The sequence below is a fragment of the Hymenobacter aerilatus genome (genome assembly GCF_022921095.1).
GTDB lineage: Bacteria > Bacteroidota > Bacteroidia > Cytophagales > Hymenobacteraceae > Hymenobacter > Hymenobacter aerilatus.
Genome location: NZ_CP095053.1, coordinates 1,641,865 through 1,871,121 on the forward strand (window position 1 = coordinate 1,641,865; position 229,257 = coordinate 1,871,121).

A 229,257-nucleotide genomic window follows, 5' to 3' on the forward strand; every position below is an offset into this window, starting at 1 on the left:
GTTGCAGGTCGGGGATGGTGCGATGCCACTGCGGGTAGTACGATTGGCCAATGATATCGAACGTAACGCCGCGCCGGATCATATTGTCCAGCCAATATACCGACTGCTCGTTCTGTCCACCCAAGGCAATGTGCATCATCACTAAGGCCTTAGGCGTCGTTTCGCGCACGGCCGCCACACCGGCGCGCAGCAGGCCGGCCAGGTTGTCGAGGCGGGCCACGCTGTCGGCGCTGTGAATGTCACCGTCGGGCCAAATCATGCCGTGGTTGATTTCGTTGCCTACCTGCACCATGTCGGGCGTGGTGCCCTGGGCTTGCAGGGCCAGCAGCACGTCGCGGGTGTAGTCGTGCACGGCCTGTTCCAGCTGGGGGCCGTGCAGGTCTTGCCAGGCGGCGGGCTTAAACTGCTTCTGCGGATCGGCCCAGGTGTCGCTGTAGTGAAAGTCGAGCAGAAACTTCAGCCCCGCGGCCTTGATGCGCTTGGCCATTTGCTGGGTATGCGCCAGGTCACAGAAACCCTTGCCAGGCGAGTAGCCGCTGTCGGCCGCCGGGTTGTGAAACAGACGTAGGCGGATGTAATTGAAGCCGTGGTCTTTGAGAATTTGAATGGCGTCTTTGGGCTGGCCTTTGTCGGTGAAGGTGATGCCGCGGGCTTCCAGCTGGGGTAGGAAGGAGATATCAGCGCCCAGCATCTTGCCGGGTTTCTTCGGCTTGTGCGTGGTTGTTGCTGATGAAAAGCTGGTGGTCTGGGCTACGGAAGGGTAGGAGAAGCCTAGCAGCAGGAGTAGCAGGAAGCTGCTGAACAACTGGAGTTTTGAAACCGGATAAGTAGCACAAAGGCGCATAGGGGTTGAAATAGGTAGGTAACGAAGTTACGGAATGCGGTAGAGACGCATACTTGCGTCTTGTCGTTGCTGAGGCTATTTATCTCCTGGCGTTGAACGGTACGCATCAAACGACTACAAGGAGGTATCAACAACCTCAACAGCGTAGAGACGCAAGTATGCGTCTCTACGCTGTTCTGGCTACCTTTGTGGGAAATGCCCTTCGGAACCACCAAACCGGGTTTCGGCATTTTACTAGCGTACTACTCTTCTGGCCACTACGGCCGCCCACGAAACCCTTCGACTCGCCAGGCTGGCGCTTGGCGTTACTCCCTATGTCACTCCCCAAGGCTTCGCACGTTCGCCAACAGTTCCTCGACTTCTTCGCCTCCAAAGGCCACCACATTGTGCCCTCGGCCCCGCTGGTGCTCAAAGACGACCCTACCCTGCTGTTCGTCAACTCGGGCATGGCGCCGTTCAAAGACTACTTCCTGGGCAACAAACCCGCCCCCTACAAGCGCGTGGCCGACACCCAGAAATGCCTGCGCGTGAGCGGTAAACACAACGACCTAGAGGAGGTAGGCTACGACACATACCACCAAACCCTGTTCGAAATGCTGGGTAACTGGTCGTTTGGCGACTACTTCAAAACCGAAGCCATTGCCTGGGCCTGGGAGCTGCTGACCGAAGTATACAAGCTGCCCAAAGACCGCCTCTACGTGACCTATTTCCAGGGCGACGAGGGCGATAAGCTGGCCGCCGACACCGAAACGCAAAACCTGTGGCGCCAATACACCACCGAGGACCGCATCCTACCCGGCAATAAGAAAGACAACTTCTGGGAGATGGGCGACACCGGTCCCTGTGGCCCCTGCACCGAAATCCACATCGATCTGCGCTCCGACGAGGAAGTGGCCCAAAAGCCCGGCCGCGAGCTGGTGAATGCCGACCACCCGCAGGTAGTGGAAATCTGGAACAACGTATTCATGGAGTTCCAGCGCTTGGCCGATAAGTCGCTCATCAAGCTGCCCGCGCAGCACGTGGATACGGGCATGGGCTTCGAGCGCCTGATGATGGCCGTGTCGGGCGTGAAGTCGAACTACGACACCGACGTGTTCCAGCCGCTGATTCAGTTCATCGCCAAGGAAGCCGGGATAGAGTACCACGGTACTGCTCCGGCCACCGTGAACGACCAGCCCGCCACGGAAAACGAGAAAACCGACATCGCCATCCGCGTCATTGCCGACCACATTCGGGCCATCAGTTTCACCATTGCCGATGGCCAGCTGCCCAGCAACGTGAAGGCCGGCTACGTGATTAGGCGTATCCTTCGCCGCGCCGTGCGCTACGCGTTTTCGTCTTTGAACCAAAAGCAGCCTTTCTTATATAAGCTGGTGCCTGTACTGGCCGACCAGATGGCCAGTATCTTCCCCGAGCTAAAAGCCCAGCAGCAGTTTGTGCAGCGCGTGATTGAGGAAGAGGAAATCAGCTTCCTGAAAACGCTGGAGAAAGGGTCTCAGAGAATACATAGTTTAATTCTTAACATGTTTAAAGAGCATGTTTCTAGAGTGACCTTGCATCCTAAAGATTCTGAAGGGAAAGCAATGTCCTTTACTCCTAAAGAAATTAAAGAATTAAAAGAGGCTATTATTGATCAGTATGATAGCGACCTAGCTAAGAATTTACATGTTGCTGCTACTTCTTCTGCACCTGTGAACTTCCAGCAGGCTATGTCTGATTATCATTTTGCTATTGGTACTTTCAAGAATCACTCGGCAGACTATAAAATTGACGGCAAAACAGCCTTTGAATTATCCGATACTTTCGGTTTCCCTTTAGATTTAACCGCATTAATAGCTCGGGAGAATGGCCTGACGGTAGACGAAGCCGGTTTTCAGAAGGAGCTGGAAGCCCAGAAAAACCGCTCGCGCAACGCCCAGGAAAGCGAACAGAGCGACTGGGTAGTGGTGAACTCCGACAACGGCGAGCTGTCCGTATTCGTGGGTTACGACGTGGAGGAAGCGCCCGCCCGCCTGCTGCGCTACCGCAAGGTGACGCAAAAAGGCAAGACCGAGTACCACGTGGTGCTCGACCAAACGCCGTTCTACGCTGAGTCGGGTGGACAGGTAGGCGATACGGGCTACCTGGAAGGCGGCCTGTCGCGGGTGCGCGTGATTGACACGAAGAAGGAAAACGACCTCATCGTGCATACCGTGCTAGAGCTGCCCCTACCCGAGGATCTGGAGGGCGAGTTCACGGCCCGCATCGACCAGAGCCGCCGCGCCCTGATTCGGAAAAACCATACGGCCACGCACTTGCTGCAAGCTGCCCTGCGCCGCGTATTGGGCGAGCACGTGCAGCAGAAAGGCTCGCTGGTGAACGACAAGCTCCTGCGCTTCGACTTCTCGCACTTCACCAAAGTAACCGATGAGCAGCTGCGCGAAATCGAGCAGATCGTAAATGAGCGTATTCGTCAGCAGATTCCGCTGGATGAGCGCCGCAACGTGCCCATTGCCGAAGCCAAAACGCTGGGTGCTATGGCCTTATTTGGTGAGAAATACGGCGACTTCGTGCGCGTTATCACTTTCGATAAGGACTACTCGGTGGAGCTGTGCGGCGGCATTCACGTGCGCGCTACCGGCGAAATTGGCTTCTTTAAAATCACGAGCGAATCGGCGGTAGGCGCGGGCGTGCGCCGCATCGAGGCCGTGACGGCCGACGTCGCTGAGGCCTACGTGGATCAGCAGCTAGACTTGCTGCGTCAGGTGCGTGAGTTGCTGGGCAACCCCCAGCACCTGCTACCTAGCCTGCAAAAGGTAGGCGAAGAAAACGCTGCCCTGCGCAAGCAGTTGGAGCAGGCCGAGAACCAGCAGCTTAGTCAGCTCCGCGACCAACTCGCCGCCCAGGCCAAGCCGGTAGGCGGCGTGCAGCTTATAGCCGCTCAGGTGCCCGCCCGCTCCGCCGACGCTCTCAAAAAGCTGGCCTACGACCTGCGCCAGGTAGTACCCAACCTCGTAGCCGTCCTCGGCGCCGACATCGACGGCAAGCCCCAACTGGCCGTAATTCTGGACGACGAAATTGCCAAAGCCGGCAAGCTCAACGCCAAAACCCTGATTGGCACGCTAGCCAAGGAAATCCAAGGCGGTGGCGGCGGCCAGCCGTTCTTCGCTACGGCCGGTGGTAAGAACGTGGCTGGTCTGCCGGCGGCTATTGGTAAGGCTGAGGAGCTGGTAGGGCAAGCGCTGGCGTAATAGTTGTGCATACAAACGCGGGCCTGAGTACCTATCCAGAGTACTCAGGCCCGCGTTTGTATGCACAACTATTTTAAAATCGTCTTTAAATGAAGAAGTTTTACGTATTCCTTTCTTTACTAACTGTTAGGGGTGTCGGTAGTTATCAGGCTACTGCTCAAATCAATAATGAGCCGCATACAGTCAAGGAGTACTTTGACGCAAAAGGTAAGAAGCTGCCCTCCGCTGAAGGCGCAACTGAATGGAGTGAGTCAATTTATCAGGATAGTATTCGAGGTGTTGTGCAGCAGTACTATGCCAGTGGCCAATTGAAACGGCGTGCTGAGTATGAGAATATCCGTCGGCACAGCGTGCACGGCTTGGATGAGACGTGGTACGAGAGCGGCCAACTGCGTCGTCGAGCGCATATGAGCCACGGAAAATGGGATGGTGAGTTAGTGTCTTATCACGCAAATGGTAAGCTAAAGCGGCGCGAAACATACCAGGATGGAAAAAGTCTCGGCGGCAAATGCTTCGATGCGTTGGGAAAACCGGTGGCATTTTATCCCTTCGAAAAGATGCCGGAAGCACCCCTTGGGGGCTTTGCTGGTACATTACAATACGTTGGGCAAAACCTACGCTACCCGGCAGAAGCTCTGAAGAAAAATATCCAAGGCAAAGTGTTTGTTAATTTTCATGTTGACACATTAGGCATTGTACGTGACGTCCACGTTGAAAAAGGCGTGCACCCATCCATTGATGAAGAAGCAAAGCGAGTTGTTGCTAGCTTGCCAGCATGGGAGCCCGGTTATCAGGATGGAAACCCAGTGACAGTAAGTTTTATCATCCCCGTAACGTTTAGCATTCAAGGTAAAAAAATCAAAAAACGAAGTGCTGTCGAATAAGTATCGGTTGCTCTATCTGTGACGCAAACTAGCACCAGATGTAAAGCTGGTGCCATGCTCGTTTTATGATTGAATAGCCTGCCTATTCACCTGATTACAGCTTTCCTAGCTAACTTGCCCTTGATATGGACGAAAGCATCAAAGCCAAATACCAGCCGGTCATCGGCCTCGAAGTACACGCGCAGCTGCTCACGCACAGCAAGATGTACTCTTCGGATGAAAATGAATACGGCGCCATGCCGAACAACAACCTGAGCGTGATTACGCTGGGCCACCCCGGTACGCTGCCCAAGGTGAACTACACGGCCGTGGAGTACGCCATGAAAATGGGCCTAGCTACTAACTGCCAGATCACGCGCGACAACCTGTTTGCCCGCAAAAACTACTTCTACCCCGACCTTCCCAAGGGCTACCAGATCACGCAGGACAAAACCCCTATCTGCACCGGCGGCCACGTAGATATTCGGGTGGCGGGTGTCGAGCCGAAGCGCATCGGCATCACGCGCATTCATATGGAGGAAGACGCGGGTAAATCAATGCACTTGGCGGGCGAGGTGGAAACGCTGGTGGATTTGAACCGCGCCGGCGTGCCGCTCATCGAGATTGTGAGCGAGCCAGACCTGCGCACCGCTGACGAAGCCTACGCCTACCTGGCTGAAATTAAGAAGCTGGTGGAGTACCTGGAAGTGTGCGACGGCAACATGGAGGAAGGCTCCCTGCGCTGCGACGCCAACGTATCGGTGATGCTGAAAGGCGCCGACAAGTTCGGGATGAAGGTGGAGGTCAAGAACATGAACTCCTTCCGCAACGTGCAGCGTGCCATCGACTACGAGATTGAGCGGCAAATTGCTCTGCTGGAAGCCGGTGAGGAAATCATCAGCGAAACCCGTGGTTTCGACGCGGCCAGCGGCACCACCAACGGCCAGCGGAGCAAGGAGACGATGAACGACTATCGCTACTTCCCCGAGCCCGACCTACCCCCGGTAGTGATTGACGACGAGTGGCTGCACCGCATCCAGGCCGGTTTGCCGGCGCTGCCCCAGCAGCTCTACGCCCGCTTCACCGGCGAGCTGGGCCTCTCGGACTATGACGCCACGGTACTGACGGCTGAAAAGGATGTGGCTTTGTTCTTCGACGAGCTGACGCGGCTGACGCCCAATGCCAAAGCCGCCGCCAACTGGGTGCAAGGCGCTGTGAAGTCCTACCTCAACGAGCGCGCTCTACCCATGGCCGAGTTTCCGCTCACTGCGCAGCACCTAGCCGGCATCATCGAGCTGATCGACGAAGGTAAGGTGAACCACTCGGTGGCCTCTAAGCAACTGTTCCCCTACCTGCTGGAGCACCCTACAGCCAATGTAACCGGTGCCGCCGAGCAGCTGGGCCTGTTGCAGCAGTCGGATGCCGGCGCACTGGAAGCACAAGTGCAGCAGGTGCTGGCCGCCAACCCAGCCAAGGTAGCCGAGTACAAAGCCGGCAAAAAGTCCTTGACGGGTATGTTTATGGGCGAGCTGATGAAGCTCACGGGTGGCAAAGCCGACCCTAAACTGGCCAACCAGCTCCTACGCAAAGCACTGGACGCGTAAGCTGCGAATAGTCACAGGCTAAGTGAACTAGCAAAAAGTGTCTGTCATCCTGAGCTTGCGAAGGACCTTCTCACGCTGGAACAAGTCGTTGGTACGATTAACGTTCTAGCGTGAAAAGGTCTTTCGTCGCCGCTTAATGCGCGGAATGCTCAGGATGACAGACGCTTTCTTTTGTAATATTCACCCTATGCGCGTTCCGTATCTACTACCCTTCCTGCTACTGATAAGCTGTCAACCAGCCAATCAGACGCCGCATACAGCATCAGCCACAGGCTCAGGCTACGAAATTCAGGGTAGCATCAGTACTGCGGCACCGCAGAGCCGCGTGGTGCTGGAGCAGCAGGTAGGTGCTACAACGCGGCTGGATTCGGCCGTACTGGACGCTGACGGTCGTTTCTCGCTGCGGGGCCACGTGCCCTCGCCGGGACTCTACCGGCTGGTGCTTCGGGCTCCTAGCACCAACGCGCGCATTTTTTCGGTGCCCCTCGACAACCACGCCCATCTGACCCTAAACGCTGATGCTAGCGTGGCACACTGGCAAGGCTCGCCGGAAGTTGATTTTCTCCAAGCACTAGCCCAGGCCAGGCCCGTCGACAAGCCCGGCATCGTGCGACGCTACGCCGCGTCCTACCTCGCCCCAGGTGTGGTGTGGGACCTGAGCACCACCGGCGCGCCCGACGATTTTCTGGATTCCATGACCACCCGCTTCCGCCTGGCAGGCGACTCCAGCCGGGCAGCCCTCGGGCTCTACCAGTGGCAGCGCGCCTACCGCCTCACTGCGCCCGGCACGCAGGTGCCCAACATCGCCCTACCCACCGTCGACGGTAAAACAGTGAAGCTAAATAGTCTGCGCGGACAGTACGTGCTGCTGGATTTCTGGGCCTCGTGGTGCGGCCCTTGCCGCGAGGAGCACCACAGCCCGGAGCGCCGAAAAATTCACCGGTTGTTTCGCGGGCGGGGGCTGGCCTACTACGGCGTGTCGCTGGATGAGGATGCTACGAAGTGGCGGCGGGCGCTGGCTGCCGACAGTCTGCCCGGCGTGCAGGTGCGCGCCGCCGGGGGAGAGCAAAGTGCTACTGCGCGGGCCTTTGGCGTGACCACGCTGCCCTTCAATTTGCTGCTCGACCCCGAGGGTAGGGTGCTGGCCCGCAACCTGCACGGACACACATTAGGAGGACACATTGCCAGCTACATTCCACTTGATTGAGTGAGCTGGGAACCTACGCCGCCAAACGGGGTTGTAGCAACGAGTAAGCTGCACAATAGCGGTAGGTTTTGCCTAAAATCCGCAACTTGCAGCCGCAACCGTGGTCTTTCCCGTTACATTCTCTAAAGCGTTTCGACGCAATACTTCTGCTTTCTCTCGAATGAATCACCCTCCCATGAAAAGTTTGCTGTTGTTTGGCGCTCTGCTCGGCATGGCCAATGCCTGTAACAAAGGCACGTCTCCTACCACCAGCACGGGCAGCGCCGCGGGATATCAACTCAATGGTGAACTGAACAACGCCCAGGCCGGCGCGAAGGTATACCTGGCGGAGCTGGAAGACAATCAGCTGGTTTCGCGCGATACGGCTACCGTTGACGACAAAGGGCGCTTCACTTTCACGGGCACTACTCCGGCGCCCAGCATTTACCAGGTAAAGGTAGACGACACCAATCAGGCCCTGGTCGCCCTCGATAACCAAACCAAGCTCACGCTGCGCGGCGACGCCACCAAGCTCAACAGCAGCTACACCGTGCAAGGGTCTTCTGACTCAGAGTTGTTGCAGCAGGTGAGCAACGCGTTGCAGATGAACAAAACCAGCATGGACCGCCTGGAGCAGCGCTATGTGCAGGCCCGGCAGGCTGGCCTCGCCGACTCGGTGGCCGCCATTCAGCAGGAGGCGCAGCAGATTCAGGAGCGTGGGCAGGCGGGTGTGCGCCGGCTGGTGCGCCAGCACCCCGGCTCCGTGGTGTCGGGCTTTGTGCTAACGGCCGTGCTGAATCCCGACGATAATTTCGGCCTGGCCGATACGGTGGCTACGGCTCTGAAAGCTGCCCACCCCGAGTCGCGCTACGCCAAGGCCCTGACCGCCAAGGTAGACGCCTCCCGTGCCACCGCCACCGGCGCCGTAGCGCCCGACATCAAGCTGCCTACCCCCGAGGGCAACGTGGTGCCCCTAAGTAGCCTGCGTGGCAAGTACGTGCTGCTGGATTTTTGGGCCTCGTGGTGCGGCCCCTGCCGCCAAGAAAACCCCAATGTGGTGCGGGCCTACCAGAAATACAAGGACAAAGGCTTCACCATCTACAGCGTGTCGCTGGACCAGAGCCGCGACAAGTGGGTGAATGCTATTGCCAAAGATAACCTGACCTGGACGCACGTATCGGACCTGCAATACTGGCAGAGCGCGGCGGCCCAGACCTATAAGATTGAGGCCATTCCGCAGTCGTATCTACTGGATCCGCAGGGTCGTATTATCGGGAAAAACCTGCGTGGCCCGGCGTTGGAAGCCAAGCTGGCCCAGGTGCTGAAGTAGGGATGCGTTGCACGCGCCCATCGTTGCTGATGCTGCATGTAGAAAACGCCCGCTGGATTCGTTCAGCGGGCGTTTTTTTCATATTTCGTTACAAGGTTGTGAAGCCATCGGAAATACGTCCTGCTGAGCGAAGTCGAAGCAGGACGTTCTTATTTCTACACCGCAGCGGACCGTACCGACGGGCGCGTGCAACGCGCCCCTACAGAAACATGCGTTTCATGGCGTTCCAGAGCAGCTTTTTGCGGCCTTGGTCCTCCTCAATCACGTCTAGCTCGGCGGCGGGCAGATAGGCAGCGTCGCCTACCAGGATAACAGGCTCGTAGAGTTGGGTTTTGTGCACAGCCACGTCGAGCAAGTTTTTGCCGAAACCGATGATCTGTTTGGCTTCCAATTTGGTGCGCAACGTGCTCAGCGCCACCGGTAGGTGCGACTCCACGTTGATGAGCACCGTATCTTCCACAATCTGTCCGATGGCCTTCAGCACGTTGTTCAGGAACACGTGCCGGGGTAGGCGCTGAAACTTCACCGCATCCAGGCGCACCAAAATCACGATGCCGCGGGCGTTGCTACCGAGGGTAGAGAAGGGTGTGTCGGTGAGGGGTGGGGCCGTGCGCTGGGGCGGGGCAGGAGTAGCGGACGGGGCTATCTGCGTAACGGGTGGGGCCGGCAGCACGGCCGGCGCGCTAACAGGTGGCGCCACAGGCGGGCGGCCGATAGGTGGCAGTACAGGCGGCACAGTAGCAGGGGGCGCCGTTAGTGGCACGGGTGCGGCCGCAACTGCCGGGGTAGGCAGGACGGGTGCGGCTGGCACGGGGGTAGGCGCTGGCTGCTGGGAGGTCGGCACAGCTACCGGCGCGGCCACAGCTTCTCCTACCTCGGGCACTACGTAGAGTGTGAGGTTGGTGTAAAACTGCTGATAAAAGGCCAAGGCCGCGTCGTGGCTCATGGTTTAGAGGTCAAATAGCGCCTTTAGTTCTGTAGCATCCGCGGGCTGCATGCGGCCGGCTAGTACCAGGCGCAGCTGGCGGCGCTGCAATGCCCCATCGAAGAGGCGTACTTCCTCGGGCGTTTCGGGTAGGGCGTCGGGTACGTCAATGGGGCGGCCCGACTGATCTACTGCCACGAAGGTGAAAAAGGCCTCATTGGATTTCACTTTGGTGCCGCTGGGAATGTCCTCGGCCCACACGTCGATGTGCACTTCCATGCTGGAGCTGAACGCCCGCGTTACCTGCGCTTCCAGTGTCACTACGCTGCCCAGCCGAATACCTTCCCGAAATGACACGTTATCGACAGAAGCCGTGACTACAATGCGGTTGCTGTGGCGCTGCGCCGATACGGCGGCGGCAATGTCCATCAGGTGCATCATGCGGCCGCCCATCAGGTTGTTGAGCGTGTTGGTGTCGTTGGGCAGCACCAGCTCGGTCATGCTCACGAAGGATTCTTTAACAGGTTTTTGCTTGCGCATGGGGTAGGCGAGAGTAGGCGAAAAGAGCCGCAAAGATAGGTAGCCGCGCCGGGTATGTTCGGGCCTTGTCTGAATTGTTTGGATAAGCAACGCCTGCCTTGCAACCTTCAATCAGCTTACCTGCCTCTGTTAGATAAGCAAATTTGGGAGTCATATACTTTTCATTTAGCAGGTTTTATGAACACATTATTTACAAAAAGCAGGTTGATGGTACTATTCAGCGCCACGCTGCTGGCTGCGTGTCAGCCCGATAGTGACGTGTCGCCCGATAATACGCCTAACGTGCGGCCGCTTACAGCGCAGGAGTCGCAAATCGTAGGTAGTGCCAACGATTTTGCCTTCAGCAGCTTTGCCGCACTGCGTAAGGCCGAGGCTGCTAAAAACCTGTTTATCTCGCCTCTGAGCATTTCCGCAGCCCTCACCATGACCTATAACGGTGCCGATGGCTCCACCAAAGAAGCTATGCGCCAGACGCTTGGCTTTGCGCCGACTGCTACCAATGAGGAAATTAGCCAGTCGTATAAGAGCCTGCTTGCGCTACTGCAAGGGGTAGACAAGAAGGTGAATTTTGCTGCGGCCAACTCGCTTTGGTACGACCAACAGTACAAGCTGCAAGCGCCTTTTGTGCAGCTCAACCAAACGTATTTTGACGCTACGGTGCAGGGCGTGAACTTCGCCGCAAGCAGCACTAAAAATACGATTAACGAGTGGGTAGAAAGCAAAACCAACGGCAGGATCAAAGACCTGATCAAGGAGACCAATGCCAATGATGCCCTATACTTGGTGAATGCCCTTTACTTCAAAGGCACCTGGACCTACACCTTCGACAAGAAGCAAACGCAGAAAGCGCCTTTCTATCTGGAAGACGGCAGCACTACCTCCCGCGACTTTATGGCGCTGACCAAAGGCCGCTACCTGTACGCTGCCGACGCCGATATGCAGCTCATCGACCTACCCTACGGCAACCGCCAGTACAGCCTGACGCTGCTGCAACCCAGTGGCACACGTACGCTGGCTAACCTCACCGCCACGCTCAGCAGTGCCAAACTCGCCGCTTGCCTGTCTCGTGCCGATACTATGAGCATGCCGCTGCGCCTACCCAAGTTCAAGCTGGAGTACGAAACTGACCTGAAAGAAGTGCTGACACAGCTTGGTATGGGCGAAGCGTTCAGCAGGGGAGCCAACTTCAGTAAGATGCTAGAAGGGCGCAGCGATTTAGCTATTGGTAAAGTGCTGCACAAAACCTTTGTGGAGGTAGATGAGGAGGGTACCGAAGCCGCAGCTGCTACGGCCGTGGGCATAGTCACTACAAGCGCTGGCCCCCCGCCTGAACTGTGGTTGAATCGACCTTTCCTGTTTCTAATTCGGGAAAAGTCCTCCAACGCCATTCTTTTCATTGGGCAGTTGGTGAAATAGGGAAAAGGGCAGGGCTGTCATGCTGAGCACAGCGAATGACCTTCTCACGGTAAAACGAGTCGTTAGTACGATGGTCGTTCACGTGTGAGAAGGTCCTTCGCCGTGCTCAGCATGATAGCCGTGTCTTTACACCACTCACTGCCTACCCCTCCCAGCCGGCCCTACCCAGCAGGGGTACGAAGCGGAACGTCTCGAACTCCTCGCGCACAAATTCTTCTTCGCTTTCGCGCACCACGCGCAGCATCCGCTGGGTTTGTGCGTCGCCTACGGGGATGACCAGCGCGCCGCCTACCCGCAGCTGGCGCAGCAGGGGGCGCGGGATGGTAGGAGAGCCGGCCGTTACGAGAATCTTGTCGAAGGGGGCGTGGGCTGGTAGGCCCAGCGAGCCGTCGCCGCAGAACAGGTGCGCCGGCTGGTGCATGGTGGCCAGGCGGCGGCGCGTGCGCTCAAACAACACCTGGTTGTACTCGATGCTGAATACCTGGCTGGTGAGCTGGAGCAGTACGCAGCACTGGTAGCCCGAGCCCGTCCCGATTTCCAATACCCGGTCGGTGGGCGCCAAGCGCAGCAGCTCGGTCTGGTAGGCCACGGTGTAGGGCTGCGAGATGGTCTGGCCTTCGCCGATGGGGAAGGCTTTGTCCTGGTAGGCGTGGGCCTGAAAGGCCGGCTCAAAAAACTGATGGCGCGGCACGGCCAGCAGGGCCGTGAGCACCTGCTCGTCGCGAATGCCTTTGCGGCGCAGCTTGGCCGCGAGGGCGCGGCGCTGGCCACGGTGCCGGTAGCTGTCGAGGTCCATAGCAAAAAGGAGAGGCTGGGCGGTGTAGCGGGTTCCGGTGTATACCCTACCTTTGTGCCCGGCCAGCCCGCAGGGCCAGGCTGGCGGCACGGGCTGCGAAACTACGGTTTCAGCCCCAAAAAACCGCTTTGTTCGCCTCACCTTTTCCTTTCTTTCCCTTGCTCCGAACTCTGCAGAAGCTCAAACTGGTGGCCGCCGACTTCGGCGCGGCGCTGCTGGCCTGGATCTGCTTCTTCCTGCTGCGCAAGTATTTATTGCACGAAAACAGCGCGGGTACCCAACTCACTACCAGCGTGTGGATTTTTTTGCTGGGGGGCGCCCTACTGGTTGCCTCCTTCTGGACTATTCTCTACACGCTGATTGGCGAATACCGCGATATTTTTCGCAAATCCCGCCTCACAGAAGTCATCCGGCTGGCGCGCGTGTCGGTAGCCGGTGCTACGATTATTTTTTTCGCGCTGCTGCTCGATGATGAGGGTATTAGCAATTACCGGCTGTATTACAAAACCATCACGGCCTACTTCTTGCTGCATTTTGTGCTCACGGCGGTGCTGCGCACGTGGGCCGTGTCGAGCGTGCAGCGGCTGGTGCGTAGGGGCGTTATCTCCTTCAATACACTGCTGGTAGGAGCACAAGCGCTGGCTCACGATACCTACCACGACCTGCGCCGCACAGGGCAGCACCTGGGGCTGCGGCTGGTAGGGTTTGCGCAGGTAGGCGAAGAGCCGGATGCGCGCCTAGCGGCCGAGTTGCCTAATGCAGGATCCTTTCAGGATTTGGTCAGCATCATTGCCGAGCAAAAGATTGAGCAGGTAATTATTGCTATCGAGCCCTCCGAGCACCGTCTGATTCAGGATATTCTGACGCTCTTGCAGGGTGTGCCTGTGCGCATCAGCGTGCTGCCCGACCTCTACCAGATGCTGCTGGGCTCGGTGAAAGTAAATCACCTGTTTGGCACGCCGCTTATTGAGATCAAGCAGGATTTGCTACCCTTGTGGCAAGCCATGCTCAAGCGCGGCGGCGATGTTGGCCTGGCCGTCATCTTTCTGCTATTGGCCTGGCCGGTATACCTGCTCACGGCCCTGATGGTGAAGCTGACCTCCACGGGACCGGTGTTCTACGCGCAGGAGCGCATTGGGCGCCACGGCCAGCCATTCCGGATTTATAAATTCCGTTCGATGGTAGTAGACGCCGAGAAACTGGGCCCCGCCCTCAGCTCCGACTACGACCCCCGGATTACGCGCTGGGGACGCTTTATGCGCAAGGTACGCCTCGACGAGCTGCCCCAGTTCTGGAACGTGTTGAAGGGCGATATGAGCGTGGTAGGGCCCCGGCCCGAGCGCCGGTACTACATTGAGCAGATTGCTAAACTGGCGCCTCACTACCGCCACCTGCACCGCGTGCGCCCCGGTCTCACCTCCCTGGGACAGGTGAAATACGGCTACGCCGAAACCGTTCCGCAAATGGTCGAACGCCTCAAATTCGATATTCTCTATATCGAAAACATGAGCCTGTCCATGGATATCCGGGTGCTCCTCTACACACTCAAGATTATTGTAGAGGGTAGAGGGAAATAATGTTGACGTGTTGATTTACTTTTACAATTTTTACTACTCACTTAAAATGCATTTGCCGGGATGCTTTTCGCGGCATTATCTATGAATGTTTATCATAGGGTTTTCCTTGGGCTTGGGCTGTTGGTTAGCGCATGTCAATTTGCTAGTGCCCAAGTAGCTAACTCAAAAAAAGAATTGAATTCGCCCGCTGATTATCAATTGTTACTCAATGAAAAACCCTACCCGTTGTCGGCAGGGCAGGCAATACAATATAAGACTGCCGGGGGAGAGGTGATAAAGATTGAGTTGCGCGAGAATGATACGCGTACTTATCACGATGATTGGATTAGCTTCCAGATGCCGCGGTCTGTGTCTGCTTCTAAAACCACTTTGGAAGGAAACATTCAGCAGATAGTTGTAATGAACGCACTAGGGTCAGGCTTGTTAGTGCAGCAATACGAAGCATTTGACCCTGCTAAACTTATCGATTTCATGTTGGATGAGCTTAGCAAAGAAGAGGTAGCAGCAGGACACAAGCGTCAGGACAAAACATGCACGATAAAGCTCGCAGACGGTAAAATTTTAAAAGGAAAAGCGACTGAATTAAAAAATAAAAAGAAGAGTACTTCGTATCAAGTTGTGGCGTGGAGCGGTAATGATGAAGGAATTTTGTTGGTATTACTCAATAACCTAGATGGTAGTCCAGATGACGTCGTCAATACGAAGTTCTTGGAAATGCTAACCACCGATTTTCGAATTATTCGTTAAAAAATAAGCTGTTCCAACTAACGTGTTTACCGGAATCATTGAAGCCCTGGGCACCATTGCCGCCGTGCGGCGCGAAGCCTCTAATATTCATTTCACTGTGGCGTCGCCCTTTGCCGGCGAGCTGCAAATCGACCAGAGCGTGGCGCACGACGGCGTGTGCCTGACGGTGGTGGCTGTGGACGCCGCGGCCGGCACGCACACCGTGACGGCCATCGATGAGACGCTGCAAAAAACCAACCTGGCCAACTGGCAGCCCGGCCGCCGCGTGAATCTGGAGCGCTGCCTCTCCGCCAACGGCCGCTTCGACGGCCACATCGTGCAGGGCCACGTGGACCTGACGGCTGAATGCGAGTCGGTGGAGGACCAAAATGGCAGCTGGCGCTACCGCTTCCGCCACGCGCCCGGTCCCGGCCGCGTCACCGTCGAAAAGGGCTCCATCTGCATCAACGGCACCAGTCTCACGTGCTTTGACTCTACCGACGACGGCTTTTCGGTGGCCATCATTCCCTACACCTACGAGCACACTACCTTCCAGGACCTGCGCCCCGGCGACCGGGTGAACCTGGAGTTCGACATCGTGGGCAAGTACGTGGCAAAGCTGCTGGGCCGGTAAAAAACAACGCGGCCTACGCTCAGTTGAGCGTAGGCCGCGGATGCCCTGCGCAAGGGTAGGAAGGCCTTACTGCGCCGAGGGTGGCGGGGTCTTGGTGCCCCAGGTTTTGTTGGGCTGGCTGCCCATCGTGAACACCAGCTTGCCGCCTTGCATCAGCTCATCGCGGTACAGCCAGCAGTTATTGAGCGGCTTGCCATTCAGCTCCGCTGACTGCACATACACGTTTTCTTTAGAAGTGTTTTTGGTTTCGATAACCAGCTTCTTCTGGTTGCCGAGTTGGATGGTGGCTTTGCTGAAGAGGGGGCTACCTAGCTGCACGATGGGGCGCGCGTCGGTGAAGCCCTTCACATCAAACAAGCCCAGCGCCGTGATGACGTACCACGAACCCAACTGTCCTTGGTCCTCGTCCTGCCCGTAGCCATAGCCGTGGATAGGTTCGGTGCCGTAAAAGTCGTTGCAGATCTGGCGAGTCCACTTCTGCGTGAGCCAGGGCTTGCCCGAGAAGTTGAACAGCCAGCTGATGTGCAGGCAAGGCTGGTTGCCGTGGTTGTAGATGGCATTGACGCCGGCAAACGCGTCGATTTCCTTGCCGCCTCCAAAGTCCGTTTTGGCCGAGGCCGTGAAGATGCTATCGAGGCGGTTGTTGAACGTCTCACGGCCCATGGCGTCAATCAAACCAGCAGGGTTTTGCGGCACGTAAAAGGTGTACTGCATGGCGTTGCCCTCCTGGAAACCGCGCCAGGGCTCGTAGGGCTTGAAGTTGCCCGCAAACGAGCCATTGGCCAGCTTGGGCTGCATCAGTTTGCTCTGCGGGTGCAGGATTTTTTGCCAGCCGTTGGAAAGCTTGAGTAGCTGCTCGTAATCAGACTTCTTACCCAGAGATTTTGCCATTTGCGCGGCTGCGAAGGCGCTGTAGCTATACTCTAGGGTGTGCGAATTGGAGAAATAGGCGCCCGTCGAATCGGTTTTGTACCACTCGCCTTTGTACTCCTTATACTCCTCCTTGAACGGCACGTAGCCGTACTGCGTGAAGGCCTTCACGTCCATCTTGCCTGAGCCGAAGGGGCGGTTGCGGTAGTTCAGCTCGTTGGCGCGCACGGCCTGGTAAGCTAGGTTCACGTCGTAGTTGCGGATGCCGGTTTGGTAGGCGGCCGCAACAGCCAGCCCCACGAAGTTGGTGCCTACCCCCGATACGTACTGGCTGTTGGCTAGGCCATCGGCAAACCAGCCCCGGTCGCGGTACAGTTGCAGCTGGGTGTTCACGAAGCTACCGTACCACTCGGGGTAGGAAAGCGCCCAGAGCTGCGTGAGGTTCCAGTAGCCACCCCAGATAGCGTCGGTGTTGATGAACTCGGGCTTGGGGCCGCGGCCAGTGGTTACTAGCTTGCCTACCTGGCCAGCGTGCTTGGGGTAGTCGCCGTTCACGTCGCTAGCAATGCCGCGCCCTAGTAGGGCATGGAACAGGCCGGTGTAGAACTTGGTCTTGTCTTGCTCATTAGGGCCTTCTACCGCCAGTTTGCCTAGCTCGCGTTGCCAGGTAGCCTGGGCGGCAGTGCGGGCCTGGTCGAAGGTGAGAGTACGGGCTTCGGCTTGCAGGTTAGCTTTTGCATTGGCAATGGAGGTGTAGGAAAGGCCTACCTTCAACTCAACTTTTTCCTGCGCAGTAGTCTGGTAGTTCAGCACCAAGCCAGCGCCTTTGCCGGTGGCTTCGTTTTTCTTGCCCTGCGTGCCTGCGGCCGTGAAAGCCTCCACGCTCGCCGGTTTTTTGCTGATTTCGCCAAAGAAGTACATGTTCACCTGCCCCTGAGGGTCGTAGGTTTTTACGTACTTGGGGTAGGTTTTTACGAAGCCCTCCACGTGCGTGGCGTCCACCATCCGGATGCTGGCATCGGTCACCTCGCCGCTCTCGCCCTGCGTGTTGCCGATGTCGAGGATGATGTGGGCCTGGTCGTTTTTGGGGAAGGTGTAGCGATGAAAGCCTACCCGCTTGGTGGCCGTCAGCTCGGCCGTGATGTTGTAGTCATCGAGCAACACCTTGTAGTAGCCCGGCTCGGCCACCTGGTTTTTGCGGTCGAAGCGGGAACGGTAGCCGCTGTCGGGCTTGTCCAGCTCGCCGGGTTTCACTTTTAACTCCCCCGTGGTGGGCATGAAGCTCACGCCGCCTACCTGCCACTCGTGGAAGTGCACAAAGCCTTCGATGGAGTTTTGGCGGGTGTCGTAGCCTACGGCTTCCCAGCCCGACTTATTGCCGTAGTGGCCGTTGGTGGAGGGAGCCAGCTTGGCCATGCCGTAGGGCACAGCCGCCGGGGTGTAGAAAAACCACCGGCTATGCGCCGTGCCGATGTTGGGATTCACGTATTTCAGCACGTTTTGCGCGCTGGCTTCGCTTACCGTCAACAGCAACGCCAAAGGCAAGACGCCAGCGGAGAAAGACAGTTTCATATAAAAAAGAAGTAGTAAGAGAGATTGTGCAGGAGGTCACCGAACAGTAGGACGGTCTATTGACTATTGCCAGCTGCGCTCGATTTCTTCTAGGGTGCGGCCTTTGGTTTCGGGCACGGACCGCCACACGAAGAAGAAGGTGAAGGCCGACAGCACCGCGTAGAGTCCGAAAGCACCGGCTAAGCCCGCAGCATTTACCAACGATAGGAAGGTGTAGGAAATTAGTGTGCAGGCTATCCAGAGGGCAACCGTAGCCAGTGAGGCGGCCCGGCCGCGTACAGCATTAGGAAAAATTTCGGTGATGACCACCCACACGCCCGGCCCCAGGCCCACCGCGAAGCAGGCCACGTAGAGCATAATCAGCCCGAGCAATAGCGGGCCCGGCGCGTGCAGTTGCAAGGCCACCACCAGCGCGCCCAGCGCCAGCGCCATGCCACCCGAGGCAAACAGCAGCAGCGGCTTGCGCCCTACCCGGTCGATAACGAATAGAGCTATTACGGTGCCCACGAAGTTGATGCCCCCAATCAAGGCATTGGCCCCAATGGCCGAGGCGGCGCTCTGCCCGTTGTACTCAGTGAAGATGACGGAGCCGTAGTAGAGAATAGTATTGATGCCGGTAATTTGTTGTAGCACAGCCAGTACCACCGCAATGCGCAGCGGCTGGCGCAGGCGTGGCTGGTACAGGTCAGCCGCTTCGCCTTGCTCGGCAACTAAGGCAGCCTGAATTTCTTCAGCCTCGGCCGCCGCGGCTACCGGGCCATTCAAACGGGTGAGTGTGCCCAGCGCTTCGGCCTCGCGGCCCTGGCCTAGTAGCCAGCGCGGACTTTCGGGCACCAGCAGCAGCGTACCCATAAACAGAACCGAAGGCGCCGCTGCCGACGCAAACATCCACCGCCACGACGCCAGCCCTAAGTCGGCTAGGTAGTAGCTAGCCACGTATGCCAGCAAAATACCCGTGACAATAGCCAACTGATTCAGCGTGACCAGCTTGCCGCGAATGTGCGCCGGGGAAATTTCGGCAATGTAGAGTGGCACCAGCAGCGAGGCTACCCCAATGGCAAGACCACCCGCCAGCCGCGCCACCACAAACTCGGTGAGCGTGCGCGGTATCGCCGCCGCCAGCGCCGAAAGTGTAAACAGCAGCGCGGCCCCAAATAGCAAACGTCGCCGCCCGTAGCGGTCGGTGAGCCAGCCGGCTACGGCGGCGCCTGCCACTGCGCCAAACAGGATGGCGCTAGCCGCCAGCTCGGTTTGCGAGTCGGTCAGGCCGAAATCCTTTTTCAGAAAAACCAGGGCGCCGTTGATGATGGCCGTGTCGAACCCAAATAGCAGACCGCCCAGCGCTGCCACGGTCGCAATGAGATATACGTAGCTGGCGCTACCAGCCGGGCCGGCTGCGGCAGTGCGGGGGGGAGAACTAGGGGCAGCGGGTGGGAGCATGGTAGGAGATATAACTAAAAGGGTAGTAATCAGAGTAAAATGGATAGCGCGCCGCCTACCCCTTTTGGCGTGGGGGTAGGACCGGTAGGAGCCAACCTATTTGGCCGGGGGCATCAGGCCAGCAGCACATCGATACCCAGCGCACGGAAGGGTGCTAGTTGCGCTTCGGTGGCGCCCGTGTCGGTGATGAGTTGGTGCACCTTCGTGGCGGGGCAGATCAGCGACGTGGCCACCGTGCCGAGCTTGGTGTGGTCGGCCACCACAATGCATTGCTTGGCCTGGCGCACCATCACCTGAATGACGGAGGCTTCTTCGGGGTGGAGCGAGGTGAGGCCCTTTTCAGCATCAATGCCATTCACACCGATAAACAGCTTATCCACAAAGAATTGACTGAGCGCCTGTGTAGTGGCGGGGCCTACCAGCGAAAACCAGCTACCTGTCAGAAAACCGCCCGTCACGAACACGCGCACGTCGTTGCGGTGGCTGAGTTCCATGGCCACGTTCACGGTGTTGGTGATGACCGTCACGTTGGCGCCCGGCCGTAGACTGCGTGTTACTTGCGTGGTGGTGGTGCCAGCCGTGAGAGAAATCATTTCGCCGGGTTGGATGAGGGCGGCGGCCGCCAAGCCGATACGCCGCTTCTCCGAAAGGTTGCGGTCGATCTGCTCGTGAAAGCTGGAATTGTAGCGGAATGGCTCGTAGAGTAGGGGCTCCCGCGGCACCGCACCGCCGTGGGTACGCCGCAGCCAGCCCTGCTGCTCTAGTTCCGTCAGGTCGCGGCGGATGGTGGCCACGGAAACGCCAAACTCGGTTGCCAGCTCCTCCACGGCTACGGTGCCGGTGTGCAGCAGCTTTTCGACAATGGTTTGGGCGCGGGGGGTGGCGGCGTTGTCGGAAGTTAAAAGGTCAGACACGATGAAATTGTGAAGTTGTGAAAAGTGAAGTTGTGAATGTAGGGGATTCACTTTTCACTGTTTCCTGGAGGCCGTTGGTAGAGTTCGCACGAAGTGCGGGCAACAACGGCCAGGCTGCTACTTCCGTCACTAGACGCGTAGGTGCAACCTAAGCGGTTTGCTACGTCCGCACGTAGGCTTTCAGGGTAGCGCACTCTGTGCCGACCGCCGCGCCGTGGGGGCGAATAGTGTAAGCGCCTACCGCCGCGGGCACGATAAACGTCTCGGCGTAGTGCACTACAAAGGGCTCGAAGTCACCGCTGGGGCTTTCTACAATAGCCTCGGCGCCCTCCACCAAGTTGAGCACCTGCACGCCACCGTGGGTGTGGTGGGGCACTACATCCGTAAACCAGTGGCGGCGCGTCTCGATGAACTCGCGCTCGTGCAGGCCGGTGCGCTCCTCGCGCCAGCCTGCGCCGCTGGCCACGGGCTCTATGCAGTTCACCAGGTTCTGCTCTACCCATGTGGTAGTGCGGTCGGGCTGCACGTTGGCCGCACCATGGGTGAGGTGGATAGGGCGTGGCTGGCCATCGAGACCCAGGCGGCCCCAATCCCAGAGCTTGAAGGTGAAAATGTAGGGCGTAGCCGAAATTTCCAGCACCATCGAATTCGCGCCCGAGCAGTGAATGGTGCCCGCCGGAATCAGGAAGTGGTCGTGCTTGCGGGCCAGAAACTCATTGACGTACTCCGCGGCCGGAAACGGGGCCGCGGGGTCGTCCTGGGCGCGTTGCAAATCGGCCAGCATCTGCGGAAAATCGGCGTTTTCCTTCAAGCCCAGGTACACCGCGGCACCCGGCTCGGCATCCAGCATGTAGTAGCTCTCGTCTTGGGTGTAGGCCAGCCCGAACTTATCGAAGGCGTACTCCGTGAGTGGGTGCACTTGCAGCGAGAGGTTGCCGCCGCCCATGGTATCCAGAAAGTCGAAGCGGATGGGAAACTCTGTGCCGAAGCGCCCGTGCACGGCCTCGCCCAGCAGCTCGCGGGGGTGAGCAAACACCAGATCAATGCTCGGAATTTCTACGCGCGCCTCGCCAAAACCCAGCAGCAGTGAGTTCTCCTCGGGTACGCAGTCGAAGCCCCAAGCGTAGTTGGGCGGGCCGTCGGGTAGGTCGCACACCTCGCGCAGCCACTGTCCGCCCCACACCCCAGGGTCAAAAAACGGCACCACCCGAAACGGCCGCCGCACAGTAGCGGCCAGCCCGGCCCGCAGGTCTTCCTCACGGATGAGCTTGGGAGTGGCGGGGTCGTTGGTATCCAGCAAGAAGTCGGCGCGGGGTAGGGCTTGCTTTTTCAAGCGGTCGGCGGCCCGCCAATCCACGAAGAAGGCGCGCTTGTATTTCAGGCTAGCTTTTTCGGCGAAGTTGGCGCTGCCTAGGTTGGCCACCTCACCGCGCCGCTGCCGGAGTTGAATTTCCCAGCGGGCCAAATCGGCGTAGACCAGCACAGCGGGGGTAGGGCACACCAGCGTGGCGCCAGTGCCTAGTACTACTACCAACTGCCCGGCCGCCGAAGCTAGCGTCGCTTGCGCTTCTTGCAGCTTCTCCGAATCAAAAAAGTCGGCTACTGTCAGGCCATTGAGCCGACCAAAAACGGGGTCGTCGGTGAGTGGGCCTGCCACCAGGGCATCGATATCGGCGGGGGAGCGGTAGAGGTCGTCGGCTATTATCAGCTGCGCCGGTTGCAGGGCCTGCGCCAGCTCTTGTTGCAGCTGTTGCAGGTTGGTGCCGGGGTAGCACTCTACGGCTAGCACAATGGGTTGGTTGGGAGCAGTGGGCTCCGTTGGTAGCGCTACCCGCAACGCGCCGGCAATAGCCGACCACCCGATTTGGCAAGCGTCGGGCTTCGCTGTTACTGGTACAAAGGGAAATTTATCGTAATTGGAAGAGCGCATAGAAAGGCAGCAACAGGGAAGTGCAGGCCGCGCATCACATCCTTAGAATGGATGCGTGGCCCAATATCACCGCGTGTCGACTACCGTGGCCGACTGGTTAGCGGTGATTTTGTCGCTGCTATATTAAGAATAATATGATCGTTTTGGTAGTAAACGATCAAAATAACTTGTTTGTTTTAGCAGATAACGCTCATTTAGCCGGCGTTACTCCCCATTGTTTATTGGGTTGCGGACCCATTACGAGAACTAGAGAGCCTCCTTTCAGCAATTCTGCCGCCGGGAATTGGAAGGACTGCAACGGCTTGCCGTTGAGCGTAGCCGCCTGCACGTAGAGGTTACGGCGGGAGGCACCCTTCGCCTCAATAGTGAACTTACCGCCCCTCCCGAAACGCTGACCCAGGTCAATTTCCACCTTTTCGTAGAGTGGGCTACCAATTTCGTAGACGGGCGTGGCACTGGTGCCGCCGTCGGTCTGAAACAGGCCCATGGCGGCCATCACCAGCCATGCGCTCATCTGGCCTTGGTCCTCGTCGCCGAGGTAGGCATTGCCAACTCCGTAGCCGTAGTAGCGCTCTAGAATCGAGCGGCTCCACTTCTGGGTAGACCATGGCTGGCCGGCCCAGTTGAACAAAAAGGCAAAGTGCATCGACTGCTGGTTGCCCTGCACCACGGGGTAGTTCCAGTACTGGTCGTTCATGCCATTGTAGCGCCACGGCTCACTTTCGCGGAAGCCCCATTCCAGCCGGTCGATAAAGGTTTGCCTACCCACTCGTTTGATCAACGCAGGTACATCCTGGGGTACAAAGAACGTGAGCTGCCAGGCGTTGCCCTCAACGTATTCCTCGTTAGCACCGCTACGGAACGGGTCAAAGGCCTTCGTCCAGGTGCCGTTGCTGAGCTTCGTGTGGCTGTAGCCGGCGCTGTCTATTGTGTTTTGCCACCAATAACCGCGGTCATTAAATTTCTGGTAGAAAGCCGGTTGGTTGAGCGATTTAGCCAGTTGTCCTACCGTCCAATCGTCAAAAGAGTACTCCAGCGAGTTGGAGAAGCGGCCTTTGTCGGAGGGTACGTAGTGGTAACGCTCGTAGGCCACCAGGTCGCGGTTGCCGGCAAAGCCCGTGAAAACTTTTTGGGCCGGGGTAGTCTGCATTTTTACTGCCGCCGCCAGCACTTTATTGGCGTCGAAGTCGCGGATGCCCATTTGGTAGGCAGCCACCATCTGCGGAATTTCATGCTCGGCCACCATCACCGGCACGTAGTTCATGCCGGCCGGGCCCTTCGCCAGCCAGCCGTAAGCGTCGTAGAGCGCTAGTTGCGACCGTACCCAGCGGCTGCTCCACTCGGGCGTGATGAGGTTCCAGACCTGGTTCAGATTCCAGAAGGTATTCCAAAAAGCGTCGCAGCCCAGGGCCACGTCGTCGGCGGGGTGGGGTAGGCGATGCACCTGGCCATCGGTGCCGCGCCAGTCGCCGTTGGTGTCGCTCCAAGTATTGCGGCTGCAAATAGACCGGTACAGGGCGTTGTAAAACCGAGTCTTTTCCAGCCGGTTGGTGGTGGTGATCTGCACGCGATTAAGCAGCTCATTCCACGTATCGAGTTGATGCTGGCGTACAGCCTCAAAGCGCCAGCCAAACGGCGTAGTTACTTCAGTTTGCAGATTTTGGGCGGCATTGGCAACGCTCACCAAGGAAATGCTGGACCGTACCTGCACCACGGGATGCTGCTTGGCCTCAAACTCGGCAAATAAGCCGGCGTCTTTTAAATCTTTGCCAGTGAGGGTGGTGCCGTACTGCACCTGGTTGTTGCGCCAGCCACCCAGCCGCTTCATGGGCTGATCGAACTCGACTACAAAATGCAGCGTGTAGTCCTGGTCTGCGTCGTGGCTCCACACGCCGCCCGAAAATTGGTGGATACTCCCTTCGAGACGGTAGGGACTCACCTGCTTCACCTGAACATCCTTCAACTGATAGTCATACTCCGAGGGAATGTGAAAATCAAGCAGCACGCGGGCGCTGTCGCGGTCGGCGGGAAACGTGAACCGCTCGAACCCGCAGCGGGTAGTAGCCGTGACTTCCGCCTTGATACCATAATCGGCCAATTGCACCGCGTAGTAGCCAATAGGCGCCTGTTCCGTTTTCTTGTCGATACGCGAGCGGTAGCCCGACTCCGACCGCAACTCGTCGCCTATCTTAGTTCGTAGCTTGCCGTTGGTGGCAAATACGCCGAGGCCGGCCATGGTCCACTCGTGGATATGGCTGAAGGTGCCCACGCTTTCGTAGGTAGGCTGGTAGCCCGCCTGCCAACCGCCATTCTGGTTGTCGGGGCTCATCTTCACCATGCTAAAGGGCATCCACGGTCCCGGCGCAATCATCCACCGAGAGTGGGCCGTACCCATGCGCGTATCCACGTAGTCGGTCAGGGTTTGCTCTTTTTGCAGTGCGCGCTGCACCACGCCCTGCTGCACCACTTTCCCGTTTGCCAGGATAGCGTAGCGACTTTGGGTAGGGACGGTTACGGCGGGCATCAGCGCCTCAAACTCGTACGCACCCTTTTCTACAGACTCACTAAAAATGGTCTGCTTATCCAGCTGCACGCTCAGGGTAGGCATGCCCGTCACGTGCTGCACACTCACGAGCAAGGGCTGCCGGCGCTGCCCATCGGCGGCCAACTCGTATGAAGCAGGCATGACGGAGCGCACGAAAAGCTGTTGGGGACGTTGCACCGTCACACCCGCCGGGCCAAGCAAGCTCACCTGATCGAAAAGAATCCAGGAACCTTCCGTGACGGTGATAGTCACCTGGTTGCCACCTATTTGCAGGACGCCTTTATCCAGCGGAATTTCGATGACTTTGGGGGTAGCCTTTGCCAGATTGCCGCTGATAGAGGCCGTATCAACGGGACTTTCGGTTAGTTTGGGCCGCCGCTGTTGGCGCACATCGTACCCTGCGGCGGTCAATTGTATTCGTTCTTCCTGCCCGTTGATGCTGACATGCAGCAGGGGCAAAAACGTTTTAGCATAGTCGGCTAATCGAATGACGAGTTTGTAGTTACCCGCTACGGGCAGCTTTTTCAGGGAAAACAGCAGATTCACCTGATTGGTACGCCAGCCAGCGGTGCTCCAAGTGCCGCCCCACGTGTCTACCGGCCCTGGCAATACGTAGGGGAAGTCCCGCTTCTCTTTTGACGCCCCAATGAAAAAACACTTGTCTTCGTAGCCAAAATCCTGGCCCACAAACTTGCGAAAGCCCGCCGGCGCCAGCGCAAACTCCGCCCCCGATTGATCCGCTTTACCCACTTGCCAGAGCACGCGCTCCGGCTGCTGCGCGTGGGAGGAGGCCACTAGGCTCAACAGCAGCAATAGCCCAAAAAGTGTTTTCATCATGCCTATCGTGCCAAAAGAACGGGCAGAAGATAGGCAGAATCGGAAGGAAACAAATAGGATAGGACTGATACTCACCAGACTTTTCGACAAGTGAGTAGCAGACTGCACCGTGAAAGGGCGGCTGATGCGCTCTGGCGCGCTACTGCATGCGGGAAGTTGTCTGCGGCCACCAGCGGGCAGCGCCCCATTTATACAACTCAGCGCAGCCCCAAGCCGTGAGGCTGCCTAGCGTGGCACCAGCCAGTACGTCGGAAGGGTAGTGGGCGCCCAGGTAGATGCGGCTGTAGGATACCACCACAGCCCACGCCAGCGTGAGCCACTTGGCCAGGCGGTAGCGCGTCGGCAGCACCAGCCACAGGAAGATGACCAGAGCAAAGGCGTTGGCCGCGTGCGACGACAAAAATCCGAACTGACCGCCGCAGCCGTTCACCAGATTCAGCGTAGTCGATACCTGCGGGTCGTGGCAGGGACGCAGGCGGGCAAAGTAGGGTTTAAAGAAACGGCTGGAAATCACATCGGCCAGCGCCACGCTCAGGCCCAGCAGCGGCAGCAGTAGCAGGGCCCGGCGTTGGTAGAGGTAGCCCAGCACCACCAGCATCACCGCATAGGCCGGAAACCACACCAAGCGCTCCGAGAAAAACACCATCCACTTGTCCAGCGCGGGCGAGTGGTGCAGGTTGATGGCGATGATCAGCCACCGGTCCAGGGCGCGTAGCTGCTCAAGCAAGGGTAGGAGATGTTGCAGTGGTAGTAGAAACCCAATCGACGCCCTTGCGCAGCCAGGCCAGGGTAGCGGCCTCCGGCGAGCCGGGCGCGGGCACGCGGTTGTAGTGCCACTCGGCACGGGGCGGCATACTCATCAGTATGCTCTCGGTGCGGCCCCCGGTTTCCAGTCCAAAGCGCGTGCCCCGGTCGAAGGCCAGGTTGAACTCGGCGTAGCGGGCGCGGCGCACCAACTGCCATTGCTTTTCGGCTTCGCCGAAGGGTAGGGGCTGGTTGCGGCGCATCAGCTCCGTGTAGGTAGGACCAAACAGATTGCCCACGTCCTGCACAAACGCAAACAGCGCTTCCGCCGAGCCATCTTTGCCCACTGTGAGGCGGTCGAAGAAAATGCCGCCTACGCCGCGGGTTTCCTGACGGTGGGGTAGGAAGAAGTAGTCGTCGGCCCACTGCTTGAAGCGAGGGTAGTAGGCCACATCGTGGCGCTGGCACACGGCCTGAATTTGTTCGTGAAACCAGCGGGCCTGCGCCTCGTCCACGTAAATCGGGGTCAGGTCCAGCCCGCCGCCAAACCACGCCTGCCCGTCGCCGGCCTCAAAATAGCGCACGTTCATGTGGGCAATGGGTACTCTGGGGCTGCGTGGGTGCAGTACCACCGACACGCCTGTGGCGAAAAACGCCGGGTTGGGCATGTGCAGCAGTTGGGCCGCCTGGGCACTCATCTCGCCTGCCACCGCCGAAAACGCCACGCCGGCTTTTTCCAGCACCGTACCCTCGGTGAGCACGCGGGTGCGGCCGCCGCCGCTCTGGTGGTGCTGCCAGGCATCGGTCAGGAACTTGCCGGTGCCATCGGCCTGCTCTAGCTGTTGGCAGAGACGGTCTTGAAAGTCACGCATCCAGCTTTCTACGGTAGCGCGGAAGGCGGACGGAGCAGGGGTAGACGGAGAGGTGGGAGTAGCAGACAAAAGCGCAGTAGATGTAGCTAGAAGAAAGCCGCCACGCCGGAGCGCCGGGGCCGAAGGTGCAAAAATACGTACAAAACCTGCTCCGCAGGCATTCTTCGCCCAAAGCCGTACTTTCGCTTTTTCCTACCCCACCCGCATGACCACCCCACCCACCCCCTTCTCCGACCCTGCTTCCCCGTTCACCGTTCCCCACCCGGATACCCAGATGCGCGCCTACCGTCTGATGCACACGGCCGCCGAGCTGGCGCGTCTCTACGAAGAAAACAAGGCCGTGACGGCCCGCTATGTGCACGCCACCGCCCGCGGCCACGAAGCTGTGCAGCTGGCCGCCGCTTTCCACCTGCGCCCTACCGACTACGCCGCCCCTTACTACCGCGACGATGCTTTGCTGCTGGGCCTGGGCTTGCAGCCCTACGAGCTGATGCTGCAACTGCTAGCCAAGCGCGACGACCCGTTTTCAGGCGGGCGCACGTACTACGGGCACCCTTCCCTGCGCCGGGAGGGCTTCCCCATAATTCCGCACCAAAGCTCGGCCACCGGTATGCAGGCCATTCCGGCCACGGGCATGGCCCACGGCATCAAGTATCTGGAAAGTCAGGGCCTGCTAAAGACTGCCGACCAGCGCCCTGTAGTGCTGTGCTCCATCGGCGACGGGGCCATGACGGAGGGCGAGGTGAGTGAAGCTCTGCAAATGGCTGTGTTGCACCAACTACCCGTTATTTTCTTGGTGCAGGATAACGACTGGGGTATTTCGGCTACTGGCCAGGAGATGCGCGCCATGAACGCCTACGAGTTTGCGGCCGGCTTCAAAGGGCTGCACCGCTTGAAAATTGACGGCGCCGATTTTGCTGTATCCTACGCCGGGCTGGCTGCAGCCTTTGCCCACGCCCGCGACACCCGCGGTCCGGTGCTGGTGCACGCTACCTGCCCTTTGTTGGCCCACCACACCAGCGGCGTGCGGCGCGAGAAATACCGCGGCGACAACATCACTCAGCACGCCACCAACGACCCGCTGCCACGCCTGCACCGCCAGCTGCTGGATATGGGCCTGGCTACCGAAGCCGAGTTGGACCACTTGGCCGCCCAGGCCCGCACGACAGTCGAGAATGACTATCAGCGGGCCCTGCAAGCCGCCGACCCCGACCCAGCTACCTTCGCCGACCACGAATTCGCCCCGCCGACCATTACGGAGGAAGCCGGCGAGCGAAGCCCCGCCGGCGCCGAGAAAGTGACGATGGTAGACGCCGCTCTGCATGCTGTGGATGATATTTTGCGCGAGTTTCCAGAGGCGTTGTTCTACGGGCAGGACGTAGGTGGCGCCCTGGGTGGCGTGTTTCGCGAAGCGGCACTGCTGGCGCAGAAATATGGTGCCCAACGTGTGTTTAATACCCCCATTCAAGAAGCCTATATTGTGGGCAGCACGGCCGGTATGGCAGCCGTGGGCGCCAAGGCCATTGTCGAAATTCAGTTTGCTGACTATATCTGGCCGGGCCTGAATCAGTTGGTGGAGGAACTATCGAAGTCGTGCTACCTATCCAACGGTCAGTTTCCAGTGCAGAGCCTGATTCGGGTGCCGGTGGGCGCGTATGGGGGCGGCGGCCCCTACCACTCGGGCTCGGTGGAAAGCACCTTGCTGAACATCCGGGGTATCAAGGTGGTCTACCCCAGTAACGCGGCCGATATGAAGGGCCTGCTACGCGCCGCCTTCCTCGACCCCAATCCGGTGGTGCTGCTGGAGCATAAAGGCCTGTACTGGAGCAAGGTGCCCGGCACCGAGGACGCCCGCACGCCCGAGCCGGCCACCGGCTACGTGCTACCCCTGGGCCAAGCCGCCATTGCTCAACCCGCTGACCCCGAGCAGACGCGCCGAGGTGCTACCTGCGTGGTCGTTACCTACGGTATGGGCGTGTACTGGGCCAAAACCGCCAGCCAGCAATTCCCCGGTCGCGTCGAAATCCTGGACCTGCGCACCCTCAACCCCCTCGACTACGCGGCGGTGGAACGCGCCGTGCGCCAGCATAGTAAAGTACTGGTGCTCACCGAAGAACCTCTGCTCAACTCCTTCGCCGAGAGCCTCGCCGGGCGCATCCAGCGCACCTGCTTCCAGCACCTCGACGCGCCCGTATTCACCCTGGGCGCCGCCAATCTCCCTGCCGTTCCGCTGAACGTGGCCCTGGAAAAGCAAATGCTCCCCAATGCCGAGAAGGTAGCCAAAACGTTGGGCGAGCTATTGGGGTGGTAACTGGTGAAATAGTGAGATGGTGAGTTTTGACGTTCTGTCATCCTGAGCAGCGCGAAGGACCTTGTGCCTGCAGAACAAGTCGTTGTTACGATAATTGCTCACGCGTGAGAAGGTCCTTCGCGCTGCTCAGGATGACACACAGCTTTATTCACTCCACTTCTCGTTAGAACGGATACCCTATACCTAGGTTAAATGCCGTTTGGCGGGCGCCGAAACCGAAGTTGCGAATCACCCAGCGGTTGCCGGGGTGAGTAGGATCGTAGACTTTGGTGGCTACATCGAGGCGTAGGATGAGGAAAGTAAAATCGAAGCGCAGGCCGAAGCCCGAGCCTACGGCAAACTCCTTGTAAAAGCGGTTGAACTGAAAATCGGCATTTTCGCGACTGTCTTTGTGCAGTAGCCATGCGTTGCCGTAGTCCGTAAACACAGCTCCGTTAATGAAGCTGTACAGCGGGAATCGATATTCTACGTTGCCTTCCAGCAGCAATTCACCCGGCTGCTCTTGGGCTAGGTTCTGGCGCCTATTGGCGTCGAGCGTCTGCGCCGAGCCCAGGCCCAGGCGGCGTGGTGCCCATGCCCGTACGCTGGAACTACCGCCAGCAAACACAAACTTGTCATAGGGGATGATCAGACCTGTCTGCTGCACGTCGGAGCCGGCGGGGTAATAGGTGGTAGGAGTGAGGGCACGCGCCACGCCTACGTTGAAGCGATAAACGAAATATGATTTCTGATTTAGCTTGATATAGCGGCGGTAATCGGCATTAAAGCGGGCAAAGTTAAATACGTTCAGATCCGGGAAAATCGCTTGGTAAATCTTGCGCGTAAGGCCGCCTACTTCGGCATACATGCGCAGATAGCGGGCGTCGCGGGTCTGGTTAAAATCGTTGGAGTTGTAAAGGGAAGTGAAGTTGATGCTGGGTACCAGCTGCCGGGTAAAGCTCTGAATCAGTGGAAATCCACGCCTAGATAACGAGCGTAACGTGTCTAGGAAGATATCATCAATTTTCGGGGTGCTCACAATACTTAAGTCAGCGGGTGTGAACACGTACTGATGAAACTCGGAACGCTGCCAGATATAGTCGTAGGTAGCCTCGGCATTAGTACGCGTGTACTGCGGCCGACTCACAAACGTGTAGGAGGCGTTGATGCGGGTACGCGGGTTGTAGCGAACCAAGTAGCGCTGGGGCCGGAAAGGAATGATGAATTGTGGAATGACCAAATTCACGTTGCCGCCAATCTGGGTAGTGAGCACTGCATCAGGGTTGCCGCTAGTCTCACCATTAGTACTGGCAATATTATACTGCCCTTCAAAGCCAGTACGCACGCCAAACTCCAGCACTTCGGCCCCCCCAAACGGATTGCGCACGCGCAGGCGCACGTTGGCAAAGGGGCCTACCAGTCCGCTCACGTAAGTGCCCCCAAACTCGGTGGTTTCCTGAAATTTCTTGGCCGGCGAGGCATTCACAATAGCCACCAGCTGGCCCTGTACTGAGTCGGCCAGGGTGTTCGACTGGCGGGGTAGGCGGCGGTAGTTCACCGTATTGAACCGGAACATATCCAGCGAACCCAACTGCCGTTGCGTGAGCAGGGTATTGGCCAGGCTGTAATGGTCGCCGGGGCGCACTTCCAGCTTATCGTCCAGAATGCGCGGGCGGATTTTGTGCTCGTAGGCCAGGAACTTCACCGAGTCGCGCACCACCGTGTCGCGCGCTACTCCAAAGCGCACCAAGCCGGCGTCGGCAATAAAGCTTACGCGCTCAATGGTATACAGGCGGTGTGACTGGCCCGGTGCCGGATCGGCAACGAAGGTGCGCAGGCGCACAGTGGTTGGCACAAAGCTAGTATCAGCCTCCAGCGTGATATACTGCTCACGGAAGTCATAGTATCCCGCGTTTTTCAGCAGCGTTTCGATGCGGGTGCGCTCCTGCCCAATCATCTCTTCGTCGTACTGGTCGCCCACGTGCAGCAGCGACCCGGGCCTGGTGGCTAGCACCCGCCGTGCCACGCTCGTGTCGGGGATGGTGTAGTCAAGCTGGGTATAATGGAAAGGTGGGCCCTCGTGCACGTGGTAGGTCACGGTGGCGCGACGGTCCTCCACAGTATCGGTGGCATACACACTGCTGCGGAAGAAGCCCTTGGATTTTAAGAAGATACCGAGCTGCGTGACCGTCTGGCGCGTGAGGGCCGTGTCGTAGAGCACCGGCGGTTCGCCGATGCGCATGATGGCGTTGCCCTTGTCGAGCTTCTGCTGGTAGCGCCGGTTGAGTCGTTCCCGCTTCTGCGTGAGCTTGGCTACTTCCACCGAGTCGGGGCGGGCCTGGGCAATAAGGCGGTTGTAGCGCTCCAAATCGGCGTTGAGCTTGCGCCGGACTTTCGCCGAGTCATAAAAATTCGTCCCCAGCTGATAGATGAGTAGCTTTGGGATGGGAAACCGAGAGTTAGGCTTTTGCTGGTAGAGCGTTTGCATGCGCTCGGCATCGGCCTTGTCTACCCCCTCCAATTCAATAGTATTCAGCAAGTTTCGGCCGGGCGGTACCAGCTTAGTGGGTGCGCAGCCGGCCAGCGCCAGCAGCAGCCAGCACACTGGCAACAGTCGGCGCCAGTGCAAGCTGGCTCCCAGTGTATTAACGAAGAACAATGGTTTCAAAAGCAGTAGCAAAATATGTGCACGCCCTGCACCAAAAAAAATACCGGTTACGGCACGGCGCTTTTCTGGTGGAAGGAGGCAAAAGCGTTCTGGAGCTGCTAAGTTCTACACTTCTGACCGAACGGTTGTTCGTGACGGCGGAGTTTGCGGCAAAAATTTCGCCACTCCCCGCCCAGGTACCTGTAGAGGTGGTTTCGGCGGAGGAACTGACCCGCCTGGGTACATTGGCTACCAACCAAACGGCGCTGGCCGTGGCCCGCCTACCCGAGGAGCTACCCCTGCCTACGGCGCCCGGCCTATTATTAGCACTGGACGAGGTGCGCGACCCCGGCAACCTAGGCACGCTCATTCGCCTGGCCGACTGGTACGGCCTGCCCGGCGTGGTATGCTCCGACACCTGCGCCGACCCGTGGAGCCCCAAAACGGTGGCCGCCACCATGGGCTCGTTCACCCGCGTGCCTGTTTGGCAGCGTAATTTGCCGCCGTGGCTGGCCTCCCTGCCCCCCACAATGCCCATCTACGGTGCCGACTTGCATGGCGACAACGTACACCGCCTCCAACTGCAACCCCAGGGCGTGCTGGTGATGGGGAGCGAAAGCCACGGCCTCACACCGGCCGTAGAGCAGTGCCTCACCCAGCGCCTGCACATCCCCGGCCGCGGCCAAGCCGAGAGCCTGAACGTAGCTATTTCGGCGGCTATTCTGCTGGATAATTTTTTCCGGGCGGGGTAGGGAGTTGATAGAACACCTGTTAGAAAAAAACAAAAGCCAGTCATGCTGCGCGCAGCATGACTGGCTTTTTATGTACTCTATTCGTTAATCAAGCCCGAAAAACGTGATGCCGAAGCTCAGGCTCTGGGCCTGGGGCCCACGGTTGTCTTTGAACAACTGGTTGAGGTGGTACTTGGCAAACAAGTCTACCTTACGGAAGCCGATACCACCCTGCAGGCCATACTGGAAATCCTCTAAATTATAGCTGCCGCGGTCTTTGTCTTTGCGGGTGTCGCCGTCCTGGTCGTACTTCAGCTTGGTGTGCGTGCCCAGGCGGTAGCCCACAAAGCCCCCGGCCGCCAGCCGGAACGTTTTGCGGTATTCCTTGTCGCGCAGGTTCAGCTGGAGCATCACGGGCAGGTTGAGGCTAGACATCATCAGCTTGCTCTTTTCCACGGGAAAGCCGGTGCGCTCTACCGTGGTGTAGTTGGGCTGGCCGCTGCCGAGACCGGGGTTCGACACAAACTGGGTGTTGTTGTCGAGCATGTAGTTGTTGAAGGAAAACTCGGGGCCCAGCAGCAGGTACATGGGCGAGCCTTTGCTGCCCAGACGCTGGGCGTAGCGCCAGTATAAGCTCACGTAGCGCGAGCCAAAGGGGCGCAGATCAATAGGCTGCCCGCTGGTAGGCGCGCTTTTGTTCACAAGCGCATTCAGGCCCAGATCCATCCCAAAGGCGCTTTTGCTGCTGCGGTTGGCTTCGCGCTGGCGCTTGGCTATGCGCAGCGAGTCGCGGTTCGCATCTTTGCTGGTATTGTCGATGCGGACGGAAACGTGGCCGTTGCCCTGCTCGTCTTTCCTCTCCACTACCACCACGCTACCGGCACGGCCCAGGGTCACGTCTACGCGCTCGGCAGTGGGTTTCTGGGGCTTGCCCTGCGCATCCTCGTTGCGCACCGTAATGCGGATTTGCTCGGGCACGCCGGCGCCGGGGTGGTCTTTGGCGGGGTAGAACTCCGTCGTCACCTCACCCGACTGCGAGTTTTTCCCGGCGGCCTCAGCCTGCGTGATGTAGCCGTTCAGCACGGTCATCAGCGAGTCGAGCTTATAGTTCTGCAACTGCCGCAGCTGTGCTTTGTTCTTCACGTACAGTGTCATCACAGCCTGGTTGGGTAGGCGCACGATGATGGTATCGTCGTTGTGAACAGGGGTAGGACGAAGCGAGCGAACGGAGAGGAGGTCGGTAGCACGGGCCGAGCAAGGCGCGGCCAGGGCCAGCAGCGCAGCGGCGGCTAGCAGGGAAGATACGCGTTTCATGGCGTGGAAGTGTTAGAGTTGAATCGTTTTGTTGAGCTGATGGCCGGCCACACGAGCCTGCACCGTCAGGGTTTCGGGTAGGCCTACCTGTTGGAGGTCTACCGGGTCGCCAACTACGGCATTGCGCGCCTGGCGCAGCACCGCACCCAGGCGGCTACGCTGCTGGGGCGTCGCCGCGGGGGCCGACGATGCGACCAGCACTGGTGCTGCCGCTTCGCGCACCACCTCCACCTCAATGGGGCGGGTAGGCACTTGCGTGGTAGTCAGCGTGGCTGGCACGGCTACGGTTGCTACTTCCGAAGCAGCTACCGCGCCCAGGCGCTCCGGACGCGCCTTGGGGGTAGCAAGCGTAGCCACGGCAGCCGGCGCCGGGCGAGCAGAAGTAGTAGTGGCCGCAACCATGTGGGTAGCTGCTGGCTGAGAACTGGCGGGCAGCGCCGTTTGCGCTGTCGAAGCATCGGGGGCGGTAGCAACCGGGGCTTCTGAAGGGATAGATGCGAGGTCTTGGGGAGCGGTTGCCTGGGTAGGCAATTCTTTTTTCGGGGCGGAAGCTGCGGGGCTGGTGGTGGCCAGCTGGCCTGCCGTATCTACGGTGCCAGGGGCTTGCAGCAGCCAGCCCAGGCCAACTGCCAGCAGTAGCGCTACTACCGCGGCGGCGGAGTATAACCACATAGCGGGGCGCTTTTTAGCGGGTTGTATCTCTTCCTCTAGTTGAGCCCATAGGTGGTCGGGCGGGGTAGGGGCGTGACCCTGGAGCCGGTCCCGAAACAGCTGATCAATATCTTCCGGTTGCATAGTATTCTTTTGGTGGGGTGGTAGAAATGGCCGTGGCGTTGGCCACGGTCAGGCGGCGCTGCAACATGGCCCGCGCCTTGCTAAGCTGCGACTTGCTGGTGCCTTCCGAAATGCCCAGCAGCTCGGCAATTTCGGGGTGGGAGTAGCCCTCCAGCGCGTACAGGTTGAACACCGTACGGTAGCCAGCAGGCAGCTCGGCCAGCAGGGCCAGCATGTCGTCGGCCTGTAGCTGGGTGTCGGCGGTGGCAGGCGTCACGGCGGCTGTGCTGGGCACGTCGTCTATGGCCAAGTGCAGGGGCTCCTTGCGGCGCAGCTGCCCCAGGGCCTCATTCACCATAATCCGCCGGATCCAGCCCTCAAACGAGCCCTCGTTTCGGTACTGGTCCAAGGCTCTAAACACCTTCACAAAGCCGCCAATCATCACCTCCTCAGCATCCTCGCGATGGCGTAGGTAGCGCAGGCACACGGAGAGCATCAGCCCCGCAAACCGCTCGTAGAGCAGCTTTTGGGCGCGGCTGTTGCCCTGGCGGCAAGCGGCAATGAGGTCGGCGTCGGTCACGGGTGTTGGGGTAGAGGTCTAAAGCAATAGCAAGCGTGTTTGGGAAGGTAGATGGTAGGAAGTGAGGAACGGTTGCCTGAATTGATAAAAATAATTGTACGCAATGTGGCGCAGGGCAGAGGGCAGGAGGGCAAGCACAACAATTCAACCGGAAGCCTTGTTGTATGTATCTACATCAATTTTCACTGATATGAGTACAATGCAAGGGAAAGTAATGCTGATTACAGGTGCAGCCATGGGCCTGGGCTTGGCCGCCGCCAAGGAGCTAGCGAGCCAAAGTGCTAACTTGGTGCTAGTTGACTACAACGAGCAAAGCCTGCAAGAGGCGCAACATGCAATTACTGGGCAGTTTCCAGCGGTAGAGGTGCTGACCGTCGTGGCCGACGTGTCGGACGAGGCGGCCGTCAAAAACTACGTAGCCGAAGCCGTTGCTAAGTTTGGCCGTATCGATGGTTTCTACAACAATGCCGGCATTGAAGGCAAACAGGCCAGCATCGCCGAGTACGATATAGTCGTGTTCAAAAAAGTAATCGACATCAACCTGATGGGCGTGTACTACGGATTGCGCTACGTACTGCCCGTAATGCAGCAGCAGGGTAGTGGCCGCATTGTGAACGTGGCTTCCGTAGGCGGTATCCGGGGTGTGCTAAACCAGATGCCCTACGTAGCCAGCAAGCACGCCGTGTCGGGCATGACCAAAAACGCGGCCCTAGAATACGGCCGCTACGGCATCACCACCAATGCCATTGCGCCCGGTGCTATTCTGACACCTATGGTAGCCGAGGCGTTCAAACAAGTGAATCCTGCCGACCCCAAGCAAGCTGAACAACAATACGCTAGCCATAATCCTACCCGGCGTCTGGGCCTGCCAGAAGAGGTAGCGAAATTGGTAGCTTTTCTGCTAAGTGACGATGCCTCCTACGTAAGTGGGCAAACTATTGCCGTTGATGGCGGGGAGTCGAATATGTACGGCAACGCCGAGTAAGACTTGATAGAAAAACAGCCCGACCGCAAAAGTCTCCACATATAATCGTGGGGACTTTTGCGGTCGGGCTGTTTTATACAGCGAAGCAGTTGTTTTAGTAGTTGCCTACCGATAGCATCACTAGCGTACAAGCCTCTTCGGTACGGATGCCCTTGGCCTGGGCCATGCGCTCCAGCTCCTCGTTCTCGGTGCCGGGATTGAAGATGATGCGTTTGGGCTTGAGGTCCAGGATGTACTCATACCAGCTGGGCTGGTTCTGAGGGCCAACGTACAACGTCACGGTATCCACATCTTCCTCGGTGGGGCGGTCGGTGTGGATGTCGAGGCCAGCCACTTGGCCCTTGCGGATGCCGACGGGCACCACCTCATGGCCGTAGTTTTTGAGCATGTTCACAGCCCGGAATGAGTAGCGGGCGGGGTTATCACTGGCCCCAATAACAACAGTCTTTTTCATAAGCTATTGGCTATCAACTGTTGGCTGATAGCTTTAATGTGTAAATGGACAGAAACTTCTGTGTACGAAAGAAAAGAGGCTAATAGCCATCAGCTAACAGCTGCCTTAACCGCTTCCGCGCACCGCTCGCCATCCATAGCCGCCGACACGATACCGCCGGCGTAGCCCGCCCCCTCACCGCACGGAAATAAGCCGCGCACCACCGGGTGCTGCAAAGTGTCCCGGTCACGGGGGATGCGCACCGGCGACGACGTGCGACTCTCTACCCCCACAATCTGTGCGGCGTTGGTGGCATAGCCCGGAATCTTGCGCCCGAAGTTTTCGAAGCCTTGCCGCAGCCGGTTTGCCAGGTTTTTGCCCAGCACCTTGTCCATCGGCACCGACACCAGGCCGGGCTGGTAGGACGTTTCCAGCAAGTCAGCCGAAACCTTGCCTTTCAGGAAGTCGCCTAGCCGCTGAGCCGGGGCTACCTGCGTGTTGCCAGCTAGCTGGCAAGCGCGCTGTTCAATCTGCTGTTGTAGGTGCAGACCGGCCAAGGCGCCGTGCTGGCGCACGTCCATATCTTCCAACTCCACGGCCGTTACAATGCCAGAATTGGCAAACTCCGAGTCGCGGCGGCTGGGCGACATGCCATTGACCACCACCTCGCCGGGCGCGGTGGCTGCCGGCACAATAAAGCCGCCAGGGCACATGCAAAACGAAAACACGCCCCGCTGCCCGCCCTGGCCCTGGGTTTGGTGCACCAGCGCATAGGAAGCGGCCGGCAGCAGGCCGCGGTCGGGGAGGCGGTACTGGGCCCGGTCGATGAGCTGCTGCTGGTGCTCCACGCGCACACCCAGCGCAAAGGGCTTAGCCTCGATGAGCACGCCGCGGCGGTGCAGCAGCTCGTAGATGTCGCGGGCGGAGTGGCCGGTGGCTAAGATGACGGCATCGGCCAGCAGTTCCTCGCCCTGGGCCGTGACCACGCCACGGAGGTGGTTCTCAGTTAGCACCAAATCGTCTACCCGTGTGTCAAACCGTACCTCACCACCGGCTGCGCGCACCGAGTCTCGCAGGGCGGCCACCACGGCCGGCAGCTTGTTGGTGCCGATGTGTGGGTGAGCATCTATCAGAATATCGGGGGTAGCGCCGTGCTGCACCAGTAGGCGCAGGATGCGTTGTACGTCGCCGCGCTTGGTAGAGCGGGTGTAGAGCTTACCATCGGAGTAGGTGCCCGCGCCGCCCTCGCCGAAGCAATAGTTGCTGTCGGGGTTGACGAGCTGCTGTTTGTTGAGGGCCGCTAAGTCGCGGCGGCGGGTGCGCACGTCCTTGCCCCGCTCCACCACAATAGGCTTGATACCGAGTTCAATGGCCCGCAACGCCGCAAACAGCCCGGCCGGACCCGCTCCCACAATCAAGACCGTACGGCGGGCACGGCTCACGTTGGGAAACTGAAACCACGGGCCAAACAGCTCGGCCGGGGGCGCCGTGCGGTAGATGTCGGCGCGCAGGCGCACCAATGGCTGCCGGCCGCGGGCATCAATGCTGCGTTTGCGCAGGTGCACAAAATCGGCCTGGCCGGGGCGTAGGCCGGCGGCTGCCAAGAGGGCTTCGTAGCGCGTAAATTCGTCGTAGGCATGCTCAGGCGAGAGCAGCAACTCGACTTCCTGGGGGGAAGCAGTGGTAAACAACATGGGTGAAAGGTAGTTACCCTTTAAACCGGAGTAGGAAAAGGACCACAAAGATACAGAGGAGCAGCTTTTTCTGGCAGAAAATAACCATTAGAATGTCATTCCGAGCTTGTTGAGGAATCTCGTGTGCCACGGTAATTTCAATCGTCAGGAATTAGCGGGAGCACGCGAGATTCCTCGACAAGCTCGGAATGACGTTCTATCAGTAAAAGTCCTGTTATCCTACTGCCTCCACCGGCTGATCCAGGATGCGGATGGGGCGCTTATTTTCGTCGATGGCTACGAACGTGAAGACGCCTGAAACGGCTTTTTCGCGCTCCTCGGAGTACATCTGCTCCACAAACAGGTCCACGCGCACTTTCAGGCTGGTGTTGCCTACGTGCTCTACGCGGCCAATCAGCTCCACCAGCGTGCCGCCGGGAATGGGGTGAGTGAAATCGACCCGCTCAGAAGATACCGTCACCATTTTCAGGCGCGAAAAGCGGGTAGCCGTGATAAAGGCTACCTCGTCCATCATGTGCAGGGTAGTACCGCCAAAGAGCGTGTCGTAGTGGTTGGTGGTGTTGGGGAATACGGCTTTGAAAATGCGCGTCTCGGCACGGGTAATTTTCTCTTCGAGGGTCATCACAAGTCAGTGAAAGGGTGAAACGCTCTTCGACGGCTTTTCGAAGGAAGCCAACCCACAACCGAGCCGATGCAGGGTAGGAAAAAGCGTACGACTCCTGGCCGGTGGCGCGGGGCGCTCCGGACGGCTCGTGTGCTTCCTCCATACCCGACAATGGCCCCAGGCGCGGGGGCTACCTACTTGTCAGTCGGCGGTAGGCAGGTTTCCTGACTTCGTGCCGTGTCGCCCGACCCTTCTCACCCGGCCGTGTAGGCAGGCAATGGGTAGCAAGCGGGGACACCGTGGTGGCACTCACAGTAGCGCGTCTGTTCGGGAGTTGCACCCGATTCCCTTTTTCGGGCCGCACCCGCGGGGCGGCCACCTTCCGTCGTCTGTTGGAAAACAGGCAAAGAACAACTGCCGGCAAAGGTAGATGCTGGCGCGGGAATACCGAAAGCCGCTTTACGCCGCGTACCTTGCGGCATGACAACAGCTCCTACCCGCACGATGGCCTCGCGGGTGAAATCCATCTTCAGCGGCTCCATTGGCAATCTGGTAGAATGGTACGACTGGTACATCTACTCGGCGTTTGCGCTGTACTTCGCGCCGGCTTTCTTCCCCAAAGGCAACCAAACGGCGCAGCTGCTCAACTCGGCGGCCATTTTTGCGGTAGGCTTTCTGATGCGGCCGCTAGGCGGGTGGCTGCTGGGCCTCTACGCCGACCGCCAGGGCCGGAAAGCGGCTCTGCTGCTGTCGGTGGTGCTGATGTGCACCGGCTCCCTGCTCATTGCCCTCACGCCCGGTTATGCTACCATTGGCGTGTTCGCGCCCGTACTGCTGGTGGTAGCGCGGCTGCTACAGGGGCTGAGCGTGGGCGGCGAGTACGGCACCTCGGCCACCTACCTCAGCGAAATAGCCGACCGAAAGAATCGGGGCTTCTTTTCCAGCTTTCAATACGTGACCCTGATAGCAGGGCAGCTGGTGGCGCTATTGGTACAACTGGCTTTACAAGCGCTGCTGACTTCGGAGCAGTTGCACGCCTGGGGTTGGCGCATCCCGTTTGTGATAGGTGCAGCAGCGGCCGTGGTGGCGCTATTTCTGCGGCGGCACATGGAAGAAACAGACGCGTTCGTAAAGAAAGATCAACCCGCTGGATCGGCGCCGGAGAAAGAAGAAAGCAAGCTGCGCGTGCTGCTGCGCTACCCTCGCGAGGTGCTCACGGTGGTAGGCCTCACGCTGGGCGGCACCATTGTATTCTACACCTTCACCACCTATACCCAGAAGTTTCTGGTAAATACCGCAGGCTTCACAAAAGACCAGGCCACGCTGGTGTCGTTTGGGGCGCTGGCGGTGGCCATGGTGCTACAACCCGTAGTGGGGGCACTGTCGGATAGGGTAGGGCGGCGACCGGTGCTGCTGGCGTTTGGGGTAGGCGCCACCCTGGGTACTGTGCCCCTCATGACAGCCTTGGGCCGCGCTAGCAGCAGTTGGGAAGCGTTTGTGCTGCTGGTCATCGCCATGCTCAATATGAGCGGCTACACGGCCATCAACGCCGTCGTGAAAGCCGAGCTGTTCCCAACCGAAATTCGGGCTTTGGGGGTAGGGCTGCCTTACGCCCTCACTGTGGCTCTGTTCGGGGGAACGGCCGAGTATGTGGCGCTGCTGGCCAAGGAATACAACGTGGAGGCGTGGTTCTATTGGTACGTGACGGCCTGCGCCATCATTTCCCTCATCACCTACCTGCGCATGGCCGATACCCGGCACACCTCGCGCATCAACCAGGAGTAGCACACACACTAACCGACCGGCGCTGGCGGCGTGTCGTGGCGGGCGTTCCACTCTGCTAGTAGGGGCAGTAGGTGGGGCGAGTCGTCGCTGATCCAGTGCATCGCCGAATCTGTATCGGAAAAATATTGCGCATCGAAGCGGATGGCCGGCTGTGCTAGGTCGTGCAGCGCGTTTATGGCCAACTGGTTGTGGGTTTGCCCACTATCCAACACCAGCACCAGGCGCTCTAGGGGTAGGGCTACCAAACCGGGCATCCAGTGCGTACCCAGCCATATTTCATCATCTACCGACAGGTCGGGTACGCTGTTCATGTCAATTACCAAGCGCCGCACAGCCAGTTGCTGGAGCAGTAAAAGCAACTGCCCGGCGCTGCGGCGGAGCTGTTGTACGTTGCGGCCACTGACCCACTCTACTCGCAATACGCTTGCTACCTCGTCATATTGCAAAACAAAATCAAGAATAGTGCGCAGAATCACAGATAAGATTTATAAAAATACAGCTATAAAAATACTAGCTATACTAGGATGAATCAATCTGGTACTAGCTTTTTTATTTTGGGAAAAATCAGCAGTTCTTCTGGCTTTAGCAAACAAAACCCTGGCCACCGTAGTAGCCAGGGTTGTAATAAAAGCTCGCGTTTCAATAGGTAAGTCCTACTTGCTTGTTCGCTTCGGCCGCTTGGCGCGCTCGTACTGCACAGGCCAGGGCAGGTCTGCGTCCAGTTCTGGGGCGGCGTGCAGGGGGAAGTATGGGTCGCGCAGAAACTCGCGGGCCAGCAGTACCAGGTCAGCTTGGCCTTGTTGCAGAATTTCTTCGGCCTGTTGGGCGGTGGTGATGATACCCACGGCCCCCGTTGGCAGGCCGGTTTGCTGTTTCACAGTTGCTGCAAACTCCACTTGGTAGCCGGGACCAGTGGGGATTTTCGCATCGGGCACGTTGCCGCCGGTGGAGGCATCCAGCAGGTCGACGCCGTTGGCCTGGAGCACACGCGCCAGCTGCACCGAGTCGTCTTTGGTCCAGCCGCCCTCGGTCCAGTCGGTGGCCGAAATGCGTACGATAACGGGGTAGTCGTGGGGCACCTCGGCGCGAATAGCAGCCACCACATCCAGCAGCAGGCGGCTGCGGTTCTCGAAGGAACCTCCGTACTGGTCGGTGCGCTCGTTGCTGAGCGGCGACAGAAACTCGTGCAGCAAATACCCGTGGGCGGCGTGCACCTCAATCAGTTGAAAGCCAGCAGCCAGGCTGCGGCGGGCCGCCACCCTAAAATCAGCCACAACCTGCTGAATTTCGGCTTCGCTCAGCGCGTGGGGCGTGGCTTTGTCGGGGGCGAAGGGTAGGGCGCTGGGCGCTACCACTTCCCAGCCGTCGGGCTGCGTGGCCGCAATGGCTTTGCCACCTTCCCAGGGCGGAGTGGTGCTGGCTTTGCGGCCGGCGTGGGCCAGCTGCACACCAATGGCGGTGCCCTGCTGGCGTACAAAATCAGTGATGCGCTTCAGGCCGGGTACGTGCTCGTCTTTCCAGATGCCTAGGTCCTGGGGCGTGATGCGGCCCTCGGGCGCCACGGCGGCAGCTTCTGAGAGGATGAGGCCAGCCCCGCCCACGGCGCGGCTGCCTAGGTGCACTAGGTGCCAGTCGTTGGCGAAGCCGTCCTCCGAGGAGTACTGGCACATCGGCGACACCACAATGCGGTTTTTAAGTTCAAGCCCGCGCAGACGCAGCGGGGAAAAAAGAAGAGTAGACATAGGGTAGGAAAAGCGTAAATGAAAACTTCCTCCCCGGCCGCAGCTTAGCTGAAACAGCCGGGATAGGAAAAACAACACGCTCCCTAATAAGTTACGACGCCTCTTCCGCGGGGCAGAAGAGGCGTCGTGTTGTAAGCAAAGAAAGCAGTGGTTATTTCTTCACTACCCGAATGCTGATGCGGCGATTGAGGGCGCGGCCCTCCACAGTTTCGTTGCTAGTGAGCGAGTGCTTGGAGCCGTACCCCTTGGCTTGCAGTTGGGCTACAGGAATACCCATATCAGCCAGGGCAAACATGGCAGTGCGGGCACGTTCCTCGCTTAGGTGCAGGTTTTGCAGGTCGTTGCCGAGGCTGTCGGTGTAGCCGCCAATCTTCACCACAGCGTTTGGAAACGACTTCAGAATGCCGGCCACGTTCACCAGTTGTTGGTGCGACTCGGCCGTGAGTACCGCTTTAGCAGGCTCAAAATACACGCGGTCGAAGTTGATCCAGCCCTTCGTGCGGTTCACCGGATCCACCTGAATGGTAGGCTCGGAGAGGAACGTGTAGAGGCGGTTTTCGGTGGAGCGGGCGCCTACCTTCTGGGTGGTGCCATTGGCTAGTTGCAGGATAACCGGCTGGCCCGTGTCGTAGATGTAGCTGTCGCTCTCGCTGTCGTAGTGGCCGGTAGCGGCCGAAGCAGCCGGATCGGTCGAAGCCGTAGTGGGCAGCGCCGCCGGAGTGGTAGTAGGCGCAGTGCCCGCATAAGCCGCAGTACCCGGCACGGCCGATAGCCGCTCGTGTCCGAAGTAATAGCCCAGGCTCACGGCGAGCAGCAGCAGCAGGCCCCATTGCCAGCGCAACGAAGAGGAGGTGCGTGCGTCGCTTGCTGGCTCCGGGGTACCGCCCCAACTGCCCACACCGGCCCGTACTAACTCGGGGGCCGCCCGGGGTGCCGGCTCGGGCAGGCTGGTGCTGGCAGAAGGCCACACAGCCGCTCCAGTTGTCCCCATCTCCTCCGGCTGACTTTGCAGGTAGGCACTAAGCTGCTGTACGCTCAGCTCTTGCTCGGCAGCGTAGCGCCCCAGCGCCGCCAGGGTAGCGGCGGCCACAGTGCCCAGCAGCGTGCGGGCCGCGGTGGGCTCCACATAGGCCGATACGGCCAATCGGTTGAGGGTAAGTGCGTAGGCGTCGCCCAGGAGGCCCTGCATCAGGTCGAGGCCGCGGCGCTGCCAGTCGGTGGTGTGCAGGTCGGCGAGGTGGTGGAGCACGCCGGCCCGGTACGCTTCCTGAGCCAGTGTAGCCAGCACCTCAGTGCCTCCCGGCCGCTGAGTGCGCGCCATCAGGTGCTGTACCACCAAGATGGCCGATTGGTTGACGACCTGCTCGACACCCCCTTCGTTCTCCTGTACGGCCGCGCTAAGCTGGGTAACTTGCTGCGCCGTGAAGGAGCTTTTCACCGTTTGGAGTAAATTCTTGCCCATAGAAAAACCATCGTGAAAGGTGGGAATAGATGCTCCGAAGGTAAAGAAATTTATCGTCTTCAAACGCAATTGTATATAGATAAAGTGCTAATGTTCAGTTATATAAGTTGTATTAAATTGCCGCTTTTTGCACTTTTCTGAGTAAATGTCCAACGTCGTCAGCACGCAGGAGTAAAAAGCTGGCCTCTGCTCCCGGAAAAGTGCTTTTCACGCAGAAGCCATAGGTTGAATTATCATCTAGGAAAATTGTGGCGCTGTTGGTCTATCAATACATTCTATGATAACAGTCAAGGGGGAGCCGAATCCAACATTCGGCTACCCCTTGGCAATGAAAATACGTGGTTTCAGTAAGTCTACCGTGCTCCTAAAATCTGCTCAATCCGTTGCAGTTCGTCGTCCTGGAAACCAGTATTGCGCAGGCACTGCAGAGAGTCAAGCAATTGGGCCGGGCGGCTGGCGCCAATGAGCACCGACGTCACGCGTGGGTCTTTTAGCAGCCACGACAAAGCCAGTTGAGCCAGGCTTTGGCCACGCTCCTGGGCCAGCTCGTTCAACTGCCGGATCTGCTCCAGGCGCTCGGGCGTCAGTTGCTCGGGCGTGAGGTGGCGGCCCTCGCGGCCCGCCCGCGAGTCGGCCGGAATGCCGTGTAGATACTTATCCGTCAGCATGCCTTGGGCCAGCGGCGAAAACGGAATGCAGCCCACGCCCTTCTCCTCCAGTAAATCCAGCAACCCACCTTCCACCCAGCGCTCAAACAGCGAGTACTTGGGCTGATGGATCAGGCAGGGCGTGCCCAGCTCACGCAGAATCCGGATAGCCTCAGCGGCCTCCTGAGGTTGGTAGTTGCTGATGCCCACATACAGCGCTTTGCCCTGGCGCACCACGTGGTCGAGGGCGCCCATAGTTTCCTCCAAAGGCGTTTCGGGGTCGGGACGGTGCGAGTAGAAGATGTCCACGTACTCCAGGCCCATGCGCTTGAGGCTCTGGTCGAGGCTGGCGATGAGGTACTTGCGTGAGCCCCACTCGCCGTAGGGGCCGGGCCACATATCGTAGCCGGCTTTGGTGGAGATAATCAGCTCGTCGCGGTAGGGTAGGAAATCTTCTTTTAGAATCCGGCCAAAGTTGGTTTCGGCGGTGCCGTAGGGCGGGCCGTAGTTGTTGGCCAGGTCGAAGTGCGTGATGCCGTGGTCGAAGGCCGTGCGCAGCGTGTCGCGGAACGTGGCTGGCACGTCCACATCGCCGAAGTTGTGCCACAGGCCCAGCGAGATGGCGGGCAGCTTCAGGCCGCTGCGCCCGCAGCGGCGGTACTCCATCTGGTGGTAGCGGTCGGGGTTGGGGTGGTAGGGCGTCGTCATGAGGGGTAGAGATGAAAAAGAAGGTCAGGCGCTGCAAATAACAAAAAGCTGCTTATCTAGTGGTCGGCGGAGAAAGCGAAAATGGGTGAGCGGGAAACAAAGCTCAACCGTTTTGGCTTATAGCCGCGGTACGTATCTCAACCAACTTCTCTCATGAAACGCATCCTTTTTCTAGCGGGCGCCTGCGCTATGCTTCTGCTGGCAGCGCCTACCCGCAGCCACGCCCAAACGACGACTACCCCCGCCACTACCACCAAGCCCCCACAGGACAAATCTAAGCGGCCTAGCCCACCGGCGACTGCCTCGGCTACCGTGGGCGGCACCAAGGTGATGATTGAGTACAGCCAGCCCTCGGTGAAGGGTAGGGAAATATTCGGTGTCCTAGAGCCCTACGGCAAAGTATGGCGCACAGGCGCCAACGAGGCCACAACGTTTATGGTGAGCAAAGACGTGAAAATCAATGGCCAAGCGTTGCCGGCTGGCACATATGGCCTGTTTTCTATCCCCGGCAAAGACGAGTGGACCATCATCTTCAACAAAACGGCCAAGCAGTGGGGCGCCTACGAATATGATGAGAAGCAGGACGCTCTGCGCGTGAAAGTGAAGCCCACCACGCTAAAGCAGCCGGTAGAGCGCTTCACCATTACAGCCGCCAACTCCGGCAAAGTGACCATGCAGTGGGCCACTACGGGAGTGGAATTTACAGTGAAATAAAGACAATGTGTAGCAAGTCAGCTACATAGATTTAAAGCTGCGGTGCTACCCTTAGCGGGGTAGTTCTCGTTATATATTGAAAATATCGCGTATGTTTGTGTAGCGAAAATGGCAGCCAACCTTTCCAGGCTGACTGCCACCTTCACTACTTCAGCCAGTGCGACAGTAGCAGGTACAACCCGCTCCCGCCGCCGCAGGCTGCCAGCACTTTCACAACGAATGTGCTGCTTACCTGGATGTTGAAGCTCAGCTTCAAACCATCCAGCGGCATACGTCTCTTACCCATAGTCCAGTGGATTTGAGGGTGGCCAAAACACCCTACTTATCCAGAAGCCCGTGCTCGCAACACGGGCTTCGCTGTTTCAGAAGCAGCCGTGTTGGCGGGGTGACAACCGTACGTTAAGTCAAAGATAAGGATATTAGCAAGATAGTGGAAATTTTTTGCTAAGTATTTTAGTAAATTAGGGCTTGACTTGCCCGTACGCTCGCTCTAAATCCTGCCGCAGATTATCAAAGACATACTGGTGCTCCTGCGAAATGCCGAGTTGTTCCAGCGGCTGCCAATAGGTGCGGGGTTTTAGCTCGGAGGTGTAGGTAGTGATGCGGCTAAGGCGCGTTTGGTGAGCATCTACTTGCTCAAACAGGTAAATAGCTTCTTTAAAACCCAGCCACTTACGCCCTGTCAACTGATACCTCACTACATCCATGCGCAGAATTTCTCCTGGGTGCAGTTCTGTAACACGCTCTACTATCTGACCACCGCTGAAGTAGCAGATGCGGCGGGCACCTACTGCTTCGCGCTCCAGCACACACTTTTGTGGAATGGGTAGGCCAATTTGCAGCAGGAAGGGCTTTGGCGCATCCAGCGTATCCACCGATTTTATTTGTTCATACACCTGGGCCGCCGAGTAAGGGAGGAGAATATCGGTGCGAACCGCAACGACAGCGGGCCGATTTTCCAGCGCTTTTTCGGCGGGTGCACTCAGCAGAAAAAATAGAAAGGGAAGGACTAATACCGGCAGACTGTTTCGATCAGGTAGCTCTTGTCGGCGCCGCACCAGATGCGTGACCACGCTACCCAGAAACAAGCACGATACCACCAAGGGCAGGGCCATCAGGACGCAAATCATGCCTTCCAGCTGACCAACTAGCAGTAGCAGAAAGAATATCGCTAAGCTCGTAAGCAACCCTATGTGTGCCCACTTGCGGTTAGGCAGTGCCCCAATGGCTACCCCCGTCACAACGGGTAGCAGAATAAAAAATGCCCAACCATAGGCCACTAAGCCATAATGGAGCAGTGTAAAGCCAAGCGATAGGAAAACGAATGAAATAATGGCGGCCGTGCGGAAGCTTTTATCGAAGAATAAGGATTTCATATCGTTTAATCATATAGGGATTTATATCAGTAGCACAGCCTCAGTCCTATTTACATTTCTTCCCCCAGCACCTCTTCCACCCAGGCCTTGCCCCAGTCGGCTTGTTCTTGCTCGGTCCAGAGCTGGGGGTAGAAGATGCGGCGCTGAAACTTGGGCGGCAGGTAGTTGCGCCAGTTGGTGCCGCCGGTAGCGGGCACGTCGGTGGGGTCGCGCTGGAGGTAGCGCACCGCCGATTTGAAGTGCATCAGCGGCCAGTTTACGTTCACGCTCACGTCGAGCTGGCGCAGGGCGCGCACCAGGCGGGGGTGGCGCTGTTCCTCCTGGGGTAGGCGCTGCACCACACTCCACACGTTGCGGTCCGTATATTCGGCGGCGTGCTGGTGCAGCTGCTTCGTGTATTTCTCCTCAAACTGCGTGAGGGTAAGCGCCTTGGCGCCGGTTTCTTCCACGGTGGCACCGGCTTTCCAGTAGATGCAGCCCATCAACTCCGTCGCGTCGGCCGATTCGCCTAGCAGGCGACGCTTTTCCTTGTCTACCAAGTTGTCGAGGGAGGTAGAGGCCAGCTCAATCATGCGGTACTGCACGCTCTGAAAGCCCGAGGCCGGCATCAGCGCCATCCGGAACTGCAGAAACTGCTGCTTGTCCATGCCATCCACCATCACATCGAACGAGTCAATCAGATTCTCGAAGTAGCGGTTGATGCGCCCTACCCGCAGCACTACTTCCTGGAGGGTAGGCTGTTGTAGGTCGCCGATTTGCTCGTACTCACAGAGACAGAGCTTGAAGTACAGCTCCGTAATCTGGTGATACATGATGAAAATCCGCTCGTCGGGAATTTGGGTGATGGGGCGCTGCAGACTCAGTAACGTGTCTAGCTCAATGTAGTCCCAATAGTTGACGTAGTCGGCGTAGTAGAGGCCTTCTAGGTAGGCGGCCAGGTCCTGGCCATCGGCGGCGTATTTCGCTTGTAGGCGACGCAGCTGAGCCAGCACAGCAGGGGAGAATTCTTCGGAAGCGGGGGTAGACATAGGCGGAAGCGGGCACGTGTTCAGCAGAAAGAAGTGCCGCAAAGAACGGCAAACGCACGTAACTGGGGCCGCATTACCAAGCAGCTAGTTCTATACCAACTCAATGTCCATGGTTTTGATCAGCCCATCCTCAAATGTGTAAATGTGTTTTACTAGACCATCAAACACATCCTTGCCCTGCAAGTCCTTCACGTTTTGTTGCACTTTCACCTCCAGGCTCCCATTGGGTCTTTCTGTGGAACCAACGGGTTCAACTGTGGGGTTTATTTCGCTCCACTGCCGGGTCCAGTAGCTTCTGATTTCCTCGTGTCCGCTTATATAGCCGCCCTCCCAGGCTTTCGACCATTGCACGGTAGGCTGCATGGTAGCCAAGGCGTTGTCGATATTTCGGGCATTGAAAGCCGCATACGCTGTCTTGATTACTTCTTGTCGGTTGATAGTCATACTGTTAAATGAATATGTCGCGTTAATTTTAAGAGTAAAAAGATGCTGGTGTATCAATCATGAAATTGACCTATATGCCAAAGAATTCCCGAAGGATCATGCACGGAAAACTCCTTACCCCAGGATTCGGTGCGTATAGCAGAAAGCTGCACAGTAGCATATTTCTCGGGCAGGCGCAACAGTAGTAAGTCAACTCGGTATTGCTCTACATCATCTACCTGCAAAAACAGCATAGTATTGTCAACCCACTCCTTCACGTAAGCATCCTGTAGGTAGAAGCCCATGCCCTGCTTTGAGTAGTAGAAGAGGGTAGGCGAAATAGTATTTTCCAGAAAGCCAAAATCTCGGTAAAACCGCCGCGACACTTCCACATCCTTGGCTCCAATAAATGGCCGAAGAGAAAGGATTTTCTGCTCAGTAGAAGTCATAGGGAAGTTTGATGGTGTGCTGAATTTCCAGACAATATGATGGTATTTGCCGACATGCTAGTGCAATAGTTAGGACGTAGTCCAGGCAACCTCTACCTACTTGTTGGTATCTAGTAGGCAATGGCAGCTACCGGGTATGGCCGTTCCCTGCGAATCTGATACCTTTAGCCCATTATGGCAGAGAAGAGCAGTATTTTCGATATGATTGGGCCGGTGATGATCGGGCCCAGCTCCTCGCACACGGCGGGCGTGGTGCGCATTGCCAGTGCGGCCATCCGCATTTTGGGCAGCCTGCCTACCCACGTTACCGTCACATTCTACAACTCCTTTGCCCGCACCTACGAGGGTCACGGCTCCGACCGCGCCATTATTGGCGGCCTATTGGGCTACGCCACCGACGACGTGCGCATTCGCGATGCCTTCGACCACGCCAAAGAGGCCGGCTTGCAGTACACATTTCAGAGCGTGGGCAATGCCTCTACCATGCACCCCAATACCATTAAGCTGCAACTGCGCGACGAGCGCACCGGCCACCAGGTAGAGGTGATAGGGCAGAGCCGGGGTGGGGGCGTCATTCGCATTGTGGAAGTAGACGGCTTTCCGGCTGACTTCTCGGCGGCGCTGCACACACTCATTCTCGATGCCGACGACCGCACGGGTTCCATTGCTTTTATTGCCTCCGTTATTGCGCACGACGAATGTAATATTGCCACCATGTCGGTGTCGCGTAAGGGCCGCAACGATCGGGCGCGGCACTTCATCGAGATGGATTCTGACTTGAAGCCTATTACGTTGGAGTATCTGCGTCAGCTACGCTGGATACATCGTGTTATTTATATTCCGAATATTGCTTAAGGAAATTACTCCCTGTTTCTTTTGCTTGTGCTTATGAAAACAACCTCTACCCTGTTTCGGCGGCCGCTAGTGGCGGGTCTGGGCTTGCTGCTGGTCAGCAACCTGCCTGTGGCACAGGCCCAGCAACGAACCCCACCTGCGCAGCCCCCCGCTGGTAGCCTACAGGCCGCTACCCCCAGTGGCCCCTGGACCTTGCAGGCGGCCGTAGATTATGCCCTGGACCACAACCTGAACGTGCGCCAGTCCCGGCTGTCAGCACAATTGGCCGATGTGACGTTGCTGCAAAGCCGGGCGGCGCTGTGGCCCACGGCCAACCTGAACGGCTCCCAGACCTGGAACTACGGTACCAGCATCAACCCCCTGACCAACGATTTTCAGAGCCAGACCACACGCTCCAACAACTTCTCGGCCAATACGCAGGTAACGCTGTTTTCGGGCTTTCAGCTGCGCAATACGATAAAACGCAACGTATTAGAATACGAAGCGTCCTTGGGCGACATCGAAAAAGCCCGCAACGACCTGGCCTTGAACGTGGCCTCGGCCTTTTTGCAAACCCTGCTGGCACAGGAGCTAGTGCGTACCAACCAGGCCCGGGTGAATAGTACCCAACAACAGGTAGACCGCACGCAGGTGCTCCTGAAAGCGGGTAGCGTGGCTGAAAGCAACCTCATTGATAGCCGGGCGCAGTTGGCCACAGATCAGCTGAACGTGATTACGGCGCAAAACCAGGAAACGCTGGCCCGCTTGCAACTAGCCCAGTTCATGAATCTGAACGAAGCCGCTACGCAGACGCTGCAAATCACTACCCCTCCACTACCTGACCCGGACGAGCTGTCGCTGGCCGACGTAAATGCCTCAGCTACCTACCAGATAGCGCAGGCCAACCAGCCCGATATTAAGGCCGCCGATCTGCGCGTGCAGAGCGCCATCCGCAACGTAGAGGTAGCCCGCGGAGCATACTACCCCCGCCTTTTTTTCGGGGCGGGCGTTTTTACGGGCTACTCCTCGGCTCGTAACCTGACGGTGATTGGGAGCGACTCGTCGGCTCGCCGCACCACCTTCTATGTAAACGACCCAAACGGCGGTGCGATTATTCCGCTGAGTGTGACCACCTACCAGCGCGACGTGTCGGTGTTGCCACAACGCTACTGGGACCAGCTGGATAGCAACCTGGGCCGCTCGCTGCAATTCAACCTACAGGTTCCGATTCTGAATGGGTTACAAGCCCGTACCAACGTGCAGCGCTCCAGGATTGCCGTGAGCCAGGCAGAACTGCGTGCCGAGCAAACTCGTCTGGTGCTGCGCCAAACCATTGAGCAAGCCTACGCCGACGCGCTGGCGGCCCAGCGGCAGTATACTGCTTCTAAGGAGCAAGTAGAATCCCTAACGTTGGCCTACCGCAACTCGGAAATCCGCTTCAACAACGGCCTGCTCAACGGCACCGAGTTCAACATCGCCAAAAACAACCTCACCGCGGCCGAATCGAGCATGATCCAGGCTAAATACAGCTTCATCTTCCGCCGCAAAGTACTGGACTTCTACCAAGGTAAACCGATTGAATTGTAAATGCTTAGGGTCTAAAAGAATGGAGGACCTGGGGCGGTTGACTGTCTACACTCTGCACGAGAACAGCAGCCCGAACTCCCGGTTCCCAATCACTTAATCCCCTAATCCCTCATAAAACCTATGAAAAATAACCGCTTACTCTATATTCTGCTGGGCTTGGCCGTGGTGGTCGTGCTCGGGGTGATTGTTGGGAAGAAACAGGGCTGGATTGGACAGCCTACTGGTACGGAGGTATTGGTGGCGAAGGCCGGCCCGGCCAATATTGTGGAGAAAGTTAGCGCCTCGGGGAAGGTACAGCCGGTGGTAGAAGTGAAAATTTCACCCGACGTATCGGGTGAAATCACGGAGCTGTACGTGCAGGAGGGTGACTCCGTGAAGCAGGGCCAGCTGTTGCTGCGCATCCGCCCCGATAACTACCAGGCCATGGTGAGCCAGCAGTCGGCGGTGGTGAACACCCAGCGCGCCAACGTGGCCCAGAGCCAGGCGCGCTTGCAGCAGCTGATTGCCAACGCCAAGCAAACCGAGCTGACCTACCGTCGCAATGCCTCACTCTACAAGCAAAAGGTGATTTCGCAAGCCGATTACGAGGCTTCGCAGGCCGCCTATAATGCTTCGCAAGAAGAGTTGAACAGCGCCCGCGCCAGCATCAAGGCAGCACAGAGCAACGTGTCTAGCGCGCAGGCCTCACTGGAGGAAGCACGCCGTACGCTGGATAAAACCACTATTTACGCGCCCGTAAGCGGTACTGTGAGCAAGCTCAGCGTAGAAAAAGGCGAGCGGGTGGTTGGTACCTCGCAGATGGCTGGTACCGAAATCATGCGTATTGCCAACCTGAACTCGATGGAGGTGCGCGTGAACGTGAACGAGAACGACATCATCAACGTGCACCTGGGCGACTCGGTGGACGTGGAAGTGGACAGCTACGCCGCCCAAGACAAAACCTTTCGGGGCCTAGTAACCAGCATTGCCAACACGGCCAAAGATGCCCTCACGGCCGAGGCCGTGACTGAGTTTGAGGTACGCATCCGGTTGCTGCCGGCTTCGTACCAGGAGCTGGTAACTACCACCAACGGCCGCACGCGCATTCCATTCCGGCCTGGCATGACGGCTTCCGTCGACATCATTACCAACCGCAAGAGCAATGTGCTGAGCGTGCCGCTGGCCGCTGTGGCCACCCGTTCCGACTCTACCGCCTACAAAGCCGCTATGGCCCAGCGCGGCGGCAACAACGCCACCGATACCGAGGCCGACAAAGGTGCCCCGAAAGTGCAAGTGCAGGAAGTGGTGTTTGTGGTGCGTGGCGGCAAGGCCGTGATGACGCCCGTGAAAACCGGCGTGAGCGACTTTGCTAACATTGAAATCAAGAGCGGGCTGCAAGCCGGCGAGCAGGTAGTAAGCGGCCCCTTCCGCGCCGTGTCGAAGACGCTGAAAAACGGAGATTTGGTGACCATTAAAGACGCCAAAACCATCAACAAAGCGGAAATGAAGGAAGACGTAGCGGCCAACTAAGCGCTTGGTCCTACCCTCTGTGTCATCCTGACGAAGAAAGGACCTTATCACGTAGGAGCAACTGCTCGTAACGTGATAAGGTCCTTCCTTCGTCAGGATGACACGTCTTTACAATGAACTACTATCCCACACTACTTTGGAAAAAATAGCCATGCTGGGCGGCGGCTCCTGGGCCACGGCACTCACCAAAATCCTGTCTGAAAACGGTGCCCGCGTAAGTTGGTGGCTGCGCAGCAAAGACGACGTGCAGCACCTGCGCACTACCCGCCACAACCCGCGCTATCTGTCGTCGGTGGCTTTTGACCTCACGCGCGTGTTCCCCTCCACCGATATTGCGGAGGTAGTGAAGGATGCCGACTGGGTGGTGCTTGCCGTGCCCGCTGCTTTTGTGAAGGAGGCCCTCGACAAGCTCGAACGCGACGCGCTAAAGGGCAAACGCGTGATTTCGGCCATCAAAGGCATGCTGCCTAGCCGTAATGAACTGGTGACGGACTACGTGGTAGAGCGGTTCCGGCTGAAAGACGAGTGCCTAGGCGTGGTGGCCGGCCCGTGCCACGCCGAGGAAGTGGCCTTGGAAAAGCAAAGCTACCTCACCATCGGCTCGCCCGATGTGGCTCTGGCTGAGCAGTTTTGTCAACTGTTGCGCAACCGCTACGTGCGGGCCCACGCCGCCGCCGACCTCGATGGCATTGAGTACTGTGCCGTGATGAAGAACATCATTGCTCTGACCTGCGGCATTGCCCACGGCCTGGGCTACGGCGACAACTTTCAGGCGGTGCTGGTGAGCAACGCGGTGCAGGAAATCCGCCGGTTTCTGCACGCGCTCAGCCCCGAGCCCCGCGACCTGTCGGCTTCGGCCTACCTAGGCGATTTGCTGGTGACGTCGTACTCGCAGTTTTCGCGCAACCGTACCTTCGGCAGCATGGTGGGTAGGGGCTACTCCGTGAAGTCGGCCCAGCTGGAGATGAACATGATTGCTGAGGGCTACTACGCCGTCAAGAGCATCTACGAGCTGAACAAGCAGCTGAAGGTGTCTATGCCTATCACCTCGGCTGCCTATCATGTGCTCTACGAGAAGATTGCGCCGGCCGTGGAGCTGGAAATTCTCAAAGAAAAGCTGCGGTAGCATCGTTGGTGTAGTGAGCAATGGCCCGTGATGACCGAGGTACTCACGGGCCGTTGCTGTGTTTGTCACCCTTCGGAAAAGAAAATGAAGCGTCTATTCGTCTTTTTTACGAGTGCTGTGGAGGGTAGGCGGCGACGTATACAGGTCGCATTGTAACTAGAAAATAGCACCGCAAAAAGGGCAGGAATACGGTTGAAAATCCCCCTGAAACGTTTGCAACCCTGCCGACCATACTAGCAGGTGTCAAGCATGCAAAACAGAGGGCATACCAGCCAGATGCGGCTTCTGCCAGTGGTGAGAAAGGGCAACGGTGCGTGGGAGTGCGCTACCTTTGTGGGGCAGAAGATGTTCTGTTGCTTTTGCCGCTGTATATGAATCTGACACTCACCCAACCTTCCTTGCCCCGGGCCCGCCACGTACACCGCGTCGCCGTGGCTACATGGTTTTTTCTGCAAGGGCTAATTTTTGCTAGCTGGGCTTCTCGCATCCCATTTGTGCAGCAGCGCATGGGCATCACCGATGGGCAGCTGGGCCTGGTGCTGCTGGCTATTCCTGTGGGGCAACTACCCTCGTTGCCACTGGCCGGCTGGCTGATTGCCAAGCACGGCAGCCGCCGCGTGCTGCTGCTGGGCGTGGTGCTCTACAGCTTGGGGCTGCTGGGGCTGGGCGCCGCGCCTACGGTAGGCTTGCTGGTGCCCTGTCTGGTGCTTTTCGGTTTTGCCAGCAACCTGATGAACATTGCCGTGAATACGCAAGCAGTGGGCGTAGAGGGGCTGTACCAGGGTAGGCACATTATGGCGTCCTTTCACGGCGTATGGAGCGCGGCGGGCTTTGTGGGCGCGGCCATTGGTACAACTATGATTGGCTGGCAGGTGGTGCCGCTGCCGCACTTTGCGCTGATAATTGGGGTAGTAGCCGTATTGGCAACGCTTAGCCAGGGCCGAATTCTCACCCATGATGCGCAGGCCGACGCCAACCAGCCCATATTTGTGCGCCCCGATGGTCCGCTGCTGGGCTTGGGCATGATTGCCTTTTGCGCCATGATTTGCGAAGGCGCTATGTTCGACTGGAGCGGCGTGTACTTCAAGAAGGTAGTGCAGGCGCAAGGCGCATGGGTAGGGGCCGGCTACACAGCCTTTATGAGCACCATGGCGCTGGGCCGCTTTGGGGCCGACTGGCTGACAGGCCGTTTGGGACCGCGCCGAGTTATTCAGTTGAGTGGGGTACTCACGGCTGTGGGACTACTCATTGCTGTGGGTGTGCCTACCCTAGTCACCGCGCTGGTGGGCTTTGTGCTGGTGGGCTTTGGGGTGTCGTCGGTGGTGCCGTTGGTGTATAGCGCGGCAGGTAAGTCCAAGGTGATGTCGCCGGGCATGGCGCTGGCGGCTGTTTCGACCATCGGCTTTCTAGGTTTTCTCATCGGACCGCCCCTGATTGGGTTGGTTGCCGGCGCCACAAGCCTACGCGTTTCTTACTTCCTCATTGCCGTAATGGGCCTATGTGTCACCTGGGCCGCCACCAAGGCAAAGCAGTTGTAAAGTGGTGAAGAGTGAAGGCATAAATAACGATTCGCGCCAAGCAGCCGTATCATTTCACAACTTCACCCTTCACAACTTCATCACATGGGCGCTTGGGGCCATTTCAATTTTGACAACGACGACGCCGTAGATTTTGCCGGCGAGTTCATGGATACAGGCAGCGAAGTGACGCTGTTGGAAGCATTAGTGCCCGCCGCCGAAGCCGAGGAATACCTGGAAGCCGACGCAGCTGCCGCGGCTCTCGTAGCCGCCGAAATTGTAGCGGCCTGGCGCGGCCACCCCGGCTCCGATTTTCTACCCGGCCTGCTCCCCAAAGTACAGCACCTCGACGTGAGCGACGAAGACGAGCTAACTGACCTGGCCCGTCGCGCCGTGGAATCGGTATTGAAAGAATCGGAGCTGCTGGAGCAATGGTCGGAAGGCAACGAGCTAGCCGACTGGCAAGCCGCTCAGCAGGATTTGCTGGGTAGGCTAAAAGCCGAGCCGGTAGAGTAGTAAAATCACAAAAGCTGTGTCATCCTGAGCGTAGCGAAGGACCTTATCACGTATGAACGACTCGTTCCAGCGTGGGAAGGTCCTTCGCTGCGCTCAAGATGACACAGATTTTCTAATCTTTATCCAACAACCCCGCGAAATCAGCCCCCAGCAACAGCTCCAACTCCGTCCACACCCGGTGCACGGGTAGACCCATCACGTTGAAATAAGAGCCTTCCAAGTGCGTTACGCCTACCATGCCTATCCAGTCCTGGGCACCGTAAGCGCCGGCTTTGTCCAGTGGCTGATAGCGCTGTACGTAGAACTCGATTTCAGCCGCAGACAAGGGGCGGAACGTGACGCGGGTTTGATCTGAAAACACTACTTGGCGGCCGTCGCCTGCAAGCAGGCACACGCCGGTGAATACGTCGTGGGTGCGGCCTTGCAGGCGCGTGAGCATGTGCACAGCCTCGGCTGCATCGGCGGGCTTATTGAGCACATCTTCGTCGAGGCAAACGATAGTATCGGCAGTGAGAATCACTTCGTTCGCGGCCAGCTCATCGCGGTAGGCGGCGGCTTTGCGGGCGGCCAGAAACTCGGCCACCGCGGCGCGCTGCAAGTGGGGCGGAAACTCCTCATCTACTTCCTTCAGCCGGATTTCATAGGGTAGCCCCAGCTCTGTGAGTAGCTGGCGGCGGCGGGGTGAGTTAGAAGCAAGCAGCAAACGGGTGATGGGCATCATCGTCACGAATGGAGGAGAACAGAAAGCCTCCAATGGTTTTGGGATAGAAAAAGGTGGATTTGGGTGGCATTACGGCCCCGGAATGGCATACGCGCTCTACTTCCTGCATGGTCACCTCGTTGGTGATGAAGGCGGCGCGGGCCTCGCCCCGGTCTACGCGGGTGAGGCACTCGGGGAAGTTGCGCACGTAGGCCACGCCGGGCCAAACGCGTTGCGCTTCCATATCGCCCAGCCCTAGGGCTTTACCCAGCACAAAGTAGTGCAGTACGGTCAGGTCCAGAGCTTTCACTTCAGGGGTAGTGGGCCAGTCAAGCTGAGCGTGCACCTCGGGCCGCAGTCGAATTTTATACGACTGCCCATCCAGATACAGCCCAAAAGCCCAGGGCTTGCCGGCAATCAGTTCGGGCAGGCCGTAGGGGTCGTCTTGGGGCAATACTGTGAAGTAGGGTGCGAGGCGCGTCAAAAACTCCTCGGTGGTCAGGTTATCGGGCAGCTCCAGCAGCAGGCGGTGGGTAGGCAAAATGCGCAGGTCGTCGGCCGCAGAGTTGGTTAGGTACATCAAGTGGTAGTTCCACGGCTCCTGACCGGTGTAGGTGTCGCCGGCCGCGGCGCGGCGGGCCTGGCGGTAAGCCAAAGAGCCTTCGTAGCGGTGGTGGCCGTCGGCCAGAATCACCTGCTTGTCGGCCAGCAGCTCCTGAAACCGCTGAATCACACGCCGGTCCTGAATGACGGCTAGTACGTCGCGGGCGCCCTGGTAGTCCTCCTCGGTCTGATAGAGCGGGTCCTGGATGGCTTCGTCGAGGTAGCGCTCTAACTCGTGCGCGTCGTCGCGGTAAAGGCCGTGGGTAGCGCTGGTTTGCAGCTGCAGGCGGCTGAGTAGCTCAGCGCGGTCGTTCACCGAGGAGGGTAGGGTATTTTCGTGGCGTAGTACCACCTCCTCGGCCCAGTCGTAAGCCCGGATGTGGCACATAAAGCCCTTGCGGCAATACTCGTGGCCAGGGTTGCCGGGCAGCCGGAAGTACTGATAGTACACATAAATGCCCGGCAGCACGTCCTGGGCCAGCACGCCCTGCTGTTGCCACTCGCGTAGGCGCAGCAGCGCCGCGCCGGCCGGGTCGTCGCCACGGGGTACGGTGAGATGCAGGCTGTTGAGTGGGTTGCGGTACAATGCCTCGCGTTGCCGCGCTGATACGACATCAAACAGTGGCGAGACGTAGTCGTCAATCTGCTGGCTCAGGGGCGGCGCGTAGCGCCAGCCCCGTACAGGTTGAATTTCAGCCAAAAGGGGAAGTTGTGAGTTTGTGAAGTTGTAAATGTTCTGTCATGCTGAGCAGCTTATCGAAGCATCTCTACTGTGAGTGATGCTTTGGCTGCGCGGATACCAGATGAAGCATACCATGCTTCATCTGGTATCCCACTTGTCGTAAAATTCCAGAATAGCCTCCGCAATCCGATCCTGATCCGCTTCGGCCAGTTCGTAGTAGAGCGGCAGGCGCACCAGATGGTCGGTGTAGTAATCAGCCCAGGGTAGGGTGCGGCCGTCGTGGTAGGGCGCATAGAACGGGCTGCGGTGCAGGGAAAGGTAATGAAACACCAGTAGCACCTGCTGCCGGGCTAGGTGGGCAATCAGTGCCGTGCGCTCGGCTAAAGAGCGGCACGTGAGGTAGTACATGTGGGCATTATTGGTGGCGTAGGCCGGCACTACGGGCAGGCCCACCTGCTGGGCCGCCAGCGGCACGCGCAGGGCTGCGTCGTAGCGCTGCCACAACAGGTGGCGCCGCTGCTGAATGCACGTCATGTTTTCCAACTGCGCCCACAGAAAGGCAGCTGTGAGGTCGGAGGGTAGGAACGACGAACCGGGCTCCAGCCAGGTGTACTTGTCCACTTCACCCCGAAAAAACGCGGCCCGGTTGGTACCTTTCTCGCGGATGATGTCGGCCCGCCGCACCAGGGTAGGGTCGTTCACGGTCAGCAATCCACCCTCCCCGGCAATAATATTCTTGGCTTCGTGAAACGAAAACGCCCCCAGCGTGCCCAGGCTGCCCAGCGGCCTACCCCGATAGAAGCTGTCGATAGCCTGGGCTGCATCTTCCACTACGGCCAGGTTGTGGCGGGCAGCGACGGCCAGAATGGCGTCCATATCACAGGCCATGCCCGCGTAGTGTACCGGCACAATGGCGCGGGTGCGAGGCGTAATGAGTGCTTCCAGCTGTTTGACATCCAGGTTAGGGTGCTCGGCAGTGCTGTCGACAAACACGATGCGGGCCCCTCGCAGCACAAACGCGTTGGCGGTCGATACGAACGTATAGGAGGGCACCAGCACCTCATCACCGGGCTGAATATCGAGCAGCAGCGCCGCCATTTCCAGTGCGTCGGTGCCGGAGGATGTCAGCAGGGCTTTTTGAAAGCCGAGTTCCTGCTCGAAAAAAGCATGGCATTTCTGGGTGAATAACCCGTCGCCGGAAATCTTACCCGAGCGCACGGCCTGCTCCATATATTGGAACTCGCGACCGGATAGGTAGGGCTTGCTGAAGGGAATAGGCGAAACGGACATGCGCGGCAGAAACTTCGGCAAAGGTACAGCCCGCCGGGATTACGTAGGCGGCAGGGTAGGCGAGGCCATGCCTACCCTGTAGAGCTACTACTGCTTCACGCCCTCACAGGCCTTGCCTACGCTGCTAAGAATGAAGTCGGAAAAATAGAAGATAGCGGACTCGCAACTGGCAACTAACCTTTACGGTGCCAAACGGCTCAAACGCCAAGTGTCGCCGACTTGCTCATACACAATTCGGTCGTGCAGGCGGGAAGGACGGCCCTGCCAGAACTCTACCCGCATGGGGTGCAGCAGGTAGCCGCCCCAGTGCGAGGGGCGGGGTAGGGGATCTTGCTCGGCAAAGCGCTCCTCCACCTCGTGCTCCCGGGATTCCAGGGCCTCTCGGCTGGCAATGGGCTGGCTCTGCGGCGAGGCCCAGGCACCTACCTGGCTGCCACGCGGCCGGCTCTGAAAGTACTCCGTCGACATGGTTTCAGGTGCTTTCTCAATGCGCCCTTCCACGCGTACCTGGCGCTCCAGACCGGGCCAGAAAAAGGTGAGGGCCGCCCGCGGCTGCGCAGCTAGCTCCTGGCCCTTGCGCGAGTCATAGTTGGTGTAGAACAGAAAGGTAGCGTCGTCGGGCAAGCCTTTCAACAGCACCACGCGGGCCGAAGGCTGCCCATCGGGGCCAACCGTGGAAACAGTCATGGCCGTGGGCTCGTCGAGGTGGGCAGCCAGGGCCTCATCTAGCCAGGCCCGAAACTGTGGTACGGGTGCGGGGCGTACGTCGGCTTCGGAAAGGGTGCGTTGGGAATAGCTCTGGCGCAGGTCAGCAAGTTCCTGGTCGGTCATGGCAGCGAAATAAAAAGGAATGCGTAACAAAGAAAACGGCCTGCTTCATCAAGGTAGTTATAGGCGCCGGGGTGGAGCAGCCAAACTTCTGGTCTTACTTCCAGTAAAAGTACTTTATTGACCTTCTATTTCCCTAACTATCCTAGTCGACTACCCTTGCCCTTGTTGCCTTATGCCCCAGCTACACACCAGCAGCCTACTGATTTCCCAGCCGTTTCTGGGCGACCCCAACTTCGAGCGCTCGGTGGTACTCCTGTGCCGCCACGAAGACGACGACGGCTCCTTTGGACTCACGCTCAACCGCTTATCGAATCTACAGCTGGGTGATGTGCTGGAGTTGCCAGGCCTTGCCAACTCGGTGGTGGCTACCCTGCCGCTGCACCTAGGTGGCCCCGTGGAGCCCGATACGCTGCACTACCTGCACCGCCAGCCTAACCTACCCGACGCCCTACCTCTGGGCGACGGCGTGTACTGGGGCGGCGATTTTCGCCAACTACTTGAGCTGGTAGAAACCGGCGAACTGGCCCCCGCCGATATTCGACTCTACGCCGGCTATTCGGGCTGGACAGCCGGGCAGCTACGCGAGGAGGTGCGGGAAAATGTTTGGATTGTGCACCCCAATGCTGCCGGGAAAGTATTTACTTTGGATAATGATGCCTTCTGGCAAGCTATTCTGCGGGAAAAGGGCGGCCGCTACCGCATGCTGTCGAACTACCCCGTAGATCCTCGCCTGAACTAAATCAGTTGGTCATGTGCCGTGCCGGTGTCCACCCAAGCCGCCGGTTTTTTGTTTGAATCGTATGCAACCCGAGAACCCCAACACTGCCCCTCAGAGCCCCGAGAATGCCGCGGAATCCCCGCAAAGCATTCTGGAGCGCCGCCTGGCCGAAATCAGCGCCCAGAAGCAATCCACTACACCTGCACCTGCTGACGCAGAAACTGAGCAGATTCAGGAGCGACCTGCCCAGGGTACGCCCGCGCTGCCCGAGGGCACGCCGCCTGGCGCTGGTACGGCCGAGCCAGAGCCCGAAGCAGCCCCTGCTCCGGCCCCTGGCAGCGCCGAGTCGCCTGCTGATGTAGAACCCGAAACTACGCCCCCTGCTTCCGATATTTCGGCCTCGCAGCAGCGTGCCCAGGAGCACGCAGGCGCTCAAAACGATGAAGCGCTGGTAGATACTACCACGCCAACCGCCGCTACCACCGATGATGAGCCGGCTACCCTGCACGGTATTGCTGATATCAAGGAGATTGAAGAGCACGTGCCGCACGTCTCTTTGTCTTCGGCCGAGGCCATTGAGCAGGCGCCCGAAGGCGTAGCCATGCTCTCTACCTCCGCCGAGACGCCTGTCAGCGGTGAATCTTCTACCAGTGAAGAGGATACTGAAGACGACGCCACCGAAGAAGCTGCAGATACCACCGCCATCGGTCCTGATTTCGGCGCCCTCAGCCTGCCGGAGCAAGGCGCCCACCTGCTGGGGCTGTTGCGTGATAAGGATGCGCGCAAAAACCGCAAGCGCATCTTCGATCTGAACCGCCAGTACGAAACTGCCGTGGCTGCCGACCGCACCGCCGCCCAGCAGCGCTTCGTCGAAGAGGGCAACCCCGCCGATGCCTTTGCCTACCTGGGCCCTGAGGGCTACGCAGAAGTAGGGAAGACCCTGCAAAATTTCCGCGAGAGCCGCGCCCGCGATGCCAAAGCCGAAGACGAGGAGCGCGCCCGCAACCTCACCCACAAGCAGCACTTGCTCGCCCAGCTCCGGCAGCTGGTAGAGTCGGCCGAGACCAAGGACAGTTCCGCCCGCCTGAAAGCCCTGCAAAACGACTGGAAAGCCATTGGCCCCGTGCCGCAGCAAGACTCGCAGGAGCTGTGGAACAGCTACCACGCCCTGCTCGATATCTACTACAACAACCGCGGCCTGTTCTTCGAAATGAAGGAACTGGACCGTCGCCGCAACCAGGAAGCCAAAGAAGTCTTGATTGTGCGGGCCGAAGGCCTGGGCGCGCAATCCAACGTGAATAAGGCCTTGCAGGAACTGCGGCAGCTGCACGAGGAGTGGAAAAATATTGGCCCCGTGCCCAACGAACAGCGCGAACCGCTGTGGGCACGTTTCTTAGCCGCCTCAGAGCAAGTACACGCCCGCAAGCAGGAGCTGCTGGATGCCCGCGGCGCGCAGGAAAAGGAAAACCTGACCCGCAAGCAAGCCCTTTTAGAACGTCTGCAACCCCTGGCTGATTTCCAGACGGAGCGGGTAAATGAGTGGCGCGCCAAAACCGATGAACTGCAGAAGCTGAAAGAGGAGTGGGATGCCACCGGACTGGTACCTCGTCAGCAAGCCGAAGCCATCAACAAGCAGTTTTGGGCAGGGTATAAGGGCTTCTTCCAGCGCAAAAACCAGTTCTTCAAGTCGATGGACGAGGAGAAGAACGCCAACTTGAAGCGCAAGCAGGAGATGTGCGAGCAGGCTGAAGCTGCTCTGGCTAATCCTAATTGGGAGGAGAGCAGAGAAACCGTGATTCGACTGCAAAAAGAGTGGAAAACGGTAGGGCGCGTGCCCGAGAAACAGTCAGACAAAATCTGGAACCGTTTCCGCACCGCCTGCGATGCATTCTTCGAGCGTAAGCATGAGGAAACTCGCCAACGCCAGCACCAGCAGCAGCAAGTATCGCAAGAGCAAGCAGCCTACCTCGATCAACTGGAAGAAAGCATTGTCCTGCTTACCCCCGACGCGCCAGGCACACTCGAGGGATTCCGGCAGCACGCCGCCGACTGGCGCACGCAGGCCGGAGCCAGCGGCGGCCGCGGTGCCGACCGCGCTGAGGAAAAATTCCAGGCGCTGATGGGTCGGTACCTGGATGCGGTGCCTGGCCTGAGCTACTCTGAACGTGCTAGCCTGTTGTTTCAGCTGCAAGTAGAACGGCTTAAAGCAAACCCCGATTCGCAGCAGGCACTGCATAAACAAGAACAAACGCTCCGCCGCGAGATCAACGAGCTGGAAAACGACATTGCTACCCTGCAAACTAACCTCGACTTCTTCGCCCGCTCGAAGAATGCCGATCAGTTGCGCGGGGAGTATCAAGGTCGCATTGATGAGGCTAAAGTCCGTATCGAGCAACTGAAAAAGCAATTGAAAGTGGTGCGCAGCTAGTCATATTCTCACTAGTAGCCAATAGAAAGGGCCTGCTGCTACAGCAGGCCCTTTCTATTGGCTAAATTTAAGATGCTGATACGTAGCGTTATACAGGTAGTCAGTATAAAATTATTCGTCTACTATTTGCAAAATAGTCTCGCATAGCTACTTTTGCACCACCAATACGCCTCCATAGCTCAGCTGGTAGAGCAACTGACTTGTAATCAGTAGGTCGCTGGTTCGATCCCGGCTGGGGGCTCACGGTTCCTGAAACACCTTGTAAATCAATGATTTGCAAGGTGTTTTTTTGTTCTGTGCCTTTAGACCTAAAAAGCGGGCGATTCATGCGCTTGTAGGGAAGAACGGCGCTGATTGAATACGTTACTGGTATAGAATAGCAGAGCTTTAAAAGTAAATCCCAACCAAGCGGCTGGGCTTGCCGCACTCTCGGATGAATAAGCGTAATTATTCGATCCTGCTACGGAACCATCCCCATCCCCCTGTAGAGCGTCGAGGCCGGCACTGGTAGGCATACATGCCTGAACTTCGGTCATCATCGATATGCTTTCCAAAATAGGCGGGGTCCATCTCGTCCAAAATAGGCACGTTGGCGGCAATCACGGCGTTGGCCTTCGCAAGGTCCACTTTCGAACAAGTCAACGCTGTGCCACGTCGCCACCACGCCACCACGCCGTAGCACGTCAGCACCGAGCAGACCGTACCACCACGGGCGGTCCTCTTTGAGCCACAACCACACCAGATACCCGCCGCCAATCTCACACAGGACCGCCAAAGTGAAGATGGTTAACGCTTGTAGGACCTGCATGCTGGTTGCTATCTGGGGTTGCTTACTGCTTTTCTAAGTATTGCAGGCCCAATATACACCGCATACCGTGCTCCCATTCCCCGCAACAACGACCAACTGGGGCATTCGGTACCGGCTTAAGCGTCTAGCTTGTCCTGCACACGGTCTCCGCCAGGCGGGGCAACGGAGAGTTTTGCGATGGATACTGGTATAGAAAAGCAAAAAGAGGTGCATGTGCCTCCAAAGCGTTGCGTCTTAACTCTAGCTAGGTAGGCCACGTACGTACGAGGCCTGCGGCTCATCCGCATGGGCTCTCCAACACCCAATGCACCGCACCTTCGAAATTACCGTTCCTGCGACCGTCACTCCCCTTTTACAGCAGCAGCTCACGGCGTTGGACGACGTAATCGGTCTGACCATCCAACCGGGTGCTTCCCTGAAACCCGTCGGCGACGTGTTGACGGTGCACGTGCTCAACCGCGGGGCCGATGAAGTCCTGCGCCGCGCCCGGGCCACCGTCCCTACTCCTGAAGCCTTGAGCATCGTCACCAGTGAGGCCACCAGCTTCCTGGCGCCCGCTGACCACCACACCGTCGACGACGACCGCGACGAGGCCGTTTGGGAGGAGATGGAAAGCGGCCTGCGCCACCAGGGCCGCATTACGACGAATTACCTGCTGCTAATGGCACTGGGCGGGAGCATTGCCGCCGTGGGTTTGGTGTCCGAGCCCGTGCCCCAAGCCGTTGCGTTCGTCGCATCGGCTATCATCGCGCCGGGCTTCGACCCAATGACCAAAGTACCGCTCGGCCTCGTGCTCCAACGGTGGGCCTTGATCGGCCACGGCCTGCGCTCGGCACTGGCCGGGTATGCCGTGCTAATTATTGCTGCGGGGTTGACCATGGCAAGTCTCGTTGCCGCCGGGGAAACCACTGCCCACGCGTTAGCGACGAATTCGGAAGTGCAGCACTTAGCGCACCCTCGCCTGATGGAACTACTCGTGTCCGCTACCGGCGCGTTGGCGGGGATAGTCATGCTGGCCGCGTACCGGCGTACCTTCCAAGCCGGACCGCTCATTGCCATGGCCTTCATACCGGCGGCTGCGCTCATGGGCGCGGCCCTGGCAGTCGGGGAGGGGGCGCTGGCGCTGGAAGGCTTGGAACGCTTCGCCGCCGACTGGGGGTTCATCATCGGGCTAGGCACCCTCTTTCTGGGCTACAAACAACGGTTCCTGCACCGCCGCGCGCCGATCGTATAAGGGCCGTTGCCTCTCGCGTCGCTTACAACGCCGGCGCCTGATAATAGGCTGCGTAAGCCTGGGCCTCATCCAGTACAGCGTCTACTAGCAATTTCATCGACAGTGATAAAAGAAAAAAATGGATGTTGCGCAAGCAAGTGCTATAAGCGATGTTACAGCAAGCAAAACGCCCCGACCAGTTGATCGAGGCGTCTGTGTTGCAATATAGTCGGATGAAAGCGCCTTTACCCTGGTTTGACCCAGCGAATAGTGTAAAAAGGCCGTAAGCCAATAGGTACGCTACGGCGGCATACTATCGTTTTAGTGTCGTCGAAATATTGGTAACGGATGTCACAAAATCGAGGTAATTGTCCTTGAAAAAGCAGAATGAAAGGGGAAACTTGTGGTATTGTTCATCCATAATCCTTTCTTATTATGAAAACTGTATTTCGTGTGTTACCTGTAGTGGCCTTACTGCTCGGCGGCGCTGCTATGCCAACTGTACAAGCAATGGCAAGCAATACGGCTGTCAGCTTTCGCTATCCGTTCGTACGAAACCCATACGCTACCGGGTACACAGAGGGGCAAAACTGGGCCAGCGGCCGCAGCCAAGCCGATATCGATTACGAATTGAACATTGCTAACCGCTTGCGTGACGAAATTAATCCGAATGAAGTCAACTCGTTAAATCAGTACTATTATCTCTCCGGCTACATTGATGGTCTCTCTGGCTTCTAAGTATTCTGTATAGTGCATACCACTAAAAAAGCCCCTCCTAGGAGGGGCTTTTTTAGTGGTATGCAACAAGCTCTGATTAGCGTTTGTAGTAGATAGCGACTGCCCAAATGATGACGATGCCAACCAGCATTGCCCAGCGAATATTCTGGACAGTCAGAAATCTGAACGTAGTCAACAAGCGATGCGGATTAGGTGGGCCTACAGCCAGCTGCAAATACTCTCTTTCTATTTGATTGGCTACCTCCCGTGCTTTATTTTGAAAAGCTCGGTGGCTTTCGGCTACCAGTACCCAGAATAGCATGAGAATAACAGAGCCTATGCCAACTAGCCAAGTCTCCGTCTGGTTCATCTCATGCAACTTAAACAAGCCGGCTAAGGAGAGAGGGATGAAGATATTCCCAGTGGACCAGATCTTGTTATTGTCGTTTATGAAACGGTTAGTGTAGCTATCATATAGCTTTTTTACCCATTCGTCTTGCGTATTCGGCTGTTGTAACCACTCTCGTAGTTGAAGCGGATCGTTATCGGATTTGATATCCATAGGAGTATAAGGTCATGACTACCAGTGATTCTGCCTGTTAAAGTTAGTATATCCAGTGAGTAAAAGATAATAGGGCGCTGACAGCAGAGGGACTAATAATCAGTGCTAGCACTGGTGCACCTAGACCTAAGATTCGCTTGGTTTGGCCGCAGTTCCACACTTCATTCTGCTCCTGATGACGCGTCTTCTACTGGTTGTTCTGCTAACGGCTATCTGTAGCAATTGTAGCCCGCAGGTAAATGCTACGGCAGTGTTGTACGATGAAACATTCTTTACGCCCGCTACTGATACGCCGCTTCAATCATATAAAGACTCCATCATCCTACAAGTAGCCGGTAAACGTGCGCCACTCGCCTTGCAGTGGACCGCCGCCCGCAAACAAGGATGCCTGTACGTTCAGCAATTACAAGTACGACGTACGGGGGGCGATGCATCCGTAGACGTAGCCAATGTTCGTGTTGGCCATGTGGAGTGCGGCATGGATAGTTTCGGCAACGACGGCAAGGACACAGTGCGCTCGGAAAGACTAGTGATCACGTACCGATTGTCTACGCGTGTAGGGGTGAAGACGTACGATGTAGAGGACAACCGCTCGATTACTGGAGATGGGCGAGTAGGTAAGTAATAGTAGGCAAGGTTGCCTTTGAAGTGTATGCGCTTGCATAATTGAATACCAGCCACCCCTTGTTTCTTACCGTATGGGACACTCTCTACTTCGCTTGGGAATCAGTATAGGCGTACTCTTGCTCTGCCTTTTGCACAGAAGCGTAGGACAAACGACAGAAGACTCCTTACGGGGACGGAAAGCGAAGGTGGAGAAGGGAGGCACAGCGTCACCGGTCAAAACGTTGACGTTCGACTTCGAAACAAAGCAATTCGACGAGGATCCGGATACTGTACTGTCGAAGCTCGGCAAGGGAGATTTTTTTCAGGTGCAGATCAACCATATCAATCCATTGCTCTACAAGGTCACGACAAACCTGAAAGATACGGCCATGACGACGGCTATTCCTTTCCCGAGCTTTAGCAGCGTTGGGTTGGATGACTTGACGAAAGCCGTTGCGGCTTTGCCAGCCCTGGGTCAGGTAGTCGCGCCCAGTCATGCAGATGATGGGACCGACTTCTTTAAGCGCATATCAAGCGAGCCGCCGCCAATTCGTACGAAGTCGGATGTCAGATGGGTTATTTCCACATACCAGAAAGGCGTAAGAGACTACGCTGCGACGCTGGAACAGGTAAACGACAGCATCGATCAATTGCTGTATACCTATAACAAATACACTCTGTATGCGCACTCCGAGTTCAGTTCCGTCATAGACGATGAATTCATCAAGAACCACTCGTTGGAAACCCTACTGCAGGGCTTGGAGCGTTTTCGGGTACAGAGTATAGCTATTGTAGAAAGCGCTAGATTTGCTCAGGAGAAATTCCTGGAACGCTCAGTTGGGTACCAGTCCATTATCAAAAATGACGCTGAGCTAAAGGAGGCGGATGAAAAAACCAAAGGGGCATTTCAAAAGCTATTCGAGGCGTCGGAGAAAGTAAAGGCACGATTAGCTCCGGACGTCGTGCAGAAGTATACGGAAGGTATCGTGGTAGCCCTAAATAGCTACCGTCGAACGTACATTTCCATGCCGATGCAAGTACTTAACAATAGCTCCCATCTAACCATTCACGTGGTGCCACGGGATGAGAAGAACGGTATGCACTCCTATACGCTCAATCTCTTGTTTCCCGTTGATAAACGCTATTTCTGGGGGCTAAGCTCCGGGTTATATATTAGTCGGTTGCACAACAAGGCGTACTCAGTTCAGACGTTCAGAACGAGCCCACTGGATACGTTGCCCACATACGGTGTTCGGATGGAGAGCCCAGGACGATTTGAATTCGGTGCCAGTGCCATGGTGCGATTTGGGGTTAATACTCTTTGGAAAGGAGTAGGCTGGCAGGCAGGTTTCGGACCGGCATTGGCGGTAGCAGATAAAGTTAGACCGCGATTGATTATCGGTACGGGCCCTGCGTTCGGTAAAAATCACAAACTCCTTATAGACGTTGGCTGTACCTTCGGATATGTTGATAGACTTAGCAACGTATATGCTACTGAGCTTCCATATAACGAAAAGCCCAGTAATATCGTCGTTTCAAAACTCCGAGCTGGGATGCATGTGTCCCTCAACTATATGTTCTACAAGTAAGAAGCTATTATAATTAGCCTTTTGCTATCTTGGTTGCCCAACCTAGCTAGCAGTATGCTTATCCGCTTTTACCTACATACCTACCAGCGCACGGATGGTACCCGTGTACCTAGACGTGCGTTGGGGCCGCGGCGATGCCGCAGACAACGAACAAGAGTCACGTCTGCGCGTCTCTACCGGCCACAGCTGTCATCCCAGTAATTGGAATGAGGAAAGACAGCGTCTGCGCTCGACGGAGAAAGGGTATGCCAAAGCCAATAACAAACTCGCTGAGTTGGAGCGTACCGCCGGTCTGCTCATTGGGCAGGCCGAGTTAAACCAGGTGCTGCTAACGCCCGAACAGCTGCTGGCAGACCTAAAGCCGAAGCGTCCGGCCAAAGCGCACCGCGCCGGCCGACCGACGTCGTGGAAGTAACTGCCGCGCGTACGCTGGCCGACGTGTATGCCGATTGGAAGACGGCCTACCGCGCCCGGTTGGCGGCTAAAACGCTCAGCAACCCGCAGGGGTTGATCAACCGCCTCGCCGAGTGGCGGCCCGGGCAGCCGGCTACGCCCCAGGAGTTTCAGCCCGACGCGTACGGCCGGTGCTGCCCGTTGGAGGATTTCTGTGCGTGGCTGGTTCAGGAGGCACGCTTGCCGGGAAAGAACGGTACCAAGCGCGATAGGGGCCTCTACAACAATACCATCTCCTCGTACCTGAAGCAACTGCGCAAGCTGCTCAAATTTGAGCGTCTGCCCTTCGACTGGATCGAGGATGACTTCGGCGAGGAGGTGGAGCGCGACCCGCTGACCTTCGAGGAAGTCATGCAGCTCTACCGCCACGAGCCGTTGGAACTGAAAGAGGGGAGTACCAACGCCCTCTCACGCCGGCACGTGCGCGACTGCTTCGTGTTCAACTGCCTGACGGGTCCGCGGTATTCCGACCTGGCCCGCTTGAAACCATCCGACCTGATGTTGGAAACCTTTCGCGACGAATCCGGTGCCGCCCAGCAGTTGCCCATCCTGGTTTACGATCAGCAGAAGATCAAGCGCGATAAAACGAAAGTGCACGTTGCCCTGGATCCCATAGCCTACGAGATCTGGCAACGTTATCAGGGTAAATTACCCGTGCCCAGCAATAAGCACATGGTGGCCACCATCAAGCAACTGTGCCGGGCGGCCGGCCTCAAGCGCAAGGTCACACATGTACGCGGTCGTGGGGCCGAGCGCATCACTCGGGAAGTTGAACTGTGGCAAGTCGTCAGCTGCCACACGGCACGCTACACGTTCATCACCCTTCAGTTCGAGGGAGGGGCCGACGTGGTATTCATTCAAGATTCGGTCGGGCACGCCAACCTCAATACGACCCGCGGCTACTTGAAAACCCGCCTCAAGGATCGGCATACGTCCACCTTGGCGGCCTTCGAACGACTGCGCAGGCACAGCTGCTGATCTGTGCCCGCGTTCTGTGCCCGTTTATAGGGAAATCGATGCTAGGACGGGAAATAGTCAATTGGTAAGAGAAAGCACCAACTGCCCTAGCCGTACGCAGGTAGTAGATAGGGGAGTAGCCCGGTAAAACACATATTTCGGCTGGGGGCTCACGGTTCCTAAAACGCCTTGTAAATCTATGATTTGCAAGGCGTTTTTTATTTGTCCTTACTTTCCGGAAAGCGCGCGATTCACGCATGTATAAGATAATCCAATATTTGTAGAGCGAATTTTTGTATTCAAGCTGAAATAAGGATTTTTACGGACTAAGGATTGTATATATACCCAAAAAGCAGGTTGTATTATGGTACTTATCTATCTACCTGTACTTTTGAGTCGTAGTAAGCTATGAAGTAGTAAGTCCTTACCTCAATTAGTTATGATGCCAGCCAGCAACTTGGAAAACAACGGCGAGCTTACAGCCAGTGCCCGCAATCAAGTTCTGCAGCGGTATAACGTGCGCGTGCAGGGGCAAGGCGAGCAGACATTGCTCTTTTGCAATGGCTTAGGATGTAGTCAGGAAATTTGGCAATATCTTACGCCTAGACTCAGCACACGGTATCAACTAGTATTATTTGACTATCCAGGAACCGGGAATGCGCAGCCGGATGCGTATGATGCGCAACGCCATAGTACGCTGCATGGATACACCGAGGATATTATAACCATTTGCGGTGCGCTGGAGATCCAACGCGTTGTTCTTGTTGGACACTCAGTTGGAGCCAGCATTGCTTTGTTGACGGCGGTGCAAGCACCTGCTCTTGTATCATCGGTGGTGCTACTGGCGCCGTCTCCTTACTACCTGAATGAGCCGGAATACTATGGCGGGTTCGAGCGAGTAGATGTAGAACAACTCTTGGTGCTAATGGAGCAGGACTATGATGGTTGGGCTACGCTATTATCCTCTTTGTTAATGGGACCACAAAACCCTGCGACCCTTGGGGAACAGTTGAATGGTTTCTTCTGTCAGGCTGATCATGTAATCACCAAAAACTTAGCACGTCTTACATTCTACGCTGATGTTCGTGCTTATGTGCCCGCTGTGCGTATGCCTACGCTCATTTTGCAGTGTCAGCAGGATGTAGCCGCTCCTAAGGAGGTAGGCGACTATCTGCTGCGCCATTTGCCCCAGGGTGCCCTTGTAAGTATGCAGGCAACCGGACATTGTCCTCATTTAAGTGCCCCCCTAGAAACACTTACTTTTATCGAAACCTTTTTAGGGTAGCCCCAACTCACCGCCGTACCCAACTCACCGCCGTACCCAACTCACCGCCGTACCCAACTCACCGCCGTACCCAACTCACCGCCGTAGCTACTCGGCGTAGAGAACTAGCTTCTCGCTATGCTTGATTTGGCGCGAGGCTAGTGGGTAGAGATGCCAGGTAATGTTCCATACAGGCAATGGTAGCAACAGGTACGTTTAAATGAGGGTAATGCCCCGTGGTATCAAGAATTTGTAAAGTACTACCCAGTAAATGCTGATGTAGATAATGGCCCACACTGGGTGGGGCAATAACGTCTTCGGCGCATTGAAGTATAAGAGAGGGTACCCTGAGTTGGGATAAGATTGCCCGATAGTCGGATAGAAACGTGACGCGGGCAAACTGCCGGGCAATAGCAGGGTCTACGCGGGCAAAACTTTGCAATACTTCATCTACCAAAGCTGGGCGCATATCGCCACCTACCAAATTGGGAACCACGGCACTGCTCCAAGCGTGGTAATCATGGTCCAGAAAGCCGAGGAGCTCTTCCATATCTGACGGGTCGTAGCCACCGGCGTAGTCCCCGTCGTTAAGATAGCAGGGGGAAGCCGCCAGCAGCACCAGGCGCTCAAACAAATCTGGCTCCCGAATGGCGGCTAAAACCCCGATGATACCACTAACGGAGTGTCCGACGTATATGACCTTGGGCAGGTGCAACGCATGCAGCAGTGCCAATAAGTCGGCCACGTAGCCATCCAGTGTTTGGTAGCGAGCGAAGTCATAGGCAGTTTTGTCTGAATTGCCGGCTCCCATCAGATCAAACAAAACTACTTGATAGTGGGCAGCGAAAGCAGGTGCCACGTAGTGCCATGCCTGCTGATCTGTGCCAAAGCCATGCGCAAATATGATAGGGTGCCCCTCCGCACCGTAGGAACAGACATGATGGCGGCGGAAAATATCCATAATGAAGTAATTGCTTCAACGCATGCCGCGTACAAGCTTTCAGCAACTGCACGAGGCAAAAGATAAGTTGGTTTGTAGGGAGGAAGTAATGAGATTAAATCTGCTAATACTATTTGTATAAGACAAGCTGTTCCCAATTAAATACATATTTTCCCGGCATGAACCTATATTCTTACGGCGGGTAGTAAAGCAGCAGGGGGCCAACCTCACAAAGAAGCTGACCCCCTGAAATCATCAGTGCCATAGGCTTTTTTAACCATTCAACTTCCACTCAGACGATGGCGGGTGAGGGTAGCCAGGTAGGCAGGAGAAGGTTGCTGCTCGGATTCTATTCGAGTTAGTTCTTCAATCGAAAGTATCCCGTTGATGTAGGCCTGCAAGCCAGCAATAATTGAATCATCAAGAGATGCACCTCCCATGCGCGCTACGGCAACGCCCCACTCAGCATGGCGTTGGCGACGACGACGGGCAGTAATTTCGGCCACCGGCAGATCGGGCGGCTGGGTAGTAAAGTAGGAGTGAGCCATAGAGTAAACAGTTAGTAGAATACTCCAGTGGTCAAATGGTATGCCGATCTACTAGCTAAAGTGTAGCCTACCAGAAATTTGAAAATACAATCTTTGTAAATAGCTATTTATAGTATTATAAATAGCTATTTGTCGTACTATAGCTACTGAAGATAGTGCCAAATAGCATATACTAAAGCCGTAAGAGCAACGATGCTCATCAGAATATACAAAATTCGATTCTGACGGGGCTCTATTTCGCTTTGTTTCATTTGCTGAGAAATGGAAGTCTTTCAGCAGCTAACGAATAGCGCTCAACAAAGTTAAAAACCGGCTTAATTGCGCGTGAAAACGGCGTAGAGCTGACTAGGCATGAGCAGTCGGGCGAGTTGAGCTGCATAGGCGTTCTGCTTGAAGTGCAGACCGCGCAGGTATGTATTCTGAATAGCGTGGGCCAACTGCTCATCTTCCGCTCGCAGTAGATCAGCTACCATCAAACACTCTTTCAACGTAGTTAAGCTGCCTTCCTCCACCGCCTGTTGCGTGAAAATAGCAAAGATTCGGAGTTGCTGAGGGAGTGAATGCTGAATTTCAGGTACGCTCAACTCTGGCGCTAACTCTGGAAAATGACTAACTAAGAAATCCTTAACCTGGGTGGGGCAAACCATAGCGAATACAAGTAAAGTAAACTAACAGACAACCAAATCTCCGTAAAGTACACTTCTACAAGCCAATAGTTATGCCACCTGCTTGCTAAATCATATAGTACCTATTTATCAGGTATTTAGGTCGAAGTTAGAGAGGATAAGGCATTCTTTATTTCCATAATTGAGAAAATAAATCCGGATAATGGGATAAAAATAAGATATTATATTCATTAAATTATATACTTTTTTCATCATACGGTTCATGGTAAACAGTGCTAGGTGGAGCGGCAGGGGCGCCTGCCAATCAGGCGTGATATCGTACTTTTGCTACCCGATTCGGTCTCCAATAGGTGTAACAACCTTTTACATATCTATTCCTGCTCATGTCGTTTGCGCCTACCTTGCTTACTGCTACTGCTGCCTTTGTGCGCGAAAAATTCCTGCACGAAGGCTCCGGCCACGACTGGGCGCACATTGAGCGCGTTTGGCGCACCACACAGGCACTGTCGCGCCAAACGCCCGGCGCCGACGCTACTATTGCTGAGCTGGGCGCCCTGCTGCACGATATTGCCGATTGGAAGTTCCACGGCGGCGATGAGGAAGCCGGCCCCCGTGCTGCCCGCACGTGGCTGCGTAGCCAGGGGGTAGGCGAGGAGGTGATAGCGCCCGTCGAAACCATCATCCGCGAAATCAGCTTCAAGGGGCTGGGCGTGCCTACCCCCATGAGCACCCTGGAAGGCGCCCTGGTGCAGGATGCCGACCGCCTCGATGCCATCGGGGCCATTGGCGTGGCGCGGGCCTTTGCCTATGGTGGCCACAAAGGCCGCCTGCTACACGACCCCGCCGTGCCGCCTGTGCAGCACGATTCCTTTGAGAGCTACAAGAAAAACGACGCTCCTACCATCAACCACTTCTACGAGAAGCTGCTGCACCTGCGGGAGCGGCTGAACACCCCCGCCGCGAAGCGCGTAGCCGAGGGTAGGCAGCGGTTTATGGAAGAGTTTCTGACGCAGTTCCTGCGGGAGTGGGAGGGAGAGGATGTGGGGTAGGGAATACAGACATCTGCTGTTGACGAGACCTCTTTATTAGGAAAGTATACAGCAGGATTCAAATACTTTGGTTTAGGTACATGCGCCTATTCATGGTCTGTTTCTTGTCTGCCCTATTGCTGTTTGCTCTTTTGGGAGCAGCAGGACAGGATCTACCTATTAGATACGCGGCGTTTTGGCTCGCTATGCTTTGGCCGATATGGGTGCCTATTCTTTTGCTTGTAGCCGTAGTGAGGCTGCTACGGTAGGAATAGCAAAAAGTAGAGCTTATTAGTTTTACGCTCCTATATCAAAGACCCCGGCCCGGCTTTTGCGCACGCCCTGCGCAACCTGCCTACCTTTGCTGCATGACGCTTCGCTACCCCTTCTCACGCCTGTATCTCCTGTTACTTGTGCTGCTGCTGGCCGCCGGCTGCCGCACGTGTCCCATTGCTTCCTGCCACACCCGCAAGGTGCATATGCACGACGGCGCCAAGTACCGCGGGCAGCCGCTGTGGAAGAAACAAAACCCCGCCATTGGCGAGAAAATCAAGTGGCACCGGCAAGAAAAAGGTAAGCATAAAGCCGATAAGAGCAAGCCGTTGAAGTAGGCTGCCAAAAGCCCGCCAAGCAAGGAAAAATGGCCTTTTTTTCGTATCTTGCAGGCTTAACGCAGTACACATTCACCGGTGCCGGCGCGGCCTCTCAAGGGCCTGCGCCGGCCGACTTTGTTCTCTTATGGCGGAAGGCGAAAAGATCATTCCGATTAACATTGAAGACGAGATGCGTGGCGCCTACATCGACTACTCGATGTCGGTTATCATCTCCCGGGCTCTGCCCGATGTTCGCGACGGCCTGAAGCCCGTGCACCGCCGCGTGCTCTACGGTATGTCGGAGCTGGGCGTTTCCTACAACAAATCCTACAAGAAATCGGCCCGTATTGTGGGCGAGGTGCTGGGTAAGTACCACCCGCACGGCGACTCCTCCGTGTACGACACCATGGTGCGCATGGCCCAGGACTGGAGCCTGCGCTACCCGCTGGTAGATGGCCAGGGTAACTTCGGTTCCGTGGACGGCGACTCGGCGGCGGCCATGCGCTACACCGAGGCCCGCCTCAAGCGCCTGTCCGATGAACTGCTGGGCGACCTGGACAAGGATACCGTGGACTTCCAGCCCAACTTCGACGACTCCCTGGAGGAGCCGTCGGTGATGCCGGCCAAGTTCCCGAACCTGCTGGTAAACGGTACCTCCGGTATTGCCGTGGGCATGGCTACCAACATGGCCCCCCATAACCTCACGGAAGTGGTAAACGGCATTGTGGCCTACCTCGACAATGAGGACGTGACCATTGCTGAACTGATGGAGCACATCATTGCCCCGGACTTCCCCACCGGGGGCATTATCTACGGCTACGAGGGCGTGAAACAGGCCTTTGAAACAGGCCGGGGTAGGGTAGTCATGCGCGCCAAAGCGCACTTCGAAACCCTACCCTCGGGTCGCGAGCAGATTGTGGTGACCGAGATTCCCTACATGGTGAATAAGGCCGCCATGCTGGAGAAAACCGCCGCGCTGGTCGACGATAAGAGAATTGAGGGCATTTCGGCCATCCGCGATGAGTCGAACCGCGAGGGGATGCGGGTGGTGTATGAGGTGAAGCGCGACGCCATGCCCAACGTGGTGCTGAACCAACTGTATAAGTACACCCAACTACAAAGCTCGTTCGGGGTCAACAACGTGGCGCTGGTGAAAGGCCGGCCCATGACGCTGAACTTGAAGGATCTCATCGTGTACTTCATCGAGCACCGCGAGGAAGTAGTAGTGCGTCGCACGCGCTACGAACTGGCGGAGGCCGAAAAGCGTGCCCATATCCTAGAAGGTCTGCTGATTGCCCTCGACCACCTCGACGAGGTAATTGCCTTGATCCGCAGCTCCCGCGACGGGGAGGTAGCTCGCGCTCAACTCATCGAGCGGTTTAAGCTAAGTGAAGTTCAGGCCCGCGCTATTCTGGACATGCGTTTGCAGCGCCTGACCGGCCTGGAGCGCGACAAGATTGTGCAGGAGTACGAGGAGCTGATGCAGCAGATCGATTACCTGAAATCGGTGCTGGCCTCACCCGCTTTGCAGCGGCAGATCATCAAGGATGAGCTGGTTGATATTCGGGAGCGGTACGGCGACAAGCGCCGCACTTCCATTGAGTACGCCGGCGGCGACTTCTCGATGGAAGATATGATTGCCGACGAGAGCATGGTCATCACCATCTCCCGCGAAGGCTACATCAAGCGCACGCCGCTGGACGAGTACCGGTCGCAGGGTCGGGGAGGGGTAGGCGCCCGCGGGGCTGCCACTAAGCAGGACGACTTTACGGAGCACCTGTTTGTGGCTACCACCCACGAGTACCTGCTATTCTTCACCGAAGCCGGCCGTGTGTTCTGGCTGAAGGTATACGAGGTGCCGGAAGGAGGGAAGGCTGCCAAAGGCCGTCCGATTCAGAACCTGATTGAGATTCCGCGGGAAGACAACGTGCGCTCTGTGCTGAACGTGCGGGGCCTGCGTGACCCCGATTACCTGGAAAATACCTTCCTGATGTTCTGCACTGAGCAGGGTACCGTGAAGAAAACACCGCTGGAAGCCTACTCGCGTCCTCGTACCGCCGGCATCAATGCCATCAGCATCAACGAAGGCGACCGACTGCTGGATGTGCAGCTTACCACCGGCAACAGCCAGGTGATTCTAGCTTCCAGCTCTGGCCGGGCTGTGCGTTTTGATGAGGAGAAAGTGCGCTCCATGGGCCGAAACGCGGCCGGGGTGCGTGGCATCTCGTTGGCTGAAGAAGGCAACGACAAGGTAGTGGGTATGGTATGCCTCTCTGACCAGACCCAGGAACTGCTGGTGGTATCCGAAAACGGCTACGGCAAACGCTCGGAGCTGGAGGAATACCGTACCACCAACCGCGGTGGCAAGGGCGTACGCGCCATGAAGATTACCGACAAGACCGGTGCGCTGGTGGCTATTAAGGCTGTGACGGATACCGATGATCTGATGATTATCAATAAATCCGGGATTACCATCCGCCTGCGGATGGCTGACTTGCGCACCATTGGCCGTGCTACGCAAGGCGTGCGGCTGCTGAAAATCAACGAGGGCGACGAAATTTCGTCGGTAGCTAAAGTAGCGGCCGAGGAAAAAGACGACGAGGCACTAGAGGGCCTACCCGAGCCGAACAGCACCCCGGATAATGGGGGCGGGGAGAACCTATTAGAGGACGCAACAGATACAGATCTGACCTCTTTGACCGACCCGGATACCCTCAGCGCAAACTAAAAGCTGCGCTAAAACGGCGGAACTCAGCAATGGGTTCTGCCGTTTTGCGTTAGTTTGCTTTCTGAATTCACCCAATCTCTACCTATTCTTCGCAAAGAACACCATGAAGAAACTTGTGCTAACCCTCGTGGCTGCGGCCGCGCTGACCTCTGCATCGGCCCAAAATTCAGCTGTTAACAACGCGCTACTCTACCAAAAGCAGGGTACGCTGGACAAGGCCCGCACTGAAATTGACAAGGCCATTACCAACGACAAAACCAAAGACAAAGCCAAAACTTGGTACACGCGCGGCGAGATTTACGACGCCATGACCAGCAACCCGATCTATGGCAAAACACTAAAGGCCGGTGAAGGCATGAACATTGCCTACGAGTCCTACCAGAAAGCTATTCAGCTGGATGGCAAAGACGGGGAGTTTGGCAAACAGGCCGCGGCTAAAATGCAGGGCCTCTATGGTTTGGCATTGAACGCCGGGGTAGAAAACTACAACGCGAAAAACTACGCGGAGGCTATCAAATCGTATGAGATGGCGCAGCAGATGAACCCGCAGGATACCACGGCCTACCTGTATGCTGCTTATGCATCGCTGGCTAATGAGAATACGGCCGGTGCTAAGCAATACTATGGCAAGCTGATGGCGATGAACTACAAATCGCCTACCATGTACAGCCAGCTGATGCAGATTGCCCGGCAGGAAAACAACACCAATGAATATAATAAGCTGTTGCAAAGCGGCTTGCAGGCGTACCCGAACAACAAGACGTTTGTACTGGAAGATCTGAACCAGTTGATTACGGCAGGTAAGGACAAAGAAGCTATCAGCAAACTGCAGCACGCCATTGAACTGGATCCGAAAAACTCCAACCTGCAGAGCGTACTAGGCTCAGTGTACGACAAGTTGAAGCAGCCGGAGCAGGCGGAAGCAGCTTATAAAAAGGCAATTGAGCTGGACGCCAATAATTTTGATGCGCAGTATAACCTAGGTGTGTATTACTACAACAAGGCTGCAGAACTGTATACCAAAGCCAGCAAAATGGATTTGGCAACGTACCAAAAATCAGGAAAAGCGCTGGAAGCTAATGGCAAGAAATATTTCCAGCAGTCACTGCCATACTTCGAGAAAGCACTGGAGTTACAACCCAACGAAAAAGGGGTGATTGTTCCTTTGCAGAAAGTGTATGTTCGTTTAGGACGTAATGCTGATGCCGACCGACTCAATGCAAAGTTGGAAGGCAAATAGAGTGTAGCTAGGTGAAGTCCTTATTCAAATGAATAGGGGATGCTACCCGAAGTCGTTTAAGCGCTTCGGGTAGTTTTTTAGAAACTCTACTTAACATAATATAAATTATAAGACAAATCTAGTATGGCGAAAAGGACGGACGATATGGGGCAACTAAAAGCAATAAAGATGCATCTGGGATACAGGACACTTATTTTTCATGCCCTGGGTTTTACATCTTATGCCGCGAGTGCGAAATAGAACGCTATTACTAGTACTGCTACTGGTAGCACAGTTGCCGCTGGCGGCCCAAACGGTACAAAGACAGCGCCTGCTACTGTCCGACTCTACACATTTATATCGCACGAATAAGCCGACCAGTAAGCTGGCTTTTTACTGCCTTCCTGCGCGGCAGTCTACTCCGCGCGGGGTGTTGCTCTTACTGCCCGGATTCGGAGAAAGAGCCAAACATGTGTATAAGGAAATAGCCTTGGGACAGGAAGCCTCTCGGGCCGGCTTGGTAACCATTGTTCCGACGCTGAACAACCGACTCTACCTGGACTCCGCGGGTATTCACTTCCTGGACGAAGTACTTCGGTACGTCACGCAGCGATATCCAACTATGAGCCCTACTTTATTTATCGGGGGCTTTTCGGCTGGTGGGCACGTAGCGCTAAGATACGCTGAAACCCTCGTTGGCGATACCACCCGGCTTCCGCTACGGGTCCACGCCGTGTTTAGTGTTGACTCACCTGTTGATCTAGCTAATTTCTGGCAGGTAGGACAACGACGTATAGCGCAGCAGTGTAGCCCTGTATTCGTACAGGAAGGTCGCTCTACGGTAGCTACTCTCGTGCAGGCCTTCGGGGGCTCGCCCGAACAGATACCTGCGGCCTACCTCCACTATTCGGCTTTTTCCAGCAGCGACTCTATAGGCGGTAACATCGCTCTGCTCAAGTCCACACCAGTACGCGTATACTGTGAGCCCGATTTAAACTTTTGGCGCCAGCAGTACTGCCCAACTCTGCAATTGGAAGACCTGAATGCTGCTATGCTCAAAGCCATGATAGAAAGTCTGCGTCGGCAGGGAAATAGGCGGGCTGAGTATATAGAAACCAACGGAAAAGGTCGTGCGGGCAAGCGACCGTTCCCCCATTCGTGGACTATTGTTGATGTTGCTGAATGCATCCGATGGCTGCAAACGTATATGAAGGAGTAGTTGGCTCCAGCGGTTTTCATTGTCGATACAATTCTGACTCAGGTTTTATAATCCACATTTTCTTCGATTTAAAGAGGGGTATCAAATAGGGTATTTTCAACCCTCCTTAAAGAGGATGGGCTGTATAATGGCCGGTAATAAGTTAAATAAGTGTGCCTCTCCCCTGCCTAGCCGGCCGGCCCCGCCTACGGTAGATAGTATTTTTATATTATGTACTGTAGATATGGGATTAATAAAATAAAGGCTATAGATATTAATTCAAAACTTATAATAGTAAAAAAAAGTATAAAAAGATATAATAAAGTTTAACTATTTTATACTTTATACTACTTTTATATACTTTTATGATATATACTTACACCTTATTCTACCCATTCCTTTTTTACTCTCATGCCAAAGACCATAGACTACCCTCGTACTACATACGCTAGCGCTTGGGAGGTAGCAGAAGTAGTAGACGATACTGGTGGTAAGTGCGCTATTGAAACGAGCGCAAAGAAGCTAGATCGTAAAGTTAGTGGCTCCTACAAAGCCATTATTGGCTCTGCCGTTAAGTTTGGCTTACTCACTAGTAAGCGGGAAATCCTCACCACGACTAATCTATACCGACGCATCAAGCACGCCTATGATAAACAAGAAGAGAAGATTTACCACCGGGAGGCTTTTCTTCATCCACCGCTCTTCATGCAGATATGCCGCAAGTTTCGGAATCGGGAATTGCCGGTGCATATGTTTGATGTTATGCTGATCCGAGAGTTTGGGGTAGAAGAAATCAACGCGCAGAATGTAGCTAAAGCGTTTGTAGAAGGTGCACGTATGGTGGACATCCTGGATGAGCGCAACGTTATTGCCGATGTTGATCAGTTAGCCAATCAACAGACACCCCGACGTCAGCTGGCCAGCACGGAGATGCCCACCAACTTATTTGCTGCCTCTAGTGCTGGTAAGACCAGTACACCGGAACCAGAGTCTGTAGCTACGCCTACCTCTTATACCAATGGTATATCCCCTACCCCTTCTCTTGTACCACCTCTCCCGCCACTGCGAGGTAGCGATGCCGTTTCCGCACTGTTTGGCTTAGATACTGCTGACCTGGATATAGACGACGACTCTGCTACGGAACCGGACGAACCATTAGCGGAAACACCCAAACAACTAGCAGCACAACCAACCCGTGTCCCTGCCACACCGACGCCCCCTGCTGCGGTAGCCACTACCCTTCCTCCTATGTCAGGTCCTCCTACCCAACAGCCCACCACTCACCACAGTAACGGCCTAAGCTACTCCATTCAAATCAGCGGGCCGGGTATCGAAACCCACCTGCTACTCCAGGATGCACAGGACCTCGCCATTGTGTCTATCCTTTTGGAAAAAATACGAAAACAACTTACTGCTTAAAACTCCGGCGCAGGATTGAGCAAGATTGTGTTAGGCTGACCACCACCGGTTCCGACAGAATCATACGTTGTGTGACTCTGTTGGAACCGGGCTTATTTTGGCTGCAGTACTGTGTAATACCAAGTACCGGCCCCACGGTCCCTACCCAGATAAAAGCTATCGGACGGCATGGCGTCGACGGAATCCTGCCAGGCATCTGGTAAATCCTCGTCTTCGTACGGATGCTCTGAGAGAACCACCACTGGCAGGCGGGCCGGCGTACGCAGGGTGTCGTCCGAAATATCGGGCATGGGCTCACCACTCATCCACACCTGTTTCACAGGCACCTCCCCCATGCTGTACCACGGCAAGTTGCGTAGCGTCGGTTGCCGACGCACATCTACAAGGTGCCGCAACCCCTGCTCATCGCGTCGCCCCTCCCACAGGGGGTAGGCCGGGAGCAGAAGCGCCAACAGCGCCGCCATACCCGTCAAAGAAGCTGCCATCAGGGACACCGGCCGCACGCGCTGCCACCCCTCCCGAAAGACGATAACGGCGAGCCCCCCCAGTACCACCACCACCACAGCAAATCGTAATGTAGCTGGTCCGAAGCCGGGCAACTGCGCTAGTACCATGGCAAGCGGTGCCAACAGACACACCACTACCAGCACGACGGCCCACCCCCGCACCAGGCCCCGCTCAGCGGAGACAGTCGTACTAGCTGTCCGAAAAACGGTTTCCAGGTAACGCAACATTCCGGCGATTAATAGAGCCATGGGCGGCAGTAAAGGCAGCATATAGCGCTCTTTTTTCTCAGGCACCAGGCTCAACAGCACCAGGCTAGCCATCAGCCAACCAAACAGCAACAGATACGGTACATAGGCGCCAGCCCGACGCCGGGCATAGGGTAGCCACAAGGCGGCCAGCGCTACCAGCGTCCAGATGCCCGAAAACACCGGGAAATTGAGGTAATACCAAAAGGGTTGCACGTGCCGCTCGCCCCAGGAAGTTGTTTCTACGCGAGCAACCGCCAGCACTGCTGTCGGCACGTGGCTGAAAACATACAACGGCCACGACAAGCCAATTGCCAATCCAAGTACGGCCGCTAGTAGGGTACCCTGCCAATGCGCTCGTACGGTGGCCCTCCACGGGTTCAGGCCGGACACATAGCACCCCACGTAGGGCAACAACATGGCATAGGGTGCCACAGGTCCTTTGCTCAGAATACAGGCCCCTAAGGCAACCCCGGCCCCAGCAAACCACCCATACCCCCGCCCGGCACTGTTCCAGCCCCGGGTGAGCAGCCAGAGCGTGCCTACCATAAACCCGTTGGAGAAGATGTCCCATTGTCCTTCTCGCCCACTGGTGATGATGAGCAGGCTACTGGCCAGTACCAAGGCTGCTAACCAAGCGGTGCGGCCGGGCTGGTCGGTATCAGTAGGCAAACGCCGGGTTAACTCCCGCGCCAGCCCCCAGAAAAATAAGACCAATAGCGTTGCCATCAGCGCCGCAGGCAGGCGCAGCACAAACAAGTCGGACGTGGTGCCAAACAACTTCATGGCCGTTGCCACAGCCCAGGTAGGCAGCGGGGGTTTGGCTAGGCGCAGCTCCAGGTTCATGGTAGGAATCAGCCAGGAGCCCCCCTGCGCCATCTCACGAGCCGCCACAAAGTTGCGGGCTTCCATCAGGCTCACGTTGGGCGTACCCAGGTAGGGGAAAAAGCTGAAGCCGCAGACAAGCAGCACCATCAAACAACGGAACCAGCCAGCGCGCAGAAGGGAGGAAGTCAGCATACAAGAGAAAAAAATTGCCGGTTATGCAAGGCAAACCGGATACTAAAATAATGGCGAACCACCAGGGCACTCTACCGGCCTAGTAACGTCAGCAGTTGGGGAACATTATCTACTTCCATGGCATCCGGATGGCAGGCCAAAATCCGACGGATGGAAGCCGCAGAACGCCCCCCAAACACGACTACCATCAAACCCGCGGCCCGGGCCTGCGCCGATCGGGCTGGCGTAATCACGTCTTTGTGTAGCACCACCGCCTGGGCCTGCTGCTGCCGGGCAGCTTGCAGGCCGGCCGTGAAATCATCATCCTTGGCAATTTCTACGGCCAGCTGCGCGCCGGGCACGGCGGCGCGCAGCAGTGGCAGCGTTTGCGGATGGTCGGTGAGAATCAGCAGGCGCTTGGGGGGTACGCGGTAGCGACGCAGCACACGCCCCAGGGCCCGCGCCAGCATTGGCGAACGGCGGTACTGCTGTCCTTCCGGCGCACACGCGTCGTACTCGTGCAGATCCAAGTGCAGCAAGGGGTAGCGCCCCGTACGCCGGGCCCGGCCCTGCAACTGCCGCAGCAGGGCTTCGAAGGTGGCAGGCTGCTCATGCTGAAACCAATCGTAAGGCCAGCCGCCGCGGTAATGTAGGGCGGTGATGGCCGCTGCCGGCAGTTCGCTTACGCACCCGTGCCCGTCGGTCATGGTATCGAACCGAGGATCGTGGTAGAGCATGGGCACGCTGTCCTGGCTTAGCTGTACGTCGATTTCTACTCCGTCGACGCCTTGATCCAAGGCGTGCTCGATACCGCGCAGACTACTTGGCGGCAATGGGTTAAAGGGATTGATAGGTGTAAAAAATCCCGATCCGGCGTGCCCAACCACTACTACCTGCCGCTGTGCCGGAGGCACCTCCTCTCCTACTGACAGCCACCACCAGGCAACTATCAGGCTGAGGACAACGATCAGCCCCAGAATCCAGCTTTGTTTCTTTGTTTTACTCAACACGTGCTAAAGTTATTTCGCAAAAAACGAAAAACCCGGCTTTTTACGCCGTCCGCCGTCCTATTTCATAAATCACGCTACCTTTGCCCCCCTCTCCGCCCGCGCGGGGTATAGTTTGTTTAGCGTTTCCCTCAGCGTATGCCTTCTGTTCTCGTTACCGGGTGCGCCGGCTTTATTGGCTCTCACCTCTGCGAGCGGCTGCTGGCCGATGGCTACCGGGTGCTGGGGCTGGATAACTTCGACCCCTTTTATGATCGGTCCCTGAAGCAGGCCAATCTGAGTGCCTTACTCGCTCATCCCCGCTTCAGCTTCCACGAGGTAGAGCTACGCCGCGGTGGCGAGGCCCTGGCCGATGCATTTCCCGCCGACCCCATCGACGTGGTGGTGCATCTGGCTGCTAAAGCTGGCGTGGGCCCATCGGTACGCGAGCCTATCGCCTATCTCGAAAACAACGTGGTGGCCACTACCCACCTGCTGGAGTGGATGCGCGGCCGGGCCATCAGCAAACTCTTCTTTGCCTCGTCGTCCTCGGTGTACGGCAACACGCCCGAGCGACCCTTCCGCGAGGATATGAACCTGCTCAGCGCCGTGATTTCCCCCTACGCGGCCTCCAAGCTGGCCGGGGAGCAACTCACCTACACCTACCACCACCTCTACCAGCTAGACGTACTCAACGCCCGTTTTTTTACGGTGTACGGCCCTCGACAGCGGCCCGACCTGGCCATTCATAAGTTTGTGCGCTTGCTGCGCGCCGGCCACGCCATTCCGGTGTTTGGCGACGGCAGCACGGCCCGCGACTATACGTTTGTGCTGGATACCGTGGATGGCATTGCCCGGGGCGTGGCCTACCTGCTCGGCCACACCGGCGTCTACGAAACCATCAACCTGGGCAACAACCGGCCGGTTCCGCTGCTGGAGCTGATTCATGCCGTGGGAGACGCCGTGGGCGTGACACCACGCCTGGAATTTCAGCCCATGCAGGCCGGCGACGTGGACGTGACGTACGCCGATATCAGCAAAGCGCAACAGCTGCTGGGCTATCAGCCCCAAACTAGCCTACCCGACGGCTTGCGCCAGTTTGTGGCTTGGCAGCAGGCGCAACCAGATTAGGAACTAGGAACGCAGCTGGCCGGGTGTTTCCACTACGTCGGCCGGAGCCGCGGCTGGCACCTTCACTTCCACGATTTTCAGGGCTTTGATTTCGCGGCGCAGCAGCACAATGTTGCGGGCGTACACCACCGTACCCGATACGTTGCCCAGCAACAGCACCACGTCCCAACGCAGCACGGCATACACCAGAATCAGCACGGAGCCCAACAGGCTTACTAGCCAGAAACCCAGCGGCAGCACCGACTCGCCCTTGCGCTCGGAGTAGAGCCACTGGTACACAAAGCGCAGCAGAAAGATGGTTTGGCCCACGGCGCCCAGCACCAGCACTCCGCGCGGAATTCGGCTGCTGAGCATAGCCTGTAGGCTAAAGTGGGCCTCGCCTATGGCAAACCGCACCAGCGTAGCCAGCGGAAACGCGTAGGCCGCTACTCGAAACCACGGGTTGAGCTTCTGCCACTGCCCCAGCAATTGCAGGTTGCGGATGTAGATGACGTAGCTGATGAGCTGGGCCCCCAGAATGACAGGGTCGTGGCGCAGGATGCCGTAGATGATCATCAGGAACGACGATATCAGGCTGATCTGCCAGAACAGCGCCGGCACCAGCACGCGCCGGGCCCGCTCGCTCTGAATCCATTGCAGCACAATGCGGCTGGAAAATAGCAACTGCGACACCAGCCCAATCACCAGGGCTACGTTTTCTACCGAAAACCACCGTTCGAGCGTCGCCAGCAAGGGTATACTCATGCTCTTCTCCCTACCCCGTTAGCCGATGGTACCGCGCTGCTGCTCCCCAATCTCGTAGTTCTTCCAGCGCGAGCGAATCCAACGGAAGCCGAACGTATCCACCAGGGGCTTCCAGGCGCGGTTCCAGAGGTTGTATTTGGCAGTACCGGCAAAACGCGGGAAGTGCCGCACAGGAATCTGCTTCACCTTGCCGCCCTGCAGCTGCACCAACGCCCCCAAGAAGCGGTGCATGCCGTGGAACAGGGGTAGGCGCCGGGCATATTCGATTTTCATGATCTTGAGCGGGCAGCCCGTGTCCTGAATGCCGTCGTTGATAAGCGTGCGGCGCACGGTGTTGGCAATCTTCGACGACAGCTTCTTGGTGAGCGTGTCCTGGCGCTTAGCCCGAATGCCGTTCACCATATCAAACTGCGGGAAGAACTCGAAGAAAGTGAGAAAATCCAGCGGCGTGGTTTGAATATCCGAGTCAATGTAGCCCACCAGCGTGGTGCGGCAGTGGTCGACGCCCGCCTTAATGGCCGTGCTCAGGCCGCGGTTCTGGCTTAGGCTGATGAACTCGTAGCGGTTATCTGTTGCGCAGATATCACGCAGGATGGTCAGGGAACCGTCGCGGGAGCCATCGTTGATAAACAGCACGGTGGTGCGCACCGGCGTTTGTTCCAAGAACTTATTCATCTCCACCACAAACTGCGGCAGGCTTTCTTCTTCGTCGTAGACGGGCACGAGCACCGTCAGGGTTTGGGTGGCCAGGAAGGCGGCGTTGGGTTCAGCGGGCATTGGCTAAAACAGCATTAGAGATGCAAGGTAGGCAGAAACCCGGCAATCCCGCCACGCCGGGTGTGCCCCACAGCCTAACCCTACCCAATGGAGCGCACCACTTTTTCGATCAGCTCTTTGGTACGGCGAATACCGGCTTCTTCGCTCAGCTTTTCGCCCTCGTACTCAATGCCCAGATAGCCCTGAAACTTCGCTTTTTTCAGTAGGCCCAGCATCTTGTAGTAATCCGTTTCCACGCAGTTGCCGGCCGCGTCGAAATCCAACGTTTTGGCGCTGACGCCGGTTTTGATAATCGGTAGCCATTCGGCCACGGCCTTGTACCGGTCGTACTCTTCCACGCACTGGCCCTTGTAGAGCTCACCCGACTCCCGCCGCACACAGAAATTGCCGAAGTCCGGGAGGACGCCCACGTTGGGTTTGCCCACGCCCTGTATTGTGTGCAGCAGCCACTGTCCGTTAGAAGTATAGCTACCGTGGTTTTCTACCAGCACGTTCAGACCCAACGGCTGGGCATAGGCACTCAGCTGCCCCAATCCCGCTACGGCCGCCCGCTGCACCTGCTCGGCGGTGCCCTTGCCAAAGGCATTCACGCGCACGCTCCGGCACCCCAGGTAGGCAGCCGCCTCCAGCCAGGGGCGGTGCTTTTCCACGGCCTGCTGCCGCTCCCGCTCATCGGGTGAGCCCAGGTCGCCTTCTCCATCCACCATAATCAGGTGGTTGGTAATGCCGTTGTCGCGGCAGCGTTGCAGCAACGTCCGCAAATAGGTTTGGTCTTTCGCTTTATCCTTGAAAAACTGGTTCACGTACTCCACCGTCGTGATGCCAAATTTCTGCCGTGCCACGCCAGGAAAATCGAGGTTGGTTAGCTCTTGCTTGAACAGCGCTTTGTGCAAGGACCACTGCGCCAGGGAAATTTCCCCGAACGTAGGGGCTGGCCTATTGGCGGTCAGCAGATGCGGTGCGGCCAGCGCGGCGGTAACCAGGGCGGACGTTTTCTGTAAGAATTCGCGGCGGGAAGTGGACATAGACGGCGGGGATAGGGAGGAAAACACTCCTAGATACCACCTTTTTTTGTATATCGAACACGTGGTCGTGTGCTGGAGGAACTATATAGGTCCTCGGCGCGCGGTGCGTACCCGTCGAATTATTTCGCCTATGAAAACGTATAAAGTACTAGTGATTGGGTGTGGCAACATGGGCGCTTCCCACGCCCGCGCCTACCACCAGTTGCCCGCTTTTGAGCTGGTAGGCCTTGTTAGTCGCGGTCCGGAAAGCCGGGAGAAACTGTCGCAGGAGCTGGACGGCGTGCCTACCTACGCCTGCGCCGAGCAGGCCCTGCACGCCACTACCCCCGACGTAGTATCCATCAACACCTACCCCGACACGCATGCTGAGCTGGTACGGCAGAGTCTGCTGGCCGGTGCCCACGTGTTTGTGGAAAAGCCCCTGGCCACCACCGTAGCCGAGGCCGAAGAGCTGGTGGCCCTGGCCCGGCAACAGCAACGCAAGCTGGTAGTAGGCTATATTCTGCGCGTGCACCCTACCTGGCAACGGTTTGTGCAGTTGGCCCAGGGCCTGGGCAAACCGCTGGTGATGCGCATGAACCTCAACCAACAGAGCACCGGCCGCCACTGGCACACGCACCAGCAGCTGTTGCGCTCGGCCTCCCCCCTGGTTGATTGCGGGGTGCACTACGTGGATGTGATGTGCGCCATGACGGGTGCCGCGCCTCACAGCATAAGCGCCATTGGGGTCAATCTATCGGCGGAAGTCGACCCCACTATGTACACCTACGGGCAGTTGCAGGTGCGTTTTCAGGATGGCTCGGTGGGCTGGTACGAGGCGGGCTGGGGACCCATGATGAGCGAAACCGCTGTCTTTATCAAAGATGTTATTGGCCCCAATGGTGCTGTTTCTATTATCGACGAGGTGAAAAACGGGTCCCAGGATATCGAGGGCCACACCCACACCGGGGGCCTGCGTATTCACCACGCGGCCCTGGATGCCAACGGCCAGTTCGTGCGCCCGGATGAAGTGCTGCCTACCCCCACGGAGCCCGACCACGATGCGCTGTGCCTGCTCGAACAGCAGTTTCTGCTGGATGCCATTACCACAGATCTTGATCTAACCGACCACTTAGAAGGTGCCGTTACAAGCCTGCGCATGGTGCTGGCCGCCGACGAGGCCGTACGTACGGGCCACACGGTTTTTCTGTGAAGTAACCCTGTGCGCAGCACAACTGACCTGAATGAATCGTCACGCTTTTCTGAGCCTGCTAGGCGCCGCGGTCACTACACCGCTACGCCGGGCACTGGCGTTCTTCCCCCCAACCTGCATCTGATGCAACCTGAACAGTTTCTTTTTCACGACGACGGCCAGATTCCCAACAGCCGCTTTCCAGTTCTGCTTTACCGCAACGCTTTCCCCGCCCGAGACGCGGAGGGAGCCGTGTGGCTTGAAAAGCGCTTCGCGGCGAACAACTGGACCAACTCCTGGCGCAACGGGGTGTATGCCTACCACCACTACCACAGCACCTCCCACGAGGTGTTGGGCGTGTATGCAGGCACTGCACAGCTACAGCTTGGCGGCGAGCAAGGCCAATCTGTGCGCGTGCAGGCCGGTGACATTCTCGTGTTGCCAGCCGGCGTAGGGCACAAAAACCTGGGCAGCGAGCAACTAGGCATTGTGGGCGCCTACCCCGAGGGGCGCTCATGGGACGTGAACCGCGGCTTGCCCGGCGAACGACCCCAGGCCGATCAGCGCATTGCTGCCCTACCTATTCCTACCACCGATCCGCTGCTGGGCGCCGCCCAGGGGCTGCCTACCCTGTGGAAGAAGTAGCCTGTTGGATGCTAGGTCTTAAAACCCAACTCTACTCCCGCCGCACACCCGCCGAGATGGTGCTGTGCCGCTCCCGCAACACGCCTACAATATCTTCCAGGCTTAAGCCTGAGCCAGCCAATACTACCAACAGATGGTAGAGCAAGTCGGCCGCTTCGCCTTTCAGGCCCTCTGTGTTGCCACTTACCGCATCAATAACCGTTTCGATGGCCTCCTCTCCTACTTTCTGCGCCATTTTGGGCATGCCTTTGCGGAACAGCGAGGCCGTGTACGATTTGGGGTCTTCGTCGGGGAAGTCGCGGCGACGCTGCACCAGGCGCTCCAGCTCGGCCAGAAAACCGACTGGGGCGGTGGGTAGGGCCGTTTGCTGAGGCTGCTCGAAGCAGCTGACGGTGCCGCGGTGGCAGGTAGGGCCATCGGGGCGGGCACGGATGAGCAGGGCGTCGCCGTCGCAGTCCTCGTGCAGGCTCACCACGGTGAGGTAGTTACCGGAGGTTTCGCCCTTGGTCCAGAGGCGGTTTTTGGAGCGGGAAAAGAACGTCACGCGTCCCTCCTGCTGGGTTTTCTGCCAGGCTTCCTCGTTCACGTAGCCCAGCATCAGCACCTGGCCGGTATCGGCATCCTGCACCACGGCGGGCAGTAAGCCGCCCATCTTATCGAAATCTAGTGTCATGTTGTTTGTAGGAAATGTTCTGGTCGCGTTGCGGCCTGCGGTCAAAGCGCTCAGCTAGTGCCCCGCTTGCTTCTGTAAGTGGCGGAGCTTTTGTTTGGATATCTTCAAATACCGTGTAGCGGGTACTACCTCATACGCCGGATTGGCCGCCAAGAGCTCCTGTAGTACACCCACGTGCGCCACCCCAAATAGAACCAGCACCCGCGGGGCCTGACTTTGCTGCTGAGCCCGCAGGATGTTGGAATAGATTTTCAAGTTGCGGTTGTAAAACAGGGTGATGAAGTGCGCCCCAATGTATTCGGTATCTACTTTACCCAGGTCCACCGTGTTTGTGCCACCCGCCGCGAAGGTACCGTTCATCACCTGGGCGGGCGTGTTGAATTGCAGCCGGTGCACCAGAGAAATCAACTCCGGTCTGTTTACCAGCGCCAGGTAGTCGTAGAGCGACAGGCTGTCGTGCTGCACGAGCCGCTTTAAAGGACGGGCCGTCGTCTGCAGCTGCTTCAGCTCCCGCGTGTAAGCTTCGATGTTTGTGCCAGTGCTCAGTAACGACTGAGACGTGGTAGCGTAGTAGTCTACCCCCTTCGGACTTGGTAGCTGCAGTTGCTTAGCCAGCGCAAAGCCGACCTGATACCGCTCGCTGCGCCCAGTGGGTAGGCTTTCCAGCGCTAACTGTCCTTGTTGGTACAACCTGTACAGGCTATCGAGCTGCGCCTGTTCCCGGGGTTCAGCCTCCACCAGGATAACCGTCGGCCGAAACCGGGCGAGCTGCGCCCGTACTTGCGCCAGCTCCGCCTGTTTCTTGGCGCTAAACACGTCCGACTGCGGCTGCTTGTTATACAGCTGGGCCAGATGGTCGGAACCGACCACCATCACCTGCACCTTGTTGGATGGGGCACCTTGTGCACGACTCATTGATGGGCGTATCAGCCCCAACAACACCAAGCAAAAAAAGAGGAAAACGAGAGAGGTCGTTCTGGAAAACAGCATAGCCACAGAAAGGTACAATCTACCTACAATCTTACGGGAATGCCTTCCGCCCGCAACGTCTGCTTCAGCTCCTGAATACCGATTTCGCCGAAGTGAAAAATGCTGGCGGCCAGCCCAGCGTCAGCCTGGGCTTGCTGGAAGACGTCGGTGAAGTGCTGGATGCTGCCAGCCCCGCCCGAGGCCACCACTGGTACCGATACGGCCCTACTCACGTCGCCGGTCAGATCGAGTGCGAAGCCGTCTTTGGTGCCGTCGTTGCTCATGCTGGTCAGCAGGATTTCGCCGCAGCCACGGTCGGCTACTTCGCGACACCACTGCACGGCGTCGCGGCCGGTGTTGTGGGTGCCGGCGCGGGTGTACACCTGCCAGCCGTTTTCCTCGGTGTAGCGGGCGTCTACAGCCACCACAATGCACTGGGAACCGAAGCGTCGGGCCAGCTCGTCGATTAGCTCGGGGCGGTGCAGGGCAGCCGAGTTGATGCTGGCTTTATCGGTGCCGTTGAGCAACAGCATTTCCACATCGGCTACCGAGCCAATGCCGCCGCCCACCGTAAAGGGAATATCCAGGGTAGCCGCCACGTCGCGCACCAGCTGTACCAGCGTCTGGCGCTTCTGGTTGGTGGCCGTGATGTCGAGAAACACCAGTTCATCGGCACCCTGCTTGGCGTATTGAGCAGCTAGCGCCACCGGGTCACCGGCATCGCGCAGCCCCTCGAAGCGCACGCCCTTCACAGTGCGGCCGTCCTTCACATCGAGGCAGGGAATAATGCGTTTAGTTAGCATTTGTATGGTTGGTTGTGGTTCGTTGTCATTCCGAGCGTAGCGAGAAATCTGAGTAAGTTGTAACAATGATAAACCTAGATTCTCGCTGCGCTCGAAACGACAAGATCAGCTTACAGTAACGGCCGCATCTCGTCCAGCGTGATGGTGCCTTCGTAAATGGCCTTGCCAATAATAGCGCCGTGCATGCCTACAGCCGCTAGCGCCTCCACGTCGGCCAACGTCGTCACGCCACCCGAGGCAATCAGCTGCGCCTGCGGCAGCTGTTGCCGCAGTTGCTGGTAGGTGGCCAGGGCGGGGCCTTGCAGCTTACCGTCCTTGCTCACGTCGGTGCAGATAAAGGTAGTGGCACCAGCCGCCAGGTAGTCTTCGATGAACTCCGCGAGCGTCCGTTCGCTCTGCTCAGCCCAGGCGTTGATGGAGATATGGTTGTCGCGGAAATCAGCCCCAATGATGATGCGCTCGGCCCCGAAGGTGCGCAGCCACTCGCCTACCAGCGCGGGCTCCCGCACGGCAATACTGCCGGCCGTAATCTGCCGCGCCCCGGCGTCGAAGGCCTGGCGCACGGCGGCCTCGCTCTGCAACCCGCCCCCGAAGTCGATAGTCAGGCTGGTGTGGCGGGCAATGCGCTCCAGCACGGGCAAGTTAACAGGCTGCTTAGCGCGGGCCCCGTCCAGGTCGACCAGATGCAGGCGGCGCACCCCGGCCTGCTCGAAGCGTTGGGCCACGGCCAATGGGTCGGAGTCGTAGGTGGTTTGTTGGGAGAAGTCGCCCTCGGTTAGGCGCACGCATTGGCCGTTGATGAGGTCGATAGCGGGGATGATGTCCATGGATTGGGGGTATGCGTATCTTTCTGAGCGCAGCGAGTAATCTGCGCTTTACGGATGGTTACTCAGATTACTCGCTGCGCTCAGAAGGACAGTTACAGCTTTAAAAAATTCTCCAGAATGCGCGTGCCTACCGGGCCGCTTTTCTCGGTGTGAAACTGCACGGCGTAGAAGTTTTCGTGCTGCACAGCGGCACTAAATGGGGTGGGGTACTCGCCCTCAGCAATGGTGTAGCTGCCGACCGGCGCGTAGTAGCTATGCACGAAGTACACATAGTCTTCTTCCCGCACGCCGTCAAATAGCGAGGAGCGGAGTCGGTGCAGATTGTTCCAACCCATATGCGGCACTTTGTGCTGGGCATCGGCTGCAAAGCGCTTCACTTCAAAGGGTAGGATGCCCAGCATGTCGGCATTGTTCTCCTCACTATGCGTGCCCAGCAATTGCATGCCTAGGCAAATACCCAGGAAGGGTTGCCGGCAGGTAGGCAGCACGTGGTCGAGGCCTTTGCTGCGCAGTTCCTGCATGGCCGTAGACGCCTCGCCTTCGCCTGGAAACAAGATCTTATCGGCGCTCTGAATTTCTTCAGGGTTGGCCGTCAACGTAGCGTGTACGCCCAGCCGCTCCAGCGCAAATAACACCGACTGTACGTTGCCTCCTTTGTAATCAATTACTGCTATTTTCATTTGAGTAATATCAGGTAAAAGGGTTGTCTTCCCATATGTTTAATCATTTGAGTAACCTTGGATTTAACATCTTGCGCACTTCAACAGATTGGCAGTTGGGAAGTCCTCATCTATAGCGAGGCTTTCAGGTATAACTTCATTAAGCAACCACAAAACGCTATCAATCCGCGCATCACTTGATTTATCCATATGTTTTTAACATTTGAATAAACTACAAAACCCCTTTCGTGCTTGGTATCTCCATCTTGCCTGCGTCGCGTACCAGCGCCATCTTCATAGACTTTGCTACTGCCTTAAAAATAGCTTCAATCTTGTGGTGTTCGTTCTGCCCTTCGGCTTTGATGTTGAGGTTGCAGCGGGCGGCGTCGGAGAAGCTTTTAAAGAAATGGTAAAACATTTCTGTCGGCATATCACCGATTTTTTCGCGCTTGAACTCCGCTTCCCACACCAGCCACGGGCGGCCCGAAAAGTCGATGGCAGCTTGGGCCAGCACGTCGTCCATAGGTAGTAAAAAACCGTAGCGCGCTAGGCCACGCTTGTCGCCGAGTGCTTGTGTGAAGGCTTCGCCCAACGCAATGGCTGCGTCCTCAATAGTATGATGTTCGTCGATGTGCAAGTCACCTTGTACTTCGATTTTCATGTCGACGCCCGAGTGCTTGCTGAGCTGGTCGAGCATGTGGTCGAAGAAGCCGAGGCCCGTATGCATTTGTGGGCGGCCAGCACCATCAAGGTTCAGCTCCACGCGGATTTTGGTTTCGTTGGTATCGCGCTGCACCACGGCTGTGCGGGCAGGTAGGCGCAGGCGCTGGTAGATTTCTTCCCAACTGGTGGTCGTCAGGGCGGCGCGCTCGTCGGCCTCCTCCCCTATCAGGATGGCTTGGCACCCCAGGTTCTCGGCCAGCTGCACGTCGGTTGGCCGGTCGCCGATGACGTAGGAGTTTGGCAGGTCATAGCCGTGCTGGGCATCGAGGTAGCGCGCCAGCATCCCGATGCCGGGTTTGCGGGTGTCGAGGTTTTCGTGAGGGAAGCTGCGGTCGATGTGCTCACGCACAAACTCCACGCCTTCTGAGCGCAGAATGTCGAGCATAAGCGTGTGGGCCGGCCAGAAAGTTTCCTCTGGAAAACTGTCGGTGCCCAGGCCATCCTGGTTGCTCACCAGCACCAGCTCGTAGTCTAGCTCGCGGGCAATGCGGGCCAGCCCGGAAATAGCGCCGGGCACAAACTGAAACTTGTCGGACGTGAGGGCATCAATCTGCTGGCTCGGCTGCGGCTCGATGAGGATGGTGCCGTCGCGGTCGATGAAGAGTACTTTTTTCATGATTTATTCTGAGGTTCTTTTTGACTACCACGCGTACCAGGCTCTAGGTAATTGGGTAGAGACTTATTACTGCCGCAGCTTGTGCTACTATATATGCTGCCAAACCAACTGATGCTTTAAGTGTGCAGATAAGGTTAGTGACCGAAGGGTAAAACCAGGATTGGCTTCGAACAATACTTGTTTGAGTACAGCTGGTCGAAGCCCTCAGGCCGCTGTGGCAGTTCCAGCCGCCCGGCCGTGCCCCGGATACCACGGTCGGGCACCTGCCCTTCGGCGGGCCGCTGCTGGTTGCGCACCAGGGCCGCCGCCGCTACCGACTGAAAGAAATACCCCACCACCTCAAACCCTGCCGCCCGAGCCGGTTCAATATAGGCTGCCCGCTCTGCGCGGGTAGGATTCGTATTATCTACGACGCATTGCATCTGCGTTTCCAGGCACAGTTGCAACAGCCGCCGCTCCCGATTGCGCGTGCGCAGCAGATCGAGGCTGATGCGCACGTGCGAGTGGAAGAATTGCTGCTGGTAGAACGTTGACTTACCTGTGGCCTGAATGCCGCAGAACACAATGAGTTGCATGAGTTAGAGACTAAACGGATAGCTGTGGCGTAGTCGGCACCTTGGCCGTACCCCTAGGCTTCAAGCCCCTGGCAGGTCGGTAGTTGCTACTCCGAATATTCCCGCAGTGCCGCTAGCAACGCCTCATTTTCTTGGGGCGTGCCCACCGTGAGCCGCAGCGTGCCAGCGCACCCGGGCTGGGTGGTACGGTTGCGTACTACGATGCCTTTGCCGAGCAAGTACTCATACACGGCCGTCGCATCGGGGCGGAAGCGGGCCAGCAGGAAGTTGGCATCGGAGGGAAACACCTCCTCCACAATGTCCAGGGTAGGGAGCTGCGCGGCCAGCCAATCACGGCCTTGTAGCAAATCTTGCTTCATCGCCTCGAAGCGCGGCGCGTCCTGCAAGGCGGCCAGTGCGTGCTGCTGCGTAGCTTCCGATATATTATAAGGAGGCTTAATTTTGTTGAGGTAGCCAATAATTTCCGGCGAAGCGAAGGCCATTCCCAAACGCAAACCAGCCAAGCCCCAAGCTTTAGAGAAAGTTTGCAACACCACCAGATTCGGAAACTCTGCCAGACGCGTGGTCCAGCTGGGGGCGGCTGCGAAGTCGGCGTAGGCCTCATCTACCACTACCAGGCCGCGGAAGCCGCGTAGCACTTGCTCGATGTCCGCGGCGCGGAGCAGGTTGCCGGTAGGATTGTTAGGCGAGCAGAGAAACACCAGCTTGGCATCGGAGGCCACGATGCCTTCGATTACTTCCGGCGAGAGCTGAAAGTCGGGTGTAAGGGGTAGGCGCTCCAGCGCCACATCGTTGAGGTTAGCAGCTACCTCATACATACCATAAGTAGGCGGCAGAATGAGGATGCGGTCCTGGCCAGGCGTGCAGGTGAGGCGCACCAACAGGTCGATGGCCTCGTCGGAGCCGTTGCCCAGGAAGATTTGTGCTGGCTCCACCCCTTTCAACTTTGCCAGTTCAGCTTTCACCTGGCGCTGCAACGGGTCGGGGTAGCGGTTGAAGCTGGCGGGGCCGGCCGAGCCAAGGCTGTTTTCGTTGGCGTCGAGCATTACCTGCGCCTCGCCCTGAAACTCGTCGCGGGCCGATGAGTAGGGCTTCATGGCGCGGATATTCGGACGAACCAGATTTTCTAAGTCAAACATAGTGGAGGGTATTAGTCGTGCTCAGCGGAGTCGAAGCATCTCTATCGTTCCGCTGCGCTCAGCATGACGTTCTTTTGTTTTACTTTTTCGCCAACGACTCCAGCCGCAGCGTCACGGCGCGGGCGTGGGCGCGCAGGCCTTCGGCTTCGGCCATCGTTTCCACAACGGGTCCTACCTGTTGCAGCCCCTGGGCAGTGATGCGCTGGAAGGTGATTTTTTTCAGGAACGAATCCAGCGACACGCCACTGTAGTTGCGGGCGTAGCCGTTGGTGGGTAGCGTGTGGTTAGTACCCGAAGCGTAGTCGCCGGCGGCTTCGGGCGTGAGGTGGCCCAGGAACACCGAACCGGCGCTGGTGACACCTTCCGCTAGCTGCTCGGCATTTTCCACCGATAGAATCAGGTGCTCGGGCGCGTATTGGTTCGAGAAAAACAGCATTTCCTCCGGCGTGCGCAGCAGAATGGCGCGGCTTTCCTGCAAGGCCTGGGCCGCTACCTCGCGGCGGGGCAGCTCGGCGAGTTGGCGCGTTACCTCGGCCGTTACCCGGGGTAGCAATTCCACCGAGTCGGTGAGCAGCAGCACCTGCGAGTCGGGGCCATGCTCGGCCTGGCTCAGCAAGTCGGCCGCCACGAAGGCGGGGTTAGCGGTACTATCGGCAATGACCAGTACCTCTGATGGCCCGGCGGGCATATCAATAGCCACGCCGTAGCGGGTAGCCAGCTGTTTGGCGGCCGTTACGTAACGGTTGCCGGGGCCGAAGATTTTATCTACGGCCGGCACGCTTTCGGTGCCGCCAGTGAGGGCGGCCACGGCCTGCGCCCCGCCCGCTTTAATAATAGTAGTGATGCCCAACAGCTGGGCCGTGAACAAAATCACCGGATTCACGGAGCCGTCTTTCTGCGGGGGCGTGCACAGCACCACCTCCGGGCACCCGGCCAGCCTCGCCGGCACGCCTAGCATCAGCAAGGTGCTGAACAGCGGCGCTGTGCCGCCCGGAATGTACAACCCTACCCGCTGCACCGGCACCGATTTGCGCCAGCACGTCACACCCGACATGGTTTCTACCGGTTCTTCCGTGTAGAATTGAGTAGCGTGAAATTTCTCCACGTTGGCGCGGGCCTGCCGGATGGCCTGCTGCAACTCGGCGGGCACTTGCGCCGCAGCCGCTTCCAGCTCGGCCCCGCTCACGCGTAGGTCGGTGAGCTGCACGCCATCGAAGGTAGCGGCATAGTGGCGTAGGGCCTCGTCGCCACGCTGGCGCACGTCGACAAAGATCTGCGCCACGCGCGCCTCTACCTCAGCGGCCTCGGCGGCGGCAGCCCGCTGTTGCAACGCTGGCCACTCGGCCGGCACGGGGTATTGAAAGGTTTGCATTTTCTAGTAGCTAATAGCTATTGGCTATTGGCTGCTAGCGGTTTCCTTCCTCTCAAAGAGAAGCTGACAGCTAGCAGCCAATAGCTTATGGCTCAAATCTAGGCTATCATCTTTTCAATCGGCAGCACAAGCAGGCCTTCGGCCCCAACGGCTTTGAGCTGGTCGGTGACGTGCCAGAAGTCGTCCTCGTTCACCACCGATTGTACCGACACCCAACCTTCTTCGGCCAGCTTAGTGACGGTAGGCGACTTGATGCCGGGCAGCAAGGCCTTCACTTGATCGAGCGCCTCGATGGGGGCGTTCAGGATAATGTACTTGTTGCGGCGGGCGCGACGTACGGCCTGCATGCGGAAGCGCAGTTGGTCGAGCAGCTCCTGCTTTTCGGCCGATAGCTGCTGGTTGGCAATCAGCACGGCCTCGGAGCGAAATACAGTTTCCACTTCGCGCAGGCCGTTGCCCAGCAAGGTAGAGCCGCTGCTCACGATGTCGCAAATAGCATCGGCCAGGCCAATGCTGGGGGCAATTTCCACCGACCCACTGATGGTGTGCAACTGGGCTTTCACACCTTCGCCGGCCAGGTAGCGGCCCAAGATTTCAGGGTAGGACGTGGCAATATTTTTTCCTTCCAGGTCGCCTACTCCTTTATAGTCGGCGCCGCGAGGCACAGCTAGGCTCAGGCGGCACTTGCTGAAGCCTAGCGTTTCCACTTCTAGAGCGGGGTAACCAGCTTCAACCAGCACGTTTTGCCCCACAATGCCCAGGTCAGCCACGCCGTCCTGCACGTAGCCGGGAATGTCGTCGTCGCGCAGGAACAGGATTTCGAGAGGGAAGTTGGTGGCTTCGGTTTTGAGCTTGTAGGTGCTGCTGAGGAAGGAGATACCGCACTCGCGAATCAGATTCAGGGAATCTTCGCTCAGGCGGCCCGACTTCTGAATGGCCAGACGAATCATGTTGGTAAGTAAAAAGTAAGGATTAAAAATTAAGATACTCCTGGCGGGTAGCGCTTAATCTTTACGTCGGTGGGAAGGAGGAAACGAGAAGGCGCCCCGGCGAAACTCGCCCATAGTGGGTAGGGCCGTCCTGTGGGAACGGCCGGGGAGCTGATACTGCAGATCTCCCAACGGGGCAATATGATTCGTGGATTCCTCTAGAAAGAGGAATGATGTTCGTGTGCATGATGATGCGCCGCGCGCAGCCGGCCGGCGGCCACAGGGGCGGCAGGGCAAAGGCAGAAGAGCGGGGTGGCAACAACGAACATAGAAAAAGCAACTAGTGGCACAAAAGTACACGCCCGATGGTAGGATGAAAATTTTTCAGGGAAAAAATTCAGCTATGCCAGATCTTTACACCCTAATTGTGCAAAAAACTCTCGTTTTGGCACTATTCTTTCGACAACGTTCGTTCCTGATCTGCTTCGCCTACCTCTTATAGTTTTTGCATGACTCTTCGCTCTCGCTGCCTGTTGCTGGCTTGTTTTGGTATATGGAGCGGCTCTGCCCTCGTCGGTGGCTCCGTTGCTTACGCCCAGCAGGCGCCTGCCGCTGATACTACCACACAAAAATCTGCTGGAACACCGGTACAGGCTCCGGCCGCTCTGGCATCCGCTACTACCGGACAACCCCAGCTTCCTCTTCCCCAGGCCAGCCCGCACGCCGTGATTGAGCAAACATTGGGACTGACGGACGTGACAGTGGATTATCACTCGCCTGCTGTTCGGAGCCGGGCCGTATGGGGTGGGCTGGTACCCTACAACCAGGTGTGGCGGGCGGGTGCCAACGAAAACACACTGATTACGTTTTCGCGCCCCGTGAAACTGAACGGCAAGGATGTGGCGGCGGGCCAGTACTCGCTGTATGTGTATCCGCGAGCTGATTCGGAATGGGACTTCATTCTGAACCGCGTGACCACGCACTGGGGTACCGAGAACTACGACCCCAAAGACGACGTGGTTCACGTACCCGTGCTGCCCGAAAAGGCAAACTTCCAGGAAACCTTGCTGTACTGGTTCTCGGAAGTGAAGCCTGCCAGCGGCCGCCTCAACCTTACCTGGGAACGGCGCACAATGAGTATGCTCATCGAAACCGACGTGCAAACGCAGGTGCTGGCCGGTATTGCCCAAACGCTCACCCAGCACCCCGGCAACTGGCAGCTGCTGGCCCAGGCCGCCGACTACCTCGTGCAGAACAACCTGCAACCAGAGCTAGCCCTGCGCTACATCAACGAGTCATTGCGCCTCAACGACGCCTACCTCAACAACTGGATCAAGGCCCGGCTGCTGGCTTCCCAGCAAGATTATACCACGGCGCTCATCTACACCCGCAAAGCCCTCAAGCTGGGCTCCAAGGACGATGATGATTTCAAAAATCAGCAAGCCACCATGCGCGTCGCCCTCACAGAGTGGCAGGCCAAGGCGTATTAGGAAAGGAAGTGTTGAATAGAAAAACGGCCTGTCATCCTGAGCTGCGCTCAGGATGACAGGCCGTTTTGACTTGCCATCTCTAAAACCGCCCAATCAGGCGCAAGTTTACTACCCGCTGCGAGAGATAATTGGCCACGGCGTAGGTGCGGCCGTTGATGTCCTGCACGTAGCTGTAGCCGGCCACATTATTGGCTTGCAGCACGTTGAGGATTTCTAAGCCGATCCACAGGCTTTGCAGCTGGCCAGGGTGACGGGCGGCTTCGTCGCCGGCGCGCACGGTCAGGACTTTGGAGAAGCCCAGGTCCACACGCTTATAAGAGCGCACCAGCGTGCTGGTGCCGCGGGCATCGGGGTTGTTGGGCGGGCTGAAGGGTAGGCCCGTGCCGAAGACCAGGTTCACGTAGCCTCGCACCGAAGGATTGTCGGGCAGATGGTCTTGGAAGAAAATACCCGCGTTCAGGCGCTGGTCGCTGGGGCGGCGGATGTAGCCCTTGGCCTCCCTACCCGTCACTTGGCCCTGGGCGTTGTACACGTTCATTGAGTCGCCGTCCAGGTTTTCGCGCGTCGTCAGCACGCCTAGGCTAAACCACGATTCGGCCCCGCGCACAAACTCGCCGCTGATGCGCGCATCCACCCCGGCGGCGTAGGCGCGGGCGTTGTTTTTGGCGAAGTAACGCAGGCGCAGGTTGTCCACGTCGTACGGCACCACGTCGGTCAGATACTTATAGTATACTTCGCCCGAAAAGCGAAACGGCCGGTCGAACTGCTGAAAGCGGATTTCGGTACCAGCAATGGCGTGCAACGATTTTTGCGCCCGCAGCTCGGGGTTGAGTTGAGCCTGAATCAGCAGCGCATCTTGCGGGGTAGCCTGCGTGCCTACCTGGTTGCGCAGCTCGCGGTAAAAGGGCGGCTGGGCATACAGGCCCACGGCCGCTTTGTACGACACATTCGGGTGACGGCGCGACACCTGTGCGTACTGCACCCGCGGACTTACCACCAGTTGCTGATTGATAGACCAATAGTGCGCTCGTACGCCCAGCGTCAGCGTACGGAGCGAGTCAATATCAAAGGTATTCTGCACGTAGCCCTGCGTGCGGTAGCTCTCCAGGTTCAGGTCCGACACTAGACGGGTGCGGCGATACTCGGGCACGTAATCGGCCGAGTCTACAAAATTGTATTCGTCGAGCTGGTCATCAATTCGCTCCCTACCCGTCTTCACCCCAAAGCGCACGGTGTGGCGAGAGGCAGGCGTCCATTGGCCGCGGGCTTCGAGTGTAAACACCTTCGCCAGCAGCGTGTTGCGGGAGTGGTCGAAGCGTGAGCCCACATCGCGCACGCGCACCTCGCGGTTGAAATCGGGGCCGGGGGCCCGGTTGATTTCGGAGAAGCGGTAGCTAGCCTCCACATCGCGGTACTCCAGCTCCCGGGACACAAACGCACCGGCCAGCAGCTCGCCCTGGAGGTGGTCGGTGAAGCGGTGACGCAGATTCAGGCCGCCCTGGTAGGTGTCGTACTGCATCCGCTCGCGGCCATCGTAGAAAATGGTGAGGCGCGTGAGCTGGTTGCCTTCCGTGTTGAAGGTGCTCTGGCCGCTCTCGGGCGTAAAGCGAAAATCGTTGTGGGCTGTTGTAGCCAATATACCCAGGGAGGTGCGGGATTCGTCGCCCACGGGGCCCAGGTTGGCATTCACGTACAGCTGGCCGTCGTAGAAGGTAGGGTTGTAACCGCCCTGCTGCTGGCGCAACGACTGCAGCACATAGCGGGCGTTTTTATAGCGCACCCCAGCCAGGTAGCTCACACGCTTATTGGGCGATGTAGCCTCCACATGGGCCGTACCGCCCACCAGGCTGGCCGAGCCAGAGGCGGCAAACTGCTGGGGCGTTTTGTACTGCGCGCTCAGCACCGAAGACAGCTTGTCGCCGTACTTGGGCTGCCAGCCGCCGGTCGAGAACTCCACCTTCTCCACCAGATCAGGGTTGATGAAACTGAGGCCCTCCTGCTGGGCAGCCGTTACTAGAAACGGCCGGTACACCTCGAAGCCGTTCACGTACACGAGGTTTTCCTCGTAGTTGCCGCCCCGCACCGAGTAAGTGCTGGTCAGTTCGTTGTTGGCCACCACGCCGGGTAGGGTGGTCAGAATCTTATTGAAGTCGCCGAAGGTGGAGGGCAGCTCTTTCACGGCCCGCGGGTCGAGGGGTGTGAGGCTGACCTGCTCGCGGGTATCGGACTGGTCGCGGCGGCCGCGCACGGTCACGTTGCCAATGGCGCGGGTATCAGCCTGTAGCGTAAGCTGGAGCGGCTGGGTGGTAGCAGCCGATAGTGGCACGCGCAGTGCCTGAAAGCCCAGGCTTCGCACCACCAGTACCGGAGCGGGCTCATTGGCCGGAAACGCCACTCGCAATCGAAAATAACCCTGCTCGTTGGTGCTGGTGCCGCCGGGCTGGCCTTCCACGCCTACCCCCACCTGGGGCAAGGGCTCACCCGTAGCATCACGGACAGTACCGCTGACAAGCTGCGAAGCCATTTGCTGCGCCACGGCGGCGGGCATGCCGCTTAGCCATAATACCGCTAGTATTCCCCAGAAAAAACACCTAGAACGGTCAGCGTGCGTCATCAACCCAGAATAAAAGGCGTAGCGAAACAGCCTTGTCTTAGCAACTCATATACCACAGCCAGACAAACCCTAAACTGTTTTCCGGCTTCGCTGCTAGTATTCCACTTCATCTACCTGCTGGCGCAGTTTGGCCAGGGTGCCCACCGGGTCGCCACCGCTGAATACGAAGCTACCGGCTACTAGCACATCGGCGCCAGCCTGCACCAGGGCGGCAGCGTTGTCGCTGCTCACGCCGCCGTCGATTTCAATGAGAGCTGGGGAGCCGCAGTCGACCAGCAGCTCTTTCAGAGCGGCTACTTTGCGCAGGGTGTTCGGGATAAACGTCTGGCCCCCGAAGCCGGGGTTCACGGACATCACCAGCACCATGTCCAGGTCGGGGGCAATGTCTTCGAGCAAACTCACGGGGGTAGCCGGGTTCAGAGCTACGCAGGCTTTACAGCCCAGCTTTTTGATCTGCTGCACCACCCGGTGCAGGTGCGGGCAAGCCTCGTAGTGCACCGTGATGCTGCTGGCACCCGCGTCGCGAATGGCATGCAGGTAGTCCTGCGGACTTTCGATCATCAGGTGCACGTCGAGCGGCTGCTTGGCGTAGCGGGCAATGGCCTCCAGCACGGGCACACCAAAGGAAATATTGGGCACAAAACGACCGTCCATCACGTCGCAGTGCAACCAATCGGCGGCGCTGTCGGCCAGGCGTTCTACTTCGGCTTGCAGGTTGGCAAAATCACTGGCCAGCAGCGAAGGCGCCAGCTGAGGTTTTGGACGAGTAGCATTCATAGGGCGAAGATAGTGGTGTGATGGTAAAATGGCGCGTTTGCCGTTCTGCTGGCGCTACCTGCCCAGTTTGCGCAAGTAGAACCAGCAGAACGGCAAACGCGCCATTTTACCATCACACCATTTCACTATCTCACTGCTTTTTCCAGGGCTGCCAGTCGATGTCGCCGTTTTCGCGCTTGCGCAGGAAGTAAGTTTGGTCGTCTTTCTGGGTTTTGCCGAAGGTCACGTCGCCGCGGCAATCGAGGCATTTCACGCTGGTGTACTTGAACTTGTCCTGGGCCACGCGGGAGGTGAGGTCCAGGTTGTCGGAGCCACACAGGCCGCAGGCGGGCACGTCGGGGAAACTGAGCCGGTCGTACTCAGCTACTACTTCATGAAAATTAGCGCCCTGCACGGTGAAGTGAAACTGCCGCCGACCAATGCGCTTGGTCACCATTAACTGTAACATCGAAAAAAAGTAAGGGATTAAAAAAGCAAGTGAAAGCCGGCGATAAGCCAGACTGTGGCAGCGTTACAGGCGAAGCAGGCGTACTGTATACAAGGGCTGCCCTACCCTACCCACCCGGCAGCTATACACGCCCGGCCGCAGTGCGGTAGTAGGCAGCTGCACGGTGGGCGCATTGGGCGCCGGCAACGTCAGCGCCGACACCAATGCCCCCCGCGCATCGTAGAGGCGCACCTCCAGCGGCTGTGCGCGCCATTCGGCAGGAAGTTGCAGGGTACACGTGGCCGCACCCGCTGGCACAGGGTTCGGATACAGGTGCACCAGATTTCCTACCCCCGCGACGGGGGCCGTGGGCAAGGGAATACCAGCGGCCACCTGCTGGGCCCGCCCAAAGTTGGGGATGCCGTAGCCTAATAAGTTATCGGGGGCAGTGGCCTGGGAAGCCGAACGTTGCAGGTAGTCAATCACCTCCTGGGCCGTGAGCGTGGGGTGCGCCTGCCAGAAGCCGGCCGCCAACCCCGCCGCAATGGGGCTGGCAAACGAGGTGCCGTTGCCGCGTCCAATGGCGCCGCTGGGATACACAAAGGCCGCCTGCTGGCCCATGGCACTCACGTTGGGTTTCAAACGACCATCGGCGGCAGGACCAATAGAGCTGAATCGGGCGCGCGTACCCAAGGAGTCCACCGCGCCTACTGTCAGGATGGAATCGGCGTCGGCGGGAGCTAAGAGATAGAGCCAACGGTTGTTGCCCTCGTTGCCGGCACTGTTTACCACCAGCATCCCTACCCGCGCCGCCACAGTAGCGGCCCGCGTGCTGAGTGCGGTTCGACCATCCAAGTCCGTGTACGCATAGTCGACGGAGGGCGCATCGAAGGTGTTGTAGCCCAGCGAGGAGTTGATGATATCAACGCCCAGCGAGTCTGCCCGCTCGGCGGCAATCAGCCAGTTAACTTCCTCCACGGGATGCTCCGAGGCTACCTCTTCCGTCACAAACAAATAGTACGTGGCCTGCGGAGCTGTACCAATAAACACGCCCGGCTGATTGCCAGCCAGGGTAGAAAGCACCAGCGTGCCGTGGTCGTCGTACTGGTACACGTTCTGGTCACGCCCCACGAAGTTGTACACGCTGGCCAGCCGATTTTGCTGATACAACGAGGCGAAGACTGAGCCCGTATTCACCCCCGGAAAGCCGCCATCGAATACGGCAATGTGCATGCCTTCACCCCGAAAGCCAGCGTCGTGCATCACGTCGGCCCCAATCTGGTGAGCCTGGGCGTAGGCGTTGCCGTAGTCGGCGCGGGTGCCGGCCGGGCGGGCTGCCACAGGAGCGCCTGCTTGCACAGGGAGCGGCGCACTTGTAGCGGCGCTCCGGTTGAGCGTGCGCGCACTGCGCACGCACGGCAGGGCCTGCACTACGGCCAGCACGGTAGAGTCGCACTCCACCACCACAGCGTTAAACCACCGCGAAGTGTACCACACCTTAGCGCCAGCCACAGCCTGCACCTGCGCCACGTAGGCAGGGTCTACGGGCAGGTCGCGGGGCAGCAGGGAAATATTCTGATGGGTGCGGCGCGCCAGGGACCGGGCCGTCAGGAAACGCTGGGGGGCGCTGAGGCTGTACGGCGTATTGGCTTTGTCGCGCAGATAAACCAAATGCTTGCGCACAGTGGGCGTGCCCGGCGGGCGAACCGGCAGCCCCGCCACCACCGTGCCTACCTTCCAAAGGGGTAGCCAAGCCAGAATACACAGCACGAAAAAGCGCATAAAATTAGCTTTTATTTCTGAGCCTAAGATACGGCTTTTAGGCCGTTTTTCTTATTTATTTAGACTTAAATAAAGCTTATTCTACTTTCTAAATCTTCATCAGACAAAGAAAAAGACCGACATTGCGGCCGGCCTTTACTATTTTTTTTAGCAAAACAGATATACTACCTACCTGGGTCTACAACTGCCCCAATTCCAGTAGCGTTTCCCGGCGCACCTGCCCACGGTACACATAGTTTTTGGAAGGAACGCAGTTGCCGGTACCGCAGTACACAAACCGCCGCCGTATCCGGGCGATGGGCCCCACGCCCTGGGCGTACACCTGCCGATACTTGGCCACGTTGTAGAGGCCGTCGTCGAGGGTGGTGCCGGTGGCGGTGTTTAGCTCGGTATCGGTGGTGGTCACGGTACGCTCGTAAGTGCGGCCGTTCACAGTATAGGCCTCGCCTACCTGCTGGTACTCCCGGTTCTGGGCCGTCACGGTATCCAGGGCATTGTAGGCGTCGCGGTTCCAGCTGTAGCCAATGCGGGTAGGAAACACCAGCTCCACGGTCCGGCGATTATTGCGAATCTGCTGCAAAGTGCGGTCGGTGGGCAGCAGCACCAACGTGCTGTCGTCCTGCCAGGCATCGGTGGCGGTGGCACGGCGCGAGCGAATGACATTGTAGGCTGTCTGCCCGCTGGCATCGGTGAAGGTGGCCGCTACCCGCTCCCGAAACTGAAACTGCTGCACGGTCAGCACGTTGTCGCGCCAGAGGCTATCGGTCACGGCGTAGGTGCGGTAGTTGCCCACCGCTACAGGGTAGTAATCATTCTCAGGCGCGGGCGTTTCATCGTTGCTTTCGGTGCAGGCTACGGCGGCCAGCGCCAGCGAGCCAACGACGAAAAATTGGCCTACTAATCGTGGATAGCGATGCGTCATACTATAAGTTGTGAGTCTTTGGTTGTTAGTTTCTAGTTAGAACGTCATTTCGACCGCAGAGGGAAATGACGTTCTAACTAGAAACTAACAACTTATAAAGCAGCCAACTCGGCTGGTATCGGCAGTTCGCCAATAACGTGCCGTTCTATCCAGCCGCCGCCTAGCACATCCTGCCCGTCGTAAAACACAGCGGCCTGACCAGGCGTGATGGCGTGCACAGCCTCCTCAAAGTATACCCGGATTTTGTCGCCTACCTGCTCCAGAAAGGCAGGGGCGCCGTCGTGGTTGTAGCGCACTTTGGTAACGCTGGGCACCAACCCGCGGCCTTCCAGAGAAGCAAATTTGCCCATGTTCAGCTTGCCGACCACAGTGGCAGTGCTGGCCAGGTCGTCGTAGTTGCCGAGCACTACCTGGTTGGTTTCAGGGTGAATTGCCGTAACGTAGGCCGGGAAACCCAGGGCCACGCCCAGCCCTTTACGTTGCCCAATAGTGTAGAAGGGGTAGCCCGCGTGCGTACCCACCACTGTGCCATCGCGCAGCACAAACTGCCCGCCGGCCACACGCTCTTCCAAGCCTGGCACGCGACGGCGCAGGAACCCGCGGTAGTCGTTATCGGGGATAAAGCAGATTTCGTAGCTCTCGGGCTTGTTTACCAGCTCCGTGAAGCCGCGGCGGCGCGCCTCGTCGTAAATCTCAGTTTTGCGCATGGCGCCCAATGGGAACAACGTGCGCGACAGGCTTTCTTGCGACACGCCCCACAGGGCATACGACTGGTCCTTGTTCTCATCCACCCCTTTGCTAATGACGTAACGCCCGTTTTCGTGGCGCACCTGGGCGTAGTGGCCGGTGGCGATAAACTCGCAGCCAAGCTGGTCGGCGCGGCGCAGCAGGGCATCCCACTTGATGTGGGTGTTGCAGAGCACACAGGGGTTGGGCGTGCGCCCGGCTAAGTATTCATCGGTGAAGTTGCTAATTACAAAATCCCCGAACTCGTCGCGGATGTCGATGATGTAGTGTGGGAAACCCAGCTCCACGGCAATCTGCCGAGCGTCGTTGATGCTGTCGAGGGAGCAGCAGCCGGTTTCTTTTTTGGAGCCGCCTGCCGAGGCGTAATCCCAGGTTTTCATGGTCATGCCGACCACCTCGTAGCCTTGCTCGTGCAGCAATACCGCCGCCACCGAGCTGTCGATGCCGCCGCTCATCGCGACCAGCACCCGTCCTTTCGTCGTGTTCATGGAGAGTAGAAAAACGCCCGGGAGTCCAAAGTTCCCGGCCGCCGCGCAAAGATACGAAATTGGGGGGTGGGGGCCTGCCTTTACCTGTCCTTCCGAGCAGAGCGCGGAATCTGAAAAACACTCGCGCAAGTATTATTCGCCGGATTCCGCACTGCGCTCGAAAGGACAACCGTACTTTTGACCAATCTTTGCACTTTCAACTGGCTGGTACTTGCGGGCCGGGCATCTGCCCAAAAAACCAGACCCCAAGGCCCCCAGACCTCAAGACCCTACCCTTCATGCTCCGTATTCCCGTTCTCGTTCGCGGCATCAACAACCTCTCCGACGCCCGCTATTGCGCTGGCATGGGCGCCGACGGCCTCATCTTCACCCTCGACCCTACCCTACCTAATGCTGTAACCCCCACCCTCATGAGTGAACTGGCCGGTTGGGTAGCGGGCGTGAAGCTGCTGGGCGAGTTCGACGCGCAACCTGTTTCAGAAATCAACCGGCTGGTGGAGGAATGTGGCCTTCAGGAAGTGTTGCTGCATCAGCTGCCCGCCACGCCGCTTTCGGTGGCCTCGTTGCTGACTGTGAATCTCGCTGATAGCCTAAGCAGCGCTCAGCGCGAGGAGATGGCGCAGCAGTATAGCACTATTTTTCCGGCCGGTGTTGGGATGGTGGTTGCGCTGGATTCGCCGGAGTTGGATCTTACCACTCAGCAGCAGCTGGCAGAAGCCGCCGCCCGTTTTCCGCTGTGGCTCAGCGGTGCTATCACACCCGACAACGTGCTTTCCTTGCTCGATACTGTGCAGCCTGCTGGCTTCATTCTTTCCGGCGGCGACGAAATTAAGCCGGGCCTGCGCGATTTTACGGAGTTGGAAGCAGTGTTTGAAGCATTAGAAGAATAAGCCCTATCCCATCACGGTGACAAGTCGCCAGAATGGATCGGCCAACTGCATGTTGCCTGTTACGTGCGCGTGCGCCGCGGCTTGCGCGGGCGGCAAGCTTTTGGTGAACAGACGCCATGCCGCTGCGCCTGCCAGCGTGATGGTCGTTGTGCTTTCACCCGGATACGCAGCAAGCAACTGCCACGCCTTTTCCGTTCGGTGCACGTAACAGGTTACCGCCCCCGGTTCGGTGATGGTCACCTGAATTACTGTGCCGGGGGGCGCTTCCACAGCGCGGTAGTGATGGGGCAGCGCTTGCAAACAGGTCAGCAAAAAAGGCTGGTACAGCTCCGGTTGCAAGAGCACATCGGTCTGCCCTACCGCCAGCCGGATTTGCTGCTGATGATGCCACTTCTCGGTATAGTCGCGGGCAATGTGAAACCGATTACTCGAGGTTTCTTCCCCGGTCCAAGCCACGGCAAAAGTCGCTGGCGCGTCCAGGTCAAGGCTGGTGAGGTAGGCAGTATAGTGCTGGCCGCTTAGCTCCAGCAGCCAGCGAATGACACTTGGACTCAGGCGCCGGCCAGCCGTTACCCATTCCACGTTCAGCCGATTCAGGTAGGTTACCACATCGTCGTAGGAAGGACTGGCCGGCCCAGCCATCCCAAAATACCCGTCGCGCAGCATGGAGAGCGTGCGCAGGTTCCCATCCAGCAAATGCAGGGCTACCGCTTGCACGTCCCACTGCGGTGCTACTGTGGGCCGCTGCCAGTCGGCGGGCTGTAATGACTGCAAAACCGCCAATAAGTGGACGTCTAAGATGGGAAACAGGTGGAGCGTATCCGGAACAAGAAGCAGCGCCATAACGAACGGAAGGGTCTTAGCTCACGGTAAACTGCACGTACTTAATCGGCACGCCCAGCGTGCGGTACTTGCGCTCGAAGGTAGTCTGGATGTCCTCAGCATGAGGTAGCAGTTCAGGCGTAGCGTACAGGTCCTTGGTGTGGGCCAGGATGGTAACGCCAGGTCGCTCGTGCAGCACCTCCAGTGTGTAGTCGAACAAGCCTTCGTTGTCGGTTTTGAGGTGGATGAGGCCGCTGGGCTGTAAGGCCTGCTGGTACAAATCCAGAAAGCGCGGCGAGGTGAGGCGGCGCTTGATGTCCCGGTCACGGGGGCGCGGGTCGGGGAAGGTAATCCAGATTTCGGCCAGCTCGCCGGGCGCGAAGTGCGTGAGCAGGTCGTGGGCACGGGTGCGCACAAAGCCCACGTTCGTGAGGCCCAACGCCTCGGCACGGGTGCTTCCCCGCCAAATTCGGTCGCCCTTGATATCGAGGCCCAGAAAGTTGCGCTCAGGGTAGCGTTCGGCCAGGCCCACCGTGTACTCGCCCTTGCCGCAGCCTACCTCCAGGGTAATGGGATGGTTGTTTTGAAAAAACGCTTCGTGCCAACGCCCACCCAATTGCTGATAGGTATCCTTGCCGGGCTCTACAATATCCGGACGGTTGGCATTCTCCGCAAAGCGGATGAGTTTAATTCGACTCACGGAATGGTGAAATAGTGAAGTTTTGAATGGTAACACGCCTGTCATCCTGAGCTTGCGAAGGACCTTCTCACGTGAGGATGAGTCGTTGATAAGCCTGTCGTTCACGCGTAAGAAGGTCTTTCGCGAGCTCAGAATGACAGACAGTTTTTATAAGAGTTCTTTTCTAAAGCTGTTGTAGGTCGTCTACTTCGGCTACTACAAAAGTACTACCCCCAATGTAGAGTACGTCTTCGGGTGTGGCAGCGGCGCGGGCTGCCTGCACCGCGGCGGCCACCGTGGGGTAGGCCGTGCCGTGCAGCCCTACCCCGGCTGCCTGAGCCGCCAGGGTCTCGGCCGGCAACGCCCGCGGGATGCTGGCTTGGCAGAAATAATAGGTAGCCTCCGGGGGCAGCAAGTGCAGCACGGGCGTCACGTCCTTGTCGTTTACCATCCCTAGCACGAGGTGCAATTGCTGATGCGGCACTTGGGCCAGCTGGTGCATGGTCAGGCGCAGGCCGGCTTCGTTGTGCGCCGTGTCGCAGATAGTGAGCGGCCGGCGGCCGATGATGGTCCAGCGACCGGCAAAACCCGTTCGGCGACTCACCTCACGCAGACCCGTGCGCAGGGCTTCCTCAGAAATCGTGAATCCTTGCTGTTGCAATTCCTCTATCGTCGCCAGCACGCCGGTTAGGTTCAGACGTTGGTAGTCACCCAGCAAGCCTAGCTCTAACTGAGCTAGGTAGGGCGCGTCGTGGCGCTGCACGTCTACGAGTTGAGTAGCCGCATCGGTGGCCGTAGTGCCAACCGGCTGCAACACCTGGTAGTGCTGGTCGGCAAAGAGCAACGGTGCTTGTTCTGCTTGGGCTTTCTGCTGAAACACTTCCACTACCTCCGGCTGAGTTTGGCTGATGATGGCTGGCACGCCGGACTTAATAATGCCGGCTTTCTCGGCGGCAATCAGCGGCAGCGTGTCGCCCAGCATGGCCTGGTGGTCGTAGCTGATGTTGGTGATAAGCGAGACCAGCGGCGTGATGATGTTGGTGGAGTCCAGCCGACCGCCTAGTCCTACCTCCACTACAGCAATATCTACCTGCTCCTCGGCAAAATACGAGTAAGCTAGGGCCACGCACATCTCAAAAAACGATGGCTGGATCTGTTCGAACAACGGCCGCCATTTCGCTACCCACTGCACCAGGTAGTCGGGCGCCAGCTCCTGCCCGTTGAGGCGGATACGCTCTGTAAACTCGCGCAAGTGCGGCGACGTGTAGAGCCCTACCCGGTAGCCTGCTGCTTGTAGCACAGCGGACAACATGTTGGAGCTACTCCCCTTGCCATTGGTACCAGCCACGTGCACGGCACGAAATTTTCGCTCCGGATGCCCCATTGCTTCGGCCAGCGCCTCGGTATTACCCAGCCCCTTTTTGAAGCCTGCTGCCCCTACCCGCTGGTACATGGGCAACTGTTGGTAAAGGTAGTCGAGGGTTTCACGGTACGTCATGTGCAGCGGGGGCTAGAAGGAAAACGCCGCCGACCGGAAACCCAGTCGGCGGCGTTGCAAAAGTAGCAGAAAGTGGCTCTACTGCACTGTAATCCGGAATGTAGCGAAACCTGTACCGCCACCTGAGCCAGCTGTAGTACGCCTGAATTCAGCGTTTTGCAAGGCATCCCGGCAGGCCTTTTCCTGTGCAGCCGATACGTTACCAGCCACTTTGACAATGGATTCAATCTCACCATCCGCATTCACTCTGATACGGAAACGCACAAACCCAGAGGCATTATCTACCGCAGGCGGGGAAGGCGTTCTTACGTAACCCCAGCCTCCCATTTCTAAACCACTACCACCACCACCGGGGCTGCTGCCACTACCACCGCTGCCGGGTTGACCGTAGAGCGCTTTGGCGTTGAGGGTACCGCGTGGGTCGCCCTGGTCGCCTACGCTGCCGGGCCGGTCGCCGTTGTTGTTGCCAGTGGGCGTGTTGCTGGTGCCATTCACACCGTTGCCGCCGCCCGAGGCACTACCGCGGGGCGTGTAGAGGGTGCGGGGTTTGGGGGCGGGCTTGGGCGGCGGCTCTTCCCGCACCACCTCGCGAGGTGGCTCGGAGGTAGGCCGAGGCGTAGCCCGAGTGACGGGCGGCACCGATACGGGACTTTCCTCGGCTTCGCTGGTCACTATTTTCTCCTGCACCGCTGGCTGGGGCGGGCTGGGTGGCGGCGTTACGGGCGCGGCCCGCGGCTGGGGCGACGGATTGTTGGCAGGCGGGCGGCTGTCTTCGCGGTTGCGCGAGTCGTTGGCCGTAGCCAGGCTCTGAATATCGCCCGAACCAGCCTCGTCGATACCGTAGTTCAATTCCACCCCATCGCCCCCAAATGTCAGCGGCGGATCGGGACCTTTGAATACAGTGAACACCAACACCACAGCCAGCACGCCATGAATAATCACGGCGCCCAGAAGGGCCTCGCGGCGGTGCTCTTCGCGGTGAGTTGCCATAGAGTGGGTGGTGAAATAGTGAGATGGTGAAATAGTGAGTTTGATGTTCTATTGGTGCTACTAGAGCAGTTCGCGCAAGCAGGATAGCCAGAACGTCAAACTCACCATTTCACCATCTCACCATTTACTTTTGCGCCTGCGTGGCCATGACCATTTTGATTTTCAGACGGTTGCCGATTTCCAGTACGTCTACCAGCTTTTGTACGTTCAGGCCGGAGTCGACGCGCAGCACCACGGTGGTGTTTTCTTGGCCCTGCACACGGTTGCCTAACTCCTGCTCTAGAGTAGCCGCCGTGACCGGCTGGCGGTCAATAAAGTATTCCCCGTTGGCATTCACCGACACGTTAATGGTCTGCTTCATCACAGCCTTGCCAGAGCGGGCATTCGGCAGCATCAGCTTAATCACGTTCGGGTTCACCATCGTACTCACAATCAAGAAGAACAGCATCAGGAAGAACATGATGTCGTTCATCGAGCTGGTCTCGACGTGCGAAGAAAGCTTCCGGCGACGGGTGAGATTCATGTGCTAAATGGTGAAATGGTGAGCTAGTGAAATGGTGAGTTTGACGTTTTACTCGCGCAAATAGTGTAGTTCGTGCAAGCAAAACATCAAACTCACTATTTCACCAGTTCACCATTCTACTCCTAATTATCTTGTAGAATATCCATGAACTCCACGGCAGAGTTCTCCATGCGCACCACTAGGTTTTCAACCATAATGCTGAGCCAGTGGTAGCCGATGTGAGCAATGATACCCACGATGAGACCCGCGGCGGAGGTAACCATCTTGGTGTATAGACCACCCGAAATCTGCGCGATGCCGAAGTCGCCGGTGGTAGAGATGGAATAGAAAATCTTGATAACGCCGATGATAGTACCCACGAAGCCCAGCATGGGCGCAATGCCGGCAATGATGCCAAGCACGCCAATGCCTTTTTCGAGGCGGGCTACCTCAATTTTGCCTACGTTCTCCACGCTGGCTTCAATCTCCTGCAAGGGTAGGCCAATGCGGCGGATACCCTTTTCAATCATGCGCGCGAGCGGTGAGGGTGTTTGCGCGCAGAGCATTTTGGCGCCCTGCAAGTCGCCACGTACCATCAGGCTCTTGATGCTACCCATAAAGCCGGAGGGCATTAGGGCGGCCTTGCGGATGGTGAGGTAGCGCTCCAGAATAAGGTAGACCGTGACGAACAGCAGCAGGAAAATGGGAATCATAATCCAGCCGCCCTTCAAAATCAGGTCGAGCAGGGAGAGGTCGGCGGAGTCGGCAACGGGAACGTTGGTAGCCGCGGCGGCAGAGTCGGCGGCTACGGTGGCGGCAGTGGTAATCTGCAGCAGAAATGCACTCATGCTAACTTAATAAGGGAGAACCCAGGGAGAAGAACTAGAATACTTTTTCAACTGCGTCAGGTGCGCGGTAGCCGTTGACTTATCGGTGTAGTTACCTACTGACACGCGGTAGTAACGGCTGGTTGCCGATGGCAGAATAATTTGCGCAGTTTGTCCTTGCTTGCTGAGCTGCGCCACGCGCTGCTGGGCTTTGGGCAGGGAGTTGAACACGTCGGCAATAATGTAGAAACGACCCGTTCGGCTTTTAATTGTGGTTTCGGTAGCGGCAGCCGGTGTGGCGGCGGGTGCTACAGCTTTGGCAGGGACTACTGCTGCAGGTTTTGTAGCCGCTACAGCGGGCTTAGCTGGTGCGGCCGGGGTGGTGGCCACCGGAGCAACCTTTTTGGCGGCGGGCGTAGCTACTGCAGGTGCTGGTGCGGGAGCAGTTGCCTCCTTTTCCCACGCCGCCGCAGTGGCTTCGTCCTCCGCGGTTACAGTAGCAGGTGTTTCTACGGGTGCATCTGCTACCGTTGTCGACCACGTTGCCTCGTTGTTATCGGGGCGGGGCGACAGGGTAGCCTGCTGGCGCATGGGCCGCACCGCAGTTGGTGCTGATAGCTCCGTTTGTGCCGGAACGCTGCTGGTAAAGCGTAGCGCGTCGGGCAGGAAATCCAAGTTGAGAATGTACAAGTACTGCGCCGATAGCGCCAGCCCTACCACTACTGCCACGGCCGCCGACTGCCACAGGCGCCGGGCACGGCGCCCCGCAGCCAGTTGGGGCACGGCGGGCTGTCGCTCGCGTGCCAGCAGCGCATCCGTAGCGCGCACCGGCCGCGACACCAACTCGGGTAGGCCGTAACTGGCGGAGAGCAAGCTTTGGGAGCCCGTATACTCAAAATCCAGCCCTCGGCCCGCCGCCTGCCGGAACACGCCAATACCGGGCAACTCGGCCCGCTGTTGGGTTTCCAGTTCAGCACGCAGGCGTGCCACGGCCTCCTGCACCAGCTGCCGGGCCTGCCCGGTACTCACGCCCAAGGCACGGCTCAAGGCATCCACCAGCAGCCCATCATTGCGGGTGAGCGACTGATTGAAAGCCACCCGCTTGGTAGGCGGCGCCAGGGTGTGGCGCACCGGATGAATCTGCGCGGGAGCATACTCGGCAATCAATCCGCCAAACTCGGGGATGATGACGCAATCATGGTGTTGGAGCAGGGTGTGAATATGGTTGGAAAGCTGCACGGGCAGAAGGGTCAGAGAGTAACAGAAACGCCAAAATACGGGTCAGCCGCTTAAAATCGAAAACCTTTCCGGTCTCCCTACCCTCTTGCACTACAGCAAGGGAGGAAGACCGGAAAGGTCTTACATGGTATAGCAACGCGACGCGGAATCAGGCATTAACACAATGAGCGGTTAAAAATCATACGTGACACCCGCCAAAACGTTAATTCCTTTCACCGGATAGTTCAGGAAGTACTGGTATTGGCGGTTGAGCAAATTATTGCCCAAAGCAAAGATTGACAGATTTTCCGAGAATCGGTAATCAGCCTTCAGGTTCAGGTCTATTACGGAGCTAGTAGGCAGCACTACCCGCTGGCGCACGGTGCCGGCCGGCGTGAGCACCTGCCGGTAGCCCGTACCATAGCTGGCGCTGTAGGTATACAGCTCGGCGCCCAGGCGTAGCTTCTCGCCGGCGTTGTAGCTGCCGAAGATGCTGGTCTGGAACTTAGGCCGGTGGAAAGCCTCGGCCAGGGTTTTGGTATTATAGCCGTTGTAGTCAGCCTTTAGGCCCAGCCGAAACTTCTCGGCGGCGTTGTAGAGCGCCTCGGCGTGCACCTGCAGTAACTGCGTCGATTTGTCGTCGTACACCAAGTCAAACTTGGTGGTGTCGCGGGCGTTGTTGTTGTAGAAATACAGGTTTTGGTCGTTGGAAACCGTCACTTTGGCGTTCAGCTCCAGGTTGCGTACAGGCGTGGAGTTGAAGCCCACGTAGAGGGTAGGGCCACGGCGAGTGTCGGCTACATGCTGGTTCTTGGCCAGCCAAGGGTTTTCGGTGGTCAGGTCGTAGAGCGTCACGCGCTGCAAGGCGCCACCCAGGCCCGCGTACACCAGAAACTTATCCTCCGTAACAGTATAGCCCACGCGCACGGCCGGATACACTTTAAACTGGTCTCGGTTGTTTACCGTGTCGCCGGTGTAGCCCAGGTTGGCCCCTACCGAAATGGCCAGACGGTTCAGGATTACCTCGTAGCTGGGCGCAATCTGCACAAACGGCCGGCTCACGGTTCCAATAGAATCCTGCTGGGAAATAAACGACAGGTCGCCATTCACCACCACACGGCCTTTCTCGGCCAGCGAATACGCTGATTTGAAGCCGATGTTGAAGTTGCTTTCGCGGGCTTCAAACTGGTCTTTCCAGTAGTTGAACCCTACCCCTAGATCATATTGAAAAGGAGCGTCGGCGGAGCGGTTGCGCACGTACACCTTGGCCGCGGCGCGGTAGAACACTTGCTTCAGCGCGTCCGGATCATCGGGCAGGTCGGGTACGTTGCGGTTGTAGCCGTAGAAGTTGTACCGCTCGCGCCCCACGTCCAGCTTAGCGCCCAGCGCCACAGGGCCATAGTAATTCTCCCCATTCAGCCCCAGGCGGGTCTGGCTCTGGCGGGAATTCTGCTTGTCAATCGGCCCACGCGACGACGACAGGTGGCTGAAATCCAGCCCGTAGCTAGCGCGGTCGTCGCGGGTGTTATGCAGGTAGGCCTTGCCGTAGACGGTGCCGTAGTTGCCCAAGCCGGCCTTCACGTAGTTGCCGGTGAGCGGTAGCAAATCTTCCTGCCGGATGGTGAGCACGCGCACCCCAGGGTTGAGGCGGTCGGTGGGTAGGCGGAAATCGGGGTAGTTGTAGGTGGTGGCGGCGGCTTGCTTGGCGGGCGGCTCAATGCGCACCTTCTCGTAGTTGCGGGCGGCCTCAGGCAATTGATTTACGCGCTCCTTCACAATCTCCACCTCGGCCTCTTCGATCTTGCCGCCAGGCTTTTTCTGCGCCTGGGCGGCAAGTGGCGCGGCAGCCAGTGCAGCCAGAGCTAGGTAGGTATGGTACGTAATTCGTTTCATGGAATGATTGTGCTGGCGTGGGACCTCACCCCCCGGCCCCCTCTCCGCGGGGAGAGGGGGAGCCAGACGACGGGGTAGGCGGTTTTTATTTTTCAAGGAATAATTGACAGTGAAAATCATCTGTCATCCTGAGCTTGCGAAGGACCTTATGCCCGCAGAACAAGTCGTTGTTGCGCTTGTCGACCTTGCGTGAGAAGGTCCTTCGGCACTGGCTTGATGCGCCACATGCTCAGGATGATAGCTAATTTTCGCTACCCTCCGAACCTACCGCGGCGTGGCCGTAGAATCAGGTGGGGCAGTGGCAGGCGTGAGGTTGCTACGCGCCGGCGCCGATTGGCGGGTAGTAGGCTTTTTTGTAGTAGTGGGGGCTGGTGCGGCCGCTGGCTTGGCCGGCGCCGTGCTGCTACCCTCGGCCGGCAGGGCAGCCAGGCGCGTCTTGGCACCTTCCACGATTTCCGCCAGAGGGAAGTTGTTGTCGATGATGGAGTTGAGCGTGGCGCGGGCCTGGAACGTGTCGCCCTGGGCGGCGTAGATGTCGGCAATCAGCAGAAAGCCCCTACCCTGCCACGTCTCGAAAGCCGAGGCGTTGGTTTTGTAGGCGGCGTCCAGCGCGTCGTCGTACTTCTTCTGCTCAAACAGAATCTGGGCCACGGTGTATTGGGCTTCGGCGGCGTTTTCGTCGGTGCCGGTGGCGGCTTTGTTCAGCTCCGTGATGGCCTGATCGAGGTTACCAGCTTTGTAGCTGGCTTTGCCCAGGTAGAGCGGTGCCGCACCGGCCGCACTCAGCGAGGCGCCGCTCTGCGCAATCAACTCCTGAGCCACGCGGCGGGTGCCTTCGTAGTCGCCGCTTTCATAGTAGCTCTTCATCAGCCCTACCCCGGCGTTGGCCACTTCGCGCTTGTTGGTGCTGGATTCGCGCAGACGCTGGAAGTACTTAATGGCCTCGGGGTAGTTCTTGTTAGCATACTCCTGGTCGGCCACGCGGCTCACGGCACGGTTCACAAATTCGCTTTTGTTCTCCTCCACTACGGCCTTCAAGCGAGGCAGGGCCTCGGCCGATTTGCCGGTTTGCAGGTAAGAATCAGCCAGATAGTAGCGGCCGTCAGCGGCCAGAGCGTTGCTCGGATACTGCTTCAGGTAGCTTTCCAGGCGCGGAATGGCTTGGGCATACTTTTCGGCCAGGTACAGCGACTTGGCGGCTTCAAACTCCACGCTCACGGCCGCGTTGCTCTGCGGATTTTGCTGCTTGAACTGCGCCAGATACTTATCAAATTCCTCTGTGCGGCCCAGAGCCGTGAGGCTTTCCTGCAAGCTATACAGGGCGCTGTTGGCAGCCTGCGTGCCGGGGTATTGATTGAGTACCTGCTCAAAATCGGCCACAGCCTTGTCGTGCTGCTCCAGGTTGGCGTAGGCTACGCCGCGTTTTTGTAGGGCCTGCGGAGCCAGGGCGCTATTGGGGCGAGCTTTCAATAAGCGAGAGAAGCCATCCACCGCGGCCTGGAAATTAGCACCCTGGAAGTCCAGCTCGGCCTGCTGGTACACGGCCTGCTCGGCGTAGCGCGAGTTGGGGTTGGTTTTCAGCAAGGTGCTGAGCGTACCAGCGGCCTCGTCGCGCTTGCCCATCAGGCCCAGCACCACGCTTTTCTGGTAGTAGGCGTAGTCCTTGTCGGCGGCGTTAGCCTGAATCACTTTGTCGTAGTAGCTCAGCGCCTGTGGGTAGGTCTTATCCACGTAGGCAATGTCTCCCAGACGCAGGGTCACGTCGTAGTAGTTGGGGTTAGCCGGCCGAGCCGACTTATCTCCCAGCCACGCCGTAAACTGTGGCTTAGCGCGGGCATAGTCCTTGGTGTTATAGTAGGCATAGCCGAGGCCGTAGCGGGCTTGTTGCTCAATGCTATTGTCGGCGCTGCCGCCCGAGCGGGTGGTGCGGGCCGCAGACGCGTAGGCCTGGATGGCTTCGGGGTAGCGCTGGCCCACGCTGTAGATTTCGCCCTGCAATACCTGCGCCTGGGCGCGCAGCGCCTCGTCTTGCGGGTATTTCAACGATTTGTCTAGCAGCGCCAGCGCCTCCGAAAATTGGCTGTTGTTGTAAAGCGTAGCCGCCTGCAAGTACGTCACGCGCTGATAGGTAGCCTTCAATTTGGGGCTCAGCGAGTTCAGTTTCTCAAGATAGGCAATGGCCTTGGTGTAGTCCGACGAGTTCAGGAAGCTGGTGCTCAGCAAATCGTCCACCACATCGGCGTTTTTGGAACGCGGATACTGCTTGTCGAAGTCCTGCAACACGGTGGTTACCTCCTGCGAGTTGCCCAGCTCGTAGTTGATTTGGGCGTACTTCACGGTGGCATTTTCCGTAACCTGCTGGTCGAAAGTGGCCTTACGAGCTGCGTCGAAGGCATTGAGGGCGGGCTGCTTCTGGTTGAGCTTCAAATAGCTCAGGCCCAGATGGTAGGCTGCATTCTGCCCCAGCGAGTCCTTGCGGGCTGCCACAGTCTTGAAGCTATTGGCGGCGTTCTTGTAGTCGCCTAGCTGGTAGTTGGCATACCCAATTTTGTACTGCAACGCCGGCTCAATGCGCTTGCGGCCGTTGGCGTACTGCGTAAAGTAAGGCGCCGCCTGCTTGAAATCCTGCTTCTGATAATAGGCGTCGCCTACCAGCAGTTGGATTTCGTCGGCCGACTGCGGCGGCGGCGTCTGGTTCAGAGCTGCCGAGCCATAGCGAATCAGGCCGTCGTAGTCGCCCTCTTTGTAGTAGATCTGGCTCATCACGGCCGGTACCACAGGGCGGTAGGCATCGTTTTGCTCGGCCACACCCAAGTCCTGGCGAGCAGCGGCGTAGTCGCCGGCCTGATAGGCCAGGTAGCCCGCGTAGTAGCTGCTGGCGTAGCGGTACTGGTGGTTGCCCTGCTTGCTGCGGTCGAAGAGCAGTTTGGCTTTGTCGAACTCCTTCTGGGCAAAATACGAGTAGGCCAGCTTGAACTCGGCTTCGCCCCGCTGCTCTAGGGCCAGGTTATCGGCCTCTACCCGTTGCAGGTAGTCCACGGCCTTGGGGTAGTCTTTCTTAGCGAAGTAAAATTTGCCCAGCTCTAGAAACGCCGATGCCGCTCGGGGGTGAGCCGGATTATGGGCCGCAAATGCTAGCATCTGGCCTTCGGCGTCGGGGTGGAGCAGGTAGAGGCCCGCTACGGCATCGTAGTACTCGGCGTCGGCGCCGCGGTCTTGGGTGAGCTGCGTGCCGGCGCGGCGCTCCGTAGCGGCCAGGTAGCGCCGAAACGCCTGCTGGGCCGCGCCGTATTTGGCCTTATCGAACAGCTCCAGGCCTTCCTGGTAGTAGCGTTCGGGGTTGGTGAAAACCTGTGTTTGCTGGGCCAGGGTGGCGGCCGGAACGGCGGCGCTGAGCGAGGCAGCTAGCGCCAGACGGGGTATGAACTTCATTACGAGGCGTTACGGAAAGGGGCGCCATCCGCCCGGAATCGGCCAAAAGTAGCGAAAAATTGCCGGGCGAGGGTAGGAATATTACTACTTTCTAGCGGAAACGTCCCTACTCTGTGCTTTGGTATATATACCTCATACAATACTAAAAGCCTCCAACTGGTCGTCCTACATGTGCTGCAGGTCGCTATGCTTTGCGGCGGCTATGCGCTATCTACTGGTTTGGCTTGTATGGTTCAGCTTGTGTTGACCAGTTGATTTCAGCAATTTACAAGCAACCACCTGTATAATATCCAACGGCTGCACGGCACTGCTTACTGGCGCTTTTTCTGCCTGATTACCGAGGGAAAGCCAGCTTCTCCCGGCAAAAAGCAGCTAGTGGTCGAAAAACTTGAATACCTACTATGTTTTTACTTCTTCATAAATATAATTATAATATTAAAGTTAATTAAAGCTAAAATAAAAGCTTATTACATCATAAAGTACAATTTATGCTATTGTGGCCAGACTATTGCAGGCACTGTTTATTTCCCTCATGATTAGTGGGTCGCCACACGCCCTACTCTTATGTAGTTGAGACATTTCTCCGTCAGTGCTGCGCTACGCGTGCAGCATCGTATGCTATACCACATGAATCAGGACAATACCGCAACTGAGTTAGACCAACGCTTTTTAGCAGATACTGTCATTTTCGACTTTTTACAGACCCAGGTGCTTGATGGGCTGTGGTACCAAGATATACAGGCGTCTACCCGTGAGCACAACTGGGTGAACCCTACCTTCTGGCGCACGCTAGGCTACGAGCCCGAGCAGATACCCACCGGCCCTACCCCCTGGCGCACCGTGATGCACCCCGGCGATTTGGCCGTGGCCCAGCTGCATCTAGAGGCCTGCCTGCAAGACCCCAACCATTCGTATGATCATCTGCTGCGGTGCACCCATCAGGATGGCTCGGTGGTGTGGCTGCGCGGACAGGGCTTGCTGCTGCGCAATGAGCAGGGCACGCCCACGCGTCTGCTGGTAGCGCTGCGCAACATCACGAAGGAAAAGCACGCCGCGGCCTACGCCCAGGAAATAGCCAATCACTATGGCCTGATTCTGAGCAACCAGTCCGTATATATTGTGAAGACCGACACGCAGGGCAACTATACCTACGCCAATGAAATCTTCTACGAGCGGTTTGGGTACGAACAGGATATTATCGGTACTTCCTCCCTACTTAGCATCATAGAGGAAGACCGCCAGAAGTGCCTGGCTATGGTGATGCGGTGCTTCGAGGAGCCCGAGGTAGGCCACCAGGTGATTCTGCGCAAGCTTTCTTCCGACAACACCATCAAATCGAACCACTGGGAGCTGAAGGGAATTCTTAGCGAGCAGGGCGAGGTGGTCGAAATCCTATGCGTGGGCTACGACGTGACGCTGCTAGTAGAGAACCTGCAAAAATCGCAGCACCTGCTGGATATCACCAGCCAACAGAATATCCGGCTGCAAAACTTTGCCTATATCATCTCCCACAATATCCGTTCGCACTCAGCCAACCTTACCTCGCTGGTGCAACTGCTCACGGAAGCCGAAGACGAGGAGCAGCACGACATGTTTTTGCAGATGCTCCAGACCAGCACCGAGAAGCTGGCCGAAACCATCGTCAACCTCAGTGATATTGTTGCTGTGAACAGCAACGTCAATAAACCCAAGGAGTCGCGCTTGCTGAAAGCTGAAATCGACAAAACCTTGGAAGCGCTGAGCGTGCTGATTCACCAGCACAAGATAACGATGGACGTGCACGTACCTGCCGGCCTCGCTATTACCGTTGTGCCGGCCTACCTCGATAGTATTCTGCTGAATCTGATCAGCAACGCGGTAAAGTACCGGTCGCCCCACCGACCGGCCGTTATCCGGCTGCACACGTACCGGGAAGGCGGCTTCACGGTATTAGAGGTGCAAGACAACGGCTTGGGCATCGATCTGGTGAAAAACCGCGCCAAGCTATTTGGCATGTACAAGACCTTCCACGACAACGAGGACGCGCGTGGGGTGGGCCTGTTCATCACCAAAAATCAAATTGAAGCCATGCAGGGCAGCATTACCGTAGAAAGCGAAGTGGGGATTGGGTCTACGTTTAAAGTGTCTTTCAATGAAAACGCCTAAGCTGGCTTATGTGGTAGAAGATGACCCAATTACGTCCTCTATCACTAAATTAATTCTCCGCAAATCGCTCCATTGCGAGAAGGTCCAGACGTATGCCAATGGCCAGCGGGCCTACGACCACCTCACGGCGGCGCTCCATAATGGCGCGGATCTGCCCGACTTGATTGTGCTGGATCTGAACATGCCGCTGATGGATGGCTGGGAGTTCTTGGATGCGTTTGCGGGCCTGCCCCTACCCACCAGCGTGTGCGTGTTTATTCTAACCTCTTCCATCCACCCCGACGATATCACCAAAGCTGCGCACTACAAGGAAGTACACGGCTACTTCTCGAAGCCGCTGGACGACCACAATGTGGAGCGCATGCAGCGGCTGTTTCAAACGTGCGCCGACTAGCTACTCCTGGCCTTTCTACCTTTGTTATCTTCCGTTCTTGTTCTCCCTACCCCACCCCCTATGCCTGTCCGCCGCTACGCTGTGTTAGGTGATTACCTGGCGGCCAACCGCCACGCCGCTGCCGAATACGATGATGTGGAGTTGGAACTGGTGGAGGGCGCCCTACCCTCCGATTTGGTAGGCACCCTGCTGCGCAACGGCAATGGACGCTTCGAGCACCACGGCGTGGCCTACGAGCATCTATTTGACGGCGACGGCATGGTGGCGCGCTTTCAATTTGACGGGCAGCGCGTGCGCTACCGCAACCGCCACGTGCAAACCGCCGAGTTGGTGGCTGAAGAAAAGGCCGGCCGTATGCTTTACCGCAGCTTCGGCACCAACCTACCCGGTGGCTTGCGGGCCAATTTTGGCAAAACGCAATTCAAGAATACCGCCAATACCAGTCTGGTAGCGCACGGTGGGCAGCTGCTGGCCCTTTGGGAAGGCGGCCTACCCCACCGCCTCGACCCCGACACGCTGGCTACGCTGGGCCGCTTCGACTACGAAGGCGTGCTGCGCAACCCCTTCTCCTGGCTCGACCGACGGATTACGCCCGAGCTACCGTTTTCGGCGCACCCCAAGGTGCACCCCACCACCGGCGTACTACATAATTTTGGCACGGTAGCTGGCCGGCAGCACCGGTTGGTGCTCTACGAGGTGAGCCCAGCAGGCCAAGCCCGCATCGCGCACGTACTGCCCATGCCCGCCGCTACCTTCGCCCACGATTTTGTGTTGACGCAGAGCGGCCACCAGATTTTCTTCCTGACGCCGGTGGCCTTTGATGTGCTGCGGGCGCTTACGGGCCTGGCCTCGCCCGCGGCGTCTATCCGTGTGGGCCGCGACCAGCCCACGCAGGTAGTAGTGGTGGCGCCCGATGGCCAAGCGCATCACCTGACGACGGAGTTTGGTTTCGTGTTTCACTTCGTGAATGGCTACCAAGACGCGGATGGCACGCTGGTGGCCGACGCGCTGCTACTCCCGGACTACCCCGATACGCTGAGCATCAAAGCCTATTTGAGTGGCTACCTGCCCGACGATCAGACGCAGGCCCGGTTTGTTCGCTTCCGCCTCGACCTGACGCGCGGCACCGTGACACGGCAGCCCATTTCAGACTACGAAGGCGAGCTACCCGAAATCAACCCCGACCGGCTGGGCCAGCCCTACCGCTATACCTGGATCATTGGCCGCCCTCCGCACCACTCCCTACCTTTGCTCGACCACCTGCTCAAGCTCGATGTGCAAACCGGCGAAGTCCGCGTTGCTTACCAGCCTGGCACACTGTGCAGCGAGCCGGTGGTAGTGCCCCAGCCAGCAGCGCCCGGCCACACGCCCCCACCCGAAGACGCGGGCTATGTGCTATACCTACGGTTTGACGCGACTAGTAACTGCACCGAGCTGCTGGTGGGCGATGCGGCCACATTGGTTACGATAGCCCGCCTACGGCTCCCACACCATATTCCACTGGGGTTTCACGGCATATGGCTACCCGACGAAGTGGGTGGCTTGCACTAATTCGTTTTCCAACTAATTGAATTTTTGAAAGTCAGCAGAACCTCTCCAACCTCAACCATGCCTTGGCTTGCCATGCTTTTTGCTTAGTTGCAGAATTCACGAAGTTGTACTTTAGCCTACCCGCTCTCCTATAAGCCCCACCCTATACGTAGCCTGTTATGCTTAGTTCTACCCCTGATACTGACCTTATTTATGTGATTGAGGATGACAGCACCACTGCCACCATCACAAGAATTCTACTGGAAAAAGCCCTGACCAACAGCCGGGTTCAACTCTATGGCAACGGGCAGCAGGCCCTTGACCACCTAACTGCTGCGCGCCAGCATAGTACGGCTTCGATGCCCAGCCTTATTCTGCTGGATTTGAACATGCCACTCATGGATGGCTGGGAATTTTTGGATGCGTGCAACCACCTAACAGTAGGCGAGCCAGTGTGCATTATGGTGCTCACCTCTTCTATCAATCCGGAAGACCGGGCCCGAGCGGCCGGCTATCAAAATGTGGCTGGTTTTTTCAGTAAGCCTCTGGATGCGCGGACCATCGAGCGTATCCTGCGACTGCGCCGGTCTGCTAGCGGACCTACCCAGCGCACTGCCGCCGGCACCGAGGCCACTCTGCACCACCTCATGTATCAGAGCCGGGCTACTGCGCCCATGGGCGATGCTGAGCTTACGCAACTGCTCACACAGTCGCGGGCGTTCAACGCGGCCCACAACCTCACGGGAATTCTTCTCTACAGCCAAGGTAACATCATACAGTTGCTAGAAGGACCGGAAACTGGTGTGCGCACAGTCTTCACCCGTATTGTGCGAGATGCCCGTCATACCGGCATCATCAAGTTGGCGGATGGTCCCGTTGGGCAGCGGTTGTTTGCGCAATGGACCATGGGATTTCGTACCGCTACTCCTACCGACTTTGCCACCTTCCTAGGCTATATCAACCCGGAGCACACCGAGCGTCTGTCCCTTAACGACCCCGACCTGCAAGACTTGCTGGTCACTTTTGCGACTGCATAGGGTAGCCCTCCGGGAAATCAGCTGTTCTCAGCGGCTTTTATTCGCGCATCAAACCGGAATTCCTCGCGTCTCACAATCTGCACCTTCCGAAACTCGGGGTGACGGGCGTTGAGGATATAGTTAAACTCCTGCGGCACAATAGATGAAGGCACGCGCAGCACGGCGGCGCGGCGGGCAGCGTACCACGCTTCGCCTAGGGGCTGACACACGGCGTAGCGGCTGGCCCGCTCCCAATCGGGCGGCAACTGGTCCAAGGTGATTTCCTCGATCAGCAAGTCATCGGGAATCTCAATGACGAGCACGCTGAACTGGTCGTTGAGGCCCTCGCCACCGCGATGCACCACGTTTTCAAGGCAAGCCAACGCCCGGCTGGCGGCGGTGTAGATAACGAAGCGGTCCTGGTAGTTCCAACGGGCTCGGCGTCCGGAGGCAAACAGGTCGTCGGCGTATTTGGTGAGGCAGATGCGGTAGACGTGCACGGCTTAGCTTAGGTCGCCGTAGGCAATGCGCGTCAGCTCTTCCTCTACCAGATCAATACCGCCGCTGGTTTCGAGCAGGCGCAGGGGCACTTCCTGGTCGAGGCCGTGAGCGGGCTTATCCAGCCAGCGCAGGAAGGCCGCAGCTTCGCCGAACACCTCTACTCCGAGTTGGTAGAGCGCAATGATTTTCAGGGTTTTCTCGCTGGCCGTGGCGCTTAGGGGCTTATTTTCCTGGGAGTAGCTGCGCAGCGTTTTGGTCGACAAGTCATACACAGCTTCGAGCTGGCTGGCTGGCCAATGGTACGCTTCAGCTACCTCGAAGGCCGTAGCGGCCGGAATACCTTTGCGGGCCGTCATCACCAGGGCAAAAGAATCCTGGCTGGTGAGTTTCCAGGCGGCCCACTTCACGGAGCGGGATTTTTGATGGGATGGACGAGCAGCGGCAGTCATGGCGTAGCAGAAAATAATTCCCGAAGATGGGAAATATTTCTCACTAACGTGGAAATATTTCCCATAGTTTCCTGTCAGTCTCTCTTACACTTCCTAACCAGCGCTTCATTGGCTGTTCACGGAAGAGGTAGCACCTTGGCTGCCATAGTTCAACGGTCTTGGCCGTCTTCATGCAACCCTACCCTCATGTCTCTACTCGTGCTGGTGCGCCACGGCCAATCGGTTTCCAACCTGCAAAACGTCTTCACGGGCAGCCTTGACGTAGCCCTGACGCCCAAAGGGGAAGAGGAAGCCCAGGAAACTGCCGCTAAGCTCCGCGGCTTTCACTTCGATACGGCGTTCTGCTCCGACATGCTTCGCGCCCGGCGCACCCTCGACATTATGCTGCGCCAGCTGGGTCAGGCCGATATTCCGACGCACTACAACGCCGCCCTGAACGAGCGCTACTACGGTGATTTGCAAGGCCTCAACAAAGCGGCTACGGTGCAGCAATACGGCCAGGAGCAGGTAGACCAGTGGCGCCGCAGCTACGATGTAGCCCCGCCCGGCGGCGAGAGCCTGCACCAGACTCAGGACCGGGTAGTGGCCTATTACGAACAGGCTATTGTGCCCCCGCTGCGCCACGGCCAGCACGTGCTGGTAGTAGCGCACGGCAACTCGCTGCGGGCCCTCCGCATGTACCTAGAGCATTTTTCGGCTGAGCATGTGAAGGGCTTGGAAATTCCGACCGGCGGCGCCCGCGTCTACGAGCTGGACAGCGCGCTCCACATCAAAGAAATGCGCGACTTATAAAAGAACGTCATGCTGCGCAGCATGACATTCTTTTATAACCTACCCTACCACCGCCTGCAAGGGTACGGGGTGCAGAATCAGCCACACTAGCTCGCGCAGGATTTCGCCATCGCTCATCGAGCCTGAGTCGATGCCTTTGCTCTGGGCATCGGCGCGGCGGATGAGGTGGATGATGGCGCGGGTGCGCTCGGGTGTGAAGACCTTGAGGCCTGTTTGATAGTCTTTACGGGCAAAGGTGCTTTTCAGACCTAGGCGCGTCCAGTCGGCGTCAGTGGGATTGGGTAGCTGGTGCAGGGCCAACAAACGCGAGAAGTAGTTGAACAGCAGCGTGAGGTTGGGAATCAGCGGGCTGGCCTTGGGGTTGGCCTCGAAGTAGAGTAGGATGCGGTTAGCCTTCAGCACATCGCGGCGGATGAGGGCACTTTGCAGCTCGAAGATGTTGTATTCCTTGCTGATACCCACCATTTTCTGCACCAGGTCGTCATCAATAGGCTGGCCGGCGGGTAGGTTCAGCAGCATCTTATCCACCTCGTTGATCAGCCGGCTCAGGTCGGTGCCGATGTACTCGGCCAGCATGGCGGTGGCCTGAGGCGTGATTTGCTGACCCTTGCTGCGCACGTAGGCCGTCAGCCAGGCGGGCACTTGGTTATCGTAGAGGCGGTTGCTAGTGAGCACAACTGCCCGGGTGTCTTTGGCGGCCAGTAGCTTGCCCAGCTTCTTGCGCGAGTCGAGGGTTTTGTGCTTATAGCAGAGCACTAGCACCGTACTAGGCAGCGGATTCTTGAGGTAGGCCTCTAGAAACGGCCACGCCTTCTCGCTTTCCAGATCAGCTACGGCCTGGGCTTCCTTCACTAGCACCACCGAGCGCTCGGCCATCATCGGAAAGCGCCGCGCTTGGTTCAGGATACCCGCCACATCGGTATCCTTGCCGTACAGTATCACTTGATTGAACCCCCGCTCGTGCTCGGCCAAAGCGGTTTGCTCGATGATGTCGGCCACGTGGTCGATGTAGTACGGCTCCTCGCCTTGCAACACGTACACGGGCTGAAACTGCCGCTGGCGCAGCTGGGCCAGCACTTCGTCGGTAGATAGCGTCAAAGGGAAAGTTGTGAAAGGTGAAGCTGTGAACTTGGGGCGTGTCGCGGCAGGAAGCGCTGAAACGCAACAGCAGCAAACTGCGCATAAAGACAATTCTACTGCAAAGGTACCATTGTCCTTTCTACCTTTGTACTATTCGTTGTGCAGCGTTTTTCCTTCACAACTTCACGACTTCACACCTTCACTCTTGAATTTAATAGACGAACTCCGCTGGCGGGGCATGTTTCACGACATGATGCCCGGTACTGAAGAGCACCTGAGCACCGGCCAGCCCGTGACGGGCTATATCGGCTTCGACCCCACGGCGCCGTCGTTGCACATTGGCAACCTGGCTACCATTATGCTGCTGGTGCACTTGCAGCGTGCTGGCCACCGCCCCGTGGCGCTGGTAGGCGGCGCTACCGGCATGATTGGCGACCCGTCGGGTAAATCGGCCGAGCGCAATCTACTGGATGAAACGACCCTGCGTGCCAACCAGGCTGGTATTCGGGCGCAGCTGGAGAAGTTTCTGGATTTCTCGGAAGGCCCTACCGGCGCCCGCGTGGTGAACAACTACGACTGGTTCAAGGAAATCGGCTTCCTGCAATTTCTGCGCGACGTGGGCAAGCACCTCACGGTGAACTACATGATGGCAAAAGATTCGGTGAAGCGCCGTATCAGCGGAAACGAAGAATCTGGTGCCGATGGCCTGAGCTATACGGAATTCAGCTACCAGCTCTTGCAGGGCTACGACTTCTTCCACCTCTACGAAACGCTAGGTACTACCCTGCAAATGGGTGCTTCAGACCAGTGGGGCAACATCACTACCGGCACGGAGCTCATTCGGCGCATGACTAACGGTGATGCCAAGGCCTACGCTCTGACTGGCCAGCTCATCACCAAGGCCGATGGCACCAAGTACGGCAAGAGCGAAACCGGCACCGTATGGCTCGACCCTACAATGACGTCGCCCTACCAGTTCTACCAGTTTTTCCTAAATTCTGCCGACGCCGATGCGCCCCGCCTCATCCGTGTATTTACGCTGTTGAGTCAAGAGGAAATTGAGGCGCTGGAAGCCGAGCACGCCCAGGCGCCCCACCTGCGCACCCTGCAAAAAGCCTTGGCCAAAGCTGTGACCGTCCGGGTACATAGCGAAGCGGCCTACGAGGCGGCTCTGGCTGCCTCGCAAGTCCTGTTTGGCGGCGGCGACTTGGCTACGCTTGACGAGGCTACTCTGCTGGACGTATTTGCCGGCGTACCGCACGTGGAGGTGAACCGGACCGACCTGGCCGACCTAGATGCCCTGACTCTGTTGAGTACAGCTACCAACGGCGCCATCTTCGCCAGTAAGGGTGAGGCGCGCAAAATGGTGCAGAACAATGGCGTGAAAATCAACCGGCAGAAAGTCGCTCTCGACCAGTCGGCCACGGCGGTGCCTGCCCTACTCGACAAGTATCTGGTAGCCCAGAAGGGCAAGAGCTATTTCCTCATCAAACTCGTCTGAACCACGGATTCTGGCGGATTTCTCGAATGACAAGGATTTTGTAGTCGGTTCTGTGTGGTCTTTCAGAGTCTCTGCCGAGTAGCACATCCAGTTGCTAATTCGTACCAGGCTAGCTATTACAAGTAAAAGAGCCCGGCTTTTCAGCCGGGCTCTTTCATTAATCATCCACAAAATCCGACGAATCCGATATATCTGCCAGAATCCGTGATTACTTTTTCTTAGCTGGAGCAGCTTTCTTGGCAGCAGGAGCGGCAGGGGCTGCCTTGCTTTCTGAAGCCGAGTTCTTAGCGTTCTGTACTTCTGTGCGGATTTCCTGGGCCAGGTTTTTCAGCTCCTGCATGCCTTTGCGTACACGCGTGCCGGCAGCCGAGTTTTGCTTGTCGTAGAACTTTTCGAAGTCGCCTTCCAGAGACATTACCAGGTCCTTCAATTTGCTGAAATTGCTCATTTGAGAGAGGTTTTAGGGGTGTGGAATATATTGATTGAACGGCCCTAATATACTGGGATTTCAAATACAAGCAATACTTCACTTTTTTTTCAAAAGGCCCTTAGGTGCCTCGTAGAGGCATTTTCCTCTAATTTCATCCCCTATCCGCGGTCAACTACAGCATTCATCCACTTAGATTAATGCAAAAAACAAGGCCCGCGAATCGAGTGATTCGCGGGCCTTGTGTAGAAAACACAACCGTAAGAGCGGCTATTCGGCCGGCAGTTGGGCTTTCGAATACAGCCCTTTATCAAGCTTTTCGGCCATGGCTTCGAAAGCACGAATAGTTTCGTCTACGTCGGCCAGCGAGTGCATAGCCGTCGGAATCAGGCGGAGCATGATAACGCCCTTCGGCACCACCGGATACACCACAATAGAGCAGAAAATGCCGTAATTCTCTCGTAGATCGAAGGTTATCTGGGTAGCATCCGATATTTCGCCGTTCAGGAACACGGGCGTTACCGGCGACTGGGTAGTCCCTAGGTTGAAGCCTTTTTCGCGCAAACCGGTTTGCAGGGCGCGTACCACAGTCCAGAGGTTGTCTTTCAGCTCGGGCTTGGTGCGCAGCAGTTCTAGGCGCTTCAGGGCACCTACTACCAGCGGCATGGGGAGGGATTTGGCGAAAATCTGGCTCCGCATGTTGTAGCGCAAATATTCAATTACCGTTTCCTCGCCGCCTACGAAAGCGCCAATGCTGGCCATAGACTTCGCAAACGTCGAAAAATATAGGTCGATGCCGTCCTGCACGCCCTGTTCTTCGCCCGTACCGGCACCCGTAGCACCCATCGTACCGAAGCCGTGGGCGTCGTCAACGAACAGGCGGAACTCGTATTTTTCCTTCAGGGCGATAATTTCTTTCAGCTTGCCCATGTTGCCCGACATGCCGAATACGCCTTCGGTAATCACCAGAATGCCGCCGCCGGTTTCGTCGGTGAGGCGCTTGGCGCGCTCCAGCTGCTTTTCCAGGTTTTCGATGTTGTTATGCGGGTACACAAAGCGCTTGCCTTGGTGCAGGCGCACGCCATCAATAATGCAGGCGTGCGACTCGGCGTCGTACACAATGGCGTCGTGGCGGTTCACAATGGCGTCGATAATCGACACCACGCCCTGGTAGCCAAAGTTGAGCAGCATTACGTCGGGCTTCTTGATGAAGTCGGCCAGCTCGCTTTCCAGCTGTTCGTGTAGGTTGGAGTTGCCGCTCATGATGCGGGCACCCATGGGGAGGGCCATACCATACTGGGCGGCGCCGTCTACGTCGGCCTGACGTACTTCGGGGTGGTTGGCCAGGCCCAGGTAGTTATTGAGGCTCCAGGTGAGTACCTCCTTACCGCGAAAAATCATGCGGGGCTTGATTTCGCCTTCCAGTTTGGGAAATGTGAAATAGCCGTGCGCGTAGTGCGAGTGGCTGCCCAGCGGGCCGCGGTTGGCGGCTATCTTGTTGAAAAGATCCACGAAGGAACGGGTTTAGTGTGTGAAAAACAGACGGGTATTGCCAGTGCAGAACGCGCCTAAGAAGACAAAGTTAACTAAAAAGCAAAAGTAGGGTCCGGCCCGGTGGCGTCCAACTGATTTGCGTCAGCTGCACCCGCTTTTTTGAGTAGGCAGAAAAGGTGTTTCTTTGGCGTAAACTGCGCTGCTCAGGAGGACATAAATCACCCACTAGCACCTCCCCACCCCACCCCTATATGAAAGAAATCAAGAAGCTTCTGGTAGCCAACCGTGGCGAAATTGCGCTGCGCGTGCTGCGCTCGGCCAAGGAAATGGGTCTGCAAACCGTGGCCATCTACTCCGAAGCTGACCGCCATGCCCTGCATGTGCGCTACGCCGATGAGGCCGTGTGCATAGGGCCGCCTACCTCCGCCGAAAGCTACCTGCGCGGCGACAAGATTTTGGCCGTGTGCCGCGAATTGGGCGTGGATGCTATTCACCCCGGCTACGGCTTTTTGAGCGAAAATGCCGCCTTTGCCCGCATGGTGCGCGAGGCGGGGCTGATTTTTGTGGGGCCTACCCCAGAGGCGATGGAGATGATGGGCGACAAGCTCTCGGCCAAGCAGGCAGCCAAAGCCTATAACATTCCGCTGGTGCCGGGCACCGAAGAAGCCATTACGGACGTGGCCGCCGCCCGGCAGATTGCCACGGAGGTAGGCTTCCCCATCCTCATCAAGGCCTCGGCCGGCGGGGGAGGCAAGGGCATGCGCGTGGTGAACTCGGCCGACGAGTTTGCCGAGCAGATGCAACTGGCCGTGTCGGAGGCTACCTCGGCCTTTGGCGATGGGGCCGTGTTTATTGAGAAATATATCGGTGCGCCCCGCCACATCGAGATACAGGTGCTGGGCGATGAGCACGGCAACATTGTGCACCTGTTTGAGCGGGAGTGCTCTATTCAGCGCCGCCACCAGAAGGTGATTGAAGAAGCGCCTTCGTCGGTGCTCACGCCTGAGCTGCGCGACGCTATGGGTAGGACCGCTGTGGAGGTAGCCCGCGCCTGCCAGTACACCGGCGCCGGCACAGTGGAGTTCTTGCTCGACGAACAGCACAACTTCTACTTTTTGGAGATGAACACCCGCTTGCAGGTGGAGCACCCCGTGACGGAGCTAATCACGGGCCTCGACCTGGTGAAAGAGCAGATTAGGGTAGCACGGGGCGAGCCGTTGCGCTTCGGGCAGGACGACCTGCACATCAGCGGCCACGCCTTGGAGCTGCGCGTGTACGCTGAGGACCCGCAGAACAACTTCCTGCCCGACATCGGCACGCTTACCACCTACGTGCGCCCGCAAGGCCCCGGCGTGCGCGTGGATGATGGGTTTGAGCAGGGCATGGATATCCCGATCTACTACGACCCGATGATAGCCAAGCTCATCACCTACGGCCACAACCGCCAGGAGGCCATCGAGCGGATGCTGCGCGCTATTGCCGAGTACCAGATTACCGGCATTGCCACTACCCTACCCTTTGGTACTTACGTGCTCCAGCACCCCGCTTTCGTGTCGGGAAACTTTGATACCAACTTCATCCGCGACCATTTCCCCGCCGACGCTCTCGTGCCCCCTACCCCCGACGAGGCCACGGCCCAGGTAGCGGCCATGCTGGCTGCCATGCTGCTGGAAACCAAGAAACCACAGACAGCCTCGGCAGCCGAAACAAGCAGCACGACGGTTTCGGCGTGGCGGCAGAACCGGCTGGGCCGACGGTAGGCACTTGCGCGGCCATCTGTTCCGTTTCGGTACCAGATGGCGCTGGCCACACCGTATAGATTCGCGTCATTCGACCCGATGTATCATCTTATCAAAGTCCCACTAGTTCATTCTCATACCCTTATGTCTACCACCCCGTCGCTCCCACAAGAGCTGTTTGTGCACCACGTGCTGTTCTACATGCCCGCCACCGCTACCGACGCCGATAAGGCGAAGTTGCTGGAGGGCCTGCAACTGCTCCGGCAAATTCCTTCCGTCAGGCTGGCGCATATTGGTACGCCTGCCGCCACCAACCGCGCCGTTATCGAGCGTACGTACACGTATTCCTGGCTGTGCTTTTTCGATGATGCAGAGGCCGAAGCGCACTACCAGCAGCATCCGTTGCACGACGAGTTTCGGGAGCAGTATGCCCGCTACTGGGAGCGAGTGGTTATCTACGACTCGGTAGGGCCAGCACCGGCTGATCTACCAGTGCGTTAGTCTTTTCTGAGGAAGTACTTGGTTTGCGCGGAGTGGTGTGCCGGCTGGACTCACGTAGTTGGGTAGTCGCGGCGCCACTCCGCCAGCAGGGTCAGCAACGTAGGGTCGGTGATAGGAATTTTGGGTAGTAGCAGGCGGTGCCGTTGCGTTTGCAGGTAATCTAGCAACCAGTAAAACTCCTCCGGATCTGGGTCGGCAAAGGCCATGGCCCAGCCAGCAAACACCCGCTGCGGCTGCTCGGCGCGATACAAGGTTGTAATCTGCTGGTGCCGGGGGTCTTGCTGAATCTGCGCGTAGAGCGGTTCTACAACGCTGGCGCTGCCTTCCAGAAACTGCACGAAATGACCATCGTGGTAAAAAAGTAGGCCCGTAACACCGTGTTGCTGGTTGTGGGCCCGTGCTTCTTCCAGCAGATCAATCAGGTCGGCTTCGGAGAAAGACTGCCGAGCCCGGCTCCGGTATATCAGCTGTATGATGGGGGCAGCGGGTACCACTTGCGGCCCGCCACCAGCGGTAGCCGCCAGGTATTCGGGTAGTTCTGGCAACGACAAGGCTGACGTGGCAGCGGCCAAACGCAGGAGCGCGTGGTGACGCTGCGAGACTGTTAACGGTGATTCCACCCGCCCGTGTACGTAGCCCGGCCCTAAAGGTAGCGTGATGTGCCCGTGTACCCCGCTTTATACTTCCTATAAAAAGCACAAATACCTGATTGTTAGCCTTTCATCTGCACAGTACTTGTTATCACTTCCTACTAAATAGCATCGTCGTGGCTGAGGCTCACTCTGATATTATCATGATTTCATCTCGTTGAGCCCCCTATGCTTCCCTACCTCGGCTATTTTGCAGCCATCTTCATTGGCTTATCTCTGGGTGTGCTGGGCGGTGGCGGCTCCATCCTGACGGTACCAGTGCTAGTCTACTTAATGGGCGTTAGTCCAGTGCTGAGCACTGCCTATTCGCTGTTTGTAGTGGGTTCTACCTCCGTTGTAGGGGCATCGGGCTACTTCCGTAAAGGCCTGGTCTCCCTGCCGGTGGCGGTGGTTTTTCTGCTGCCTTCGCTGGTCACCATTTTTGCGGTGCGGAAGCTGCTGATGCCTATTATACCGCACACGCTGTTTACCATCGGCGACTTTGTGTTCACAAAAGACCTGCTGGTGCTGTTGGTTTTTGCGCTGCTGATGGTAGGGGCGGCCCTACCTATGATTCGTGGGTCGTACGCAGACGCCGGAGCCGGGCAAAGTGAAATGCGCCTTGCCCAACCGCCGCTTACGTACGCTCTCGTGATGGGCATTGGCTTGGTGGTGGGGGCGCTAACTGGCTTTGTGGGAGCAGGAGGCGGTTTTCTTATCATTCCGGCTCTGGTGCTGGGCGCCCGCCTACCCATGAAGCGGGCCGTAGGCACGTCGCTGGTCATCATTGCCACCAACTCGCTCATCGGCTTCACTGGCGACCTAAGTGCGGGCACGCCCATCGACTGGCCGTTTCTGCTGGGCTTTATGGCCTTTGCGCTGGCCGGTATGGTGCTGGGCTCTTTCCTGGCTCGCTTTATTCCCAACGCCCGGCTAAAGCCTGCTTTCGGCTGGTTTACGCTGGCGATGGGCACGTTCATCTTACTGCGCGAGCTACTGTTTTCCGCTTTCTGAAAGACCAGCTACCGTAGCCGGCCTGTTTCGCTTCACGTTTTATCTACCCTACCCCTTGGGCATCAGCAGCTCTCTGCGCCATGTGTGCGCGGCCTGCGTGCCCGCAGGCATTCCGTTTTTGCCCTACAACTGGCGCCGGGAAAGCTGGAACCTGTGGTTTGTGCTGGGCGGCTTTCTGGTGGGCTTCGGAACGCGCTACGCGGGGGCTGCACCTCGGGCCATGCCATTTCGGGGCTGTCTAACCTGCAATGGGTATCGTTGGTCGCCGTAGTGGGCCTTTTTGCGGGCAGTCTGCTACTGTATCCGCTGTTGTTCTAACCGTTGCTTATCATGAAAAACCTGCCTGGCTGTTGCAGAACTCCTCACCTGTTTGTGAAGGTGATGCGTAAAATGCAGCATGCAAGGCCAAAAGCACTTCATTAATAAAGAGGTCACACGCTTTCGGCTTTCCGAGCGTGGGCCGCGGCACAATTTCTATCGCCGGTTGACCGAGCTTGTCGACTGACCCTTTCTTTATCAGGAGACCAAAACGCTCTACAGCCACACGGGACAGCACTCGCTCGACCCGGTTGTGTTCTTCAAGCTCGTGCTGATCGGCAGGCTAGAGAACGTGGTCAGTGACCGGCGCCTGGTCGAGCACTGCGCTCTGCGACTGGACATCCTCTACTGCTTGGGCTACGATGTGGACGAAGAGTTACCGTGGCATTCCACGATCAGCCGCACACGTCTTCGAGCGCCTATTCGACCACGTCCTTGCCCAGTGCGTGGCCCGGGACTTGGTGAGCGGGGATACGCAGGCCATCGACTCGGCGCCTGTGAAGGCAAATGTCTCGCTCGACCGCCTCCAGGAAAAGCACCCACTGCCGACGACGTCCGGGCCCGTCGCCGCGGCACCCCTCGAAGCCACCCCAGAACCGCCGCACCCCAGCGCGGTGCTCTCGGCCCCGGCCCATCACTTACGGCAAAAGGCCGCACGTCGTGCCCACCGCCACGTCACCACCAGCAGCCCGTTGGGCGCGCAACACACGCAGGCGCGGCTGGTAAGCGATAAAACGCATGACAGTCTTACCTGTCCCGAGGCCTGTATTTCCGTCAAGCCAGGCAAAGCGCGGGCCCTGAACAAAACGATGCTGCTAGCAGCGGTTGCTTATAAGTCTGAAAAAGCTGCTGAAACATCAGTCCCAACAGCGCCTGGGCTTGGCAACAGCCCTACCCAAGCCTGCTATACGGCGTCTGATCTACCTAGTCCAACGGAGGAAGAGGAGTCACCAACTACTCAATCGGCCAAGTAGCCGCGAAACTAGCTAACAGCAGTATAGTTCTGCAACAGCCACGGACGTTTCGCGTACAATATCAAGAGCGAGAGTAACTACATACAGAAAGCATGATAATACAAAACGCCCCGACCAATCTGGCCGGGGCGTTTGCGTTGCAATAGACTAGGGCGTGTATTCCTCTATAGTCGAAGAAGTGCGCTACTACCCTGGTCAGTAGATGAAAAAGTTTTGAGAAAGCTTCTTTTCTTGCACTGCCAAAGAACGGTAGCTTCTCCTGGAGCGGGTGAGCGCGCTTAATATGCTCGGTCTTCTCGTACAATCAGTACGTCCGCCATCGTGCGGTCCGGCAGCTTATAGCGCAGCAGCCCCTGCGTGGCGCGCAGTAAGTTCTGATAGGCTTCGTCTGCCGTCGTGCCGTGGGAGTTGATGCCCGTAATTTCTAAAATGCGGCCTAGGTAACTGGTTTGATCGCGTACAATCTCGGCGGTCAGGGGAACACGTTGCATATAGGAGGGGGTAAAGGATAGTTGTATGGTTACAAAGTGTGTTTGAATAATACAACTTGTTGTGATTAGCAGTTGACACCGAAGTGATTAGCAATATATGTACCAACAGCAAATCTTTTATAGAAATAGGGATATACCTCATAGCTCGTTCCCGATAGCTTACGGCGTACGGCGCTGCGCACAGCACTACTTCCTTGTCCCGCTGTGAGCCATGGGGAAGTAGTGCTTCTTTCTGGTAGCTTTGAGACGCTGACTTTCTAGCGTATGCCACACTCCATTCAACCCATCTACTTTGAGAATGCCGTCGGGCGCATCACCGAGCATGCAGCCGGCTATGCACTGGTGCGCTACCACCCAGTCAAACGCGAGCCCGCTGAGTTGCGGGCCTTGCTCACGCACTTAGGCAACTTGCTGCTACGCCGTAGCTGGCAGCGCATCCTAGTGGATATGCAAGCCATGGAACCCCTGTCCACCCCCGATAAAATGCTGCTCATGGAAGAATGGTACGGTGGCCACATCTTGCGCCCCGAGCGACTCTGTACAGCCTACGTGCTGGCCGACAACGCCCTGACGCGACTCGGCATCTACGAGCTACAACAGGAGGCGCGCAAGCATCATTGCTCCGATGCGTTCACGACGTTGGAAGAAGCCCACGCCTACTTGCTCACGTGTGCCCAACCGTAACGAGCGCGAAACCATAGCTTGAAAGCGCAAACGCCCCCACTGAAGCGGGGGCGTTCGGGACGTGTTGCCAGAAAGGAAGGAGTGGCTACTTCTACTAGGTGGATAAGTAGGTGATAGTCTTGGTGGAGAAGAGTAATTTATCGAAACATACGACACTACTCTGTTATCCGAACTGCTCAGGATTAAACTGTTCGGCAGCAAACATTCGATCGAAGCTAGGCATAGACGACGTGGGTTCAGAAATAGTATGGCAGGCAATTACTGCGGTCATACCAGTAGCCAGATCCTCCTCTGCTCGTTGCAGGCGTCCATTGAGGCCATAGACAGTCGTTAGTAGCCGTCGCAACGTTATTTCCTGTAGACTGACGCAGGTAGAGGCCTTTTCTAGTTGGATGGTAGGTCGTACCGAGTCGAAGTGCACGTACTGCTTGCTAGGTAGCAGTACACCACTTGCGATAACACGTCCCCGTCGGTGGTATCGCTTCAATAACTCTGATGCAGCCACGGCTCGGTTACCGGCTTCCACCTGCTGTGTCAACTCCCCGGCTTGTAGCGGTGTGGCAACGAGCAAACATAGACTGGTATTGGGCAAGCTGTCTCCGTTTAGTAGTAACCCCCGAATGTCGCCCATAATCAAAGAGGCCATGCGTATGCTCTCATTCTGCCCCTCTGTCTGGTTGACGCAGTTCCCGCCATACTGAATACCACCTTCCTGGAAGTCAATAGCCACGTCACCGGTGCTGGCATGCACGACTTGCAAGCGTTCTACGCGCGGCATTTGCTCACGCGCATAGCTGTATTTCAAATACCCCTTTTCGCTGATATCCAGCGGCGCGATGTCTCGTGCTTCCAGCCAGGCCCGGTGTTCGAGGCGCAGATAGCCGGTCTGCTCATCCACAAACCAGCCTGCATCATAACAGGTAGCAATATCCGTGAGCAACTCTTTCAGCGTCACACGCAGACGAGTCGCCGGTTCGGAAGACGCTGACCGTTTCACATCCGAGCCGGCGGCCAGATGCTATTTAAGAAGGGACGCCTGCAAGAAGTGGAGTTTTTCTTCCCCTGCTAACAGGCAAGAACTCCTGCGCCCCCTAACGGCATGGAGAAGTTTCTGCTAAAGAACCTACACCGCGCTAATCGACCGACGCCCCGCAAGAAAAGCAAGCCCACGCCCACAGATGATCTAGTCTAGTAACCACTAAGAAACCATATGTTCAACATTGGCTAGTCTATACGTATCATTGCCGGTAGCCACGCGCTTTCATGCTGCTGAACGGCCTAGCCAAGAATGAGGGCCGTCGTACGCTGCTGAAACTTCTCCATACGCTTGCACCAAGTTTCTTTCTGTGCGAAATCACCAGAAAACCTGGCCTATCGGAGAGGTGTTTTTAAGCTTCTATTTCCGGCCTAAAAAGCAGCAAAAAAGCAATTCTTTGGTACTCAATGCGCTGCTATTATCATAGCATTATCAGCGGATAAAATAGGGTTTTTAGCACATTATTTGTCGAGCTTGTTGCTGCTCATCAATTCCGGTGTGCACTTCCCTTTTTTTGTATGTTTCCCCTCTTCTGGGTCAGCTTCCTGACCCTGCCTACTGCAGTTGGCGCTCCCCCGCATGCCCAACCACTCCCCCTACCCGACCCCCGGTTTCAGTACACGCTGAGCGTGCTTACGGGGGCGCCTACGGCTCCCACGCGCACGCTGTGGGTGAAGCCGGCCCGGGGTAAACGTCCCGTTCAAGCCATCACCCTGTCGGGACCCGCGGCGCAAGACCCAACGCACGAAGTGGTGGCGCGGGACGTAAATTTTGACGGACAGCTTGATTTGATGCTGACGCGCAACCGCGGCCTAGTCAACCAGACGTATTCTTACTGGCTGTATGATACTAGCACGCAGCGTTTCGTCTTCAATGCGGCCATGAGTAGCGCGCTGGCCGGCTACCAGATAACGTTTGACGCCGCTACGCAGCACATTGTCACGGCCGCCCGCTTTTCCTGTTGTGAGCACGAAACGCGCACCTACGCCCTGCGACCCACCGGCGCCTTGCAACTCGTGCACACGAAGACGGACAAGGTGATGGCGCAGCCACGCTAAGCACGTTGATGTTTTATAACGTTTGTTTATTGGATAGAATGTCTCGCCTTCGTTTTCTGCCTATTGTACTGCTCAGTGGAGCGCTGCTGAGTTGCCATTCCGTGCCATCTACAACTACTTCAGAGGAGCTGCTTACCCGTACGTGGCGCGTAATCAGCCTGACCGAGCAGGTGGGGCAAGCCCCCGTCACCAATCTGTTTCAAGCGTCCGAGCCGTGTTGGAAAGACAACTTGTACCAGCTCCATCCTCAAGGTGTTTACACCCTGCTGGAGGGTGCGACGCCTTGCAACGCGCAGGACCCGGCCAGCCGTTCGGGCCGCTGGGAGTTCACGCCTGGTACGGCGTACTTCCGGGCCACTATCGTGTACGGGCCGCCGTCGGAGGGAGCTGAAACGCGCCTGCAGGGGCGCATCGAATCGCTCACCGCTCATCGGCTCGTGCTGACCCAGGTTGACACGCTGGCAGGCGTCATCACGCGCACTCGTACGACCCTGCAAGCCCAGTAGCCAACCAGGTCAAGCCACCCATTGTATCCGCTTGCGTTTCTTCTTTTAGCCACCTCCTTATTACCGCTCACGAAGCGTACTACCATGAAAAGAAAACCGCTTATATTCCTGCTAATCCTTGGCTTATGTACCGCATCGACTGTGACAAGTACTGCTCAGACAGTCTGCCAGACGACGCCTACTGTAGTCCGCATTGCTGCGGCTCCCCTAGCGCAAGCGCTGACCGACCTTTCCCGCCAGACGAGCTGCCCCGTGCAATACGAGCAGCAGTTGGTGCAGTCCTTCCGTAGCCCAGCCGTAACGGGTCGCTTAACCACGGCTGACGCCTTGGTGCAACTCGTGAAAGGTACCGGCCTAGAAGCACACAGCAGCCAGGGCAAGCTCAGTGTGAGTCAAGCCGACCAGCAAGTCATTGGCAGAAAAGCCGCTTCCCTGCAAGCGCAATTGGGACAGGCCGTAAAGGCGCAGAAACTACCCCAGCACCAAGCTAATACTCTGTATACCGAATTAGGCGCGGTCAGCACCTCGGTGGTGACCCTGGCCAAACAACAGGGCTTTGTCAGTGCGGCGGAGAAAGCCAGCTATCAGCGCACCTTTTCCCAGGCGGAACAGCTGCTAGCTCATGTGAAATAGCGTAGCAACGAAACTCATCCTAGCTAGTCGCCCGCAAACCAGAAAGCCCCTCATAAAGGGGCTTTCTTTTATTCAACGAGAATGCATCATTATCTACTCTTTATTAGTGCATTTATAATACGCTTCCCTTAAGTGAAAGCCAGTTATGCGTAGAGAAAGACATACTATTCACTACCTGATAAAAAGCTTCTATTCTGAATACTTCTAGCTTCTAATTAAACAGCTCCGACCACACTGTTTTTCCAGGCCGTTTTTTGAATGTTCTTTCCGCGCCACTTCACATAGGAATTGCGTAGTAGCAACTGCTGATTTGCTATTCCTTGTTCCTTATGCACACCCCCCTACAGCGATGAAAAGTGACTCCACGCTTCTTGCCCTTTGCTGTGTGCATGGCTTGTTGATGCTATACATGATTGTCGTATCGGAGTCCCTGCTCATTGGTTTGTCTTGGCTGGGCGTCTTGATTCTGACGGGTATGACGGCTTGGTCCATTAAGCCAAAGAAGGCGGATTGATCCGCACTGCCGCGGTAACCAGATATGCTTTGTTCAGATTGCATGAAAGCGGTCTAGCACCACCGGCAGCTGTGGGACCTTCATAGAAACTTTGTTACGCGCGGTACCTATTCGCTTTTGCTACGTTTCCCTTGTCTACTGTTCATCGACTGGTGGGACAGAGTAAACTATAGTATGCAGTGTCCAGGAAGTTCCCCTCCCACATTTCGTTTTGGCGGAACAGTCCCTCCTGCACAAATCCCGCACGCGTCAACGTACGCGCCGAGGCCACATTCTGCGGGTCAGTGATGCCCTCCACCGAATGCAGGTGTAATGTCTCAAACCCAAAATGCAGCACGGCTGCCAGGGCTTCCTGCATAAGGCCCTGCCCCTGGTTGGTTGGATGCAGCATGTAGCCTATCTCGGCGCGGTGATGCTCTGGTTGCAGGCGGTAATACCCAATGGTACCGATGATTTCGGCAGACGCAGGCAAGGCCATACCCCACTGCAGTAGCTCATTCCGGCTTATTGCGTCGTTTCCTGCCTCAATGAAGGCGGCACATTCGGCTACCGACGCCGCTAGGGGCCGAGGAATATATTGCATCACCTGCGGGTTGGAGCGCAGGGAAAATAGAGCCGGGGCATCGGTACTGGCAAGTTGGCGCAGCGTCAAGCGCTCGGTACTCAAGGCGGGGAAGGGCGTAAAATTGAAAGTCAGCATTGCAGAAGACTTGGCTAACGTAGCCGATTAAAAGGGTGTACTAGAGCAAAATTATCGTACTACACTCACTTTTTACACGGCCTTTTTGGCCGTAAGAGAACTAGCAGCTACATGCTACCTAACACCGTACCATGTATAGAAGCCCCTCTTATAAGAGGCTTTCTGGTTACACAGCATTAGAAAACCTGGTTAACGTTTCCTGTACAGCAGCCACTGCGCTACGTAAGGCGGCACTGGCTGTCCCTGTGCTAATGCGGCAAGTACCTGCCGTTCGTGCCGACGGTTGAAGCGCACAATGCCCTGCACCCCGATGAACGCAGCATAGCCACCCGTCACCATGTCGATACCAGTACGCCAGCCCCCATCACCACGGGCTGTATAGGAAATACCGCTATAGGTCACCAATCCCCCACTAACGGCCGCCGCCCAACTGAGCCGGCGCCCCCACTTGAAAATTTTGTGCACGGCCTGCTGCGTACTATCGGCAATGGGGATTGGCAGTGCTTGCTGGTCTACTATCGACGCGCTCTGCGACGTGGCAGTAGTGGCCTGGGCTAGGCTGCTACCACTCAGGGTTAGCAACAAGCAGACGAGTATGAGGAGGGATTTTATAGGCATAGCTGTAGAGCATATATAATGGGTAAGCAATTTAAGCTAACGTGTTTATAGTGAATCCAATATAAAACAAGGTGAAATGCAAATTAGCCCGAAAGCCCCTCACATAAGGGGCTTTCTATCGCTAGTGTAGCTATTGTTATCTCTACTGCACTACCAAGCGGGCAGTGCGAGCCCCTTGGCGCACGACGTACACGCCGGCGGAGATGCCCGTTAACGGCAACGGGGTAGAGGCCGTGTGCACGCGTACGATCCGCCCCGTAAGATCAAGTAACTCAATGGGCGTGGAAGTTGACGCCTCCAGCACCTGGACCTGCGCGTGAGCCGGATTAGGCACCAGCTGTAAGCGAGCGGGTAGTAATCCGTCCTGCAACTGGACGGCCCGCACGGAGGAGAATGTTTCCGTGCCATCACCGTCCACTTGCCTCAGCCGGTAGTAGACTACGGCGCTCCCGTACTGGGCAGCCGAGGCATCCGTGAACGCATAGTCATGCGGCCTACTGCTGGTGCCGTGCCCACGCACGCGTCCCACTGGGGAAAAGGTATGCCCATTCAGACTGCTTTCCACCTGGAAATAGGCGTTGTTCCGTTCGGATGCCGTACGCCAGGTCAACTGCACGTTGTCTACTGCAGCCACTGCTTTAAAATGCACCAATTCTACGGGCAAAGGCCGGCTCACATCGGTCAGCGCTACGCTGTTCGCTGCTGTACCATTGTTGTTGTTCGCGTTTACATCCGTTGAGGAAGTAGTAGCCCGAGCGGTGCCTGTTACTGTCGAGATGGTACTAGGAGCCGTAAAGCTCACGGTGTAGCTCACGCTGCCCGTTCCGGCTGCTAACGAACTCGTTTCTGGGAACGTGACCACGCCATTGGCATAGGAGTAGGCGGCCGGTAAGTTCACGGGGGATAGTCCTTGACTCAATGTAAGCGTGGGGCGAACCGTGCTGGCAGCGGCGGTGCCAATATTGGTGGTCGTTACGGTGTACGTAATGGTACTGCTAGGCGTTACGGTACGGGGGGCCGTTACACTCGTGGCAATATCGGTTCCTTGTCCCCCAACTTGCACGGTGATGGTCGCTGGGTTCGTAGGAGTTGCCGGTACGGCCGTCGTGCCCGTGCCAACTGCATTGGTACTAACCAGGTAGGGAATAGAAACGGCGCCAACGCTTCCCGTCCCACTTGGGGTAAACGTGACAGTACCATTAGCATTTACCCGAAAAGTACCCCCTGTTACCGTTCGCGTCTGCTCAATGGCAATCGTGCTGGGGTCCAAATCAATTGTGCTATAATCGAACGTACTATTTGCCGCATTGTCATTGTCTAAAATACTGATCGTAATCGGCGTGTTATTAGGGGTGACCACATTATCGTCTTGCGCGGTCGGAGGCACGACTACGTAGAGGTTGCGCACTTCATGCGTGTTGGTTGAGCTTCCTGTAGAAGCCGCTAACCCCAGCCGCAGCGTTGCCGGTGGTGCCGTTGGCAGCAGGAAAGAGTTAATGGCCGTCGTCAGACCCGTCCCGTTCTGGATGCGCACAATGATCCGATACGTTCCTCCGGTGGGTGTGACACTGATAGTAGCTCGGCGGTAGTTGGTACTAGTGGACTGGGCACGTGTGGTGCTCACACCAATTGTGCCGCCTGCATTACTTGTGGTTAGTACAGGGGTGAGCAGGGCATACCCGCCGGCTGCGTTTCCTCGAATGGCGACCGTATTGCGGACGTACGTTGCCCCCCCACCCGTGCGGCCCTCGAAGTTGGTGTTGAAGCCACCAAACTCATCCAGGCCGATACCCAGGTAGCCGTTTGTGGCACCAGGTGTGGTGGTGGTTCCCGTCGTAGCTGGCGCATAGCCCAGCGAACTGCCGAATGCACCGGGTGTGAAGTTCGCAAGCGGTGTCGCACCATCAATTAGAAAGACACTAAAGCCATCAGCGCCAGACGTACTCGCTGTGTACGCGAAAAACTCAAAGGAAATATTAAATCCTTGCGCAGCTGGAAACGCGGCATTACTGATCACTGCGCCGCGTTGGTTGGTACCATTAGAGGTCAAGCGCAGGTACCCATTACCCTCCGTATCCGTTGTGCCCCCCCCGTTGTTAGCAGTTAGTACGGCATCGTTACGGAGCGTAAAGGTGGTAGTGGTAGAATTCTTGAAGCTTTCATTAATAAGTACTTGTGCTTGTAGGGGCAGCTGAAAGGAGACTACACACAGTATGGCCGTTAGCTTTCTTAGCAATGAGCCGATCAGGCGGTTTCTACCAGTGGGTAGCGAGATAGGAAAGGACTGTTTTTGCATGAAATGAAAGGAAGAGTGATAGGATGGCTGCTTTTGATAAGCGGTCGAAAATACATGCCCCCGTGTCCTATTCTGCAGAAAAGAGGCAACAGGGCCGATTTCATTAGAAAGTCACTAGTATATCTTACTAATCTTATACTCATTCCCTAAAATCCTATGCAGTAGTCGTGTGCTACGAAGTTGTTACGTGAGCCCCCGCTCAACAAGGGTCCTATTCTTGTGGTCCCTTTAGTAGCATAGTCATCGTGTCGTCCGGTAGGGTGCACAGGATGACTGGCCTTTTCGCTTCTTTTGCTCTACCCAAAGCCACCTCTTTCCATGTTTCTTGCCCAGAACGGCACGCGACCGGCCGTTGGCCGCATCATTACCTATACCAGTCTACCTTGCCATCCGACCACTACGCAAGCCGTCATTGTCGAACTCCGCCCGCCACTGGCCGAACTCGACAATGGTGCGCTGGTTCCCTTGCAGGATTTGCGCCTCGTCGTGACGGATGAGCGCTGGCTCCCCATCCAGGATTTTGCCGACCAGTACCTGCTTTCTTCCTATGGGAAGGTCGTCAGCTTATCGTATCGGCACACGGACCGGCAGCGGCTCTTACAAGCGTCCGGCCCCCAGCGCTACCCCTCCGTTAGTCTCTACGGTGCGGCCGGGGTGACGCAAGTAGGCCTGAACCGCCTAGTGGCCCAGCACTTTCTGCCGCCTCCAGCGGAGGAACGCTTCCAGCATGTGATTCCAAAAGACGGCAATCACCTCAACCTACGAGCGGAGAATCTGCAATGGGTCGATCAACGCGAGCAGCAGGATCGGGTAGTACTGGAGCGGTTTCACCGCTGTGGCGCGCGAAACCCCAACAGCAAACTTACGCCTCATTCCGTACGACAGATTCGAGCCCTGGCCGCACAGGGACAGAGCTACCAGCAGCTAGCCACCCGGTTTGGCGTCAGCCGGCCTACGGTTTCGCTGCTCGTGCGACGGCTTACCTGGCGGACTATATAGACGGTTTAATGCTGGTGTAAGCTCAATGTTGCATTCACATTCCTTGCGCTACAGTGCGCCTCCCATCGATCCTAACAAAGGGACCAAACGTTTTGCTGCATAATTGCGTTAGTTACCCTACCTTTGTGGTAGGACTATAGCTTACAACAACAAAAAAATGGCAGGCAGCCACACGGGCCACCTGCCACCTCTTACTTGAGCAACTGCGCGGCTAAGTAGACTGCGCCACTCGCCCCGCCGATTGCTCCTAGTACCTTCACAAGGAAGATACTAGTTACCCGGAATTCGCACTTGAAGTACAGTTCATCCGAGCTCGTACGACCCTTTTCCATTTCCGATAGAAGTTAGGTGTTCCAAGCACCTACTTCCTGAAGCCCCTCGGCCCCCCAGCCTGGGGGCTTCGCCGTTTATAGGCAACCGTGTTGGCGAGGTGCTTACCGTACGTTAAGGCAAAGATACCAAGACGTATCCTAGCTTTTTCGTGTTCTTGCTTTTGTTATGCACTGGCTACGCAACAGGTTTTTCTAGTAGCTTCGTTTAAAGCTATTCCAGCGTGTTTTGAGTATTCGAAATGCCCCAAAAAGCCCCTCGACTACGCAACATAGGCACTGTTTTGCTGTAAAAGTTATATTTTATTAGCGTGGTAACTGTAACAAAAAAGCCCCGACCTATGCCGGGGCTTGTTACTTTTTATAGTCGATACCATTGTGATTGTTTCCCACGTACCCCATCGGCCGGCCGGCCGCAGTACCAACCCGACACGACCACCCGCCCGTACCTCAACGACTTGCCCACCGCGACCGCTGTACGCCAAGCCCTACTCAAGCACCAATCGACAGCCCGAAAACCCAAGCGCTAAGCCGGTTAAAAGCAGCACTTTCCCCGCTGTCGTACTACTGCTGCAGAAACAAACAGCACGTACAATGAAGTACTGAAGCCCACAGATGATCTGACCTAGCCAAAAAACAGCCAGTCTCTGTACTCTCTTATCCTTAGTTAGAAACCCGATTCTCTTCCTCCTGGCTACCGGCTGTACGGCGGCTCATGACCTTGCCGTTGCCAATTTTCCAAGTGAAACTCACCAACACCTTGCGGCTTTCGTATTGGTTGTTCCAGGTCATGTTGACATTGTTGTAGCGTAGGTAGCTGCGCCACTGATCGGTATAAAACAAATCCGTGAGGCGCAGGCTCAGTGTCGCCCTTTCCTGCCAGAGCTGCTTTTTCAGGCCCAGGTTGAGCGAGCCGTTGGCGCGGACGTAGTATAGCCCTTGCACCGTTGGAGAACGGTAGTTGCCGCCAACGGTAAGCAGAAAGTGGCGGGGCAGCGTGAAAGTGTGATCGGAACTGGCTGACCAACCGAATTGAGCCAGTCGCACGGGCTGGCCCTCCATCTGCGTATGGGTTTGCGCGTAAGAGCCCGCCAGCTGGTTGTCCACGCCCCACCACTTGGTCACATCCGAGTGGCCACCGCAGGAGAGAATGAGTGTCGTGGCCTGGGCCAGGTTTTGCTCGATGGAGGTCGAGACTTTCGTCTCGTCGTTCTGGTAGACGACATCGTTGATGCCGTTGGTTGCGCGCAGGTAACTCAGGCCTAGCACCTGGAAATTGCGGTGGGTGTAAGTCAGCACTGCGGACATAGCCAGCGAAGGCGCCAGGTACGGATTGCCTTGGTGAGCGGTGTAGGCGTCTGTGTAACTGAGAAATGGATTCAGGCTCTGGTAGTTCGGGCGCGTGATGCGCCGGCTGCCGGATACCCCTACCTGATCGTGCTCACTGAATTTGTAAATCGCAAACAGGCTGGGAAACAGCTGCGCGTAGTCACGCCGCACGCGCTGCCCGGTTATAGGGGATGCGCCCACAGAGTGCGTGTGTTCCCCGCGCAGGCCGCCTTTCAGCCGTAGCTTCCCCAGCGTGGTGCTTAGGCTCAGGTAGGCCGCTGTGATGGTCTCGTTGTACTCGAACTCATTGGTGCGCAACGGATCGGGCTGCCAGATGTCGCCCGCAAACGTGTCGAAGGCCAAGGCGCTGCGCGTGGTTACCCAGCTGACTTTGGCGCCCGTTTCAGCCCGCCATGTGGTGCCAGCGACGGGGTGCAGGTAGTCGACCTTCGCCGCCCGCACAGTCACCGCCGACGATTCGGCACTGCGCAGCCGTCCGGCGTCGCGGGCCACGTCGCTCAAGGGCGTGAAAGCCAGATTGGTAAAGGTTTGGTCGGCGGAGGACGTGTAACGCACGTAGTCCACGTCGGCGCTCAACTCTCGACCCAGCGTGTCGAGCGCAAAGCGGTAGTTCAGGTTGAGGCCCGCGTTGTCGGAACGAGAGGCCTGTGGGTTGTCCATCTGCAAGCGCCCGACCGGCTGGCCGGCCGCGCCGGTGATGATGGTTTCGCTGGTGGTTGGGGCCGTTTCAGTGTAACGGCTGCCGCGCACCTGCCCACCCAGCGTTTGACGGGGTGTGAGTGCCACCTCGGCGCCTACCGCGTAATTGACGGAGTGCCCCAACGGGTGCCAATAGTTTACCTGCCGGTATACCGTGTCGCGAATGTGGCGCACCTGTACCAGTCGATTGAAGGAGTTGGATCGCCCCGTACTCAGACGAGCAAACAGCCGCACCTTCCCCACGTTATAGTGCAGGTTGGTACTGCCCGACGCCTTTTCGTAGCGACCGTAGCCGCCCGCCACGGTTGCCGTGCCGCTCAGCCCGGGCCGCTGAGTGCGTTTGAGGCGAATATTGAGCACGCCGGCTGTCCCGGCCGCGTCGAGCGAAGCCGGCGGGTTGGGCAGCAACTCGAGCTGACTGATAGCCGAAGCTGGGAGGGACTTGAGGTAGGCCTTCAGCGCCTCCCCGCTCATATAGGTTTGCTTGCCGTCGAGGAGTATCAGCACACCCGTGCTACCGCGGTAGACGATGTTTTCGTCTTTGTAGAGCTGGATGCCGGGGGCTTTGCGCAGCACTTCCAGCGCGTTGTCGCCAGCCGTATTCAGGCGGTCTACATGCAGCACGGTACGGTCGGCGAGCTGCTCTAGTGCGGGTAGGCGCCCCTGCACGGTCACACCTTGCAACGTGGTAGAAAGGGGCGTGAGCGTGAGTGGAGGTACGATTACCGGCCCACTGCCGACCACAAAGCTCGCACTACGGGCGGGTCGATAGCTTAACAATAGGGCTTTCAAGCAGTAGCGCCCGGCGGCCACCCGCGTAAAGCTGTAGTCTCCTTGCTCGTTCGTGGGTTGCGCGGCTACCACCGCCGAATCAGGTAGGTGTAGCAACACCGCCGTGGCAAGGGCCAGCGGCCTACCTGTTGCATCGCGTACGCTACCCGTTACGGAAGCTGATTGCTGGGCGTGGATTCGTTCGCTGAGTAGCAGTAAGCCGAAGGTCGCAAGGAGCGTACAAATTTTCATCAGGGAGAAATGGTTAGAGGACGAGGCGAAAGTGCGCTGCTGTCCTCCCCTACCCAAGAAAATTATTCCACTACCCCAGAATGCAGTGTCAACCTTCACCCTAGCCTTTTTCCGGTCTTCACATCAAAATTGCGGGTAATGAAATAAAAAAGTAGCGTCTACTAGCAAAGAAGGATAGGTTTGACGAGTCATTATTCTATAGGCTTCTCTCCCCCGATGACTTCCATCTTTCTACTGCTGCTCCACCTGCTTCCCACAGTCCTGCCCGTCCTCATCGCTCCGCCCTCCGAAACCCGAGACGTCGCTGCGTTTACCTACGTAGCCGTAGCGACGCCCGTGACGGTGCTCGTGCACCAGGGAAGTCCTCAGCAAGTCACCGTTGAGGCTGCTGCCGCAGACATGGCCCGCCTGGAAACCATGGTCGACCACGACGAGTTGCGCATCCGCGACCGGACCGCAGATGCGTGACACAGTAACCAGAAGCACATGCCACGCCTAGGAGTAGTGGTGGACGGGTACACCGGGAGTAACCATATTCAGTCTCTTCTCTTTCTTAGCTTGTGAAAAAGTTTCCCGTTCGTTGGCATGTTGCGGCCTGGGTGGCCGTGCTGGTATACTGCCTACTTGACTTTCTGTTAGCTACGCCCTGGCAAGGGGAAGGGCTCCATCAGGGCTTGTGGCTGACCGTCTCATTTACGCTGGTTGGAACGACCGTCTTTTACTTTTGCTACCTAGTGGTTTATCCGCGCTGGTTGCGCGCACGCCGGCTGTCCTACTTGATAGGTGGCTTAGCTGGGGCCGCGCTGTTGTTTATCCTGCTGCGGGCTGGGGTAGAAGAACTGCTATTTCCGGCAGTGCTAGGGTTCCACAATTACAGCCCAGACACCACCCTGGGGCACTACGTGTATGAGAATATCTTTTATTCGCTGCCGAACCTAACCTTAAGTGGTGCCTTATGGGCTACTGAGAGAACCCTCCTGCAAGAACACGAAAACCAGCTGCTCCGAGAGGAGAAGCGCGCCGCCGAAACGGCGTTTCTCAAGACGCAGATCAACCCGCACTTTCTCTTCAACACGCTCAACCTGCTCTACGGCATGGCCTACCCCGCGTCCAAGCCCTTAGCAGCAGCCCTGCTTAAGCTGGCCGAGCTGATGCGTTACATGCTCCACGAAACAGCTACTGACCAGGTCGCATTAACCAAGGAAATTGAGTACGTGCAGCATTACTTAGCCCTCTACCGTCTGCGTTTTCCCGACCAGCTGTTTGTGGAGTTCTCCATCACGGGGGAGCCTACGGGCCGCCAGATTGCCCCCCTGGTGCTGATTCCCTTTGTGGAAAATGCGTTGAAGCACGGCGTACTGGACGACCCCACGCACCCGGTGCGTATGCAACTCCACGTGGGCGCACAAGAAGTGGTTTTTCAGGTTGAAAACCGCATCAGCGACCAGCAGAAAGATACCACCAGCGGTATTGGGTTGCCCAACCTGCGGCGCCGTCTGGCTTTGCGCTACCCTGGCCGTCACCACTTGCACATTGCGGCTGACAACGGCCAGTTTGATACCTTGCTGCGCGTCGCTTGTTAAGCACGTTCCTTTCAAAAGCCGTTGTTGCCCTCCGCCTATGATTCGCTGCCTGGTTGTGGATGACGAAGCACCCGCCCTCGCCATTTTAGCCGATTACATCAGCCAAGTACCCTTTTTGACACTCGTGGGCACCACCACCAACCCGCTTGAAGCGCTGACCCTCGTGCAGCAAGGCGGCGCGGACGTGGTGTTTCTGGACATTCAGATGCCCAAGCTGACAGGGCTGCAGTTTCTCAAGCTCAGTGGCCATAGGTGTAAGGTAGTACTCACGACAGCATACCCGGAATACGCGCTGGAAGGCTACGAGAACGACGTGGTAGACTACCTGCTCAAGCCCATTGCCTTTGAGCGCTTTCTGAAGGCGGCGCAGAAAGCGTTGGCCTTGTTTCCTGCCGCGCCGGCTGCGTCCGGGCTACCTGCGCCGGTGTCATCTACTCCCCCTGCGTACTTATTTATCAAGGGTGACACCAAACACAAGTATGTGCGCGTCAACTACGCCGATATTCTCTATATCGAAGGACTCAGCAATTACGTCTCGTTGTATCTACCGGGGCAGCGGCTGATTACGTATCAGACGCTCAAGGAGCTGACGGACACGTTGCCGCATCCGCCCTTTCTGCGGGTACATAAGTCCTATATCGTCTCGCTCGACAAGATTCGGCTGATCGATGGTAATACGCTGTACATTGAGGACAAGCAAGTACCCGTCAGCGAGACCTACCGTGAGCAATTATACCGATTGATCCGAGAAAAGTAAATGCCCGCCCTACGCGATGTCATTCAACAAGCAGGGCAACCGTTAACGCCAGAGCAAGTAGCCGCTCGGTTCAAGCGCACAAAACCGGAGAAGGTCCGACCACTCTTAGACACCCTAGCAGCCCTCTCCTTACTGCGCCTATACAGATAACGGCTACGCTTCTTACACGCCATAAGCCCTGACATATGCCGGGGCTAAGGTTTCGTGGCGTTGCCCTTTACGGCGTACGTGTGGTATCACGTGGTGGGGGCGGTGGAGGTGGTGGTACTGGTGTGCGAACCGTATCACGTGGCGGCGCTGATGGGGACGCTGGAGGCACGGGCAGGCGAATCGTGTCGCGTGGCTGCTGCCTACTGCTTGTATTGCGGGCTAGCGCTGGTTCGGGTGAACTAGCTGCATCAGGGTCGCAAGCGACAAGTGCGTAGCTCGTTGTGCCTACTAGTATGAGGCAAACCGCTTGCCGTACTAGCGAAAGGAATGTCCTCATAATCGCATGGCTTAGTGCTGTTTATACAGAGTAACGAGAACGGGCACAGCTGTGTTGCGAAAGGCAGCGTGTCTACATTGTAGCTTAAAAAAGCCCCTCACACAAGGCAAGGGGCTTTCTGCTATCTTCTGAGCTCCGTACGCTACTTGCGCTCATGTAAGCACTCAAATAACTGATTTGCGGCCGCTTCCAAAAGAGGTAAGTCAGTCGTCCGCTCCTGGCAGCGGTGCATGTCGTAGTGGCAAAGCGTACCGTAGGGTTGACCCTGCGCGTCTCGGATAAGCACACCGCAGTAGGATACGACGGGGGTCGTTATCGGCTGCGCCAGCGGGTCCGTGGCGGCATCCAGAATCTGCACGGGTGCTTGTGCACGGCCGACCAAGGAGCAATAGGTAACGGCCAGTGGCACATCATCGCCACGTTGTATGGCTGGCTGATTACGGTCGAACAGCACCTCATTGCGGAGCGTGTCGCCGTCGAAACGGAAGATGCCGGTGTACCGGTGGGGCGTTCGACTGTTGAGGTAATTCAGGGCGGCATGCAGCCCTTGTTTCTGTAAGGTTGTAGTAAAAGCGTCGATTTCGGGAAGCAGTTGCATAGGCGGGCCCTAATGGGAAGGGCGAAGTTACCCTTTTCCCTTGTCAAAATTGCCCGGGCAGGAGGACCTTCTTCTAGCAGATGGGGTACCACATTGCGCTTACAGGCAGCGTCCAGCCTACAGCTGCTCTACCCCTAGTGCGTCACTAGTTACCAGCTCTTTCGCGCCGAAGCTCTCGCGTTAGGCTTGTTAGCTAGATAGCTATAGTGCACTCCTGCATTGCCAGCAAATAAATCAATTACAGCACCTTAACAAGCCGTAACTAAGCACGTGTTTCAAAAAGAAAAGACACTTTTTGATAATTCACGCGTTATATTACCCATTAAAAAAGCAGGTAGCTACGCAGCCGAGTAGGATGTTTTCTCCTATTTACTTAACAACACCCACAGGAGAAAGCCCCTCGTGTGAGGGGCTCTCTACACAGCTGTACCAAGTTCTTCGTGGGCTATGCCCAGAAGGCAGCTCTTCTCTTTCGAGCAGAATATAGTGTGGGACGAGAATAGTGTTTGCTTAACGTCCTTTTTTACGATTACGCTAGAAGAGAGCGTACCACTTCTGCCCTCGGAAGGTCAAACCCGGGCCTGGGTAGAACCAAGGTCTTTTGGTGAGCTTACGCTGCCATCTACTGTATCTACTAAAGTGTGAATAAGCATCACTATAACACGTTAATTCGCAATTTTGCTGAAGACACCTGTTTTCCTCTTCTCTATACAGTATCTAAATAGGCAGCTTCGTGCGTGAGAAAGTGCTCAATAGTTGCCAGCGTTTCTAGGGGCGCGCTCAAGTGCGGACAGTGACCCGTGGCTTGCAGCTGCACCAACGTAGCGTTAGGCAACTGCTCGAGCAAGTACGCTCCCACTTCTTCCGGAGCTGCTACGTCGTGCTGACACTGCACCAACAGCGTGCGGTGTTGCAGGTGGGGTACGTCGGCCCGATTATCGGAGAGAAACACGACGCGCGCAAACTGCTGTGCAATCACGGAATCCGTCTGGCAGAAATAGCCTGCCAATTGCTCGCCCAGCGACGCGTTGTTGGCCGGCCCCATCAGCAGGTTGGCAAATAGGTTGGCCCAGCTATCATAGTCGGCTTGCATAAGCCCCAGAAGCTGTTCAATGTCTTCTCGTTCGAAGCCCCCGTGGTAGCCCGGTTCGTTTAAGTAGCAGGGCGAGGGGGCGAGCAGTATGACGTCTGTGAAATAGGCCGGCGCTTGGATGGCAGCCAGCATGGCAATAGTAGCGCCGACGGAGTGCCCAATTAATGTCACCTGCGTTAACGCTAGCGCTTGACAGATCTCGACTACGTCGTGCGCATACCCGGCCAAGGAGCCGTACTTCTGGGGGTCATAGGCGTGCAAGTCAGACGCACCGCCGCCAACGTGGTCAAATAGCACAACGGTATACTGCGTGGCTAGAGGTGTCACTAAGTAGCGCCAAATCTGTTGGCTGCAGCCAAAACCATTACATAAGAGCAGCGTCCGTTTCCCAGTGCCCACCACATGCACATTATTGCGCGCGAGAATGGCAGCCCGCTGTAGAGAAGTGGAGGCGTTGGAGGGTAGGGTAGTAGAAGCAGGAATCAGCATCATCCGGGTTACTGGGTGGCGTCGTGAACGTAGAAAGTAGAGGCATTTTCAGCCTTATATTAATTTAATTATAGCAATACCAAATAGCATATTATTTGTTTTTCTAAACAAAAATATTCATAATTATTATTCTAATTAACTATCTATATAACTGAAAATCCGACACAAAACAACAAATTTCACAGCGCTATTCCTATTAAAATACTATTAATGATCATATTGGGAAATTGAATTAATTATCAGAGATGTAGCCACTCCTTGTACGGGGCAGTAGGCGCCACCCTCTATGCAAGTAGCCCCTGCCCGCAACAATCACCACTAGTAGGGCTGACCCACAATTGTAGCCCAACAGACAGGTAGGCTTTATGTGCTGCCTTCTAACAAGTTGCCCTCCTGTGCGATGGTACAAGTAGCCACTCGACACGCTTTTATATATGCTGCTAATTGCGTACCTATCGGTGCCTTTGCCTTACGCTGTTGCTACGCCCATGCTGCCTCCCCTTCCTCCCCTCTCCTCTGCGGACGAGCAGGCACGTTTGCTTGCGCTGCGCCCATACAAGAGCCTTAAAGTGGTACCGGATGCGCTATTCAGTACGTTAGTCGATTTAGTTTCTCGCCTCTTCGATGCCCCCTTGGCCTTGCTGACACTAGTGGATGAGCATGACACCTTCTTCAAGGCCAGTTACGGGGTGACCCTACGCCAGGTGCCCCGCGAGCAGAGCGTGTGCGCCCTAACTATCTTGCAGCAGACGACCCTCGTAACCGAAGATTTACAGCAGGAACCGCACGCGCTCGAAAACTTCCGTTACGCCTGTGCCAGCAACATGCGCTTTTATGCGGGCCATCCGCTGCGGACCGCAGAGGGCCATAATATTGGGGCACTCTGTATCCTCGATAGCCGGGTGCGCACCTTCAGCCCGCGGGAGCGGCAGTGTTTACAGCAGTTGGCGCAGCTAGCCAGTCACTTGTTGGCCCTGCGGCTCTCTTTACAGGCACGACAGCCCATGCCCTCCCCCGAGTGGCTTTCGCTGTACGATATCCTCTACGCTACGTTTGACCAACTAGAGGAATCCGACGCCCACTTGCGAGAGCGACGCCTGTTGCCGGAAGGTGCCCGCCGCTTCCAAGAGCAAAGTCTACATCTACACATGGAGGCGACCATCGCCAAGATGCAACAACGAATAGCGCAAATACAGGCGGCTTTATTGCCGTAGGAAAATAGCAACTACGCTGCGCCACACCGACACGCGAAAGCCAACGCATGCTCGTAATGAATATTAAAAGTCCTTATGGATGAGCCCTTTGGGGGCACAGGCGCAACTATATACTGAGAAGTAACGGAGTATGGATACGATCAGCAGCTAGCTACCGCGTGGTAGGTCTAGCTGTTTTCCAACACTTGCTTCCTTCTTTTGCTCCTTACAGAGCACCTGCTTTCATGTTTCTTGCCCAGAACGGCACGCGACCGGCCGTTGGCCGCACAGTTACCTATACTAGTCTACCTTGCCATCCGACCACTACGCAAGCCGTCATTGTCGAACTCCGCCCGCCACTGGCCGAACTCGACAATGGTGCGCTGGTTCCCTTGCAGGATTTGCGCCTCGTCGTGACGGATGAGCGCTGGCTCCCCATCCAGGATTTTGCCGACCAGTACCTGCTTTCTTCCTATGGGAAGGTCGTCAGCTTATCGTATCGGCACACGGACCGGCAGCGGCTCTTACAAGCGTCCGGCCCCCAGCGCTACCCCTCCGTTAGTCTCTACGGTGCGGCCGGGGTGACGCAAGTAGGCCTGAACCGCCTAGTGGCCCAGCACTTTCTGCCGCCTCCAGCGGAGGAACGCTTCCAGCATGTGATTCCAAAAGACGGCAATCACCTCAACCTACGAGCGGAGAATCTGCAATGGGTCGATCAACGCGAGCAGCAGGATCGGGTAGTACTGGAGCGGTTTCACCGCTGTGGCGCGCGAAACCCCAACAGCAAACTTACGCCTGATTCCGTACGACAGATTCGAGCCCTGGCCGCACAGGGACAAAGCTACCAGCAGCTGGCGATGCAGTTTGGGGTTAGCCGGCCCACCATCTCCTTGCTGGTACGACGGCTTACCTGGCGAACGATATGACGACACTTAAATGTCCATAAGCTACGGCGACTGCGAACGGCCAAGCGTCTGGAAAGCTAATTGCGCGACTACGACTCCTCCATTCAGGTATTGGCGCAACTGCCTTCAGTGGTGAAGGCAGTTGCTTGGCTGCGTGAGCATCCAATGCCGGATTTACTGTTCGTTGATATTCATCTGGAAGATGATTTGGCCTTTCGCATCTTCGAGCAGGTGCCGGTGAGTGCCGCCGTCATCTTCACCACGGCCTACGACGAGTATATGGTACAGGCCTTCAAGCTCAACAGCATCGACTACCTACTCAAGCCCATTGATGCCGACGAGCTGGTCTCGGCTTTGGAGCGCTACGGGCGGCTTCAGCAGCACTTCGCCCCAACTGATTTGCCTGCCCTGTTGCGCCTGATAAGCCCCACAGCCGGGCCGGCTTACAAAGAGCGCTTTATGGTAGCCGTGGGCGCCAAGCTGCGTAGCATTGACACGTCGGCCGTAGCCTGCTTCTATTTTGAGGAGGGAGCTACGTTTCTCGTTACTCGCGAGGGCCAGCGGCTCACGATTGACTACAGCCTCGACAAGCTGGTGCCGCTGCTCAACCCCGCGCAATTTTTCCGGGTGAACCGGCAGTATGTCATCAGCCTAGCCGCCATTGAGGTGGTGCACAACCACTCGGTAGGGCGGCTGGAGGTGGAACTCAAGCCCAAAGCCAGACAGCCGGTGCTGGTGAGCGGTAACCGCGCCACCGAGTTCAAAGAGTGGCTGGGTAAATAGGCTAGCCGCCGGATACAAGAGACGTTTCACTCAAGGGCCTTTTTCGCTTGCTCAACCCCAGAATAGCCCGCTTCAAATAGTTCGGTTTTCAGCGGCCTTACGCTACCCGGACCTTTGGAGCATGAAACAATACCTCTCCTTTAGCCGCAGGGTTGCTCGGCTGGCTGCTGCTAACCAGCGCCTGCGGCACCAAAAAAGATGTCGCTGCCGAGGCAGCCGGCGCGGCGGCCGCTACCGTAGCGCCAGCGTACCCGGTACTAACCCCGACCCCCACTACGGCCCAGCTGCACACCGATTACCCCACGGTACTGGAAGGCCAAGCCAACGTAGAAATCCGGCCCAAGCTCGACGGCTTCATCGACCAGGTGTTCGTGGATGAAGGGGCGCGGGTACGCAAGGGTCAGCCTCTGTTTCGCCTCAACAACGACGAGGCCGACCAGCAGGTACGCGCTGCCGAGGCAGCCCTGCTCAGCGCTCGGGCCGACGTCGCCGCCGCGCAGCTAGATGTGGAGAAGACCCGGCCCTTGGTGGAGCAACAAATTCTGAGTGACTTACAACTCAAGGCCTACCAGGCTACTCTCCAGGCCCGGCAGGGAGCCCTAGCGCAGGCCCGAGCCACGCTGCTCAATGCTCGCAAAACGCAAAGCTACGCCCACATTATTAGCCCCGTGGACGGGGTCATTGGCTCGCTGCCCTATAAGCAAGGTAGCTTAGTCAAAGCGTACGGACTGGAACTGCTAGCGTTTGCACCGGTCATGTCACTGCCCGGGCGGGTTGCGCATGTCGTGGCCCACAGCGTCTTTGCCCGGTTGTCTATCGGCTCACTGCTAGGGAAAGCGTTTCGCCCGGGAGACAGCTACAAAACGTTCGACGAAGAGGCGGAGGCCCTGCATTGGCTCCTGCACTAGGCGCTTCGACCCAGCTTCGCACGGTACACACTGCCCCCGTGGCTCCCTACTCTGTTTATCATGCTCACTGCTTTTGGCTCTTTCCTATTACTGCTGCTACGTACGCTTATCCGCCCAGAGCGCCTGTCGGTCCTCTGGCACCGAACGCTGAAAGAAGCCGTGCTTATCGGAGTAAATTCTGTGTTCATCGAGGGAATCGTTTCTTCATTTATCGGAGCCGTTACCTGCGTGCAAATCGCCTACAACCTCACCAATCCCATACTGCCGAAGTCCATTATCGGCTTCATGGTTCGAGAAATGACCATTCTGGAGCTAGCCCCCACCATTACCAGCATTGTGTTGGCCGGTAAGGTGGGCAGCAGCATCGCCGGCACCCTGGGCACCATGCGCATCACTGAGCAAATCGACGCGCTGGATGTGATGGGTATTAATTCGGCATCCTACCTGGTGCTGCCACGCATAGTCGCGGCCCTGTTCATGTTTCCGCTGCTGGTGATGCTGGCCATGTTTCTTTCTCTGTTGGGTGGCTACATGGCGGGCACATTCACGGGCGCACTCACCGGTGCCGACTATGTAGAGGGACTACGGCTCGATTTTATACCCTACAACATTGCATTCGCGCTCATCAAAGCGGTAGTCTTTGCTTTTCTAGTGTCAGGCATCGCCGCATTCCAGGGATATACTACCCGTGGCGGTGCCTTGGAAGTAGGTGCTGCCAGTACGGCCGCCGTTACCTACTCTATTATTGCCATTCTACTGGCCGACTTCGCGCTGGCTGGGCTCCTGCTCTAATACAATATGCTTTCCGATAATAGTCGGACTTGTTAGAAACCCATTTCCCTTGTCGCCTTTTTCCTGTGCTAACCCACGAGCTTTCAATAGTACGTCAACCGTGCATCTGCACACCACTCCTTTCAAATACGGAAAAGACATCAATCGACACGACCGTACGTCATAGTATTGGAACAGCAAGAGTCCTAACGATTGGCGCATCCGGACGGGCCTCGGACTACTAGGGATGGCCCTTGCTCAGCCGCTACTTTTTGGTCGGCAGGCTGCGTACCCGGCTCAACGTTTCCTTGGTAATGCCCAGGTACGAAGCGATAACGTGCTGCGGAAACCGCTGCAGAAACTCGGGGTAGGTATGCACCAGCTCGGCGTAGCGCTGCTCGGCCGAGAGGCTCAGCGCCGCGTTGACGCGGTGCTGCAAGGCAAAGGAGTGACGCTGATTGATTTGGGTAATCATTTCCCCAAAGGCGGGTAGCGTATCGAGCAAGTAGTGGTTGGTCTTGGGGATGGTCAGCAGGGTGGTGTCCTCCCAGGCGTCGATGTAGTAGCGTGAGGGCGTGAGCATGGTAAAGCTTTCCCGGTCGCCGGCCCACCAATTTTCGATAGAAAGCTGAAACACATGCTCCGCGCCTTTGCCATCGACCGTGTATTGCCGCATGGCCCCGCTCACGACAAAGCCCATATACTGACAGACTTCACCCGGCTGCAGAAAGTATTGCCTTTTGCGCAGTTTTCGCGGGGTGAAGACCTCCTTAATCAGCTGCGTTTCCTGCTCGGTCAGGGGAGTAGAAGAAAGACTGCGGACGTAGGCAAGTAAGGATTCGTACATGGGACGTGAAAATAGACCAGTAGCGGCGGCCGCTGAAAACAATCATTGGAAAGGCTCGGAAGAGAAAACAGGGACGAAACCGGGTACCGAATGGCAAGTTAGGCAAAGGCCGCAACAGGGGCTCGGGAACAGTCTCGGTGTTGCACAATTTCGGGCACCTAGCGCGGCCGCTGAGGCGCCAGTAGGCGTTTCTACCCTGTTCTTTCTTTCACGCAAACCGTTTCTAAGAGCGGCCACAGGGTGGGCAGAGGAGGCGTAGGCCGTTGACATTTATCAACGATTTTTCTTAGCATTTATCATCGATTTAGGGGGGGCTCATCTGCCAATTTTGTCTTGCAATCAGGCCGGTATTACCGCCGGCCTGCTTCAGCAGCACAACGCATGAGCAAGCGCCTAATCGGTACTACCCGCGGCCAGCGTGCCGACATCGGGCCGTTTAACATCCAACGCCTCCTGGCCAACGAGCACGCGGCCGCCGTGGGACCCTTTGTGTTTCTCGACTATGCCCTGCCCGTGGAGCACGCGCCCACCGCCAGCCCGCAGCAGGCCCAGGGCACCGGCGCCCACCCGCACCGGGGCATCGCTACCCTCACCTACCTGCTGAGCGGCGAGGGCCTGCACCGCGACAGCCGCGGCAACACGACCCTAGTGCGCTCGGGCGGAGCGCAGTGGATGAGCGCCGGCAACGGGATTCTGTACGATGAGTCCATCAATCCCGACGCCGCTACCCGCAGCCCCGTCACGCACGGGCTGCAGTTCTGGATTAACCTACCCGCGCAGCAAAAAGCCCAGTTGCCCGAGTACCGGTCGCTACCCGCCAGCGCCCTGCCGACCGTCGCGCTACCCCATTCAGCGGGGTGGCTGAAGGTAATTGTGGGCGAATGGGACGGCCACGCGTCTCCCGTTCCAACTTACTCGCCCCAGTTTCTCTACCACGTGCAGCTGGCAGCTGGTCAGCAGTTGGCGCTCCCTACCACGGCCGGATACGAGTACGCTGCCTTCGTGCTGCACCAGTCGGCCATGATTGGGGGCATCCGCTACGAGCCCGGCGAGCTTTTGCTGCTGGACCCCACCTCCGACGCCCCCCTCGTCCTAAGCGCCGCTCCCGGCAGCGCGGCCGACTTTATCGTGTTTGGCGGGGCTCCTTATACGGAGCCTATCGTGGCACAGGGACCATTTGTGATGAATACGCGCCAGGAAATCATTCAGGCCTACCACGATTTCTACCAGGGCCTCTACGGCACCATCGACTACAGTCAAGTACCCGCGCTAGACTAGGCCCTAGGCAAGCCTCAGCCAGTGCCGGGTGCGGCATCCACCATTCTTTGAATTTCAAATCATGCAACTAGGTATTGATAGTTTTGCTGTGCGCGGGTTAGGGAGCAGTATGCCGCCCGTCAGCCAGGCCGCCGAGCAAATGGGCCACTTGGTGGACCGCATCGAACTGGCCGACCAGGTAGGCCTTGATGTCTTTGGCATCGGGGAGCACCACCGGGCTGAGTTCCTGGATTCGGCGCCGGCCCTGATTTTGGCCGCGGCGGCGTCCCGCACGTCGCGCATTCGCCTGACCAGCGCCGTCACGGTGCTGTCGGCCGCCGACCCGGTGCGCGTGTTTCAGGAGTTTGCTACCCTCGACTTGCTCTCGCGAGGGCGGGCGGAGCTGGTGGTGGGCCGAGGTTCCTTCACGGAGGCCTACCCGCTATTTGGCTACGATTTGCGCGACTACGACGCCCTGTTTGCCGAGAAGCTGGACTTGCTGCTGGCCATACGGGCGCAGGAGCAGGTAACCTGGCGGGGGCGATTCCGGCCGGCCCTGACCGGGCAGGGAGTATACCCGCGCCCTATGCAGGAAAAGCTGCCCGTGTGGCTGGGCGTGGGCGGCACGCCGGCCTCGTTTGTGCGGGCCGGCACGCTGGGTCTGCCCCTGATGGTGGCCATCATTGGGGGCGAGCCCCGACGCTTCCGCCCCCTAATCGACCTGTATCGGGAAGCCGGCCGCCGGGCCGGGCACGCTCCCGAGCAGCTCACCGTGGGCATGCATGCCCTGGGCTACGTGGGTCCTACTACCGAGCAGGCCGTGCGCGACTACTACCCGGCCTACGTGCGCTTCATGACCCACGCCGGGCGCGAACGGGGCTGGGCGCCGCCCACGCGGGCCCAGTTTGATGCGCAGCGGGGGCCACACGGCGCCTTGCTGGTAGGCAGCCCCGACGAGGTAGCCGCCAAAATCATGCGCCACAGCGAAGCCCTGGGCGGCCTTTCCCGCGTCACGCTGCAGATGGATGCGCTCAACAGCGCCGACGCGGCCAGCCACGGCCAGTTGATGCAGTCCATTGAGCTGCTGGGTCGGCGCGTGGCGCCGCAGCTAGCCGCCCCTGCGGTGGCCAATCACTAATCCTTGCCTCCACATTCTTCTTTCTTCATTTTTAATCATTTCCATTACCATGAGTGTCAAGACCAAAAAAATACTGAGCTGGGTGCTGTCCGGGCTGTTAGCCTTTGGATTTATCGCCGCCGGGGGTAGCAAGCTGGCGGGCGTGCCCGAGCAGTTACAAAATCTGCAGAGTTGGGGCTACCCAGAGTGGTTCCGCTTCCCCATTGGCCTAGGCGAAATAGCCTTGGGTATCGGGCTGCTGGTGCCAGCCAGTCGCTTGCTCACGCTCTATGCGGTATTCATCTGGGCTGCCGTTGCTGCCATCACGCACTTGCAGGCTGGGCAGGCCGCTATGCTGGGCGGGCCCATTGCTTTCGCCGTGCTGGCCCTGCTCAACCTGCTAGTGTGGCGTTCCGTGGCGTCCGAGCAAACCAAGCTGGCATAAACAGCTGGTTGGTAGCCCATCGGTAGCCCCTTCCCTGGCTTGATTCGCTGGTGGGGCAACCGGTGGGCGAACCGCCTGAGCCAACTACTATTCCGAAACGCACCACTTCCTTTTTTACAAGATGGCATCCACTGTTTTTCATCCAGCCACCACCCGAATGCACGGTAACTCCGGTTGGCTTGACGCCCACCGCAGCTTCCTCCCCAGCGGGGCTTCCGAGCCATCGCGCCAGTCTTTCGGGGCCTTACTTATTCTCAACGACGATACCGTAATGGGCGGCACTGGATTCGGCATGCACGCGCACCGGAACGCCGAAATCATGACCCTGCTACTGGAAGGTGCCCTGGAGCACGCCGATACGCTCGGCAATAAAGGGGTTATTAACGTCAATGAGCTGCAAATTATAAGCGCAGGCTCGGGTATTTCGCACAGCGAAAAAAACCATAGCGCGACGGCCCCCGTGCACTTCCTGCAAATCTGGCTGACCACCGACCAACCCGAGGCCACTCCGTACTACGACCAGGTGTCGTTTGATACGGCTTCCCACCCCGATTCCTTTGTGCAAGTGGTGTCCCCCCATGCCGGGCAGGCCGGCGTGCAAGTGCGGCAGCAGGCTTGGCTGCACGTGGGCACCCTTACGCCCGGTGTGGCGACTACCTACGCGGTGAAGCGACCCGGCAACGGCGTGTACGCTTTCGTGCTGGAAGGAAACGTGCGCATTGGCAACCAGCAATTAGGAGCCTACGACGCCCTAGGTATCTGGAATACAACCCAACTCACGGTCGAGGCCCTGAGCCCGGCCAAAGTGCTGCTCATTGACGTGCCGATGTAGGACCCTGGGCTGCGCTTGCCGGCAGAGGTCAGCGAGTATTGTTACCAAGCGTCTTACACTGCCTTAAGCTGTTGAATCATCCGTAGCGTATTTCTCACCCCTTCTCCGCCATGACCACTACCTGGAAAGTAGACCCCGCGCACAGCGAAGTGCAATTCAAAGTGAAGCACCTGATTACTACTATTAGCCGCAAAGAATTCGGCCTCACTTGGGGGGGCGTGACCGAAGCCGGCGCAGTAGTGGTCAGCGACGAAATCAAATTGCAGGCGGAAATCCAGTTGGTGAAGCAGCCCTAAACCCCGACAGCGCCACCGCTTATCCCCAGCTCCCTTCGCGGGTGGGCCGGCGGCGCGGTGGGCTACCTATTGGCTGTTTTCGCTCCTGTTTTCGGTACCTTCCCCATGCCTACCCTCCTTGCCTTGCCGGATAATCGGCAATTTGAAACGCTACCCGGCGAAACGATACTGGCCGCAGACTTGCGTCAGGGCATTGCCCACGTGCACGCCTGTGGCGGCAACGCGCGCTGTTCGACCTGCCGGGTGGTGGTGTTGGCAGGGCTGGAGCACTTGGCCCCCCGCAACGAGCGAGAGCAGGTGCTGGCCGCGCACATTCACCTGCCCGATACGGTTCGCCTGGCTTGCCAGACGACCCTCACCGGGGGTAGCGTGGAGTTCCGCCGACCGGTGATTGACGAGCTGGACGTGCAGCTGACCCGGCAGGAATTCACCCGCGCCGACCAGCGGCTGGGCGAAGAAAAGCGCTTGGCCGTGCTCTTTTCCGACATCGAGGACTACACGGTGTTTGCCGAAGCACTGCCAGCCTACGACGTCGTCCACGTGCTCAACCGCTACTTCCAGCTCATGAGCGAGGTGGTCCGCGCCCACCGGGGCCGCATCATCGACTACATCGGCGACGGGTTGATGGTGGTCTTTGGGCTGGAAGACGAAGCCACCGCCGCCGCTGACGCGCTGGCCGCCGCCCGCGGCATGCTCCAGGCCGTAGAGCAACTCAACCCGTACCTGCGCAAAATGTATTGCCGCAGCTTCCGCGTCCGCATCGGCGTCCACTACGGCGAGGTAGTCGTGGGTGACCTGGGCGGAGCCGAACTGCGCAAGCTCGCCGTCATCGGCGACACCGTGAACGTGGCCGCCCGCATTGAGGCCGCAAACAAAGACTGCGGCACCGTTCTGCTGGTCTCACAAGCCGTCGTCGATGAACTGGGCGACGACTTGCGCGTGCGGCAGGCTTTTCTGACCCCCTTAAAAGGCAAGAAAGGAATGCACCACCTGTACGAGGTCGAGCTTTCTACCTAACAGCGGAAGCCTATTACTTCAGACCGGGATGTTTCGTGGGAAGTCGCCCGCGCGGGTCCGGTTGTTCAGTCCTGTCCGGGCTTCCGGGAGTGGCTCGGCGCGTGCGTGCCGGTGCTCTACTGCTCTTGTAGCGTCAGCCCTATTCCTTCGCTTGGTTATGCCTGTTGTTTTTTCTCCTGTTTCCCGTGCCGCTTTGGTTCGCCAGGTGCGCGCCCTCATTCACCGCCGCAAGGGTGTAGAACTGCGCCGCCTGCGGGTAAGCACCGACCTGAGTCACGAACTTGGCTTCGACCTCATTGACGTAGTCGACATCATCCTGGAAGTAGAACGCCGCTATGACCTGACCATTCCCGACGAGGTACCGCTCGATACGGTGGGCGACTTCGTGCGCTACATCGGTTGCCACCGGCAGCTTGCCGCAGCCTAATTTCGCTTATCGGTTACGAAAAGGAGCGTAATGCGGATGACTTGCCAGTAAAGTGCTCCGCCGCTTTCCGTGTTTGGCAGAGGGCTTTCTATGTGGGCAGTGGCATCGGGCGTGTCACAGCCGCCCCTTCCGGCCACATGGACCAACAACTAGTTTGGCGCGCCAAGAACGCCAAGTCCGCCAGTTGCTCCGCATCAACACGCGTACCGAAACGCGGCCTAAGCTGTTAAATCAACAGTGTATCACCTATCGAAACAGTGCCAGGATATAGTCCTGCTCTTGGCCCCTGGCAGGTAAGAGGGGAGGCCTTGTACCTTTGATTTTCGCAAGCCCCCGACCGATGACCTCTATTTCGCTCGACCAGTTTTACCAGCAGGTCACCACCGCCCTCGATACCGAGCTAAACACCCTGCTGCCGCCCGACATCCAGAAGGAAATCGGGCACTTCAACGTGTTTAGTATAGAGGAGCTCTACAACCGCTTTCGCGAGAAAGGCGTGATGCCCTACGACCGCCGAACGTACTACAAAATCAGCCTGATTAGCGGGCGCAACCGGGCCGAATACGCCGATAAAGTAATTGATATTGAGCAGAATGCCCTGCTTTTTGCTACGCCCAAAGTGCCCTACCACTGGGTGCCGCAGGACGTAGAGCAGGCGGGCCACTTCTGCATTTTCACGGAAGCCTTTCTGCTGCCGGCCAAAAGTGGGGTGGTGCTCGATGAACTGCCCCTATTCAAAGCCGGCGGCTATCCGGTGTTCCAGGTGAGCGACGAGCAAAGTGCAGAAATCGACGCCATCTTTCGAAAGATGCACCGCGAAATCGGCTCCAACTACGCCTATAAGTATGATTTGCTGCGCACGTACCTGCTCGAAATCATTCACCTGGGGCAGAAGCTGCAGCCGGTCACGGCGCTCTACCCGGCCCACAACGCCTCGGCGCGGGTATCGTCCCTGTTTATCGAACTGCTGGAGCGGCAGTTTCCCATCCAAACGCCCCAGCAGAAGCTCCAGCTGCGCACGGCCAAGGACTACGCCGACCGGTTGGCCGTGCACGTCAACCACCTCAACAAGGTGCTGAAAGAGAACACCGGCCGCACCACCACCGAAATCATCAGCAGCCGCGTGGTGCAGGAAGCCAAGTTGCTGCTCAAACAAACTAACTGGAACATCTCGGAAATCTCCGACAGCCTCGGCTTTGCGGAAGTAGCCCACTTCTCCAACTTTTTCAAGCGCCAGACAGCCTACTCGCCCGGCACTTTCCGAGCCTAAGGCCAGATGTGAATTTTGCAAATGATGGATTGCCCGGCGCAAACACCCCGCTGCTTCCCCGGCCGACCTTTGTGGGGTCATCATTTTTTCTAGCCATCATGGACTTACGCAACAGCACCATCCTCATTACCGGCGGCACCAGCGGCTTTGGCTTCGAATTCGCCACCCAGTTGCTGGCCCTGGGTAGTACAGTGCTCATTACAGGCCGCAATCAGGCGAAGCTCGACGACACGAAGCGCCGCCTACCGAGCGTGCACACCTTCCAGAGCGACGTGAGCGACCCGGCTGCCATCCGGCAGTTGTACCAGCAGGTGACAACGCAGTTTCCGGCCCTTAATATCCTCATTAACAACGCCGGCGAGATGCGCAAACTCGACCTGCAAGACCCCGCCCTGGACCTGCACGACATCACCCGGGAAGTGGAAATCAACCTGTCGGGTCCCATCCGCATGGTGCAGCAATTTCTGCCGCACCTCAGCACCAAGAAGACGGCCGCCATCCTCAACGTGACATCGGGTATCGCCCTGTCGCCGTTTCCGCTGGCCCCGGTATACGGGGGCACCAAGGCGGGCCTGCGCTCCTACACCCAAGCCCTGCGCGTGCAGCTTCAAAACACCCCGGTCAAGGTATTTGAGTTGGTAGCGCCCGCCGCCCGAACGCCCTTGGCCGACCCCTTTTCCGCCGCATTAGAAGACAACATGCTGATGGACCCCAGCAAGCTCATCGCGCATGCTATCAAAAGTTTGCAGCACGACAAGCTAGAGATTTACCCGGGCATGTCTCGGTTGATGCGCATCATGAGCCGGCTGGCGCCGGGCCTGCTGCTCAGCCAAATGAGCAAGGGCGTTACGGAGACCTTCACGCAAGCTCGGACGAAGGCCTAGGTACGGTCCGCTTCCTTCTTTTCGCGCATACGAATAACCCGGAATATCGTCAGCGGCTTGCTCCTGCTCGGGTCCGTCTACCCAAGCTTGCGGCACGGCTAGGGAACATCACGCAGCGCTTCAAGCCTGCGGAATCCCAAATGCTCAACGCTCTAGGTACCCGCAGCCCTTTGACTCGTCATTCTATGAACAGCGGTTGCTTCGACTATATGTGAAGGGCAATATGCCCGTCGAAGAAGTCCTCGTGCGCTTAGAGGCAGCGGCTTAGCTATTAGGAAAGAATCCCGGTCAGAGCTGACACTCCCTGGCTTCGTCAAATAACTAATGCATGTGACCGGCCGCGTTGGCCAAAGCGGCTAGTCCCATGACGCTCTACAAGGGGTTCTCGTTACAACGGGGCAAAAAATTACGCTAAGCCGTCGCAGCCGTCGGCGCAACCGTCTGTCCGGGTTGGCGCAAGGGCGTAGGCCGTTGCGCAGCAATGTTTCCTGCTCGGCAAAGGTGTATTTGCCCAGCCGGTTGATGTGCTCGAAGCGGGCTGGGGAGAGATGAGTCAGGTCCTCGTCCTGTACGGAGTAGCCTTCGGCCCGCAGATACGTAATGACCTCTTGCATGTAGACCGTATTCCAGACGACCATGGCGTTGGTGAGCAGGTTTAGGCAGCCCACGACCTCCTGCTGGGCCTCTTCCTGCTTACGGCGCAGCACCCCGTCGCCCCCGAACCAGAGCCAGCTGCGCAGCGCGTGCAGCTGCTCGCCTTTGAGCTAGGTGTTGATTTTGCGACGCAGGGGTTGGTGGAGCAGGTAGAATGGTTTTGACTAGCCGCCCGTATTCCTGCAAGCCGTAGGTGAGTTGGTGCTGCCGGGGGTAAGGCCTGGAGCTTGCGGATGAACAGCGAGGCCGTCACGTAGCCGAGCTTGAGCGAGCCTGCGACCCGCACCAGCTCTTCCCAGTGGCTGGCCAGGTACTCGGGGTTGACCTACCCGGTGAACTTGAGGGCCGGGTAGGCCATGTCTAGGCCCTTGACTTTGCTCAGCTTCTGGTCGCCGATGTCGCGCAGGTGGGGCGTGAATTCGAGGTCCAGTAAGTCAAAGAGGGCAAACACCAGGTCGGTGTAGCCAGCCGTGTCGGTGGTGTGCTCCAGGATTTCGAGCTTCGTTTCATTGCCCAGGATTTCGTCCAGCACGTAGGTCGCGTCGCGCTCAGTGGCGGCGATGACCCGGCTGCCATGCTGCGCGTACTGGTCGGCCGTGTGGTTGTAAGACGTGACGCCGCGGCCGTAGCCGAAGTACTTGGGCAGGGCCCGGGCGTTGCGCACGGCCCCGCTGACGGGGAAGCGCTGGCCGTCGGAGGAGGACAAGGTGCCATTGCCCCAGAAAGCGGCCAGCCACTGCCGGTGCTGGTAGTTGACCAGCTGGGTGAAATCGGACTATACGGACAGACGCTGTTTCTGTACCAGCTACCGTATCTGCTGCTGTGCGTGCTGACCATGGTCACGCAGGTAGTGGTCAACAACAAGTACTTGGGCTTTTTCGTGGTGATACTGTAGTACGTGGCCAACCTTTTTCGCTCCCAGGAGCTGACGGCTAACATGCGCGGCACGCTGCGTTTGTTTGACGGTTTTCGGCTGCGTGGGCAGTACGGGCTGGTGACGTACAGCTCCAAGCGCAATATTTTTTCCAAGACCATCAACTACTATAGCCCGCTTGATAACTCGCTGATTTATCAGACCAACGCCAAAAACACCATCAGCTCGGCCAACTACATGCGTACTTACCAGACCTTTATTGGAATGGCGGAGTACGAGAAGCGCTTTGCCGATCAGCACGACGTGAAGCTGCTGCTGGCCGCCTCCCAGGAATCGACGGTGGGGGAAGACCTGACGGCCAGCCGCCAGTCGCTGCCTACCCAAAGTGTGGGAGCCATCAACCTGGGCACCGAAAATCAACTGAATACTGGCCAGGCTTACCAAAACGCGTTGCGCTCGGTGTTTGGTCGGGCCAATTACATCTTCAAGGACCGCTACCTGCTGGAAGGCAATTTCCGCTACGACGGCTCCTCGCGCTTCTCGCCCGATGTGCGCTGGAACCTGTTTGGCTCGGGTTCGGTGGGCTGGATTTTCTCCGAAGAAGCCTTCTTTGCGGGGCTGCGCGACGTGGTCCCACTGGCGAAAATTCGGGCGTCGTACGGCACCCAGGGCAACGATTTGGTGGGCAGCGACTATCCCTACCTGGCTACCATTGGCCCGGTGAGCACCATGCCCATCGGCAACCAGCAAACGCTGGGCTATGCGCAAACCGACATTCCTAACACGCGCCTCACCTGGGAATCGGTGCAGAAAACCAACGTGGGCATTGACTTGGGTTTTCTGCGCAACCGCCTGACCGTGAGCGGTGATTATTTTATCAACCGCACCAACGACATTCTGCTGCGCGTGGCCCTGCCCGACGTGCTGGGCGCCACCGAGCCGTCGCAGAACGCGGGCAAGGTAGAGAACAAAGGCTGGGAAGTGCAGGCCAACTGGCGCGACCAGGTAGGCGAGTTTACCTACGGCCTAGCGGGCAACCTCTCCGATGTGCGCAACAAAGTGGTCAGCCTGGGCGGCACGCCGCCCACCGTCGGCGACCGGGTGCGCTTCCTGGGTCAGCCGATTGACGCCTTCTACGGTTTAGTGGCCGACCGCATTGCACAGGTAACCGACTTCGACCTTGACGCCGGCACCAACCGCTACACGCCCCGCTTCCCAACAATTGCCGGCGACCCGGTGCAACCCGGCGACTTGATTTACAAAGACTTGAACGGCGACGGTAAGATTTCCCTCGACCAAGACCGCCAAGTGATTGGCAACGCCATCCCGCGCTACACCTACGGGCTGCGTGCCAACGCTGCTTGGCACGGCATCGACGCGGCCATCTTCTTCCAGGGGGTAGGACAGGTCGATGGGTACATTGGCGGGGCTGCTCGCCACGCGTATATCAGCGAGGGCAGCTTACCCCAGGAGTTTCACCTGGACCGCTGGACGCCCGAGAATACCGACGGCTCCTACCCCCGACTCACCTACCAGCAGTCGCACAACCAGCGCCTGTCTACCTACTGGCTGGAAGATGCCAGCTACCTGCGCCTGAAAAACGTGCAGATCGGCTACACTCTACCCACCTCGCTCACCCAGCGGGTGCGCGTCAGCCGCCTGCGTCTCTACGCCTCCGCCGACAACCTCTTCACGCGCTCGGATTTCTTCTACGGCTACGACCCCGAGTCGCCGGTGAGCGTGGGCGGCTTCTACCCCCAGGTGAAAACGGTGGTGTTTGGTCTCAACGTCACGCTTCAATAGCTTTCCCTTTCTCCTTGATATGAAACGTTTTGCAGTATATAGCCTATTGGGCCTGAGCTTGTTGAGCAGCGCCTGTCAGGACGACTTTCTGGACCGTGTGCCGCTGGATGAGCTAGTGGATGACACCTACTGGGAAAACGAAGAGCAGCTACGCCTGGCCACCGACGCCTGCTACGCCTTCCTCAAAGCCAAGAATACGGTAGACATGGAGAACCTGGGCGATAACACGCTTTGGCCCTCCGTAACGGACTACCAGCGCATTGCCACTGGCAACTTCACCAACGATGTGGGCGCCCTCAACACTGAGTGGACCACCGGTTATGACGGCATTCGGCGCTGCAACGCTTTCCTGGCCAACTACCAGCGCGCCCAGGTAACCGACCCCGTCCGCAAGGAAGCCCTGGCCGCCGAGGTGCGCGTGATTCGGGCCTACCTCTACAGCTACCTCACGGCCTTCTACGGCGACGTGCAGCTGGTGACTACCCCTCTGGAAATCGACGACCCGCTGGTGTACGGCCCCCGCACGCCCCGCGCCGAGGTGGTTGATTTTATGCTGAAAGAACTGGACGAAGCTGCCACCGCCCTACCCACCGCCATTCCTACGGGCACCAACCTCGGCCGCATCAACAAAGGTGCGGCACTTGCCTTGAAGGCCCGCGTGGCCCTGCAAAACCAACGCTACGCCGCGGCCGAGCAGGCCGCCAAGGCCGTGATGGACCTGAATGTGTACCAGCTCTACACCGCCGGCGGCACCGCCAACGCCTACCGCAACCTGTTCACCTACGCCGGCAAGCTAGCGGCCGGTACCAACAAAGAGACCATTCTAGCCCGTCCCCACCTGGCCGATATTTCGATGCACAACCTGAGCCGCGAAATTCAGGTGCCCGACCAAAACGCCCGCTGGAACCCCACGAAATCACTGGTGGATAGCTATTTGTGCAGTGATGGCCTACCTATTGACAAGTCGCCGCTGTATAAGGATGCCGCCTACGCCGACGTGTTCAAGAACCGCGACCCACGCATGGTGCAGACTATCTTGCAGCCCGGCGCGGCCTGGGGCGGCCGCTTCGACGGCAACCCGCAGAACACCAACCCGGCCGTGTACACCACGCCCAAGTTCCGCTCCGACCGCCGCGGTTCCGTCACCATCACCGGCTACTACTTCACCAAGTACGTGGAGCTGAGCACGGTAGGACAGGTCAGCCGCGATGCCAACGACATCCACCTGATTCGTCTGGCCGAGGTGCTGCTGATCTACGCCGAAGCCCGCCTGGAGCAAGGCAAGCTCACGCAGTCCGATGTGGACCTGACCATCAACAAGCTGCGCCAGCGCGTGGGCATGCGCGCCATGAACCTCGCAGAACTAGCCACCAACGGCCTAGACGTGCGCACCGAGCTACGCCGCGAGCGGCGCGTGGAGCTCGCGCTGGAAGGCCAGCGTTACTTCGACATCCTGCGCTGGCAGCAAGGTAGCCTATTGGCCGAAGACGTGAAGGGCATGAAGAAAGCCTGGGCCCTGTCGGCCGCCGATGTAGCCAACCAGCCCACCGACGCCAACGGCTTCATCCTCGTGAACCGGGGCCGCACCTTCACGGCTTCGCGCAATTATCTGTGGCCCATGCCCCTGGTGCAGCTGGAGCGCAACCCCAATCTGGGTCAAAACCCTGGCTGGTAATATGAAAAACTTGTTTTCTTGCCTCGTGCCGCTGCTGCTGGCGTGCAGCGCCACCAAATCAGCCGATCCGGCACCCACCCCATTGGCACCCGCTCCCGCGGCCGCGGCTCCTACCCTGCGCGTGATGAGCTACAACGTGCACCATTGCAGCCCGCCTAGTCGCCCCGGCGTCATCGACCTGCCGGCCATTGCGCGCACCATTGAAGCCCAACACCCCGACGTGGTGATGCTCCAGGAAATAGACGTGCACACTGGCCGCTCGGGCACCAGCAGCCATCAGGCCCGCGAGCTGGCCGAGCAGTTGCACATGCACGCTTACTTCGGCAAAGCCATTCCGCACGATGGTGGTGCCTACGGCGTAGCGCTACTTTCGCGCTACCCGTTGCAAGACACCATTGTGCACCGCCTGCCCACGCAGGACGGCACCAACGGCGAGCCGCGCGTATTAGCCGCCGCTACCATTACCCTACCCTCAGGCCAGAAAATACGCCTTGGTTGCACCCATCTCGACGCTCAGCGTACCGACCAGAACCGCCAGCTCCAAGCAGCCGAGTTGGTACGGCTGGTACAGGAGGAAAAGCTGCCGTTCGTGGTGGCCGGCGACTTCAATGCCGAGACTAGCTCGCCGGTGATGCAGCAGGTTACTAGTGCCCTCAAGCCTACTTGCCAGTCGTGCGCGCCTACCATTCCGGTGGTGACGCCCACCAAGGCCATCGACTTCATCACGTTCGCCCCGCAGGCTCGCTTTCAGGTGGTGAGCCACCAGGTAGTGGCTGAAACCTACGCGTCGGACCACCGCCCGGTGGTGGCCGAGCTGCGTCTTTCGAAGTAAGCGTTAGCTACTAAAATAGCTTCCGATTCATTATTCACGCTGACAAGAGGGCTGCCAGGGTTCGGGCAGCCCTCTTGTTTACGACCTGCTCCTATGTCTTTTCATTTGCTGTTTTGCCTGCTGACTACCTGCTTATTCTGGCAGAGTGCCGGGGTACTCGCCCAAGCTGCCCCAACTGACACCCTCCGCTTCGCCCTGATTACCGATACCCACATCGGCAAGGCCGGCAACGACAAGAGCCTGGCGCGCATTGTGGCCGACATCAACCGCAACCCGCGCATCCGCTTTGTGGTGGTGACGGGCGACGTGAGCGACTTCGGCCTTACCGATCAGCTCCAGCAAGCCAAGTCCCTGCTCGACCAACTCAACAAGCCCTACTACTGCCTACCCGGCAACCACGACACGGGCTGGTCGGCCAGCGGGGGATTAGCCTTCAACCAACTGTGGCACGACCAGAAATTTGTGGCCGACGTGCAGGGCGTGCGCCTAGTGGGCGTAAGCACCGGCCCCTATGGCCGCATGAGCCGGGGCTATGTCCCTCAGGACCAGCTGCGGTGGCTCGACAGCCTGGCCCGCGCCACGCCGCCTACCCAGCCAGTGCTGTTCTTCGCGCACTACCCCCTCAACGACCAACTGAGCAACGCGCCCGCCGTGCTGGCACAGCTCCACCGCCTCCACACACAGGCCATTTTCTGCGGCCATGGGCACGTGAATCAGGTGTTTGATTTCGGTGGTCTACCCGGGGCCATGACCCGCACGGCGCAGCAGCGCGAAGGCAACGTGGCTTACAACGTGGTAGCCGTCACGCCCGACTCGGTGCACCTGCGCATGGTCCAGCCGGGGCAGCCGGCACAGGCCTCGTGGGCGCGGTTTGCCGCGGGCCGCCCGCCCAGGGTAACAACTCAAGCGGCAGCGCCCGCACTGCCTACCCCGGCCTACCCTTCGGGCAAAGCCGTATGGCAATACCAAGACCGCGGCAACCTGGTGGCCACGCCGGCCGTGTGGAAGAACTCAGTATTGATCGGCAACTTATTGGGTGAGTTTAAGTCGCTTTCTCTGCGCGACGCCACACCCAACTGGACGTTCAGAAGCCGGCAATCCATCTACTCTTCGCCAGCCGTGGCCGGAAACCGTGTGGTATTCGGCTCAGCCGATAGCACCATCTATTGTCTGCACGCCCGCACCGGCCGGGTGCTGTGGCGGGTGAAAACCGGCGGCGCGGTGCTAGCCTCACCCCTCATCGACCACCAGGTAGTCTACATCGGCAGTAGCGACCTAACCTTCCGAGCGCTGGATCTGGCTACTGGTAAACAACGCTGGATGTACACCCAACTGGCAGGCTTTCCGCCGGCTACCCCGGCGCTGGCAGATGGCAAAATCGTATTCGGCACCTGGAATAAAACGCTCTACGCCCTGAACGCCGCCGATGGCACCCTGGCCTGGCAGTGGCGCAACGAGCAGCGAAGCCACTACTACTCGCCGGCCATGTGCACGCCCGTTATTCAGCAGGGCGTCGTCTACACCGTAGCTCCCGACGAGCAACTGCACGGCTTCGACCTGCACACCGGCCAACCCGTAGCCGCGGACGGCCGCTGGCGCGTGCGCGAGTCGTTGGCCGGCGATGCGCAAAACAATCTACTCGTTGCCAAAACGATGCAGGACAGCGTGGTAACTTGGCGCACCCGCCCCGGCGCGGCACCCCAACCAGCCTGGAGTTTGCACGCGGGCTTCGGGCAAGACTTTTCAGCTTCTATGCCGGTGGTGAGCAACGAGTTGGTGGTGTTCGGCACCACGTTTGGGCAGGTAGTTGCCGTGGATAAGATCACGCGGCAAGTGCGCTGGCAGTATGCCCTAGGCGAAGATATGGTGAACACCCCCCGCCTGGTACCGGGCCGCGGCGTGCTTGTCAGCAGTGCCGATGGCAAACTAGCCTTGCTGAAAACAGCACAGTAGCAAATACACGCGCCAGGCTTGGCAAATCAAAAACTCCTAATTACTACTTACTTAAAACATATTTACGCACCGGCCGCTATTCGTACACTGGAAAAGGCCGCCTGACTAGGCGGCCTTTTCCAGTGTACTATCGACTGAGTGCTAGTGTGATGGAGCGGCAGTAGCTCGTCGCGTATCCTGCTCACGGCACTACGAGTTTTTGGAGTTGTGAAAAAGAATGTTTGGCTTCTCCGCGGGTACAATCCAAACACTACTTCCTCCTACCCCTCTATTTTTTATAAGCCAGTTGGCGTTAACCCGGGGTAGTTTGCCAACCCGGGATGGTCGGCCGGGCGGCTACCCAGGGGCCAGTGAAACTGCCGGTCGGCTTCCGCAATGGGAACATCGTTAATGCTGGCTTCACGGCGGCGCATGAGACCTTGCGCGTCAAACTCCCATTGCTCGTTGCCATAGGCACGAAACCACTGCCCGTTAGCATCGTGGTATTCGTATTGAAACCGCACGGCAATTCGGTTTTCATGAAAGGCCCACAACTCTTTAATGAGTCGGTACTCGTGCTCCCGCTCCCATTTCCGGGTAAGGAAATCTACAATGGCGGCTCGCCCTACCAAGAACTCATGGCGGTTGCGCCACTGGCTGTCTGGCGTGTAGGCTAACGCAATGCGCTCCGGGATGCGCGAATTCCAAGCGTCTTCCGCCGCTCTGGTTTTTTGAACAGCCGTTTCAAACGTGAATGGCGGAACGGGGGGACGAGTTTCAGTTGCCATAAGTCAGGTAGTTTGATGAATGTGAACATGGTGCCAAAGCGGCTCTGAGGGTAAAATTAGATAGACCGTTCAGTATACTCCAAGTCTATTTATCTTTGTCCTTCGATATTCTCAAGTAGCGCTTTCCTCTATGAGCACATTTCCTGCCCCGGCTGTACCCGGAAAATCGGCTGCCCGGCAGCGTATTTTAGCTGCCGCCCACCGATTATTCTACGCCCAGGGCATCAGGGCCACCGGCGTTGATGAATTAATTGCGGCTGCAGAGGTAGCCCGCATGTCATTTTACAAGCACTTTCCATCGAAACAAGCGTTGGTTGTGGCGTTTTTGCACGAGCGCCACCAGCAGTGGCAGCAGCAGCTGGAAGCACAAGCCAAAGCCCGCTCCCGCACGCCCGCCGAGGAAATTCGAGCTATTTTTTTGGTACTGAAGGACTGGTTTGTCGAAGCTGATTTTCGCGGTTGCGCGTTTATCAATACGGTGCTCGAAACAACAGATCCTCATACGCAGGAGCATTTGTTGGCCCGCCAGCACAAGGATGTGCTGCGTGCGTACCTGGAAGGGCTACTGCGGAACAGCGAGTTTGGCAACCCCGCCCAGGGTGCCGCACAGCTGCTGCTGCTCATTGATGGGGCCATTGTACGGGCGCAACTCGGCGATGGTCCAGCGGCGGCCAGCACTGCGCAGGCCTTGGCCGAATTGCTGTTGATTAAGCAGGAATAAGGAGGTCACGTTACGCTCAGCCTTTTCCGGTAGGCGTGCGCAGCACCGCCTGGCTGATTTTTCGAGCAAAGCTCGTCTGTACCAACGCTAGAGAGGTGTTGCATTTGAATGATTTTGCTAAGCGTCCGCAACGATATCGGTCGGACGGCTGCGCCGTCCGACCGGGGGCTATTTCCAGCGCGGCATTTCGTCGCGCGTGAGCACGCGGGGGTCGTTGTAGAGGCGGCGGATGGCTTCCTCTGAGTTCTTTTCCTGCACCAGCTCGGCCCAGTCCATGAAGAATACCCAGCGAGGTTGTTTCGCCAGCAGTTCTGGGGTGGGCAGCACGGCACACTCGCCAATGGCCATGGGCTTATTGCCCACAATGGGTAGGATGTACTCGTACCACGACTGGTCGTAGCCCTTGTCGTACACATCGAAGGCAAACACGTCCCAGTACTGCGGGCCGGGGTTATACTGGGCAAAGTCGCGGCTCATGTCCTGCATGTCCCACACCCAAATCAGGTTGGTTAAGCCTTTGGTTTTCTGCAGGTAGTCGTGGGTGATTTGGTAGAGACGGGCCGTACCATTCGGGCCGGGTCGCCCGCCCCACCAGAACTTGCCCTGGTTCATTTCGTGCAGGGGGCGGAACAGCACCTCTACCTTTCTATCCTTCAGATACTGCAGGTACGCGGCAATGTCGTCCATGCGCGATTTCCAGATCTTGTTCAGGGGGGTGCTGTCGGTAATCAGCTCCTGCCACTGCGCATCGGTGAGCAGCTGATTCAACAAGCCAGGATTCCAGCCACACGGCTCACCGGAGTCAGGCGGGCAGGCGTGCCACATAATGTTCACCACTGCCCCCTGCCGATACTGTCGCTCCGCCTCCTTCACCATCTTCCAGCGATTATCGATGTTTTCCTGCTGAAACAGAAAGTCGCCGCTCCATAGCGCCGGGTATTTGTTGGTGGTGCGGTAGATATAGTCGGTCCACTTCGTGGGCTCGGCGTTGGGTTCTCTGTTATGCTGTCCGGCCAGCGTTTGCTTGCCCGAAATGCGCTGCAGATAAGGCAGTACCTGTTTGGACTGCGCATACACGTTGGTAGCACTGAGCAGGCAGAGTAAAACGAAAGCTTTCAGAAGACGAGCAGGCATGTGGAAAAGAGTTGGTGAGGTAGAGCTGAACGATTGCGCCTCCCCCCGGCCCCCTCTCCAGAAGGGGAGAGGAAGTGCCAGCCATTAGGGTAAGAGAGTGTGGAGGTAGGAAGGCAAAGAGGATTATTCTCGCCCTTATACACTCGTTCCCCGTGCCGTATCGGTAGGCGCGGGTAGACACCAATTTCGTATTCCGTTGTGCTACGGATTGCTATTAGCCTGTCGTGCGCTGCTCTACCTATATCAAATCGCCCAATTCGCGCACGCCCAAGGCGCGCTCCTTCGTAAAGCCTTCCCCAAACTCTACCCCAATCATGTGCCCGAATTCGCGGGCACGGGCTTCCATGAACTTGCTGAACTCCGGTGACGAAAGGTAGGTACTAGGCTCATCCAGTTCAGGGTTGAAAAACTGGGTCTTGTATGCCATGATGGAAGCCCACTTCTTTTTCCAGTGCGGGGTAATGTCCACCACAAAATCAGGCACAATGGGACGGTCCTGGATGAAATGATAGACGTGCTGGGGGCGCCACGCGGCCTGGGGCTGCCCTGTCTCATCCAGCGTCTCAATCATACGCAGTCCTGCCAGAAAGCAGGCATCGGTAATCAGCTGAGCGGCGCGGCCGTGGTCGGGGTGGCGGTCCGTAATGGCGTTGCACAGCACTACATCGGGTTGGTAGCGGCGCAAGGCGGCAATGACAGGAAGCTGGTGCTCCCGGTCGTTCCGAAAAAAACCGTCTGGTAGGCCCAGATTCTCACGTACTGATACACCCAGAATCTGACTGGCTTCGGCGGCCTCGGCAGCGCGGGTTTCTGGTGTGCCCCGCGTGCCCAACTCCCCTCGCGTCAGATCCACAATCCCAATCGTTTTCCCTACCGCCGTAGCTGCCAGCAGCGTACCAGCGCAGGACATTTCCACATCATCGGGATGGGCCGCAATGGCCAGAATATTAAGCTTCATTTTGTATAGGGTCTTGGGGCCTTGGGCACTGAGGGCCTCAGGTTATGGTTTCAAAACGACAACCAAGACCCTCAGCCCCCAAGCACCCCAAGACCCTATTTAATCCGGAGCGTGCGGCCCGGCCGAAGTATGCCAATGTTACCATTCAGCCGACGTATCTGCGCCTGCGACACGCCGTATTTCTGTGCAATACCCGATACGGTATCGCCCGACCGGATGCGGTGCGTAACAACCCGTCGTGCCGACGTTGCCCCACGGCTTCCGCTCCTACTGGATGAGGATCGGCTGCTCAGCGCCCGGCTGTAGTAGTTAAACAGGGCCGAGGTAATCTGAAAATTGTCGCTCCAGAGTTTGTAATCCGGGAAATCATACATCCGGGAGGGGTCGATGGGGTTGCCTTCGTAGCGCACTTCAAAATGCAGGTGCGAGCCGGTGCTACGCCCCGTGCTACCTCCCAAACCAATGACTTGGCCAGCCTTCACGAAGGTGCCGACGGGTAGAAGCGACTTGCTCAGGTGACCATAGAGCGTTTCTACCCCGTTGTAGTGCCGCACCAGCAGGTAGTTGCCATATCCCGAACCGTCCCATTTCGAAATGCGAATCACGCCATCGAAGGCGGCTCGCACAGAGTCACCGGTTTCCAGATCCAGGTCTACCCCGTAGTGCCAGCGGCCATTCCGAAACTTGAAAGCCGAGGTAATAGGCGTTGTTTCCAGCGGCATACGGGCAAAGCGCTGCCGGGGCGGATCGGTGAGCTGCAGGTTGAGCGTGTCCTTGATGCGGCGGCCATCCACCCGGTAGGGATTGATGTTGCGCGTGTCCCAGATGGCGTAGTAACCCGCCACTTTAATCCAGGTGCTGTCAATCAACACTTCCTCCGACGTTTCCACAATCTGCTGCTCTCCTTCGTTCAGGGAGGTAGTATCCTCGTTGACGATGGAGAGCTTCTTGGCGGGGTTGAAGAGAATGGATTTGGCAGCCTCCGAATTTTCGTCGGGCAGGTCTTCCGTCTCGACCGTTACTTTGGTCTGTGGGGTAACTTTTTTGATAGTCGGCGTTTTGATCTGGAAGAAGTCACGCCGCTTAGTCGTACTGGTTTTGGGTTTGGTTGCCCGACGGCGCTGCGCCAGCCCATGTTCGGGCAATGCCAGCAGCAACACCGCCAGCAGCATCGGCCACAACCACGTTTTTATCAGATGAAGCAAGAGAAGACAGTGTAATAGTGGAAATAATGAAGTGGTGAAGTAGGAAAATGATGCAGTGGTGAGTGAAACTAAGTCGACTCACCACTGCATCACTTCCCTACTTCACCACTTCACTGCTTAATGCAGCCCCGAGGCGGCCAGATAGCGCTCCGCATCCAAGGCTGCCATACAACCGGTACCAGCCGCCGTTACGGCCTGCCGGTACGTAAAATCCTGCACGTCGCCGCAGGCAAATACGCCGTCTACGTTGGTCTTACTGGTACCCGGAATGGTCTTCAGGTAGCCCTGCTCGTCGTGGTGCAGGTAGGGCTGAAAAATCTTGGAATTTGGCTCGTGCCCAATAGCAACGAAAAACCCCTGAACTTTAATATCCCGGCATTCATGGGTGAGTACGTTTTTCACGCGTACGCCCTCTACGGCGTGCTCCCCCAGTACTTCGTCCGTCACAGTGTCAAACAGTACCTCAATTTTGGGGTTGTCGAGCACGCGCTGCTGCATGATCTTAGATGCGCGCATCTCTCCCTTACGCACAATCATATATACCTTGCTGGCCAGGTTGGCCAGGTAAGTAGCTTCTTCGGCCGCCGTATCGCCGGCACCTACAATAGCCACATCCATGTTGCGGTAGAAAAAACCGTCGCACACGGCGCAGGCCGATACCCCTGAGCCGTTCAAACGCGCCTCTGACTCCAGCCCCAGCCATTTAGCTGAAGCACCGGTGGCAATTATCACTGCATCAGCCGTGAGTTCTTTATTTTCGTCAATAGTGATTTTATGCGGATGGCTTGAAAAGTCCACCGCTGTTGCCAAGCCGTAGCGGATATCCGTACCAAAACGCTCGGCCTGCTTTTTCAAATCTTCCATCATCGACGGCCCCATCACCCCATCGGGGTATCCGGGAAAGTTCTCTACGTCGTTGGTAATCGTGAGCTGGCCGCCGGGTTGCAAGCCTTGGTACATAATGGGTTGCATGTTGGCGCGGGCCGCGTAGATGGCCGCCGTATAGCCGGCTGGCCCCGAGCCAATAATCAGACACTTTACGTGTTCAGCAGTAGTAGTCATTGTGCTAGTGAAAGCAGTGTGAAAGACAAAGGTAAGCGTAGCCAAAAAATTCGGCCGCGGCCACGCTGCCAGCCAGGAGGAAACCAGGCAAATCCAGTGCTGATCTGCCTTCAGCTTCCCTACCTACGACATAATGGCAATAAAAAACCCCAACAACTGGGCTGGGGTTTTTCGGGTAGAAATAAAAAACGCTTACCCCAGGTAGGGCTTCAGCGCTTTAGAGCGGGAGGTATGACGCAAACGGCGAATAGCCTTCTCCTTGATCTGGCGTACCCGCTCACGGGTGAGGTTGAATTTCTCGCCAATCTCTTCCAGTGTGAGTGAGTGCTCACCGTTCAAACCAAAGTAAAGCGTAATCACATCGGCTTCGCGCTTGGTGAGGGTAGAGAGGGCACGCTGCACTTCCTTGCGCAGCGAGTCGTTCATCAGGCCCGTGTCCGGCGACTCTTCATCTTCGTTTTCAAGTACGTCGAGTAGGCGGTTTTCTTCGCCTTGCACAAACGGCGCATCTACCGACACGTGGCGACCCGAAATTTTCAGGGTATCCACTACCTCTGAGGTAGTCAGTTCCAATACTTCGGCAATTTCCTCCGGCGAGGGCTCACGCTCAAACTTCTGCTCCAACTCTGAGAAAGACTTGCTGATTTTATTCAGCGAGCCTACCCGGTTCAGGGGCAGACGCACGATGCGCGACTGCTCGGCCAGTGCCTGCAGAATGGACTGGCGAATCCACCATACGGCATAGGAAATAAACTTAAAACCACGTGTCTCATCGAAGCGCTTGGCTGCTTTAATCAAACCAAGGTTACCCTCGTTGATCAAGTCACCCAGCGAAAGACCCTGATTCTGGTATTGCTTGGCCACCGACACCACAAAGCGCAGGTTAGCTTTGGTCAGCTTTTCCAGCGCTTGCTGGTCGCCTTCCTTAATGCGTTGCGCCAGCGTCACCTCCTCGTCGGGAGTGAGCAGATCTACCTTACCAATCTCCTGGAGGTATTTGTCCAGCGACTGGCTTTCGCGGTTGGTAATCTGCTTGCTGATTTTTAGCTGTCTCATTGCAGGCGCTAAAGAATTGTATTTCTAAAAGTTAAATAGCGGCTTCCTTCTGTGGGAGCCGGACATTGGTTAGCAACAGTCCGACCCCCACGAAAGTTCGTACGTCGTCCGCTGCGCTTAGTTGGCCGAAGTAGCCTGCTCCGGTTTCGGCAGCAATACTTTGCGCGACAAACGGTACTTACCGGTCTTTTTATCGATGTCCAGCAGCTTCACGTCTACCTCCTGCCCTACTTCCAGTACGCCTTCCAGCGAGGCCAAACGCTCGTGAGCTACCTCCGAGATGTGCAGTAGACCATCTTTGCCCGGCATAATCTCCACGAAAGCGCCGTAAGGCTGAATGCTGCGCACTTTGCCTTTGTAGGTTTCGCCTACCTCGGGCTGAGCCGCAATGGCTCGGATGCGCGAAATAGCACCTTCCATATCCTCTTGGTTGGAGGCGAAAATGCTTACGTGGCCTTTTTCGTCCTTCTCCTCGATGATAACCGTAGCGTTGGTATCCTTCTGAATCTGTTGAATAACCTTGCCGCCGGGCCCGATAACCGCACCGATGAACTCCTTGTCGATGAGCATTTTATGCGAGCGGGGCGTATGGGGCTTCAATTCGGAAGCTGGTGCCGAGATGGTCTTCGCCATTTCTCGCAGAATGTGCAAACGCCCCTCGCGCGCCTGGTGTAGTGCCTTGGTCAGGATTTCATTGCTCAGGCCCTGAATTTTGATATCCATCTGGCAGGCCACAATGCCCTTCTCCGTACCTGTTACCTTGAAGTCCATATCGCCGAGGTGGTCCTCATCGCCCAGAATATCCGAAAGCACAGCGTATTCGCCAGTTTCTTTGTCCTGTACGAGACCCATCGCAATACCCGACACAGCCGAGCGAATCTTAATACCGGCATCCATCAGCGCCAGCGAAGCCGCGCATACCGTCGCCATCGACGACGAGCCGTTCGACTCCAGAATATCCGACACAATGCGAATGGTGTAAGGATTTTCCTCTTCGGGCGGCAGCACTTTCTTGATGGAGCGCATGGCCAAGTTGCCGTGCCCTACCTCCCGGCGGCCGGGGCCGCGGTTAGGCTTCACCTCGCCGGTCGAGAAGGCCGGGAAATTGTAGTGCAGCATAAACTTGCTGTAACCCGATTGCATAGCAGAGTCGATGATCTGCTCGTCGAGCTTAGTACCAAGAGCTACCGTAGTCAACGACTGCGTCTCACCACGTGTAAATAGCGACGAGCCGTGCGCGCCGGGCAGGTAGTTCACCTCCGACCAAATCGGGCGAATCTCCGTCAGCTTGCGACCGTCCAGTCGCGTACCTTCTTTGATCATCATATCGCGGATGGCCTTCTTCTCCGCCGAGGAGTAGTAACGACCAAACTGCTTCATATCCAGTTCCGGTTGCTCGGCTACCAGTTGCTCCAGGAACTGGTCGCGCACGCCACCGAAGCCTTTCTTACGACCCGACTTGCTGGTATCACCCAGCTTGGCTACGTTATAAGCCAGCTCGTAGATGCCCTGCGTAATGCGGGTGCGTAGGTCCTCGTTTTCTGCGTATTTCGGATACTCACGCTTTGTGTGCGATTTCTCTACGGCAGTAGCTAGCTCTTGCTGCACGCGTACCTGCTCTTTAATGGCTTCGTGCGCGTAGGCAATAGCCTCTACCATCTCCTCCTCGCTCACTTCGTCCATCTCGCCCTCTACCATCGCCACCGAATCGGCCGTAGCACCTACGATAAGGTCGATATCGGCACGAGCAATGTCAGCCGTGAGGGGGTTAATTTGCAGCTTGCCGTCGATACGAGCTACACGCACCTCCGAAATTGGACCAGCGAATGGAATATCCGAAATCGACAGGGCCGCCGAGGCCGCCAGTGCAGCCAGTGCGTCCGGCTGCACATCCTTATCCGCCGAAATCAACGAAATCATCACTTGCACCTCGTAGTGATAGTCCTTGGGGAACATCGGCCGCAGGATGCGGTCTACGAGACGGGAAACCAGCACTTCGTAATCCGACAGGCGTCCTTCGCGGCGCTGAAAGGAACCGGGAATTTTACCGGCACCACCGAATTTTTCCTGGTAATCAACTGACAGCGGCAGGAAGTCTACTCCGTCGCGCTGTGAGGGCTGCGATACCACCGTGGCCAGCAGCATCGCATCACCGAGACGAACAACAACCGCCCCGTCGGCAAACTTAGCTAGTTTGCCAGTTTCAATTGAAATCTGCCGACCATCGGGCAGGGTGATATATTTTGTAACCGCGTTGTAATTGGGCATCTTGTGTGGTTGGAGATGAGATGGGAGAAGTGAGATAGAAGCCTGTAGTTGGGTATAGAACACCGAAGCGTGAGATTTTGTCCCGCTTCGAGGTGTGCCCGGCTACTATCTCCCGCCAGGCAAAAAAAAGAGTAGGGAACCCCTGTAATGGGGCTCCCTACTCTCGGCAGCGGGGCTTACTTACGGATACCCAGCTCCTTGATGATAGCGCGGTAGCGGTTGATCTCGCGGTGCTGCAGGTAGTCCAGCAGGCGGCGACGCTTACCTACCAGCTTCAGCAGACCCAGGCGGGTCGAGTAATCCTTCTTGTTCACCTTTAGGTGCTCAGTCAGGTGCGTGATGCGGTGGGTGAAGAGTGCAATTTGCGATTCAGCCGAACCGGTATCGGTGGCAGTTTTCTGCAGGCTGTTCTTTTCGAAAATAGCCTGTTTAGCTTCAGTGGTAAGTTTCATCGGCCGATAGGTTTCCCCGTCTTTGATTTAAAGAGTGAAAAAGAATTTGAATTCCTCCGCTACTCGGAGTGGCCGCAAAGGTACAGCTTTATTTTGGATGCAGAAAAAACAAACCGCCAAAATAAGGCAATTCCGCACTATTGCGTTTGGCTACGCCTGCGCACGGCGGGCAAGAAAGGCGCGGTTGCGTAGCAGATTGCGCAATTGCTCTATTGGTACCCACCGCACAATGCGTCGCCAGAAATCACCTTCCAGTAATCCAGAATCGTTGCGGGCCTGATAGAGAAAAAACAAGCCTACCGGGAGCAACGCCAAATCAGCTAGCCACATACCTAGTGGCACCGTCAGAATCATCTCACGGGCATATTTCTCACCCATGATAGAGATGACGTAGTAAATGATAAAGAACAAAATAGCAATAAGCAGTGGTACGCCCAGACCGCCTTTTTTAATGATGGCTCCCAATGGTGCACCAATTAAAAACATTAGCAAGATAGCAGCTGACTGCGTGTACTTGCGATAAATCTCAATCCGGAACATACTCGTGTCACGGGCCAGAGTATTCAACCGGTCGGCGTTGCTGCTGATGAAAGCGCGCACGTTTCTCGCACGATTGCTAGCCTGCTGCATCATTCCCACGCTTACGGCAGGCAGACGCTCGTCCGACACCTTCCAATCCGCTAACCGGCGGTTAGTAGCTTGGCCTGTGGTATCGAAGCGGGCATAAGAATAGTAAGGATTTAGCTGCGTAACCAATAGGCGCCGCTCCACATTCAGGCGCTGGTGTAGGGAGTCACTGTGGGCAATCAGTTGCGGGATGTTCTTCATCATCTTGTTTTCCGCAAATAGCTCTTCGTTTGTACGATCGAGACCAAAGGAAGCCAATGAGAACAATAGCTGATTGCGTGCGAAGCTCTGCCGAGTGAAGCTAGCACCGGCCCGATTATGTTGATCAGGTTTCTCCACGTACATAGTCCCTCGAAACAGTTCCAGACTCAAATACTGTCCATCGTAGCGTGTAGTCATTCGACCCGAGTCCGCCAGAATCATGGCAGAATTACCCGCCCGGCCGCTGTGATCATAAATCATAACTCCCTTCAAGATATCTCCATTCTCACCCTGCTTTTCGTTTACCTTGATGGTGTAGCCGGGAATGCCATTGTAAAAGATGTTCTCCCGAATATCAAGTGCCAGCTTTTGCTGACGTACATCCCAAAGTAAGCTGTATGCTTTCAAGTTGGCCTTAGGAATAATGGTTTCGTTGTACCAAAAAGCCCCAACACTCAACAGTAAGCTCAGAATAAAAATGGGCCGTAGAATACGCGTGAGGGATATGCCCGAGGTCTTAATGGCGGTTAGCTCATGGTGCTCTCCCAGCGTGCCGAACGTCATCAAAGAAGAAAGCAGTACAGCCAAGGGTAGCGAAATCGGTACCATCAGCACGCTGAAAAAAAAACAGCAATTGAGCAATAACGCCCGCGCCTAAATCTTTCCCGATGATATCATCGAGATACTTCAGCATATACTGCGTCAGAAAAATAAACTCGACTACCGCGAAGGTGAGGAAAAACGGCCCGGCAAAGGCTTTCAGGATGAGTTTATCTAGTTTTTTCATACGCTACCGGTGTCGCTATGGCAAGTCGGCACCAGAGTAAAGGAGGCGAAAAAGAACGCGAAGATACGGCGCGCTATTGTGCCAACGGCACCTACCCCCCTACTTGTTCCCGCAACGTTTGGATGAGGTTATCCCACATTTCCTGCAATTCTATCTCATCGGTTTCCTCGGAGTAGTCTACTATGCGCAAAAAAACTTCTTGTGTTAGCTCCGACGATTCAATGCAAAAATCCAGGTAACTGGCGTCTGGCACAGCACGCTTCTGGTCGCTTAGAAACACAAACCGCACCGACTTATTTGTCCGGTGCGAGCTGATTTCGGCATAGTGGCTTTGGTTGTCCCAGATAAAGTTGAGCCGATGGTCGGGGTCAATTTTCACGTCTTGGCAAAACCAACGTGTTAAGCCAGAAGCCGAGGCCAAGTAAGGGTACAAAATCTTCGGCGAGGCATTGATGGGGTACTCCACCGTAAACCGGTGTTTGGAACGGGTAGCGGAAAGCGGCATATGCGTAATGAAAACAAATCGGCCTCTGCGGACTACTATTGTCGGCAGAAAAGCCAATATACACATAATTTTTTACCCTATATGTTGTGCTAATTCAAAATTCATTTCTACATTTGCACCACCAAACAGGGCGGGGTAGCTCAGTTGGTTAGAGCACAGGATTCATAACCCTGAGGTCACGAGTTCAACTCTCGTCCCCGCTACAATAAAAAAGGCCTTCCTGAATTAGGAAGGCCTTTTTTATTGGCATATTTCACTGAAGCAAATGCCATTATAACGCAAAGAGCGCTTGACTACTGTAGTCAAGCGCTCTTTGCGTTATAATCGTCAACGGACGACTACTTTACTTTATCCACTATGCCTTTGAAGGCAGCAGGGTGATTCAGTGCTAGGTCAGCCAGTACTTTACGGTTCAACTCAATGCCGGCTTTCTTTAGGCCACCCATGAGTTGCGAGTAAGACAAGCCGTGCTCACGAGCACCTGCATTGATACGCTGAATCCACAGGGCACGGAACTCACGCTTTTTGGTTTTCCGGTCGCGGTACGCGTAGAGAAGACCTTTCTCAACGGCGTTTTTCGCAACAGTCCATACATTTTTACGACGGCCATAGTAACCTTTGGCCAAACGCATTACTTTTTTCCGACGAAGGCGCGAAGCCACGTGGTTGACACTTCTGGGCATAACCTACTTTTTTTTGGCGGCCGGCGGCGGACTATTTGCCGCAGCTTGCGTTCCTACCGGACGCCTGGTTTTGGATTATTTAATAATTAACAATTAGTAATTAAGAATTGACTTTTACGGGTCTCAAGCTGCCGTTATCAACTCTTAACTATTCATTATTAATTAGATATTCAGCATATCCTTCACGCGCGGCATATCGGCCGAGCTAACTAGCGTTACGTGGGTGAGGCCGCGCTTCTGCTTAGTGGTCTTTTTGGTGAGGATGTGCGATTTGAAGGCGTGCTTCCGCTTCACCTTGCCCGTTCCGGTGAGCGTAAAACGCTTCTTAGCACCGGATTTCGTCTTTACTTTCGGCATTGTGTATGTATTGAAAAAAGGGAAATGCAGGGTATGCGTGCCTTAGCCTATCAAAGATACTACTCCTTATCGGAGGTAGTTTCTTTGATAGGTTTCGGAGCACTTTCCTTGGCTGGTTTGGCACCGGCTGAAGCCTCTTTCACAACGGGCTTCGGTTTGGGAGCTACTTTGGGTGCCAAGTATAGAAACATTCGCTTGCCTTCGAGCTTAGGCAGCTGTTCTACCTTGGCCAGATCTTCGAGTGCTTGCGCAAATTTGAGTAGCAGGATTTCGCCACGCTCCTTGAACACGATAGAACGACCAACGAAGTGCACGTAGGCTTTGATCTTAGCGCCCTCTTTCAGGAACTCCTGCGCGTGCTTCAGCTTGAAAGCGAAGTCATGATCATCCGTGTTGGGTCCGAAACGAATTTCCTTTTGCACGACTTTCGTCTGCTTGGCTTTCATTTCGCGGGTGCGCTTCTTCTGCTCGTATTTAAACTTCGAGTAGTCGATAACCCGGCAAACGGGCGGTACGGCAGTGGGCGAAATCTCCACTAAGTCAAGATTCTGCTCCTGTGCCATACGGCGAGCTTGCTCAACGGGATAGATGCCCTGTTCGACGTTGTCGCCGACCAGACGCACCTCACGGGCCGTGATTTTATTGTTAATCTTGAACGGCTCCTCCACCTGAGCGCGGGGGATGTAACGGCGATTTGGGGTAGCTATGGGTAGGTCCTCCTTCTAAAAGTGGTGGTCTATTGGATAGTGAAAGGCCCCGGCGAAAAGTCGCTAGGGCCTATTCAGGGGGCAAATATCCGTCTTTTTTTTGAAATCTGAAAATTTTACTATATAAAATACCGGGATTTAGACTTCATCTTCTCCCTTATTTTATAAGTGCAGCTACTTCAGCTTGAAATTTCGCGATAAACTCTTCGACTGGCAGCGACCCTACATCGCCTTCGCCGTGTCGACGCACGGAAACCTGACCGTTTTCCTGTTCTTTTTCGCCTACAATCAGCATATAGGGCACCTTGGAAATTTCCGCATCGCGGATTTTACGTCCGATTTTCTCGTCCCGGTTATCAATGGAACCGCGCAGCTCTTCTCCCTGCAGCCGGTCGTATACCTGTTGGGCGTACTCCTGGTATTTCTCCGAAATAGGTAGAACAGCAAACTGCTCGGGGGCCAGCCACAGCGGGAAATTACCAGCGCAGTGCTCGATGAGCACGGCCACGAAGCGCTCCAACGAACCAAACGGTGCCCGGTGCAACATCACGGGGCGCTGGCGGGAGTTGTCAGGGGCCACGTACTCCAGATCGAAGCGCTCGGGCAAGTTGTAGTCGACCTGAATAGTTCCCAATTGCCATTTGCGGCCCAGCGCGTCGCGCACCATAAAGTCGAGCTTGGGGCCATAGAAAGCCGCTTCTCCGTATTCTGTTACGGTGGGTAGCCCTTTCTCGGTGGCTGCCTCCTGAATAGCGCTTTCCGCTAGTGCCCAGTTCTCGTCGGAGCCGATGTACTTGGTTTTGTTCTCAGGGTCGCGCAGGGAGATCTGAGCGGTATAATCCTCGAAGCCTAACGCACGGAATACGTAGAGGACTAAATCAATCACCTTCTTGAACTCATCCTTCACTTGATCGGGACGACAGAAGATGTGGGCGTCATCTTGCGTAAAGCCACGCACGCGTGTGAGGCCGTGTAGCTCGCCCGACTGCTCGTAGCGATACACCGTGCCAAACTCGGCCAGACGCAAAGGCAAGTCACGGTAAGAACGCGGCTTGGTCTTGTAAATCTCGCAGTGATGCGGGCAGTTCATGGGTTTGAGGAAGAATTCCTCACCCGGATTAGGCGTTTTGATCGGTTGGAAGGAATCAGCGCCGTATTTCTCGTAGTGTCCCGACGTAACATACAATTCCTTAGAGCCAATGTGCGGCGTCACCACGGGTAGGTAGCCCGACTTGATTTGGGCTTTGCGCAGGAACTGCTCCAGCCGCTCGCGTAAGGCCGTGCCCTTAGGCAGCCACAGGGGTAGGCCAGCCCCTACCTTCTCTGAAAAGGCAAACAGCTCTAACTCTTTGCCCAACTTGCGGTGGTCGCGGCGCTTGGCCTCTTCCAGCTTTTCCAGGTACTCAGTTAGCTCTTTGGCTTTGGGAAAGGTGATGCCGTAAATGCGGGTGAGCTGCTTATTTTTTTCGTCGCCGCGCCAGTAAGCACCAGCTACGTTCAGCAGCTTCACAGCTTTGATAGGCGACGTATCGGGCAGGTGAGGGCCACGGCAAAGGTCCACGAAATTGCCTTGCTGGTAGAATGTAATGCTACCATCTTCCAACCGGTCAATAAGGTCCAGCTTGTACGGATCGTCCTTCTCAGTGAAATAGGCTACCGCTTCGGCTTTGGGCACAGGGCGGCACTCGAAGCGGCTTTTCTGCTTGGCCAGCTCCAGCATTTTCTTCTCAATAGCCGGAAAGTCGTCGGTTGAAATGGTACGCCCTTCGCCCAGGTCAATATCGTAGTAGAAGCCGTTTTCGATGGCTGGCCCAATGCCCAGCTTCACGCCGGGATATAGTGCTTCCAATGCCTCGGCCAGCAGGTGAGCCGAGGAGTGCCAGAACGCCATTTTGCCGCCGGCATCATTCCAGGTCAAGATTTCCAGGTTGCTGCTCTGGTCGATTGGGCGGTGCAGGTCACGCACTTCGCCATCAACGCGCACGGCCAATGCATTGCGGGCCAGCCCTTCGCTGATGCTGGCGGCTACATCGTAGCCCGTGGCGCCGGCCTCAAACTGGCGGACGGAACCATCGGGGAGCGTGATGTCAATCATCGGTAATTTGTTGTCAGGGTTAGGTGTTGAATACACGGAATGGGTTGCAAACCGCCACCCACAGTGTAGAAAGCGCAAGTTAGCAGCTTGAGGTGGATTTAACTGGGTATTCCCATCCCTTCCCTATTCCTCATCTGAATTCGTAGTAGCTGGGCGCGGAGCTAGGGGCGTAACCGCTGAGACTCGACTGCGGGTGGTGTCGCCGGAGAATCCGCGGGCGCGCTCTCCAGTTTTCCAGACTTTATAGGTCCAATGACGGTTACCGGGATTTTCGGCTACTAGCTGCCGATACTGCGCCTGCGCTTCAGCGTAGCGACCAGTACTTTCTAGGCTTTCGGCCAATTGCTGCCGCGCTCCGGGTAGACGGGATGCCCGCCGCAGCGCCCGTTGCAACGCCGGTATAGCTACTGCATAGCGGCGCTGTTCGTAGGCCAGCTGCCCCAGATGATAGTCGGCGCGGTAGAGGGTAGAGTCCTGTTGCAAGGCACGGGCGTAGTAATGCAACGCGCTGTCGGGTGCAGCTTGCAGCTCAAACTGGCGCGCATAATCATACAGCAGTGGGGCGTAGGTAGGGTCTAGCTTCAGCCCACGAGCTGCATACCGGGCGCCTTGCTCTGGTTGATGGTAGGCATTGAGCAAGAAGGCCAGCTGGTGCATGGTTTCAGCCTGGCGTGGGTCGCGGGTTAAGCTGGCGCGCAGATAATCAATGGCCTGCGTAGTGTCGCCGGTAGCTGCAAATGCTAGCCCCTTGTAAAATAAAGCGGCTACATGATCGGGCTCCTGCTGCAATACCCGATCTAGCTGGTCGAGGGCCGCCTGATAATGGCGGGTAGCTAGGTTGGCTTCACCTACCAGCAAGTTCAACTCGGGAGAGGCAAAACCGTGACGCGCAGCCTCGTCGGCCGCGGTCAGGGCTGCTGTCAGATGGTACTTGGCACGCAGGGCACGGGCCTTGGTGAAGTAGAACTCTCCGGGGCCGTCATCCAGGTTCAACGCCTGGTTGATATCCTGCAACGCTGGCTCTATTTGACCAGCATCAAGCCGAAAGGCAGCACGCCGAGCGTACAGCGAAGCATTGCCGGGCTGACGGGCTATAGCTCCGTCTAATTCCTGAGCCTGAATATGGGGGCCACTTTGCACGGTAGCCAGGGGAACCATCCGGTCGGGACGCTCGGTAGGGCCGCTGCAACCGCCAATCAGCAGCATGGCCACCAATGCGGTCAGCCAGCCCCCCTGTTTACTTCCCATAAACGGCCCACAACGTAGCATCACTGTTTCTAAATCCTTTTTCGACAAAGATACGCCTTGCTTTTGGGGTTAGTGCTGAAAGCTGGCCGGACGGCGCTTCTGCCGGCGGCGGTCTTGCAGTAGCATGGCCCGACAACGGCGACTTACTTCCAGCTCGTCGCTGGTAGTGGGCGTGAGTTGTACCGCTTTTTCCAAAATCAAGCGGGCGTTGCGCCGCTGCCTTTGGTTGCGATACACCCGGGCCAAATCGTAGCAGAACTGGATGCGAGTGGAATCGAGCTGATGCGCGCGCCGCAAAGCATCAATGGCTTTGCGGGAGCCGGCTTCACTGGGCATTCCACCTAAAAAGAGCTTTGAGAAAACGCGTTCTAGCACATTGTAATGGTCCACACGATAATGCCAGCGCCCTAATAGCTGCCAGGCATCGGCCCACTCGGGGCAGCGCGCCACGGCCATAAATGCGTAGGGTTTCATTAGTTTATAGGCATGTAGCCGACTACGGGCCGTGAGCAGCGTTGCCCGGTTCACCAAGGACAGGGCTACTACATAGTTGGCTTCTCCACCCGTAGGCTGCACGACCAACGCCCGGTCGGCGTACTGCCGGGCTGAGATGAAGTAAGCGCCCCGGCGGGTTTCATCGGTGTAGCGGGCACCAATACGGACGCTGAGCAAGGCAGCTTGCCACAGCGCTTCGTAGCAGCGAGAATCCTGGCGCAGTGCCTCCTCGTATTTGCCCAACGCCTCCGACTCTTGGTAAGCTGCCTGCAGCATACGCGCTTGTTTCAGGAGTTTCTGCACTGCCATGGAGTCGGTGGCCGTAGCCATCGACGCTGCTATGCTACGCCCTGCAAGGCATCCGAGCAACCCCAATACCAGAAGATAACGCTTCATACGCACGCGCTAGGACAGCACTTTGGTGCCTTAGTATAGAGACCTGATGTATGTGGGGTAGGATTACCACTAATCCTACCCCACATACACTTTAAAAAAGCTTTAGCTGAGACTTAGGCCGACGCAGCAGTGCCTGCGCACGCTCTACTTCCTCGGCCGTTACGTCTACTGGTCCCTGCAACTCGGGTAGTTTTTCAGTGTCCGGTACCGTCGCCGGACGCGGAATGGTAGCCGGACCGCGCTTTTTACGGGCTTCGCGGCGTTCCGGCTCGGGGCCCTCGTCGGTGAGTAGGGTGAGGGCGTGGATTTTGTAATACACCAGCTTGTTGCCCTGGGCTTTCCAACCTTTCACGTCGATAAACTCGTGCAGCAGGAGCTGCTCGGTTTCGCGGTCGGCCTTCTTCTCGCGCTGCATTTTTATTTCTACTGCCGGCTCGGGGTTGGCCGTGGCCGCCAGCAATTTAGAACCTTTGCTTTCCGAGATAAAGACAAAGCGCTTGTCCAAGGTACTGGTTTCAATGCGGAAACGCTTAACATAGTGTGTCTTCGTTTCGCCTTCCATGTACACAGCGCTGAGCACCGTTTCGGGTTCCAGTTTACGCAGCAGCACCATGTTGGGCACATCGAAATGGTGGGCTGGGTCGGGTGACTTCAGTTCGTAACTACCGTCCTTATAGAGTACCAGAATGGTGTTGTCGGTATCAAAGGTGCCCAGGTAGCGGCCGTGACCGGCAGTATTAAGGCGCCCAACTACGGCATCAAAGAACATTTCACGTCCACCCAGGGTAGAGTCGCCCAAGCTCTTCTGCGTAATCTTCTTAATCGGCTGCTTGGTCACGATGTTGCCCATCGAGCCTTTGCCCTTGATGGCCAACTCAGCAAAATCAAAGTCAAACTGCTTCACGCGGGCTGGGGCTTTGTCGGACAGTTGCACGCCCACTACTTCCGATTCGGAGTTGGGATTGGCCGTGAGGTAGAGCACTTTAGAGCCCTTCGAGCCCTTCGTAAGGTCGTAGGTTTTGTCGCGGGTGATGCCTGTGACTAGGAAACGCTTGGCGTAGGTGATGCCCGAGGCGCCGTCGAGGTACATCATATTGTACACCAACCGGTCATCGTTCTTATTATAGATGCCTACGTGCAGAATATCCTTGCCTACAAAGGTCTTCTCGGCCACTTTGGTCACCATAAACGAACCGTCGCGGCGGATGGCAATGATGTCGTCGAGGTCGGAGCAGTCTACTACGAACTCGGCTTTATCATCCTTCTTCAGGCCATAGCCCACAAAACCGTCTTGGCGGTTTACGTAGAGCTTTTGATTGGCAATGGCTACCTTTTGGGCCGTCACCACGTCGAAGGTGCGCAGCTGGGTTTTCCGCTCCCTACCCGCTCCATACTTCTTCAGCAGGCCCTCGAAGTAGTTGATGGCGTAGCGCGTGAGGTGCACCAGGTGGTCAGCCACTTCGGCCATTTCCTCCTCCAAACGCTGAATGTATTCTTCAGCCTTGAACCCATCGTACTTAGAAATACGCTTGATGCGAATTTCGGTGAGACGGGTAAGGTCGTCTTCCGTGATGGCGCGGCGCAACACAATACGCGTGTCGTTCGCACGAGCCTTTTCGCCGTCTACCCGCACAAATTTCTTCAGGCCCGCATCAATGATTTCCAGGATTTGCTCCCAGGTTTCGGCTTCTTCTATCTTGCGATAGATGCGGTTTTCGATGAAAATTTTCTCCAGTGACGCCGAATGCCACTTCTCGCGCAATTCTTCCTGGCGTATTTCCAGTTCTCGCTCCAGCAAGCGCAGCGTCTTGCTGGTGCTCAGGCGCAACACCTCCTCCACCGTCATAAAGCGCGGCTTCTCGTCGATGATGACGCAGGTGTTGGGCGAGATGCTGATTTCGCAATCCGTGAAAGCGTAAAGCGCATCAATGGTGAGGTCGGGCGACACGCCGGGCGGCAACTGTACCTGTATTTCGACCTCCGCCGTGGTGCTATCCACGATTTTCTTGATCTTGATCTTATTGGCCTCTGTGGCCTTCACGATACTTTCCATCAGCGCCGTGGTAGTGGTGCCGTAGGGAATATCACGAATTACGAGCGTGGTTTTGTCTACCTTCTCGATGGTAGCGCGCAAGCGAATTTTGCCGCCACGCAGTCCGTTCTGGTAGTTGCTCACGTCGCACAAGCCGCCGGTCGGGAAGTCAGGGTACAGCTCTGCCGTTTTGCCTCGCAGCACGTCGATGCTGGCCTTGCACAACTCGCGGAAGTTGTGGGGCATGATCTTCGTGCTCAGCCCCACGGCAATGCCCTCTACCCCCTGGGCCAGCAGCAATGGAAACTTCACGGGCAGGGTCACCGGCTCGCGCTTGCGGCCGTCGTAGCTCAACTGCCACTCGGTAGTATCGGGGTTGAAAACCACATCCAAGGCAAACTTGCTCAGGCGGGCCTCAATGTAGCGCGGTGCGGCAGCTGAGTCGCCGGTGCGGATGTTGCCCCAGTTGCCCTGGTGGTCAATCAGCAGGTCCTTCTGCCCCAGGTTCACGATGGCATCGCCGATGGACGCGTCGCCGTGGGGGTGATACTGCATAGTCTGGCCGATGATGTTGGCTACCTTGTTCAGGCGACCATCATCCATCTCCTTCATCGCGTGCAGGATACGGCGTTGTACGGGCTTCAGGCCGTCGTCTAAAGCTGGTACGGCCCGTTCCAGAATCACGTAGCTGGCGTAGTCCAAAAACCAGTTCTGGTACATGCCGCGCACGGACGAGATGTCGTGGATGGTTTCGCCAGGGGCGAATTTGGCTTCCACTTCTTCCTCCTCCAGTTCCGCTGCTTCTTCCTGCTCCTCTGTTTCTTCTACCTCCTCCGAATCGGCGGGGGCTTCCGGATCGGTTTCAGAGGCAGCTTCGTCATGGATACCAGCCAAGTCTTCGGTTTCGCCCGTGGCGTACAAATGGGCCGCCGGGGTAGCGGCGCCAAAGTCGAGCGTATCGCCCGCGCCGAAGGATTCAGGCTGCAGGTCGGTCGGATTCAGGTCGTGGGGGTTGTTTTCTTCTGACACAGTTGCGTGTGGCCGGAGCCACGGTTATTTGTTCTTGTACCTCTCTCCTACCCTGCTCCTGCTGCTTACCCTTGAAGATAAGCCGTAGACGACGGTAGGAGGCTTGCTGAAATAAACTTCTTTACGCTACCGCGATATCGGCCGCTTCCAGCTGCTCGGCTGGCGCTTCTTCTACGGGTAGCACGTCGCTGGTAATCAGATCCTTTTCCAGGCGCAGGTTATCAATGATGAACTCCTGACGGGCGGGCGTATTCTTACCCATATAGTAGGTCAGGATTTGCTGCACCGAGCGCTCAGCCTGCAAGATGACGGGTTCCAGGCGAATATTGTCGCCAATGAATTTCCCGAACTCATCAGGCGAGATTTCACCTAGCCCTTTGAAGCGCGTGATTTCGGGGTTGCGCCCCAGCTGCCGGATGGCCTGCTGCTTTTCCTGCTCGTTGTAACAGTAAATCGTCTGTTTCTTGTTGCGCACGCGGAACAGCGGCGTTTCCAGAATGTATACGTGGCCGTTGCGCACCAAGTCAGGAAAGAATTGCAGGAAGAACGTGAGCAGCAACAACCGAATGTGCATGCCGTCCACGTCGGCATCGGTGGCGATTACTACGCGGTTATAGCGCAGGTTTTCAATGCCTTCCTCGATATTGAGGGCATGTTGCAGCAAGTTAAATTCCTCGTTTTCATACACCACCTTTTTCTTCAACCCAAAGCAGTTCAGCGGCTTCCCGCGCAAGCTGAACACCGCCTCGGTTTCCACGTTGCGGCTCATGGTGATGGAGCCCGAAGCCGAGTCACCCTCCGTGATGAACAGGGTAGTAAGTTGCTCGTTGTCGTGCTTGTTTTCACCGAAGTGTAGGCGGCAGTCGCGGAGCTTGCGGTTGTGCAGGTTAGCTTTCTTAGCGCGCTGGTTGGCCAGTTTTTTCACGCCAGCCATGTCTTTACGTTCCCGCTCGCTCTGCTCGATGCGCTTCTTGAGGGCTTCTTTGGTATCGGGGTTCTTGTGGAGGTAGTTGTCGAGGTGCTCCTTCACAAAGTCCAGGATGAAGCCGCGCACCGTCGGGCCGTCGGGACCCATGTTGAGGCTGCCCAGCTTGGTCTTGGTCTGGCTCTCGAACACCGGCTCCTGCACCCGCACCGATATAGCACCAATAACCGACGCCCGAATGTCAGCCGCATCGTAGTCTTTGCCGAAGTGCTCACGCACGGTTTTCACCAGGGCCTCGCGGAAGGCGGCCAAATGCGTGCCGCCCTGGGTAGTGTACTGGCCGTTGACAAATGAGTAATGCTCCTCGCCGTAGTCATTGCCGTGGGTAAGGGCAAGCTCAATATCCTCGCCCTTCAAGTGGATGATAGGGTAGCGCAGGCTCTCCTCGTCGGTCTTATGGCGCAGTAGGTCCAGCAGACCATTTTCGGAGAGATACTTCTGGCCGTTGAAGTTGATGGCCAAGCCCGCATTGAGGTAGCAGTAGTTACGGATCTGGCTTTCCAGATACTCCGGAATGAAGCGGTAGTTCTTAAAGATGGTATCGTCGGGCTCAAAAACCATCAGCGTGCCGTTGCGCTGACTGGTTTTCACCGGCTTGGGGTTTTTCTGCAGCTCCCCGCGGGCAAATTCGGCGCTTTTCTGTTCGCCGTCGCGGGTGCTTTGCACCAAGAAGTAATTGCTGAGCGCATTCACAGCCTTGGTCCCTACCCCGTTCAGCCCTACCGACTTCTGGAACACCTTGCTATCGTACTTACCGCCGGTGTTGATCTTGCTGACCACATCTACCACTTTACCCAGCGGAATGCCACGACCGTAGTCGCGTACCTGCACGCGGGTGTCCGTAATCTTCACTTCAATGGTGCGGCCGTAGCCCATCACGTGCTCATCGATGCAGTTGTCGATGACTTCCTTCACCAGCACGTAAATACCATCGTCGGCGGCCGAGCCGTCGCCGAGCTTGCCAATGTACATACCCGGCCGCAGGCGGATGTGCTCGCGCCAGTCGAGGGAGCGAATGCTATCCTCGTTGTAGGCGTGGGCGGGCGGTGCGAGGGGAAGTTGTTCGTCGGCCATAAAAACAGTTAAAAGCAAATTTGAGGTAAAATAACACAGAAAATCGGCCTTTTTTCGCAAGGGTGCGTAAAGGCCGGCACGGGCGGGCTCTGCTGTATTTTGCCATTAAAAAGCGAATGGCATTAGCAAAACCTAACTGAACCATTCATGGTTCACGCCGAAGTCTCAAATGTAGCCATTTTGAGGCTATTTTCCCACTCCAACTCTCCCAATTTTATTAGCCAATGTTACCCCATTCCAATAATTTTAATGCCCCACGCCATACAGCGCCATCCGCTGAAGTGAAGCAGTCGTCGGTGGTACACTACACGTTTGTGCTCATTGGCCTCTCGTTGCTGGTGTTTGTGCTGCACAAGCTTGATGGTATCATTTTGCCCATTGCTTTCTCGGCTTTGCTAGCTGTTCTGCTACTGCCGGTTTGTCGGCGGCTAGAAGTCTGGGGCCTTTCACGCGTCTTAGCTATCGTGGTGTGCTTGCTGCTGGTCGTAACCCTGCTGATTGGGCTGTTTTACGTCTTCGGTACACAGCTTATGCAATTCCGCAACGAGATACCGCTGTTTCAGCAGAAGCTGGCGCAGTACTTCGATCAGCTACAACAAATGCTCAGCTCCCGCTTTGGCTTTCAGCCCATTAGCAAAGACCAGGTAATTGATCAGTCGCTGGAAACATTGAAAAATCGTGCAGGCGGCTGGCTGGGCACTACCCTAGATACCACTACCAGCGTGCTGAGCGTAGTAACGCTGATTCCTATCTACATTTTCTGCCTGCTGTACTACCGCGACCATATGCGGCAGTTTCTGTTTCGCTTTGTGACGCCCGACAAGCGTACATCGGTGCTGAATACCATGGATAGCATCCAGACGGTGGTGCAAGCCTACATCTCTGGCCTACTTACGGTAATTGTGATTGTGGCCGTGCTGAACGCCATTGGCCTGCTGATCCTAGGGGTAAAGTTTGCCATCTTCTTCGCCATTTTCGCCTCGGTACTGGCTGTTATTCCGTTCATCGGCATCTTCATTGGGGCGGCTTTGCCTACCTTGATTACCCTAGTAGAAACCGGCTCACCGTTGAAAGCCCTGGGCGTTATTGGTGTTTTTGCGTTTGTACAGTTCCTCGAAGGCAATTTTATCACGCCTACCATCACGGGTTCTAAGGTGAGCATCAACCCCATGGCCGCCATTATTGCACTGATTTTGGGTGGGGAGCTATGGGGCACGCCGGGCATGATTCTGAGCATTCCGCTGACGGCCGTGCTCAAGGTGATTTTTGACGCTTCGAAGTCGACGGAGCCGTGGGGCTTTCTGCTGGGCGATGTGGCCGATGGCGAAGACAACCCCGATAAACACAAGGGCCAGCCGGGTTTCTTCGGCCGTATGTGGCAACAACTTTCGGGCAAATCGTAACCCGACCATAACCGCGTTAGTATAAAGAGCACAGCTGCAACGGCAGCACTTATCCATCTCTTCCAACACCAAAATACTACAGCTATGGCTGCTATCACCGAAAAAACTGCACGTGCTTACAACGACCTCGTAGAAATCAACGAAACGGGTGCTAAAGGCTATCAGGAAGCCGCCGAGGGTGTATCGAACCCACAATTGAAATCAGAATTCACCCAGTTGAGCCAGCAGCGCGCTCAGTTTGCTAGCGAACTGAAACAACATGCCAGCCAATATGGCATCCAGACGGAACAGGAAGGCACCATTGAGGGTGCTGTAGCCGACGCCGCTGCGGCCGTACACCGCGGCTGGATCAATCTGAAATCGGCTATTACAGGCCAAGATGAAAACGCCATTCTGGGCGAAGCCGAAACCGGCGATGCCACGGCACTGAAAGCCTACGAAACGGCTCTGAGCGCAGAAGGCCTGCCCCAGGATGCCAAAAGCCTGATTCAGCAGCAGCACGGCCAGATTTTGGCCGCCAAAAACAAAATCACCTCTTTGAAGAAGTAGAGTTTGCTCTAGAAGCAGATTCATTCTTGAAGCGGCTCGCACTATGCGGGCCGCTTTTTTTGTGCGCCTACCCTTGCTAGGTAGCTACCGCGCGTGCAACCTTCCGGGGTCGTATCTTTGTTACCAATCCGGTTAGCATTGTACCGACTTTATCAGTAGCCGCTTTTGTACGCCATCATCGACCTTGAAACCACCGGCGGGCAGCCTACCCAGGACCGCATCACGGAAATAGCCATCTTCATCCACGATGGCGAGAAAATCGTGGACCAATACAGCACATTGCTGAATCCGGGCCGGCAAATTCCGTTTTTTATCACGCAGCTCACGGGCATTAACGACGAGATGGTGCGGGATGCGCCGCGCTTTCATGAGGTGGCGCGCAAGGTGGTGGAGATGACCGAGGGCTGCGTGTTTGTGGCCCACAACGTGCGCTTCGACTACTCCTTTCTGAAGAAGGAGTTTGCCGACTTGGGCTATAACTACTCGCGCAAGACACTGTGCACGGTGCGCCTGAGCCGCTCCCTGATTCCGGGACAGCCCAGCTACAGTCTGGGCAAGCTGTGCCAGAATATCGGGATTCCGCTGCAGGATAGGCACCGCGCCGCCGGCGACGCCCACGCCACGGCTATTTTGTTTGATAGACTTCTCAAAATCAGCCAGCAAGATGAGGCCCTGCAAGCGCCCGGCACGTCGGCGGCCGATACGCTGGCGGCGGTAGATGCGGTGGCGCCCGCCGGCAAGAAGCCCAGCGCCCGCAAGGTGAAGGCCGTACAAGAGGCTATCAAAACGGCGCTGCTGCCACCGTTGATTACCCCCCAAAAGGTGGCGTCCCTACCCCAGGAGGCGGGCGTATACTACTTCCATAACGAAGCGGGCGAGGTGATTTACGTGGGCAAGAGCATCAACATCTATAAGCGCATTCAGCAGCACTTTGCGGTGGACTACAAGTCGCGCAAGAGCCTGGAGTTTAAGAATTCCATTGCGGATATCACCTGGGAATTGACAGGCTCGGAGTTGGTGGCGCTGCTCTACGAGTCGCACGAGATTAAGCGTTTGAAACCGCTGTACAATCGTGCCCAGCGACGCTCGGTGTTTCCGGCGGGTATTTTCCTACGCACCGACGAAAACGGCTACAAACACCTCTATTACGGCCGCGCCGATGACCACAGCGAATCGCATCCACTCATTGCGCTGGGCAACCAGTTTAAAGCCAAAGGTTTCCTGTTTCACAAGGTTGCGAAGTTCAACTTGTGCCAAAAGCTATGCGACCTGTACAAAACAACGGGTTCATGCTTCGACTACCAGGTGCATCGCTGCAAGGGCGCCTGCGTGGGCCTGGAGTCGCCTGAGGAGTATAACCAGCGGGTAGAGCAGGCCATTGAGTCGTTCACCTATGAGCACGGCTCGTTTGTGGTGATTGGGCCCGGCCGCACACCCTTCGAGCAAACCATTGTAGTGGTAGAAAATGGCCGCTACCTGGGTTTCGGCTACGTAGACGATACCTTCTCGGCACGCCGACTGGATGATTTCAAGGAGGTCATCACGCGCTACAACGACAACAAGGACGTGCAGCAGATAATCCGCCAATACGTCCGCACCAAACGCCGCGGAGAGAAGGTGAAGGTGTTTAAGTAGTAAGGTAGTGAAGTGAAAAAGCGTGTGTCATCCTGAGCGCAGCGAAGGACCTTATAACAGTAGAACGAGTCGTTGATACGCCTGTCGTTCTACTGTTATAAGGTCCTTCGCTGCGCTCAGGATGACACGCATTTTTTACTAACCATTTCAAGATTTCTCGACTTCACCTAATACAACCGATGGCGGAGGAGCCAGCCGGTGCCGTCGAACTCGTTGGCGGCGGGTTGGTAGTCTTGCACTTTAATGGCTTTGCCTACCTCCACGGTGTTGCCATCGTTGCTGTTATACATAACGATGCGGTTGGAAGTAGTAGCCTGGGGCTGCTGCTGACGGATGGTATCCTGCCCGGCGCCGTCATAAATATGGATGGCAATGCGCGCATCGGGTAGGCCATTGATTTCGAATACGTCGTTGCCGCCCAGCCCGAATAGTTTGATGGAGCGCGTATCGCGGGCATTGAACACGCGCTGGCCAATGAGGGTAGGCGACTGATTAGGTGTAGCTCGATATACGCGCACGCGCACCTGCCCGGCCCCAGCTGGCTCCACCACAAACCGCTCCGGCTCGTCGGTGCCGGGAATTTCTACATCGCGGGCGAGTAGCTCGTAGAATTTGTCTGCTACAGCGGGCAGCTGGTCGCGGCGGTGGCGTAGCTTCTCGGTAAATTCCTCGCCCGATAGCGCATAGATTTCCGGTGGCCATACTTGCAGCGAGCGGCGAATTATGTCGTCGGTGAGGCGCTGGCGCAGGGAATCGGCTACTTTCCGGAAATCCTCGGCCGACAAGTATACCAGCAAAGACTTATCCATGGGGCGGGCGGCGCGGTTGAGGCCCTCCACATCAGATAGCCGAATGTTTTTGTGAAAGCTCTGGTAGTTGCTTTTGATCCAGCCGATGATGTGCGTCATCAGCCCATCGTCAAACTTGAAAAACGCGTGGTCCCGGTCGCGGGGAATGGCTTGGTAGCGCACGGTGCTGTCGGGGGTAGGAAAGCTGGCCCAGCGCCACTGGTCTTCGCGGCGGCTCCAGTCGCCCAGCCACATATCAAACAGACGCGAGCGAAGGTACTGCCGGGCATCGACGTGGTAGCGTGAGCTGGCTACCAAGTTAGTAAAGACCTTGCGCGAGCTTTGCACCTTGGCCGATTGTCCGAAGCTGCGCACGGTGCTCTGGTCGCCGTCGGGGCGCTCTTCTAGCAGGTAGAGCGCATTGGCATAGTCTTTCCGAAACTTACCCAAAGCAGGGTCATCGCCCAAGTAGCCCAGAATAGGATTGGTATGGTATACGCCCGCTGCCTGGGCCAGCACCGGCACAATAAAAGCACCGTAGGGATGAATCACGCTGGTTTGGTCCTTCATCAGCCGGCCAATGGGGCCATTCTGCAAGCGGGGGGGTAGGGCCTTGGTGGCATCTTTGTCCACGGAGCGCAGCACATACTCCACACCGTTGCGGTCCACCAAGCGCAGGTTTTTGGTTTGGAAGCTACCGCCGGCCTGCACCGGCGTAAGGCCACCGGGCACTACCGTACTCAAATTAAACACGCGCACTGGCACAGGCGTGGCCCACTCCTTCCGGTAGTGGCGGCCCCAAAAAAACTTGTGGGTGCGGCTACGTGCGTAGTGGGCACCCGCCGCTACCTCTACCACCGAGTCGGGGCCAATAGTAGGCGGCGCAAGCGCCTCCTTGGGCGCGGGTGAGGCACACGAGGTATCCAGAAGCGTACACAGCACACCCGTTATCAGAAGCTGAAAACGTTGTGAAGAACAAAAGACGGACACGTACTAGAGAATTAAGTAATCGGACGAAGGGCAGCCTACATCATTCTGCTCGTCCGTATACCCCAACCAGGCAGTAGCGGTTGTACAATTAGAGTTGACTTTTCTGTTCTGCTTGCGTTTAAGGGGCTACCTATCCCTCTCTTTGGTTCTTTTCTATGTTCTACCGCTACTTATTGGGCGGCGCATTGCTGACCGGTATAGCAGGTTGCGCCCACCATAACACCTTTTTTCAGCGCGATGCGCGGGTGCTGCCGCCCCCTACCTCCGCCCTACCCCCCGGTACCGACTCGGTGCTGGCTACGGCCGGGCGGCACTACCAGCGTAGCGGCTTTCATAACCTTTTCTTTGGCAAGCACTACCGGCAGGTGTGGGCCACGCCCGTGCGGGTGCCCGTCCTGAACCCTGCTAACGAGTTGGGCGGCCTGACATTTGAAAAGCGCGGCGGTGGCTTTCAAACTATCAGTGCTACCCTAGAAAGTCCCACAGGGCGCGAGTACGCCTTGCGCACGCTCGATAAGGACCCATACCAAACCCTACCCAAGGTGCTGCGCCACACGTTTGTGCTGACGCTCGTGCGCGATGCTACCTCGGCCGCTAATCCCTATGCGGCCCTCACGGTGCCACCCTTGGCGCAGGCCGCGGGCATCCCGCATACCCACCCGCGTATTTTCTACGTGCCCCGCACGGAAACCAATTTGGGCACCGCAACCGACGACATGCAAGGCAAGCTGGTGATGTTGGAGGAGAAATTCAACGGCGAAGAAAACCTCACCCCGGACTTTGGCGATGCCATTGATCTGGTTGATACAGATGAGGTATTGGCCCAGCGCTTCACCTCCCCTACCTACCAAATCGACCAGATAGCCTTTGCACGAGCGCGCTTGTTGGATATTCTAATAGGTGACTGGGACCGGCACGAAGGCCAATGGCGGTGGGCTGAGTATAAGCAGAACGGGCGCACGATCTACCGCCCCGTACCCAAAGACCGCGACCAAGTGTATTTTCGGTTTGATGATGGGGTGATTCCTTGGCTGATGTCGCGGAAGTGGGCCGTGCGCAAGTTCCGTACGTTTCGGCCGCGCTACGAAGACATCCCCGGCACTGTACGAAACGCACACTTTCTAGACACCCGCGCCCTACCCGAAATCACAGCGGCGCAGTTTCAGCAGCTAGCTGCTGATCTGCAAAAGCGCCTCACCGACTCGGTTATTACCGAGGCCGTGCGCCAAATGCCACTGCCCATCTATGCGCTAGAAGGCGACTACATTGCCAAGTCGTTGCGGGCGCGCCGGGAGGCGCTGCCCGACGCCGCCCGAGAGTTCTACCAGCTACTAGCCAAGCACGTAGAGGTGGTAGGTACTGACGAGCCCGAACGCTTCGTACTGGAGCGCCTTTCCGACTCCACCACCCGCGTGAGCGTGTACCGCCTACCCCAGAAAAAGAAGCAAAAGGCAGATCCTCAGCCCTATTACCAACGCACGTTTCGTACGCAGGACACCAAAACCATTACGTTCTACGGCCTGCGCGGCGAGGATGAGTTTGTGGTGCGCGGCAACGTCAACAAGGGCATTCGTCTCAACATCCGCGGTGGCCCTAACGAGGATACCGTCATTGATTCGTCGCGGGTAGGCGGTTGGGGAAAGAAAACGTTTTACTACGACACCAAGCGCGGCAACAACTTCACCAAAGGCCCCAGCACCGCTGACCGCCGCCGCCGCGGCGTCTCCTCCCATGCTTATGATCGGGAAGGATACTAGCGAGTGAGCGAGTGAAAAGACGTCTGTCCTCCTGAGCAGCGCGAAGGAGCTTATCACGTAAGCACGACCGTCGTGACAACGACTCGTTCAGGCGTGATAAGGTCCTTCGCGCTGCTCAGGAGGACAGACTTATTTTATTCTCAATTTCTCCGCTTCACCCTTTCACCTCCGTCAGCATGTCTAGTACCATGTGTTCGGTGGGAGAAAGCAGGTCGTTTTCGGTGGGGTCTACGTCGTGGCGGCGGAGGTAGTCGATGAGCTTATCAGAGTTAAAGAGGTCGACCACTTGCGGATGAATGTAGTACTTGGAGCACACGGTGGGCGTGTTGCCTAGACCGGCGGCTACGTCTTTCACGGCTCGCTTCAACACCTTCTCTTTGGGTAGGTCCGGCTCTTCAGCCAGCACGGCTTCCAGGCATGTAACCATTTTCACGGTGCCGCCCCAGGTACGGAAGTCCTTCGCCGATAGCGCCATGCCCGTTACTTCGTGCAAGTAGTCGTTCACGTCGCCCGATTCCAGCTCGGCGCGGTGGCCGGTAGCGTCGTAGTACTGAAACAAATGCTGGCCGGGAATATCCTTGCACTTGCGGACCAGGCGAGCCAGCTTCCGGTCGTGCAAGGTTACGTCGTGCGGTACGCCTTTCTTGCCCACAAAGCTAAAACGCACGTCGTCGCCCTCGATTTTCACGTGCTTGTCGCGCAGGGTAGTCAGGCCGTAGCTCTTGTTCTTTTTAGCGTACTCCTTATTCCCTACCCGGATAAAGGACTGATCCATCAGCAAGAGTACCAGCGCAATTACCTTTTGCTTGTCTAGCTTGGGGCGATTCAGGTCTTTTTGCAGCCGTTGGCGCAGGGCGGGTAGCTGCTCGCCAAACGCGCGTAAGCGGCTGAACTTGGTGAGGCTGCGGGCCTGGTCCCAGGACGGGTGGTAGCGGTACTGCTTGCGTCCCTTGGCATCGCGCCCGGTTACTTGCAGGTGCGTATTGGCCGAAGGCGAAATCCAGACGTCCGTCCAGGCGGGCGGTATCACGTAGCCGTGGATGCGGTCCAGGGTTTCCTGGTCGGTGATTTTCTCGCCCTTGGCCGAAGAATAGGTGAAGTTGCCGGCGCGGGTAGGCTTGCGCACAATACCCGGTTTGTCGTCGGTGGCGTAGCGCAGGCCGGCCAGTTCGGCCTGGCGGGCGGGGTCTTTGTAGAGCAAGTGCGCTTCTTCCAGCGGATCGAGGCGCTTCTTTTTGGTTTTGGGGCGGGGGGCGGTAGAGGTCGACATAAAGTAAAAGCTCCGCCCACCGATGCTGGTGAGCGGAGCTTTCTTACGCAGAAAAGCAGGAGTAGGTACGCTAGAGTGTAGCTTTTCGTGTAGCAACCGTTAGCGCTGGCCGCGGCCGCCGCCCCCACCTGCTGGCTGCTGCGCGGGGGTAGAGCTAGGATCTGCACCCTCGCCGCCCTCTTTCAGGTCGTCGTTGTTGACGCTGCGACGGCGACGCGGCCGGGCATCGGCTACGCTTAGCTTGCCAATGCGGTAGCTGAAGTTCAGTTTAATGTTCAGACGGTTCGGAATGTTCTCGCTGTTCTGCACCAGCAGCGGCGAGGTAAACTCCGTACGAATCGGGATTCTGGGCGAGAAGAAGTTTTCGGCACCCAGGCCAATGCTGCCGCGCTTCTCGGCAAACTCGCGACGGATGCTGAGGCTGTATACCCCAAATCCGCTCTGGTAGCCTTGCAACTGCACCTGGCGGCCGCGGGCAAAGCCAAAGCCTTGCAGGCTCCAGTTGTCGGAGAGGTTGTACGTACCAAACAAACGGCCGCTAATTACAAAGCCTTCGTTGCTGGCGTTGTAAGTGGGCTCTGGCACGTTGTTGCGCAGGGTAGCGTAGTAGAAATCGGGGCCACCGTTCAGGGTGAACTTGTTGCCGATTTTGGCATTCAGGAACAGGCTACCCCCGTAGGCGTTTTCTTGGCCGATGTTGGCGAAGTTGGTAAAGACGGCACCTTCCGACAGCGCGTATAGCTCAATTTCTTCTGGAGTAGCCGGGCGGCGCACTGATTGAATAGAGCCGGTAGTGTTGCGCACAAACACCGACATATTCAACAATACGTTTTTGATAAAGGTGTTGTAGCCCAACTCGTAGTTGTTGGTATATTCTGGGTCCAATACCGGATTACCCTGGGTAGCGTTGCGCGTATTCGACGCCTGCACGTTGGGGTTCAGGAATTGCAGCGAGGGGCGTTGAATACGACGGTTGTAGGCTACCTTCAGCACGTTGCCATTGGCCAGCTTGCGCGAGAGGTTCACGCTGGGCACCAACACCCCGTACGACGGAATGTTGGTGGTATCGGTGGCCTCGTTGGCAAACTTAGCGTCGATGGTGGTATACTCGTAGCGGGCGCCTGCTTTCAGCGTGTACTGCTTCAGGAAGCTGAGCGTGTAGGCAGCGTAGGCGGCCGCTATGTTCTGGGTGTAATCAAACGTGTTGTTGAGGCCCGCATTGTTCAGCGGCTGGTAGGCACCCTCCGATTCGCCTTCGGCGCGCAGGTAGGTGTAGTCGCTGTTCACCTTGCGCCGGATATCTTTGGCTCCAAACTCAATTAGCTGCTTGTCGCCGATGGGGGTTTGGTAGTCAACCTGCACGGTCAGCTCCTCATTATAGCTGTCGTTCAGGTTTTTGAGACGGTAGGGCGTCAGGTTGGCTCCCGGCGCGGTGTTCACCAGGTCGGTAATGGTGTTAGTGAAGTCGTTGTTGCGGTTGTTGCGGCTGTACACCCCCAAGAAGCTGAGTTCCTGTTGCGGCTTGTCGGTGGTGTGGGTGTAGCCCAGGCTCACGTCCACGTTGTTCGACTTGTCGTTGGTTTGCACGTTGCGCGTGTCGCCGGTGCGGGTCAGAATGGCGCCCGACGTGCCGTAGAAGTCGGAGCGCGTCAGCAGGTCGTCTTGGTAGTTGGTCCCGCTGCGTAGCCCGTAGCGCACCGAGGCCGATAGGGAGTTGTATTTGTTGATGTCGAAATCCCAGCCCAGCGTGTAGCGCCCAAAGACGTTGTTGTTACGCGTGTCGGCTTGCTGCGAAGTGGTAGACGCCAGCGCACCAGATGAGTTAAACGTCTGCTGGTCGTTGGAGAACGTACCCGGCGTGTTGTAGCCGGCCCTACCCCAGCCACCCAACGAGAAGCCCATGCGGCCTACCCGGTAGCTGCCGTTCAGGCCCAGGTTAGAGCCTCGGTTGCCCACGCTGGTATCAATGCTCAGAGTCTTGCCTTGCAGGTTGTTTTTCTTGGTAACGATGTTGATGATACCGCCCGAGCCTTCGGCGTCGTACTTGGCCGATGGCGAGGTAATCACTTCAACAGACTTAATCTCATCGGCCGGAATCTGCTTGAGGGCATCCGAAATGCTGCTGGCCGTGATAGTAGAAGGCTTGTTGTTGATGAGCACGCGCACGTTTTGGTTGCCGCGTAGGCTCACGTTGCCGTCCAGGTCCACCGTGAGCAGGGGTACGCGCTTGAGCACGTCGGTGGCGTCGCCGCCTCGGGTGGTCTGGTCCTGCTCGGCGTTGTATACGGTGCGGTCTACCTTTTCCTCAATCAGGGAGCGTTGGCCCTCCACACGTACCTCGGCCAGCTGCTGGGCCGTCGAAACCAGCGATACGGTGCCCACGTTCAGGTTGCCGTTGCCTACCGTAATAGGCTGCTCCACCGTTTTGTAGCCGATGAAGCTGAACTGGAGCTGATAATTGCCAGCGGCTACGCCGCTGATGGTGAACTTGCCCGCGTCGTCGCAGGCGGCACCGTCAATGGGCTTGCCAGTGGAGGTGTCGATGAGGGCAACTGTGGCAAACGGCACCGGCTTTTTGGTAGCGGCATCCACTACGGTACCCGTAATGCGGGCATCGGCCTTTGTGGCTCCTGCCGGGGCACCGCCCATCGGCCGGGAACCGCCCACGAGGGTAGGACCCGCGGGCGTTGTTTGTGCCAGCGCCACGTGGCCGCACAGCAACAAACTCACAAAGGATAAAGGCTTTTTCATGAAGTAGTTATAATAAACGAAGGGTCAGAACGGTGTACGCGAGTCCAGCAAAGTCAGGCACGGGTAGGCAGCCTTATCTTTTCGAGCTCACGACAGAGTACCCAAAACAACAGGACGGGTTGCTTCTATATAGAATAAATAGATTGTCTCGCCGCAAACGCCGATGAGTTGGGGCGTTATACCGATTGTTTCTACGACGATATTTTGGGTAGTCGTTGGCAGATGAAATACCCCCTATCGGTCGGTGAAATGCGGGCAACTGGCGAGGCAGCGGCTTCCTATAATGCAGGTGCGGTATGTTTGACAACCTGATCTTGCTCTTGCTATGACCTCTTCTGCCTTTCGGCATTTCGCGCACCGTTTCTCGCGCCCGCTGCTCTGGGTGATGTTTGGCTCGGCCCTGCTCCTGGCCCAGCCGCTTACCTGGAGTGTGCAGCTACCTCCGCAGTTTTGGGTACGCCAGTTTTTGCTGCTTTTGCTGTGGGTGGCGTTGTTTTATTTCAACGCGCAAGTGGCCGTGCCACGGCTGCTCTTTCGGGGGCGTACCAGTTGGTTTATTGCGGTGCTGGCCGCTTCGTTGGTGGCAGTGTTGCTTCTCAACTCGCTCATCGAAAACCTGCTGCACCTGCCTGAGCTGATGCACAAGGCTTTTCACCCAGATGGCAGCCCCTCGCGGCGCCGTTCGTCGGCGGGGTGGTTTGATATGGGCACGCTGCTCATTTCTATGCTGGTGCTGGGCATTAGCACCAGCGTGGCTGTGGTGCGCAAATGGCAAAATGACGCGCAAATTCGGCGCGAACTGGAGCAACAGCAAACTACCGCCGAGCTGTCGTTCCTAAAAGCGCAGATCAACCCGCACTTCTTCTTCAACACGCTCAACAATATCTACGCCCTCACGGTGGTGAACGGCGAGCTGGCCCGGCAGGCCATCCATACGCTCTCGCGCATGATGCGCTACGTGCTCTATGAAACCCAGGCCAGTACAACCCTGCTCAGCCAGGAGGTATCGTTTGTGCAGGACTACATTTCGCTGATGCAGCTACGCCTGACCGACAAAGTGACCGTTACATTCGAGCGCCCTACTCCCCTGCTGCGCGATGTGCCTGTTGCGCCCATGCTACTGTTGCCCTTCATAGAAAATGCCTTTAAGCACGGCGTAAGCGCTACCCTACCCAGCCAGATCTACATTGGCCTGCACCAACAGCACGGCACACTCACGCTAGAGGTGCGCAACACCGTATTTCCTGATAAGCGCCCCGCCGTGGAGGAGGTAGGCAGTGGTATCGGCCTCACCAATACCCGCCGCCGCCTCGATCTGCTTTACCCCCAGCGCTACCAGCTAAGCGTGGAAGAAGCTACAGCAAGTAAGGAATTTCGTGTATTGCTTAGTTTAGAGGTAACGAAGAAAGACTACACGATTCCCGACGCTACAGAAACATATGCGTAAAGCAGGCCGGCGAATAGCATCCGTATTATGTGCTATTGGAGTGGCTGCGGTATGTGTACTGCTCACAGACGACCGCTCATTACGATATCCTTTTGCTAGTTGGCTCTACATAACCATCATGGCAATATGGATTGGATGGTTTATTTACTTACCGGCACTTGCGCTGTTTGAATGGCTGTTGCACCGCTACCAGCCACAAACTGTCTGGCAAATCAGCGGGCTGGGTGGCGTAGCAACCTTAGCTTTAGAAGTGCCCGTTCTGCTGCTGTCATACCCCTTTTTTAATTCATTCTTTGTTGATTTACTGATGCTGGCTGTCAGCGGAGCTACTTACGGTTTCCTCCACTACAGCTGGATTTCGGCCGAGCAGTATAATTCCTAATCTCTAATTCTCGATTTGAAAACCCTCCGTTGCATTGCCGTTGATGATGAGCCGCTGGCTCTGGGGCTGGTATGCGCTTTTGTGGAGCAAACGCCCTTCCTGGACCTGGTAGGCCGCTACAGCAGTGCCGTAGAAGCGCTGCAGGGCCTGCACCAGCTGCCGGATATTGACCTGATTTTCCTGGATATCCAAATGCCCGACCTCAGTGGGCTAGAGTTGGCGCGCGTGCTCGATCGGGGCCGGCCGGGCACGGGGCCGCGCATCATCTTCACCACGGCCTACAACCAGTTTGCGCTGGATGGCTACCGCGTCGATGCCCTGGACTACCTCGTGAAGCCGTTCAACTACGAGGAATTTCTGCGGGCTGCCACCAAGGCCCACGCCTACGCTAGCCTGGCGCAGCCGGCCGCCCTACCCGCCGCTCCGCCCGAGCCAGAAGAAGAGTATCTGTTCCTGAAGATTGAGTATCAGCTGGTGCGCGTGGCCTTCCAGGACATCCTCTATATAGAAGGCCTGAAGGACTACGTGAAGGTGCACCTCACGGGCGACGCCCGACCCTTGCTCTCGCTCACCAGCCTAAAGGTGCTGGAAGAAAAGCTGCCGGCCCGGCGCTTCATGCGCATTCACCGCTCTACTATTGTGGCGCTCGACAAAATCAGGGCCGTGACGCGCAACTCGGTGCAGATTGAGGACCAGACTCTGCCCGTGAGCGACCAGTACAAGGAGGCCTTCACGCAGTTTCTGAGCCGGTGGACATAGCCGTGGGGCAACTCCCTACCCTATAGAGCGCGTAGGGGGTAGGAAAGCACCTGTTTCTTTCCGCACTGTATGACCTCTCTTCGCGACAAAATCAGCGACTTGGCCGAGTGGGCCGACGATTATTTGACGCTCACGCGCCAACGCCTCGGCCTGCTGGCTCCGTTGCAGCTCCTTCCCTACCGCAGCTACGGCACCCCCGACCGCCTCTACGTGAAGGGCCGCCTACTCACTGATAAAGGCATTACGGAGCCTGACCCCAAAGACTCGCGCTGGCACAACCTGCTGAATATGTACCGGCGCTTCGACAGCGACGAAATCAACGGGGCGCAGGTTATCGTGCGGGCAGCTGATGGCATCGAGCACCCGGTGCTGACGGATGATGAAGGATATTTTACGGTGAACCTGGCCCCCAAGCGCCTACCCGAGCCCATCGACTATTTATGGTACCCGGTAGATGCGCTGCTGCAACAGGTGCCAGCTCCCTTCACTCTCCCCGACAACTTACGTACCCAGGCGCACGTGCTCATTCCGCCGGCCGATGCGGAATACGGCATCATCTCCGACCTGGACGATACCGTAATTCAGACCTCGGCCACGCACCTGCTGCGCATGGCCCGTACGGTGTTACTGCGCAATGCCCGCTCGCGCCTACCCTTCAAAGGGGTAGCCGAGTTCTACCGGCAGTTGCAGCTGGGGCGCAACGGCAAGCGCAACAATCCGTTTTTCTACGTGAGCAGTTCCCCCTGGAATTTGTATGACTTGCTGGAGGACTTCCTGCACCTCAACGATATTCCGCCTGGCCCATTATTGCTGCGCGATATGGGCCTGAAACGTACCCACAAAGATGCTGACTCAGCCCACCACGGCCACAAGCTCAAGGAAATTGACAACCTGCTGCTCACCTACCCCAAGCTGCCCTTCGTGCTCATCGGCGACTCGGGTCAGGAAGACGCCAACATCTACCGGGAGGTGGTGCGCCGCCACCCCGGCCGCGTGCTGGCCATCTATATTCGCGACGTGCAAAGCCCTGACCGCGCTCTGCTGGTAGAAAAGGTATCCGACGACCTGCGCGATGAAAATGTGGAAATGCTTTTAGTGCAGGACACAGTGCAAGCTGCCGAGCACGCCGCTGCCCACGGCCTCGTCTTCACCGAAGCTATTCCGGCCGTCGAAAGCGAAAAACAAAAAGACGAAACGGCGGAGGAATAGGTGGAGAAGGGTGAAGTGGTGAGGTTGTGAATGCAAAGATGTCTGTCATCCTGAGCGCAGCGAAGGACCTTATCACGTTGGAGTTACTACCGAACGATTTTGTTCACGCGTGATAAGATCCTTCGCTGCGCTCAGGATGACACACGCTTTTGCACTCCTGACTTCACCATTTCATCTTTCACTATTCGTGTGGTCGGCTACGATTACCCAGTGGCCTTTTACTTGCCGAAACACGAGCAGGAAGTGTCCGCCCACGTCGCCGGCAGTGGGGCGCGTGAGGTGCCAGCGGCCTACCACGTGTGCGGCCTGGGGGCCATTTGGGGTGATGTAGAGGTCGGAGAAGGCCAGCTGGCCCATGGCGGTGGCATCGGGGTAGCTGCTGCGGTAATTGTCGAGGGTTTGCTGCCAGCCGTAGGTAGGGCCACGTTTCCCAATGAACACCAGGGAGTCGGAGCGCCAGTAGCCCTGCATGAAAGCAGGAATGTCGCCGCGGTTCCAGGCCGCGGCTTGAGTAGTGAGTACCTGCCGGATGGGCGCCTGCACAGCAGCGGGACGCGTGGTGGCGCAGGCGGTGAGCAGAAGTAGCGTGCAGCCACCAAATAAGTTCTTTGTCATTAGATTGTAGGAGCAATGGATTCTAGAAAATCCAGACCACTATGCTTTTGCAGCCGAAAAATAGTAGTACTATTATAGGCAAACTATCCATTCTACTTCATCATTTCCACTCCCAATCCCTTCATCTAATGGCTAAGCCAAACCCCACTCCCTCTCCTTCCCCCGAATCAAGGCGTAAATTCCTTCAGCAAAGCGCCGTGGCTGCCGCTAGTTTCATGATTGTACCCCGCTTTGTGCTGGGCGGCAAGGGCTACGTAGCGCCCAGCGACCGGCTGGTAGTGGCCGGCATTGGGGCAGGCGGCAAGGGTGAAAGCGATATCATGAACTTCTCGAAAAGTGGCAAGGCTGATATTGCGTACCTCTGCGACGTAGACGATCAGCGCGCTGCTAAAACGATTAAGTCGTTTCCAAAGGCCAAATATTACAAGGACTGGCGCAAGATGCTCGAGAAGGAGCACAAGCACATCGACGCCGTTTCGGTGTCTACCCCCGACCACAACCACGCCGCTCCAGCCCTGGCGGCCATGCAGCTGGGCAAGCACGTGTATGTGCAGAAACCGCTGACGCACGATATCTACGAGGCCCGCGTCCTCACCGATGCCGCCCGTAAGTACAAAGTGGTAACACAGATGGGCAACCAAGGCGCTTCCAACGACGGCGCCCGCCTGCTGCGCGAGTGGTACGATGCCGGCCTGCTCGGCGATGTGCACACCGTGTATTGCTGGACCGACCGCCCCGTGTGGCCCCAGGGCATTGCTTGGCCCGACAAAGCGGCTCCCGTGCCCTCTACCCTCGACTGGGACCTGTGGCTGGGCACGGCACCCAAAGAAAACTACATCGAAAAGCTGGTGCCCTTCAACTGGCGCGGCTGGTGGGAGTACGGCACCGGCGCCCTCGGCGACATGGGCTGCCACCTGGTAGAAGCGCCGTTCCGGGTGCTGGACCTGACCTACCCCAAATCGGTGGCGGCCAGCGTGGGTAGCGTGTACGTGGATGAGTTTAAGCGCGGCTATTTTCCCAAGAGCTGCCCGCCCTCCAGCCACGTAATTCTGAAGTTCCCGAAAACCTCGAAAACCAAAGGCGACATCACCCTGCACTGGATGGACGGCGGCATTCAGCCCGAGCGCCCCGCCGAGCTAGGTCCCAACGAGGTGTTTGGCGACGGGGGCAACGGCATCCTGTTCATTGGCGACAAAGGCAAGATGATGGCCAGCACCTACGCCGAAAATCCGCGCCTGCTGCCTACTTCGCTCACCGCCACTACCAAGGTGGCCGAGAAGTTTGCCCGCGTACCCGGTGGCGCTAACGGCCACTACGCCCAGTGGGTGGAGGCCGCTATTGCTGGCTACGGTAAAAAAGAGGTGAGTTCGCCCTTCGACATTGCCGGCCCGCTCACCGAAACGCTGCTGATTGCCAACCTGGCCGTGCGCGGCTACGACGTGCAAACGCCTAAAGCCGATGGCAAAGGCTTCAACTACCCCGGCCGCAACGTGGAGCTCCTCTGGGACCCCAAGCAGCTGAAAGTAACCAATCTGGATGTCGTGAATCAGTTTGTGAAGCGCGACTACCGCCAGGGCTGGAAGCTGGGTGCGTAATCTACCATTCCTCGCTAACGGAGGAGTGACCAACAAAAAAGCCGGACCTATGGTCCGGCTTTTTTGTTGGTCACTCCTCCGTTAGCTCCTTCACGTACACCGACCCACGCAAGGACTGCATCCGGCGCACCACGCGCTGTTGCTTGGCGCGGGCTTGGGGGCCGGGGTTGCTGGCCCGAAAACGGAGCGGATTGGGTAGCACGCCCGCCAGCAGCGCCGCCTCGGCCTGCGTGAGTTTGCTGGCCGATTTGTGGAAATATTGCTGTGAGGCAGCTTCTACCCCAAACATACAGTCGCCCATCTCGGCCACGCTCATATACATCTCCATAATGCGGCGCTTGTTCCAGAGCACCTCAATCAGCACCGTGAAGTAGGCCTCGGCTGCTTTGCGTATGTAGCTGCGGCCGTGCCACAGAAACACGTTTTTGGCCACCTGCTGCGAGATGGTGCTACCCCCTACCAGCTTGCTACCCCCTTGCCAGTTGTGCCGGGCGGCCTGCCACATTGCGCCGCCATCAAAGCCATGGTGCACCAGAAAGCGTTGGTCCTCGGCGGCCACCAGGGCCAGGGGCACGTTGGGGGATACTTCGTCCAGCGTCCGAAACGTGTACCGAATCTGCCGGTCGCCCTCGGGGCGGATGCCGTAGTAGCCGCGGCCAGTGGGCGGGTGCGCACGGCGCTCCAGCATAATCCAAGTGGCAGGCGGTGCCACCCAGCGGTATACCAGCACCCAGGCTACCGAGGTCAGAAACAACGCCGCTGCTATTTGCAGCACGATGCGCCCTGTGCGGCGCGCTACTTCTTTATAATCCGCCACTACCGACGAGAATTCCGTTTAATGCCTACCAGTGCCCACCGGACACCAGCGCAAAAGTAGACGATTTGCGTTGCCGATGGCCGCTGTTTTCAATTTTCCGGTACCTTTCGGCTCTTATCTTCCCTGCTCCTATGGCGCGCTTGTTGGCCTTGTTTCCGCTGAACCTAGTAGTTTTTCCGGGGGAAAAACTGAACCTGCACATTTTTGAGCCCCGCTACCGGCAACTAGTACGCGACTGCATTCAGGAGGGTATCACCTTTGGTATTCCGCCCTACCTCAACAACAGCGTGGGCCAACTAGGTACTGAGGTGAAGCTGCTGGAGGTGGAGAAAGTATATCCCTCGGGCGAAATGGATATTCGCACGCAGGGGGTGGGGGTGTTTCGCATCCGGGAGTTTTATCGCCAGGCTCCCGATAAGTTGTATGCGGCGGGCAAGGTAGAAGACATTCAGGACGATGCCGTGGGCGACCCCACTCTGCAGGCACGCATTACCGAGCAGGTGCGCCGCCTCTACGACATACTGGGCTTGCGCAAGCTCCTGCTCGACCTCCCCACCGACTACCGCATTTTTGATGTGGCCCACCACTTGGGCATGAGCCAGACCCAGGAATACCAGCTGCTGGCCGCCACCAGCGAGCTGGAGCGCCAGGAGCTGGTGCGCGAGCACCTCGACCAGACCCTACCTGTGCTCATGGAAACCGAGCGCCTGAAAGACCGCGCCCGGCTGAACGGCCACTTCAAAAACCTCACGCCGCCTAACTTTTAAGCATAGATGGTGCAGATTCTGCCCTTCCTCCCTACTAGCTGAGGACAGGGGGGTAGCAGCATCGGGGGTAGCAAGGCGCAAAATGTTGCGGCCCTACCTCCTACTTGGTGGCGCTATTTGCGTACCCCTAGTATGTCTTTTACTCTTGTTGTATTGTATGCGCTAATTGGCCTGGCTGGGGCAACGGCCATCTGGCTACTACACCGATACGGGCAGGAGCGCCGCTACCGGCGGCAGCCTTACGTAGCCCCGGCTGCCCGTGCGGGGGCCGCGGCCCCTACCCCCGCCGAAGCCCCGGCGTACAGCATTGCCCTGGTAGGCGACTTGGGAGCTGTGGCTACCAATGGCCGCGACCCGGTGATGAACCTGCTGCAAGACTGGCAACAGCAAACCGGCTCGGCCGGCACCGTCGTGATTTTAGGCGACAATATCTACCCCACTGGTCTGCCGGCCCCTACCCATCCTGGCCGTGCCGATGCTGAGCATCGCCTCAATGCCCAGCTAGACGCCCTGCGGACTTTTAAGGGCCAGGTGGTATTCCTTAGCGGCAACCACGATTGGAACAAAGGCCGCCGCGACGGCTACGAATACGTGCTGCGCCAAGAGGCCTATGTGCGCGACCACCTGCCTACGGCACACTACCTGCCACCCCGCGGTTGCCCCGGCCCCGTTACACTACAACTGCCTAACAATATCTTGCTGGTCGTGCTGAATACGCAGTGGTGGGTGCAGCACGGTACACGCCCTTTAGGCAACGCGTACGGATGCACAGCCGCTACCAGTCGGGAGCCGTTTGAGCAGCTGCGCCAAGTGTTGGCTGCCAACCAACACCAGCGCATTGTAGTAGCTGGGCACCACCCATTGTATTCCAATGCTATGCACGGCGGCCAGTTCACCACCAAGCAGCACGTGTTTCCGTTGCTGGCGGTGAACAAAAAGGCCTACCTACCCCTACCCATTATAGGGTCGTTGTTTCCGGCGTACCGGCGGGTGGTAGGCGCGGCCGAGGATATGGCCCACCCACGCTACCGCGCTATGCGCCGACGCCTGCTGCGGGTGCTACGCGACTTTCCCAACATCGTCTATGCTGCCGGTCACGACCACAACCTCCAGTACTTTCAGCGGCGCGGCGGGCACTACTTGGTGAGTGGTTCGGGCAGCAAAACGGCTTTCGTGCAAAAAGGTGGCAAGGCTACTTTCACACACGAGCACAAAGGTTTTTTTGTGCTGGAATTTTATGCCAACGGCGAAGCGTGGCTACGCACCCTAGAACCCGGCAACGCTACGGGTAGCACCCGCACCGCCGAGCCTTTCCGCCACTGCCTGTATACGGCTGCTGCAAACGAGGCCACAGCCCCTACCCCTGCTGCGGCGTCAGCACACGCAGGCTCTGCGGGCTGATTTCAACGGTGATGGGCAACTCTAGTTCCAGCGGCTCCCCATCTACCTGCACCAACGCCTTTTCCTGCCCCGGTACGCTAATAGTCGCCCGGTGGCACGATAACCGTTGGGTGTAGTCCGATTCATCGAAAGCCTCGGTATAGAGACGGTAGAGCAGGCCCGGCGCAGCTCCGGCCGGAAAAGGTGCAACCAAGCAGATTTCAAATTGCCCGTCGTCCAGGCGGCTATTGGGGTTGATAACCACATTGCTGCCGAACGTATTGGCATTGGCAATGGTCAGCATAAAGGCCTCCGTTTCTAGTGTTTCTTGGTCGGTTTCGATGCGGTAGCACAGCGGCTCATAGTCACCGTACTCGGCCAGCGCGATGCGCACGTAGGCGCCCGGCCCGCGCGTGTCGCCGTCGCAGAACTTTTTCACTACCAATGCATTAAAGCCTAGGTCGGCTAAGTGAGCAGAGAAGTGGCCGTTCAAGCGTAGCGTATCAATGGCCCGCACCTCGTGGTCCCAGATCAGCTCTAATGCTTCGTCGGTATCCTGCGGGATACCAAGGTCTTTTGACAGGCCATTGCCGGAGCCCATGGGTAGGATGCCCAGGATGGCATTAGTCGTCAACAAGGCTTCGCTGACCAGCTTCACGGTGCCATCGCCGCCCACGGCGAATACGGCGTCGTAGGGCTGCCCAGCCAGATGCTGGGTTAGCTTCTGCAAGTCATTCTCGCCGGTGGTGTGCCAGAAGGCAGCCGTGCGGCCGTGCTCAGTGCAAGTGACACGCACGGTAGTTTCCAACTCGTCTTTGTCGGTATCGCCGGAAACGGGGTTCAGTACAAATAGTAGGTGGCGCAGTAACTCAGCCATGACGAGGACTATTGCTTCAGGTTAGAAGGCACGCCTTGCGGAAACTCGGCCGCAATTTCTTCCTGCAAGCGCCCAATGCGGTTGCTAGGGTTGGGGTGCGTGCTCAAGAACTCGGGCGGGTTGCTCCCCCCGGCTTTCTGATCCAGAATTTCCATCACTTTAATCATGGAGCGTGGATCGTAACCAGCCTGGGGCGTGAAGTCGACGGCCAGCTTATCAGCTTCCAATTCGTCGTCGCGGCCGTAGCGCAGGGTCAGCAGCTTGGAAATAGCGGCGGCTACGGCTCCACCAGCGGCCGTAGCCGGACGGTCGGGGTCGTATGCAGCAATGGCGGCGGCCCCGCTTAGTCCTTGCGTGAGTTTGGCTTTGGCTACTTGTTCGGCCGAGTGCCGGCCTACCACGTGCCCTACCTCGTGGGCCAGCACGCCAGCTAGCTCACCTTCGGAAGTCAAACTGCGCAACAGGCCTTCGGTGATAAACACTTGCCCGCCAGGTAGGGCAAACGCGTTGATGGTTTTGGGGTCAGCCAGCAGGTGAAACTGAAACTTGTAGGGCGTTTGGCCAGCCTTGGTGCTGCTGATAATCTTCTCGCCCACGCGCTCCACTACAGCCCGCGCCTGCGCATCCTGCGACAGGCCGCCGTACTGCTGGGCCATTTGGGGCGCGGCTTGCAGACCCAGGGCAATTTCCTCGTCGGTGGTCATGGCCACGTGTTGCGTTTCGCCGGTCACCTCGTTGGTGGTGGAGTTGCAGTAATAGGTAATGAATGCGGATAAGGCCAGCACGGCGGCCACCACATAGCGCAAAAGTCCTCTCATGGTGCAGGGTAGTAAAAGGGAGTGAGCGGGCCGATTGGTGGGCCCGGTTGCGCTTAGTAACGGCGGCCGGCACGCAGGGTTACTTCCCACTATATAGCCAAATTCTGTTTGTTCACGTATCAGGGCAAAGCAGACTCTCCCGTCTTCCTATTTTCCCATTTTTAGCCCTCCTCTCTTATGAATCAGAAACGCACGTTCGGCACCATCCTCACGGTTCTAGGTATCGTTGGTATCATCATTGGCGCCATGGGTTTTCTCGGCGTTGGTGGCATCGGCTTAGGCAAAATGAACTCCTTTGTTCCTTTCCTGGTCGGCCTGATTTTCTTCTTTGCTGGCATCAACCTAGTGAAAACAACCAGCGACCGGGCCTAACTACCCATGCGCTACCAAACAGCAACGCCCCACAGCTCATGAGCCGCGGGGCGTTGCTGTTACTTCTAAAATGCTATTACTGGCCGGCCACTATCTTGGGGGTGCCACCAAAGGCCAGCACGGCGGGCTCCAGGTTTAGCCACGAGGAGGCGTAACTAGCCTGGGCAGGACCGTGCGCGTACACCACAGAGCCGTTTTTAATGGCGTGAATAATAGATGATGACTCGCCTACAGGTAGGGCCGGGCAGCCCTGGCTACGACCCAGGCGGCCGTTTTGCCGAATGAAGTCTTCGCTTACGTAGCGTGCACCGTGTACGACCACGGCTCGGTCGTAGGCATTGGTATTATACTCAGTATCGAGGCCGTGCAGCTTCAGCGACAGGCCGTGCTTGCCCTGGTAGGTGTGGCCGGTGCGGTAGAAGCCCAGGCTACTCATTTCGGACCCCTCGCGGTTGGAGAAGGTCTGTGCGAATTCCTCGCCGGTATTTTTGCCGTGTGCCACATACGTGCGGAACAGCAAGCGCTGCTTTTCCAGATCAATCACCCAAAACCGCTGCGCCTTGCTCGACTGGCTGAAATCGATAACCGTGAGGACGTGCTGATCGGCGGCAACCTTACCCTGTTGGCGCAGATTGTAGAAACCAATCAGTGCCTCGCGGTACACCAGCACGGGTAGGCCCGATGTCACCAGGCCGCTCTGGGCATAGCTTTGCAGAATGTGCTGCTCAAAAGCAGCCGTAGCGAGTGCCCGCGAAGCTGGCGCATCAACCGCCACAGCAGTGGGAGCCGGCGGGGCCGCTACGGGCGCGTTGTTGGTGGGCAGAAAGGAGAGAACGGACAAAAGCAGGCTGGCGCCAACAGTCGGCAAGTAGGGCATAGGCTGAGAGTAGTCGAAACAGAGTAATTCGGTACGCGAGGGGCTATTCCATAGAACTGGCTTGCCAAATTTAACAGAAATACCCGAACTCTATGCGCCACCTTGCCGTAGCCGGCCGATGAAATCTGCGTTACTTTGCGTCTTTCCGGAGTAGCTGCGGCCTCTTCTCTGCCTAATTTTTTATTCTCTTTCGTATGTTTCCTACCCTCCGCCGTCTGTCTGCCGCTGCCGTGTGCTTGCTGTTGGTGAGTGCCTGCGGACACGATTTGCGCGCTATTCCCGACTTTGATGCGGCGGCGTGGCGGCAGGATGCCTATGCCTGCCGCAACCAGCGAGCGGCCCTACTCCCTACCCTACTCAAGCACCGCAACCTGCTCTACGACACGCGTACCGGCGCCATCGACGCCCTGCTGGGCCACCCCGATGAAAACGAGTTGAGCGAGCAGACCGAAAAAATATACATCTATTACGTAGTGCCTGGTGCCCAGTGCGAGCCACGCCACCCCCGCTCTGCAGCCAGCAAGCTGCGCCTGCGCTTCAGCCCTACTGGCATCGTGAGCGAGATACTCTATCAGCCGTAACCACGCCTACCCTCTACCACCAACGAAGCGCGGCCGCACCTATGGGTGCGGCCGCGCTTCGTGTGTTATATCATAGCATAGTGCAGGCAATAGCCTACCCTATTCCGCCCATGCTAGGGTCGCGCTTGGGCTGCGCATCTTTTTTCTGCTCTTCGCGCAGAGCCATTAGTTGTGTTGGTGAGAGAATACGGCCGCACTCCGCTTCGTACTGCGACTGCAGCTCTAGCATTTGGGCTTGCTGCTGCGCCACATTGTCGCGGGTTTGCCACTGAATTTCATCGAGGCGGGTGAGCTTGACGCGGTTTGCCTCACGCAAGCGTACATACTGGCTTTCGTTGAGGTGCAGCGTAGTTACCATAGCCCGCGTTAGGGTTTCTACCCGCTCGGTAGGTATTTCGTTGGTGCCAGGTAACTCAGCCAGCAAGCTTTGCTGCTTTTGTGCTACAGCAGATCCTGCCAAGGCAACTGTGAAGAAAAGTGCAAAAAAGACCGTTTTCATCGGTTTTGAAGGAGAAAATGCTATTTGCAATACCTGCTGTTCTAGTGAAGTGGATCTAGTTACTTTGGCCTAACCCGCTTTCTATAATACAAATGTATATTGCTTTAATTAAACAACAATGCTTGTATCGTCTTTTTTTTATAAAATGTTACGGATACATCCAATTTTATTTAATAAACATAAAAAAGGCCAGTTTCACTTGGAACTGGCCTTTGACTAAGCGCGATTAGAATTAGAATACGACTACGTGCTTACTCCACTTCCTCAATTGGCTTGTGGTCGGGGCTCTTGTAATACTGCATGGCAATAAGCGCTACTATACTGGCACCCATTACACTTTGCAGCACAATAGCCAGGAAGGCAATAACTACCGACAAGTCGAAGCCAAACAGGTCGCGGGCCGAAATCTGGTCCATCAGGGCCGGATTGATGGCAGCATAGACAATGAAGAACAGGCCAAACAGTACGCCAGCTACTGCACCCGTGATAATACCGGTACCGAAGCCTTGCAAATACGCCATGTGGTCATCCTTGGCGTACTTAAAGTGGCGGATGGCCAGCGTTACGCCAATGGACATAATAATGCCATTTAAGAAACTGAACTCGATGCGGTCCGTGAGACCAAATAAGGAAGCAACGAGGAAGTAGACAATCATGGCACCTGTAGTGTAAATGCCATAGCGAAGGCCGTTTTTTTCGGGTGTTAGGCGAGCGTCACTCATAAAAGAAAAGTCGAAGAGAGTTGGACAGGAAGAGATAGGTATACGGAACTGCCACTTCCGGTTGGCTGTTACCAAACGCCGGGCAGATAAGCCGCATTCGGTCTTTTTATACTTTGATTGTCAACCGGATGTTGTGCCTGCCTACGCTTTTTTACTAGGTAGACCGGCATTTTATTGGTGCACTACCCTCCGCATCGCTTATAACGATAAGTAGCCTCCCGACCAATTTGCGTATTTTCGCGGGCGGTTGCGGTGCTTGGCGCCCCTTCACTCTGTTACTTCGTTTTCTACTACTACATGATTAGTACCTCCAACGTGAGCCTGCGCTACGGCAAGCGCGTGCTGTTCGAAGATGTCACCATCAAGTTTTTGCCCGGTAACGTGTACGGCCTCATTGGGGCCAACGGCGCGGGTAAGTCTACCTTTCTGAAAATCCTCTCGGGCGAGATTGAGCCCAACACCGGCTCGGTGGACATGCCCAAGGGCGCCCGCCTCTCGGTGCTGAAGCAGGACCAATTTGCCGCCGACGCCTTTCCGGTGCTTCAAACGGTGATTATGGGTCACACGCGCCTATGGAAGGTAATGGAGGAGAAAGACGCCATTTATGCCAAGCCCGACTTTTCGGATGCCGACGGCGAGCGGGCGGCTGAGCTGGAGGGCGAGTTTGCCGACTTGGAAGGCTGGAACGCCGAGTACGAAGCCGCCGAGTTGCTCTCCGGCCTGGGTATTTCGGAAGACAAGCACCAGACCCTGATGGCCGACCTAGGCACCTCCGACAAGGTACGCGTGCTGCTGGCCCAGGCCCTATTTGGCAACCCCGATGTATTGCTGCTAGACGAGCCCACCAACGGCCTCGACGCTGAAACCGTGCTGTGGCTGGAGAACTTCCTCGACTCGTTCCAGAACACGGTAATCGTGGTAAGCCACGACCGCCACTTCCTCGATGCCGTGTGTAACTACATGGCCGACTTGGACTTCTCAAAAATCACGATGTACCCCGGCAACTACTCCTTCTGGTACGAGTCGTCGCAACTGGCTCTGCGCCAGCGCCAGGAGGTGAACAAGAAGACCGAAGACAAGCGCAAGGAACTGGAAGAATTTGTGCGCCGCTTCTCGGCCAACGCTTCCAAATCCAAGCAGGCTACCTCGCGCCAGAAGCTGCTGCAAAAGCTGACGCTGGAGGAGATTAAGCCCAGCTCGCGCAAGTACCCGTACATCGCCTTCAAATCGGAGCGCGAGGCGGGCAATCAGCTGCTAAGCGTGGAGGATCTAGCCGCTTCGGTAGATGGTCATACCCTTTTCCGCAACGTAACTTTCTCCCTTGACAAGGGCGACAAGATAGCCATTGTGAGCCGCGACGACCGGGCGGCTTCGCTGCTGTTTGATATTCTGTTTGAGCAGATCAAAGCCGACAAGGGCAGCTACAAATGGGGCACCACCATCACACCTAGCTACTTCCCCAAAGAAAACACTGAGTTCTTCGACACCGACCTGAACCTGGTAGACTGGCTGCGTCAGTACTCCACGGAAAAAGACGAGTCGTTTATCCGCGGGTTCTTGGGCCGGATGCTGTTCTCGGGCGAGGAGTCGCAGAAGAAATCCAACGTGTTGAGCGGGGGCGAGAAAGTGCGCTGCATGCTTTCCAAGATGATGATGGAAGGTGGCAACGTACTCACGCTCGACGACCCCACGAACCACCTCGATCTGGAAAGCATTCAGGCCCTGAACAACTCCCTGCGTGACTTCTCGGGCACGCTGCTGTTCACTTCTCACGATTTGCAATTCATCGACACCATCGCCAACCGCATCATCGAGCTCACGCCCGACGGCATTCTGGACCGGCGCATGAGCTACGAAGAATACCTGGCCGACGACCATCTGAAGGCGCAGCGCAAGCGCATGTACCAATTGGTTTCGTAGCAGCGTTACAGCCCTGTATGAAAAAGCTTTTGCTCGTGCTGAGCGTAGCGGTAGGGGCCGGCTTGGCCCCTACCCTCGCCCAGGCCCAGACTACCCCTACCCCCGACACCACCCGCACGCAGCAGGCCAAGCCCCAGCTGAATACGGCCCCGCCCGGTGCGCCCGCCCGTCAGGCACCGGCGCCTACCCCCGCGCCGGCCCGCGGCTATGAGTTAACTACGCCAACCCCTACCCCCGCGCCGGTTACCCCCGCCCCACAGCCAGGCGTCCCGGCCGACCAACCCGGTACGCCCGTGTACCGGCCCAATCCCAACAGCCCGTCGGGATTGGAGTTTCCGCCAGGCAGTCGGGCCAGCGAGCAGCCCAAGCCCTTGCGACGCTACTTCGTGTACAGCAACTTTGGATTGGGCCTGAGCAGCATCTATGGCCTGACGCAATTCAGCGCCAGCATTGCGCCTGCGCTGGGCTACCGCATTACGGAGAAGCTGGCCATTGGTCCAGGGCTTTCTTATGCCTATAATAGCTACTCAGTGCAAGGCGGCGGGCGCGGCATCCGCACCAACAGCATTGGGGTGAAAGGTTTCCTGCAGTATATAGTTTACAAAGACTTTTTCATACACGGTGAGTATGAAGTAACGCACGCCGAGGTCCTATTTCAGGACAGCCAGGGCTATCTGTACCCCGGCAAGCTCACGGTACGCACCCCGCTAGCTGGGGCGGGCTACCGGCAGCGCTTCAGCGACCGGGCCGCCGCCGACATTGTATTGCTCTATAATTTCAATGGCAACGGACTAGATGACATCTACGGTCAGCCCGTTATTCGCTTTAGCTTCCTATTTGATATAGGAAGATAAACAGCTAGTACACCTAAAATACGAAAAGGCCGCTCCCTATACCGGGAGCGGCCTTTTTCTATGTATGCGGCTAGTGTGCAGTTGCTACACAGAGCTACCACGAATCAGACGCAGCAGCACGGCGATGATGGCAATAACCAGCAGCACGTGAATGATGCTACCACCTACAAAACCGCCAAAGAAGCTAACGGCCCAGATGATAACCAGAATTACGGCGATGATATACAACAGATTTCCCATGGTAGTGAAGAGTTTAGGTTAGGGATGGATGAAGGGAGAGAGAAACAAAAGGCAATCTGTTTATTCCTGATTGGTTGGCAAGAGTGAAACAGGTGCTTGTGGTCTTGTACGGGTACTTTCCTTAGAAGGATATATGCCGAAAAGAAAATTCTTTATTGTGAGAGTGCAACTACTATTTTCCTACCATTCATTTATTGCTATTCTATATTCAGCATGCCTACTGCCAACCTACTACCATGTAGACCGGTATTTCCTGTAATTTAGCAGCTTCAGGAGGCCGGTTTCACCCAGCCGTTATGGCAGGCATTTCATTGTAGGTCAACTGCTTTACTTCTGCATTTTTATTTCCCCACCCACTTCTCTTACTCTATCGTATGTTGCAAGTTGCCGTTATTGGCTCCGGCACTATGGGCAATGGCATTGCTCACGTGTTTGCTCAGCACGGATTTCCGGTTCATCTCATCGACATCAGCCAGCCTGCGCTGGATAAGGCGCTGGGCACCATTGGCAAAAACCTCGACCGCCAGGTAGCCAAAGGCACCCTCACCGAGACCGACAAAACCGACACGCTCGGGCGCATCACCGCCTTCACCTCCCTACCCGATGGTGTGCGCAACGCCCAACTGGTAGTGGAAGCCGCTACAGAAAATGAAGCGCTGAAGCTGCAAATCTTCCGCGACCTGGACCAGCACGCGCCCGCCGAGGCCATTCTGGCCAGCAATACCTCGTCGATTTCCATCACCAAAATTGCCGCTGCCACCCAGCGTCCCCAGCAGGTAATAGGCATGCACTTTATGAATCCCGTGCCGGTGATGAAGCTGGTAGAGGTGATTCGGGGCTACGCTACTTCGGATGAGGTGACAGCGCAGGTAATGGACCTGTCGCGGCAGCTAGGCAAAACACCTACCGAGGTGAACGACTACCCTGGGTTTGTGGCTAACCGCATTCTGATGCCGATGATCAACGAGGCTATCTATTCTCTGTTTGAGGGAGTGGCTGGCGTAGAGGAAATCGACACGGTAATGAAGCTGGGGATGGCCCACCCCATGGGGCCGCTCCAACTCGCCGACTTTATTGGACTGGATGTGTGCTTAGCTATTTTGCGCGTACTACACGACGGCCTTGGCAACCCCAAGTATGCACCCTGTCCGCTACTCGTGAATATGGTAATGGCTGGCCGCCTGGGCGTGAAGTCTGGCGAAGGGTTCTACACTTGGGGCCACGGCACCAAGGATCTGGTAGTAGC

202 protein-coding genes, 2 tRNA genes, 6 pseudogenes and 1 riboswitch (2 of these 211 cut by a window edge) are annotated in these 229,257 nt (G+C 57.3%); of the genes and pseudogenes, 97 read left to right on the plus strand and 113 right to left on the minus strand.

Going from position 1 to position 229,257, the window contains the following annotated elements; genetic code table 11:
- Positions 1-844, minus strand: partial view of a glycoside hydrolase family 53 protein gene (locus MUN82_RS06925; protein WP_245096116.1) — the 5' portion only. It extends 233 nt beyond the left edge of the window; only the first 844 of its 1,077 coding nucleotides appear in the window; it begins with the start codon at positions 842-844; its stop codon lies beyond the left edge, outside the window.
- Between the two features lie 314 nt (positions 845-1,158).
- Here MUN82_RS06925 and alaS point away from each other — a divergent pair, with 314 nt between their 5' ends.
- The 5 genes from alaS to MUN82_RS06950 all read left to right on the plus strand — a co-directional run bounded on the left by alaS (position 1,159) and on the right by MUN82_RS06950 (position 9,057).
- Entirely contained in the window at positions 1,159-4,074 is a 2,916-nt protein-coding gene (alaS, locus tag MUN82_RS06930) for an alanine--tRNA ligase (RefSeq protein WP_245096117.1), read from the plus strand.
- A gap of 89 nt (positions 4,075-4,163) precedes the next feature.
- A complete protein-coding gene (locus tag MUN82_RS06935) occupies positions 4,164-4,958 on the plus strand; it encodes an energy transducer TonB (RefSeq protein ID WP_245096119.1) in 795 nt (264 codons plus the stop codon).
- 125 nt (positions 4,959-5,083) lie between these two features.
- The gene (gene gatB / locus MUN82_RS06940; protein ID WP_245096121.1) at positions 5,084-6,541 is read left to right on the plus strand and encodes an Asp-tRNA(Asn)/Glu-tRNA(Gln) amidotransferase subunit GatB; all 1,458 of its coding nucleotides are present in this window, start codon (positions 5,084-5,086) and stop codon (positions 6,539-6,541) included.
- 187 nt (positions 6,542-6,728) lie between these two features.
- The gene (locus tag MUN82_RS06945; RefSeq protein ID WP_245096122.1) at positions 6,729-7,748 is read left to right on the plus strand and encodes a TlpA disulfide reductase family protein; all 1,020 of its coding nucleotides are present in this window, start codon (positions 6,729-6,731) and stop codon (positions 7,746-7,748) included.
- 175 nt (positions 7,749-7,923) lie between these two features.
- Positions 7,924-9,057: a TlpA disulfide reductase family protein gene (locus tag MUN82_RS06950; RefSeq protein WP_245096124.1), complete on the plus strand. Its 1,134-nt coding sequence runs from the start codon at positions 7,924-7,926 to the stop codon at positions 9,055-9,057.
- 199 nt (positions 9,058-9,256) lie between these two features.
- On the opposite strand, the gene MUN82_RS06955 is transcribed toward MUN82_RS06950, so the two are convergent.
- Positions 9,257-10,003, minus strand: coding sequence for a hypothetical protein (locus tag MUN82_RS06955; protein WP_245096126.1), 747 nt, complete (start codon positions 10,001-10,003; stop codon positions 9,257-9,259).
- A gap of 3 nt (positions 10,004-10,006) precedes the next feature.
- A complete protein-coding gene (locus tag MUN82_RS06960; protein WP_187319779.1) occupies positions 10,007-10,522 on the minus strand; it encodes an acyl-CoA thioesterase in 516 nt (171 codons plus the stop codon).
- A 207-nt stretch (positions 10,523-10,729) separates the two neighbouring features.
- Between MUN82_RS06960 and MUN82_RS06965 the strand changes: the two genes are divergently transcribed.
- Positions 10,730-11,938, plus strand: coding sequence for a serpin family protein (locus tag MUN82_RS06965; RefSeq protein WP_245096128.1), 1,209 nt, complete (start codon positions 10,730-10,732; stop codon positions 11,936-11,938).
- Positions 11,939-12,080: 142 nt separating this feature from the next.
- On the opposite strand, the gene MUN82_RS06970 is transcribed toward MUN82_RS06965, so the two are convergent.
- Positions 12,081-12,734 carry a protein-L-isoaspartate(D-aspartate) O-methyltransferase gene (locus MUN82_RS06970; protein WP_245097527.1) on the minus strand — a complete coding sequence of 218 codons (654 nt, stop codon included), beginning with the start codon at positions 12,732-12,734 and terminating at the stop codon, positions 12,081-12,083.
- A gap of 158 nt (positions 12,735-12,892) precedes the next feature.
- On the opposite strand from MUN82_RS06970, the gene MUN82_RS06975 reads away from it, so the two are divergent.
- From MUN82_RS06975 to MUN82_RS06985, 3 genes are all read left to right on the plus strand, one after another.
- A complete protein-coding gene (locus MUN82_RS06975; protein ID WP_245096130.1) occupies positions 12,893-14,311 on the plus strand; it encodes a sugar transferase in 1,419 nt (472 codons plus the stop codon).
- An 81-nt stretch (positions 14,312-14,392) separates the two neighbouring features.
- The gene (locus tag MUN82_RS06980; RefSeq protein ID WP_245096132.1) at positions 14,393-15,058 is read left to right on the plus strand and encodes a hypothetical protein; all 666 of its coding nucleotides are present in this window, start codon (positions 14,393-14,395) and stop codon (positions 15,056-15,058) included.
- Between the two features lie 22 nt (positions 15,059-15,080).
- Positions 15,081-15,671 carry a riboflavin synthase gene (locus MUN82_RS06985; protein ID WP_245096134.1) on the plus strand — a complete coding sequence of 197 codons (591 nt, stop codon included), beginning with the start codon at positions 15,081-15,083 and terminating at the stop codon, positions 15,669-15,671.
- Between the two features lie 66 nt (positions 15,672-15,737).
- Here MUN82_RS06985 and MUN82_RS06990 read toward each other — a convergent pair whose 3' ends face one another.
- The 7 genes from MUN82_RS06990 to hemF form a co-directional block, all read right to left on the minus strand.
- Positions 15,738-18,113, minus strand: coding sequence for a GH92 family glycosyl hydrolase (locus tag MUN82_RS06990; RefSeq protein ID WP_245096136.1), 2,376 nt, complete (start codon positions 18,111-18,113; stop codon positions 15,738-15,740).
- Positions 18,114-18,176: 63 nt separating this feature from the next.
- Positions 18,177-19,553: a sugar porter family MFS transporter gene (locus tag MUN82_RS06995; protein ID WP_245096137.1), complete on the minus strand. Its 1,377-nt coding sequence runs from the start codon at positions 19,551-19,553 to the stop codon at positions 18,177-18,179.
- Positions 19,554-19,666: 113 nt separating this feature from the next.
- Complete coding sequence (locus MUN82_RS07000) at positions 19,667-20,467, minus strand: DeoR/GlpR family DNA-binding transcription regulator (protein ID WP_245096139.1); 801 nt, start codon at positions 20,465-20,467, stop codon at positions 19,667-19,669.
- Between the two features lie 160 nt (positions 20,468-20,627).
- Positions 20,628-22,397: a class I mannose-6-phosphate isomerase gene (locus MUN82_RS07005; protein ID WP_245096141.1), complete on the minus strand. Its 1,770-nt coding sequence runs from the start codon at positions 22,395-22,397 to the stop codon at positions 20,628-20,630.
- Between the two features lie 190 nt (positions 22,398-22,587).
- Positions 22,588-25,779, minus strand: a complete 3,192-nt coding sequence (locus MUN82_RS07010) for a glycoside hydrolase family 92 protein (RefSeq protein WP_245096143.1) — start codon at positions 25,777-25,779, stop codon at positions 22,588-22,590.
- A 139-nt stretch (positions 25,780-25,918) separates the two neighbouring features.
- Positions 25,919-26,506 carry a phosphatase PAP2 family protein gene (locus MUN82_RS07015; RefSeq protein ID WP_245096144.1) on the minus strand — a complete coding sequence of 196 codons (588 nt, stop codon included), beginning with the start codon at positions 26,504-26,506 and terminating at the stop codon, positions 25,919-25,921.
- Complete coding sequence (gene hemF / locus MUN82_RS07020; protein WP_262922846.1) at positions 26,499-27,464, minus strand: oxygen-dependent coproporphyrinogen oxidase; 966 nt, start codon at positions 27,462-27,464, stop codon at positions 26,499-26,501. Before hemF ends, MUN82_RS07015 begins: the two co-directional genes overlap by 8 nt.
- Before the next feature lie 136 nt (positions 27,465-27,600).
- Here hemF and MUN82_RS07025 point away from each other — a divergent pair, with 136 nt between their 5' ends.
- The gene (locus MUN82_RS07025; RefSeq protein ID WP_245096146.1) at positions 27,601-29,706 is read left to right on the plus strand and encodes an alpha-ketoacid dehydrogenase subunit alpha/beta; all 2,106 of its coding nucleotides are present in this window, start codon (positions 27,601-27,603) and stop codon (positions 29,704-29,706) included.
- A 163-nt stretch (positions 29,707-29,869) separates the two neighbouring features.
- Here MUN82_RS07025 and tamL read toward each other — a convergent pair whose 3' ends face one another.
- Positions 29,870-32,353, minus strand: a complete 2,484-nt coding sequence (tamL, locus tag MUN82_RS07030) for a translocation and assembly module lipoprotein TamL (RefSeq protein ID WP_245096147.1) — start codon at positions 32,351-32,353, stop codon at positions 29,870-29,872.
- On the opposite strand from tamL, the gene MUN82_RS07035 reads away from it, so the two are divergent.
- A complete protein-coding gene (locus tag MUN82_RS07035; protein ID WP_245096149.1) occupies positions 32,344-33,084 on the plus strand; it encodes an RNA methyltransferase in 741 nt (246 codons plus the stop codon). The genes tamL and MUN82_RS07035 overlap by 10 nt on opposite strands.
- A gap of 84 nt (positions 33,085-33,168) precedes the next feature.
- Here MUN82_RS07035 and MUN82_RS07040 read toward each other — a convergent pair whose 3' ends face one another.
- The 3 genes from MUN82_RS07040 to MUN82_RS07050 are packed head-to-tail and all read right to left on the minus strand — an operon-like array spanning position 33,169 to position 35,731.
- A complete protein-coding gene (locus MUN82_RS07040) occupies positions 33,169-34,377 on the minus strand; it encodes an outer membrane beta-barrel protein (protein ID WP_245096151.1) in 1,209 nt (402 codons plus the stop codon).
- 12 nt (positions 34,378-34,389) lie between these two features.
- On the minus strand, positions 34,390-35,172 hold the full coding sequence (locus MUN82_RS07045; RefSeq protein WP_245096153.1) for a hypothetical protein: 783 nt from the start codon (positions 35,170-35,172) through the stop codon (positions 34,390-34,392).
- Entirely contained in the window at positions 35,153-35,731 is a 579-nt protein-coding gene (locus tag MUN82_RS07050; protein WP_245096154.1) for an RNA polymerase sigma factor, read from the minus strand. Before MUN82_RS07050 ends, MUN82_RS07045 begins: the two co-directional genes overlap by 20 nt.
- Positions 35,732-35,921: 190 nt before the next feature.
- Between MUN82_RS07050 and MUN82_RS07055 the strand changes: the two genes are divergently transcribed.
- A complete protein-coding gene (locus MUN82_RS07055; protein ID WP_245096156.1) occupies positions 35,922-36,716 on the plus strand; it encodes an SDR family oxidoreductase in 795 nt (264 codons plus the stop codon).
- Positions 36,717-36,810: 94 nt separating this feature from the next.
- Here the strand turns inward: MUN82_RS07055 and MUN82_RS07060 are convergent, their stop codons facing one another.
- The 3 genes from MUN82_RS07060 to MUN82_RS07070 form a co-directional block, all read right to left on the minus strand.
- Entirely contained in the window at positions 36,811-37,170 is a 360-nt protein-coding gene (locus MUN82_RS07060; protein WP_245096158.1) for a CoA-binding protein, read from the minus strand.
- 89 nt (positions 37,171-37,259) lie between these two features.
- Positions 37,260-38,843: an NAD(P)/FAD-dependent oxidoreductase gene (locus MUN82_RS07065; RefSeq protein WP_245096160.1), complete on the minus strand. Its 1,584-nt coding sequence runs from the start codon at positions 38,841-38,843 to the stop codon at positions 37,260-37,262.
- A 214-nt stretch (positions 38,844-39,057) separates the two neighbouring features.
- Positions 39,058-39,465 carry an acyl-CoA thioesterase gene (locus MUN82_RS07070; protein WP_245097531.1) on the minus strand — a complete coding sequence of 136 codons (408 nt, stop codon included), beginning with the start codon at positions 39,463-39,465 and terminating at the stop codon, positions 39,058-39,060.
- A gap of 179 nt (positions 39,466-39,644) precedes the next feature.
- Positions 39,645-39,845: riboswitch (cobalamin riboswitch) on the minus strand.
- A gap of 106 nt (positions 39,846-39,951) precedes the next feature.
- Here MUN82_RS07070 and MUN82_RS07075 point away from each other — a divergent pair.
- Positions 39,952-41,232 carry an MFS transporter gene (locus tag MUN82_RS07075; RefSeq protein WP_445991681.1) on the plus strand — a complete coding sequence of 427 codons (1,281 nt, stop codon included), beginning with the start codon at positions 39,952-39,954 and terminating at the stop codon, positions 41,230-41,232.
- Positions 41,233-41,240: 8 nt separating this feature from the next.
- On the opposite strand, the gene MUN82_RS07080 is transcribed toward MUN82_RS07075, so the two are convergent.
- From MUN82_RS07080 to mgrA, 4 genes are all read right to left on the minus strand, one after another.
- The gene (locus MUN82_RS07080) at positions 41,241-41,708 is read right to left on the minus strand and encodes a hypothetical protein (protein WP_245096165.1); all 468 of its coding nucleotides are present in this window, start codon (positions 41,706-41,708) and stop codon (positions 41,241-41,243) included.
- 177 nt (positions 41,709-41,885) lie between these two features.
- Positions 41,886-42,974 (minus strand): NADH:flavin oxidoreductase/NADH oxidase, encoded by a 1,089-nt coding sequence (locus MUN82_RS07085; protein WP_262922847.1) that lies wholly within the window; start codon positions 42,972-42,974, stop codon positions 41,886-41,888.
- A gap of 151 nt (positions 42,975-43,125) precedes the next feature.
- A complete protein-coding gene (locus tag MUN82_RS07090; protein ID WP_245096167.1) occupies positions 43,126-44,436 on the minus strand; it encodes an OmpA family protein in 1,311 nt (436 codons plus the stop codon).
- A gap of 353 nt (positions 44,437-44,789) precedes the next feature.
- The gene (gene mgrA, locus MUN82_RS07095; protein WP_245096170.1) at positions 44,790-45,791 is read right to left on the minus strand and encodes an L-glyceraldehyde 3-phosphate reductase; all 1,002 of its coding nucleotides are present in this window, start codon (positions 45,789-45,791) and stop codon (positions 44,790-44,792) included.
- Positions 45,792-45,944: 153 nt separating this feature from the next.
- Here mgrA and MUN82_RS07100 point away from each other — a divergent pair, with 153 nt between their 5' ends.
- Entirely contained in the window at positions 45,945-46,505 is a 561-nt protein-coding gene (locus tag MUN82_RS07100; protein WP_245096173.1) for a DUF2911 domain-containing protein, read from the plus strand.
- Positions 46,506-46,650: 145 nt separating this feature from the next.
- Here the strand turns inward: MUN82_RS07100 and MUN82_RS07105 are convergent, their stop codons facing one another.
- The 5 genes from MUN82_RS07105 to MUN82_RS07125 form a co-directional block, all read right to left on the minus strand.
- Positions 46,651-46,791, minus strand: coding sequence for a hypothetical protein (locus tag MUN82_RS07105; RefSeq protein WP_245096174.1), 141 nt, complete (start codon positions 46,789-46,791; stop codon positions 46,651-46,653).
- A gap of 175 nt (positions 46,792-46,966) precedes the next feature.
- Entirely contained in the window at positions 46,967-47,881 is a 915-nt protein-coding gene (locus MUN82_RS07110) for an SRPBCC family protein (RefSeq protein WP_245096177.1), read from the minus strand.
- A gap of 50 nt (positions 47,882-47,931) precedes the next feature.
- The gene (locus MUN82_RS07115; protein WP_245096179.1) at positions 47,932-48,909 is read right to left on the minus strand and encodes a tryptophan 2,3-dioxygenase family protein; all 978 of its coding nucleotides are present in this window, start codon (positions 48,907-48,909) and stop codon (positions 47,932-47,934) included.
- Positions 48,910-48,999: 90 nt separating this feature from the next.
- Positions 49,000-49,353, minus strand: coding sequence for a nuclear transport factor 2 family protein (locus MUN82_RS07120; protein WP_245096181.1), 354 nt, complete (start codon positions 49,351-49,353; stop codon positions 49,000-49,002).
- A 53-nt stretch (positions 49,354-49,406) separates the two neighbouring features.
- Positions 49,407-49,781, minus strand: a complete 375-nt coding sequence (locus MUN82_RS07125; protein WP_245096183.1) for a VOC family protein — start codon at positions 49,779-49,781, stop codon at positions 49,407-49,409.
- 174 nt (positions 49,782-49,955) lie between these two features.
- Between MUN82_RS07125 and sdaAB the strand changes: the two genes are divergently transcribed.
- From sdaAB to MUN82_RS07155, 6 genes are all read left to right on the plus strand, one after another.
- The gene (gene sdaAB / locus MUN82_RS07130; RefSeq protein ID WP_245096186.1) at positions 49,956-50,636 is read left to right on the plus strand and encodes an L-serine ammonia-lyase, iron-sulfur-dependent subunit beta; all 681 of its coding nucleotides are present in this window, start codon (positions 49,956-49,958) and stop codon (positions 50,634-50,636) included.
- Positions 50,637-50,669: 33 nt separating this feature from the next.
- Complete coding sequence (locus tag MUN82_RS07135) at positions 50,670-52,202, plus strand: TolC family protein (RefSeq protein WP_245096188.1); 1,533 nt, start codon at positions 50,670-50,672, stop codon at positions 52,200-52,202.
- Between the two features lie 120 nt (positions 52,203-52,322).
- Entirely contained in the window at positions 52,323-53,711 is a 1,389-nt protein-coding gene (locus tag MUN82_RS07140; protein WP_245096191.1) for an efflux RND transporter periplasmic adaptor subunit, read from the plus strand.
- Positions 53,712-53,847: 136 nt separating this feature from the next.
- A complete protein-coding gene (locus tag MUN82_RS07145; protein WP_245096193.1) occupies positions 53,848-54,837 on the plus strand; it encodes an NAD(P)H-dependent glycerol-3-phosphate dehydrogenase in 990 nt (329 codons plus the stop codon).
- Positions 54,838-55,208: 371 nt separating this feature from the next.
- Complete coding sequence (locus MUN82_RS07150; RefSeq protein WP_245096196.1) at positions 55,209-56,375, plus strand: MFS transporter; 1,167 nt, start codon at positions 55,209-55,211, stop codon at positions 56,373-56,375.
- 84 nt (positions 56,376-56,459) lie between these two features.
- Complete coding sequence (locus MUN82_RS07155) at positions 56,460-56,870, plus strand: DUF4259 domain-containing protein (RefSeq protein WP_245096199.1); 411 nt, start codon at positions 56,460-56,462, stop codon at positions 56,868-56,870.
- 112 nt (positions 56,871-56,982) lie between these two features.
- On the opposite strand, the gene MUN82_RS07160 is transcribed toward MUN82_RS07155, so the two are convergent.
- From MUN82_RS07160 to pdxH, 4 genes are all read right to left on the minus strand, one after another.
- A complete protein-coding gene (locus MUN82_RS07160; RefSeq protein ID WP_245096200.1) occupies positions 56,983-57,591 on the minus strand; it encodes a Maf family nucleotide pyrophosphatase in 609 nt (202 codons plus the stop codon).
- Positions 57,557-58,873, minus strand: a complete 1,317-nt coding sequence (locus tag MUN82_RS07165; RefSeq protein WP_245096202.1) for a DUF1015 domain-containing protein — start codon at positions 58,871-58,873, stop codon at positions 57,557-57,559. The genes MUN82_RS07160 and MUN82_RS07165 overlap by 35 nt, the downstream gene beginning before the upstream one ends.
- 120 nt (positions 58,874-58,993) lie before the next feature.
- A complete protein-coding gene (rffA, locus tag MUN82_RS07170) occupies positions 58,994-60,145 on the minus strand; it encodes a dTDP-4-amino-4,6-dideoxygalactose transaminase (RefSeq protein WP_245096205.1) in 1,152 nt (383 codons plus the stop codon).
- A 180-nt stretch (positions 60,146-60,325) separates the two neighbouring features.
- On the minus strand, positions 60,326-60,976 hold the full coding sequence (gene pdxH, locus MUN82_RS07175; RefSeq protein WP_245096208.1) for a pyridoxamine 5'-phosphate oxidase: 651 nt from the start codon (positions 60,974-60,976) through the stop codon (positions 60,326-60,328).
- Positions 60,977-61,148: 172 nt separating this feature from the next.
- On the opposite strand from pdxH, the gene MUN82_RS07180 reads away from it, so the two are divergent.
- The 3 genes from MUN82_RS07180 (at position 61,149) to MUN82_RS07190 (ending at position 64,363) form a co-directional block, all read left to right on the plus strand.
- Positions 61,149-61,715 carry a YqgE/AlgH family protein gene (locus MUN82_RS07180; protein ID WP_245096210.1) on the plus strand — a complete coding sequence of 189 codons (567 nt, stop codon included), beginning with the start codon at positions 61,149-61,151 and terminating at the stop codon, positions 61,713-61,715.
- A gap of 61 nt (positions 61,716-61,776) precedes the next feature.
- Positions 61,777-64,122, plus strand: coding sequence for a DUF349 domain-containing protein (locus MUN82_RS07185; protein WP_245096212.1), 2,346 nt, complete (start codon positions 61,777-61,779; stop codon positions 64,120-64,122).
- 168 nt (positions 64,123-64,290) lie between these two features.
- A tRNA-Thr gene (locus tag MUN82_RS07190) sits at positions 64,291-64,363 on the plus strand.
- A gap of 294 nt (positions 64,364-64,657) precedes the next feature.
- On the opposite strand, the gene MUN82_RS22415 is transcribed toward MUN82_RS07190, so the two are convergent.
- Positions 64,658-64,930 (minus strand): YnfA family protein, encoded by a 273-nt coding sequence (locus tag MUN82_RS22415; RefSeq protein WP_375374080.1) that lies wholly within the window; start codon positions 64,928-64,930, stop codon positions 64,658-64,660.
- Between the two features lie 304 nt (positions 64,931-65,234).
- Between MUN82_RS22415 and MUN82_RS07195 the strand changes: the two genes are divergently transcribed.
- Positions 65,235-66,164, plus strand: coding sequence for a DUF389 domain-containing protein (locus MUN82_RS07195; RefSeq protein WP_245096214.1), 930 nt, complete (start codon positions 65,235-65,237; stop codon positions 66,162-66,164).
- 414 nt (positions 66,165-66,578) lie between these two features.
- Entirely contained in the window at positions 66,579-66,881 is a 303-nt protein-coding gene (locus tag MUN82_RS07200; RefSeq protein WP_245096215.1) for a hypothetical protein, read from the plus strand.
- Positions 66,882-66,957: 76 nt separating this feature from the next.
- On the opposite strand, the gene MUN82_RS07205 is transcribed toward MUN82_RS07200, so the two are convergent.
- Positions 66,958-67,422, minus strand: coding sequence for a hypothetical protein (locus MUN82_RS07205; protein WP_245096217.1), 465 nt, complete (start codon positions 67,420-67,422; stop codon positions 66,958-66,960).
- A gap of 698 nt (positions 67,423-68,120) precedes the next feature.
- Here MUN82_RS07205 and MUN82_RS07210 point away from each other — a divergent pair.
- The 4 genes from MUN82_RS07210 to MUN82_RS07225 all read left to right on the plus strand — a co-directional run bounded on the left by MUN82_RS07210 (position 68,121) and on the right by MUN82_RS07225 (position 72,312).
- The gene (locus MUN82_RS07210; RefSeq protein WP_245096219.1) at positions 68,121-69,617 is read left to right on the plus strand and encodes a hypothetical protein; all 1,497 of its coding nucleotides are present in this window, start codon (positions 68,121-68,123) and stop codon (positions 69,615-69,617) included.
- A 94-nt stretch (positions 69,618-69,711) separates the two neighbouring features.
- Complete coding sequence (locus tag MUN82_RS07215) at positions 69,712-70,032, plus strand: Arm DNA-binding domain-containing protein (RefSeq protein WP_245096227.1); 321 nt, start codon at positions 69,712-69,714, stop codon at positions 70,030-70,032.
- A complete protein-coding gene (locus MUN82_RS07220) occupies positions 70,023-71,048 on the plus strand; it encodes a site-specific integrase (protein ID WP_245096229.1) in 1,026 nt (341 codons plus the stop codon). Before MUN82_RS07215 ends, MUN82_RS07220 begins: the two co-directional genes overlap by 10 nt.
- A 418-nt stretch (positions 71,049-71,466) precedes the next feature.
- The gene (locus MUN82_RS07225) at positions 71,467-72,312 is read left to right on the plus strand and encodes an alpha/beta fold hydrolase (RefSeq protein ID WP_245096231.1); all 846 of its coding nucleotides are present in this window, start codon (positions 71,467-71,469) and stop codon (positions 72,310-72,312) included.
- Positions 72,313-72,427: 115 nt separating this feature from the next.
- On the opposite strand, the gene MUN82_RS07230 is transcribed toward MUN82_RS07225, so the two are convergent.
- The 3 genes from MUN82_RS07230 to MUN82_RS22530 all read right to left on the minus strand — a co-directional run bounded on the left by MUN82_RS07230 (position 72,428) and on the right by MUN82_RS22530 (position 74,426).
- Positions 72,428-73,252 (minus strand): alpha/beta fold hydrolase, encoded by an 825-nt coding sequence (locus tag MUN82_RS07230; RefSeq protein WP_245096233.1) that lies wholly within the window; start codon positions 73,250-73,252, stop codon positions 72,428-72,430.
- Between the two features lie 260 nt (positions 73,253-73,512).
- On the minus strand, positions 73,513-73,779 hold the full coding sequence (locus MUN82_RS07235; RefSeq protein WP_245096235.1) for a hypothetical protein: 267 nt from the start codon (positions 73,777-73,779) through the stop codon (positions 73,513-73,515).
- 314 nt (positions 73,780-74,093) lie between these two features.
- Positions 74,094-74,426: a DUF7674 family protein gene (locus MUN82_RS22530; protein WP_445991661.1), complete on the minus strand. Its 333-nt coding sequence runs from the start codon at positions 74,424-74,426 to the stop codon at positions 74,094-74,096.
- Between the two features lie 362 nt (positions 74,427-74,788).
- Here MUN82_RS22530 and MUN82_RS07245 point away from each other — a divergent pair, with 362 nt between their 5' ends.
- The 5 genes from MUN82_RS07245 to MUN82_RS07265 all read left to right on the plus strand — a co-directional run bounded on the left by MUN82_RS07245 (position 74,789) and on the right by MUN82_RS07265 (position 82,590).
- Positions 74,789-75,454 carry an HD domain-containing protein gene (locus tag MUN82_RS07245; protein ID WP_245096238.1) on the plus strand — a complete coding sequence of 222 codons (666 nt, stop codon included), beginning with the start codon at positions 74,789-74,791 and terminating at the stop codon, positions 75,452-75,454.
- A 347-nt stretch (positions 75,455-75,801) separates the two neighbouring features.
- Positions 75,802-76,044, plus strand: a complete 243-nt coding sequence (locus MUN82_RS07250; protein WP_187319824.1) for a hypothetical protein — start codon at positions 75,802-75,804, stop codon at positions 76,042-76,044.
- A gap of 127 nt (positions 76,045-76,171) precedes the next feature.
- Complete coding sequence (gene gyrA, locus MUN82_RS07255; RefSeq protein ID WP_245096240.1) at positions 76,172-78,754, plus strand: DNA gyrase subunit A; 2,583 nt, start codon at positions 76,172-76,174, stop codon at positions 78,752-78,754.
- 103 nt (positions 78,755-78,857) lie between these two features.
- Positions 78,858-79,994 (plus strand): tetratricopeptide repeat protein, encoded by a 1,137-nt coding sequence (locus MUN82_RS07260; protein WP_245096241.1) that lies wholly within the window; start codon positions 78,858-78,860, stop codon positions 79,992-79,994.
- 1,588 nt (positions 79,995-81,582) lie between these two features.
- Positions 81,583-82,590 carry a hypothetical protein gene (locus MUN82_RS07265; protein WP_245096243.1) on the plus strand — a complete coding sequence of 336 codons (1,008 nt, stop codon included), beginning with the start codon at positions 81,583-81,585 and terminating at the stop codon, positions 82,588-82,590.
- A gap of 92 nt (positions 82,591-82,682) precedes the next feature.
- On the opposite strand, the gene MUN82_RS07270 is transcribed toward MUN82_RS07265, so the two are convergent.
- Together MUN82_RS07270 and MUN82_RS07275 are read right to left on the minus strand one after the other, a co-directional pair.
- Entirely contained in the window at positions 82,683-84,362 is a 1,680-nt protein-coding gene (locus MUN82_RS07270) for an ArnT family glycosyltransferase (protein ID WP_245096245.1), read from the minus strand.
- A gap of 71 nt (positions 84,363-84,433) precedes the next feature.
- Positions 84,434-85,351, minus strand: coding sequence for a glycerophosphodiester phosphodiesterase (locus tag MUN82_RS07275; protein ID WP_245096246.1), 918 nt, complete (start codon positions 85,349-85,351; stop codon positions 84,434-84,436).
- Between the two features lie 135 nt (positions 85,352-85,486).
- Here MUN82_RS07275 and MUN82_RS07280 point away from each other — a divergent pair, with 135 nt between their 5' ends.
- Positions 85,487-86,458 carry a GDP-mannose 4,6-dehydratase gene (locus MUN82_RS07280; protein ID WP_245096248.1) on the plus strand — a complete coding sequence of 324 codons (972 nt, stop codon included), beginning with the start codon at positions 85,487-85,489 and terminating at the stop codon, positions 86,456-86,458.
- A 3-nt stretch (positions 86,459-86,461) separates the two neighbouring features.
- Here MUN82_RS07280 and MUN82_RS07285 read toward each other — a convergent pair whose 3' ends face one another.
- The 3 genes from MUN82_RS07285 to MUN82_RS07295 form a co-directional block, all read right to left on the minus strand.
- The gene (locus MUN82_RS07285; RefSeq protein WP_245096250.1) at positions 86,462-87,202 is read right to left on the minus strand and encodes a lipid-A-disaccharide synthase N-terminal domain-containing protein; all 741 of its coding nucleotides are present in this window, start codon (positions 87,200-87,202) and stop codon (positions 86,462-86,464) included.
- Between the two features lie 18 nt (positions 87,203-87,220).
- On the minus strand, positions 87,221-87,979 hold the full coding sequence (locus MUN82_RS07290) for a glycosyltransferase (protein WP_245096252.1): 759 nt from the start codon (positions 87,977-87,979) through the stop codon (positions 87,221-87,223).
- Between the two features lie 80 nt (positions 87,980-88,059).
- The gene (locus MUN82_RS07295) at positions 88,060-89,004 is read right to left on the minus strand and encodes a sugar phosphate isomerase/epimerase family protein (protein WP_245096254.1); all 945 of its coding nucleotides are present in this window, start codon (positions 89,002-89,004) and stop codon (positions 88,060-88,062) included.
- Between the two features lie 130 nt (positions 89,005-89,134).
- Between MUN82_RS07295 and MUN82_RS07300 the strand changes: the two genes are divergently transcribed.
- Both MUN82_RS07300 and MUN82_RS07305 read left to right on the plus strand, forming a co-directional pair.
- Complete coding sequence (locus tag MUN82_RS07300) at positions 89,135-90,196, plus strand: Gfo/Idh/MocA family protein (protein ID WP_245096256.1); 1,062 nt, start codon at positions 89,135-89,137, stop codon at positions 90,194-90,196.
- Positions 90,197-90,319: 123 nt separating this feature from the next.
- Positions 90,320-90,820, plus strand: a complete 501-nt coding sequence (locus MUN82_RS07305) for a cupin domain-containing protein (protein WP_245096258.1) — start codon at positions 90,320-90,322, stop codon at positions 90,818-90,820.
- A 31-nt stretch (positions 90,821-90,851) separates the two neighbouring features.
- Here the strand turns inward: MUN82_RS07305 and hisIE are convergent, their stop codons facing one another.
- From hisIE to hisG, 10 genes are all read right to left on the minus strand, one after another.
- Entirely contained in the window at positions 90,852-91,493 is a 642-nt protein-coding gene (gene hisIE, locus MUN82_RS07310) for a bifunctional phosphoribosyl-AMP cyclohydrolase/phosphoribosyl-ATP diphosphatase HisIE (protein WP_245096259.1), read from the minus strand.
- Positions 91,494-91,547: 54 nt separating this feature from the next.
- Positions 91,548-92,408 carry a DUF5694 domain-containing protein gene (locus tag MUN82_RS07315; RefSeq protein WP_245096260.1) on the minus strand — a complete coding sequence of 287 codons (861 nt, stop codon included), beginning with the start codon at positions 92,406-92,408 and terminating at the stop codon, positions 91,548-91,550.
- A 98-nt stretch (positions 92,409-92,506) separates the two neighbouring features.
- A complete protein-coding gene (hisF, locus tag MUN82_RS07320; RefSeq protein WP_245096262.1) occupies positions 92,507-93,265 on the minus strand; it encodes an imidazole glycerol phosphate synthase subunit HisF in 759 nt (252 codons plus the stop codon).
- Positions 93,266-93,375: 110 nt separating this feature from the next.
- The gene (gene hisA / locus MUN82_RS07325) at positions 93,376-94,092 is read right to left on the minus strand and encodes a 1-(5-phosphoribosyl)-5-[(5-phosphoribosylamino)methylideneamino]imidazole-4-carboxamide isomerase (protein WP_245096264.1); all 717 of its coding nucleotides are present in this window, start codon (positions 94,090-94,092) and stop codon (positions 93,376-93,378) included.
- Positions 94,093-94,184: 92 nt separating this feature from the next.
- Entirely contained in the window at positions 94,185-94,772 is a 588-nt protein-coding gene (gene hisH / locus MUN82_RS07330; RefSeq protein ID WP_245096266.1) for an imidazole glycerol phosphate synthase subunit HisH, read from the minus strand.
- Positions 94,773-94,983: 211 nt separating this feature from the next.
- Positions 94,984-96,090: a bifunctional histidinol-phosphatase/imidazoleglycerol-phosphate dehydratase HisB gene (gene hisB, locus MUN82_RS07335; protein WP_245096268.1), complete on the minus strand. Its 1,107-nt coding sequence runs from the start codon at positions 96,088-96,090 to the stop codon at positions 94,984-94,986.
- A 134-nt stretch (positions 96,091-96,224) separates the two neighbouring features.
- The gene (locus tag MUN82_RS07340; protein ID WP_245096269.1) at positions 96,225-96,665 is read right to left on the minus strand and encodes an ATP-binding protein; all 441 of its coding nucleotides are present in this window, start codon (positions 96,663-96,665) and stop codon (positions 96,225-96,227) included.
- Positions 96,666-96,751: 86 nt separating this feature from the next.
- Positions 96,752-97,804 carry a histidinol-phosphate transaminase gene (gene hisC, locus MUN82_RS07345; RefSeq protein ID WP_245096271.1) on the minus strand — a complete coding sequence of 351 codons (1,053 nt, stop codon included), beginning with the start codon at positions 97,802-97,804 and terminating at the stop codon, positions 96,752-96,754.
- A 79-nt stretch (positions 97,805-97,883) separates the two neighbouring features.
- On the minus strand, positions 97,884-99,176 hold the full coding sequence (hisD, locus tag MUN82_RS07350) for a histidinol dehydrogenase (protein WP_245096272.1): 1,293 nt from the start codon (positions 99,174-99,176) through the stop codon (positions 97,884-97,886).
- A gap of 98 nt (positions 99,177-99,274) precedes the next feature.
- On the minus strand, positions 99,275-100,126 hold the full coding sequence (hisG, locus tag MUN82_RS07355) for an ATP phosphoribosyltransferase (protein ID WP_245096274.1): 852 nt from the start codon (positions 100,124-100,126) through the stop codon (positions 99,275-99,277).
- A gap of 488 nt (positions 100,127-100,614) precedes the next feature.
- On the opposite strand from hisG, the gene MUN82_RS07360 reads away from it, so the two are divergent.
- Positions 100,615-101,595, plus strand: coding sequence for a DUF2911 domain-containing protein (locus MUN82_RS07360; RefSeq protein ID WP_245096276.1), 981 nt, complete (start codon positions 100,615-100,617; stop codon positions 101,593-101,595).
- Between the two features lie 79 nt (positions 101,596-101,674).
- On the opposite strand, the gene MUN82_RS07365 is transcribed toward MUN82_RS07360, so the two are convergent.
- The 6 genes from MUN82_RS07365 to mnmA form a co-directional block, all read right to left on the minus strand.
- Entirely contained in the window at positions 101,675-104,143 is a 2,469-nt protein-coding gene (locus MUN82_RS07365; protein ID WP_245096278.1) for a TonB-dependent receptor, read from the minus strand.
- A gap of 159 nt (positions 104,144-104,302) precedes the next feature.
- A complete protein-coding gene (rpe, locus tag MUN82_RS07370) occupies positions 104,303-104,986 on the minus strand; it encodes a ribulose-phosphate 3-epimerase (RefSeq protein ID WP_245096279.1) in 684 nt (227 codons plus the stop codon).
- Positions 104,987-105,116: 130 nt separating this feature from the next.
- Positions 105,117-105,434, minus strand: coding sequence for a hypothetical protein (locus tag MUN82_RS07375; protein WP_245096280.1), 318 nt, complete (start codon positions 105,432-105,434; stop codon positions 105,117-105,119).
- Positions 105,435-105,497: 63 nt separating this feature from the next.
- The gene (locus MUN82_RS07380; RefSeq protein WP_245096282.1) at positions 105,498-107,195 is read right to left on the minus strand and encodes a S8 family peptidase; all 1,698 of its coding nucleotides are present in this window, start codon (positions 107,193-107,195) and stop codon (positions 105,498-105,500) included.
- Between the two features lie 178 nt (positions 107,196-107,373).
- On the minus strand, positions 107,374-108,117 hold the full coding sequence (locus MUN82_RS07385) for a hypothetical protein (RefSeq protein WP_245096284.1): 744 nt from the start codon (positions 108,115-108,117) through the stop codon (positions 107,374-107,376).
- 92 nt (positions 108,118-108,209) lie between these two features.
- A complete protein-coding gene (gene mnmA, locus MUN82_RS07390) occupies positions 108,210-109,352 on the minus strand; it encodes a tRNA 2-thiouridine(34) synthase MnmA (protein WP_245096286.1) in 1,143 nt (380 codons plus the stop codon).
- Positions 109,353-109,630: 278 nt separating this feature from the next.
- Here mnmA and trpF point away from each other — a divergent pair, with 278 nt between their 5' ends.
- Positions 109,631-110,242 carry a phosphoribosylanthranilate isomerase gene (gene trpF, locus MUN82_RS07395; protein ID WP_245096287.1) on the plus strand — a complete coding sequence of 204 codons (612 nt, stop codon included), beginning with the start codon at positions 109,631-109,633 and terminating at the stop codon, positions 110,240-110,242.
- Positions 110,243-110,245: 3 nt separating this feature from the next.
- On the opposite strand, the gene MUN82_RS07400 is transcribed toward trpF, so the two are convergent.
- The 9 genes from MUN82_RS07400 to MUN82_RS07440 form a co-directional block, all read right to left on the minus strand.
- Complete coding sequence (locus tag MUN82_RS07400) at positions 110,246-111,085, minus strand: maleylpyruvate isomerase N-terminal domain-containing protein (RefSeq protein WP_245096289.1); 840 nt, start codon at positions 111,083-111,085, stop codon at positions 110,246-110,248.
- 16 nt (positions 111,086-111,101) lie between these two features.
- Positions 111,102-111,764 (minus strand): tRNA (guanosine(46)-N7)-methyltransferase TrmB, encoded by a 663-nt coding sequence (gene trmB / locus MUN82_RS07405; RefSeq protein WP_245096291.1) that lies wholly within the window; start codon positions 111,762-111,764, stop codon positions 111,102-111,104.
- A 163-nt stretch (positions 111,765-111,927) separates the two neighbouring features.
- Complete coding sequence (locus MUN82_RS07410) at positions 111,928-113,241, minus strand: bifunctional folylpolyglutamate synthase/dihydrofolate synthase (RefSeq protein WP_245096293.1); 1,314 nt, start codon at positions 113,239-113,241, stop codon at positions 111,928-111,930.
- 78 nt (positions 113,242-113,319) lie between these two features.
- The gene (locus MUN82_RS07415; RefSeq protein ID WP_245096294.1) at positions 113,320-114,231 is read right to left on the minus strand and encodes a hypothetical protein; all 912 of its coding nucleotides are present in this window, start codon (positions 114,229-114,231) and stop codon (positions 113,320-113,322) included.
- A 124-nt stretch (positions 114,232-114,355) separates the two neighbouring features.
- Positions 114,356-114,754: an ExbD/TolR family protein gene (locus MUN82_RS07420; RefSeq protein WP_187321117.1), complete on the minus strand. Its 399-nt coding sequence runs from the start codon at positions 114,752-114,754 to the stop codon at positions 114,356-114,358.
- A gap of 122 nt (positions 114,755-114,876) precedes the next feature.
- Positions 114,877-115,581, minus strand: a complete 705-nt coding sequence (locus MUN82_RS07425; protein ID WP_245096296.1) for a MotA/TolQ/ExbB proton channel family protein — start codon at positions 115,579-115,581, stop codon at positions 114,877-114,879.
- 6 nt (positions 115,582-115,587) lie between these two features.
- Entirely contained in the window at positions 115,588-116,799 is a 1,212-nt protein-coding gene (locus tag MUN82_RS07430; RefSeq protein WP_245096298.1) for an HU domain-containing protein, read from the minus strand.
- 171 nt (positions 116,800-116,970) lie between these two features.
- Positions 116,971-118,671 (minus strand): TonB-dependent receptor, encoded by a 1,701-nt coding sequence (locus MUN82_RS07435; RefSeq protein WP_245096300.1) that lies wholly within the window; start codon positions 118,669-118,671, stop codon positions 116,971-116,973.
- A gap of 264 nt (positions 118,672-118,935) precedes the next feature.
- Positions 118,936-122,103 (minus strand): tetratricopeptide repeat protein, encoded by a 3,168-nt coding sequence (locus tag MUN82_RS07440; RefSeq protein WP_245096302.1) that lies wholly within the window; start codon positions 122,101-122,103, stop codon positions 118,936-118,938.
- A 627-nt stretch (positions 122,104-122,730) separates the two neighbouring features.
- Here MUN82_RS07440 and MUN82_RS07445 point away from each other — a divergent pair.
- From MUN82_RS07445 to MUN82_RS07460, 4 genes are all read left to right on the plus strand, one after another.
- Complete coding sequence (locus MUN82_RS07445; RefSeq protein ID WP_245096303.1) at positions 122,731-124,248, plus strand: sensor histidine kinase; 1,518 nt, start codon at positions 122,731-122,733, stop codon at positions 124,246-124,248.
- Entirely contained in the window at positions 124,235-124,642 is a 408-nt protein-coding gene (locus MUN82_RS07450; protein WP_245096305.1) for a response regulator, read from the plus strand. The genes MUN82_RS07445 and MUN82_RS07450 overlap by 14 nt, the downstream gene beginning before the upstream one ends.
- Positions 124,643-124,702: 60 nt before the next feature.
- Positions 124,703-126,193: a carotenoid oxygenase family protein gene (locus tag MUN82_RS07455; RefSeq protein WP_245096306.1), complete on the plus strand. Its 1,491-nt coding sequence runs from the start codon at positions 124,703-124,705 to the stop codon at positions 126,191-126,193.
- Positions 126,194-126,351: 158 nt separating this feature from the next.
- Complete coding sequence (locus tag MUN82_RS07460) at positions 126,352-127,209, plus strand: BLUF domain-containing protein (RefSeq protein WP_245096308.1); 858 nt, start codon at positions 126,352-126,354, stop codon at positions 127,207-127,209.
- A 17-nt stretch (positions 127,210-127,226) separates the two neighbouring features.
- Here the strand turns inward: MUN82_RS07460 and MUN82_RS07465 are convergent, their stop codons facing one another.
- Together MUN82_RS07465 and MUN82_RS07470 are read right to left on the minus strand one after the other, a co-directional pair.
- Entirely contained in the window at positions 127,227-127,688 is a 462-nt protein-coding gene (locus MUN82_RS07465) for an RES family NAD+ phosphorylase (protein WP_245096310.1), read from the minus strand.
- 3 nt (positions 127,689-127,691) lie between these two features.
- Positions 127,692-128,138, minus strand: a complete 447-nt coding sequence (locus MUN82_RS07470; protein WP_245096312.1) for an Xre family toxin-antitoxin system antitoxin — start codon at positions 128,136-128,138, stop codon at positions 127,692-127,694.
- Between the two features lie 186 nt (positions 128,139-128,324).
- Here MUN82_RS07470 and MUN82_RS07475 point away from each other — a divergent pair, with 186 nt between their 5' ends.
- Entirely contained in the window at positions 128,325-128,930 is a 606-nt protein-coding gene (locus tag MUN82_RS07475; protein ID WP_245096314.1) for a 2,3-bisphosphoglycerate-dependent phosphoglycerate mutase, read from the plus strand.
- A 39-nt stretch (positions 128,931-128,969) separates the two neighbouring features.
- Here MUN82_RS07475 and holA read toward each other — a convergent pair whose 3' ends face one another.
- The gene (holA, locus tag MUN82_RS07480; protein ID WP_245096316.1) at positions 128,970-130,028 is read right to left on the minus strand and encodes a DNA polymerase III subunit delta; all 1,059 of its coding nucleotides are present in this window, start codon (positions 130,026-130,028) and stop codon (positions 128,970-128,972) included.
- Between the two features lie 187 nt (positions 130,029-130,215).
- On the opposite strand from holA, the gene tyrS reads away from it, so the two are divergent.
- Positions 130,216-131,511 (plus strand): tyrosine--tRNA ligase, encoded by a 1,296-nt coding sequence (gene tyrS / locus MUN82_RS07485; protein WP_245096317.1) that lies wholly within the window; start codon positions 130,216-130,218, stop codon positions 131,509-131,511.
- A 274-nt stretch (positions 131,512-131,785) separates the two neighbouring features.
- Here tyrS and MUN82_RS07490 read toward each other — a convergent pair.
- Positions 131,786-131,959 (minus strand): annotated as a pseudogene (locus MUN82_RS07490) (BF3379 family histone-like protein); the annotation flags it as partial.
- A gap of 249 nt (positions 131,960-132,208) precedes the next feature.
- A complete protein-coding gene (locus MUN82_RS07495; protein ID WP_245096319.1) occupies positions 132,209-133,450 on the minus strand; it encodes an aminotransferase class I/II-fold pyridoxal phosphate-dependent enzyme in 1,242 nt (413 codons plus the stop codon).
- A gap of 233 nt (positions 133,451-133,683) precedes the next feature.
- Here MUN82_RS07495 and accC point away from each other — a divergent pair, with 233 nt between their 5' ends.
- Both accC and MUN82_RS07505 read left to right on the plus strand, forming a co-directional pair.
- On the plus strand, positions 133,684-135,192 hold the full coding sequence (gene accC / locus MUN82_RS07500) for an acetyl-CoA carboxylase biotin carboxylase subunit (protein ID WP_245096321.1): 1,509 nt from the start codon (positions 133,684-133,686) through the stop codon (positions 135,190-135,192).
- A gap of 123 nt (positions 135,193-135,315) precedes the next feature.
- Entirely contained in the window at positions 135,316-135,672 is a 357-nt protein-coding gene (locus tag MUN82_RS07505) for a Dabb family protein (RefSeq protein WP_245096322.1), read from the plus strand.
- Positions 135,673-135,722: 50 nt separating this feature from the next.
- Here the strand turns inward: MUN82_RS07505 and MUN82_RS07510 are convergent, their stop codons facing one another.
- Positions 135,723-136,244, minus strand: coding sequence for a BLUF domain-containing protein (locus tag MUN82_RS07510; protein ID WP_245096324.1), 522 nt, complete (start codon positions 136,242-136,244; stop codon positions 135,723-135,725).
- 246 nt (positions 136,245-136,490) lie between these two features.
- Here MUN82_RS07510 and MUN82_RS07515 point away from each other — a divergent pair, with 246 nt between their 5' ends.
- The 4 genes and pseudogenes from MUN82_RS07515 (at position 136,491) to MUN82_RS07525 (ending at position 138,607) form a co-directional block, all read left to right on the plus strand.
- Positions 136,491-137,315 carry a sulfite exporter TauE/SafE family protein gene (locus tag MUN82_RS07515; RefSeq protein ID WP_245096326.1) on the plus strand — a complete coding sequence of 275 codons (825 nt, stop codon included), beginning with the start codon at positions 136,491-136,493 and terminating at the stop codon, positions 137,313-137,315.
- Positions 137,316-137,373: 58 nt separating this feature from the next.
- Positions 137,374-137,633: pseudogene (locus MUN82_RS07520) on the plus strand (YeeE/YedE family protein); the annotation flags it as partial.
- A 253-nt stretch (positions 137,634-137,886) separates the two neighbouring features.
- Positions 137,887-137,982, plus strand: a pseudogene (locus tag MUN82_RS22420) (hypothetical protein); the annotation flags it as partial.
- A 13-nt stretch (positions 137,983-137,995) separates the two neighbouring features.
- Positions 137,996-138,607 carry a hypothetical protein gene (locus MUN82_RS07525; RefSeq protein WP_245096327.1) on the plus strand — a complete coding sequence of 204 codons (612 nt, stop codon included), beginning with the start codon at positions 137,996-137,998 and terminating at the stop codon, positions 138,605-138,607.
- 278 nt (positions 138,608-138,885) lie between these two features.
- Here MUN82_RS07525 and MUN82_RS07530 read toward each other — a convergent pair whose 3' ends face one another.
- Positions 138,886-139,098, minus strand: coding sequence for a hypothetical protein (locus tag MUN82_RS07530; RefSeq protein WP_245096329.1), 213 nt, complete (start codon positions 139,096-139,098; stop codon positions 138,886-138,888).
- A 264-nt stretch (positions 139,099-139,362) separates the two neighbouring features.
- Here MUN82_RS07530 and MUN82_RS07535 point away from each other — a divergent pair, with 264 nt between their 5' ends.
- Positions 139,363-139,782, plus strand: coding sequence for a hypothetical protein (locus MUN82_RS07535; RefSeq protein ID WP_245096331.1), 420 nt, complete (start codon positions 139,363-139,365; stop codon positions 139,780-139,782).
- A gap of 163 nt (positions 139,783-139,945) precedes the next feature.
- Here MUN82_RS07535 and MUN82_RS07540 read toward each other — a convergent pair whose 3' ends face one another.
- A complete protein-coding gene (locus tag MUN82_RS07540; protein WP_245096332.1) occupies positions 139,946-140,737 on the minus strand; it encodes a hypothetical protein in 792 nt (263 codons plus the stop codon).
- Positions 140,738-141,336: 599 nt separating this feature from the next.
- Between MUN82_RS07540 and MUN82_RS07545 the strand changes: the two genes are divergently transcribed.
- The 3 genes from MUN82_RS07545 (at position 141,337) to MUN82_RS07555 (ending at position 143,015) form a co-directional block, all read left to right on the plus strand.
- Positions 141,337-141,876 carry an XAC2610-related protein gene (locus MUN82_RS07545; RefSeq protein ID WP_245096334.1) on the plus strand — a complete coding sequence of 180 codons (540 nt, stop codon included), beginning with the start codon at positions 141,337-141,339 and terminating at the stop codon, positions 141,874-141,876.
- Positions 141,877-141,914: 38 nt separating this feature from the next.
- Positions 141,915-142,382 carry a hypothetical protein gene (locus MUN82_RS07550; protein WP_245096335.1) on the plus strand — a complete coding sequence of 156 codons (468 nt, stop codon included), beginning with the start codon at positions 141,915-141,917 and terminating at the stop codon, positions 142,380-142,382.
- Between the two features lie 141 nt (positions 142,383-142,523).
- Positions 142,524-143,015 carry an STN domain-containing protein gene (locus MUN82_RS07555; RefSeq protein ID WP_245096337.1) on the plus strand — a complete coding sequence of 164 codons (492 nt, stop codon included), beginning with the start codon at positions 142,524-142,526 and terminating at the stop codon, positions 143,013-143,015.
- Positions 143,016-143,671: 656 nt separating this feature from the next.
- On the opposite strand, the gene MUN82_RS07560 is transcribed toward MUN82_RS07555, so the two are convergent.
- The 3 genes from MUN82_RS07560 to MUN82_RS07570 all read right to left on the minus strand — a co-directional run bounded on the left by MUN82_RS07560 (position 143,672) and on the right by MUN82_RS07570 (position 147,143).
- Positions 143,672-144,229 carry a GNAT family N-acetyltransferase gene (locus MUN82_RS07560; protein ID WP_245096338.1) on the minus strand — a complete coding sequence of 186 codons (558 nt, stop codon included), beginning with the start codon at positions 144,227-144,229 and terminating at the stop codon, positions 143,672-143,674.
- A gap of 189 nt (positions 144,230-144,418) precedes the next feature.
- Positions 144,419-144,847: a hypothetical protein gene (locus MUN82_RS07565; RefSeq protein WP_245096340.1), complete on the minus strand. Its 429-nt coding sequence runs from the start codon at positions 144,845-144,847 to the stop codon at positions 144,419-144,421.
- Between the two features lie 142 nt (positions 144,848-144,989).
- Entirely contained in the window at positions 144,990-147,143 is a 2,154-nt protein-coding gene (locus tag MUN82_RS07570; RefSeq protein WP_245096342.1) for an Ig-like domain-containing protein, read from the minus strand.
- Positions 147,144-147,461: 318 nt separating this feature from the next.
- On the opposite strand from MUN82_RS07570, the gene MUN82_RS07575 reads away from it, so the two are divergent.
- Positions 147,462-148,142, plus strand: a complete 681-nt coding sequence (locus tag MUN82_RS07575; protein WP_245096344.1) for a helix-turn-helix domain-containing protein — start codon at positions 147,462-147,464, stop codon at positions 148,140-148,142.
- Positions 148,143-149,134: 992 nt separating this feature from the next.
- Here the strand turns inward: MUN82_RS07575 and MUN82_RS07580 are convergent.
- Entirely contained in the window at positions 149,135-151,543 is a 2,409-nt protein-coding gene (locus MUN82_RS07580; protein ID WP_245096345.1) for an outer membrane beta-barrel protein, read from the minus strand.
- Positions 151,544-151,723: 180 nt separating this feature from the next.
- Between MUN82_RS07580 and MUN82_RS07585 the strand changes: the two genes are divergently transcribed.
- From MUN82_RS07585 to MUN82_RS22535, 4 genes are all read left to right on the plus strand, one after another.
- Positions 151,724-152,011, plus strand: a complete 288-nt coding sequence (locus tag MUN82_RS07585; RefSeq protein WP_245096347.1) for a GIN domain-containing protein — start codon at positions 151,724-151,726, stop codon at positions 152,009-152,011.
- Between the two features lie 92 nt (positions 152,012-152,103).
- A complete protein-coding gene (locus tag MUN82_RS07590) occupies positions 152,104-153,126 on the plus strand; it encodes a sensor histidine kinase (RefSeq protein ID WP_245096349.1) in 1,023 nt (340 codons plus the stop codon).
- 37 nt (positions 153,127-153,163) lie between these two features.
- A complete protein-coding gene (locus MUN82_RS07595; protein WP_245096351.1) occupies positions 153,164-153,883 on the plus strand; it encodes a LytR/AlgR family response regulator transcription factor in 720 nt (239 codons plus the stop codon).
- A complete protein-coding gene (locus MUN82_RS22535) occupies positions 153,884-154,033 on the plus strand; it encodes a methyltransferase family protein (RefSeq protein WP_445991663.1) in 150 nt (49 codons plus the stop codon).
- 479 nt (positions 154,034-154,512) lie between these two features.
- Here MUN82_RS22535 and MUN82_RS07600 read toward each other — a convergent pair whose 3' ends face one another.
- Positions 154,513-154,968, minus strand: coding sequence for a hypothetical protein (locus MUN82_RS07600; RefSeq protein ID WP_245096352.1), 456 nt, complete (start codon positions 154,966-154,968; stop codon positions 154,513-154,515).
- 706 nt (positions 154,969-155,674) lie between these two features.
- Positions 155,675-156,553 (minus strand): alpha/beta fold hydrolase, encoded by an 879-nt coding sequence (locus tag MUN82_RS07605; protein WP_245096354.1) that lies wholly within the window; start codon positions 156,551-156,553, stop codon positions 155,675-155,677.
- A gap of 431 nt (positions 156,554-156,984) precedes the next feature.
- Between MUN82_RS07605 and MUN82_RS07610 the strand changes: the two genes are divergently transcribed.
- From MUN82_RS07610 to MUN82_RS07630, 5 genes are all read left to right on the plus strand, one after another.
- Positions 156,985-157,764 (plus strand): GAF domain-containing protein, encoded by a 780-nt coding sequence (locus tag MUN82_RS07610; protein WP_245096356.1) that lies wholly within the window; start codon positions 156,985-156,987, stop codon positions 157,762-157,764.
- Between the two features lie 224 nt (positions 157,765-157,988).
- Positions 157,989-158,669, plus strand: a complete 681-nt coding sequence (locus tag MUN82_RS07615; protein WP_245096357.1) for a helix-turn-helix domain-containing protein — start codon at positions 157,989-157,991, stop codon at positions 158,667-158,669.
- Between the two features lie 60 nt (positions 158,670-158,729).
- Positions 158,730-159,431, plus strand: coding sequence for a LytR/AlgR family response regulator transcription factor (locus tag MUN82_RS07620; RefSeq protein WP_245096359.1), 702 nt, complete (start codon positions 158,730-158,732; stop codon positions 159,429-159,431).
- Between the two features lie 152 nt (positions 159,432-159,583).
- A complete protein-coding gene (locus tag MUN82_RS07625; protein ID WP_245096360.1) occupies positions 159,584-160,339 on the plus strand; it encodes an efflux RND transporter periplasmic adaptor subunit in 756 nt (251 codons plus the stop codon).
- A gap of 60 nt (positions 160,340-160,399) precedes the next feature.
- Positions 160,400-161,131 carry an MlaE family ABC transporter permease gene (locus MUN82_RS07630; protein ID WP_245096362.1) on the plus strand — a complete coding sequence of 244 codons (732 nt, stop codon included), beginning with the start codon at positions 160,400-160,402 and terminating at the stop codon, positions 161,129-161,131.
- A gap of 244 nt (positions 161,132-161,375) precedes the next feature.
- On the opposite strand, the gene MUN82_RS07635 is transcribed toward MUN82_RS07630, so the two are convergent.
- Positions 161,376-161,957 carry a Crp/Fnr family transcriptional regulator gene (locus tag MUN82_RS07635; protein ID WP_245096364.1) on the minus strand — a complete coding sequence of 194 codons (582 nt, stop codon included), beginning with the start codon at positions 161,955-161,957 and terminating at the stop codon, positions 161,376-161,378.
- Positions 161,958-162,338: 381 nt separating this feature from the next.
- On the opposite strand from MUN82_RS07635, the gene MUN82_RS07640 reads away from it, so the two are divergent.
- The 9 genes and pseudogenes from MUN82_RS07640 to MUN82_RS07680 all read left to right on the plus strand — a co-directional run bounded on the left by MUN82_RS07640 (position 162,339) and on the right by MUN82_RS07680 (position 169,502).
- Positions 162,339-163,235: a pirin family protein gene (locus MUN82_RS07640; protein WP_245096366.1), complete on the plus strand. Its 897-nt coding sequence runs from the start codon at positions 162,339-162,341 to the stop codon at positions 163,233-163,235.
- 61 nt (positions 163,236-163,296) lie between these two features.
- Positions 163,297-164,352 (plus strand): LLM class flavin-dependent oxidoreductase, encoded by a 1,056-nt coding sequence (locus MUN82_RS07645; protein WP_245096368.1) that lies wholly within the window; start codon positions 163,297-163,299, stop codon positions 164,350-164,352.
- A 49-nt stretch (positions 164,353-164,401) separates the two neighbouring features.
- Positions 164,402-164,776: a DoxX family protein gene (locus MUN82_RS07650; protein WP_245096370.1), complete on the plus strand. Its 375-nt coding sequence runs from the start codon at positions 164,402-164,404 to the stop codon at positions 164,774-164,776.
- A 121-nt stretch (positions 164,777-164,897) separates the two neighbouring features.
- On the plus strand, positions 164,898-165,608 hold the full coding sequence (locus tag MUN82_RS07655; protein ID WP_245096372.1) for a pirin family protein: 711 nt from the start codon (positions 164,898-164,900) through the stop codon (positions 165,606-165,608).
- A 182-nt stretch (positions 165,609-165,790) separates the two neighbouring features.
- Positions 165,791-165,904: pseudogene (locus tag MUN82_RS22540) on the plus strand (YceI family protein); the annotation flags it as partial.
- Positions 165,905-166,009: 105 nt separating this feature from the next.
- Positions 166,010-166,921 (plus strand): adenylate/guanylate cyclase domain-containing protein, encoded by a 912-nt coding sequence (locus MUN82_RS07665; protein ID WP_245096374.1) that lies wholly within the window; start codon positions 166,010-166,012, stop codon positions 166,919-166,921.
- A gap of 157 nt (positions 166,922-167,078) precedes the next feature.
- Entirely contained in the window at positions 167,079-167,348 is a 270-nt protein-coding gene (locus MUN82_RS07670) for an acyl carrier protein (protein WP_245096376.1), read from the plus strand.
- Between the two features lie 340 nt (positions 167,349-167,688).
- Positions 167,689-168,618, plus strand: a complete 930-nt coding sequence (locus MUN82_RS07675) for a helix-turn-helix domain-containing protein (RefSeq protein WP_245096378.1) — start codon at positions 167,689-167,691, stop codon at positions 168,616-168,618.
- A 98-nt stretch (positions 168,619-168,716) separates the two neighbouring features.
- Positions 168,717-169,502 (plus strand): SDR family oxidoreductase, encoded by a 786-nt coding sequence (locus MUN82_RS07680; protein WP_245096379.1) that lies wholly within the window; start codon positions 168,717-168,719, stop codon positions 169,500-169,502.
- 356 nt (positions 169,503-169,858) lie between these two features.
- Here MUN82_RS07680 and MUN82_RS22265 read toward each other — a convergent pair whose 3' ends face one another.
- Together MUN82_RS22265 and MUN82_RS07685 are read right to left on the minus strand one after the other, a co-directional pair.
- The gene (locus MUN82_RS22265) at positions 169,859-170,209 is read right to left on the minus strand and encodes a Tn3 family transposase (protein WP_262922849.1); all 351 of its coding nucleotides are present in this window, start codon (positions 170,207-170,209) and stop codon (positions 169,859-169,861) included.
- A pseudogene (locus tag MUN82_RS07685) lies at positions 170,158-170,862 on the minus strand (Tn3 family transposase). The gene MUN82_RS22265 and the pseudogene MUN82_RS07685 overlap by 52 nt, the downstream one beginning before the upstream one ends.
- Before the next feature lie 36 nt (positions 170,863-170,898).
- Here MUN82_RS07685 and MUN82_RS07690 point away from each other — a divergent pair.
- From MUN82_RS07690 to MUN82_RS07710, 5 genes are all read left to right on the plus strand, one after another.
- Entirely contained in the window at positions 170,899-171,051 is a 153-nt protein-coding gene (locus MUN82_RS07690; RefSeq protein WP_245096381.1) for a hypothetical protein, read from the plus strand.
- Positions 171,052-171,054: 3 nt separating this feature from the next.
- A complete protein-coding gene (locus MUN82_RS07695) occupies positions 171,055-172,833 on the plus strand; it encodes a SusC/RagA family TonB-linked outer membrane protein (RefSeq protein ID WP_245096382.1) in 1,779 nt (592 codons plus the stop codon).
- 19 nt (positions 172,834-172,852) lie between these two features.
- Positions 172,853-174,508 (plus strand): RagB/SusD family nutrient uptake outer membrane protein, encoded by a 1,656-nt coding sequence (locus MUN82_RS07700; protein ID WP_245096384.1) that lies wholly within the window; start codon positions 172,853-172,855, stop codon positions 174,506-174,508.
- A gap of 1 nt (position 174,509) precedes the next feature.
- Entirely contained in the window at positions 174,510-175,340 is an 831-nt protein-coding gene (locus MUN82_RS07705; RefSeq protein WP_245096386.1) for an endonuclease/exonuclease/phosphatase family protein, read from the plus strand.
- Positions 175,341-175,433: 93 nt separating this feature from the next.
- The gene (locus MUN82_RS07710) at positions 175,434-177,293 is read left to right on the plus strand and encodes an outer membrane protein assembly factor BamB family protein (RefSeq protein ID WP_245096387.1); all 1,860 of its coding nucleotides are present in this window, start codon (positions 175,434-175,436) and stop codon (positions 177,291-177,293) included.
- Positions 177,294-177,568: 275 nt separating this feature from the next.
- On the opposite strand, the gene MUN82_RS07715 is transcribed toward MUN82_RS07710, so the two are convergent.
- Entirely contained in the window at positions 177,569-178,060 is a 492-nt protein-coding gene (locus tag MUN82_RS07715; RefSeq protein ID WP_245096389.1) for a nuclear transport factor 2 family protein, read from the minus strand.
- A gap of 130 nt (positions 178,061-178,190) precedes the next feature.
- On the opposite strand from MUN82_RS07715, the gene MUN82_RS07720 reads away from it, so the two are divergent.
- Positions 178,191-178,781: a TetR/AcrR family transcriptional regulator gene (locus MUN82_RS07720; RefSeq protein ID WP_245096391.1), complete on the plus strand. Its 591-nt coding sequence runs from the start codon at positions 178,191-178,193 to the stop codon at positions 178,779-178,781.
- 168 nt (positions 178,782-178,949) lie between these two features.
- On the opposite strand, the gene MUN82_RS07725 is transcribed toward MUN82_RS07720, so the two are convergent.
- The 10 genes from MUN82_RS07725 to MUN82_RS07770 form a co-directional block, all read right to left on the minus strand.
- Positions 178,950-179,915 (minus strand): glycoside hydrolase family 26 protein, encoded by a 966-nt coding sequence (locus MUN82_RS07725; RefSeq protein WP_245096393.1) that lies wholly within the window; start codon positions 179,913-179,915, stop codon positions 178,950-178,952.
- A gap of 238 nt (positions 179,916-180,153) precedes the next feature.
- Positions 180,154-180,873, minus strand: a complete 720-nt coding sequence (gene bshB1 / locus MUN82_RS07730) for a bacillithiol biosynthesis deacetylase BshB1 (RefSeq protein WP_245096394.1) — start codon at positions 180,871-180,873, stop codon at positions 180,154-180,156.
- A 95-nt stretch (positions 180,874-180,968) separates the two neighbouring features.
- Positions 180,969-182,078 carry a peptidoglycan DD-metalloendopeptidase family protein gene (locus MUN82_RS22370; RefSeq protein ID WP_311136431.1) on the minus strand — a complete coding sequence of 370 codons (1,110 nt, stop codon included), beginning with the start codon at positions 182,076-182,078 and terminating at the stop codon, positions 180,969-180,971.
- A 117-nt stretch (positions 182,079-182,195) separates the two neighbouring features.
- Positions 182,196-183,140 carry a thioredoxin-disulfide reductase gene (gene trxB / locus MUN82_RS07740; RefSeq protein WP_245096396.1) on the minus strand — a complete coding sequence of 315 codons (945 nt, stop codon included), beginning with the start codon at positions 183,138-183,140 and terminating at the stop codon, positions 182,196-182,198.
- A gap of 192 nt (positions 183,141-183,332) precedes the next feature.
- The gene (locus tag MUN82_RS07745) at positions 183,333-184,196 is read right to left on the minus strand and encodes a sigma-70 family RNA polymerase sigma factor (protein WP_022823752.1); all 864 of its coding nucleotides are present in this window, start codon (positions 184,194-184,196) and stop codon (positions 183,333-183,335) included.
- Between the two features lie 117 nt (positions 184,197-184,313).
- Positions 184,314-186,464, minus strand: coding sequence for a polyribonucleotide nucleotidyltransferase (gene pnp, locus MUN82_RS07750; RefSeq protein ID WP_245096398.1), 2,151 nt, complete (start codon positions 186,462-186,464; stop codon positions 184,314-184,316).
- A gap of 176 nt (positions 186,465-186,640) precedes the next feature.
- Positions 186,641-186,916: a 30S ribosomal protein S15 gene (rpsO, locus tag MUN82_RS07755; protein ID WP_245096400.1), complete on the minus strand. Its 276-nt coding sequence runs from the start codon at positions 186,914-186,916 to the stop codon at positions 186,641-186,643.
- A 150-nt stretch (positions 186,917-187,066) separates the two neighbouring features.
- Positions 187,067-188,308, minus strand: coding sequence for an LptF/LptG family permease (locus MUN82_RS07760; protein ID WP_375374081.1), 1,242 nt, complete (start codon positions 188,306-188,308; stop codon positions 187,067-187,069).
- On the minus strand, positions 188,277-188,531 hold the full coding sequence (locus MUN82_RS07765; RefSeq protein WP_245096403.1) for an LptF/LptG family permease: 255 nt from the start codon (positions 188,529-188,531) through the stop codon (positions 188,277-188,279). The genes MUN82_RS07760 and MUN82_RS07765 overlap by 32 nt, the downstream gene beginning before the upstream one ends.
- Positions 188,532-188,622: 91 nt before the next feature.
- The gene (locus MUN82_RS07770) at positions 188,623-189,036 is read right to left on the minus strand and encodes an START-like domain-containing protein (RefSeq protein ID WP_245096404.1); all 414 of its coding nucleotides are present in this window, start codon (positions 189,034-189,036) and stop codon (positions 188,623-188,625) included.
- 129 nt (positions 189,037-189,165) lie between these two features.
- On the opposite strand from MUN82_RS07770, the gene MUN82_RS07775 reads away from it, so the two are divergent.
- Positions 189,166-189,239 (plus strand) — tRNA-Met (locus MUN82_RS07775).
- A gap of 135 nt (positions 189,240-189,374) precedes the next feature.
- Here the strand turns inward: MUN82_RS07775 and rplT are convergent.
- The 8 genes and pseudogenes from rplT to MUN82_RS07815 all read right to left on the minus strand — a co-directional run bounded on the left by rplT (position 189,375) and on the right by MUN82_RS07815 (position 200,137).
- Positions 189,375-189,719: a 50S ribosomal protein L20 gene (gene rplT / locus MUN82_RS07780; RefSeq protein WP_185283617.1), complete on the minus strand. Its 345-nt coding sequence runs from the start codon at positions 189,717-189,719 to the stop codon at positions 189,375-189,377.
- Positions 189,720-189,881: 162 nt separating this feature from the next.
- Positions 189,882-190,076 carry a 50S ribosomal protein L35 gene (rpmI, locus tag MUN82_RS07785; RefSeq protein ID WP_187321143.1) on the minus strand — a complete coding sequence of 65 codons (195 nt, stop codon included), beginning with the start codon at positions 190,074-190,076 and terminating at the stop codon, positions 189,882-189,884.
- A 149-nt stretch (positions 190,077-190,225) separates the two neighbouring features.
- A pseudogene (gene infC / locus MUN82_RS07790) lies at positions 190,226-190,783 on the minus strand (translation initiation factor IF-3); the annotation flags it as partial.
- A 157-nt stretch (positions 190,784-190,940) separates the two neighbouring features.
- Positions 190,941-192,878: a threonine--tRNA ligase gene (gene thrS, locus MUN82_RS07795; protein ID WP_245096406.1), complete on the minus strand. Its 1,938-nt coding sequence runs from the start codon at positions 192,876-192,878 to the stop codon at positions 190,941-190,943.
- Between the two features lie 123 nt (positions 192,879-193,001).
- Positions 193,002-194,126, minus strand: a complete 1,125-nt coding sequence (locus tag MUN82_RS07800) for a tetratricopeptide repeat protein (protein WP_245096408.1) — start codon at positions 194,124-194,126, stop codon at positions 193,002-193,004.
- A 69-nt stretch (positions 194,127-194,195) separates the two neighbouring features.
- Positions 194,196-195,017, minus strand: coding sequence for a tetratricopeptide repeat protein (locus MUN82_RS07805; protein WP_245096410.1), 822 nt, complete (start codon positions 195,015-195,017; stop codon positions 194,196-194,198).
- A 91-nt stretch (positions 195,018-195,108) separates the two neighbouring features.
- Positions 195,109-197,934 carry a DNA gyrase/topoisomerase IV subunit A gene (locus MUN82_RS07810; protein ID WP_375374094.1) on the minus strand — a complete coding sequence of 942 codons (2,826 nt, stop codon included), beginning with the start codon at positions 197,932-197,934 and terminating at the stop codon, positions 195,109-195,111.
- 265 nt (positions 197,935-198,199) lie between these two features.
- On the minus strand, positions 198,200-200,137 hold the full coding sequence (locus tag MUN82_RS07815; protein ID WP_245096412.1) for a DNA topoisomerase IV subunit B: 1,938 nt from the start codon (positions 200,135-200,137) through the stop codon (positions 198,200-198,202).
- A gap of 224 nt (positions 200,138-200,361) precedes the next feature.
- Between MUN82_RS07815 and MUN82_RS07820 the strand changes: the two genes are divergently transcribed.
- The 3 genes from MUN82_RS07820 (at position 200,362) to MUN82_RS07830 (ending at position 203,724) form a co-directional block, all read left to right on the plus strand.
- A complete protein-coding gene (locus tag MUN82_RS07820; protein ID WP_245096414.1) occupies positions 200,362-201,540 on the plus strand; it encodes an AI-2E family transporter in 1,179 nt (392 codons plus the stop codon).
- An 84-nt stretch (positions 201,541-201,624) separates the two neighbouring features.
- Entirely contained in the window at positions 201,625-202,089 is a 465-nt protein-coding gene (locus tag MUN82_RS07825) for a ferritin-like domain-containing protein (RefSeq protein ID WP_245096416.1), read from the plus strand.
- Positions 202,090-202,254: 165 nt separating this feature from the next.
- Complete coding sequence (locus MUN82_RS07830) at positions 202,255-203,724, plus strand: exonuclease domain-containing protein (protein ID WP_245096418.1); 1,470 nt, start codon at positions 202,255-202,257, stop codon at positions 203,722-203,724.
- Positions 203,725-203,891: 167 nt separating this feature from the next.
- Here MUN82_RS07830 and MUN82_RS07835 read toward each other — a convergent pair whose 3' ends face one another.
- A complete protein-coding gene (locus MUN82_RS07835) occupies positions 203,892-205,454 on the minus strand; it encodes a hypothetical protein (RefSeq protein WP_245096419.1) in 1,563 nt (520 codons plus the stop codon).
- A gap of 203 nt (positions 205,455-205,657) precedes the next feature.
- On the opposite strand from MUN82_RS07835, the gene MUN82_RS07840 reads away from it, so the two are divergent.
- The gene (locus MUN82_RS07840) at positions 205,658-207,259 is read left to right on the plus strand and encodes a hypothetical protein (protein WP_245096421.1); all 1,602 of its coding nucleotides are present in this window, start codon (positions 205,658-205,660) and stop codon (positions 207,257-207,259) included.
- A 154-nt stretch (positions 207,260-207,413) separates the two neighbouring features.
- On the opposite strand, the gene MUN82_RS07845 is transcribed toward MUN82_RS07840, so the two are convergent.
- Together MUN82_RS07845 and MUN82_RS07850 are read right to left on the minus strand one after the other, a co-directional pair.
- On the minus strand, positions 207,414-208,529 hold the full coding sequence (locus MUN82_RS07845; protein ID WP_245096423.1) for a DNA topoisomerase IB: 1,116 nt from the start codon (positions 208,527-208,529) through the stop codon (positions 207,414-207,416).
- A 99-nt stretch (positions 208,530-208,628) separates the two neighbouring features.
- Positions 208,629-211,280, minus strand: coding sequence for a TonB-dependent receptor domain-containing protein (locus MUN82_RS07850; RefSeq protein ID WP_245096425.1), 2,652 nt, complete (start codon positions 211,278-211,280; stop codon positions 208,629-208,631).
- Between the two features lie 325 nt (positions 211,281-211,605).
- Between MUN82_RS07850 and MUN82_RS07855 the strand changes: the two genes are divergently transcribed.
- From MUN82_RS07855 to MUN82_RS07870, 4 genes are all read left to right on the plus strand, one after another.
- On the plus strand, positions 211,606-212,727 hold the full coding sequence (locus MUN82_RS07855; protein ID WP_245096426.1) for a sensor histidine kinase: 1,122 nt from the start codon (positions 211,606-211,608) through the stop codon (positions 212,725-212,727).
- Between the two features lie 118 nt (positions 212,728-212,845).
- Positions 212,846-213,109, plus strand: a complete 264-nt coding sequence (locus tag MUN82_RS07860; RefSeq protein WP_245096428.1) for a hypothetical protein — start codon at positions 212,846-212,848, stop codon at positions 213,107-213,109.
- 15 nt (positions 213,110-213,124) lie between these two features.
- Positions 213,125-213,868: a LytR/AlgR family response regulator transcription factor gene (locus MUN82_RS07865; protein WP_375374082.1), complete on the plus strand. Its 744-nt coding sequence runs from the start codon at positions 213,125-213,127 to the stop codon at positions 213,866-213,868.
- A gap of 69 nt (positions 213,869-213,937) precedes the next feature.
- The gene (locus MUN82_RS07870; RefSeq protein ID WP_245096429.1) at positions 213,938-215,077 is read left to right on the plus strand and encodes an App1 family protein phosphatidate phosphatase; all 1,140 of its coding nucleotides are present in this window, start codon (positions 213,938-213,940) and stop codon (positions 215,075-215,077) included.
- Positions 215,078-215,248: 171 nt separating this feature from the next.
- Here the strand turns inward: MUN82_RS07870 and MUN82_RS07875 are convergent, their stop codons facing one another.
- Positions 215,249-215,692, minus strand: a complete 444-nt coding sequence (locus MUN82_RS07875; RefSeq protein WP_245096431.1) for a YybH family protein — start codon at positions 215,690-215,692, stop codon at positions 215,249-215,251.
- Positions 215,693-215,820: 128 nt separating this feature from the next.
- On the opposite strand from MUN82_RS07875, the gene MUN82_RS07880 reads away from it, so the two are divergent.
- On the plus strand, positions 215,821-217,287 hold the full coding sequence (locus MUN82_RS07880; RefSeq protein WP_245096432.1) for a Gfo/Idh/MocA family protein: 1,467 nt from the start codon (positions 215,821-215,823) through the stop codon (positions 217,285-217,287).
- Positions 217,288-217,357: 70 nt separating this feature from the next.
- On the opposite strand, the gene mtgA is transcribed toward MUN82_RS07880, so the two are convergent.
- A complete protein-coding gene (gene mtgA, locus MUN82_RS07885) occupies positions 217,358-218,104 on the minus strand; it encodes a monofunctional biosynthetic peptidoglycan transglycosylase (protein WP_245096434.1) in 747 nt (248 codons plus the stop codon).
- 131 nt (positions 218,105-218,235) lie between these two features.
- Here mtgA and MUN82_RS07890 point away from each other — a divergent pair, with 131 nt between their 5' ends.
- On the plus strand, positions 218,236-218,871 hold the full coding sequence (locus MUN82_RS07890) for an LON peptidase substrate-binding domain-containing protein (RefSeq protein WP_245096436.1): 636 nt from the start codon (positions 218,236-218,238) through the stop codon (positions 218,869-218,871).
- 132 nt (positions 218,872-219,003) lie between these two features.
- Entirely contained in the window at positions 219,004-220,272 is a 1,269-nt protein-coding gene (locus MUN82_RS07895; protein WP_245096438.1) for a metallophosphoesterase, read from the plus strand.
- Here MUN82_RS07895 and MUN82_RS07900 read toward each other — a convergent pair.
- Complete coding sequence (locus tag MUN82_RS07900; RefSeq protein ID WP_245096439.1) at positions 220,229-221,128, minus strand: diacylglycerol/lipid kinase family protein; 900 nt, start codon at positions 221,126-221,128, stop codon at positions 220,229-220,231. The two genes, MUN82_RS07895 and MUN82_RS07900, sit on opposite strands and share 44 nt — an antisense overlap.
- Positions 221,129-221,136: 8 nt before the next feature.
- The gene (locus tag MUN82_RS07905; RefSeq protein ID WP_245096441.1) at positions 221,137-221,946 is read right to left on the minus strand and encodes a M48 family metallopeptidase; all 810 of its coding nucleotides are present in this window, start codon (positions 221,944-221,946) and stop codon (positions 221,137-221,139) included.
- A gap of 177 nt (positions 221,947-222,123) precedes the next feature.
- Between MUN82_RS07905 and MUN82_RS07910 the strand changes: the two genes are divergently transcribed.
- Entirely contained in the window at positions 222,124-222,318 is a 195-nt protein-coding gene (locus tag MUN82_RS07910) for a hypothetical protein (RefSeq protein WP_185283597.1), read from the plus strand.
- A gap of 76 nt (positions 222,319-222,394) precedes the next feature.
- Here MUN82_RS07910 and MUN82_RS07915 read toward each other — a convergent pair whose 3' ends face one another.
- Positions 222,395-223,195 (minus strand): murein L,D-transpeptidase catalytic domain family protein, encoded by an 801-nt coding sequence (locus MUN82_RS07915; RefSeq protein WP_245096443.1) that lies wholly within the window; start codon positions 223,193-223,195, stop codon positions 222,395-222,397.
- A gap of 194 nt (positions 223,196-223,389) precedes the next feature.
- On the opposite strand from MUN82_RS07915, the gene MUN82_RS07920 reads away from it, so the two are divergent.
- Positions 223,390-223,776 carry a hypothetical protein gene (locus MUN82_RS07920; RefSeq protein WP_245096445.1) on the plus strand — a complete coding sequence of 129 codons (387 nt, stop codon included), beginning with the start codon at positions 223,390-223,392 and terminating at the stop codon, positions 223,774-223,776.
- Between the two features lie 94 nt (positions 223,777-223,870).
- Here the strand turns inward: MUN82_RS07920 and MUN82_RS07925 are convergent, their stop codons facing one another.
- Both MUN82_RS07925 and MUN82_RS07930 read right to left on the minus strand, forming a co-directional pair.
- Positions 223,871-224,236 carry a hypothetical protein gene (locus MUN82_RS07925; RefSeq protein ID WP_245096447.1) on the minus strand — a complete coding sequence of 122 codons (366 nt, stop codon included), beginning with the start codon at positions 224,234-224,236 and terminating at the stop codon, positions 223,871-223,873.
- A 290-nt stretch (positions 224,237-224,526) separates the two neighbouring features.
- Positions 224,527-224,997: a DUF4199 domain-containing protein gene (locus tag MUN82_RS07930; protein ID WP_245096449.1), complete on the minus strand. Its 471-nt coding sequence runs from the start codon at positions 224,995-224,997 to the stop codon at positions 224,527-224,529.
- A gap of 297 nt (positions 224,998-225,294) precedes the next feature.
- Between MUN82_RS07930 and MUN82_RS07935 the strand changes: the two genes are divergently transcribed.
- Together MUN82_RS07935 and MUN82_RS07940 are read left to right on the plus strand one after the other, a co-directional pair.
- Positions 225,295-226,917 carry an ABC-F family ATP-binding cassette domain-containing protein gene (locus tag MUN82_RS07935; protein WP_245096450.1) on the plus strand — a complete coding sequence of 541 codons (1,623 nt, stop codon included), beginning with the start codon at positions 225,295-225,297 and terminating at the stop codon, positions 226,915-226,917.
- 17 nt (positions 226,918-226,934) lie between these two features.
- Positions 226,935-227,771, plus strand: coding sequence for a hypothetical protein (locus MUN82_RS07940; protein ID WP_245096452.1), 837 nt, complete (start codon positions 226,935-226,937; stop codon positions 227,769-227,771).
- Positions 227,772-227,855: 84 nt separating this feature from the next.
- Here the strand turns inward: MUN82_RS07940 and MUN82_RS07945 are convergent, their stop codons facing one another.
- On the minus strand, positions 227,856-228,011 hold the full coding sequence (locus tag MUN82_RS07945; protein WP_245096454.1) for a lmo0937 family membrane protein: 156 nt from the start codon (positions 228,009-228,011) through the stop codon (positions 227,856-227,858).
- Positions 228,012-228,385: 374 nt separating this feature from the next.
- On the opposite strand from MUN82_RS07945, the gene MUN82_RS07950 reads away from it, so the two are divergent.
- Positions 228,386-229,257: the 5' portion of a 3-hydroxyacyl-CoA dehydrogenase family protein gene (locus tag MUN82_RS07950; RefSeq protein WP_245096456.1), read on the plus strand. It continues 19 nt past the right edge of the window; only the first 872 of its 891 coding nucleotides appear in the window; it begins with the start codon at positions 228,386-228,388; its stop codon lies off the right edge, out of view.

Excerpts from the sequence above, each read along its gene's own strand:
- alaS (WP_245096117.1), top strand. The coding sequence starts at position 1,159 with ATGTCACTCCCCAAGGCTTCGCACGTTCGCCAACAGTTCCTCGACTTC.
- MUN82_RS06935 (WP_245096119.1), top strand. The coding sequence starts at position 4,164 with ATGAAGAAGTTTTACGTATTCCTTTCTTTACTAACTGTTAGGGGTGTC.
- gatB (WP_245096121.1), top strand. The coding sequence starts at position 5,084 with ATGGACGAAAGCATCAAAGCCAAATACCAGCCGGTCATCGGCCTCGAA.
- MUN82_RS06945 (WP_245096122.1), top strand. The coding sequence starts at position 6,729 with ATGCGCGTTCCGTATCTACTACCCTTCCTGCTACTGATAAGCTGTCAA.
- MUN82_RS06950 (WP_245096124.1), top strand. The coding sequence starts at position 7,924 with ATGAAAAGTTTGCTGTTGTTTGGCGCTCTGCTCGGCATGGCCAATGCC.
- MUN82_RS06955 (WP_245096126.1), bottom strand. The coding sequence starts at position 10,003 with ATGAGCCACGACGCGGCCTTGGCCTTTTATCAGCAGTTTTACACCAAC.
- MUN82_RS06960 (WP_187319779.1), bottom strand. The coding sequence starts at position 10,522 with ATGCGCAAGCAAAAACCTGTTAAAGAATCCTTCGTGAGCATGACCGAG.
- MUN82_RS06965 (WP_245096128.1), top strand. The coding sequence starts at position 10,730 with ATGGTACTATTCAGCGCCACGCTGCTGGCTGCGTGTCAGCCCGATAGT.
- MUN82_RS06970 (WP_245097527.1), bottom strand. The coding sequence starts at position 12,734 with ATGGACCTCGACAGCTACCGGCACCGTGGCCAGCGCCGCGCCCTCGCG.
- MUN82_RS06980 (WP_245096132.1), top strand. The coding sequence starts at position 14,393 with ATGAATGTTTATCATAGGGTTTTCCTTGGGCTTGGGCTGTTGGTTAGC.
- MUN82_RS06990 (WP_245096136.1), bottom strand. The coding sequence starts at position 18,113 with ATGAAACTGTCTTTCTCCGCTGGCGTCTTGCCTTTGGCGTTGCTGTTG.
- MUN82_RS06995 (WP_245096137.1), bottom strand. The coding sequence starts at position 19,553 with ATGCTCCCACCCGCTGCCCCTAGTTCTCCCCCCCGCACTGCCGCAGCC.
- MUN82_RS07005 (WP_245096141.1), bottom strand. The coding sequence starts at position 22,397 with ATGCGCTCTTCCAATTACGATAAATTTCCCTTTGTACCAGTAACAGCG.
- MUN82_RS07010 (WP_245096143.1), bottom strand. The coding sequence starts at position 25,779 with ATGATGAAAACACTTTTTGGGCTATTGCTGCTGTTGAGCCTAGTGGCC.
- MUN82_RS07025 (WP_245096146.1), top strand. The coding sequence starts at position 27,601 with ATGACCACCCCACCCACCCCCTTCTCCGACCCTGCTTCCCCGTTCACC.
- MUN82_RS07035 (WP_245096149.1), top strand. The coding sequence starts at position 32,344 with ATGGTTTCAAAAGCAGTAGCAAAATATGTGCACGCCCTGCACCAAAAA.
- MUN82_RS07040 (WP_245096151.1), bottom strand. The coding sequence starts at position 34,377 with ATGAAACGCGTATCTTCCCTGCTAGCCGCCGCTGCGCTGCTGGCCCTG.
- MUN82_RS07045 (WP_245096153.1), bottom strand. The coding sequence starts at position 35,172 with ATGCAACCGGAAGATATTGATCAGCTGTTTCGGGACCGGCTCCAGGGT.
- MUN82_RS07055 (WP_245096156.1), top strand. The coding sequence starts at position 35,922 with ATGAGTACAATGCAAGGGAAAGTAATGCTGATTACAGGTGCAGCCATG.
- MUN82_RS07060 (WP_245096158.1), bottom strand. The coding sequence starts at position 37,170 with ATGAAAAAGACTGTTGTTATTGGGGCCAGTGATAACCCCGCCCGCTAC.
- MUN82_RS07065 (WP_245096160.1), bottom strand. The coding sequence starts at position 38,843 with ATGTTGTTTACCACTGCTTCCCCCCAGGAAGTCGAGTTGCTGCTCTCG.
- MUN82_RS07070 (WP_245097531.1), bottom strand. The coding sequence starts at position 39,465 with ATGACCCTCGAAGAGAAAATTACCCGTGCCGAGACGCGCATTTTCAAA.
- MUN82_RS07075 (WP_445991681.1), top strand. The coding sequence starts at position 39,952 with ATGGCCTCGCGGGTGAAATCCATCTTCAGCGGCTCCATTGGCAATCTG.
- MUN82_RS07085 (WP_262922847.1), bottom strand. The coding sequence starts at position 42,974 with ATGTCTACTCTTCTTTTTTCCCCGCTGCGTCTGCGCGGGCTTGAACTT.
- MUN82_RS07090 (WP_245096167.1), bottom strand. The coding sequence starts at position 44,436 with ATGGGCAAGAATTTACTCCAAACGGTGAAAAGCTCCTTCACGGCGCAG.
- mgrA (WP_245096170.1), bottom strand. The coding sequence starts at position 45,791 with ATGACGACGCCCTACCACCCCAACCCCGACCGCTACCACCAGATGGAG.
- MUN82_RS07100 (WP_245096173.1), top strand. The coding sequence starts at position 45,945 with ATGAAACGCATCCTTTTTCTAGCGGGCGCCTGCGCTATGCTTCTGCTG.
- MUN82_RS07105 (WP_245096174.1), bottom strand. The coding sequence starts at position 46,791 with ATGGGTAAGAGACGTATGCCGCTGGATGGTTTGAAGCTGAGCTTCAAC.
- MUN82_RS07110 (WP_245096177.1), bottom strand. The coding sequence starts at position 47,881 with ATGAAATCCTTATTCTTCGATAAAAGCTTCCGCACGGCCGCCATTATT.
- MUN82_RS07115 (WP_245096179.1), bottom strand. The coding sequence starts at position 48,909 with ATGTCTACCCCCGCTTCCGAAGAATTCTCCCCTGCTGTGCTGGCTCAG.
- MUN82_RS07120 (WP_245096181.1), bottom strand. The coding sequence starts at position 49,353 with ATGACTATCAACCGACAAGAAGTAATCAAGACAGCGTATGCGGCTTTC.
- MUN82_RS07125 (WP_245096183.1), bottom strand. The coding sequence starts at position 49,781 with ATGACTTCTACTGAGCAGAAAATCCTTTCTCTTCGGCCATTTATTGGA.
- sdaAB (WP_245096186.1), top strand. The coding sequence starts at position 49,956 with ATGGCAGAGAAGAGCAGTATTTTCGATATGATTGGGCCGGTGATGATC.
- MUN82_RS07135 (WP_245096188.1), top strand. The coding sequence starts at position 50,670 with ATGAAAACAACCTCTACCCTGTTTCGGCGGCCGCTAGTGGCGGGTCTG.
- MUN82_RS07140 (WP_245096191.1), top strand. The coding sequence starts at position 52,323 with ATGAAAAATAACCGCTTACTCTATATTCTGCTGGGCTTGGCCGTGGTG.
- MUN82_RS07150 (WP_245096196.1), top strand. The coding sequence starts at position 55,209 with ATGAATCTGACACTCACCCAACCTTCCTTGCCCCGGGCCCGCCACGTA.
- MUN82_RS07155 (WP_245096199.1), top strand. The coding sequence starts at position 56,460 with ATGGGCGCTTGGGGCCATTTCAATTTTGACAACGACGACGCCGTAGAT.
- MUN82_RS07160 (WP_245096200.1), bottom strand. The coding sequence starts at position 57,591 with ATGATGCCCATCACCCGTTTGCTGCTTGCTTCTAACTCACCCCGCCGC.
- rffA (WP_245096205.1), bottom strand. The coding sequence starts at position 60,145 with ATGTCCGTTTCGCCTATTCCCTTCAGCAAGCCCTACCTATCCGGTCGC.
- pdxH (WP_245096208.1), bottom strand. The coding sequence starts at position 60,976 with ATGACCGACCAGGAACTTGCTGACCTGCGCCAGAGCTATTCCCAACGC.
- MUN82_RS07180 (WP_245096210.1), top strand. The coding sequence starts at position 61,149 with ATGCCCCAGCTACACACCAGCAGCCTACTGATTTCCCAGCCGTTTCTG.
- MUN82_RS07185 (WP_245096212.1), top strand. The coding sequence starts at position 61,777 with ATGCAACCCGAGAACCCCAACACTGCCCCTCAGAGCCCCGAGAATGCC.
- MUN82_RS22415 (WP_375374080.1), bottom strand. The coding sequence starts at position 64,930 with ATGCAGGTCCTACAAGCGTTAACCATCTTCACTTTGGCGGTCCTGTGT.
- MUN82_RS07195 (WP_245096214.1), top strand. The coding sequence starts at position 65,235 with ATGCACCGCACCTTCGAAATTACCGTTCCTGCGACCGTCACTCCCCTT.
- MUN82_RS07200 (WP_245096215.1), top strand. The coding sequence starts at position 66,579 with ATGAAAACTGTATTTCGTGTGTTACCTGTAGTGGCCTTACTGCTCGGC.
- MUN82_RS07205 (WP_245096217.1), bottom strand. The coding sequence starts at position 67,422 with ATGGATATCAAATCCGATAACGATCCGCTTCAACTACGAGAGTGGTTA.
- MUN82_RS07210 (WP_245096219.1), top strand. The coding sequence starts at position 68,121 with ATGGGACACTCTCTACTTCGCTTGGGAATCAGTATAGGCGTACTCTTG.
- MUN82_RS07215 (WP_245096227.1), top strand. The coding sequence starts at position 69,712 with ATGGTACCCGTGTACCTAGACGTGCGTTGGGGCCGCGGCGATGCCGCA.
- MUN82_RS07225 (WP_245096231.1), top strand. The coding sequence starts at position 71,467 with ATGATGCCAGCCAGCAACTTGGAAAACAACGGCGAGCTTACAGCCAGT.
- MUN82_RS07230 (WP_245096233.1), bottom strand. The coding sequence starts at position 73,252 with ATGGATATTTTCCGCCGCCATCATGTCTGTTCCTACGGTGCGGAGGGG.
- MUN82_RS07235 (WP_245096235.1), bottom strand. The coding sequence starts at position 73,779 with ATGGCTCACTCCTACTTTACTACCCAGCCGCCCGATCTGCCGGTGGCC.
- MUN82_RS22530 (WP_445991661.1), bottom strand. The coding sequence starts at position 74,426 with ATGGTTTGCCCCACCCAGGTTAAGGATTTCTTAGTTAGTCATTTTCCA.
- MUN82_RS07245 (WP_245096238.1), top strand. The coding sequence starts at position 74,789 with ATGTCGTTTGCGCCTACCTTGCTTACTGCTACTGCTGCCTTTGTGCGC.
- MUN82_RS07250 (WP_187319824.1), top strand. The coding sequence starts at position 75,802 with ATGACGCTTCGCTACCCCTTCTCACGCCTGTATCTCCTGTTACTTGTG.
- gyrA (WP_245096240.1), top strand. The coding sequence starts at position 76,172 with ATGGCGGAAGGCGAAAAGATCATTCCGATTAACATTGAAGACGAGATG.
- MUN82_RS07260 (WP_245096241.1), top strand. The coding sequence starts at position 78,858 with ATGAAGAAACTTGTGCTAACCCTCGTGGCTGCGGCCGCGCTGACCTCT.
- MUN82_RS07265 (WP_245096243.1), top strand. The coding sequence starts at position 81,583 with ATGCCAAAGACCATAGACTACCCTCGTACTACATACGCTAGCGCTTGG.
- MUN82_RS07270 (WP_245096245.1), bottom strand. The coding sequence starts at position 84,362 with ATGCTGACTTCCTCCCTTCTGCGCGCTGGCTGGTTCCGTTGTTTGATG.
- MUN82_RS07280 (WP_245096248.1), top strand. The coding sequence starts at position 85,487 with ATGCCTTCTGTTCTCGTTACCGGGTGCGCCGGCTTTATTGGCTCTCAC.
- MUN82_RS07285 (WP_245096250.1), bottom strand. The coding sequence starts at position 87,202 with ATGAGTATACCCTTGCTGGCGACGCTCGAACGGTGGTTTTCGGTAGAA.
- MUN82_RS07290 (WP_245096252.1), bottom strand. The coding sequence starts at position 87,979 with ATGCCCGCTGAACCCAACGCCGCCTTCCTGGCCACCCAAACCCTGACG.
- MUN82_RS07295 (WP_245096254.1), bottom strand. The coding sequence starts at position 89,004 with ATGTCCACTTCCCGCCGCGAATTCTTACAGAAAACGTCCGCCCTGGTT.
- MUN82_RS07300 (WP_245096256.1), top strand. The coding sequence starts at position 89,135 with ATGAAAACGTATAAAGTACTAGTGATTGGGTGTGGCAACATGGGCGCT.
- MUN82_RS07305 (WP_245096258.1), top strand. The coding sequence starts at position 90,320 with ATGCAACCTGAACAGTTTCTTTTTCACGACGACGGCCAGATTCCCAAC.
- hisIE (WP_245096259.1), bottom strand. The coding sequence starts at position 91,493 with ATGACACTAGATTTCGATAAGATGGGCGGCTTACTGCCCGCCGTGGTG.
- MUN82_RS07315 (WP_245096260.1), bottom strand. The coding sequence starts at position 92,408 with ATGAGTCGTGCACAAGGTGCCCCATCCAACAAGGTGCAGGTGATGGTG.
- hisF (WP_245096262.1), bottom strand. The coding sequence starts at position 93,265 with ATGCTAACTAAACGCATTATTCCCTGCCTCGATGTGAAGGACGGCCGC.
- hisA (WP_245096264.1), bottom strand. The coding sequence starts at position 94,092 with ATGGACATCATCCCCGCTATCGACCTCATCAACGGCCAATGCGTGCGC.
- hisH (WP_245096266.1), bottom strand. The coding sequence starts at position 94,772 with ATGAAAATAGCAGTAATTGATTACAAAGGAGGCAACGTACAGTCGGTG.
- hisB (WP_245096268.1), bottom strand. The coding sequence starts at position 96,090 with ATGAAAAAAGTACTCTTCATCGACCGCGACGGCACCATCCTCATCGAG.
- MUN82_RS07340 (WP_245096269.1), bottom strand. The coding sequence starts at position 96,665 with ATGCAACTCATTGTGTTCTGCGGCATTCAGGCCACAGGTAAGTCAACG.
- hisC (WP_245096271.1), bottom strand. The coding sequence starts at position 97,804 with ATGTTTGACTTAGAAAATCTGGTTCGTCCGAATATCCGCGCCATGAAG.
- hisD (WP_245096272.1), bottom strand. The coding sequence starts at position 99,176 with ATGCAAACCTTTCAATACCCCGTGCCGGCCGAGTGGCCAGCGTTGCAA.
- hisG (WP_245096274.1), bottom strand. The coding sequence starts at position 100,126 with ATGATTCGTCTGGCCATTCAGAAGTCGGGCCGCCTGAGCGAAGATTCC.
- MUN82_RS07360 (WP_245096276.1), top strand. The coding sequence starts at position 100,615 with ATGACTCTTCGCTCTCGCTGCCTGTTGCTGGCTTGTTTTGGTATATGG.
- MUN82_RS07365 (WP_245096278.1), bottom strand. The coding sequence starts at position 104,143 with ATGCCCGCCGCCGTGGCGCAGCAAATGGCTTCGCAGCTTGTCAGCGGT.
- rpe (WP_245096279.1), bottom strand. The coding sequence starts at position 104,986 with ATGAATGCTACTCGTCCAAAACCTCAGCTGGCGCCTTCGCTGCTGGCC.
- MUN82_RS07375 (WP_245096280.1), bottom strand. The coding sequence starts at position 105,434 with ATGTTACAGTTAATGGTGACCAAGCGCATTGGTCGGCGGCAGTTTCAC.
- MUN82_RS07380 (WP_245096282.1), bottom strand. The coding sequence starts at position 107,195 with ATGCGCTTTTTCGTGCTGTGTATTCTGGCTTGGCTACCCCTTTGGAAG.
- MUN82_RS07385 (WP_245096284.1), bottom strand. The coding sequence starts at position 108,117 with ATGACGCATCGCTATCCACGATTAGTAGGCCAATTTTTCGTCGTTGGC.
- mnmA (WP_245096286.1), bottom strand. The coding sequence starts at position 109,352 with ATGAACACGACGAAAGGACGGGTGCTGGTCGCGATGAGCGGCGGCATC.
- trpF (WP_245096287.1), top strand. The coding sequence starts at position 109,631 with ATGCTCCGTATTCCCGTTCTCGTTCGCGGCATCAACAACCTCTCCGAC.
- MUN82_RS07400 (WP_245096289.1), bottom strand. The coding sequence starts at position 111,085 with ATGGCGCTGCTTCTTGTTCCGGATACGCTCCACCTGTTTCCCATCTTA.
- MUN82_RS07410 (WP_245096293.1), bottom strand. The coding sequence starts at position 113,241 with ATGACGTACCGTGAAACCCTCGACTACCTTTACCAACAGTTGCCCATG.
- MUN82_RS07415 (WP_245096294.1), bottom strand. The coding sequence starts at position 114,231 with ATGGCAACTCACCGCGAAGAGCACCGCCGCGAGGCCCTTCTGGGCGCC.
- MUN82_RS07420 (WP_187321117.1), bottom strand. The coding sequence starts at position 114,754 with ATGAATCTCACCCGTCGCCGGAAGCTTTCTTCGCACGTCGAGACCAGC.
- MUN82_RS07425 (WP_245096296.1), bottom strand. The coding sequence starts at position 115,581 with ATGAGTGCATTTCTGCTGCAGATTACCACTGCCGCCACCGTAGCCGCC.
- MUN82_RS07435 (WP_245096300.1), bottom strand. The coding sequence starts at position 118,671 with ATGAAACGAATTACGTACCATACCTACCTAGCTCTGGCTGCACTGGCT.
- MUN82_RS07440 (WP_245096302.1), bottom strand. The coding sequence starts at position 122,103 with ATGAAGTTCATACCCCGTCTGGCGCTAGCTGCCTCGCTCAGCGCCGCC.
- MUN82_RS07445 (WP_245096303.1), top strand. The coding sequence starts at position 122,731 with ATGAATCAGGACAATACCGCAACTGAGTTAGACCAACGCTTTTTAGCA.
- MUN82_RS07450 (WP_245096305.1), top strand. The coding sequence starts at position 124,235 with ATGAAAACGCCTAAGCTGGCTTATGTGGTAGAAGATGACCCAATTACG.
- MUN82_RS07455 (WP_245096306.1), top strand. The coding sequence starts at position 124,703 with ATGCCTGTCCGCCGCTACGCTGTGTTAGGTGATTACCTGGCGGCCAAC.
- MUN82_RS07460 (WP_245096308.1), top strand. The coding sequence starts at position 126,352 with ATGCTTAGTTCTACCCCTGATACTGACCTTATTTATGTGATTGAGGAT.
- MUN82_RS07470 (WP_245096312.1), bottom strand. The coding sequence starts at position 128,138 with ATGACTGCCGCTGCTCGTCCATCCCATCAAAAATCCCGCTCCGTGAAG.
- MUN82_RS07475 (WP_245096314.1), top strand. The coding sequence starts at position 128,325 with ATGTCTCTACTCGTGCTGGTGCGCCACGGCCAATCGGTTTCCAACCTG.
- accC (WP_245096321.1), top strand. The coding sequence starts at position 133,684 with ATGAAAGAAATCAAGAAGCTTCTGGTAGCCAACCGTGGCGAAATTGCG.
- MUN82_RS07505 (WP_245096322.1), top strand. The coding sequence starts at position 135,316 with ATGTCTACCACCCCGTCGCTCCCACAAGAGCTGTTTGTGCACCACGTG.
- MUN82_RS07515 (WP_245096326.1), top strand. The coding sequence starts at position 136,491 with ATGCTTCCCTACCTCGGCTATTTTGCAGCCATCTTCATTGGCTTATCT.
- MUN82_RS07525 (WP_245096327.1), top strand. The coding sequence starts at position 137,996 with ATGTGGACGAAGAGTTACCGTGGCATTCCACGATCAGCCGCACACGTC.
- MUN82_RS07530 (WP_245096329.1), bottom strand. The coding sequence starts at position 139,098 with ATGCAACGTGTTCCCCTGACCGCCGAGATTGTACGCGATCAAACCAGT.
- MUN82_RS07535 (WP_245096331.1), top strand. The coding sequence starts at position 139,363 with ATGCCACACTCCATTCAACCCATCTACTTTGAGAATGCCGTCGGGCGC.
- MUN82_RS07545 (WP_245096334.1), top strand. The coding sequence starts at position 141,337 with ATGTTTCCCCTCTTCTGGGTCAGCTTCCTGACCCTGCCTACTGCAGTT.
- MUN82_RS07550 (WP_245096335.1), top strand. The coding sequence starts at position 141,915 with ATGTCTCGCCTTCGTTTTCTGCCTATTGTACTGCTCAGTGGAGCGCTG.
- MUN82_RS07560 (WP_245096338.1), bottom strand. The coding sequence starts at position 144,229 with ATGCTGACTTTCAATTTTACGCCCTTCCCCGCCTTGAGTACCGAGCGC.
- MUN82_RS07565 (WP_245096340.1), bottom strand. The coding sequence starts at position 144,847 with ATGCCTATAAAATCCCTCCTCATACTCGTCTGCTTGTTGCTAACCCTG.
- MUN82_RS07570 (WP_245096342.1), bottom strand. The coding sequence starts at position 147,143 with ATGCAAAAACAGTCCTTTCCTATCTCGCTACCCACTGGTAGAAACCGC.
- MUN82_RS07575 (WP_245096344.1), top strand. The coding sequence starts at position 147,462 with ATGTTTCTTGCCCAGAACGGCACGCGACCGGCCGTTGGCCGCATCATT.
- MUN82_RS07580 (WP_245096345.1), bottom strand. The coding sequence starts at position 151,543 with ATGAAAATTTGTACGCTCCTTGCGACCTTCGGCTTACTGCTACTCAGC.
- MUN82_RS07595 (WP_245096351.1), top strand. The coding sequence starts at position 153,164 with ATGATTCGCTGCCTGGTTGTGGATGACGAAGCACCCGCCCTCGCCATT.
- MUN82_RS22535 (WP_445991663.1), top strand. The coding sequence starts at position 153,884 with ATGCCCGCCCTACGCGATGTCATTCAACAAGCAGGGCAACCGTTAACG.
- MUN82_RS07600 (WP_245096352.1), bottom strand. The coding sequence starts at position 154,968 with ATGCAACTGCTTCCCGAAATCGACGCTTTTACTACAACCTTACAGAAA.
- MUN82_RS07605 (WP_245096354.1), bottom strand. The coding sequence starts at position 156,553 with ATGATGCTGATTCCTGCTTCTACTACCCTACCCTCCAACGCCTCCACT.
- MUN82_RS07610 (WP_245096356.1), top strand. The coding sequence starts at position 156,985 with ATGCTGCTAATTGCGTACCTATCGGTGCCTTTGCCTTACGCTGTTGCT.
- MUN82_RS07615 (WP_245096357.1), top strand. The coding sequence starts at position 157,989 with ATGTTTCTTGCCCAGAACGGCACGCGACCGGCCGTTGGCCGCACAGTT.
- MUN82_RS07630 (WP_245096362.1), top strand. The coding sequence starts at position 160,400 with ATGCTCACTGCTTTTGGCTCTTTCCTATTACTGCTGCTACGTACGCTT.
- MUN82_RS07635 (WP_245096364.1), bottom strand. The coding sequence starts at position 161,957 with ATGTACGAATCCTTACTTGCCTACGTCCGCAGTCTTTCTTCTACTCCC.
- MUN82_RS07640 (WP_245096366.1), top strand. The coding sequence starts at position 162,339 with ATGAGCAAGCGCCTAATCGGTACTACCCGCGGCCAGCGTGCCGACATC.
- MUN82_RS07645 (WP_245096368.1), top strand. The coding sequence starts at position 163,297 with ATGCAACTAGGTATTGATAGTTTTGCTGTGCGCGGGTTAGGGAGCAGT.
- MUN82_RS07650 (WP_245096370.1), top strand. The coding sequence starts at position 164,402 with ATGAGTGTCAAGACCAAAAAAATACTGAGCTGGGTGCTGTCCGGGCTG.
- MUN82_RS07655 (WP_245096372.1), top strand. The coding sequence starts at position 164,898 with ATGGCATCCACTGTTTTTCATCCAGCCACCACCCGAATGCACGGTAAC.
- MUN82_RS07665 (WP_245096374.1), top strand. The coding sequence starts at position 166,010 with ATGCCTACCCTCCTTGCCTTGCCGGATAATCGGCAATTTGAAACGCTA.
- MUN82_RS07670 (WP_245096376.1), top strand. The coding sequence starts at position 167,079 with ATGCCTGTTGTTTTTTCTCCTGTTTCCCGTGCCGCTTTGGTTCGCCAG.
- MUN82_RS07675 (WP_245096378.1), top strand. The coding sequence starts at position 167,689 with ATGACCTCTATTTCGCTCGACCAGTTTTACCAGCAGGTCACCACCGCC.
- MUN82_RS07680 (WP_245096379.1), top strand. The coding sequence starts at position 168,717 with ATGGACTTACGCAACAGCACCATCCTCATTACCGGCGGCACCAGCGGC.
- MUN82_RS07700 (WP_245096384.1), top strand. The coding sequence starts at position 172,853 with ATGAAACGTTTTGCAGTATATAGCCTATTGGGCCTGAGCTTGTTGAGC.
- MUN82_RS07705 (WP_245096386.1), top strand. The coding sequence starts at position 174,510 with ATGAAAAACTTGTTTTCTTGCCTCGTGCCGCTGCTGCTGGCGTGCAGC.
- MUN82_RS07710 (WP_245096387.1), top strand. The coding sequence starts at position 175,434 with ATGTCTTTTCATTTGCTGTTTTGCCTGCTGACTACCTGCTTATTCTGG.
- MUN82_RS07715 (WP_245096389.1), bottom strand. The coding sequence starts at position 178,060 with ATGGCAACTGAAACTCGTCCCCCCGTTCCGCCATTCACGTTTGAAACG.
- MUN82_RS07720 (WP_245096391.1), top strand. The coding sequence starts at position 178,191 with ATGAGCACATTTCCTGCCCCGGCTGTACCCGGAAAATCGGCTGCCCGG.
- MUN82_RS07725 (WP_245096393.1), bottom strand. The coding sequence starts at position 179,915 with ATGCCTGCTCGTCTTCTGAAAGCTTTCGTTTTACTCTGCCTGCTCAGT.
- bshB1 (WP_245096394.1), bottom strand. The coding sequence starts at position 180,873 with ATGAAGCTTAATATTCTGGCCATTGCGGCCCATCCCGATGATGTGGAA.
- trxB (WP_245096396.1), bottom strand. The coding sequence starts at position 183,140 with ATGACTACTACTGCTGAACACGTAAAGTGTCTGATTATTGGCTCGGGG.
- MUN82_RS07745 (WP_022823752.1), bottom strand. The coding sequence starts at position 184,196 with ATGAGACAGCTAAAAATCAGCAAGCAGATTACCAACCGCGAAAGCCAG.
- pnp (WP_245096398.1), bottom strand. The coding sequence starts at position 186,464 with ATGCCCAATTACAACGCGGTTACAAAATATATCACCCTGCCCGATGGT.
- rpsO (WP_245096400.1), bottom strand. The coding sequence starts at position 186,916 with ATGAAACTTACCACTGAAGCTAAACAGGCTATTTTCGAAAAGAACAGC.
- MUN82_RS07760 (WP_375374081.1), bottom strand. The coding sequence starts at position 188,308 with ATGACGTTCGGCACGCTGGGAGAGCACCATGAGCTAACCGCCATTAAG.
- MUN82_RS07765 (WP_245096403.1), bottom strand. The coding sequence starts at position 188,531 with ATGAAAAAACTAGATAAACTCATCCTGAAAGCCTTTGCCGGGCCGTTT.
- MUN82_RS07770 (WP_245096404.1), bottom strand. The coding sequence starts at position 189,036 with ATGCCGCTTTCCGCTACCCGTTCCAAACACCGGTTTACGGTGGAGTAC.
- rplT (WP_185283617.1), bottom strand. The coding sequence starts at position 189,719 with ATGCCCAGAAGTGTCAACCACGTGGCTTCGCGCCTTCGTCGGAAAAAA.
- rpmI (WP_187321143.1), bottom strand. The coding sequence starts at position 190,076 with ATGCCGAAAGTAAAGACGAAATCCGGTGCTAAGAAGCGTTTTACGCTC.
- thrS (WP_245096406.1), bottom strand. The coding sequence starts at position 192,878 with ATGATTGACATCACGCTCCCCGATGGTTCCGTCCGCCAGTTTGAGGCC.
- MUN82_RS07800 (WP_245096408.1), bottom strand. The coding sequence starts at position 194,126 with ATGGGAAGTAAACAGGGGGGCTGGCTGACCGCATTGGTGGCCATGCTG.
- MUN82_RS07805 (WP_245096410.1), bottom strand. The coding sequence starts at position 195,017 with ATGAAGCGTTATCTTCTGGTATTGGGGTTGCTCGGATGCCTTGCAGGG.
- MUN82_RS07815 (WP_245096412.1), bottom strand. The coding sequence starts at position 200,137 with ATGGCCGACGAACAACTTCCCCTCGCACCGCCCGCCCACGCCTACAAC.
- MUN82_RS07820 (WP_245096414.1), top strand. The coding sequence starts at position 200,362 with ATGTTACCCCATTCCAATAATTTTAATGCCCCACGCCATACAGCGCCA.
- MUN82_RS07825 (WP_245096416.1), top strand. The coding sequence starts at position 201,625 with ATGGCTGCTATCACCGAAAAAACTGCACGTGCTTACAACGACCTCGTA.
- MUN82_RS07840 (WP_245096421.1), top strand. The coding sequence starts at position 205,658 with ATGTTCTACCGCTACTTATTGGGCGGCGCATTGCTGACCGGTATAGCA.
- MUN82_RS07845 (WP_245096423.1), bottom strand. The coding sequence starts at position 208,529 with ATGTCGACCTCTACCGCCCCCCGCCCCAAAACCAAAAAGAAGCGCCTC.
- MUN82_RS07850 (WP_245096425.1), bottom strand. The coding sequence starts at position 211,280 with ATGAAAAAGCCTTTATCCTTTGTGAGTTTGTTGCTGTGCGGCCACGTG.
- MUN82_RS07855 (WP_245096426.1), top strand. The coding sequence starts at position 211,606 with ATGACCTCTTCTGCCTTTCGGCATTTCGCGCACCGTTTCTCGCGCCCG.
- MUN82_RS07860 (WP_245096428.1), top strand. The coding sequence starts at position 212,846 with ATGGCAATATGGATTGGATGGTTTATTTACTTACCGGCACTTGCGCTG.
- MUN82_RS07870 (WP_245096429.1), top strand. The coding sequence starts at position 213,938 with ATGACCTCTCTTCGCGACAAAATCAGCGACTTGGCCGAGTGGGCCGAC.
- MUN82_RS07875 (WP_245096431.1), bottom strand. The coding sequence starts at position 215,692 with ATGACAAAGAACTTATTTGGTGGCTGCACGCTACTTCTGCTCACCGCC.
- MUN82_RS07880 (WP_245096432.1), top strand. The coding sequence starts at position 215,821 with ATGGCTAAGCCAAACCCCACTCCCTCTCCTTCCCCCGAATCAAGGCGT.
- MUN82_RS07890 (WP_245096436.1), top strand. The coding sequence starts at position 218,236 with ATGGCGCGCTTGTTGGCCTTGTTTCCGCTGAACCTAGTAGTTTTTCCG.
- MUN82_RS07895 (WP_245096438.1), top strand. The coding sequence starts at position 219,004 with ATGTCTTTTACTCTTGTTGTATTGTATGCGCTAATTGGCCTGGCTGGG.
- MUN82_RS07900 (WP_245096439.1), bottom strand. The coding sequence starts at position 221,128 with ATGGCTGAGTTACTGCGCCACCTACTATTTGTACTGAACCCCGTTTCC.
- MUN82_RS07905 (WP_245096441.1), bottom strand. The coding sequence starts at position 221,946 with ATGAGAGGACTTTTGCGCTATGTGGTGGCCGCCGTGCTGGCCTTATCC.
- MUN82_RS07910 (WP_185283597.1), top strand. The coding sequence starts at position 222,124 with ATGAATCAGAAACGCACGTTCGGCACCATCCTCACGGTTCTAGGTATC.
- MUN82_RS07915 (WP_245096443.1), bottom strand. The coding sequence starts at position 223,195 with ATGCCCTACTTGCCGACTGTTGGCGCCAGCCTGCTTTTGTCCGTTCTC.
- MUN82_RS07920 (WP_245096445.1), top strand. The coding sequence starts at position 223,390 with ATGTTTCCTACCCTCCGCCGTCTGTCTGCCGCTGCCGTGTGCTTGCTG.
- MUN82_RS07930 (WP_245096449.1), bottom strand. The coding sequence starts at position 224,997 with ATGAGTGACGCTCGCCTAACACCCGAAAAAAACGGCCTTCGCTATGGC.
- MUN82_RS07935 (WP_245096450.1), top strand. The coding sequence starts at position 225,295 with ATGATTAGTACCTCCAACGTGAGCCTGCGCTACGGCAAGCGCGTGCTG.
- MUN82_RS07940 (WP_245096452.1), top strand. The coding sequence starts at position 226,935 with ATGAAAAAGCTTTTGCTCGTGCTGAGCGTAGCGGTAGGGGCCGGCTTG.
- MUN82_RS07945 (WP_245096454.1), bottom strand. The coding sequence starts at position 228,011 with ATGGGAAATCTGTTGTATATCATCGCCGTAATTCTGGTTATCATCTGG.